This is a genomic window from Halomonas stenophila (assembly GCF_014192275.1).
GTDB classification, from domain to species: domain Bacteria; phylum Pseudomonadota; class Gammaproteobacteria; order Pseudomonadales; family Halomonadaceae; genus Halomonas; species Halomonas stenophila.
Genome location: NZ_JACHXR010000002.1, coordinates 113,209 through 331,582 on the forward strand (window position 1 = coordinate 113,209; position 218,374 = coordinate 331,582).

173 protein-coding genes, 3 tRNA genes and 2 pseudogenes (1 of these 178 cut by a window edge) are annotated in these 218,374 nt (G+C 67.3%); 117 read left to right on the forward strand and 61 right to left on the reverse strand.

Annotated elements, in window-relative coordinates; translation table 11 throughout:
* Together ligA and FHR97_RS04605 are read left to right on the forward strand one after the other, a co-directional pair.
* Nucleotides 1-1,883, forward strand: the 3' portion of a protein-coding gene (gene ligA / locus FHR97_RS04600; RefSeq protein ID WP_183382945.1) for an NAD-dependent DNA ligase LigA. The gene continues 178 nt to the left of window position 1, outside the view; only the last 1,883 of its 2,061 coding nucleotides appear in the window; its start codon lies beyond the left edge, outside the window; the stop codon is at nucleotides 1,881-1,883.
* On the forward strand, nucleotides 1,876-2,145 hold the full coding sequence (locus tag FHR97_RS04605) for a YheU family protein (protein ID WP_183382600.1): 270 nt from the start codon (nucleotides 1,876-1,878) through the stop codon (nucleotides 2,143-2,145). Before ligA ends, FHR97_RS04605 begins: the two co-directional genes overlap by 8 nt.
* 147 nt (nucleotides 2,146-2,292) lie before the next feature.
* Here FHR97_RS04605 and mnmC read toward each other — a convergent pair whose 3' ends face one another.
* On the reverse strand, nucleotides 2,293-4,305 hold the full coding sequence (gene mnmC, locus FHR97_RS04610) for a bifunctional tRNA (5-methylaminomethyl-2-thiouridine)(34)-methyltransferase MnmC2/FAD-dependent 5-carboxymethylaminomethyl-2-thiouridine(34) oxidoreductase MnmC1 (RefSeq protein WP_183382601.1): 2,013 nt from the start codon (nucleotides 4,303-4,305) through the stop codon (nucleotides 2,293-2,295).
* Nucleotides 4,306-4,654: 349 nt separating this feature from the next.
* Nucleotides 4,655-4,954 (reverse strand): YciI family protein, encoded by a 300-nt coding sequence (locus tag FHR97_RS04615; RefSeq protein ID WP_183382602.1) that lies wholly within the window; start codon nucleotides 4,952-4,954, stop codon nucleotides 4,655-4,657.
* A gap of 116 nt (nucleotides 4,955-5,070) precedes the next feature.
* On the opposite strand from FHR97_RS04615, the gene FHR97_RS04620 reads away from it, so the two are divergent.
* The 3 genes from FHR97_RS04620 (at nucleotide 5,071) to FHR97_RS04630 (ending at nucleotide 7,559) form a co-directional block, all read left to right on the forward strand.
* The gene (locus FHR97_RS04620) at nucleotides 5,071-5,979 is read left to right on the forward strand and encodes a PHP domain-containing protein (protein WP_183382603.1); all 909 of its coding nucleotides are present in this window, start codon (nucleotides 5,071-5,073) and stop codon (nucleotides 5,977-5,979) included.
* Nucleotides 5,980-6,023: 44 nt separating this feature from the next.
* Nucleotides 6,024-6,647 carry an L-threonylcarbamoyladenylate synthase gene (locus FHR97_RS04625; RefSeq protein ID WP_183382604.1) on the forward strand — a complete coding sequence of 208 codons (624 nt, stop codon included), beginning with the start codon at nucleotides 6,024-6,026 and terminating at the stop codon, nucleotides 6,645-6,647.
* Between the two features lie 135 nt (nucleotides 6,648-6,782).
* Nucleotides 6,783-7,559, forward strand: a complete 777-nt coding sequence (locus FHR97_RS04630) for a 5'-nucleotidase, lipoprotein e(P4) family (protein WP_183382605.1) — start codon at nucleotides 6,783-6,785, stop codon at nucleotides 7,557-7,559.
* 33 nt (nucleotides 7,560-7,592) lie between these two features.
* On the opposite strand, the gene FHR97_RS04635 is transcribed toward FHR97_RS04630, so the two are convergent.
* The gene (locus tag FHR97_RS04635) at nucleotides 7,593-8,483 is read right to left on the reverse strand and encodes an ion transporter (RefSeq protein WP_183382606.1); all 891 of its coding nucleotides are present in this window, start codon (nucleotides 8,481-8,483) and stop codon (nucleotides 7,593-7,595) included.
* A gap of 17 nt (nucleotides 8,484-8,500) precedes the next feature.
* Nucleotides 8,501-9,370, reverse strand: coding sequence for a CYTH domain-containing protein (locus tag FHR97_RS04640; RefSeq protein ID WP_183382607.1), 870 nt, complete (start codon nucleotides 9,368-9,370; stop codon nucleotides 8,501-8,503).
* Between the two features lie 107 nt (nucleotides 9,371-9,477).
* Between FHR97_RS04640 and FHR97_RS04645 the strand changes: the two genes are divergently transcribed.
* The 6 genes from FHR97_RS04645 to glrR all read left to right on the forward strand — a co-directional run bounded on the left by FHR97_RS04645 (nucleotide 9,478) and on the right by glrR (nucleotide 17,595).
* Nucleotides 9,478-10,158, forward strand: a complete 681-nt coding sequence (locus FHR97_RS04645) for a TIGR00153 family protein (RefSeq protein WP_183382608.1) — start codon at nucleotides 9,478-9,480, stop codon at nucleotides 10,156-10,158.
* Nucleotides 10,159-10,216: 58 nt separating this feature from the next.
* The gene (locus FHR97_RS04650) at nucleotides 10,217-11,482 is read left to right on the forward strand and encodes an inorganic phosphate transporter (protein WP_183382609.1); all 1,266 of its coding nucleotides are present in this window, start codon (nucleotides 10,217-10,219) and stop codon (nucleotides 11,480-11,482) included.
* Between the two features lie 340 nt (nucleotides 11,483-11,822).
* Nucleotides 11,823-13,136, forward strand: a complete 1,314-nt coding sequence (argA, locus tag FHR97_RS04655; RefSeq protein ID WP_183382610.1) for an amino-acid N-acetyltransferase — start codon at nucleotides 11,823-11,825, stop codon at nucleotides 13,134-13,136.
* Nucleotides 13,137-14,150: 1,014 nt separating this feature from the next.
* Nucleotides 14,151-15,635: a HAMP domain-containing sensor histidine kinase gene (locus tag FHR97_RS04660; RefSeq protein ID WP_183382611.1), complete on the forward strand. Its 1,485-nt coding sequence runs from the start codon at nucleotides 14,151-14,153 to the stop codon at nucleotides 15,633-15,635.
* Between the two features lies 1 nt (nucleotide 15,636).
* Complete coding sequence (locus FHR97_RS04665) at nucleotides 15,637-16,185, forward strand: hypothetical protein (RefSeq protein WP_183382612.1); 549 nt, start codon at nucleotides 15,637-15,639, stop codon at nucleotides 16,183-16,185.
* 15 nt (nucleotides 16,186-16,200) lie between these two features.
* Nucleotides 16,201-17,595, forward strand: a complete 1,395-nt coding sequence (gene glrR / locus FHR97_RS04670; RefSeq protein ID WP_183382613.1) for a two-component system response regulator GlrR — start codon at nucleotides 16,201-16,203, stop codon at nucleotides 17,593-17,595.
* Between the two features lie 15 nt (nucleotides 17,596-17,610).
* Here the strand turns inward: glrR and xseA are convergent, their stop codons facing one another.
* From xseA to FHR97_RS04695, 5 genes are all read right to left on the reverse strand, one after another.
* Nucleotides 17,611-18,960, reverse strand: a complete 1,350-nt coding sequence (gene xseA / locus FHR97_RS04675) for an exodeoxyribonuclease VII large subunit (protein WP_183382614.1) — start codon at nucleotides 18,958-18,960, stop codon at nucleotides 17,611-17,613.
* A 34-nt stretch (nucleotides 18,961-18,994) separates the two neighbouring features.
* Nucleotides 18,995-20,101 carry an AbrB family transcriptional regulator gene (locus tag FHR97_RS04680; protein ID WP_183382615.1) on the reverse strand — a complete coding sequence of 369 codons (1,107 nt, stop codon included), beginning with the start codon at nucleotides 20,099-20,101 and terminating at the stop codon, nucleotides 18,995-18,997.
* Between the two features lie 75 nt (nucleotides 20,102-20,176).
* The gene (locus FHR97_RS04685; RefSeq protein ID WP_183382616.1) at nucleotides 20,177-21,694 is read right to left on the reverse strand and encodes a tripartite tricarboxylate transporter permease; all 1,518 of its coding nucleotides are present in this window, start codon (nucleotides 21,692-21,694) and stop codon (nucleotides 20,177-20,179) included.
* Between the two features lie 12 nt (nucleotides 21,695-21,706).
* A complete protein-coding gene (locus FHR97_RS04690) occupies nucleotides 21,707-22,168 on the reverse strand; it encodes a tripartite tricarboxylate transporter TctB family protein (RefSeq protein WP_183382617.1) in 462 nt (153 codons plus the stop codon).
* A complete protein-coding gene (locus tag FHR97_RS04695; RefSeq protein WP_183382618.1) occupies nucleotides 22,165-23,145 on the reverse strand; it encodes a Bug family tripartite tricarboxylate transporter substrate binding protein in 981 nt (326 codons plus the stop codon). Before FHR97_RS04695 ends, FHR97_RS04690 begins: the two co-directional genes overlap by 4 nt.
* A 136-nt stretch (nucleotides 23,146-23,281) precedes the next feature.
* On the opposite strand from FHR97_RS04695, the gene FHR97_RS04700 reads away from it, so the two are divergent.
* The 14 genes and pseudogenes from FHR97_RS04700 to FHR97_RS04760 all read left to right on the forward strand — a co-directional run bounded on the left by FHR97_RS04700 (nucleotide 23,282) and on the right by FHR97_RS04760 (nucleotide 38,132).
* Nucleotides 23,282-23,950 (forward strand): response regulator, encoded by a 669-nt coding sequence (locus FHR97_RS04700; RefSeq protein WP_183382619.1) that lies wholly within the window; start codon nucleotides 23,282-23,284, stop codon nucleotides 23,948-23,950.
* Entirely contained in the window at nucleotides 23,947-25,350 is a 1,404-nt protein-coding gene (locus FHR97_RS04705; RefSeq protein WP_183382620.1) for a sensor histidine kinase N-terminal domain-containing protein, read from the forward strand. Before FHR97_RS04700 ends, FHR97_RS04705 begins: the two co-directional genes overlap by 4 nt.
* Nucleotides 25,347-26,207, forward strand: coding sequence for an ABC transporter substrate-binding protein (locus FHR97_RS04710; protein ID WP_246403778.1), 861 nt, complete (start codon nucleotides 25,347-25,349; stop codon nucleotides 26,205-26,207). The genes FHR97_RS04705 and FHR97_RS04710 overlap by 4 nt, the downstream gene beginning before the upstream one ends.
* A 9-nt stretch (nucleotides 26,208-26,216) precedes the next feature.
* The gene (locus FHR97_RS20270) at nucleotides 26,217-26,414 is read left to right on the forward strand and encodes a hypothetical protein (RefSeq protein ID WP_246403779.1); all 198 of its coding nucleotides are present in this window, start codon (nucleotides 26,217-26,219) and stop codon (nucleotides 26,412-26,414) included.
* Between the two features lie 207 nt (nucleotides 26,415-26,621).
* Complete coding sequence (locus tag FHR97_RS04715; protein WP_183382621.1) at nucleotides 26,622-27,179, forward strand: cytochrome P460 family protein; 558 nt, start codon at nucleotides 26,622-26,624, stop codon at nucleotides 27,177-27,179.
* 34 nt (nucleotides 27,180-27,213) lie between these two features.
* Nucleotides 27,214-27,990 carry an ADP-ribosylglycohydrolase family protein gene (locus tag FHR97_RS04720; protein WP_183382622.1) on the forward strand — a complete coding sequence of 259 codons (777 nt, stop codon included), beginning with the start codon at nucleotides 27,214-27,216 and terminating at the stop codon, nucleotides 27,988-27,990.
* A gap of 185 nt (nucleotides 27,991-28,175) precedes the next feature.
* Entirely contained in the window at nucleotides 28,176-29,645 is a 1,470-nt protein-coding gene (guaB, locus tag FHR97_RS04725) for an IMP dehydrogenase (protein WP_183382623.1), read from the forward strand.
* 95 nt (nucleotides 29,646-29,740) lie between these two features.
* Nucleotides 29,741-31,318: a glutamine-hydrolyzing GMP synthase gene (gene guaA / locus FHR97_RS04730; RefSeq protein WP_183382624.1), complete on the forward strand. Its 1,578-nt coding sequence runs from the start codon at nucleotides 29,741-29,743 to the stop codon at nucleotides 31,316-31,318.
* Between the two features lie 176 nt (nucleotides 31,319-31,494).
* Nucleotides 31,495-32,289 carry a Dam family site-specific DNA-(adenine-N6)-methyltransferase gene (locus FHR97_RS04735; protein WP_183382625.1) on the forward strand — a complete coding sequence of 265 codons (795 nt, stop codon included), beginning with the start codon at nucleotides 31,495-31,497 and terminating at the stop codon, nucleotides 32,287-32,289.
* Between the two features lie 11 nt (nucleotides 32,290-32,300).
* Nucleotides 32,301-32,840 (forward strand): hypothetical protein, encoded by a 540-nt coding sequence (locus FHR97_RS04740; RefSeq protein ID WP_183382626.1) that lies wholly within the window; start codon nucleotides 32,301-32,303, stop codon nucleotides 32,838-32,840.
* Nucleotides 32,827-34,002: a DGQHR domain-containing protein gene (locus FHR97_RS04745; RefSeq protein WP_183382627.1), complete on the forward strand. Its 1,176-nt coding sequence runs from the start codon at nucleotides 32,827-32,829 to the stop codon at nucleotides 34,000-34,002. The genes FHR97_RS04740 and FHR97_RS04745 overlap by 14 nt, the downstream gene beginning before the upstream one ends.
* A gap of 99 nt (nucleotides 34,003-34,101) precedes the next feature.
* Nucleotides 34,102-34,279 (forward strand): annotated as a pseudogene (locus FHR97_RS04750) (GMP synthase (glutamine-hydrolyzing)); the annotation flags it as partial.
* Nucleotides 34,280-34,819: 540 nt separating this feature from the next.
* On the forward strand, nucleotides 34,820-36,823 hold the full coding sequence (locus FHR97_RS04755; protein ID WP_183382628.1) for an ATP-binding protein: 2,004 nt from the start codon (nucleotides 34,820-34,822) through the stop codon (nucleotides 36,821-36,823).
* A gap of 10 nt (nucleotides 36,824-36,833) precedes the next feature.
* Nucleotides 36,834-38,132, forward strand: a complete 1,299-nt coding sequence (locus FHR97_RS04760; RefSeq protein WP_183382629.1) for a hypothetical protein — start codon at nucleotides 36,834-36,836, stop codon at nucleotides 38,130-38,132.
* Nucleotides 38,133-38,220: 88 nt separating this feature from the next.
* On the opposite strand, the gene FHR97_RS04765 is transcribed toward FHR97_RS04760, so the two are convergent.
* Nucleotides 38,221-39,417 (reverse strand): IS4 family transposase, encoded by a 1,197-nt coding sequence (locus tag FHR97_RS04765; protein WP_183382630.1) that lies wholly within the window; start codon nucleotides 39,415-39,417, stop codon nucleotides 38,221-38,223.
* Nucleotides 39,418-39,689: 272 nt separating this feature from the next.
* Between FHR97_RS04765 and FHR97_RS04770 the strand changes: the two genes are divergently transcribed.
* A complete protein-coding gene (locus FHR97_RS04770; RefSeq protein ID WP_183382631.1) occupies nucleotides 39,690-40,520 on the forward strand; it encodes a CheR family methyltransferase in 831 nt (276 codons plus the stop codon).
* Between the two features lie 31 nt (nucleotides 40,521-40,551).
* Here the strand turns inward: FHR97_RS04770 and FHR97_RS04775 are convergent, their stop codons facing one another.
* Nucleotides 40,552-41,454 (reverse strand): LysR family transcriptional regulator, encoded by a 903-nt coding sequence (locus tag FHR97_RS04775; RefSeq protein ID WP_183382632.1) that lies wholly within the window; start codon nucleotides 41,452-41,454, stop codon nucleotides 40,552-40,554.
* A 78-nt stretch (nucleotides 41,455-41,532) separates the two neighbouring features.
* On the opposite strand from FHR97_RS04775, the gene FHR97_RS04780 reads away from it, so the two are divergent.
* On the forward strand, nucleotides 41,533-42,459 hold the full coding sequence (locus FHR97_RS04780; protein WP_183382633.1) for a DMT family transporter: 927 nt from the start codon (nucleotides 41,533-41,535) through the stop codon (nucleotides 42,457-42,459).
* Between the two features lie 203 nt (nucleotides 42,460-42,662).
* Here the strand turns inward: FHR97_RS04780 and FHR97_RS04785 are convergent, their stop codons facing one another.
* Nucleotides 42,663-43,112 carry an SRPBCC family protein gene (locus tag FHR97_RS04785; protein WP_183382634.1) on the reverse strand — a complete coding sequence of 150 codons (450 nt, stop codon included), beginning with the start codon at nucleotides 43,110-43,112 and terminating at the stop codon, nucleotides 42,663-42,665.
* 182 nt (nucleotides 43,113-43,294) lie between these two features.
* On the opposite strand from FHR97_RS04785, the gene FHR97_RS04790 reads away from it, so the two are divergent.
* From FHR97_RS04790 to FHR97_RS04805, 4 genes are all read left to right on the forward strand, one after another.
* The gene (locus FHR97_RS04790; RefSeq protein ID WP_183382635.1) at nucleotides 43,295-44,815 is read left to right on the forward strand and encodes an NAD(P)H-dependent oxidoreductase; all 1,521 of its coding nucleotides are present in this window, start codon (nucleotides 43,295-43,297) and stop codon (nucleotides 44,813-44,815) included.
* A 189-nt stretch (nucleotides 44,816-45,004) separates the two neighbouring features.
* Complete coding sequence (locus tag FHR97_RS04795) at nucleotides 45,005-45,835, forward strand: CheR family methyltransferase (RefSeq protein WP_183382636.1); 831 nt, start codon at nucleotides 45,005-45,007, stop codon at nucleotides 45,833-45,835.
* 256 nt (nucleotides 45,836-46,091) lie between these two features.
* The gene (locus tag FHR97_RS04800) at nucleotides 46,092-47,303 is read left to right on the forward strand and encodes a DNA glycosylase AlkZ-like family protein (RefSeq protein WP_183382637.1); all 1,212 of its coding nucleotides are present in this window, start codon (nucleotides 46,092-46,094) and stop codon (nucleotides 47,301-47,303) included.
* Nucleotides 47,304-47,622: 319 nt separating this feature from the next.
* Nucleotides 47,623-49,359, forward strand: coding sequence for a mechanosensitive ion channel family protein (locus FHR97_RS04805; protein ID WP_183382638.1), 1,737 nt, complete (start codon nucleotides 47,623-47,625; stop codon nucleotides 49,357-49,359).
* A gap of 159 nt (nucleotides 49,360-49,518) precedes the next feature.
* Here FHR97_RS04805 and FHR97_RS04810 read toward each other — a convergent pair whose 3' ends face one another.
* Nucleotides 49,519-50,202 (reverse strand): DsbA family protein, encoded by a 684-nt coding sequence (locus tag FHR97_RS04810; RefSeq protein WP_183382639.1) that lies wholly within the window; start codon nucleotides 50,200-50,202, stop codon nucleotides 49,519-49,521.
* Entirely contained in the window at nucleotides 50,196-51,098 is a 903-nt protein-coding gene (locus FHR97_RS04815; protein ID WP_183382640.1) for an MBL fold metallo-hydrolase, read from the reverse strand. Before FHR97_RS04815 ends, FHR97_RS04810 begins: the two co-directional genes overlap by 7 nt.
* A gap of 118 nt (nucleotides 51,099-51,216) precedes the next feature.
* Between FHR97_RS04815 and FHR97_RS04820 the strand changes: the two genes are divergently transcribed.
* Nucleotides 51,217-52,143 carry a LysR family transcriptional regulator gene (locus FHR97_RS04820; protein WP_183382641.1) on the forward strand — a complete coding sequence of 309 codons (927 nt, stop codon included), beginning with the start codon at nucleotides 51,217-51,219 and terminating at the stop codon, nucleotides 52,141-52,143.
* A 149-nt stretch (nucleotides 52,144-52,292) separates the two neighbouring features.
* Here FHR97_RS04820 and FHR97_RS04825 read toward each other — a convergent pair whose 3' ends face one another.
* The 6 genes from FHR97_RS04825 to FHR97_RS04850 form a co-directional block, all read right to left on the reverse strand.
* Nucleotides 52,293-52,499, reverse strand: a complete 207-nt coding sequence (locus FHR97_RS04825) for a cold-shock protein (RefSeq protein ID WP_183333694.1) — start codon at nucleotides 52,497-52,499, stop codon at nucleotides 52,293-52,295.
* Nucleotides 52,500-52,848: 349 nt separating this feature from the next.
* The gene (sstT, locus tag FHR97_RS04830; RefSeq protein ID WP_183382642.1) at nucleotides 52,849-54,072 is read right to left on the reverse strand and encodes a serine/threonine transporter SstT; all 1,224 of its coding nucleotides are present in this window, start codon (nucleotides 54,070-54,072) and stop codon (nucleotides 52,849-52,851) included.
* 433 nt (nucleotides 54,073-54,505) lie between these two features.
* The gene (locus FHR97_RS04835) at nucleotides 54,506-55,345 is read right to left on the reverse strand and encodes a carbohydrate ABC transporter permease (RefSeq protein WP_183382643.1); all 840 of its coding nucleotides are present in this window, start codon (nucleotides 55,343-55,345) and stop codon (nucleotides 54,506-54,508) included.
* Nucleotides 55,346-55,357: 12 nt separating this feature from the next.
* The gene (locus FHR97_RS04840) at nucleotides 55,358-56,320 is read right to left on the reverse strand and encodes a carbohydrate ABC transporter permease (protein ID WP_183382644.1); all 963 of its coding nucleotides are present in this window, start codon (nucleotides 56,318-56,320) and stop codon (nucleotides 55,358-55,360) included.
* Nucleotides 56,317-57,369: an ABC transporter ATP-binding protein gene (locus FHR97_RS04845; protein ID WP_183382645.1), complete on the reverse strand. Its 1,053-nt coding sequence runs from the start codon at nucleotides 57,367-57,369 to the stop codon at nucleotides 56,317-56,319. Before FHR97_RS04845 ends, FHR97_RS04840 begins: the two co-directional genes overlap by 4 nt.
* 25 nt (nucleotides 57,370-57,394) lie before the next feature.
* Nucleotides 57,395-58,834, reverse strand: a complete 1,440-nt coding sequence (locus tag FHR97_RS04850; RefSeq protein WP_183382646.1) for an ABC transporter substrate-binding protein — start codon at nucleotides 58,832-58,834, stop codon at nucleotides 57,395-57,397.
* Nucleotides 58,835-58,994: 160 nt separating this feature from the next.
* Between FHR97_RS04850 and FHR97_RS04855 the strand changes: the two genes are divergently transcribed.
* The 4 genes from FHR97_RS04855 (at nucleotide 58,995) to FHR97_RS04870 (ending at nucleotide 62,535) form a co-directional block, all read left to right on the forward strand.
* Complete coding sequence (locus FHR97_RS04855) at nucleotides 58,995-59,390, forward strand: VOC family protein (RefSeq protein WP_183382647.1); 396 nt, start codon at nucleotides 58,995-58,997, stop codon at nucleotides 59,388-59,390.
* 183 nt (nucleotides 59,391-59,573) lie between these two features.
* The gene (yghU, locus tag FHR97_RS04860) at nucleotides 59,574-60,443 is read left to right on the forward strand and encodes a glutathione-dependent disulfide-bond oxidoreductase (RefSeq protein WP_183382648.1); all 870 of its coding nucleotides are present in this window, start codon (nucleotides 59,574-59,576) and stop codon (nucleotides 60,441-60,443) included.
* A 68-nt stretch (nucleotides 60,444-60,511) separates the two neighbouring features.
* Nucleotides 60,512-61,795 carry a dicarboxylate/amino acid:cation symporter gene (locus tag FHR97_RS04865; protein WP_183382649.1) on the forward strand — a complete coding sequence of 428 codons (1,284 nt, stop codon included), beginning with the start codon at nucleotides 60,512-60,514 and terminating at the stop codon, nucleotides 61,793-61,795.
* 266 nt (nucleotides 61,796-62,061) lie between these two features.
* Nucleotides 62,062-62,535: a group I truncated hemoglobin gene (locus tag FHR97_RS04870; protein WP_183382650.1), complete on the forward strand. Its 474-nt coding sequence runs from the start codon at nucleotides 62,062-62,064 to the stop codon at nucleotides 62,533-62,535.
* Nucleotides 62,536-62,626: 91 nt separating this feature from the next.
* Here FHR97_RS04870 and FHR97_RS04875 read toward each other — a convergent pair whose 3' ends face one another.
* Nucleotides 62,627-63,700 (reverse strand): class I SAM-dependent methyltransferase, encoded by a 1,074-nt coding sequence (locus FHR97_RS04875; RefSeq protein ID WP_183382651.1) that lies wholly within the window; start codon nucleotides 63,698-63,700, stop codon nucleotides 62,627-62,629.
* A gap of 144 nt (nucleotides 63,701-63,844) precedes the next feature.
* Between FHR97_RS04875 and FHR97_RS04880 the strand changes: the two genes are divergently transcribed.
* From FHR97_RS04880 to FHR97_RS04960, 17 genes are all read left to right on the forward strand, one after another.
* Nucleotides 63,845-64,885, forward strand: coding sequence for a GlxA family transcriptional regulator (locus FHR97_RS04880; RefSeq protein WP_183382652.1), 1,041 nt, complete (start codon nucleotides 63,845-63,847; stop codon nucleotides 64,883-64,885).
* A 919-nt stretch (nucleotides 64,886-65,804) separates the two neighbouring features.
* Entirely contained in the window at nucleotides 65,805-66,215 is a 411-nt protein-coding gene (locus tag FHR97_RS04885; protein ID WP_183382653.1) for a DVU3141 family protein, read from the forward strand.
* Nucleotides 66,215-67,927: a polysaccharide biosynthesis/export family protein gene (locus FHR97_RS04890; RefSeq protein WP_183382654.1), complete on the forward strand. Its 1,713-nt coding sequence runs from the start codon at nucleotides 66,215-66,217 to the stop codon at nucleotides 67,925-67,927. Before FHR97_RS04885 ends, FHR97_RS04890 begins: the two co-directional genes overlap by 1 nt.
* A gap of 69 nt (nucleotides 67,928-67,996) precedes the next feature.
* Nucleotides 67,997-68,806, forward strand: a complete 810-nt coding sequence (locus tag FHR97_RS04895; RefSeq protein WP_183382655.1) for an ABC transporter permease — start codon at nucleotides 67,997-67,999, stop codon at nucleotides 68,804-68,806.
* A 4-nt stretch (nucleotides 68,807-68,810) separates the two neighbouring features.
* Nucleotides 68,811-69,692: an ABC transporter ATP-binding protein gene (locus tag FHR97_RS04900; RefSeq protein WP_183382656.1), complete on the forward strand. Its 882-nt coding sequence runs from the start codon at nucleotides 68,811-68,813 to the stop codon at nucleotides 69,690-69,692.
* 25 nt (nucleotides 69,693-69,717) lie between these two features.
* Nucleotides 69,718-70,797: a KpsE/RkpR family capsule polysaccharide export protein gene (locus tag FHR97_RS04905; RefSeq protein WP_183382657.1), complete on the forward strand. Its 1,080-nt coding sequence runs from the start codon at nucleotides 69,718-69,720 to the stop codon at nucleotides 70,795-70,797.
* Nucleotide 70,798: 1 nt separating this feature from the next.
* Entirely contained in the window at nucleotides 70,799-71,914 is a 1,116-nt protein-coding gene (rfbB, locus tag FHR97_RS04910) for a dTDP-glucose 4,6-dehydratase (RefSeq protein ID WP_183382658.1), read from the forward strand.
* Nucleotides 71,889-72,761, forward strand: a complete 873-nt coding sequence (gene rfbD, locus FHR97_RS04915) for a dTDP-4-dehydrorhamnose reductase (RefSeq protein ID WP_183382659.1) — start codon at nucleotides 71,889-71,891, stop codon at nucleotides 72,759-72,761. Before rfbB ends, rfbD begins: the two co-directional genes overlap by 26 nt.
* A gap of 84 nt (nucleotides 72,762-72,845) precedes the next feature.
* The gene (gene rfbA, locus FHR97_RS04920) at nucleotides 72,846-73,724 is read left to right on the forward strand and encodes a glucose-1-phosphate thymidylyltransferase RfbA (protein WP_183382660.1); all 879 of its coding nucleotides are present in this window, start codon (nucleotides 72,846-72,848) and stop codon (nucleotides 73,722-73,724) included.
* Nucleotides 73,725-73,752: 28 nt separating this feature from the next.
* Complete coding sequence (gene rfbC / locus FHR97_RS04925; protein WP_183382661.1) at nucleotides 73,753-74,310, forward strand: dTDP-4-dehydrorhamnose 3,5-epimerase; 558 nt, start codon at nucleotides 73,753-73,755, stop codon at nucleotides 74,308-74,310.
* 3 nt (nucleotides 74,311-74,313) lie between these two features.
* Nucleotides 74,314-75,384 carry a sugar-transfer associated ATP-grasp domain-containing protein gene (locus tag FHR97_RS04930; RefSeq protein WP_183382662.1) on the forward strand — a complete coding sequence of 357 codons (1,071 nt, stop codon included), beginning with the start codon at nucleotides 74,314-74,316 and terminating at the stop codon, nucleotides 75,382-75,384.
* The gene (locus FHR97_RS04935; protein ID WP_183382663.1) at nucleotides 75,384-76,559 is read left to right on the forward strand and encodes a hypothetical protein; all 1,176 of its coding nucleotides are present in this window, start codon (nucleotides 75,384-75,386) and stop codon (nucleotides 76,557-76,559) included. The genes FHR97_RS04930 and FHR97_RS04935 overlap by 1 nt, the downstream gene beginning before the upstream one ends.
* An 11-nt stretch (nucleotides 76,560-76,570) precedes the next feature.
* Entirely contained in the window at nucleotides 76,571-77,722 is a 1,152-nt protein-coding gene (locus tag FHR97_RS04940) for a sugar-transfer associated ATP-grasp domain-containing protein (protein ID WP_183382664.1), read from the forward strand.
* A gap of 90 nt (nucleotides 77,723-77,812) precedes the next feature.
* Entirely contained in the window at nucleotides 77,813-79,201 is a 1,389-nt protein-coding gene (locus tag FHR97_RS04945; RefSeq protein WP_183382665.1) for a hypothetical protein, read from the forward strand.
* A gap of 51 nt (nucleotides 79,202-79,252) precedes the next feature.
* Complete coding sequence (locus FHR97_RS04950; protein WP_183382666.1) at nucleotides 79,253-81,175, forward strand: acylphosphatase; 1,923 nt, start codon at nucleotides 79,253-79,255, stop codon at nucleotides 81,173-81,175.
* Between the two features lie 13 nt (nucleotides 81,176-81,188).
* Nucleotides 81,189-82,376 (forward strand): hypothetical protein, encoded by a 1,188-nt coding sequence (locus FHR97_RS04955; RefSeq protein ID WP_183382667.1) that lies wholly within the window; start codon nucleotides 81,189-81,191, stop codon nucleotides 82,374-82,376.
* A gap of 1 nt (nucleotide 82,377) precedes the next feature.
* Nucleotides 82,378-86,034, forward strand: a complete 3,657-nt coding sequence (locus tag FHR97_RS04960; protein WP_183382668.1) for a CapA family protein — start codon at nucleotides 82,378-82,380, stop codon at nucleotides 86,032-86,034.
* Nucleotides 86,035-86,076: 42 nt separating this feature from the next.
* Here the strand turns inward: FHR97_RS04960 and FHR97_RS20275 are convergent.
* Nucleotides 86,077-86,215, reverse strand: a pseudogene (locus FHR97_RS20275) (IS30 family transposase); the annotation flags it as partial.
* A gap of 398 nt (nucleotides 86,216-86,613) precedes the next feature.
* Here FHR97_RS20275 and FHR97_RS04965 point away from each other — a divergent pair.
* From FHR97_RS04965 to FHR97_RS05005, 9 genes are all read left to right on the forward strand, one after another.
* Entirely contained in the window at nucleotides 86,614-89,199 is a 2,586-nt protein-coding gene (locus FHR97_RS04965; protein WP_183382669.1) for an acylphosphatase, read from the forward strand.
* A 141-nt stretch (nucleotides 89,200-89,340) separates the two neighbouring features.
* Nucleotides 89,341-90,738, forward strand: coding sequence for an ATP-binding protein (locus FHR97_RS04970; protein ID WP_183382670.1), 1,398 nt, complete (start codon nucleotides 89,341-89,343; stop codon nucleotides 90,736-90,738).
* Between the two features lie 164 nt (nucleotides 90,739-90,902).
* Nucleotides 90,903-91,850 carry an ATP-grasp fold amidoligase family protein gene (locus FHR97_RS04975; RefSeq protein ID WP_183382671.1) on the forward strand — a complete coding sequence of 316 codons (948 nt, stop codon included), beginning with the start codon at nucleotides 90,903-90,905 and terminating at the stop codon, nucleotides 91,848-91,850.
* 23 nt (nucleotides 91,851-91,873) lie between these two features.
* Nucleotides 91,874-92,938 carry an ATP-binding protein gene (locus tag FHR97_RS04980; protein ID WP_183382672.1) on the forward strand — a complete coding sequence of 355 codons (1,065 nt, stop codon included), beginning with the start codon at nucleotides 91,874-91,876 and terminating at the stop codon, nucleotides 92,936-92,938.
* Entirely contained in the window at nucleotides 92,938-94,980 is a 2,043-nt protein-coding gene (locus FHR97_RS04985; protein WP_183382673.1) for a glycosyltransferase family 2 protein, read from the forward strand. Before FHR97_RS04980 ends, FHR97_RS04985 begins: the two co-directional genes overlap by 1 nt.
* Before the next feature lie 43 nt (nucleotides 94,981-95,023).
* Nucleotides 95,024-96,454 (forward strand): glycosyltransferase family 4 protein, encoded by a 1,431-nt coding sequence (locus tag FHR97_RS04990; RefSeq protein WP_183382674.1) that lies wholly within the window; start codon nucleotides 95,024-95,026, stop codon nucleotides 96,452-96,454.
* Nucleotides 96,451-98,691, forward strand: a complete 2,241-nt coding sequence (locus tag FHR97_RS04995) for a glycosyltransferase family 2 protein (protein ID WP_183382675.1) — start codon at nucleotides 96,451-96,453, stop codon at nucleotides 98,689-98,691. The genes FHR97_RS04990 and FHR97_RS04995 overlap by 4 nt, the downstream gene beginning before the upstream one ends.
* The gene (locus FHR97_RS05000; protein ID WP_183382676.1) at nucleotides 98,688-100,889 is read left to right on the forward strand and encodes a glycosyltransferase family 2 protein; all 2,202 of its coding nucleotides are present in this window, start codon (nucleotides 98,688-98,690) and stop codon (nucleotides 100,887-100,889) included. Before FHR97_RS04995 ends, FHR97_RS05000 begins: the two co-directional genes overlap by 4 nt.
* Nucleotides 100,890-100,947: 58 nt before the next feature.
* Entirely contained in the window at nucleotides 100,948-101,985 is a 1,038-nt protein-coding gene (locus FHR97_RS05005; RefSeq protein ID WP_183382677.1) for a glycosyltransferase family protein, read from the forward strand.
* Between the two features lie 196 nt (nucleotides 101,986-102,181).
* On the opposite strand, the gene FHR97_RS05010 is transcribed toward FHR97_RS05005, so the two are convergent.
* The 10 genes from FHR97_RS05010 to FHR97_RS20485 form a co-directional block, all read right to left on the reverse strand.
* On the reverse strand, nucleotides 102,182-103,312 hold the full coding sequence (locus tag FHR97_RS05010; RefSeq protein WP_183382678.1) for a phosphotransferase: 1,131 nt from the start codon (nucleotides 103,310-103,312) through the stop codon (nucleotides 102,182-102,184).
* Between the two features lie 7 nt (nucleotides 103,313-103,319).
* Complete coding sequence (locus tag FHR97_RS05015; RefSeq protein WP_183382679.1) at nucleotides 103,320-103,907, reverse strand: GNAT family N-acetyltransferase; 588 nt, start codon at nucleotides 103,905-103,907, stop codon at nucleotides 103,320-103,322.
* Nucleotides 103,908-104,095: 188 nt separating this feature from the next.
* Nucleotides 104,096-105,487, reverse strand: coding sequence for an autotransporter outer membrane beta-barrel domain-containing protein (locus FHR97_RS05020; RefSeq protein WP_183382680.1), 1,392 nt, complete (start codon nucleotides 105,485-105,487; stop codon nucleotides 104,096-104,098).
* A gap of 128 nt (nucleotides 105,488-105,615) precedes the next feature.
* Nucleotides 105,616-106,977, reverse strand: a complete 1,362-nt coding sequence (locus tag FHR97_RS05025; protein WP_183382681.1) for an aminotransferase class I/II-fold pyridoxal phosphate-dependent enzyme — start codon at nucleotides 106,975-106,977, stop codon at nucleotides 105,616-105,618.
* The gene (locus FHR97_RS05030; protein WP_183382682.1) at nucleotides 106,974-114,434 is read right to left on the reverse strand and encodes a type I polyketide synthase; all 7,461 of its coding nucleotides are present in this window, start codon (nucleotides 114,432-114,434) and stop codon (nucleotides 106,974-106,976) included. Before FHR97_RS05030 ends, FHR97_RS05025 begins: the two co-directional genes overlap by 4 nt.
* Nucleotides 114,431-116,026, reverse strand: a complete 1,596-nt coding sequence (locus FHR97_RS05035) for an LTA synthase family protein (RefSeq protein WP_183382683.1) — start codon at nucleotides 116,024-116,026, stop codon at nucleotides 114,431-114,433. Before FHR97_RS05035 ends, FHR97_RS05030 begins: the two co-directional genes overlap by 4 nt.
* Nucleotides 116,023-116,847 (reverse strand): SDR family NAD(P)-dependent oxidoreductase, encoded by an 825-nt coding sequence (locus FHR97_RS05040; protein WP_183382684.1) that lies wholly within the window; start codon nucleotides 116,845-116,847, stop codon nucleotides 116,023-116,025. Before FHR97_RS05040 ends, FHR97_RS05035 begins: the two co-directional genes overlap by 4 nt.
* Nucleotides 116,844-118,148, reverse strand: coding sequence for a capsule biosynthesis protein (locus tag FHR97_RS05045; protein WP_343065553.1), 1,305 nt, complete (start codon nucleotides 118,146-118,148; stop codon nucleotides 116,844-116,846). The genes FHR97_RS05040 and FHR97_RS05045 overlap by 4 nt, the downstream gene beginning before the upstream one ends.
* 1 nt (nucleotide 118,149) lies before the next feature.
* On the reverse strand, nucleotides 118,150-120,165 hold the full coding sequence (locus FHR97_RS05050; RefSeq protein WP_183382686.1) for a capsular polysaccharide biosynthesis protein: 2,016 nt from the start codon (nucleotides 120,163-120,165) through the stop codon (nucleotides 118,150-118,152).
* Between the two features lie 221 nt (nucleotides 120,166-120,386).
* On the reverse strand, nucleotides 120,387-120,515 hold the full coding sequence (locus FHR97_RS20485) for a hypothetical protein (protein ID WP_281380455.1): 129 nt from the start codon (nucleotides 120,513-120,515) through the stop codon (nucleotides 120,387-120,389).
* Between the two features lie 176 nt (nucleotides 120,516-120,691).
* Here FHR97_RS20485 and FHR97_RS05055 point away from each other — a divergent pair, with 176 nt between their 5' ends.
* From FHR97_RS05055 to FHR97_RS05065, 3 genes are all read left to right on the forward strand, one after another.
* Nucleotides 120,692-121,138 (forward strand): DUF6789 family protein, encoded by a 447-nt coding sequence (locus FHR97_RS05055; RefSeq protein WP_183382687.1) that lies wholly within the window; start codon nucleotides 120,692-120,694, stop codon nucleotides 121,136-121,138.
* An 89-nt stretch (nucleotides 121,139-121,227) separates the two neighbouring features.
* The gene (locus FHR97_RS05060; RefSeq protein ID WP_183382688.1) at nucleotides 121,228-122,592 is read left to right on the forward strand and encodes a glutamate--cysteine ligase; all 1,365 of its coding nucleotides are present in this window, start codon (nucleotides 121,228-121,230) and stop codon (nucleotides 122,590-122,592) included.
* 18 nt (nucleotides 122,593-122,610) lie between these two features.
* Complete coding sequence (locus tag FHR97_RS05065) at nucleotides 122,611-123,624, forward strand: endonuclease/exonuclease/phosphatase family protein (protein ID WP_183382689.1); 1,014 nt, start codon at nucleotides 122,611-122,613, stop codon at nucleotides 123,622-123,624.
* A 53-nt stretch (nucleotides 123,625-123,677) separates the two neighbouring features.
* On the opposite strand, the gene FHR97_RS05070 is transcribed toward FHR97_RS05065, so the two are convergent.
* On the reverse strand, nucleotides 123,678-124,349 hold the full coding sequence (locus FHR97_RS05070) for a DUF6064 family protein (protein ID WP_183382690.1): 672 nt from the start codon (nucleotides 124,347-124,349) through the stop codon (nucleotides 123,678-123,680).
* A 12-nt stretch (nucleotides 124,350-124,361) separates the two neighbouring features.
* On the reverse strand, nucleotides 124,362-125,291 hold the full coding sequence (locus FHR97_RS05075; RefSeq protein WP_183382691.1) for an aldo/keto reductase: 930 nt from the start codon (nucleotides 125,289-125,291) through the stop codon (nucleotides 124,362-124,364).
* 255 nt (nucleotides 125,292-125,546) lie between these two features.
* Between FHR97_RS05075 and ftsH the strand changes: the two genes are divergently transcribed.
* A complete protein-coding gene (gene ftsH, locus FHR97_RS05080; RefSeq protein ID WP_183382692.1) occupies nucleotides 125,547-127,535 on the forward strand; it encodes an ATP-dependent zinc metalloprotease FtsH in 1,989 nt (662 codons plus the stop codon).
* A gap of 44 nt (nucleotides 127,536-127,579) precedes the next feature.
* Here the strand turns inward: ftsH and FHR97_RS05085 are convergent, their stop codons facing one another.
* The 3 genes from FHR97_RS05085 to FHR97_RS05095 form a co-directional block, all read right to left on the reverse strand.
* A complete protein-coding gene (locus tag FHR97_RS05085; protein ID WP_183382693.1) occupies nucleotides 127,580-128,467 on the reverse strand; it encodes a S66 peptidase family protein in 888 nt (295 codons plus the stop codon).
* 117 nt (nucleotides 128,468-128,584) lie between these two features.
* On the reverse strand, nucleotides 128,585-128,848 hold the full coding sequence (locus tag FHR97_RS05090) for a hypothetical protein (protein ID WP_183382694.1): 264 nt from the start codon (nucleotides 128,846-128,848) through the stop codon (nucleotides 128,585-128,587).
* Nucleotides 128,849-128,994: 146 nt separating this feature from the next.
* The gene (locus FHR97_RS05095; RefSeq protein WP_183382695.1) at nucleotides 128,995-129,432 is read right to left on the reverse strand and encodes a hypothetical protein; all 438 of its coding nucleotides are present in this window, start codon (nucleotides 129,430-129,432) and stop codon (nucleotides 128,995-128,997) included.
* Nucleotides 129,433-129,567: 135 nt separating this feature from the next.
* Between FHR97_RS05095 and FHR97_RS05100 the strand changes: the two genes are divergently transcribed.
* Nucleotides 129,568-130,449, forward strand: coding sequence for a PhzF family phenazine biosynthesis protein (locus tag FHR97_RS05100; protein WP_183382696.1), 882 nt, complete (start codon nucleotides 129,568-129,570; stop codon nucleotides 130,447-130,449).
* Between the two features lie 185 nt (nucleotides 130,450-130,634).
* Here the strand turns inward: FHR97_RS05100 and FHR97_RS05105 are convergent, their stop codons facing one another.
* The gene (locus FHR97_RS05105) at nucleotides 130,635-130,946 is read right to left on the reverse strand and encodes a hypothetical protein (protein WP_183382697.1); all 312 of its coding nucleotides are present in this window, start codon (nucleotides 130,944-130,946) and stop codon (nucleotides 130,635-130,637) included.
* 239 nt (nucleotides 130,947-131,185) lie between these two features.
* Between FHR97_RS05105 and FHR97_RS20490 the strand changes: the two genes are divergently transcribed.
* Nucleotides 131,186-132,592: a GGDEF domain-containing protein gene (locus tag FHR97_RS20490; protein ID WP_183382698.1), complete on the forward strand. Its 1,407-nt coding sequence runs from the start codon at nucleotides 131,186-131,188 to the stop codon at nucleotides 132,590-132,592.
* A gap of 65 nt (nucleotides 132,593-132,657) precedes the next feature.
* Here FHR97_RS20490 and FHR97_RS05115 read toward each other — a convergent pair whose 3' ends face one another.
* Nucleotides 132,658-133,527, reverse strand: coding sequence for a LysR family transcriptional regulator ArgP (locus tag FHR97_RS05115; RefSeq protein ID WP_183382699.1), 870 nt, complete (start codon nucleotides 133,525-133,527; stop codon nucleotides 132,658-132,660).
* A gap of 90 nt (nucleotides 133,528-133,617) precedes the next feature.
* On the opposite strand from FHR97_RS05115, the gene FHR97_RS05120 reads away from it, so the two are divergent.
* Entirely contained in the window at nucleotides 133,618-134,235 is a 618-nt protein-coding gene (locus FHR97_RS05120) for a LysE/ArgO family amino acid transporter (protein ID WP_183382700.1), read from the forward strand.
* A 100-nt stretch (nucleotides 134,236-134,335) separates the two neighbouring features.
* Here FHR97_RS05120 and cysK read toward each other — a convergent pair whose 3' ends face one another.
* Entirely contained in the window at nucleotides 134,336-135,820 is a 1,485-nt protein-coding gene (gene cysK / locus FHR97_RS05125; RefSeq protein WP_183382701.1) for a cysteine synthase A, read from the reverse strand.
* 370 nt (nucleotides 135,821-136,190) lie between these two features.
* On the opposite strand from cysK, the gene FHR97_RS05130 reads away from it, so the two are divergent.
* The 6 genes from FHR97_RS05130 (at nucleotide 136,191) to FHR97_RS05155 (ending at nucleotide 144,222) form a co-directional block, all read left to right on the forward strand.
* On the forward strand, nucleotides 136,191-137,336 hold the full coding sequence (locus FHR97_RS05130) for a substrate-binding domain-containing protein (protein ID WP_183382702.1): 1,146 nt from the start codon (nucleotides 136,191-136,193) through the stop codon (nucleotides 137,334-137,336).
* A complete protein-coding gene (locus FHR97_RS05135) occupies nucleotides 137,336-140,380 on the forward strand; it encodes an EAL domain-containing protein (protein WP_183382703.1) in 3,045 nt (1,014 codons plus the stop codon). Before FHR97_RS05130 ends, FHR97_RS05135 begins: the two co-directional genes overlap by 1 nt.
* 114 nt (nucleotides 140,381-140,494) lie before the next feature.
* The gene (gene dbpA, locus FHR97_RS05140) at nucleotides 140,495-141,904 is read left to right on the forward strand and encodes an ATP-dependent RNA helicase DbpA (RefSeq protein ID WP_183382704.1); all 1,410 of its coding nucleotides are present in this window, start codon (nucleotides 140,495-140,497) and stop codon (nucleotides 141,902-141,904) included.
* A 43-nt stretch (nucleotides 141,905-141,947) separates the two neighbouring features.
* Complete coding sequence (locus FHR97_RS05145) at nucleotides 141,948-142,799, forward strand: PA4780 family RIO1-like protein kinase (RefSeq protein ID WP_183382705.1); 852 nt, start codon at nucleotides 141,948-141,950, stop codon at nucleotides 142,797-142,799.
* 118 nt (nucleotides 142,800-142,917) lie between these two features.
* Entirely contained in the window at nucleotides 142,918-143,361 is a 444-nt protein-coding gene (locus FHR97_RS05150; RefSeq protein WP_183382706.1) for a DUF4399 domain-containing protein, read from the forward strand.
* 90 nt (nucleotides 143,362-143,451) lie between these two features.
* The gene (locus FHR97_RS05155; RefSeq protein WP_183382707.1) at nucleotides 143,452-144,222 is read left to right on the forward strand and encodes an META domain-containing protein; all 771 of its coding nucleotides are present in this window, start codon (nucleotides 143,452-143,454) and stop codon (nucleotides 144,220-144,222) included.
* 75 nt (nucleotides 144,223-144,297) lie between these two features.
* On the opposite strand, the gene FHR97_RS05160 is transcribed toward FHR97_RS05155, so the two are convergent.
* Nucleotides 144,298-145,017 carry a YebC/PmpR family DNA-binding transcriptional regulator gene (locus tag FHR97_RS05160; RefSeq protein WP_183382708.1) on the reverse strand — a complete coding sequence of 240 codons (720 nt, stop codon included), beginning with the start codon at nucleotides 145,015-145,017 and terminating at the stop codon, nucleotides 144,298-144,300.
* 134 nt (nucleotides 145,018-145,151) lie between these two features.
* Between FHR97_RS05160 and FHR97_RS05165 the strand changes: the two genes are divergently transcribed.
* The 3 genes from FHR97_RS05165 (at nucleotide 145,152) to FHR97_RS05175 (ending at nucleotide 148,618) form a co-directional block, all read left to right on the forward strand.
* Entirely contained in the window at nucleotides 145,152-146,339 is a 1,188-nt protein-coding gene (locus FHR97_RS05165) for a M24 family metallopeptidase (protein WP_183382709.1), read from the forward strand.
* A 113-nt stretch (nucleotides 146,340-146,452) separates the two neighbouring features.
* A complete protein-coding gene (locus FHR97_RS05170; protein ID WP_183382710.1) occupies nucleotides 146,453-146,674 on the forward strand; it encodes a hypothetical protein in 222 nt (73 codons plus the stop codon).
* Between the two features lie 54 nt (nucleotides 146,675-146,728).
* On the forward strand, nucleotides 146,729-148,618 hold the full coding sequence (locus FHR97_RS05175) for an ABC transporter ATP-binding protein (RefSeq protein WP_183382711.1): 1,890 nt from the start codon (nucleotides 146,729-146,731) through the stop codon (nucleotides 148,616-148,618).
* 42 nt (nucleotides 148,619-148,660) lie between these two features.
* Here FHR97_RS05175 and FHR97_RS20135 read toward each other — a convergent pair whose 3' ends face one another.
* The 3 genes from FHR97_RS20135 to FHR97_RS05190 are packed head-to-tail and all read right to left on the reverse strand — an operon-like array spanning nucleotide 148,661 to nucleotide 150,036.
* The gene (locus FHR97_RS20135; RefSeq protein WP_221187692.1) at nucleotides 148,661-148,972 is read right to left on the reverse strand and encodes a hypothetical protein; all 312 of its coding nucleotides are present in this window, start codon (nucleotides 148,970-148,972) and stop codon (nucleotides 148,661-148,663) included.
* The gene (locus FHR97_RS05185; protein ID WP_183382712.1) at nucleotides 148,962-149,582 is read right to left on the reverse strand and encodes an FMN-binding negative transcriptional regulator; all 621 of its coding nucleotides are present in this window, start codon (nucleotides 149,580-149,582) and stop codon (nucleotides 148,962-148,964) included. The genes FHR97_RS20135 and FHR97_RS05185 overlap by 11 nt, the downstream gene beginning before the upstream one ends.
* A gap of 10 nt (nucleotides 149,583-149,592) precedes the next feature.
* The gene (locus FHR97_RS05190) at nucleotides 149,593-150,036 is read right to left on the reverse strand and encodes a GNAT family N-acetyltransferase (RefSeq protein ID WP_183382713.1); all 444 of its coding nucleotides are present in this window, start codon (nucleotides 150,034-150,036) and stop codon (nucleotides 149,593-149,595) included.
* 88 nt (nucleotides 150,037-150,124) lie between these two features.
* On the opposite strand from FHR97_RS05190, the gene pdxR reads away from it, so the two are divergent.
* Nucleotides 150,125-151,633: a MocR-like pyridoxine biosynthesis transcription factor PdxR gene (gene pdxR / locus FHR97_RS05195; protein WP_183382714.1), complete on the forward strand. Its 1,509-nt coding sequence runs from the start codon at nucleotides 150,125-150,127 to the stop codon at nucleotides 151,631-151,633.
* Nucleotides 151,634-151,657: 24 nt separating this feature from the next.
* On the opposite strand, the gene FHR97_RS05200 is transcribed toward pdxR, so the two are convergent.
* A complete protein-coding gene (locus FHR97_RS05200) occupies nucleotides 151,658-152,407 on the reverse strand; it encodes an NAD(P)H-dependent oxidoreductase (protein ID WP_183382715.1) in 750 nt (249 codons plus the stop codon).
* A gap of 88 nt (nucleotides 152,408-152,495) precedes the next feature.
* Here FHR97_RS05200 and FHR97_RS05205 point away from each other — a divergent pair, with 88 nt between their 5' ends.
* Entirely contained in the window at nucleotides 152,496-153,371 is an 876-nt protein-coding gene (locus tag FHR97_RS05205; RefSeq protein WP_183382716.1) for a LysR family transcriptional regulator, read from the forward strand.
* 79 nt (nucleotides 153,372-153,450) lie between these two features.
* Complete coding sequence (locus FHR97_RS05210; protein WP_183382717.1) at nucleotides 153,451-154,206, forward strand: TIGR01458 family HAD-type hydrolase; 756 nt, start codon at nucleotides 153,451-153,453, stop codon at nucleotides 154,204-154,206.
* A gap of 56 nt (nucleotides 154,207-154,262) precedes the next feature.
* Here FHR97_RS05210 and FHR97_RS05215 read toward each other — a convergent pair whose 3' ends face one another.
* On the reverse strand, nucleotides 154,263-155,543 hold the full coding sequence (locus FHR97_RS05215; RefSeq protein WP_183382718.1) for an MgtC/SapB family protein: 1,281 nt from the start codon (nucleotides 155,541-155,543) through the stop codon (nucleotides 154,263-154,265).
* Nucleotides 155,544-155,804: 261 nt separating this feature from the next.
* Here FHR97_RS05215 and FHR97_RS05220 point away from each other — a divergent pair, with 261 nt between their 5' ends.
* Nucleotides 155,805-156,170: an SPW repeat protein gene (locus tag FHR97_RS05220; RefSeq protein WP_183382719.1), complete on the forward strand. Its 366-nt coding sequence runs from the start codon at nucleotides 155,805-155,807 to the stop codon at nucleotides 156,168-156,170.
* Nucleotides 156,171-156,348: 178 nt separating this feature from the next.
* Here FHR97_RS05220 and FHR97_RS05225 read toward each other — a convergent pair whose 3' ends face one another.
* Nucleotides 156,349-158,283 (reverse strand): aconitate hydratase, encoded by a 1,935-nt coding sequence (locus FHR97_RS05225; RefSeq protein WP_183382720.1) that lies wholly within the window; start codon nucleotides 158,281-158,283, stop codon nucleotides 156,349-156,351.
* Between the two features lie 181 nt (nucleotides 158,284-158,464).
* Between FHR97_RS05225 and FHR97_RS05230 the strand changes: the two genes are divergently transcribed.
* From FHR97_RS05230 to FHR97_RS05250, 5 genes are all read left to right on the forward strand, one after another.
* On the forward strand, nucleotides 158,465-159,253 hold the full coding sequence (locus FHR97_RS05230) for a protein-L-isoaspartate(D-aspartate) O-methyltransferase (RefSeq protein WP_246403783.1): 789 nt from the start codon (nucleotides 158,465-158,467) through the stop codon (nucleotides 159,251-159,253).
* A 6-nt stretch (nucleotides 159,254-159,259) separates the two neighbouring features.
* The gene (locus tag FHR97_RS05235; RefSeq protein WP_183382721.1) at nucleotides 159,260-161,602 is read left to right on the forward strand and encodes a hypothetical protein; all 2,343 of its coding nucleotides are present in this window, start codon (nucleotides 159,260-159,262) and stop codon (nucleotides 161,600-161,602) included.
* 149 nt (nucleotides 161,603-161,751) lie between these two features.
* Nucleotides 161,752-166,098, forward strand: coding sequence for a DEAD/DEAH box helicase (locus FHR97_RS05240; protein WP_183382722.1), 4,347 nt, complete (start codon nucleotides 161,752-161,754; stop codon nucleotides 166,096-166,098).
* A 170-nt stretch (nucleotides 166,099-166,268) separates the two neighbouring features.
* Nucleotides 166,269-168,314 carry an elongation factor G gene (gene fusA / locus FHR97_RS05245; protein WP_183382723.1) on the forward strand — a complete coding sequence of 682 codons (2,046 nt, stop codon included), beginning with the start codon at nucleotides 166,269-166,271 and terminating at the stop codon, nucleotides 168,312-168,314.
* A gap of 94 nt (nucleotides 168,315-168,408) precedes the next feature.
* A complete protein-coding gene (locus FHR97_RS05250) occupies nucleotides 168,409-168,864 on the forward strand; it encodes an aminoacyl-tRNA deacylase (RefSeq protein ID WP_183382724.1) in 456 nt (151 codons plus the stop codon).
* On the opposite strand, the gene FHR97_RS05255 is transcribed toward FHR97_RS05250, so the two are convergent.
* Nucleotides 168,803-169,507 carry a hypothetical protein gene (locus tag FHR97_RS05255; RefSeq protein WP_183382725.1) on the reverse strand — a complete coding sequence of 235 codons (705 nt, stop codon included), beginning with the start codon at nucleotides 169,505-169,507 and terminating at the stop codon, nucleotides 168,803-168,805. The two genes, FHR97_RS05250 and FHR97_RS05255, sit on opposite strands and share 62 nt — an antisense overlap.
* A gap of 102 nt (nucleotides 169,508-169,609) precedes the next feature.
* On the opposite strand from FHR97_RS05255, the gene FHR97_RS05260 reads away from it, so the two are divergent.
* Together FHR97_RS05260 and FHR97_RS05265 are read left to right on the forward strand one after the other, a co-directional pair.
* Nucleotides 169,610-169,903 (forward strand): hypothetical protein, encoded by a 294-nt coding sequence (locus tag FHR97_RS05260; protein WP_484494472.1) that lies wholly within the window; start codon nucleotides 169,610-169,612, stop codon nucleotides 169,901-169,903.
* A gap of 116 nt (nucleotides 169,904-170,019) precedes the next feature.
* Nucleotides 170,020-170,475 carry an aminoacyl-tRNA deacylase gene (locus tag FHR97_RS05265; protein WP_183382727.1) on the forward strand — a complete coding sequence of 152 codons (456 nt, stop codon included), beginning with the start codon at nucleotides 170,020-170,022 and terminating at the stop codon, nucleotides 170,473-170,475.
* A gap of 34 nt (nucleotides 170,476-170,509) precedes the next feature.
* On the opposite strand, the gene betA is transcribed toward FHR97_RS05265, so the two are convergent.
* The gene (gene betA, locus FHR97_RS05270; protein WP_183382728.1) at nucleotides 170,510-172,210 is read right to left on the reverse strand and encodes a choline dehydrogenase; all 1,701 of its coding nucleotides are present in this window, start codon (nucleotides 172,208-172,210) and stop codon (nucleotides 170,510-170,512) included.
* Between the two features lie 28 nt (nucleotides 172,211-172,238).
* Entirely contained in the window at nucleotides 172,239-174,302 is a 2,064-nt protein-coding gene (gene betT, locus FHR97_RS05275; protein WP_183382729.1) for a choline BCCT transporter BetT, read from the reverse strand.
* Nucleotides 174,303-174,817: 515 nt separating this feature from the next.
* Here betT and FHR97_RS05280 point away from each other — a divergent pair.
* Both FHR97_RS05280 and FHR97_RS05285 read left to right on the forward strand, forming a co-directional pair.
* Entirely contained in the window at nucleotides 174,818-175,276 is a 459-nt protein-coding gene (locus tag FHR97_RS05280) for a LexA family protein (RefSeq protein WP_183382730.1), read from the forward strand.
* Nucleotides 175,273-176,547, forward strand: coding sequence for a Y-family DNA polymerase (locus tag FHR97_RS05285; RefSeq protein ID WP_183382731.1), 1,275 nt, complete (start codon nucleotides 175,273-175,275; stop codon nucleotides 176,545-176,547). The genes FHR97_RS05280 and FHR97_RS05285 overlap by 4 nt, the downstream gene beginning before the upstream one ends.
* Before the next feature lie 183 nt (nucleotides 176,548-176,730).
* Here FHR97_RS05285 and FHR97_RS05290 read toward each other — a convergent pair.
* The 3 genes from FHR97_RS05290 to FHR97_RS05300 all read right to left on the reverse strand — a co-directional run bounded on the left by FHR97_RS05290 (nucleotide 176,731) and on the right by FHR97_RS05300 (nucleotide 179,259).
* Nucleotides 176,731-176,806 (reverse strand) — tRNA-Thr (locus tag FHR97_RS05290).
* Between the two features lie 70 nt (nucleotides 176,807-176,876).
* A complete protein-coding gene (locus tag FHR97_RS05295) occupies nucleotides 176,877-178,196 on the reverse strand; it encodes a glycine cleavage T C-terminal barrel domain-containing protein (protein WP_183382732.1) in 1,320 nt (439 codons plus the stop codon).
* A gap of 250 nt (nucleotides 178,197-178,446) precedes the next feature.
* Complete coding sequence (locus tag FHR97_RS05300) at nucleotides 178,447-179,259, reverse strand: acyl-CoA thioesterase (RefSeq protein WP_183382733.1); 813 nt, start codon at nucleotides 179,257-179,259, stop codon at nucleotides 178,447-178,449.
* A 91-nt stretch (nucleotides 179,260-179,350) separates the two neighbouring features.
* On the opposite strand from FHR97_RS05300, the gene tadA reads away from it, so the two are divergent.
* Nucleotides 179,351-179,833, forward strand: a complete 483-nt coding sequence (tadA, locus tag FHR97_RS05305; RefSeq protein WP_183382947.1) for a tRNA adenosine(34) deaminase TadA — start codon at nucleotides 179,351-179,353, stop codon at nucleotides 179,831-179,833.
* 36 nt (nucleotides 179,834-179,869) lie between these two features.
* Here tadA and mltF read toward each other — a convergent pair whose 3' ends face one another.
* Nucleotides 179,870-181,333, reverse strand: coding sequence for a membrane-bound lytic murein transglycosylase MltF (gene mltF, locus FHR97_RS05310; RefSeq protein ID WP_183382734.1), 1,464 nt, complete (start codon nucleotides 181,331-181,333; stop codon nucleotides 179,870-179,872).
* A 157-nt stretch (nucleotides 181,334-181,490) separates the two neighbouring features.
* Between mltF and purL the strand changes: the two genes are divergently transcribed.
* Nucleotides 181,491-185,429, forward strand: coding sequence for a phosphoribosylformylglycinamidine synthase (gene purL / locus FHR97_RS05315; RefSeq protein WP_183382735.1), 3,939 nt, complete (start codon nucleotides 181,491-181,493; stop codon nucleotides 185,427-185,429).
* Between the two features lie 75 nt (nucleotides 185,430-185,504).
* Here purL and FHR97_RS05320 read toward each other — a convergent pair whose 3' ends face one another.
* Nucleotides 185,505-185,717 (reverse strand): hypothetical protein, encoded by a 213-nt coding sequence (locus FHR97_RS05320; protein WP_183382736.1) that lies wholly within the window; start codon nucleotides 185,715-185,717, stop codon nucleotides 185,505-185,507.
* A gap of 312 nt (nucleotides 185,718-186,029) precedes the next feature.
* On the opposite strand from FHR97_RS05320, the gene radD reads away from it, so the two are divergent.
* The 7 genes from radD to nadA all read left to right on the forward strand — a co-directional run bounded on the left by radD (nucleotide 186,030) and on the right by nadA (nucleotide 192,225).
* The gene (radD, locus tag FHR97_RS05325) at nucleotides 186,030-187,823 is read left to right on the forward strand and encodes a DNA repair helicase RadD (protein ID WP_183382737.1); all 1,794 of its coding nucleotides are present in this window, start codon (nucleotides 186,030-186,032) and stop codon (nucleotides 187,821-187,823) included.
* Nucleotides 187,824-187,908: 85 nt separating this feature from the next.
* Nucleotides 187,909-188,877, forward strand: a complete 969-nt coding sequence (locus FHR97_RS05330; protein ID WP_183382738.1) for a segregation/condensation protein A — start codon at nucleotides 187,909-187,911, stop codon at nucleotides 188,875-188,877.
* The gene (gene scpB, locus FHR97_RS05335) at nucleotides 188,874-189,764 is read left to right on the forward strand and encodes an SMC-Scp complex subunit ScpB (protein ID WP_183382739.1); all 891 of its coding nucleotides are present in this window, start codon (nucleotides 188,874-188,876) and stop codon (nucleotides 189,762-189,764) included. The genes FHR97_RS05330 and scpB overlap by 4 nt, the downstream gene beginning before the upstream one ends.
* Nucleotides 189,764-190,615 (forward strand): 23S rRNA pseudouridine(2605) synthase RluB, encoded by an 852-nt coding sequence (gene rluB, locus FHR97_RS05340; RefSeq protein WP_183382740.1) that lies wholly within the window; start codon nucleotides 189,764-189,766, stop codon nucleotides 190,613-190,615. Before scpB ends, rluB begins: the two co-directional genes overlap by 1 nt.
* Nucleotides 190,616-190,711: 96 nt before the next feature.
* Nucleotides 190,712-190,787: transfer RNA gene (locus tag FHR97_RS05345), tRNA-Lys, on the forward strand.
* 41 nt (nucleotides 190,788-190,828) lie between these two features.
* A tRNA-Lys gene (locus tag FHR97_RS05350) sits at nucleotides 190,829-190,904 on the forward strand.
* Nucleotides 190,905-191,196: 292 nt separating this feature from the next.
* Nucleotides 191,197-192,225: a quinolinate synthase NadA gene (nadA, locus tag FHR97_RS05355; protein WP_425486064.1), complete on the forward strand. Its 1,029-nt coding sequence runs from the start codon at nucleotides 191,197-191,199 to the stop codon at nucleotides 192,223-192,225.
* An 83-nt stretch (nucleotides 192,226-192,308) separates the two neighbouring features.
* Here the strand turns inward: nadA and FHR97_RS05360 are convergent, their stop codons facing one another.
* Nucleotides 192,309-193,763, reverse strand: coding sequence for a M48 family metalloprotease (locus FHR97_RS05360; protein ID WP_183382742.1), 1,455 nt, complete (start codon nucleotides 193,761-193,763; stop codon nucleotides 192,309-192,311).
* Nucleotides 193,764-193,913: 150 nt separating this feature from the next.
* Here FHR97_RS05360 and FHR97_RS05365 point away from each other — a divergent pair, with 150 nt between their 5' ends.
* The gene (locus FHR97_RS05365) at nucleotides 193,914-194,162 is read left to right on the forward strand and encodes a sulfurtransferase TusA family protein (protein ID WP_183382743.1); all 249 of its coding nucleotides are present in this window, start codon (nucleotides 193,914-193,916) and stop codon (nucleotides 194,160-194,162) included.
* On the forward strand, nucleotides 194,159-195,262 hold the full coding sequence (locus FHR97_RS05370) for an AI-2E family transporter (RefSeq protein ID WP_183382744.1): 1,104 nt from the start codon (nucleotides 194,159-194,161) through the stop codon (nucleotides 195,260-195,262). The genes FHR97_RS05365 and FHR97_RS05370 overlap by 4 nt, the downstream gene beginning before the upstream one ends.
* Nucleotides 195,263-195,293: 31 nt before the next feature.
* Here the strand turns inward: FHR97_RS05370 and FHR97_RS05375 are convergent, their stop codons facing one another.
* The gene (locus tag FHR97_RS05375; RefSeq protein WP_183382745.1) at nucleotides 195,294-195,770 is read right to left on the reverse strand and encodes a peroxiredoxin; all 477 of its coding nucleotides are present in this window, start codon (nucleotides 195,768-195,770) and stop codon (nucleotides 195,294-195,296) included.
* A 202-nt stretch (nucleotides 195,771-195,972) separates the two neighbouring features.
* On the opposite strand from FHR97_RS05375, the gene dapA reads away from it, so the two are divergent.
* From dapA to purC, 4 genes are read left to right on the forward strand one after another with little or no spacing between them, the layout of a single operon-like run.
* Nucleotides 195,973-196,857: a 4-hydroxy-tetrahydrodipicolinate synthase gene (gene dapA / locus FHR97_RS05380; protein WP_183382746.1), complete on the forward strand. Its 885-nt coding sequence runs from the start codon at nucleotides 195,973-195,975 to the stop codon at nucleotides 196,855-196,857.
* A 46-nt stretch (nucleotides 196,858-196,903) separates the two neighbouring features.
* Nucleotides 196,904-197,866: an outer membrane protein assembly factor BamC gene (locus tag FHR97_RS05385; protein ID WP_246403785.1), complete on the forward strand. Its 963-nt coding sequence runs from the start codon at nucleotides 196,904-196,906 to the stop codon at nucleotides 197,864-197,866.
* Nucleotides 197,866-198,663, forward strand: a complete 798-nt coding sequence (locus tag FHR97_RS05390) for an MBL fold metallo-hydrolase (RefSeq protein WP_183382747.1) — start codon at nucleotides 197,866-197,868, stop codon at nucleotides 198,661-198,663. The genes FHR97_RS05385 and FHR97_RS05390 overlap by 1 nt, the downstream gene beginning before the upstream one ends.
* A 41-nt stretch (nucleotides 198,664-198,704) precedes the next feature.
* Nucleotides 198,705-199,418, forward strand: coding sequence for a phosphoribosylaminoimidazolesuccinocarboxamide synthase (purC, locus tag FHR97_RS05395; RefSeq protein WP_183382748.1), 714 nt, complete (start codon nucleotides 198,705-198,707; stop codon nucleotides 199,416-199,418).
* A 60-nt stretch (nucleotides 199,419-199,478) separates the two neighbouring features.
* Here the strand turns inward: purC and tsaA are convergent, their stop codons facing one another.
* Nucleotides 199,479-200,198: a tRNA (N6-threonylcarbamoyladenosine(37)-N6)-methyltransferase TrmO gene (gene tsaA, locus FHR97_RS05400; protein WP_246403791.1), complete on the reverse strand. Its 720-nt coding sequence runs from the start codon at nucleotides 200,196-200,198 to the stop codon at nucleotides 199,479-199,481.
* Between the two features lie 92 nt (nucleotides 200,199-200,290).
* On the opposite strand from tsaA, the gene FHR97_RS05405 reads away from it, so the two are divergent.
* Nucleotides 200,291-200,839, forward strand: a complete 549-nt coding sequence (locus FHR97_RS05405) for a GNAT family N-acetyltransferase (protein ID WP_183382749.1) — start codon at nucleotides 200,291-200,293, stop codon at nucleotides 200,837-200,839.
* Nucleotides 200,840-200,843: 4 nt separating this feature from the next.
* Here FHR97_RS05405 and nadC read toward each other — a convergent pair whose 3' ends face one another.
* Nucleotides 200,844-201,695 carry a carboxylating nicotinate-nucleotide diphosphorylase gene (gene nadC / locus FHR97_RS05410; protein WP_183382750.1) on the reverse strand — a complete coding sequence of 284 codons (852 nt, stop codon included), beginning with the start codon at nucleotides 201,693-201,695 and terminating at the stop codon, nucleotides 200,844-200,846.
* Nucleotides 201,696-201,772: 77 nt separating this feature from the next.
* On the opposite strand from nadC, the gene ampD reads away from it, so the two are divergent.
* The 6 genes from ampD (at nucleotide 201,773) to FHR97_RS05440 (ending at nucleotide 210,006) form a co-directional block, all read left to right on the forward strand.
* Nucleotides 201,773-202,342 carry a 1,6-anhydro-N-acetylmuramyl-L-alanine amidase AmpD gene (ampD, locus tag FHR97_RS05415; protein ID WP_183382751.1) on the forward strand — a complete coding sequence of 190 codons (570 nt, stop codon included), beginning with the start codon at nucleotides 201,773-201,775 and terminating at the stop codon, nucleotides 202,340-202,342.
* Between the two features lie 338 nt (nucleotides 202,343-202,680).
* Complete coding sequence (gene aceE, locus FHR97_RS05420) at nucleotides 202,681-205,353, forward strand: pyruvate dehydrogenase (acetyl-transferring), homodimeric type (protein ID WP_183382752.1); 2,673 nt, start codon at nucleotides 202,681-202,683, stop codon at nucleotides 205,351-205,353.
* Between the two features lie 71 nt (nucleotides 205,354-205,424).
* On the forward strand, nucleotides 205,425-207,437 hold the full coding sequence (gene aceF / locus FHR97_RS05425) for a pyruvate dehydrogenase complex dihydrolipoyllysine-residue acetyltransferase (RefSeq protein ID WP_183382753.1): 2,013 nt from the start codon (nucleotides 205,425-205,427) through the stop codon (nucleotides 207,435-207,437).
* Nucleotides 207,438-207,681: 244 nt separating this feature from the next.
* On the forward strand, nucleotides 207,682-208,338 hold the full coding sequence (adk, locus tag FHR97_RS05430) for an adenylate kinase (protein WP_183382754.1): 657 nt from the start codon (nucleotides 207,682-207,684) through the stop codon (nucleotides 208,336-208,338).
* 202 nt (nucleotides 208,339-208,540) lie between these two features.
* Nucleotides 208,541-209,245, forward strand: a complete 705-nt coding sequence (gene tsaB, locus FHR97_RS05435) for a tRNA (adenosine(37)-N6)-threonylcarbamoyltransferase complex dimerization subunit type 1 TsaB (protein ID WP_183382755.1) — start codon at nucleotides 208,541-208,543, stop codon at nucleotides 209,243-209,245.
* Nucleotides 209,242-210,006, forward strand: coding sequence for a class I SAM-dependent methyltransferase (locus tag FHR97_RS05440; protein ID WP_183382756.1), 765 nt, complete (start codon nucleotides 209,242-209,244; stop codon nucleotides 210,004-210,006). The genes tsaB and FHR97_RS05440 overlap by 4 nt, the downstream gene beginning before the upstream one ends.
* 7 nt (nucleotides 210,007-210,013) lie before the next feature.
* On the opposite strand, the gene plsB is transcribed toward FHR97_RS05440, so the two are convergent.
* Nucleotides 210,014-212,446 (reverse strand): glycerol-3-phosphate 1-O-acyltransferase PlsB, encoded by a 2,433-nt coding sequence (plsB, locus tag FHR97_RS05445; protein WP_183382757.1) that lies wholly within the window; start codon nucleotides 212,444-212,446, stop codon nucleotides 210,014-210,016.
* A gap of 130 nt (nucleotides 212,447-212,576) precedes the next feature.
* Between plsB and FHR97_RS05450 the strand changes: the two genes are divergently transcribed.
* Complete coding sequence (locus tag FHR97_RS05450; RefSeq protein WP_183382758.1) at nucleotides 212,577-213,698, forward strand: phospholipase D-like domain-containing protein; 1,122 nt, start codon at nucleotides 212,577-212,579, stop codon at nucleotides 213,696-213,698.
* A gap of 118 nt (nucleotides 213,699-213,816) precedes the next feature.
* Here the strand turns inward: FHR97_RS05450 and FHR97_RS05455 are convergent, their stop codons facing one another.
* The gene (locus FHR97_RS05455) at nucleotides 213,817-214,467 is read right to left on the reverse strand and encodes a YecA/YgfB family protein (protein WP_183382759.1); all 651 of its coding nucleotides are present in this window, start codon (nucleotides 214,465-214,467) and stop codon (nucleotides 213,817-213,819) included.
* Between the two features lie 143 nt (nucleotides 214,468-214,610).
* Here FHR97_RS05455 and FHR97_RS05460 point away from each other — a divergent pair, with 143 nt between their 5' ends.
* The 3 genes from FHR97_RS05460 to FHR97_RS05470 all read left to right on the forward strand — a co-directional run bounded on the left by FHR97_RS05460 (nucleotide 214,611) and on the right by FHR97_RS05470 (nucleotide 218,165).
* Nucleotides 214,611-215,171: a SprT family zinc-dependent metalloprotease gene (locus FHR97_RS05460; protein ID WP_183382760.1), complete on the forward strand. Its 561-nt coding sequence runs from the start codon at nucleotides 214,611-214,613 to the stop codon at nucleotides 215,169-215,171.
* Nucleotides 215,172-215,333: 162 nt separating this feature from the next.
* A complete protein-coding gene (gene acs / locus FHR97_RS05465) occupies nucleotides 215,334-217,283 on the forward strand; it encodes an acetate--CoA ligase (protein ID WP_183382761.1) in 1,950 nt (649 codons plus the stop codon).
* 219 nt (nucleotides 217,284-217,502) lie between these two features.
* Nucleotides 217,503-218,165, forward strand: coding sequence for a LuxR C-terminal-related transcriptional regulator (locus tag FHR97_RS05470; RefSeq protein ID WP_126485493.1), 663 nt, complete (start codon nucleotides 217,503-217,505; stop codon nucleotides 218,163-218,165).
* Nucleotides 218,166-218,374 lie beyond the last annotated feature (209 nt).

Sequence of the window (218,374 nt, forward strand, 5' to 3'; positions counted from 1 at the left end):
AATCGCCGACCCAGCGGGTTGGGGCCCCGCCTGCTGGTGGTTTTTCCGAGATTGAGCATGTAGTCCCAATGTTGTCACTAAACAATGCTTTTGACGAAGCAGAGTTGGCAGCTTTTGTGAAACGCATTGGTGAGGGGTTGGAACGTGACGGGGAGACTCTTCCTGTTTGTTGTGAACCTAAGTTTGATGGGCTCGCAGTATCGTTGATTTATGAGCGGGGCATACTTGTCACAGGAGCGACCCGCGGAGACGGCCGCACCGGCGAAGACATCACCTCCAACTTGCGGACCCTGCGGTCGATCCCGCTCAGGCTGCGCGGCAAGGAGTGGCCTGACCTGCTCGAAGTCCGTGGGGAGGTGGTCATGAGCCACGAGGGCTTCGAGGCCCTCAATGCCCGCGCCCGGGAGGAGGGCAACAAGGTCTTCGCCAACCCGCGCAACGCCGCCGCCGGCAGCCTGCGCCAGCTCGATCCGCGCATCACCGCCGACCGACCGCTGGAATTTAGTGCCTATCAGCTAGTTAGTCGAGGGGATGCAAGTCCTGCCAATATCGGTGCGAATACCCATAGCAAGCAGATGGCTCAACTGAGTCAGTGGGGATTTCGCGTCAGTAACGAGCTGCAGGTAGTTAAAGGCACTGAGGAAGTGATCGACTATTGCCGCAGGTTGAACGAGAAGCGTGACGGCTTGGGCTACGACATCGACGGGGCGGTGATCAAGGTCGACGACCTGCGCCTGCAGCGCGAACTCGGTTTCGTGGCCCGGGCGCCGCGCTGGGCCATCGCCTTCAAGTTTCCCGCCCAAGAGCAGACCACGCGGCTCAACGACGTCGAGTTCCAGGTCGGCCGCACCGGGGCCATCACCCCGGTGGCCCGCCTCGAGCCGGTCTCGGTGGCCGGGGTCACCGTGTCCAACGCCACCCTGCACAATGCCGACGAGATCGCCCGCCTCGGGGTGATGATCGGCGACACCGTGGCCATCCGCCGCGCCGGCGATGTCATTCCCCAGGTGGTGCGCGTCCAGGAGGAGGAGCGGCCCGACGACGCCCGGGCGATCGTCTTCCCGGAACGCTGCCCGGTGTGCGACTCCCAGATCGAGCGCCTCGAGGGCGAGGTCGTCGCGCGCTGCTCGGGGGGCCTCTACTGCGCCGCCCAGCGCAAGGAGGCCCTCAAGCACTTCGCCGGCCGGCGGGCGCTGGACATCGATGGCCTGGGCGAGAAGCTGATCGATGCGCTGGTCGAGCGCGACTGGGTGAAGACCCCGGCGGACCTCTTCGGCCTCGAGGCCGAACGCCTCGCCGAGCTCCCCCGCATGGGCCAGAAGTCGTCGCAGAACCTGGTCGTCGCCCTGGACGAGGCCAAGGCGACGACGCTGGCGCGCTTCGTCTTCGCCCTGGGCATCCGCGAGGTGGGCGAGGCCACCGCCGCCAACCTGGCCCGCCACTTCGGCACGCTCGAGGCACTGATGGCGGCCGACCGGGAGGCCCTGGAGGCGGTGGAGGACGTGGGGCCCATCGTCGCCGCCCATGTGCACACCTTCTTCCGCCAGCCCCACAACCGCGAGACGATCCAGGCGCTGCGCGACGCCGGGCTGCACTGGGAAGAGGCCGAGGTGGAGAGCGGGCCGACGCCGCTGGAGGGCCAGACCTGGGTGCTCACCGGCACCATGGAGAGCATGACCCGGGACGAGGGCAAGGCACGCCTCCAGGCGCTGGGCGCCAAGGTCGCCGGCAGCGTCTCGAAGAAGACCGCCTGCCTGGTGGCCGGGGAGGCCGCCGGCAGCAAGCTGACCAGGGCCGAGCAGCTCGGCGTCGAGGTGATCGACGAGGCCACCTTCCTCGAGCGGCTGGCCGACTGGGAAAAGGGAGACCGCGACCATGGGTGATCGCTTCATCGAGGTACCGTATCGCATGCTGCCCGGGGAGACCCTGGACGGCCTGCTCGAGGCCTTCGTCACCCGCCAGGGCTACGACACCACCGATACCGGCGCGGGCATGGCCGGCTGGGTCGCCGAGCTCAAGCGCCAGCTGGAACGCAGCGAGCTGATCATCGCCCATGACCTCGAGACCGAGACCACCGAGGTGATGACCCTGGCCCAGTGGCGGGCCTTCGGCCGCGACCTGGCCGACGACGAAGAGGAAGGCTGAGGGGAATCACGCCCACGGCGCCCCGAGGGGCACCTCGTGGGAGAGGATGATCGTCAGGCGAGCGGCAGCGGCATGATCCTGCCGTGGCCAGCAGGATCCTGCCCCCCGTCGAGCTGACGGGCGGTCTTCGCGGAAGGCCTCGATGCCTCAGCGGCCGCGGATCAGGTCGGCGATCAGCCGACGCCCCGGATGCAGGTGGTCGGCCAGGGGGGCCTCCAGGGGCAGCGGCTCGTCGCAGATCATCGATGCGATCAGCTCGGCGGCCAGCGGCGCGCTGGCCAGGCCCCGGGAGCCGTGGGCGGAGGTGATCCACAGGCCGGGGTGATGGCGGCCGGCGAGCGCCGGCACCCGGGTGGCGTCCTTGGCCAGCACCGCATAGTCCTGGCGCCAGGCCTCGGCATCGGGGACCGGTCCGGCGTAGGGGGTCTTGTCGGGACTGGCGGCCCGTACCGCGGCGCGGCCCGCCAGGCGCTCCGGGGTGAGGGCCACGCCCGCGACTGCCAGGGCGGCCGGATAGCCGGGCAGGGTCCGCGCCAGTTCCTCGAGGTTGGCGGCGTGATCCGTCTCGCGCACCTCGCCGTCGGCCTCGTTGGGCGCGAAGGTCGCGCCGAAGGTCAGCCAGCCGTCGAGCGGCGGGGCGACGTAGCCGCCGGCGCACACCACCCGGCGCGGCGCGGGAGCGCCCTCGGGCAGGGCCAGGCGCGACACCTGGCCGCGCACCGGCTGCAGCGGCAGGGCGCGGGTCTGGGCGAAGCGGTTGGCCAGGGCCGCCGTGGCGATGACCACCTGGTCGACCTCGAGCCCGGCCTCGCCGGTCAGCGACAGCCGCCAGCCGCCGGCGCCGGGGACCAGCGCCTGCACCTCGCTCTGCCGGAACGTCACCCCGGGCGTGGCCGCCAGGCGCCGGCACAGGGCGTCCGGGCGCACCCAGCCGGCCTGGGGGTAGAAGAGGCCAACGCGATCGACCGGCAGCCCGGCCAGCGTGCTGGCCTGCGCCGCCGAGACGCCCTGTACCACGCTGGCCGGCAGGGAATGGTGGTCGAGGAAGCGCGCCTGGCGGCGCACCTCCCGGTCGTCTGGCGCCAGCTGCAGCACGCCGCTGGGCGTGAACAGCGTGCCCCCGGGGTCGAGGGCCGCGAGCCAGCGACGGCTGTGCAGCAGGCCCGCCAGGTAGCAGCGGCTCTGCAGGTTGGTCTCGGCGGCGAGCTTCACGTAGAGCGCGCCCTGGGCGTTGCCGGAGGCCCCGGCGCCGGGGCCCTCGCGGTCGATCAGGGTCACCTCGACCCCGCGGCGGGCCAGGGCCGCCGCCGCCGCGGTGCCGGCGATGCCGGCGCCGATCACCGCGACCCGGCGGGCCGGGCGGGGGGCGGGTGGGGTGTACCAGGGCGTCGCCCGGCGGCGGGTGTCCGCCGGCGGGACGGCGATCTCGCCGGCCAGCATCTCCCGCTTGCGGCCGAAGCCGGGCACCTTGCGCCAGGCGAAGCCGGCGGCCGCGAGGCCGCGCTTGACCACCCCGGCGCAGGTGAAGGTGGCGAAGGTGGCGCCGGGGCGTGAACGCTCGGCCATGGCGGCGAACAGCTCGGGCCGCCACATCTCGGGGTTCCTGGCCGGGGCGAAGCCGTCGAGGAACCAGGCGTCGACCCGGCCGTCGAGCAACCGCAGCCGCTCGACGGTATCGCCCAGGTGCAGGTCGAGGGTGACCCGCTCGTCGAGCCACAGGCGATGCACCCCGGCCACCGGCTCGGGCCACTGGGCGAGCAGCACGCCGGCCCGCTCGGCGAGGTCCGGCCAGGCGGCGAGCGCCCGGGCCAGGTCGTCCCGGGCCAGCGGGTACTTCTCGGTGGACACCAGGTGCAGGCGGGCCCCGGCCGGGGCCCGGGCGTCGAAGCAGGCCCAGGCGCAGAGCATGTTGAGGCCGGTGCCGAAGCCGGTCTCGCCGACCACGAAGGGGCGTGCCTCCCGCCAGTCGGCGAAGCGCTCGGGCAGCCGGTTGGCGGCGAGGAACACATGCTCGGTCTCGGCGCGGCCGTCATGGCGCGAGAAGTAGACATCGTCGAAGGCGATGGAATGCGGCGCCGTCTCGCCGCTGTCGTCCCGGCGCCAGTCGAGGCGGGCAGGCGTCAGGCCGGCGAGCGGCGGCAGGGCATCGGGGGCGGTCACGGCGGGGCTCCGGCGAACGGCGGTTGGTCAATCTTTGATCGATGTCGCCGCGGCGCCATCGCGACAGGGCTGGCGCAAGGCGTCCGCGGCGTTTCAACAGCGTTATCCACAGATGCTGTGGGGAAACCACCGGTGGATAACTCAAGGCAAGGGCACGGTCCGGGCAGCTTCGATTCATGTCACCTAGCCCGAATATTCCACCAAGTTGCTCGAGCCCTCGCTTGCCCCTTGCTTCCACAGGCTTTTCTCCCTCACTCGACCGTACACCCTGGTACGGCGCTTAATCGGGATAAAGCCTGTGAAACCAATTGGCTGCGCGATCATCACGGCACCTGATGCAATATCCGGGCTAGGGCAGGGCCTTCTTGAACGGCTTCACCGTCACCTTGGCGTAGACCCCGGCGATGATGTAGGGGTCGGCGTCGGCCCAGGCCTGGGCGCCGTCCAGGTCCTCGAACTCGGCGATCACCAGGCTGCCGGTGAAGCCGGCCTCGCCCGGGTCCTCGCTGTCCACGGCGGGGTGCGGGCCGGCCAGCACCAGGCGGCCCTCGTCGCGCAACTGCTCGAGGCGGGCCAGGTGATCGGGACGGGCGGCCAGGCGCCGCTCCAGGCTGTTGTTCACATCTTCACTGATGATGGCATAGAGCATCGCAGGATTTCCTAGGCAGAGCGGCTCGCGCCGCGTGGGCGACGGGCTCGCCATTGACCGGGTAGGGTCTCGCGAGCACCATGGTCATCATTCTGACAAAGTCACCTGCCGGCGTCATGCCAATGAATGCACTTCCCGTGCGCTTCGAGGGCGATCCTCTCACCATCGACCTGCACATGCACTCCACCGCCTCGGATGGCGCCCTGACCCCGGACGCCCTGGTGGCGCTGTGCCATGAGCGCGGCCTGAGCCATATGGCCCTCACCGACCACGACACCATGGATGGCGTCGCGGCGGCCCGGGCGGCCGCCGCCGGGGTGGGGCTCTGCGTGCTGCCGGCCACCGAGCTCTCCACCCAGTGGCGCGGCATCAACATCCATGTGGTGGGGCTGCTGCCCGACGGCGCCCGGGGCGACCTGGTGGCCGGCCTCGCCGCCCAGGCCCAGGCCCGGGAGCACCGTTCGCTGAAGATCGCCGAGCGCCTGGAGAAGGTCGGCCTCGACGATGCCCTGGCCCGGGCCCGGGAACAGGCCGGCTCGGAGCGGCCCCTGGGTCGCCCGGATTTCGCCCGGGCCCTGGTGGCGGCGGGTCTGGTCGCCGACATGGGCAGCGCCTTCGCCAAGTATCTGGGCAACGGCAAGGCCGGCGATATCAAGGCCCACTGGCCCTATCTCTCCGAGGCGGTGGCCTGGATCCTCGATGCCGGTGGCGTGGCCGTGCTGGCGCACCCGCTGTGCCACGGCCTGACCCGGCGCAAGCGCGGCCTGCTGCTCGACGACTTCCGCGCCGCCGGCGGCCAGGCCGCCGAGCTGGTCAGCGGCTTCCAGAACCCCGACGTCACCCGCGACCTGGCCCGCCAACTCCAGGAGCGCGAGCTTCTGGCCTCGGTCGGCAGCGACTTCCACTTCCCCGGCGGCCACCTGGCCCCGGGCACCATGAGCCCGGTGCCGCGCACCGCGGTGGCGCCGGTCTGGACCCACCCGCGCCTGGCGGCCTGCCTCGGCCAGCCGGCCCCGGCCGCCTGAGGCCGTGATCGCGTCGAACCCACCTCAATGAACAGGGAACGCCCATGAGCCAGTTCTTCCAGATCCACCCCGACAACCCGCAGAAGCGTCTCATCGACCAGGCGGTGCAGATCATCCGCGACGGCGGGGTGATCGCCTATCCCACCGACTCCGGCTATGCCCTGGGCTGCCACCTGGGAGACAAGAAGGCCGTCGAGCGGATCAAGTGGCTGCGCTCCCTGGACGACAAGCACAACTTCACCCTGGTGTGCTCGGACCTCTCCGAGATCGGCACCTACGCCAAGGTGGACAACGCCGTCTTCCGCCTGCTCAAGGCCCATACCCCCGGGCCCTATACCTTCATCCTCCAGGCCACCAGCGAGGTGCCGCGGCTGCTGCTGCATCCCAAGCGGCGCTCCATCGGCGTGCGGGTGCCGGATCACCATATCACCCGGGCCCTGCTCGACACCCTCGGCGAGCCGCTGATGAGCGTGACCCTGATCCCGGTGGACGAGGCGCTGCCGTTGACCGACGCCGAGGAGATCCGCGAGCGCTTCGGCGCCCACCTGGATCTGGTCATCGACGGCGGCGCCTGCCATCTCGAGGCCACCAGCGTGATCGACTTGCGCGAACTGCCGCCCAGGGTGGTGCGCGAGGGCCGCGGCGACGTGACCCCCTTCCAGGAATGACGGCATGCCCGTGTCGCCTCGCTCGGCCCGGCACCTCGCCGGGGCGCTCCACTGCCGAGGAGGAGTGGTTTGTTTGAACGAGCAATCAAAATAAAATATGCTGAGGCATTCCCTGCCATAACAAGGAGATATCGGATGCAGACTCCTCGCCGCCCCCTGGGGTTGTCCATCGCCGCGCTGGCCGGCCTGGCGAGCCTGCCCCTGTCCGGGAATGCCGTCGCCGACGACAGCATGATCTGCCGCCAGGCCGCCTATGCCATGGGCCTGCGCTACCAGCAGCAGTCCGCCGAGGTCGCCGCGCTGCAGCGTCAGGGCTTCGCCCTGGCCCGCTATCGTCTCGAGGACCGGCTCGCGGCCCACGGCGAGGATGCCGACTTGGCGATCATCACCGACCTCGACGAGACGGTGCTGGACAACAGCGCCCTGCTGGCCCGGGACATGGCCGAGTGCCACGACTACACCACTTGGGATACCTGGAAGCACTGGGAGCGTGAGGGCGAACCGGGCCTGATTCCCGGCGCCAAGGCCTTCCTGGACTTCGCCGACGAGCACGGCGTGGCCATCTACTACGTCTCCGACCGCTATCAGGAGAACGAGGCCGACACCATCGCCACCCTGGAGGCACTGAACCTGCCACAGGTCTCCGAGGACAGCGTCAAGCTGCTGGGCCCGCCCAAGGCGGAACGCCGCGCCACGGTGCTCGAGGACCATACCCTGGTGATGCAGCTCGGCGACTCCCTGCATGACTTCGCCGGCGAGTTCGCCGACGCCGACCTCGCCGGGCAGCACGAGCTCGTCGAGGAGCACGCCGAGCGCTTCGGCCAGGACTGGATCGTCTTCCCCAACGCCGGCTACGGCGACTGGAGCGAGGCCGAGCTGGAAGCCTGGGAGGCGACGCTCGAGGTCGAGTAAGCCGCGCTGACAGATACCGAAGCGCCCCGGGGGCTACTCCCGGGGCGCTTCTTCGTCCTGGGTGCGGGGATCGGGGGTCTCCTCGTCCAGCCAGGTCCCGCAGCGCAGGCAGTAGCGGGCGCGCTTCTCGTGGCGATCGTGGCCGCAGCCGGGACAGGCCTCGTCGGAATAGCGATCGGCGCGGATCGAGCGGATCACCTCGGCGGAGAAGACCCCGGTGGGCACCGCGATGATCGAATAACCGATCAGCATCACCATCACCGAGATGGCCTGGCCCAGCGGCGTCACCGGAGTGATGTCGCCGTAGCCCACCGTGGTCAGGGTGACCACGGCCCAGTAGATGGCGGTGGGGATGCTGGTGAAGCCGGCCTCGGCGGGCTCGATCAGATAGACCAGCGAGGCGAAGATGGTCACCAGCATGAAGACGGTGAACAGGAACAGGAAGATCTGGTGGCCGCTGCGCATCAACGCTCCCAGCAGCAGGCGGCCCTCGCCGACGAACTCCATCAGCCGCAGCACCCGGAAGATGCGCAGGGTGCGCAGCAGGCGCACCACCACCAGCGACTGGGTCCCAGGCAGCACCAGGGCCAGCCAGGTCGGCAGGATGGCGACCAGGTCGATGATGCCGTAGAAGCTCTTGAGGTAATGCCAGGGCCGTTTCAGGCAGTACAGGCGCACCGCCAGCTCGACGGTGAACAGCAGCGTGAAGCCCCACTCCACCCAGTAGAACCAGACCCCATGGGCCTCGCGCAGCGGGGCGATGCTCTCCAGCATCACCACCAGCACGCTCGTCAGGATGATGCCGATCAGCGCGATGTCGAAGCCCTTGGCCAGCGGCGTGTCCGACTCGAAGATGATCTGGAAGACGCGTGTCCGGAGTCCTTCCGCGGCGGGCTTGAGGTCGTGGTGGTTCACGGGCGTCATCCTTGTGGTGACCGGGCTCAGCCGAGCGATACCTCGCCGGGGAGTCGCCGCGCCAGGGCCAGGGCACGCTGGCCGAAGGCCGGAGTCAGCCAGCTCGGCGTCGCCAGGGCCTCGGCGAGGCGGTGGGCGTCGGCGCTCACGGCATCATCGCCCAGCTCGGCCAGGCGTTGGAAGGCCTGCCGGGCCTGGTGACGCCAGGCGTCGTCGCCGGTGTCGGCCAGGGCATCCAGGGCCACCACGGCGCGATGCAGCCAGGCCTCGGGGGGGCCGCCCTCGGGCAGCGTCCAGCGGCCGGCGAGCAGGGCGCCGCCGCGGGCGGCCTTGCTGGTGTCGGAGGGACGCAGCGGCACGTCCTCGGCCAGGCGCGCGGCGAGCTCGAGCACGGTGGCCGCGTCGCCCTCCTTGAGCTCGAGCTCCAGCTCGCGGATCGGCGCCTCGCGCCCGTCGCTGCGGATCTCGCCGATATCCAGCGCCACCTCGATGGTGGCGCTGTCGTCTTCCAGCCACCAGGTCTCGCGCACGAAGTCGGTGGTGAAGCGAGGCGCCAGCTTCCCCAGCACGCCTTCGCCCAGCGCCGTCACGGGGGGCAGGGCGGCGAGACGCGACAGGTCGAGCCCCGGCCCGATCACTTCCCACTCCCACTCGCCGCGGCTCGACAGGCCGCCGCTGCCTTCGCCGCGGGTCTTCAGCGTCTGCAGCAGGCGATCATCGACATGGCGCAGGCGCAGGGCCATGCGGGCGGCCTCGAGGTCGCCCCCGGGGGTATCGAAATAGGTGTTGCCGAGTCGGGTGGTCCGCGGGGCGAGGCCGGCCAGGCAGGGATGGTGTCGCAGGGCCTCGGGGCCGGTGGCGCCCAGGGCCAGCTTGAGTTCGATCTCGTTTGCCATGCACGACCCCTCCTATCATTTTGATTAACAGTCGATGATTTTTTCATGACGGCGCTCGCCCCAGTCACTATACTGGCGCCGCCATTTCCAAGTGCTCAGATGCCCCCATGGTGACATCCAATCCCTTCTCCGCGATGTTCGGCCGCTCGCCATTCCAGCCGCTGCTGGCCCACATCGTCAAGGTCAATGACTGTGCCGAGGCACTGCTGCCGTTCCTCGAGGCCACCCTCGAGGGCGATTGGCAGGGCGCCGGCGAGCACCGCGAGACCATCACCCGTCTCGAACACGAGGCCGACGAACTCAAGACCGAGCTGCGTCTCAACCTCCCCAATACCATGTTCCTGCCGGTCTCGCGCTCCGACCTGCTGGACCTGATCAGCGTCCAGGACAAGATCGCCAACAAGGCCCGCGACATCACCGGCATCATGCTCGGCCGCAAGATGCAGGTGCCCGACGAGCTGGCCCAGCCGATGCGCGACTACCTGCGCACCTCGGTGGCCTGCGTGGCCCAGGCCCGCGAGGCCCTGGAGGAGCTCAAGGACCTGCTCGAATCCGGCTTCGGGCGCAACGTCTCCGACGTGATGCAGAAGATGATCCGCGAGTTGCACACCCTGGAGCACCAGGCCGACGACCAGCAGGTCGCCGTCCGCCGCCAGCTGTTCGAGCTCGAGGACCGTCTGCCGCCGGTGGACGTGATGTTCCTCTACAAGATCATCGACTGGGTCGGTGAACTGTCCGACCGCGCCGAGCGCGTGGGTAGCCGCCTTCAGATCATGACGGCCAACTGATCGGGCCCGGCCCGATCCACATCCGCCACTTCTGACCGCTAGCAAGGGACACCGTCCTATGTCGATCATCGCGCAACACGGCGACCTCTTCATCATCCTCGCCTGTGCCTTCGGCCTCTTCATGGCCTGGGGCGTGGGTGCCAACGACGTGGCCAATGCCATGGGCACCTCGGTGGGGTCCAAGGCCATCACCATCAAGCAGGCGATCCTCATCGCCGTGATCTTCGAGTTCCTCGGCGCCTGGCTGGCCGGCGGCGAGGTCACCAACACCATCCGCAAGGGCATCATCGACCCCGCCCTGCTGCAGGAGGACCCGCAGCTGCTGGTCTACGGCATGCTGGCCTCGCTGCTGGCCGCCGCGACCTGGCTGCTGATCGCCTCGATGCGCGGCTGGCCGGTCTCCACCACCCACTCCATCGTCGGCGCCATCGTCGGCTTCGCCATGGCTGGGCTGGGGCTCGAGGCCATCGGCTGGACCAAGGTCAGCCAGATCGCCGCCAGCTGGGTGGTCTCGCCGCTGATGTCCGGCACCATCGCCTTCATGCTGTTCAAGTCGGTCCAGTACCTGATCTTCGAGAACCGCGATCCCTTCACCGCGGCCAAGCGCTACGTGCCGATGTACGTCTTCCTGGTCGGCTTCATCGTCGCCATGGTCACCCTGACCAAGGGCCTCAAGCACGTCGGCCTGGACCTCGGCTTCGGCGAGAGCCTGATCTATGGCCTGCTGATCGGCCTGGGCGTGATGCTGCTCGGTGGCTTCCTGGAGCGTCGAGTCAGCCGCAACCGTAGCGAGGAGGACAGCTTCGGCTTCGGCGGCGTCGAGCGCGTCTTCGGCGTGCTGATGCTGTTCACCGCCTGCGCCATGGCCTTCGCCCACGGCTCCAACGACGTGGCCAACGCCGTCGGCCCGCTGGCCGCGGTGATCACCGTGGTGCAGAGCGGTGGCCAGGTGGGAGGAGAGGCCCTGGTGCCCTGGTGGGTGCTGGTACTGGGCGGTGGCGGCATCGTCATCGGCCTGGTCACCTACGGTCACAAGGTGATCGCCACCGTGGGCACCGGCATCACCGAGCTGACGCCGAGCCGCGGCTTCGCCGCCACCCTGGCCGCCGCCACCACCGTGGTGCTGGCCTCGGGCACCGGCCTGCCGATTTCCACCACCCACACCCTGGTGGGTGCCGTGCTCGGCGTGGGCCTGGCCCGGGGCATGGCGGCGCTCAACCTGCGCGTGATCGGCACCATCGTGATGTCCTGGCTGATCACCCTGCCGGCCGGCGCCGGCCTGGCGATCATGTTCTTCTTCATGTTGAAGGGGATGTTCGGCTAATTCGCCACGAGGTTCGAGGTTCGAGGTTCGAGGTGTAGGAGCCCAATTCATCGGGTGATTGCTGTCCAGGCAGGTGAAAGCCTGCCTGGACAGGCTGGCACCATCTCCTGTGAACCGAGATACCGGGGGTGTCAACATTGGCTTAGGGCGCACCATCCTGCTTGCCCCTTGCCCCTTGCCCCTTGCCCCTTGCCCCTTGCCCCTTGCCCCTTGCCCCTTGCCCCTTGCCCCTTGCCCCTTGCCCCTTGCCCCTTGCCCCTGACCAGAGGTGCCGCCGTTTTCGTCCGTCTGATATAGTCAATGCTCATCCTCCCCTCTCACCTGCTGCCGGAGCGCGGCCTTGGACACTCGTTTCCCCTTCGTCGACTGGTTCCGCAATTCCTCGCCCTATATCAATGCGCATCGAGGACGAACCTTCGTGATCCTGATCGAGGGCGAGGCCGTGGCGCAGGGCCGCGGCGAGCAGCTGATCCAGGACCTGGCGCTGCTGCACACCCTGGGCGTGCGCCTGGTGGTGGTGCAGGGCATCCGTCCCCAGGTGCACGACGCCCTCGAGGCGGCGGGCATCACCCCGCGGCGCCACCAGGGCCGCTGGGTGGCCGACGAGGCGGTCATGGCCCGGGTCGAGGGGGTGGCCGCCGAGCAGCGGCTGTGGCTCGAGGCCCGGCTGTCGCTCGGGCTGCCCAATACCCCGCTGCACGGGGTCGAGATGACCGTGGTCTCCGGCAACCTGGTGATGGCCAAGCCCCTCGGGGTGCGTGACGGCATCGACTTCGACCGCAGTGGCGAGGTGCGCCGGGTGCGCGACGCGGCGATACGCGGCCTGCTGGGCCAGGGCTCGCTGGTGCTGCTGCCGCCGCTGGGCTTCTCGAGCACCGGTGAGGTCTTCGACCTGGACGCCGCCGACGTGGCGCGACACACGGCCACGGCGCTCGGCGCCGACAAGCTGATCCTGCTGGGGGAGGCCAGCGGCCTGTTCGACGATGCCGGTCAGCTGCAGCGCCAGCTGACGCCGGCCGAGGCCGCTCCGCTGCTGGCCCGGACCGCCCCGGGCGACGAGCTGTCCCGCCACCTCGGCGCCGCCTGCGCCGCGGCCCGCCATGGCGTGGCTCGCACCCACCTGCTTTCCTGGCGGGACCACGATGCCCTGCTCGGCGAGCTCTTCACCCGGGACGGGGTGGGCACCATGATCACCCAGCACCGCTACGAGCAGCTGCGCCCCGCCGAGATCGACGACATCGGCGGCTTGCTGGAACTGCTCGAGCCGCTGGAGCGTCGCGGCATGCTGGTGCCGCGTTCCCGGGAGCGCCTCGAGTACGAGATCGAGGACTATGCGGTCATCGAGCGGGACGGCATGGTCATCGGCTGCGCCGCCCTGCACACCTTCGGCGATGCCCGCATGGGCGAGCTCGCCTGCGTGGCCGTGCATGGCGACTACCGGGGCGGGGCCCGCGGCGACCGGCTGCTCGCCGAGGTGGAGCGTCGTGCTCGCCAGCTCGGGCTGGAGTCGCTGTTCGCCCTCACCACGCATACGGCCCACTGGTTCTTCGAGCATGGCTTCCGCCAGGCCGATATCGCCGACCTGCCGCCGCTGCGCCGGGATACCTATAGCCACGCCCGCCAGTCCAAGGTGCTCGTCAAGGCCCTCGCCTGACCCCCTGTCGCCGCCTGGCGGCACCGCACAAAAGGGTGTCGCCAGGCGGAGACGTTATAATGAATTGTTTTAAAAGGGATTTATCGGCTCACCTGAATCCATGTCGCCAATCGGCGACGAAAAATCCCGTCGATCGGGCGATTCGACCGTGCCGGATCGTCATCTGTCCGGGGGCTGCCAATTTATAAGATCCTATCTCTTTGATTTTGAAGGGGTGGTATGGCTTTTGGCACGCGATTGGCAACAGTCAGGGTGAGCAAGCGGAAACGGTTCAAACGGCTCGAACCGTGTTCCGGTCGCCGGGGGCCGAGATAACACTGCCCTGTGCCTTTTGGCCTCGCGGCGATCAACGTCTGCTCCAGCGATGTGTGACTTTAGGTTGCGATGAGACGGTACCGACGACGTCAAGGAAGTGTACCGATAGGGCAAGGATGCCCCGGCAAGGATGCCTCCCCCTACGGGGGACGAATTGCGCGACATCGCCCGGCCGAGGCCTGGGTGATGACGCCACAGACGAAGCGGGGTGGTCCGCCACCCGCACGAGGATGACTAGCCCCTGGTGGCAAAGGGCGTTCCCGTGGCTTCGCGGGCCTCACGGCCCTGGGAAAGTCGGTCGATGGATGGACCAGGCCGGCGATCGAGCGGCTTTCTCGACCCTTCAGTTCCCTGCGTATTGGGCCGGCTCTGCCGGCCCTTTTTTTTCATCGATGCGCATTGAGCCTTGTCTGAAAAGTCGGCGAGCGATGGCCAGGGCTAGGCCCGTTCCTGACGGGCCAAGGCATTTCCCACATCCGTGTGGGTCACAAGGCAAGAATCGGCGAAAAGGGCGAAAAGACGGAATTTTCGCGGTGTAAATGAGTACTTTGAGCTGATTTTTAACGCCGGATGGGCGAGCGCAGGCAGTTTTCAGACACAGCGAAGGCCTCGACGCATGCAAGGTGGTGGGCCGAACTCTGGTATTCTCGGGCTTGAACGATGGACACTTCCTTCAATCTTCTCGGTAGAACGCTGGCCATGACCACAGCCGTATCCCGTCGTTGGCGCCCGCGCTCGCTGCTGCAGCTGGTGTTGCTCGCCTTCCTCATGGTGATGCTGCCGCTTGCCGTACTGATGCTCCAGGCCGGCCAGGCCCTGTCCGAACTCTCGCGACTGGCCGACCAGAGTGCCCGTCAGGCGGTGGAGGAGACGCGTCGTGCCCGCACCCTCGGGGCCCTGGCCCTGGAACTCGAGCGTAGTGCCCGCCAGTACGCCGTGGTCGAGCAGGAGAGCCTGCTGGATATCTACGACGAGCGGCTGGCGGAGTTTCGCCGCCTGCTCGCCCGGCAGAGCGAGCTGCTGCCCGATGACCCGAACGTGAAGGCGCTCTCCAGCGAGCTGGACAAGCTCGCCGAGTTGCCCGGACTGTCGCTGGAGGAGTTCGAGAGTCGGCTCACCGATTTCCTGTCCTTCGCCGAGCATACCGAGGCCATGCGCCATGCCACCAACCGGCGCATCGACGACCGCCTCGACGTCATCCGTACCCGGGCCGAGGACGTGCAGCGGCGGCTGTGGTGGCAGACCGCCGCGCTGGTCTCGGCCAGTCTGATTCTGATGCTGCTGTTCACCCGGCTGATCATCCGTCCGGTGCACCAGCTCGAGCGGCGCATCCTCGGCATCGGCAGTGGTGGCCAGGAGGCCCGGCGGGCCCCGGTCCAGGGCCCCGCCGAGCTGGTCAGCCTCGACGAGCGGCTCGACTGGCTGTCGTCGCGGCTCGAGGAACTGGAGGAACAGAAGCAGCAGTTCCTGCGTCACATGTCGCATGAACTCAAGACCCCTCTGGCCAGCGTGCGCGAGGGATCGTCGCTGCTCGCCGACGGTGTGGCCGGCGAGCTCTCCGAGCACCAGCGCGAGATCCTCGAACTGATCGATGCCAGCGGCAGCGAACTCCAGCAACTCATCGAGCAATTGCTCGACTACAACCTGCTGCAGCACAGCCGGCTGGAGGCCGAGCGGCTGGACCTCGCCACCGTGGCCAAGGAAGTGCTGGCCAAGCATCGCCTGGCGCTGCAGCAGAAGGAGATGCGCGTGGACTGCTTCGATGGCCCCCTGGCCTGGCGGGCCGATCGGACCGCCACGGCCCGCATTCTCGATAACCTGATCTCCAACGCCATCGCCTACGGCGAGGACGCCGGTCGACTGGAGATCGGCGCCCGGGTGGAGCATGACCGCCTGGTGCTCGAGGTGGCCAACAGCGGTGAGCCGATTCCCGAGGAGGATCGGCCACGGCTGTTCGAGGCCTTCTACCAGGGGCGGATACGGCGCAAGGGCGCCCTGAAGGGCTCCGGCATCGGTCTCTCGGTGGCCGCCGACTGCGCCCGGCTGCAGGATGGCACCCTCGAACTGGTGGATGATCCCCGCCTGGCGGTGTGTTTCCGGCTGACCCTGCCGCGCCGGGCGCCGGCGATCGAGCACGATGTATCGACACCCGCCCTGCAGGGTGTCCAGGAAAGGAACGACTGACATGAACCTACGCCCGCTGATCCTCGGCCTGGCCTCGACCTGGCTGGTGGGCTGCCAGGGGTTCCCGGAGAACCTCCAGGGGCCCCGCGACAACCCCCACCCCCGGGTGCAGCTGAGCCCCGGCACCTGCTTCTCGGAGGTGCCCAGCTTCGCCGACGACGCCTGTCTGCTGCATGACTGGGTGGCCCTGGGCCTGGCCTCCCAGCGCGGCGACCGGGCCTGGCGCGAGGGCATGCTGCTGACCCTCGAGGGAGACGACGCCGAGCAGCGCCTGGGGCGCGCCGTGCTGCTGGCCTGGGGCGACGAGGCCCAGTGGGACGAGGCCTCCGAGCTGCTCAAGGCCGACCTGCATGCGGCGCCGGCCCGGCTGCAGCCGCTGCTGCGCTACTGGCTCAACGAGGTGGAAGGCCGGCGCAGCCTGAGCCACAAGCTGGTCGAGGAGCAGCAAGAGCGGGAGGCCCTGGCGGCGGAGAACGAGGCCCTGACCGAGAAGCTGGATGCCCTCACCGCCATCGAGCGGAACATCAATTCGCGACAGCAGACCGAGTAACTCGGGAGAGACGACATGACCCCAACCGGACGCCCCTACGCCACTGGTGATCAAGGCGCTCACATCCTGCTGGTGGACGACGACCCCAGTCTGCTCAAGCTGCTGGGCATGCGGCTGCAGAGCCGCGGCTTTCGCGTGACCACCGCGGAGAGCGGACGCGAGGCCCTCAAGCGCCTCGAGGCCGCCCGGCCGGACCTGGTGCTTTCCGACATGCGCATGGACGAGATGGACGGCCTGGCGCTGTTCCAGGAGATCCAGCGCCGCTCGCCGGGCCTGCCGGTGATCATCCTCACCGCCCATGGCTCGATCCCCGATGCCGTCAGCGCCACCCGGCAGGGCGTGTTCGGCTTCCTGACCAAGCCGGTCGACCGTGACGAGCTGTTCGCCACCATCGACGAGGCCCTGGCCCAGACCACTACCGCCAACGGCGAGGGCGACGACGCCTGGCGCTCGGCCATCATCACTCGCAGCCCCGAGATGGAACGCATCCTCGAGCAGGCCCGCATGGTGGCGAGCTCGGACGTCAGCGTGCTGGTCACCGGTCCCTCGGGCTCCGGCAAGGAACTGCTGGCCGGCGCCATCCACAAGGCCAGCAGCCGCGCCGACAAGCCCTTCGTCGCCATCAACTGCGGCGCGCTGCCGGAGCAGTTGCTCGAGAGCGAGCTGTTCGGCCATTCCAGGGGGGCCTTCACCGGCGCGGTGAGCGAACACCGGGGGCTCTTCCAGGCCGCCGACGGCGGCACCCTGTTCCTCGACGAGATCGGCGACATGCCGCTGCCGCTGCAGGTCAAGCTGCTGCGGGCCCTGCAGGAGCGCCAGATCCGCCCGCTGGGGTCGACCGCTTCGGTGCCCATCGACGTGCGACTGATCTCGGCCACCCATCGCGACCTGGGCCAGGCCATGCACGACGGCGAGTTCCGCGAGGACCTCTTCTACCGGCTCAACGTGGTCAACCTGAAGCTGCCGCCGCTCAAGGACCGCGCCGAGGACGTGCCGCTGCTGGCCAAGTACCTGGTGGCCCAGGCGGCGGCCCGCCACAAGCCCTTCGTCAAGGGCTTCTCCCGGGAGGCGCTGAACCTGCTGGCGTCGAGCGCCTGGCCGGGCAACGTGCGCCAGCTGGTCAACGTGGTGGAGCAGTGCGTGGCGCTGACCAGCTCGGCGATGATTCCCGAGGCGCTGGTGGCCCAGGCCCTGGTGGCCGAGGAGAACGCCCTGCCGACCTTCAACGATGCCCGGGCCGGCTTCGAGCGCAGCTACCTGGTCAAGGTGCTCAAGATCACCGAGGGCAACGTGACCCAGGCGGCGCGCATCGCCGGGCGCAACCGCACCGACTTCTACAAGCTGCTGGCCCGCCACGAGCTCGAGCCCTCGTCCTTCAAGCCCGGATCGGCCCACAGCGAGGCGTCGTGAGGTGAGCGGGCGCCGTCAGTCGGCGGCGTCCTCCCCGGGCAACACCTTCAGGGCCAGCCGGCCCTCGCCGAGGCGCGCGGCCAGGCGCTCCCCGGGCGCGGTGTCCGCCGCCCGGCGGATCACCCGGCCCGCGTCGTTCTCGAGGATCGCATAGCCCCGGCCGAGCACCGCCAGGGGACTCACCGCCTGCAGCTCCCGGGCCAGGGCATTGAGCCGCTCGCGGTGGCGGGCCAGCTCCCGGGGCATGGCCTGGTGCAGGCGCTGGTGGGCCAGCGCCAGGCGACGTTCGGCCTGGGCCACCAGGGCCGCCGGCGAGCGCAGCGCCAGCCGCTGGCGCAGCTGGCCCTCGCGCTGCCGGGCCGCCTCGAGGCGGGCACGCATGGCCCGCGCCAGCCGCCCCTCCAGCTGCTTCAGCTGGCGTCGCCGATAGCCCAGCACCTCGCCGGGATGGCGCAGCCTGGCCCGCAGGTGGTCCAGGCGCTGGGCCTCGGTATCGAGCCGCGCCCGCTCGGCGCGCGCCAGGCGGGCCTCCAGCACGCGCAGCCGGGCGAGCAGCTCGGCGCGGCCCGGCACCAGCTGCTCCGCCGCAGCCGAGGGCGTGGGGGCCCGCCGGTCGGCGGCGAAGTCCGCCAGGGTGACGTCCACCTCGTGGCCCACCGCCGACATCACCGACAGCCGCGAGTGGAAGATCGCCCGCGCCAGGTGCTCGTCGTTGAAGGCCCAGAGATCCTCCAGGCTGCCGCCGCCCCGGGTGACCAGGATGGCATCCCGGGCGGGATCCAGGGCCGACTGGCGATTGAGCAGCCCCAGGGCGGCGATCATCGCCGGGGCCGCCTCGCGGCCCTGCACCGGCACCGGGATCAGGGTGACCTGCACCAGCGGCCAGCGCGTGGCCAGCACCGCCAGCACGTCGCGGATCGCCGCCCCGGTGGGCGAGGTGAGCACCAGCAGGTGGCGCGGCGGGTAGGGCAGGGGCCGGGCGTTGGCGAACACCCCCTCGGCGTCGAGCTTGGCCTTGAGCCGCTCGAAGGCGGCCAGCAGCTCGCCTTCGCCCACCGCCTGCACCGCCTCGGCGATCAGCTGGTAGTCGCCTCGCGGCTCGAACAGCGAGACCCGCCCGCGTACCCTGACGTGGTCGCCGTCGCGCATCGGCGCGGCGACGAAGCGCGCGCGGTTGCGGAACAGCGCACAGCGCAGCTGGGCCCGCTCGTCCTTGAGGGTGAAGTAGACGTGACCCGACGACGGCCGCGAGACGCCGGACAGCTCGCCCTCCACCCAGACGTCGCCGACGTCCTGCTCCAGGGCCTGGCGGGCGCGGCGGTTGAGCTCGCTGACGGTGAGGGCGGGGCTGTCGTTGGGGGCCATGATGGGGTCATCTCCGGGCGGAACGCCGCCCAGCCTAGCACGGATCCGGCCCGTCGCTCGGCCCCCGGCCCGACCTGGCACCCAGGCGCCGGCAGGCGCCCAGCAGCACCGGCATCAGCAGGATCAGCACCGTGATGCGCAGCAGGTGGTGCGAGGTGACGAAGGCCGGGTCGATGCCCAGCGACAGCGCGACCAGGCTCAGCTCGGGGGCGCCACCGGGCATGTAGGCGAGCAGCGCCGCCGGCAGCGACACCCCCGTCGCGGCGTGGATGCCCCAGGCGGCGAGGATGGCGATCCCGAGCAGGCACACCGCCTGCAGCATGGCCATCACCAGGGTATGGCCGACCTTGGCCAGCGAGGTGCCGGTGAAGCGCACTCCCACCGAGACGCCGATGATCACCTGGGCCAGGGCGATCAGCGTCGGCGGGATGGCGGCATGGGTCAGCCCCGTCAGGTGCAGCGCCGCCGAGACCAGCGCCGGGCCGAACAGCAAGGCGTTGGGCAGGCGCAGCCGGTGCCCCAGCCAGGCGCCCAGCACGCCGGCGCCGGCCAGCCAGGCCGCATCTCCTGGAGCGGGTAGCCATAGCCACTGGGCCAGGTCCATGCCGGTGGGCTGCAGGCTGACATGGCCGACCCACTGCAGCACCGGGGGAATGGCGACCAGCAGCACCAGGATGCGCACCGCATGGGTCATGCCCACCACCCGCAGGTCGGCGCCCGAGTCCAGCGCCATGCCGGTGACCGCCGAGACGCCCCCGGGCACCCCGGCATAGAGGGCGGTATCCAGCGAGTGGCCGGCCACGCGGCGCGAGAACCACACCGAGAAGGCCATCATCAGCGCCGTGGCCAGCAGCATCACGCTCAGGCTGGCGCCCCACAGCGGCAGATCGCCGGACATCTCCGGGGTGAAGGCCGCGCCCAGCATCACCCCGATCACCACCAGCACGCCCTTGCGACCACGCCCCGGCGAGCGCAGCCGGGCGCCGGCGAGGCTCGCCAGGGTGGTGGCGAACATGGCGCCGAGCAGCCAGGGCAGGGGGACGTCGAGCCAGTAGGCGAGGCCGCCGCCGGCCAGCCCCAGGGCGAGCGTCGGCAGGAAACGGCCCAGGGCGGCCAGTCGTGCGGTGAGGGTGTCGTTCACTATCCTGTGGCCTCTGATCGAACGTCCCGGGCCCGTGATGACGGGCCCGGTGTCTGGAAGGGAAGGAGGATGCGCTCAGCCGTCCTCGACGTCCTCCCGGGGTGAGTTGCCGGCCAGCAGCTTCGGCAGCAGCCAGGGCAGCACCAGCAGCGCGGCCGCGGCGAGCCACAGGCCCAGCGAGATACCGGACTGCCAGAGGATACCGACGTCGCCGCCGCTGATCGACAGGGCGCGGCGCAGGTTCTGTTCCATCAGCCCGCCGAGCACGTAGCCGAGGATCACCGGGGCCAGCGAGAAGCCCAGCTTGCGCAGCAGGTAGCCGAACACGCCGATGATCAGCATCAGGAAGATGGCGGTGAGATCCGAGTGCAGCTGATAGACGCCGACGAAGGCCAGGATGGCGATGGCCGGCACCAGCACCCAGCGGGGGATGGTCAGCACCCGGGCGAACACGCCGGCCAGCGGCAGGTTGAGCGCCAGCAGCACGATGTTGCCGATGTACAGCGAGGCGATCAGCCCGCCGGCCACCTCGGGGCGCTCGGTGAACATCATCGGCCCCGGGGTGATGTTGTAGAGCATCAGCGCACCGAGCAGCACGGCGGTGGTGCCGGAGCCGGGGATACCCAGGGTCAGCATGGGCACGAAGGAGCCTGCCGCCGAGGCGTTGTTGGCCGCCTCCGGGGCCGCCAGGCCGCGCATGTCGCCATGGCCGAAGGTGCCGTCCTTGTCGGAGAGGCGCTTCTCGGTGGTGTAGGAGACCGCGCCGGCCACCGAGGCGCCGGTGCCGGGCAGCACGCCGATGATGAAGCCGAGCAGCCCCGAGCGGCCCATCGCCCCCTTGCAGTAGAGCACCTCCTTGAGGCTGACGAAGACCCGGCCCAGCGGCGGCATCTCGGTGTCGACGTCGCGGCGGTGGGCCTGCTCCAGCATCAGCAGGATCTCGCTGATCGCGAACAGGCCGATGATCATCACCACGAAGTCGATGCCGTCGTAGAGCTCGGGCATGCCGAAGGTGAAACGCATCACCCCGGTGCCGCTGTCCACGCCGACGGTAGCGATCAGCACGCCCAGCACCGCGCCGATGGCGGTCTTGACGGGGTCCTTGCCCATCATCACCGACATCGACGCGAAGGCGAACACCATCAGCGCGAAGAACTCGGCGGGGCCGAACATCACCGCCACCTCGGCGAGCAGCGGCGCGAACAGCGTCAGGCCGAGGATGGCGATGGTCGCGCCGACGAAGGAGCTCACCGCCGAGAGGCCCAGCGCCGGGCCGGCCAGGCCCTTCCTGGCCAGCGGGTGGCCGTCGAGGGTGGTCATCACCGCCCCGGCGTCGCCGGGCACGTTGAGCAGGATGCTCGACATGCGCCCGCCGTACTCGGCGCCGGTGTAGATGCCGGCCAGCAGGATCAGCGCCGACTCGGCGGGCAGGCCCAGGGTGTAGGCCAGCGGCATCAGGATGGCGATGCCGTTGATCGGCCCGATGCCCGGCAGCGCCCCGAACAGGGTGCCGAGCAGCGCGCCGAGGAAGGCCAGCCCCAGGTTGAGCGGGCTCAGCGCGACGCCGAAGCCCTCGATCAGGAAATCAAACATGGTGGCGGTCCTCTAGAGGATGGCGGCGAGCCAGGTGCCGGTGGGCAGGCCGATGCCCAGCCCCGCGGTGAACAGGACGTAGCTGCCCACGGCCATCAGCGCCCCGGTGATCAGGGCCTTGCCCCAGGTGGTACCGAACAGCCGGGCCAGGGCCGCCACCACCAGCAGCGAGGTGGGCACGAAGCCCAGGCGGGTGAACAGCAGCGCATAGGCCAGCAGCAGGCCCAGCACCACCAGCAGCCGCAGGGCCTGGGCGCGGTGGGGCCAGTGGCCGTCGGCGCCCGGCTTGAACACCAGCACCAGCGACAGGCCGGCGAGCAGGATCGCGAGACCCAGCGGGAAGGCCTTGGGGCCCACGGGCTCGTAGCTGAAGGGGACGTCGAGGTGGATGGCCTGGACGGCGACGAACGCCGCCAGGCCGATCAGCACGATCCCCAGGAGCCGGTCGGCGACCGGCTTGGCGAGATCGCTCATTTCAGCCCGACCTCCTCGGCCAGGGAGCGGAAGTCGGCGACCTGGGCCTTCACGTAGCTGTCGAAGTCGTCACCGAAGCGCGACATGGCGAACAGGCCGCGGGCCTCGCGCAGCTCGGCGAATTCGGGGTCCTCGGCCAGGGCCTGCATGCGCTCGACCCATTCGGCGTAGGCCGCATCGCTGACCTCCGGGCCCATGTAGTAGCCGCGCCAGATCGGCCACTGGACGTCATAGCCCTGCTCGGCGGCGGTGGGGATCTCGGCGTAGGGCCCGCCCATGCGCTCCTCGGAGAGGGCGGCCAGCACGCGGATCTTGCCGCTCTCCAACTGGGACTTGAGCTCGGAGAGGTCGCCGGTGAAGACCTGGATATGGTCGCCGAGCAGCGCGGCCAGCGCCTCGCCGCCGCCCTCGAAGGCCACGTAGCGCAGCTGGCGCGGGTCGATGTCGCCGGCCTTGGCGGTCAGCGCGGCCTTCATCCAGTCCTGGCTGCCCACCGTGCCGCCGGCACCGAAGGCGATCTCGCCGGGGGCGTCCTGGAGGTCGGCCATCAGCTCGTCGAGGGTCTGCCAGGGGGCGTCGGCGCTGACCACGATGGCGCCGTAGTCGACGCCCAGGGCACCCAGCCAGCGCACCTCGTCGGCGTCGTACTGGCCGAACTTGCCGAGCGCCAGGTTGACCGCCGCGCCGGTGCTGGCGGCGACGATCAGGTTCTCGTCGTCGCTGCGCACGCCGTTGACATGGTTGTAGGCCACGGCGCCGATGCCGCCGGGCATGTAGGTCACCATCATCGGCGCGTCGATGCGCCCGGTTTCCTGCAGGCCGTTGGCCGCCAGGCGGCAGGTCAGGTCGTAGCCGCCGCCGGGCTTGGCGGGGGCGATGCACTCGGTGTCGCCGGCGGCCTGGGCCTGGCCGGTGAACAGGGCGCCGCCGAGCAGGGCGATGCCGGAGGCGTGGCGGATGGCCGTGTTGATCTTCATGACGAACTCCTGTTCTCTTGTTATGCGGGGCGGGCGAGGGTCTCGCCCGCCATCGCGTGATGGCCAGGGCGATGCTAGGGCCGCCACCTGTCATCAACCTGTCACCTTCCCGGTCACCCCCTGAGACATTGGTCGTATGCGCCTGCTGGTCATCGAGGACGATCCGCTGATCGCCCGCTCCCTGGAGCAGGCGCTGTCCCCCCTGGGCAATACCGTCGAGGTGTTCACCACCCATGGCGAGGGCGCGGCCGCGCTGCGCCACGACCGCTTCGACCTGGTGCTGCTCGACCTCGGCCTGCCCGACGGCGACGGCCTCGAGCTGCTGGCCGCGCTGCGCGACCGCGGCGACACCACCCCGGTGCTGATCCTCACCGCCCGGGACGCCGTCGACGACCGGGTCAGCGGCCTCGACCACGGCGCCGACGACTACCTGGCCAAGCCGTTCTCGCTGGCCGAGCTGGAGGCCCGGGTGCGGGCCCTGCTGCGGCGCAGCCAGCAGCGCAGCGACAACCGGCTGCGCTACGGACGCCTGGCCTTCGACCCGGCGACGGGCGCCGCGACCCTGGACGACACCCCCCTGACGCTGCCGCGCCGCGAGCTGCTGCTGCTCGAGGGCCTGCTGCTGCACGCCGGCAGCATCGCCCCGCGGGAGGCCCTCGAGCGGCGGCTGTTCGGCTTCGACGAGGTGGGCTCCAACGCCCTGGAGGTCTATGTCAGCCGGCTGCGCAAGCGGCTCTCCGGGACGGGCCTGCAGATCCGCACCTTCCGCGGGCTGGGCTACCGGCTGGAGGACGACGACGCGTGATCGAGGTGACCGGCTCGCTCAAGCGCCGCCTGGCGGTGTGGCTGCTGGTCACCGTGACCGGCCTGGGCGCGCTGCTGATGGTCGAGGCCTGGATGAGCACCCGCCGCGCCGCCGAGCGGGCCTTCGACAGCCAGCTCGAGGCCGCCGCCCTGACCATCGCCGAGGCCGTGCAGTGGCAGCAGGGCGAGCCGCTGGTGGAGGTGCCGGCGGCGGCCCTGCAGATACTGGCCACCCGGCACCAGGAGCGGGTCTTCTACGCCGTGCTCGACGCCGACGGCGAGGCGGTGTCCACCAACCTGCCCTTCGCCATCGAGCCGGCCTGGCGCGAGCGGGTGGCCAGCGCGCCCATGGCGCTGACCGCCCGGCTCGACGGCGCCGCCTGGCGACTCTACGGCCGCGAATACGACTCGGCGGGCTGGGTCTCCCAGGAGCCGGTGCAGATCTGGGTCGGCCATACCCGGGGCGGGCGAGTGGCGCTGGCCGACGAGCTCTTCGAGCGCACCCTGACCCGCTTCGTGGCCATGGTGCTGCTGGCCGGGGTGCTGATGGCCATGGCCCTGCGCGTGGCTCTGGGGCCCATGCGCCGGCTGCGCCGCCAGCTGCGCCACCGTGACGCCGACGACATGCGCCCCCTCGACGCCCGGGTGCCCGAGGAGATGCGCGAGCTGGCCCAGACCCTCGATCACCTGTTCGCCCGCCAGCGCCAGAGCCGCGAGGCGCTGCTGCGCTTCACCGCCGACGCCAGCCACCAGCTCAAGACGCCGCTGGCCGGGCTGCAGAGCACCAGCGAGCTGGCGCTGCAGAGCGAGGACCCGGCGGACTGGCAGGCGGCGCTGACGGCGGTGCACGAGGGCGCCGGGCGCACCAGCCGCCTGGCCGGCCAGCTGTTGAGCCTCGCCCGCCTGCGCCACCTCGACGAGACTGGCGAGATCGCTCCCCTGGATATCGCCACCGTGCTGCGCGAGACCGTGCTCGACTGGGCCGGGCGCGAGGTGGCCCGCCACCACGACCTGGGCCTCGCCGAGCTGCCTCCCGGTCCCCTGTGGGTGCGCGCCGAGGGCTGGGCGGTGCGCGAGCTGCTCGGCAACCTGATCGACAACGCCCTGCGCTACACGCCGCCGGGCAGCGTGATCACCCTGGGCCTGGCGCCCCACGGCGACGAGGTGGTGCTGTTCGTCGAGGACGACGGCCCGGGCGTGCCCGCCGCGGCCCGCGAGCGGCTGAGGCAGCCCTTCGAGCGGGGCGGGCGCCAGGACACCGACGGCTCCGGGCTGGGGCTGGCGATCGTCGACTCCATCGCCCGGCGGCTCGGCGGGCGGCTGGTGCTGGGCGGGCGCGAGCCTCATGGCCTGGTGGTGACGCTGCACCTGGCGCTGTGCCAGGGGAGGGAGGCGCCATGATCGCCGTCCGTCGCGGCATCGGCCGCCGCCTCGCGGGCTGGCTGGCCCTGGGGCTGGCGCTTGGGATGGCGATGGCCCCGGGCGGCGCGGCCCGCGCCCAGACGACGCCGCTGGTGGTGGAGGCGGCGCTGGACCGCGAGGTGGTGGCGCCGCTGCTGGCCGCCTTCCGCGCGGCCCATCCCGAGATCGAACTGGACTTTCGCGACCGCTCGACCCTGGAGGTCGACGCCCGGGTCGCCGCCGGCGAGCCGGCCCCGGACGTGGTGATCAGCTCGGCGATGCCCTGGCAGATGGCCCGGGTCAACGCGGGCTACGCGCGGCGCCTGGACTCGCCGGCGGCGCGGCGCTGGCCGGCCTGGGCCAAGTGGCGCGACGAGGTGTTCGGCTTCACCTTCGAGCCCATCGTCATGGCCTACCGGCTCGACCTCTCGCGGCACATGGTGCCGCCCCAGACCCACGCCGACCTGCACCGCCTGCTGACCACCGAGCCGGCGCGGCTGGCGGGGCGGGTGACCACCTACTCACCGCTGGAGAGCGGCGTCGGCTACACCCTCTTCCAGCAGGACGCCCGCTACACGCCGCGCTTCTGGGACCTGGTGGCCGGCATGGGCCGGGTCGACGCCCGCCTCGAGGCCAGCACCCGGGCCATGCTCGAGGGCCTCAGCGAGGGCCGCTACTGGCTCGGCTACAACCTGCTGGGCTCCTACGCCATGGTCTGGGCCCAGGATCACCCCGAGGTGATCGTGCAGGTGCCCCAGGACTACTCGCTGGTGATGATGCGCATGGCCTTCATCCACCGCGACGCGCCGCATCCCCAGGCCGCCGAGGCCTTCGTCGACTTCCTGCTCGGCCGCTAGGGCCAGCGGGTGCTGGCCGGCGAGACCCCGCTGTTCAGCGTGCGCCCGGATATCGTCGGGCCCTACACGGCGGCGCGGTTGCGCGACCAGGTGGGCGAGCGGCTCTACCCGATCCCGCTCAACGCCTCGCTGCTGGCCTTCGTCGACCCCCAGCGCCGCGACGCCTTCCTGGCCCGCTGGCGCCGCGAGTTCCGCCGCGACGACTGAGGGCGGCGCGGCCCGCCATGGCTCCCCCTCGCCGCTACGCCTCGCCCGGCGGCGTTCCGATCCCCGTCAATTGAGATTGAAGTCCCGGCAAGGGCGAGGCCGGCCACTGGCCGCTTCCCCTGCTGGTCGGGGTTTGACGGTCGGGAGGCCCTGACCTAAGCCTAGAATTACGGGCCCGGGGCCGGGCCCACCGATCGGAGGGGCACCATGGCACACTCATGGCACATTCGGGTATCGGGCCTGGTGGCGGGCTTCGCGCTGTTGATGGCCGGCAGCGTCACGGCCGGACCGGAGAACGTCGACTTCCCGGCGAACTATGCCGGTACCTATGTGCGTTACACGACGGTGGACAAGCCGGATCGCGACCCGCCCATCATCCGCTTCCTGTATATCAATCCCGACGCCCTGGTGAAGGCACGACCGGGTGAGCCGTTGCCGCACGGCACCGTGGTGGTCATGGAGGATCACGAGGCCGAGCTGACCGAGGACGGTGAGCCGCGCCGCGACGCCGACGGGCGTTTCATCCCCACCCACGAGGTCACCAACGTCTTCGTGCAGGAAAAGCAGCCCGGCTGGGGGGAGGAATACGCCGAGGACAAGCGCAACGGCGAGTGGGAGTACGCCTGGTTCCGACCCGACGGCAGCCGGCGGGACGATCAGAGCATGGACGCGTGCTTCGAGTGCCATCGCCAGGTCGCCGACCAGGACTTCACCTTCACGACCGCGCCGTTCATCACGCGCATCAAGACGGCGACGGAGGATTGACGAAAGGCAAGTCAACAGACCACGGGAGCCCCTCATGCTGGGTGCCATCGCCGGCGACATCATCGGCTCGGTCCATGAAGGCGCCGGCACCAAGACACGCGACTTTCCGCTCTTCGTCGCCGGCAGCACCTTCACCGACGACAGCGTGCTGACCGTGGCGGTGGCGGATGCCCTGCTGCACGGCGGCGATTACGTCGACCTCTTCCACGACTACTTCCACCGCTACCCCGATGCCGGCTTCGGCGGCCACTTTCGCGGCTGGGCCGCGCGCCGCGACCGCGAGCCCTACAATAGCTGGGGCAATGGCTCCGCCATGCGCGTCAGTCCCGTCGGCTTCGCCGCCCGATCGCTCGACGAGGCCCTGGCGGAAGCCCGGCGCAGCGCCGCGGTCACCCACGATCACCCCGAAGGCATCCGCGGTGCCCAGGCGATCGCCGCCGCCATCTACCTGGCGCGTGAGGGGGGCGACAAGGCCGAGATCAAGGCCCGCCTCGAGGCACTGTTCGGCTATCGCCTGGGGAAGTCCCTGGCCGACATTCGCCCAGGCTATCGCTTCGACGTCTCCTGCCAGGGCTCGGTGCCTCCCTCCATCATCGCCTTCCTGGAATCCGAGGATGTGGAATCCGCCATCCGCAACGCCATCTCGCTCGGCGGCGACGCCGACACCATGGTCTGCATGGCGGGCGGCATCGCCGAAGCCTACTACGGGGGGCTGCCCGAGGATCTGAAGGAAGAGACCCTGGCGCGGCTCGACCCCCCGCTGCGCGAGGTGGTCGAGCGCTTCAGGGCGCGCCATGGCGTCTCGGCCTGATCGCGCGCGGTCATCCTGGTGGACACCGATCGGCTGGGCGTTGGCCTGGCAGAGGGTGCCGCGAGTTCCGCCGCAACGACTGAGGGCGGTCAGGCAGCTCCCGGATTGCCCGATCCGGAGGCTGACCGTTATAATGGTTGATTAACTTCACTCCCCTCCCACCAGCGCACTGGGTGTTGCCGATTATGCTACGTATGGCCCAAGAAGCTCTTACGTTCGATGACGTATTACTCGTACCCGGCTACTCCGAGGTCCTGCCCAAGGACGTCAGCCTCCGGACACGCCTGACCCGCGACCTCTACCTCAACATCCCCCTCGTCTCCGCCGCCATGGATACCGTCACCGAGGCCCGCCTGGCCATCGCCATGGCGCAGGAAGGGGGCATCGGCATCATCCACAAGAACATGACCATCGCGCAGCAGGCCGGCGAGGTGCGCAAGGTCAAGAAGCACGAGAGCGTGATCGTCAAGGACCCGGTGACCGTCGGGCCCAAGGCCAAGCTGGCCGACCTGCTGGCGATGGCCAAGGAATACGGCTTCTCGGGCTTCCCGGTGGTGGAAGGGGAGGCCCTGGTGGGCCTGGTGACCGAGCGCGACATGCGCTTCCAGCCGAACCACGGCGACAGCGTGGCCGACATCATGACGTCCCGCGACAAGCTGGTCACCGTGCCGGTGGGCACGCCGCTGGACGTCATCAAGGGCAAGATGCAGGAGCATCGCGTCGAGAAGATGCTGGTGGTGGATGACGAGTTCAAGCTGCGCGGCCTGGTCACCTTCCAGGACATCGAGAAGGCGCGCACCTTCCCCCACGCCGCCAAGGACGCCGACGGCCGCCTGCTGGCCGGCGCCGCCGTGGGCACCGGCCCCGAGACGGCGGACCGCATCGCCGCCCTGGCCGAGGCCGGCGTGGATGCCATCATCGTCGACACCGCCCATGGCCACTCCCGGGGCGTGCTCGAGCGCGTGGCCTGGGTGAAGGAACACTTCCCGCAGATCCAGGTGATCGGCGGCAACATCGCCACCGCGGAAGCCGCCAAGGCCCTGGCCGAGGCCGGCGCCGACGGCGTCAAGGTGGGCATCGGCCCCGGCTCCATCTGCACCACCCGCGTGGTGGCCGGCGTCGGCGTGCCGCAGATCACCGCCGTCTCCAACGTCGCCGAGGCGCTCAAGCCCTATGATGTCCCGCTGATCGCCGACGGCGGCATCCGCTATTCCGGCGACCTGGCCAAGGCCGTGGCGGCCGGCGCCAGCGCGGTGATGGTCGGCGGCCTGCTGGCCGGCACCGAGGAGGCCCCGGGCGAGATCGAGCTCTACCAGGGCCGCACCTACAAGGCCTACCGTGGCATGGGCTCGATGGGCGCCATGGCCCAGAACCAGGGCAGCGCCGACCGCTACTTCCAGGACAAGGACGCTGGCGCCGAGAAGCTGGTGCCGGAAGGCATCGAAGGCCGCGTGCCCTACAAGGGCGTGATGGGCGCCATCGTCCACCAGCTGATGGGCGGCCTGCGCGCCTCCATGGGCTATACCGGCTGCACCGACATCGAGGAGATGCGCACCAGGCCGGAGTTCGTGAAGATCACCGGGGCCGGCTTCAACGAGTCCCACGTTCACGACGTGCAGATCACCAAGGAAGCCCCGAACTACCGCGCGGGTTAACTCAAGCTTGAAGCCGGAAGCTTGAAGCTGGAAGTGGCCGCGCCGCTTCCAGCTTTCGCGTTTTCGGCCCTGTTGCTTCCCAAAGGAAAGGCCAGATGACCGACATTCACGCCCACAAGATCCTGATCCTCGACTTCGGCTCCCAGTACACCCAGCTCATCGCCCGCCGCGTGCGCGAGATCGGCGTCTACTCCGAGATCCGCGCCTTCGACATCACCGAGGAGGAGATCCGCGAGTACCGGCCCAACGGCATCATCCTCGCCGGCGGCCCGGAATCCGTCACCGAACTGGGCTCGCCCCGCGCCCCGCAGTGCGTGTTCGAGCTGGGCCTGCCGGTGTTCGGCATCTGCTACGGCATGCAGACCATGGCCGAGCAGCTCGGCGGCGCCGTGGAGGGCTCCCACAAGCGCGAGTTCGGCTACGCCCAGGTGCGCGTCGACGAGGAGACCGCGCTGTTCAAGGACATCGCCGACCACATCGACCACGAGACCGGCAAGAGCCTGCTCGACGTCTGGATGAGCCACGGCGACAAGGTGGCTCGGGTGCCCGACGCCTTCACCGTGACCGCCTCCACGCCGAGCTGCCCGATCGCCGCCATGGCTTGGGAGGAGAAGCGCTTCTATGGCGTGCAGTTCCACCCCGAGGTGACCCATACCCTCCAGGGCCAGCGCATCCTCGAGCACTTCGTGCTGGATGTCTGCCAGAGCGAGCGCAACTGGACCCCGGCGCAGATCATCGAGGACCAGATCGCCCGCGTCCGCGACCAGGTGGGCGACCGCCACGTGCTGCTCGGCCTCTCCGGCGGCGTGGACTCCTCGGTGGTGGCCGCACTCCTGCACAAGGCCATCGGCGACCAGCTGACCTGCGTGTTCGTCGACAACGGCCTGCTGCGCAAGGCCGAGGGCGACCAGGTGATGGAGACCTTCGCCAAGCACATGGGCGTGCGGGTGATCCGCGTGGATGCCGAGGACCTGTTCCTCGACAAGCTCGAGGGCGAGGCCGACCCCGAGGTCAAGCGCAAGATCATCGGCAACACCTTCATCGACGTGTTCGACAGCGAGGCCGCCAAGATCGAGGGCGTGGACTTCCTCGCCCAGGGCACCATCTACCCGGACGTGATCGAGTCCGCCGCCGCCAAGACCGGCAAGGCGCACGTCATCAAGTCACACCACAACGTGGGTGGGCTGCCCGAGACCATGAAGCTCAAGCTGGTGGAGCCGCTGCGCGAGCTGTTCAAGGACGAGGTGCGCAAGCTCGGCGTCGAGCTCGGCCTGCCCTACGACATGGTCTACCGCCACCCCTTCCCGGGGCCCGGCCTGGGCGTGCGCATCCTCGGCGAGGTGAAGAAGGAATACGCCGACATCCTGCGCGAGGCCGACGCCATCTTCATCGAGGAGCTGCACAACGCCGGCTGGTACCACAAGACCAGCCAGGCCTTCGCCGTCTTCCTGCCGGTGAGGTCGGTGGGCGTGGTCGGCGACGGCCGCCGCTACGAGTGGGTGATCGCCCTGCGCGCCGTGGAGACCATCGACTTCATGACCGCCCGCTGGGCGCACCTGCCCTACGAGCTACTGGAGAAGGTCTCCAACCGCATCATCAACGAGCTCAGCGGCGTCTCCCGCGTGACCTACGACGTGAGCAGCAAGCCGCCGGCGACTATCGAGTGGGAGTGAAATGTTGTAATACTTCAGAATGCAATGCTCACTGGAAAAGTGCCTACCCGCGGGTAGGCCTTTTTTTGCATTTTCTTGTGATGATTCGTTATAGTTTGTGTATGTAATCCCCTGTTTTGCCAAAAAGGCTTAATGGTTTGTGTTAAGAAGGTTTTTGTAATTGAGGTGGAGAAAAGGTGAAGCCATTTATTAAGTGGGCCGGAGGGAAAAGGTGGTTGGTATCCAATCCTTGTTTCTCAGTTCCTGAGTACTCAGGACGGTATATTGAGCCTTTTTTGGGTGGCGGGGCTGTCTACTTTCATCTTAGACCCAGGGGCGCTATTCTATCTGATGTTAATGAAAAATTAATTGAAGTGTATTTGGCGATTCGAGATGACTGGGAGAAAGTTGAAAGTGAGTTGCGTACTATGCAAAAAAGGCACTCAAAGGAATATTATTATAAAGAGAGGTCTAGGAGGCGGCGTGCTTTACACAAAAGGGCCGCGCAGTTTCTTTATTTGAACAGAACTTGTTGGAACGGCCTGTACCGAGAAAATCTAAAGGGAGAATTCAATGTTCCTATCGGTACAAAGAACAAGGTTCTTTTCGAAGATGAAGATTTTTCTGAAATAAGTAATGTGTTGAAAACGGCTGATATTATGGCGTGTGATTTCTCTGAAACCATATCTAAGGCTTGCAAAGGTGATTTGGTTTTTGTTGATCCACCCTATACGACAGCTCACAATGTCAATGGTTTTGTAAAGTACAATCAGAAAATATTTAGCTGGGGTGACCAGTTAAGATTAAAAGCTTCTATTCGCGAAGCTGTAGAAAAAGGTGCCAAGGTGCTTTTGACAAATGCGGACCATAATAGCATTCATGAACTTTACTCTGATATGTCGGGTCATGTTTCAGTGAATAGGCCTTCAGTAATATCAGGAGTAAGTGCGGCTCGCCGAAAAACCACTGAGGCATTATATGTCTTTGAGTGATGGGGGAATAGATGTTTAAAGGGCGATTTATAAGAAAAGTGCAGAATCATCCAGTTTGGGGCTCTGTCGCTGAGGTGTTTTTTGCATTAATTTTTACGTTTGGCCCTATCGCTCTGCTTTCAATCCCTCTAACTGGCGGTGATGGTGATTTAAGCAGCGAGGCAGTAGGAAGTAATTTTTGGACCTTTTGGGCTTCCGGTGAGTTGGCTTTGCCAATTCTTGGACTTTGTGGGGCAGTTGCAGCCTTGTCAGTAACAAACAGTCGTGCTTTAAGTGGTGTTCTGATATTTACCGCTTGGATTCTAGCGCTTGTGCTTGCAAGCGCATGTGGCTACGCACTTTCGAAAAGCCAAGGGTTTACTCAGGATCTTTATCCGCAAGTGATTCGCTTTGGTTTTTTGTCTTACGCGGCGATTTTGATTTTATGGTTTATATTGTCGGTTAAATCAAAAATGGATGGGTCGCGAGGGAATCCGGAAGAAAGAGCGGAGTCTTTGTTGCGGAAAAAGCATGAGATATCAATAGAAGGTGGTCGAAATGAAGGTTCTTAATGTTCTTAAAGTCGATCAGCCTATAGGTGAGTTCTATATAGGTGCAATTGATAGTAGAGATTTGCTTGATATTGCCACAGTAGATATACGTGAGTTCTCTGAGGGGAACCCGGGAGAGATTGATGGTATTCAGCGAGAGCTTTCTCCCAGTAGGCTTAACTTGCTAAAAGAATACGTAAACCTTGATTATGCAACTTTTCCCACCTCTGTTATTCTGGCAATTGATGAGAGGTGCGTAAACGTTGAAAAGATTGATGGATGTCAAGGTCTTTTTACATTAGGAATAAATGGTTATGATGGAGATGATGAAAACCCACCTATCCCTTTAAGTGAAACTGCTTTTGTTATTGACGGACAGCACCGTCTTGCTGGTTTGCTTGCTAGAAATCATGAAAAAGGACCATTTGAAGTTAATGTCTCAATATTTGTAGGGGCTGATATTGCGGATCAAGCTGAAATCTTTTCTCGTGCCAACTTGGCTCAGACAAAAGTCAATAAGTCCTTGATGTATGATTTGCTCGATTACGCGAAAGAGAAAAGCCCATACAAGGTCGCGCACGATATTGTTGTTGCCCTCAATAATGATGCTTTTGAAGAAGGTGGGGATAGGAAAGAAGGGCCATTCTACCATCGGATAAAAAGGTTAGGTAAAAGAACGCCAGGTGTAAGTGGTGAAACCCTTGCTCAAGCTACGGTGGTGAATGGGTTGCTTAGGCACCTCCCAAAAAATCAAGAAAAAGAAAGGAGTAAAAGTATACTTGGTTTTGGTGGTCGTAAAGAGCCAAGAGAAAGTTGGAAAAATAGAATTTTTGTAGATTACTATCGCGATGAAGATTTTGTCTCTATTTTACTGATTGTGTCTAATTATTTTGAGGCTGTTCGTGATAAATGGCCAGGTGCCTGGGATAGTCATGAGCAGGGGATGATTCTTTCTAGAACCACTGGTTATAATGCTTTGATTAGGTTTCTAAGGGACGCTTATTTGTATATTGTCGATGCCCCTAGAGTGGTGAAAAAAAGTGAATTTTCGGAGATTTTTTCTCGCATAGATATACTCGATAGAGACCTGAATAGTGAGAATTATTTGCCGGGTAGTTCAGGGTCAGGCCTTCTTTACAGGCAACTTTTGGAGAAAGGCCTAAAAGGGATTAGTGATAGGTAGATTGAGTTTATGTGAGTTTTTTGGCCATTATTATAATTATTCAGGCTTGGGAGTGTGATGATGGTGGCTAGATTCTCCTCTGTGGAAAGCGATGAGGGATATGTCTACACCTTTCGCGCCGTGGAGACCATCGATCTCATGACAGCCCGTTGGGCTCACCTGCCCTACGAGGCTGCTGGAGAAGGTCTCCCACCGCATCATCAACGAGCTGGAAGGCTTCTCCCACGTGACCTACGACGTCTCCTCCAAGCCGCCGGCGACCGTCGAGTGGGAGTGAGCGAATGAGAAGGGCGACTGAGAGACGCTTATCCCTTTCGTATTATTGCGCTTCATACGAAAGCCTACCTTTACCGGTAGGCTTTTTTTGTTGCAATGCGTTACAAAGTCAGCGAAGGTTATCTATATTTAAAGTGCCGAGGCAACGGCCGGTTGCAACGGCAAGAAGAAACAAGGGGGTAGGGCGGTCTCAGGGAGAGGATGTCATCCCCGGACGGTAGTGTGGTTGGATACGCAATCAACCATGGAAGCTATATACCAATTATGAATGGCTCACAGAAACATTAGCTTTTAATTTCAAAAAGCGACAATTAGAAAAGCATAAGTCAGATTGCGAAAAAAAGCCGACATTATGGAAAATGCGGCATAATTTTTACCAGTATTATGCAGCTGGCACGATGGTTTTTATGCATGCAAAAATGTTCGCGATTTTTATGATAAAGATTCCAAAAAAATGTGCGTAAGTCGAAGTATTAAAATTACCTAAAAGTATAAATACGTAGAAAATTTGAAGACCTAGTAATATTTATGGAGCGCGGGGATGAAAAACTCAGTGAAAGATTTTTTTAGCGACGCCGAACATCAGGATAGCCCTCTTCGGGAAATAACTGATTTTCTCGAAGAGGAATATTGCAACGAACAAGCAGGTAAATATTCCGATATGCGATTCGTCGGTTACGTGCTTGATCTTGGTTTTGATAATGCAACGATTATTACTTCCGACCCGTTCAAGAAAGCTGTGGGTGGCGTGCCTCGCGGTTCATTCCTAATCATGGCGCCTGACTCACTGGAAGGAATGCCACCTCATTTCTCGTTGTTGCGAGTAAACGCTGCCGCCCCAACTCCGTTATCGCGTGATGTGCAACAAACGTACTTCGAGCTGCATAAAAAATCGATGCCGGATCTCGATATATGGACTAAGGGGGAGTTGCAGTGGGGGGCCTTGTCGGCCGATGTACTGGGGATGTTTTTCCCAGATCCGTCGGATGCCGGAAACATAATGTTTTCTGGCGACGTCAATAACATTGTCAGTGCTCATCGGTACAAGGTATATGCACCTACCGAAGCATTGCTAAGAATAATTGTCAATGGAACGGTTCGTCAGGAGAACCAGTTTCCAATAGGGAAGCTTAGACTCACAGAATGCTCATTGCCGTTTGCGAATAGTCATCCAGTTGATACTAATGTTTGCGTATCGACAAATGATTTTCGTGGATTTAGGACAGCCATGTTTGGCAAGACCCGATTGGGTAAGAGTAATGTCGTAAAGATTATCGCGCAGAGTATATTGGAGACGAACGAGGACGACAATAGCGTAGGTCAGCTGATTTTTGACATCAATGGTGAATACGCCAACGATAACCCGCAAGATGGAAACAAGTCTCTGCGTAGCGCTTATCCTAATCGTTGTGAGGTATACGCACTGACCCCGAGGCCGAATACACCGTCGAAGCCATTAAAACTGAACTTTTACGAACAGCCTGATTCGTGTATTTCAATTCTAAAGACACTCCTAGAGCAGGCAAATCAGACGGCCCAGTATGTTCGAAGCTTTTCCAGCGTGCAGCTGCCCAGCATAGGCGATGTCATTGCATTGCCGCCGGGTAGTCAGAGAATACGAGCGGTGCGCAGGATACAGATGTATTGGGCGATTCTGAAGAAAGCTGGGTTCAATGCAGATGAAAAACGCCTTCGGCAACTTGGCCTTACGGGAGGGGGACGAACTTCTCCCTCGCATTTTGATCCCCACTTTAATCAAGGCGTGATTAAGGCTGTATACGGGCAACAAGGCCATCAGCCGCCAAAAACGCTGGATGAACTGAAAACCCATCTTGAGCAGGTTGAGCAGTTCAGGCAACAGAATAAAAATGATCCAGCAATTCAGGGGTTGTTTGAAGCAGACGATGAAGCGCTTCTTGAGTTTTTTGCCCCAACCATTGGTGGCGGTCCGAGAATCCTGCGCCCTTATATGATGTACCACGACCCTCAAGCAGGTCACTTTGTCCAACAGATACTTGGTTATTTGGATGGCGGTAAGACGGTTATTCTTGATCTAGGTAATGCATCTGACGAAATTCGTCAGTATTTCTCGGATCTCTTGTCCCGTGCAATTTTTTCTCATCAAGAGCAGAAGTTTACAGATAACAAACTTGCGGGCCATTTCGTACAACTTTATTTCGAGGAAGCCCATAATCTTTTTCCAAAAGAAGAAAAGGATTTCACTGGCGTATATGCCCGCTTCGCCAAGGAAGGAGCCAAGTTTCACATTGGAATGGTCTATTCCACGCAGTCTCCATCAACGATAAACAAGGAACTACTTGCGCAAACGGAAAATTTCTTTGTCGCGCACATGTCTTCCCAGGGCGAGGCTGAGGCTTTGGCTCGTCTGCAAGTCCAGTTCGATGGACTACAGCGGGATATTTTGAAGACCAGAACGCCCGGATACATGAGGATGTTGACGTTCTCCCATCGCTTCATTATTCCGGTTCAAATTAAAAAGTTCGAGGCAACTGCTGCAGGTCCTGCTTCTGGGGTTGGTCAGTAAGGAGAGTGCTATGCCATATCAAGGAGGAAAGCGACTTTCTGGTGAGCGAGCTAGCAAACTTGGTCACTTGGATGTTGTCAACAGTGACTTGGTTAACGAGCTCATAGCTCAGTTTGAAGATCAAGAGCCCACACAAGTAGAAACACCGGCTAGCTGGGTTGAAATTCCTGATGACGGGATACCGCTTCGCTTGATTTTCGCGGTTGATGGATCAAAGCAGACTATTCGTTCTGACTTGCCTCCATACAAAGAGCTTTCGTTTATAAAGACGGCTCTTCTTAGGCTGGACCAGCATGCCATTGCAAAGCTAGACCCAGTTTCACCACACCCGATGGCGTTGCGAGATATCATGTCAGATTCTGCTATGTATCACGCTACGGTGCTGCCACTTAAAGGGGTAAGTGTTAAGGGGAAAAACAATTACGACGCAGTGCGTGGAATTATCTTTGACTCTATGCGGGATCAGTCGCTAAACGCTGAACCGTATGAAACTTTAAAGTGGCTTGCTTACGAGAAGTGGAGTGGTCAGAAAAAGCCTTCTCCAAGCTTCAGTTGTCCGCATTGCCAAGAGGAGGTCGTAGGGCTTCCCTTCGACCAAGATGAAGGAACGTGTGGGCATTGCGGAGGGCATTTGTACCTTACCGATATGATAGGCTTTCATCTTGAGATGAGTGAAGATGCAGCTCCTGATTCGGTGGCTACTTCCTACATGCTTATTCACGAAACTCTAATGTTGTTCACGGGTATTAGGATATTTTGGGATGTAGGTAAATACAGTGTTCTTCGTAACTCTCTGTTTATCAAAGATGGGCCGTTGTCATTAAATGGTCAGTACTCGAAGTTGACAATCCCGATCAGAAACTTCTTTGAGTTTGCGAAAGCAAGAGATATTTCGGTCCACGTTGTGGGACAAGAAAAGACAGGGGGTTTCGTTGATCACTTAGAATTAATTTCCCGCAACGCACCAAGAAATTCAGTTTTTGCGCCTTCCAATGAGTACATTCGGAAGGAGATCCAGCATCGGCCAGAGCGATCAGAGCCATATGGGTCAAGAACAAACTATGGAAACAAGGTGTTCGTGAAATTCGATGCATACCATCATCTTGTTTTATCTATTCCAACTGGGGGGTATACTGACTCCTATTCACTCGATGTATTTTTTGGGTTAAAGAATATACTGGCATCTTTGCCACCTATTCTAAGTCATCGACATGAATGTGCCTTGGTGCCAGTGGAGCTTGCGAACGGTGTGGCGTCTTTGTCGAGTTATCCTTCTGCAGCCATTTTCAAGGTGTTCGCTGATATATAGTTTTCTCACATAATATATAAAGAAATTAGGTGGTAAGAAATTAATAGAAAATGGGGAAAATCCCTGACGGATCCCCACGAGTTCTGTGCTATTCGTCGCATAATGCCTGCTCCCTGACCTCCTCGCGAAGGATCTCTCGGAGGATTTCCCAGGAGGGCCAGGGCACGGCACCCGGCTGATGACGCCGAAGCCACTCCAGTCCCAACCGCCACACGGAGAGCACGTTCCGGTGCCGGAGACTGTTGCTCTGGTAGCGCCGCTGTTGCCCGTTGGCCTGGACCTGCAGACCGGCCACCATCACGGCTACGTTCGCCAGCATGGCAATCAACAGCAGGATCTCGATGCGCTTGCCCTGCCGAGATTGGTGCATGCCGAAGCCCAGGCCAAGCAAGGGGCTCTTGATGTCACGGAAGCCTTCTTCAATCTGCATGCGCTGCCGGTAGATAGCGACCAGCTTATCCGCCAGCGTGGAGCGCTCCGGCAGGTTGCTGACCAGCACCCAGGGCTCCTTCTGGCGCTGGGCCATCGCCCGACTGGGGCCACCCTGAAAGACCTGGCCTCGCTTATTGCGATGTTTGCGCCCCTTCGGCGGCCGATGATAAAGCACCATGCGGGTGGTCAGCGGGTTGCTCTCAGCGATCTGGACGGAACCCAGCGCGTGCGGTACCGAGCTCGCTTGTTGAAACAAGGCGGTCACTGGCCGCCATGCGTCACCAGGCACCTGGCAGCGAGTGGGGCTGCGAACCCGGCCAACGTAGTACCAACCTCGCGCTTCGACCGCCTTGAACCACGGGTTACGGAAGCCCGCATCGGTGACCAGGATCGGCGTTGCCTTGGCCGGCAGGATCTCGGCCAAGGCCGCGAGCAAGTACGCTTCACAGTGTTGGCAGCCATCCTTGTGGTGGACCTTTTCGAATATCGGCAATGACCGCCCAGCGAACGGCACCGTCGCGCGTAGCAGGAACTGTTGGCCGCGATCATCGATCGGCGACCAGTCCACCAGAATCAGCGGGCGCGTCGTGTGGCCGATCAGCAGGGTGGCCACGAGCCAATAGAACAGCGGCCGCTCCTGGTGGAGGTGAGGGTTGTCCAGCAACCGATCGACCCGTTTGATGGTGTGTTTGGTCGCCACCGGTCCCGGCAAGGCGCGGCCCAGGGCGGTCAGGCCCAGGCGGCGCTCACCCAACAAGGCCCCCACCATGTCGAGTAGTGCCTGCAGGCGTTTGGCATGGATCGAGGGGAGTGATGACGTCAGCAGAGTATGCAAGAATCGAGGGGCCTGCATGGGTCTCCTTCGGCATATTGTGTGTTTGGCGACTTACAACATGCCGGCCCATGCAGGCCTTTTCAATTATATCCTTCTGATTTTGTTGCCCATTTCCTGGGGATCCGTCAGGGACAGACCCTCATTTCTGCCAACCATCGAGTGGGAGTGAGGCTCTTGGCCTGACGGTGGCTGGCCAGGGTTGCGTGAGATCACCACCCATGGCGTACTCTGACCGTTTAGACTCCCCCTGAGGCAGCGGGCGCAAGGTCAAGGCCCGCTGTAGCCTTGGCATGAAGGATCGGGACTGCGTCGACCTGCTCCAGTGGGCCCTGCCGCGCCTCCACAGGCGCTGGCGGGGCTTTCGCAAGGTCCGTCGCCAAGTGTGCCGGAAGGTGCAGCAGCGTATGGACGCGCTTGGCATCGAGGACGTCGGCCAGTATCGACGGTACCTGGAGGCCCAGCCTCAGGAATGGCAGGTGCTCGATGGCTGCCTGCCCATCACCATCTCGCGCTTCTGGCGCGACAGACGGGTCTTCGAACTGCTCGAGTGTCGCTTCCTCCCGGAGCTGGCCCGGCGGGCCCGGGAGGAGGGCGTCGCTGCCCTGACCTTGTGGAGCCTGGGATGCGGCGCCGGGGAGGAGCCCTATACCTTTTCCATCCTCTGGCGTGAGCGCCTCCAGTCGCGCTTCCCCGGGCTCGGCCTGACCATCCTGGCCTCGGATATCGAGGCGCACCAGCTCGCCCGCGCCGAGCAGGCCTGCTACCCGGCCAGCGCCCTCAAGGACCTCCCCGCGCCGCTGAAAGGCGCCGCCTTCGAGCGCCGTGACGCGCACGACTGCCTCAAGCGCGAGTATCGCCGGGCCGTCGAGCTGGAGCGTCGTGACATTCGCGGGGCGTTTCCCGCTCGGCGCTTCCACCTGATTGCCTGCCGCTACCTGGCGTTTACCTACTTCGATCGGGAGCTGCAGCGCGACATCGCCCGTCGTCTCCACCGTGCCCTGCATCCCGGGGGCCTGCTCGTGTTGGGAAACGGGGAGGCGCTGCCGGAGGAGGAGATGGAGGGGTTCGAGCTCGCCGATGAACAGATCCCGGTCTACCGGCGCCGGGAAGGCGAGGATTGACGCCGGCTTCGGCGGCTGGCCGTGTCTTGGTCTACGCGATAGAGCGTAGATCGGGCGTGATCAGAGTGGCGAACGCCTTGGCCGTGTCACTGCCGTCATCGGCCAGATAGATATGGGTCCGGCCCAGCGGCGGCAGGCCCCAATGCTCCGGGACTTCGACGAGATCGCGGTCGGCAAGCGATCCGGGCAGGGCCGCCACTGCGAGGTCCGCGCTCAGGGCCGCGACCTGGCCCATCGAGGTGTCGCTGGAATAGGCAACCCGGTAGGACCGCCCGGCTCCCTCCAGTGCGCGGAGGGCGGCGTCGCGCCAGGCACAGCCCATCTGGGCCACGGCAAGCGGCAGAGGGTCTTGCTCTACGGCACGGCCGCCGTCCCGCATCAACCAGCGGAGTTCTTCGGAAAAGAGATCCCGCGCCGGGATCTGCGGCGTGCTTGCCTCGTTGAACAGGGCGAGATTGGCATCGCCCTCCACGAAGAGACGTTGCACCGTTTCACTGGAGTCGAGCCGGACGTCCACGCGAATCCGCGGATGCGTTTCGGCCAGGCGTCGGAGCAGCCCCGGCACAAGAGAAACACCGAGGTCATGGGGGGCGGCGAGGCGCAAGCTCCCGGACAACGGTGAGCCGTGGAACACCGCCATCGCCTCGTCGCTGATCCCGACGAGACGCCGCGCGAAGCCGAGCAGCACTTCTCCCTGGTCGGTCAGGCGGACGCGGCGCGCATCGCGATGCAGCAGCCGGACGCCGAGCTGCTCTTCCAGCTTGCCGACTTGCAGACTGACCGCCGAGGGCGAGCGGTTCACGCGCGCCGCGGCGCGCCGAAAACTCCCAGTTTCGCAAATCGCAACGAAGGTTCGGGCGGCGTCTAGATTGAGCGTCCGGGTGGCGGGATGCGGATCGCCGCTCGGCCGGTTGGTTGAGATTTCCTGATCCATTGAATGAAAACATATCGTTTTCCTCAACATTGGTCAAAGCCTACGCTCCTACCGGAAACGAAGCCGAGAGGAGTGGCAATGTCACCGTTACCGAAAGAGCGCGTGCTCGGTCTTGTCTGGGCCGCGAGCGCCATCGCCATCTGGTCCGGGTCACTGGTCATGCTGCGGCTCGGCGTGACGACGAGCCTGAATGCCTATGACCTGACCGCGCTTCGCATCGGTGTCGCTGCGTTGGTCCTGGCGCCTGTCATCTGCCGGCGCGGCTTTGCCCTGGACCGGCTGGGCGCAAGGGGGCTCCTGGCCATGGTGGCCGGCTTCGGGGCGCCGTATATCCTGCTCATCTCGCTCGGCCTGGGGACCGCGCCGGCATCGGCAGCCGGCTCCCTCAATCCCGGGGTGATGGCGGTCGTCTCCGTGCTGCTGGGCTGGAGGCTCTTCGGCGACAGGATCGGTCCTGCACGGATCGTCGGGGTCGTGGCGATCCTGGTCGGGGCGTCGTTCTTCGCGGGTCTGCTGGGTGCGCAGACGGCGTCGGTCGGCCATCTGATCCTGATCTTCACTGGAATGATGTGGGCGGGGTACGCGCTGGTCGTCCGCAGGGCCGGCATCCCGGCCCTTCACGCGACCGCCATCGTCGCCGTGGGCTCCGCCATCCTCTACCTGCCGGTCTACGTCGCGGCCCTTCCCACGCAACTGCCCGTCGCCCCGGTTCTCGATATCGTGATGCAGGCGCTATTCCAGGGCGTGCTCGTCAGCGTCGTCGCGGTTTTCGCCTTCAATCGCTCCAGCGAGTTGCTCGGGCCAGTCGTGGGCGCGACTCTCCCGGCCCTGATTCCGCTGGTGACCCTGGGCCTCGGTGTGGTCACCCTGGATGAGGCGGCGGGCGCTCGAGACCTCGCCTCGGCGACGCTGATCGGCGTGGGCGTCGCACTGACCCTCGCGGGTCGCGCCCCCGGCCGTTGGCCCGGGACGGCCCTCTTCAAGAGAGTCTTCCGCGACGCCTGATGCGGAGGCGAGGTGCGCCTCTACGTAGTTGGCTGTGCCCCGGCGTTGCCGGGGCGGGAAGGATTGGTCTGGTCGTGCCTGCGGACTCGGGTCGGTTGCGGGGCGCTCACCACTGCATCTCGCCCGTGTTGACCTTGGCGCCGATCTCCAGCGCGATGCCCAGGCCCGCTTGCGGGTAGGCATCCTGCACTGCTAACTCGCCTTCATCGCCGCGTCTTGGCCGGCACGTCGTCGGTGGGGGCGGCGAGCTCTGCCTCCATCCGGTCGATGATGTCGCGGCTCAGCCGTTGCAGCAGAGGCCCGGCGGCCTGGCGCACCGTCTTCTCGGCCAGACGGTTGGCCAGGTGGTACTCCAGCCAGAGATGAATGCGGGTGCCGTTGGCGGTGGGCATCAGCCGATATTCGCCGCGATTGGGCACGCCACCCACCGAGCGCCAGGCGAAGCGCTCGGGTGGCTCGAACGCGGTGATCGCGATGTCGAACGTCAGCCGCAGGCCGGCGACGCGCACTCGCCAGCGGTAGCGACCGTCGCTGAGGCATTCTATGGTGTCTATGACCTCGCTGTAGTCGGCAAACCTTTCGACCTGGCTCACCAGGGCGAACACCGCGTCACGGTGGGCCGCAATCTCGGCCTCGTGTTCGATAACAGGCATTGGGGCGCCTCGCTTTCGCCGCCCCCTTCGACGACAGGATTCGGGATGCATTTCACCTGGGGGGACACTTCATGCACTGACCGCAGGCCGGGCGATGCCGCCGTGGTGCGGCCTCACTTGACCCTAGCATGTCCTCTTGCCGTCCGGCAGGGGAGGGCCGGCGGGGGCGGGGGGCGCGCCCCGTGAAGGTGTTGGTGATCCTCGGCCACCCCCGTGCCGACAGCCTGTGCGGCGCCCTGGCGGACGCCTTCGCCGAGGGGGCCCGAGCGGCCGGTGTGCAGCTGTGCCGACTCGACCTCGCGAGCCTCGACTTCGACCTGCACGTACACCTGCCCTCGCCCAACGACCAGCCGCTCGAGGCGGACCTGTGCCGGGCGCGGGAACTGATCCTGTGGGCGGATCACCTGGTGTTCGTCTATCCCACCTGGTGGGGCACGATGCCCGCGCTGCTCAAGGGGTTCCTCGATCGTCTCCTGGCGCCGGGCTTCGCGTTCCGTACCTGCGAGGGCGGCATCGGTTACCAAGGGCTGCTGGGTGGTCGCTCGGCCCAGATCATCACCACCATGGACACCCCGCCGCTGATCCATCGGCTGCTCTACCGCCAGCCGGGTCGCCACGCCATGGCGCGGGCGACCCTGGGCTTCTGCGGCATTCGTCCGGTGCGTGCCCTGGCGTTCGGTTCGGTCAGGTCGGCCGATGCCCCCCGCCGCCGGGCCTGGCTGGCACGCGCCTACCGCCAGGGGCGGCAGCTGGCGCGCGGCCGGGTCACCCCCGCGGAGCGACTCACGGACAAGGCCGGGGCCTGGCTGCGTGCGCTGCGCCTGCAGTTTTATCCCATGACCTGGGTGGCTTATGCGGTCGGGGCGCTCGCTGCCGCGGCGGATGGTCGCGTGTTTGGCAATCCGGCGTTCTGGATCGGTTATCTCGGCCTGTTCCTGCTGGAAGTGGCCACGGTGCTGGTCAACGAGGTGGTCGACCTGGGCAGCGACCGCCGCAACCGTTTCTTCAGTACCTTCACCGGCGGTTCGCGGGTGCTGGTGGAGGGCCGGCTCGGTCGGCGCGAGGTCGAGGCGGGGATCGTCCTGGTTCTGCTGGGCTTCTGCGCCACCACGGTGTGGCTGCTGGGTGTGGTGCCTGCGGCGTTGCCGGCGTTGGCCGTGCTGGGGGCGCTGGCGGTCCTCGCCCTCGGCTACACTGCCCCGCCCCTGATGTTCAGCTATCGCGGCCTGGGAGAAATCGATGTTGCCCTCACCCACAGCATCGGGGTGATGCTCTGCGGTTTCGTGTTCCTCGGCGGCAGCTGGCGTGACCCCTTGCCCTGGTTACTGAGCCTGCCACTGCTGCTGGCGATCCTGCCGTCCATCACGCTGTCGGGCATTCCCGACCGCGAGGCCGATGCTGCCGTGGGCAAGCGCACCCTGGCGGTGCGCCTGGGCCCGCGGGGGGCGCTTGGGGTGGCGCTGCTCTGCACGCTGTTGTCCGCCGCCACCGCGGTGGCCTGGGGACTCGCGGGGCTGGGGGCGGGGGCCTTCGCCGGCATCGGCTGGGTGGTCGTGCCCCATGCGGCGTGGCTGGCGTGGCGGTTGATCTGCCGACTGCGTGCGGAACGCTCGCCTGCACGCATCGATGGCCTGATGGCGGTGTCACTCGGCTATGTGCTGTGGTTCGGGCTCTGGCCGCTCTTCCGCCTGGCCGGCGCTTAGCGCCGTGGCCACAGGCGAAGGGAAATGGAGGGACAGACTCATTTCTGCCAACCATCGAGTGTGAGTGAGGCCGTTGGCTTGCTGGTGGCTGGCCAGGGTTGCGTGAGGTCACCACCCATGGCGTACTCTGACCGTACAGATTCCCCCTGAGGCAGCGGGCGCAAGGTCAAGGCCCGCTGTAGCCTTGGCATGAAGGACCGGGACTGCGTCGACCTGCTCCAGTGGGCCCTGCCGCGCCTCCACAGGCGCTGGCGAGGCTTTCGCAAGGTCCGGCGCCAGGTATGTCGGAAGGTGCAGCGGCGCATGGACGCGCTCGGTATCGAGGACGTCGGCCAGTATCGACGGTACCTGGAGGCCCTGCCTCAGGAGTGGCAGGTGCTCGATGGCTGCCTGCCCATCACCATCTCGCGCTTCTGGCGCGACAGACGGTTCTTCGAACTGCTCGAGTGTCGCTTCCTCCCGGAGCTGGCCCGGCGGGCCCGGGAGGAGGGCGTCGCTGCCCTGACGGTGTGGAGCCTGGGATGCGGCGCCGGGGAGGAGCCCTATACCTTTTCCATCCTCTGGCGCGAGCGCCTCCAGCCGCGCTGCCCCGGGCTCGGCCTGACGATCCTGGCCTCGGATGTGGAGGCGCACCAGCTCGCCCGCGCCGAGCTGGCCTGCTACCCGGCCAGCGCCCTCAAGGACCTGCCCCGGCCGCTGAAAGGCGCCGCCTTCGAGCACCGTGACGCGCACGACTGCCTCAAGCGCGAATACCGCCGGTCCGTCGAGCTGGAGCGTCGTGACATTCGCGGGGAGTTCCCCGCTCGGCGCTTCCACCTGATTGCCTGCCGCTACCTGGCGTTTACCTACTTCGACCGGGAGCTGCAGTGCGATATCGCTCGTCGTCTCCACCGTACCCTGCATCCAGGGGGCCTACTCGTGTTGGGAAACGGGGAGGCGCTGCCGGAGGAGGTGATGGAGGGGTTCGAGCTCGCCGATGAACAGATCTCGGTCTATCGGCGCCGGGAAGGCGAGGATTGACGCCGGCTTCGGCGGCTGGCCGTGTCTTGGTCTCCGCGATAGAGCGTAGATCGGGCGTGATCAGAGTGGCGAATGCCTTGGCCGTGTCACTGCCGTCATCGGCCAGATAGATATGGGTCCGGCCCAGGAGAAATGAGTGACAGACCCTCATTCCTCCTCGTGTCGCTGGTTGCCGGCCCGGTCGGATGTGCGTGGGGCTCGAGCGCAACAGAACGGTTCACCTAAGATGGGGTAGGCCTCGAGACAAGGATCGCCGATGACCGCCCAACAACGCTTCACTCTGACGCGCGCCGATGCCCGCCGGCTGCTGGTGCGCTATCACTTCCGGCCGGCGTCGCTGGCGAGCGCCATCCACCGCCTGGGCACCATCCAGTTCGATCCCCTGGCGCCGGTCGGTACCAACCCGGACCTGGTGCTGCAGGCCCGGGTACCCGGCTACCGGCGGGGTGACTGGCTGCATGCGGCCTATGGTCAGCGACTGCTGGTCGATGGCTGGGACAAGCAGGCCAGCCTGATTCAGCCCGAGGAGTGGTGGGCCCAGGCGCCGTTCCATCGCTGGTTCGAACGGCGCTGGCGGCAGCATGGCGTGGACGTCGAGTCCCCGGAGGCCCTCGCCTTGGTCGATCAGGTCGAACGCCATGGCGCCGCCACCAGCCTCGAGCTCGGCGACCAGCGGGCGGACCCCGCCTTGCGCGGCAGCTGGTACGGACCCAAGCGCTCGCGCCATCTGCTCAAGGCGCTATGGGACGCCGGACGCCTGATGACGCACCATCGCGTGGGCGGTCGTCATGCCTACGACCTGCCCGAGCGCGTGCTGCCCAGAGGGGCGAGCGAGACGGACGCCGCGGACGACGAGGCCCTGCAACGGCTGGTGGTTCGGCGCGTGCAGGCCGCCGGCCTGCTGCGCCCCTCCGCCGATGGCGCCGTCTGGTCGCTGCCTTGCCCGCGTGCGGAGCGGGATCGCATCGCCGCACGAGCCATCGCCAGGGGAGAGTTGATCGAACTCGACGTGGAAGGCATGACCTACTGGACGACGCCCGAGGCCCTCTCGGTACTGGAGGAGGGGCTCGACGCGCCCGACGACGGGCAACGGGGAATGCGCTTTCTCGCCCCGCTGGATCCGCTGATGTGGGACCGCGGCGGTGTCGCCCGGCTCTTCGCCTTCGATTACGTCTGGGAGGTCTACAAGCCCCAGGCCCAGCGTCGCTGGGGGTACTATGTGTTGCCGGTGCTGTGGGGCGAGCGTTTCGTTGCTCGTTTCGACGCCAAGTGCCAGCAGGGCACCGTGACCCTCCTCGCCTGGCACTGGGAGCCCGACATCCATCCGGCCAGGCTTCCCGAGGGCCTGCCCGAGGCCCTTCAGCAGACCGCCCGTGAGTTTCTTGCCTACCTCGGGGCTACCCGTCTCGTCCTGCCCAGGGGCCTCGGCCACGAGGCCCGACGTGCCTGGCAGCGGGCGGTCAAATGACTCTCTCTTGAGCTCGATAACGCCTCCGCGACGCGGCGATGGTGCGGTGGTGGGTGTCGGCCCAGGTCACCAGGGCTTGCATCGGTTCGAGGAAGGAGTGGCCGAGTTCGGTGAAGTCGTACTCGCGATGTGAGACGTCATCGACCGCTTCAGCGTGGAGACCAGGCGCCTCACCGGACTGGACGAAGCGGTAGCCGGTAAGCTGTACTTCGACCTGCCCCTGATCCGGGTAGCCTGGTACCTGGCGTTGATTTGCCAGGTCTGAACGGCGCTGTCAGAAGGAATCGACAGCGGCTTTGCATCGATAGGAACGAGGTATATGAAAGCAAACGGCTCGTGGCTGCTACCGCTGACGTTGGCGGTGGCGTTGCTCTTTTCCGGCCTGTGCATGGCGCAAGCGCAGGAGGAAGAGAGCGAGGAGAGTGAGCAGTGGTTTTCGGTCGATGCTCTCAATGCTGGGCTGGGCGAGGTGCCCGGGGACGTCAAGCGACTGACGCCGCGCGAGTCGATCCGTAGCTTTCAGGCGCTTGCCGAGGAGCAGAACTTCACTGCCGCCGCTCACGTACTCAACCTTGCCGAGCTGGACGAGGAGGAGCGGCAGCGGCAGGGGCCTGAGTTGGCCAGGCAACTGGCCGAGGTGCTGCGGCGTGGCGAGTGGCTCAACGTTTCCAATCTTTCCGGGCGCCAGGATGCCGCCATCGAGGACCCGTCGGGGCAGCATCCCTTGACCGGCAAGCCGCGCCGGGACATCGAGCTGGCGTCGCTCACGCTCGATGGCGAAGCCTACGACATTCGCCTGGGCCGTTATCGGGTGGACGAGGAGGAGCCGGTCTGGCTGGTTACCCCGGACAGCGTGGCGACCATCCCCACACTCTACGAGGCTTACGGACCCTCGCTACTGGAGGAGTACATCCCGGATCGCTTCAAAACCTCGCTAGGTTGGCTCGAGGTCTGGGAGTGGATCGCCATTCCGCTGTTCCTGCTGACCATCGGCCTGGTGGGGTGGGGCGTCCACGGTCTGGTTGGGCTGCTGGCGCGCTGGTTCCCTTCCGGCTGGCCGAGCATCTTCGCCGGCAGGATCGGGATCCCCATGGCACTGCTGGTCATGGCGTTCACGGCCCAGGTTCTGCTCGACTATGTGGTCTCCTTTACCGCCGTGGCGACCACCTTCATCCGCGTCCTGTTGATGCTTCTGATTGCCTGGGGGGTGGGCACGATTGCGCTGCGCCTGGTCGATACCATCCTGCTCAAGGTGACGCGGCGCATCGTGGGGGAGATCGACGACACCAAGCCCAAGGACGAGCGCAAGCTGCTCACCACGCTCTACGCGCTGCGCCGGATCATCATCCTGATCGTGGTGACGGCGGTTTCCGTCTATGTGCTGAGCCAGATCCAGCTGTTCGAGACGCTGGGGTTGTCCCTGCTGGCGTCAGCCAGCGTGCTGGCGGTGCTGGTGGGTATCGCGGGTCAGGCGGTGCTGGGGAATATCCTCTCTTCCTTCCAGCTGTCGCTGGCGAAGCCCATACGTATCGGCGACCTGGTGATGTTCGAGGGGCAGTGGTGCTATGTGGAAGGCATCTTCTACACCTTCATCCGGTTGAGGAGCTGGGACGAGCGGCGCCTGATCGTGCCGGTGATGTACTTCGTCTCCCATCCCTTCGAGAATCTCTCCGTCAAGAGCGCCAAGATGTACCGGACGCTGGAATTGACCGTCCATCTCAGTGCCGACACCCAGGTCATCAGGGAGAAATTCCTGGAGTATGCCGAGGAGGAGGACAACGTCGTCGAGCATCACAAGCTGGCGTGCTACGTGACGGGGCAGACCGAGAGGGCGCAGACCATCTCCTGTTACCTCATGGCTTCCGATCCCTTCGCCGGCTGGATAGCGGAGATGAACATCCGCGAGAAGCTGATAGCCTTCATTCGCGATAACCATCCCGAGTGGTGGCCGCGAGAGGTGGTGGTGCTCAGCCAGCACGACATCGCCAAGGGCGACAAGCCACGCGTGCGTCCGCCATCTGAGGGCGAGAGTCGCGGAGAAAGGGCTTCCGAGTGAGGCCGGGGTCGCCCATTGGTTAGCCGGAACTTCACATGTCCCTCGATGAGCTCGAGGGGATCGCCCAGCCGTGCTATCTCGGTCGCGCTCTCCGGGCTCCACCCCTCGGGGCGGGCCTGGGCGGTGTTCTGGCTCAAGCGGCTCCACGCGGAGTTGGAATCATGAGTCGCTGCGTGATACTTCTGCGAGACGGCTCAACCAGGCCGACGGCTGGCCGAGATACCCCATGATGTCCATGACCTCGTAGCGGCCTTCGCGTTCGAGTACCAGTGTCGGAAACCCCGCCCCATCCACGCGGGCCAGCCGTTCCCGGCTGGCGCGGATATGCGCCCTGGTCGGCTCGCCCTGCTGTGTGGCGTAGGCCGCGTCGAAGGCGAATCCGTCTAGCCCGATATCCAACGCCAAGGCGTGTAGCACCGTTGGGTCGGAGATGCGCCGCCCTTCGACGTAGTGGGCCGTCTGCATGCGTGCCAGCAGATCCAGCCCGCGACCGGCACACTCATCGGCCGCCAGTATGGCGATGATCGGTGGTTCGGAATCGAACACCGCGCTTTGGTCGCAGAGCAGACCGTCGCGATAGGCTTCTCCAAACGGTTGGCCGCTGAGCCGTGCGATCCGCCGGTCGTGCTGTTCCACCATCTGGCGCAACTGCGGCGTCACGGGACGACGGTTGGGGCCGGCCATCATGCCGCCGGCGTGTAGCTGTATCGGCAGCAATTCATGCGCCGCCTGGATCAGCGGTGCGACGGCGTAGCACCAACCGCACAGCGGATCGAGAATGTAGTGCAGGGTTACCGCCCCGGAGCTACCGGGGCGGGAAGGGGGGGTGTGGTCATTCACCATTGCATCTCGCCCGTGTTGACCTTGGCGCCGATCTCCAGCGCGATGCCGAGGCCCGCCTGCGGGTAGGCGTCCTGCATCGCCTCGATCAGCGCCGCGCTGTCATCGGCCTTGGCCAGTTCCGTCTCGAAACGCTGCAGATACTCCTGGGTATAGGCCAACTGCGAAGCGTCCTGCGGCAGGTCAGGCAAGGAATGGCCCGGTACCACGGTGGTCGGATTCAGTGCGGCGATGTCGTCCAGTTTCTCCACCCAGGCCGCGCGCTCTGCCGCCGTCTGGGCATCGGCGGTCCAGGCATGCAGTCCGGCGTATACGTTCACGCCGCCGGCTACTGCCCCGATGGACGGGATCCACACATAGCTCCGGTGCGGCAGGCTGTCGTCCAGGCCGCGGATTTCCAGGGTCTGGCCTTCCAGCGGGATGGTTGTGCCGGACAGCACCTCGGGCAGTGGCACCTGCTGCGGGGCATTGGCGCCCAGCCGCGGGCCCCAGATTTCCAGCTTGGTCGGCAGCGTGGCCTCGATCTTCTCCACCGTCGGCTCGGTGGCTACCACCTCCGCGTCGGGGAAAAGCTGCTTGAGGACGTCGATACCGAAGTAGAAGTCGGGGTCGGCCTGGCTGATGTAGATCGTTTTCAGCTCTTTACCGCTATCCAGCACCATGGCCGCGATGCGCAGTGCGTCGGCGCGAGTAAAGCCGGTATCCAGCAGCACGGCGTCGCTCTCGCCGGACACCAGCACGGCATTGACGTGAAAGCTGCCGGCATCGGCGTTGTAGACCTGGAGCGTCAGTGGTGCCGCTACGTTCGCTTCGGTCTGCGTGTCGGCGTTGGCGGATGCAAGGCCCAGCGTCGCAGTGGCGAGGGCGAACCAGCGGACTGGGGAGAGGAGTTGTTTCATCGCGCTTATCCTGGGGAGGTGAGTCAACAGGTGGGTGGTTGTGCACAGGATATTGGTTCGCAGTGGTTGGATATACGCTATTCTGATCGATAGTTTGTCAACCAGATCGAGCGAATAGATGGACCGTTTTACCGCCATGCAGGTGTTCGTCGCGGTGACCGAGCGCGGCAGCGTGACCGCGGCCGCCGATGCCTTGGACATGTCGCGGGCGATGGCCAGCCGCTATCTGGAAAGCCTGGAGCGCTGGCTGGGCGCGCGGCTGCTGCACCGCACGACGCGCCGCATCGCGCTGACCGACGCCGGTCACGAGGCACTGTCGCGCTGCCGCCAGATGCTGGATCTGGCGGATGAGGTACAGACTGCCGCCGGTGTGCGCAGTGTCGAGCCCCGCGGCCGGCTGCGTATCGCCACCAGCCAGTCGTTCGCTCAGGCCTGGCTTGCCGAGGCGGTGGCGGAATTCCTCGCCGGTCATCCACAGGCGCAGGTCGAGCTGCTGGTGCTGGAGCGGGCCGTCAACCTGGTGGAGGAGCGGGTGGACCTGGCGGTGCGCATCACCAATCAGCTCGATGAGTCGCTGGTGGCACGACGGCTCTGTTCTTGTCGCTCGGTACTGTGTGCGTCGCCCGGCTATGTGGAGCGGAACGGCGTGCCGCAAACGCCCGAGGAGCTGGCCGGGCACACCTGCGTGACACACGCTTATGTGAGCCGCAGCGAGATCCGCCTTTATCGGGAGGGCCGCAGCGTGACCGCGCCGGTGAGAGGGAGACTATCCAGCAACGAGACGGGCGTCGTGCGCGTGGCGGCGCTGGCCGGCGCGGGGGTTGCGATGCTGCCGACCTATTTCGTTGCCGATGACTTACGCCAAGGCCGGCTGGTGCCCGTGGTGCCGACTTGGGAGCCGGAGCCGCTGGCTATTCACGCGGTGTATCTATCGCGCCGCTACCAGCCGCTGCTGCTGCGGGCGATGATCGACTTCCTGGTTGAACGGCTCGGCGGCGATGTCGCGCCTTGGGATTGCGATATCGACACCGATGGGGCCACTTGATGACGTGGATGTCGGGGACGGACCCCGATTCCCGTGATGGCCGCTTGTCGGGCACCAGAAGGTCGAGCGAGCATACAACGAATCAGGGCCCGCTAAGCGGGCCCTGATCATCGAACCGGTGAGGTTCGAGAGCGTTCGTGATCCTGAGATCAGGCGATCGCTTTGATGTTCGAAGCCTGGAGGCCTTTCTTGCCCTGAGTCACGTCGAAAGAGACGCTTTGACCTTCCTGCAGGGACTTGAAGCCTTCAGCCTGAATTTCGGAGAAATGTGCGAACACGTCATCACTGCCATCGGCAGGAGAAATGAAGCCGAAACCCTTGGAATCGTTGAACCACTTGACGGTACCAGTCGTCATGAATAACCCTCTCGCGCTTAGCGCCTTGCAAAGTTCCTGGCGTCACCCAGATGAGTAGCGGGTAAAACAAGAAATACAATTACAGGCGATCGAAAGGATTCGAATGCTGCTGAAACCATGCTGCTTGCCAACCAACTGGCACCACGGTGTCACGCCCGGCCGCGTGGGTCAAAGATATTCGTGATATTTATTTCTCGACCCCTCTTGGCCTGGCCCCTGACCGGCATGCTTCCACGGCTAAGCCCACGCTACGCGAGGCCATCACGATGTCGGGCACCCTCCAGGGGACAGGCATGATATGAGGGACAGACACCGGATTTCGGGGACGGACCCCGATTCCCGGCGCCTATCAGGCCTGGTGATCCTCCTCGCCGCGGCAGGCGACCGCGGTGAAGAGCACGTCGGTGGAGGAGTTCAGCGCCGTTTCGGTGGAGTCCTGCACCACGCTGATCACGAAGCCGATCGCCACCACTTGCATGGCCACGTCGGTGGAGATACCGAACAGGCTGGCGGCCATGGGGATCAGCAGCAACGAGCCGCCGGCCACGCCGGAGACACCGCAGGCGGCCAGCGCGGAGACGATGCACAGCAGCAGGGCGGTGGGGAAATCCACGGCAATGCCCAGGGTATGAGTGGCGGCCAGGGTGATCACGGTGATGGTGATGGCCGCGCCGCACATGTTGACGGTAGCGCCCAGCGGGATCGAGATGGCGTAGGTGTCCGGGTCGAGCTTGAGCCGCTTGCACAGCTCCAGGTTGACGGGGATGTTGGCCGCCGAGCTGCGCGTGAAGAAGGCGGTGATGGCACTGCCGCGCAGGCAGGTGAACACCAGGGGATAGGGGTTACGGCGGGTCTTCCAGTAGACGATGAGCGGGTTGGTGACCAGCGCCACGAACAGCATGCAGCCGACGATCACCGCCAGCAGGTGGCCGTAGTCGAGCAGGGCGCCCATGCCGGCTTCCGCCAGGGTGCTGGCCACCAGACCGAAGATGCCCAGCGGGGCGAAGCGGATCACCACCCGGACGATGTTGGACATTGCGTCGGAGAGGTCGGCGAGCAGGGTGCGGGTACCCTCGCCGGCCTGGCGCAGCATCAGGCCGAGCCCGATGGCCCAGGCCAGGATGGCGATGAAATTGGCCTCCATCAGCGCGGTGACCGGGTTGCTGATGGCGTTCAGCAGCAGGTCCCGCAGGATCTCCAGGATGCCCCCCGGCGGGTTGCCGCCGACCTCGGGCATATCGAGTGCCAGGGTAGTAGGAAAGACGAAGCTCGCCGCCACGGCCACCAGGGCCGCGACCAGGGTGCCGATCACATAAAGGATCAGCACCCCGCGAATATGGGTGGGCTGGCCCTGGCGATGGGCGGCGATGGCCGCGGCCACCAGAACGAACACCAGGAGAGGGGCGACCGCCTTCAGGGCGGAGACGAACAGCTGCCCCAGCAGCGAGACCGACTGGGCGGCTTCGGGCGAGAGGGTGACGAGCAGGATGCCGCCGAGGATGCCGATGGCGATCTGGGGGATCAGCCCCAATCGCAGCAGCGGGCGGACGAGGGTGTGCACGGTGGTGATCATGAAGGGTATCTCGAGCGGAAATTGACGTGGCAGACGCCACCCTGCCGGGGACATGGCCGATGCGCCGCTGGCGCGGGTAGCACCCTGACGGAGCGGCCATGCTGCCCGGGCGGATGGCCCAGGGCAGGGAGCGCCTGCATGGCAGGCGCGATTCTATCAACCGTGGAGATAAAGTTGATAAAAAATACCTGCTGCTAGACTAAAGGCGGATGAAAGGGCTATATAAAAAGACTTCAGTAGAAATATTGGCTGGTCAAAGAGCGGGGCGAGACAGGGGTATGAGGGACAGACACGGATTTCCCGCTGGGCCTTCGCCGTGGCCAACCTGCTCAATACCTGCCTGGCCGAGGAGCTGCTGTTCCGCGGCATGCTGCAGCGCGCCCTGACGGTGCGTCGGGGTGCCGTCATGGGCCTGGCGGTGGCCGGCGGGCCGTCACTCCCCGCCGGCGCCGGCGCTCTGGAAGCCGCGCACCAGGTAGTCGAACAGCAGGCCGTAGGCGATGCCGAGCGGGATCGCCACCACCGTGGTGGCGGCCATCAGCGACGGCCAGAAGTAGACGTCGCCGCGGATCAGCTCGGTGGGCACCCCGGCGCTGATGTTGCGCGCCGCCGATTCGCTGACGAAGGTCACCGCGTAGATGTAGTTGGACAGCGAGAGCGAGAAGGCGAACACGATGCAGGCGCCGATGCCGGGCAGGGCCTGGGGCAGCACCACCTTCCAGAACGCCTGGAGGCGGGTGCAGCCATCCAGCAGCGCGGCCTCGTCCAGTTGCGGCGGCACCGAGCGGAAGAACCCCAGCAACAGCCAGGTGCAGAAGGGGATGGTGATGGTCGGCAGCACCAGCACCAGCGACCAGATGGTGTTGGCCAGCCCCAGCGCCACCACGATGCGGAACAGCGGGATGAACAGCAGGGTGGGGGGGATCAGGTAGACCAGGAAGATCGCCATGCCGGAGCGCTCGCCCCAGTGGCCGGTCAGTCGCGCCAGGGCGTAGGCCGCCGGCACGGCCAGCGCCACGGTGATGGCCACCACCAGCAGCCCGATGATCAGGGAGTTCATGGCGAAGGTGGGGAAGGCGGTGTCGGTGAACAGGTAGATCAGGTGGTCCAGGGTCGGCGAGGTCTCGTAGAGGAAGGGATTGGAGCCGAAGCGATAGAGCTCGCTCTCGCGCTTGAAGATGGTGATCACCGCATAGAGCACCGGCAGGGTGGTGAAGAGCACCAGCAGCACGATGGCGGCGTAGAAGAGGGGCTTGCGGGCGGCGGTTCGCATGATGGCGCCCTCCTAGTCCTTGCCGGCGCGGTAGGCGAAGCGCAGCGCCACGATCGCTGCCGCCAGCAGCACCGGGAACAGGAACAGCGCGATGGCCGCGCCCTGGCCCAGGTCGCCGCTGTTGATGCCCTTGAGATAGGCCCAGAGCGGCAGGATCTGGGTGCTGTGGCCGGGGCCGCCGCGGGTCAGCAGGGCGATGGTCGACATCTCGCCGATCACCAGCAGGGCGGTGAACAGGATCGCCACGGTCAGCACCGGGGCCAGCGCCGGGATGATGATGCGGAACAGGATGCGGAAGAAGCCGGCGCCGTCGAGCTGCGCCTGCTCGAGGCGCTCGCGGGGGATCGACAGGCGCCCGGCCAGCACGATGATGGTCGCCAGCGGCAGCGTCCGCCACACGTCGACCAGCACGATCGAGGCGATCGCCAGGCCCTCCCGGCCCAGGTAGAAGAGGTTCCAGGAGGGGCCGAAGGTACCGCCCGGGCCCAGCAGGCCGATCTGCACCAGCACCCAGTCGATGGGGCTGTACTGGGAGTCGAGCACCCACAGCCAGGTGATCGCCGACAGCGACACCGGCATCGCCCAGGGGATCATGAACAGCACCTGCACCAGCCGCTTGCCGCGGAAGTCGCGGGCCAGCAGCTCGACGGCGGTGGTCGCCAGCACCAGCAGGATCAGCACCGTGAGGGTGGTGATCAGCAGGCTGTTGCGCAGCGCCAGGCGAAAGCCCGACTGGTCGAGCACGGCGAGGAAGTTGTCCAGGCCGACGAAGGTGTCGATCTGCGGTTTGCCGACCGTGGCATCGCTCACGCTCAGGGCGATGGCGATGAAGAAGGGCACGGCCACGAAGGCCACCACATAGAGCACCGCCGGCGCGAGCAGCAGCGCGCCCAGCACCCGGGGTCGCTCGAGGGCCAGCGCCAGGCGGGCCAGGGCGCCATCGGGCCGCTCGGAATCCTCGCGCCCGGTGGTCATGCCACTGCCACCTTGGCCTGCGAGAGTCGCTGGCCCGTCTCGGGGTCGAAGACGCAGGCATCGCGGCGGGTCACCACGAAGTGATGCGTCTCGCCGGTGGCCAGCGTCGGCATGGCGGCCTGGCGCAGGCGGCCGATGACCCGCGGTGGGCGCCGCTGCTCGGTCACCCCGCGGCGCACCACACCGTAGATCAGCCATTCCGCCCCCAGGAACTCCAGGTGCTCGACCTCGATGTCGAGCGCCAGGGCGATCTCGTCGTTCGGCGCCTCGGCGGCGAGGTGGAAGTGCTCCGGGCGCACGCCGATGATGCGCCCGTCGAGGGGCAGCAGGTTCATCGGCGGGTCGCCGATGAAGCCGGCGACGAAGGTGTCGGCGGGGTCGTAGTAGAGCTGCTGGGGGGTGCCGATCTGGTGGACGGTGCCCTTCTCCATGACCATGATGCGATCGGCCAGCCCCAGGGCTTCGGTCTGGTCGTGGGTCACGTAGAGGGTGGTGATGCCGGTGCGATCGTGGAGCTCGCGCAGCTCGCCGCGGGCCTGGCTGCGGATCTGCGCGTCCAGCGAGCTCAGCGGCTCGTCGAACAGGAAGAGGTCGGGGGTGCGCACCATGGCCCGCGCCAGCGCCACGCGCTGGCTCTGGCCGCCCGACAGCCGGGTGGGGCGGCGGTCGAGCAGGTCGGTGATCTCGAGGATGCCGGCCACCCAGTCCAGTTGGCGGCGCTGCTCGTCCGGCGGCATCTTGCGCGCGCGCAGCGGGAAGAGGATGTTGTCGCGCACCGTCATGTTGGGGTAGAGCGCGTAGTTCTGGAACACCATGGCGATGTTGCGGCTGCGCGGCGGGACGCCGACGATGGAGCGCCCGTCGATGAACAGCTCGCCGGCGCTGGGCTCCTCGAGGCCGGCGACCATGCGCATCAGGGTTGTCTTGCCCGAGCCGGAGGGGCCGAGCACGGCGAGCAACTCGCCGTCGCGGGTCTCCATGTCGACCCCGTCCACGGCGATGATGCGGCCGTAGTGCTTCTTGAGTGCCCGCGTGGTCAGAATCGCCATAAGGGTTCCAGGCCGGCCGCGGTCGTCAGTCGCTGCCGCTACCGATCATCCCGCGTTCCCGCCACTTGGCGAAGATCTCCTCGATCTCGGCGTTGGTGTCGGCGATCGCCTGTTCCGGCGTCTTCTCGCCGCGGGCGACGTCGGCCATCATGCTGGAGAGCAGGTGGGACTCGTACACTTCGCTGATCGCCGGGTTGGCATAGCCGGGATAGCCGAGCCAGGCCGTCCACTCCTCCGCGGTCCTGAGCAGGCCCAGCTTGTCCGGCGGCTCGGCGCCCCAGGGGTCGTCGCTCAGCCAGCCGTCCTCGGCGAACAGCTGCTCGCTGCGCGACGGGAAGGCCGGGAAGTTGTAGAACTTCGCGTAGTAGGAGGCGCTGGCGTAGTTGTTCTCCAGGTCGAGCATGAACTTCTTGGCCGCGGCCAGCTCGTCGGGGTCCGTGACGTAGTCGGGGATCACGTCGATGAACCACACGTGGGAGGGCATCTTCACCTCGCCGCCGGGCCCCTTGAGCCCGGGGCGGAAGCCGGTGTCCGCGGCGATCTCCGGGGCCGACTCCTGGGCACTGCGATAGAAGGAGATGGAGTTCTGGATATAGGAGGCGCGGCCGCCGATGAAGGTCTGGTTGTTGGAGGCCGCGTTCCAGGAAAAGACCTCCGGTGTCATGGCGCTGTCGAACAGCTCCTTCTGGAAGCGCACCGCCTCGAGCACCTCGGGCGAGTCGAAGGTCACGTTGCCGTCCTCGTCCTGGATCGAGCCGCCGTGGGACCAGATCAGCGCGCGGGCATAGAACTCGGAATCGATCTCCGGCGACATGCCCAGCGCCACTGGGAGGCCGGTGTCCTCGAAGATCTTCGCGCCGCCCTCGAGCAGGTCCTGGTAGGTCTCGGGCCCCTCGGGGAAGCCGGCGTCGGCCCACAGCGAACGGCGATAGTCGCCGGGGTCCGGCACCCAGCCGTGGCAGAAACCGTACCAGGTGTCGGTAGCGGGCAGGTAGCTGGAGCGCTCGCAGGTGCCGCTGCGCTCGCCGAAAGCCGCCGCCGCGGCCTGGTTGACGTCCGCCAGCGACTGCAGGCCGTCGATGAAGGCGGTGGGGGGGGCCACCATCTCGAACACCGTGGCGCCCTCCTCGGCGGCGATGGAGGCCGACAGGGTCGAGGTCAGGTCGGCGATGTTGATCATGTTCACCGTGACCTCGACGTTGTGCGCCTCACCCCATTGCTGCGCATACTCCCGGAACCACTCGTCGTAGCGCGGCACGAAGTGGCTCCACTGGGTGAGGCTGATGGCGGTGCCGTCGGGGAACTGCTCGGGGAAGGTCATGTCACCATAGCTGGTGCGGAATTCGGGAGCGGCCGGCTCGTCCTGCGCCAGGGCGGCAGGAGCCAGGGCAAGGAGCATCGCGCTCAGGATGATACCGGTTCCCTGCAGGGCGACGAGACGGTCGCGTATGCTGTAGTGCAACATACTGATACCTCTCGATTGTTTGTCATGGGTTCCAGTCTAGGTGGTGGCGGGAGGCTGTCAAAACGCCGCGCGGCCGAGCCTCCCTCGCCGGGTGCCGTGCCAGGGGTCGCCGTCGGGGTGGTGCCGGGTCATCCATCGGTGAAGAAACGAGGTCTGCGCCATGAAGATGCTGATCAATATCGACGTGCCCGAGCTGGCACCGGCCATCGCGTTCTACTGCGCTGCCTTTGGGCTGGAACTCGATCGCCTGCTCGATGATGACGTGGCCGAGCTCACGGGTGGCGAATCGACGATCTACCTGCTCGAGAACGCCAGTGGCTCGAGGGGCGTGAAGGAGCCCGCGAAGTATCGGGACTATTCGCGGCACTGGACGCCCGTGCATCTCGACATCGTGGTCGAGGATATCGAGCAGGCCGCCGCGCGTGTGCTCAATTGTGGCGCCGTTCAGGAAAGCGACTGCATCGAGTGGCGAGGCTCGAAATGCATCACGTTCTCCGATCCCTTCGGCCATGGGTTCTGTCTTATCGAGTTCATCGGAGACGGCTACAGCTCCTAGCCGCAGCGCCAAGGAGTGGTGCCTTGCCGGCGGACGGTTGGATGCCAGGCCCCCGCCTGGGCCACCATGGCGCGGGCTCGAAGAGGAAACCAAGACAGGCGATCGCCTGTCATAGCTTGATAGCAGGCTAACGTGTCCCCACATAGTAGTGTGAGCCAAGCCATTCGCCATCGAGGAGGCCTCATGAGCCAAGGCAACGACTACACCCCGCCGAGGGTCTGGACCTGGGAGAAGCCCAGCGGCGGCACCTTCTCCAGCATCAACCGCCCCGTCGCCGGGCCCACCCACGAGCAGGAGCTGCCGGTCGGCAAGCATCCCTTCCAGCTCTACTCCCTGGCCACCCCCAACGGCGTGAAGGCCACGGTGATGTTCGAGGAGCTGCTGGAGCTGGGCTACCAGGACGCCGAGTACGATGCCTGGCTGATCCGCATCGGCGAGGGCGACCAGTTCGGCAGCGGCTTCGTCGCGATCAACCCCAACTCCAAGATCCCGGCGCTGGTCGACCACGGCCCGGCCGAGCCCATCCGGGTGTTCGAATCCGGCTCGATCCTGCTCTACCTGGCCGAGCGCTTCGAGGAGTTCCTGCCGGGCAGCCTGGCCGGGCGCACCGAGACGCTGAACTGGCTGTTTTGGCAGATGGGCAGCGCGCCCTTCCTGGGCGGCGGCTTCGGCCACTTCTACGCCTACGCGCCGGAGAAGCTGGAGTACCCGATCGACCGCTACGCCATGGAGACCAAGCGCCAGCTCGACGTGCTCGACCGCCGCCTGGCCGAGACGCGTTATCTCGCCGGCGACGGCTACACCATCGCCGATATCGCCAACTGGCCCTGGTACGGCCAGCTGGTGCTGGGCCGGCTCTACGACGCCGCCGAGTTCCTGCAGGTGCAGGAGTACCGGCACGTGCTGCGCTGGGCGAAAGAGATCGACGCCCGTCCGGCGGTGCAGCGCGGGCGCATGGTCAACCGCACCTTCGGCGACCCGGCCATGCAGCTCCACGAGCGCCACGACGCCAGCGACTTCACCCACAGGACCCAGGACGTGCTGACGTCCTGAGCGCGGCGATGGGCGCGATCCACGCCGTGGCCCCGGGGCCGCGGCGTTCGTATTTATAGGAGGACGACATGCCAGCGTTGCTGATGACCCTGTGGCACGGCTATCGCGATGCCTCGCTGATCCTGCGGGTGAGCCTCGCCCTGGTGCTGGGCGTGGCGGTCGGCCTGCTCGGCGGGCCGAGCGTCGCCGAGTGGCTGGCCCCGCTGGGCGAGCTGCTGATGCGGCTCTTGAAGTTCATCATCCTGCCCATCGTGCTGTTCACCCTGATGTCGGGGCTCAACCAGGGCACCACCGGCCGCCTGGGGCGGATCGGCCGCAAGGTGTTCCTCTACTACCTGGCCACCTCGGCGCTGGCGATCGCCGTCGGCCTCGCGGTGGCGACCCTGCTGTCGCCGGGGGAGGGCATGTCACTGGAGGACGCCGCCTCGGTATCGGTGCCCGAGAACCCCGGCATCCTCTCGGTGCTGCTCGGCATCGTGCCGACCAACATCGTCGGCGCCTTCGCCGACCAGGACCTGCTCGGCATCATCTTCACCGCCCTGGTGTTCGGCCTGGCCGTGGCGCGGCTGCGCCGGTCCGACACCCAGGCCGCGCTGGGCGAGCGCCTCTATGGGCTGATCGAGGCGCTCAACGCCATGACCCTCAAGGTGATGGGCGGCATCCTGCACTACGTGCCGGTCGGGGTCTTCGCCATCGTCGCCGGCACCGTGGCCGAGCAGGGGGTGGCGACCCTGCTGTCGCTCGGCGACATGGTTCTCGTGCTGTACGTGGCGCTGGGCGTGCAGCTGCTGGTCTACCTCGGCTTGTTGCGGGGCTTCGGCGTGCCGCTGGTGAGCTTCTTCCGCGAGGCGCGCACGCCCATGGCCACCGCCTTCGCCACCCAGAGCAGCTCCGGCACCCTGCCGCTGACCCTGGACGCCGCGCGCCGCCTGGGCCTGTCTCGCGGCCTCTACGGCTTCAGCCTGCCGCTGGGCGCGACGCTGAACATGGACGGGGCGGCGATCCGCATCGCCATCTCGGCGGTGTTCGCCGCCAACGTGGTGGGCGCACCGCTGGACTGGACGAGCATGCTGCAGATCGTCGCGGTGGGCACGCTGATCTCGGTGGGCACCGCCGGGGTACCCGGCGCCGGCATCGTGATGATCGCCACGGTGTTCGCCCAGGTGGGCCTGCCCATCGAGGCCGTGGCGCTGCTCACCGCCATCGACGCCCTGGTCGGCATGGGCTGCACGGCGCTCAACGTCACCGGCGACCTGGTCGGCAGCGCGCTGATCGGCCGCAGCGAGGGCGAGCGCATCGCCACGCCGGAGCCCGTGAGCAGCGACGCCGCCCCGTGCCCCGAGGGCCCCTGAATCGGGTGCAGCCCGATCACGCCTGACCCCGAGAGCCCCGCCCCCCGGCGGGGCTCTCGCGTTGCGCACTCGTTCGGTGCCGGCTTAACTGCAGGGAAGGGTAGCCGGGACGCCACCCGAGGCCATACGGCGCCGCGTCGGGGATGCGGCTTTCACGGCGCCGAGGTCGCCAGCGGTGAAGGCGGCAGCTGCCGTCGCGTGGCGCTTTGACAGGATCAACGAGCGTCCCTCTCCGCCTGGCCCTCGGCCGGCAAGAGGGGGAGATCATGATCAAGCGCAGCGGGAATCTCGGGGCCGGGCTGGCCATCGTCCTGATGATGGCGGCCGGCCTGGCCCAGGCCCAGGAGGACGCCGAGGCATCGCTCTACGATCGCTTGGGGGGCCTGCCCCCCATCTCGGTAGTGGTCAGCGACTTCATCGACGTCCTGGTGGTGGATGACGTGCTCAACGCGAACCCGGCGATCGACGAGACCCGGCAGCGCGTACCGGCGCCCTACCTGAAGTATCGGGTGACCTCGCTGGTCTGCCAGGCTGCCGGTGGGCCCTGCGAGTATCAGGGCCGCTCGATGCAGGCGTCGCATGCCCATCTCAACATCACCGAGGCCGAGTGGGCGCAGATGGTGTCCCTGCTCGAGGGTGTCCTCGACGAGCATGGCGTGCCCGACCGCGAGACCGAGGAATTGCTCGCCATCGTCGGCTCGACCAAGGAAGACATCGTGACCGTCTGGGACGAGAGCTGAGCGACGCGGGTGACGCAGGCGCCAGCATCGGGAGCGGCGCTGGCCGCGTCGCTCCCGACGCCCCTGGTGCGGGCGGCGACCCCGGGCCCCTTCACCCGACGAGGCGCGCTTCGAGAATCAGGTTGAAGGGCGTCTCGGCGACGCGCCGGAAGTGGCTGAAACCTGCCTGGCGGAACACCTCGGCGAGGCGTTCCTCGCCGGCCTGGGCGCCGAGCACCAGCGTGCCGCCCTCCGAGATCGCATGCGCGCAACAGATGGTGGTGGACGCCGCATAGTACATCCGGGCGATCGGCGAGAGGTTGTGCTCGACCCGGTCCTGAGCGAACGGCTCGACCAGCATCACCGTGCCACCGGGCGCCAGCACCCGGGCGGCGTAGCGGGCCGCCGCGACCGGGTCGCCCATGTCGTGCAGGCAGTCGAAGAAGCAGATCAGGCCGTATTGCCGGTCGGGGTAGTCCGTCGCCCGGGCCAGCTCGAAACTCACCCTCTCGCTGACGCCAGCCGCATCGGCATTGCACCGTGCCTCGTCGATCGAGGCCGCGTGCCCATCGAGGCCATGGAAGCGCGAGCGCGGGAAGGCCTTTGCCATCAGCACGGTCGAGTGGCCGTGGCCGCAGCCCACGTCGGCGACCTCGATGCCGGCCTCCAGCTTGTCGACCACACCCTCGAGCGCGGGCAGCCACTCGGGCACCAGGCTGGCGCGATAGCCGTTGCGGTATAACGCCGCCACGCCGCACTGCAGACGCCCGTCGTGCTCGCCCCAGGCCACGCCCTGGCCGGTGCGAAACGCCTCGAGGGTGCGCGCCTCATCGAACCACATCGAGGCCGGCACCTGCCAGGCGTGGGGGATGAACAGCGGGCTGTCCTCGTCGGCCAGCACCAGCGCCTGCTCAGGAGACAGTTCGTAGGTGTCGCTGACGGCGTGATAGCCCACATAACCGCCGGCGGCCTGGGCGTTCAGCCACTCGCGGACATAGCGCTCGGCACAGCCGGTGCGGGTGGCGAGTTCCGCGGCACCGAGCGGGCCGGCGCCCGCCATGGCCTTGTACAGGCCGAGCTTGCTGCCGAGGCTGACCATCACGCCGCCGTAGGCGGCGGACAGGTCATCGACGGCGCGGGTGACAAAGGCTTCCAGTTTCGTCTGGTCGATCACGGGGGCGTTCATGAGGTGGCTCCTGGCTTGACGGGTCGGGGGTGTCAACTGCCTCTCCATCATCGTCGCGCCACCCGACCGGCAGAAGAGCGGGAATCGCCGCAATCGGTCCGTTCGTGCCACACTGAAAGCCCCGCCACGAGAAGCCCATGCGCCATGAGCGGACACTCCCCGTCAGTCGGTGCGAGCCCACGGCACGTCAGCCTGGTGGCGTTGCCCGACGCCGCGGTTTCCACGCTGGCCGGTATCTTCGACGTGATGAACAGCATAGCGCTCATGGGCATGACGCCCCATGATGCCCCGGCACCGTTCCTCATCGAGATCGTCGGCGAGGCCGTGGGGCCGCTGGAACTGGCGAGCGGCATCCCGATCACCGTGCAGCGAGCGGTCGACACCATCGAGACCAGCGACATCGTGATCGTCCCCGCGGTGCTGCTGCCCTCGCCGGGCTGGGGGCCGGGCCGCTATCCCGGCCTGGTCGATTGGCTGCGTCGCATGCACGAGCGCGGCGCCGTGCTCTGTTCGGCCTGCTCGGGGGTCTTCCTGCTCGCCGAGACCGGGTTGTTCGATGGCCAGGATGCCACGGTGCATTTCGGCTACGCGGCGGCGTTCGCGGCCACCTATCCGGCCGTGCCGATCCATCCGGAGCGCGTGCTGGTGATCGGCGGGCGGCGCGAGGAACTGGTGAGCTCGGGGGCCTCGATGAGCTGGCACGACCTGGTGCTCTATCTCATCGCGCGCTACGCCGGGGCGATCACGGCCCAGGAGGTCGCGCGGATGTTCGCGCTGCAGTGGCATCAGGACGGCCTCACGCCCTATCTCGTGTTCGAGGGCCGGACGGATCATGGCGACGCCGAGATCCTGGGGGCACAGCGGTGGCTGGGCGAGCACTTCGCGCTCGCCCACCCGGTGGAGGAGATGATCAGGCGCTCGGCGCTCGCCGAGCGCTCCTTCAAGCGGCGCTTCGCGGGGGCCACCGGCCTCACGCCGATCGCCTACGTCCTGCGCCTGCGCATCGAGGACGCCAAGCGCCGGCTCGAGCGCTCCGACGCCTCGGTCGACGAGATCAGCTGGCGGGTCGGCTACGAGGATGCGGCCTTCTTCCGGCGCCTGTTCAAGCGCACCACCGGCCTCACCCCGAGCGCCTATCGCCGGCGCTTCCGCCTCCCGGACTTCGCGCGGCCGCGTCGGCCCTGATGCCGCCACGCCTCCTTCCCCCAGGGGCAGGCCGATGCGCCGGGCCCAGGCCGCGGTTTCGTGGCGCCTTCGGCGCTACTCGGACACCGGCTCGAGGTGCATCATCCCGGAGCGCTGGCATGCCGGGGCTGACCCCGTGCTTCGGGGCATCGCCCTGATCGTGATGGGGGCATGAGGTCTGCCGGACATCGGGCAATCCGTAGCAGTTCACCAAAGCTGGGATATGCCTCGGGACAAGGATTGCCGATGACCGCCCAGCAACGCTTTACCCTGACGCTCGCCGCCTGCTGGTGCGCTATCACTTCCGGCCGGCGCCGCTGGCGACCGTCATCCGTCGCCTGGGGACCATTCAGTTCGATCCCCTGGCGCCGGTCGGTATCAACCATCGCTGCGTGCCGTCCGCCACGCCAGGTTCGTGGCCACGTTTGTCATTTCCATGATCCTGAGCCTGCCGCCTGTCCATGTAGAGGCCTTGTCCAGGCACCGCTCAGGGAGACGCCGTCCACCCAACGACGAAGGACCGATTTATTGTGTATGTATTAGCAGACTTTCATGTTGGCAATTGGCGACATCTTGGCTTAGGAGACGGGCGTGTTTGCTCCAATGTATGTCTTGGCAGTCAGAGGTGTTTGCAAGTGACGACTGATCAACTTAGGAATCAGTGCATCCGTTACCGTTGGGCTGGAGATGGGTATTTCTCCTACGTAGGATTAGCCCGGATCAGCGGGCAGCCTTCAGTGTTGGCCCGGACGTCAGGATGACATCCATGTGGTCAGGGCAAGGGAATGCGCCCGTTACAATCCTTGGGCGGTAGCGTGTCTGAAAGCCTTAGCCCTCGCCTACCATAGTTACTATTCGAATTCCCGACACCTGAATATCGAGACCATTCCAGGTGTCATCATTGACATAGAGACTCACCATGCCAACGATTGCCCATCTTCTGCTCTCCCGGCCGGCCCGGTGCGGCCTGGCAGTCATGGGATGCTCTCTACTGCTGAGTGGCTGTGCCGCCTTGGGCGGATTCCCCGGCTCGAAGCCGGGCGGCGTCGTCGATGGTGGCCAGGGGCAAACCCTGGATGAGAACCTCAGTGGCTTCCTCGCCCAGGCGCCTGTCGGTGCCGTGATCACGCTGGCCGAGAGTCCTTGGGGTCGTGACGTCGAGGTCATGGCGGACGAGCCCTATCACGCCGCCAGCGGTCGTGAGTGCCGCAAGCTGCAGGTCATCTCGGCGAGTGACGCTACCCGTCGAGTGGTGGCCTGCGAAACCGAAGAAGGCTGGGAATCCCAACGCCTGGTTACCGACATGCTGAGTGCAGGGAGTACTCGCTGATGCTCCAAGTGAAACGCTGTTTGCCCCTGCTCATCGGTCTGCTCTGTGCGTTGCTGGGATCCTTGGCCCAAGCCCAGACGGTTAACCCGTCCAGCGGCATCCTGCCGGAGCAGCAGCAGAAGCGGGACTCCTCCGCGTCCGAGGAGGTGGATGACACGCCGCGTGTCGACTGGCGCAGTGGCACCGTGGGTCCCGTCCCTCAGGACCGCCTCGACGAGGCCGCCGATCGACTCCCTCCCTTCGGGGCCAACCTTTTCGAGGGGGGCTTTCGCGGCACCATGGCCGACGGACTGACGCCCGGCTATCGCGTCAAGCCCGGGGATCAGGTCACTCTGCGTGCCTGGGGAGCCGTCGAGATCGATCGCGTACTGACCGTCGATGCCCAGGGCAATATCTTCATCCCCAGCAGCGGCCCGCTGGCCGTGCAGGGACAGAACAGTCAGGAGCTCGACAGCGCCGTACGCCAGGCGATTCACGACGTCTATCCGGACAACGTGGAGGTCTACACCAACCTGCAGGGTGTCCAGCCGGTGGGGGTGTTCGTGACCGGTTACGTGGACAACCCCGGCCGCTATGCCGGTACCCCGAACGACTCGCTGCTGTACTTCCTCGACCAGGCCGGTGGCATCGACAACGAGTTGGGCAGCTACCGCAAGATTCGTGTGGTGCGCGACAACCAGACCGTTGCCCGGGTCGACCTCTATGATTTCCTGATCGATGGTGCGATTCCCCGCCCGCAGTTCCGTGATGGTGACACCATCATCGTGGAAGAGCGCGGCCCCTCCCTGGCCGTCGTCGGCGACGTGCAGCGCGAGTATCGCTACGAACTCATCGGCGATCGCCTGACCGGCGCCGAAGTGACCAACCTGGCGCGGCTCAAGGCCGGGGTGTCCCATGTGCTGGTGCGTGGTTCCCGCGCTGACGGTCCCTTCGCCCGCTATTTCCCGCTCGACGACTTCAACGGCCAGACGGTGCGCAGCGGTGACGAGGTGACGTTCAGCGCCGACCAGCGTGACGAGAGCATCGTCGTCCAGGTGGAGGGCAGCTACTATGGACCCTCCCGCTATGCCCTGCCGCGTAACGCTCGCCTGAGCGAACTGCTCGACGCCATCTCCGTGCCGGAAGACATGACGGCCGTGCACAGCGTCTCCCTGCGTCGCGAAAGCATCGCCGAGCAGCAGCGACAGTCTCTCGAAGACAGCTTGCGACGCCTGGAGACCACCTACCTGGGGGCGCCGACCCGTACCGACGAAGAAGCCCGCACCCGCGTCAAGGAAGCCGAGCTGATCGAGCGCTTCGTCGAACGTGCCGGTGAGGTCGAGCCGTCTGGCCGCCTGGTCGTCGCCCGGGGTGATCGCATCAGCGACATCCGACTGCAGGACGGGGACGTGATCACCATTCCCGAGAGCAGCGACTCCGTCCTGGTCAGCGGCGAAATCGTGGTGCCCCAGGCGGCGGTCTACGACCCTGGCTCGAGCGTGCGTGATTACATCGAAGCGGCCGGCGGCTTCACCCAGCGCGCCGACGATGACCATATCCTGGTGGCGCGCCAGAACGGCGCCGTGGTCAATGCCGACGACGTTACCCTGCGACCCGGCGACGAGATCCTGGTGATGCCCAGGGTGCCGAGCAATAATCTGCAGCTCGCCTCCACCATCACCCAGATCCTCTACCAGATCGCCGTGGCCGCCAAGGTCGCTCTCGATATCTAACGTATCGGGCCGATACCGCCCGAGGCGGCGGTTCGCCCGGTGGGGCCGAGCTCCTCAAGGTAGTGCCACATGCCCGAATCCAACTCATCGACCGACGGTGTCCGTACGCCTTGGCAGGTCGCGCGCAGCGTCTGGTTCGCGATGTTCATGCGCGAAACCATCTCGCGCACCATGGCGGACCGCTTCGCCTGGTTCTGGATGATCTTCGAGCCGGTCGCCTTCGTCGGTATCTTCATCGCGATACGCAGCATGATCCGCGGTGACCGCTTCGTCATCGGCGCCGATTTCATTCCCTGGCTGATCGTCGGGTTGATGGGGTTCTTCCTGTTTCGGGAGGGGATGAACCGTCCGGTGGGGGCGATCGAAGCCAATCAGGGCCTGTTCGCCTATCGTCAGGTCCTGCCGATCGACCCGGTGCTGATCAGGGTCGTCCTCGAGGGACTACTGCGTACCTTCATCTTCCTGATCTTCATCGTGGGTGGGGTCATGCTGGGCCTCGACCTCTATGCCGACCTGCCCATGTTCGCGATGTGGGCCTGGCTCTCGCTATGGGCCCTGGGAGCCGGGGCGGGGCTCACCCTATCGGCGGCCGCCGCCCTGGTGCCCGAGATAGGGCGCATCGTGAAGATGATCTCGCTGCCCTTGATGCTGATCTCCGGCGTGATCATCCCGATGAGCCTGAAGCCCTATCACATCCAGCAACTGATGCTCTACAACCCGATCGCCCATGCCATCGAGTTCCTGCGGCTCGGCTTCTTCGAGAGTTACAAGACCGTGCCGGGCATCAGCATGCTGTACGTCTGGTTGTTCGCACTGGCGCTGATCGCTCTGGGGATGATCCTTCATCTGCGCTTCGCGGAGGAGTTGAAGGCCAAGTGATCTCATGATCGAACTCAACAGGCTCTATAAGCGTTACCACAACCACCGCTACAACGACTGGGTGCTCAAGGACGTCAACCTGACGATCCCCAGAGGGGTGAGCGTCGGACTGGTGGGCCCCAATGGTGCGGGAAAATCGACGCTGCTGCGATTGATCGGCGGCATGGATACGCCCGAGCGGGGAGAGGTGAAGCGCCGCTGCCGCGTCTCCTGGCCCATCGGCCTGACCGGAGGGTTCAAGGGCTCCATGACCGGGCGCCAGAACGTGCAGTTCGTGGCACGCGTGCATGGCGGCGGTGGGCAGGGCGTCAAGCGAATCATCGAGTTCGTCGAGGAGTTCGCCGAGATCGGCGGTGCCTTCGACCGCCCGGTGCAGACCTACTCCTCGGGGATGCGTTCGCGTCTGGCCTTCGGGCTTTCGCTGGCGTTCGACTTCGATGTCTACCTCTCGGACGAGGCCACGTCGGTGGGGGATCGGGCCTTCAAGGCCAAGGCCAAGCAGGCCTTCCGGGATCGAGTCGGCAAGGCGAGCTTGATCATGGTCTCACACGGTGAGTCCATCCTTCGGGAGATGTGCCAGGCTGGCATTTTCCTCCATCAGGGGCGGGCCCAGTGGTTCGACGAGATCGACGACGCGATAGCCGCCTATCACGACACCTCCGGCATGCCAGATCCGGCGCCGTTACGGGAGGCCAGGAAGGCGACCTGGAAGGCGCGCAAGGAGTTGCGGGCCGCCAAGGCGGACCATGCCCAGGCACGAGCCGAGGGTGCCAGCCAGGCCCATCTCGATACCCTGACGGCATCGATCAAGCGCAAGCGCGAAGAGCTCCGGCAACACAAGGCGACGCTCGCCGCCTTCAAGGAGCCGACCGATGACGATGATTGACGTTTCTTTTCGATAAGGTCCCTGGATGAAAGCAATCTTTAGGCGTAACTCCTACTGGGGGTTATGTATTGTCGCGATCGTGCTGGTGAGCGCCTACTGGGTGTTCTGGGCGACGGATCGCTACGTGTCCCGCACGGTGGTCGTGCTGGAGAGCCCGCAGATCGCCTCTCCGGAGGTGTCGTTTGCATCGATCCTCGGCGGCGGCGGCTCGAGCGATCTGCTGCTGTTGCGCGAGCACCTGCTGTCGGTCGACATGTTGCGTCGGGCACAGGAGCAGCTGGATCTTCGCGAGCACTACTCCAGCCATGGCGATTTCTTCTCGCGGCTACGTGATCCCGATGCCCCCATCGAGGACCTGCACCGCTACTACCAGCGCCGGGTGAAGATCGACATGGACGAATATGCCAAGGTGCTGAAGATCGAGGTGCAGGCCAATACCCCCCAATTCGCCCACGACCTCGCTGCTCTGCTGCTCGAGGCCGGCGAGCAGCATATGAATGAGATGGGGCAGCACCTCGCCGAGGAGCAGGTCCGCTTCCTCGAGCAACAGTTGGGGCGACTGGAGGGGCGGCTGGATAAGGCCCGCGCCGATCTCCTCGACTATCAGAACGAACACGGCCTGATCTCGCCGATCAAGACCGTGGAGAACCTCAACCAGGTCGTTGCCACCCTGGAGGGGGAGCTGGCCCGCTTGGAGGCACGCCGCAGTGCCCTGGCCTCTTTCCACAGTGCCCAGTCGGCCGAGATGGTGCGCATCGAGAGTGAGGTAGAGGCCTTGCGCGAGCAGATCGGCAAGGAGCGGGGCCGCCTTGCCCAGGTGGCGGGTGATTCACTGAACCGGGTCTCCTCGGAATACCAGACCCTGGAGCAGCGAGCCAAGTTTGCCCAGGAAACCTATTCGAGTGCCATGGCCGCCCTGGAAAATACGCGCATCGAAGCGGCCCGCACACTCAAGCAGGTCTCCGTGCTGCAGAGCCCGGTGCTCCCCGAATACGCCACCGAGCCGCGTCGGTTGTATAACGCGACGGTGTTCGGCATCGTCGCCCTGTTCGTGACCTTCATCCTCAATATGCTGATCCTGATCGTGCGCGATCATCGCGACTGATATGGCCAAGACCTTCTTGATCACTGGCGGGGCGGGCTTCATCGGTTCCGCGGTGGTGCGTGAACTCATCGGCAACACCGACCATCGCGTGGTCAGCGTCGACAAGCTGACTTATGCCGGCAACCTGGCGTCGCTGGAGCCCATCGCCGACAGCCCGCGGCATGTCTTCGTCCGGGCCGATATCGGCGATGTCCCTGCCATGCAGCAGGTCTTCGAGCAGCATCGGCCCGACGTGGTCATGCACCTGGCGGCCGAGAGCCACGTCGACCGTTCCATCGAGGGGCCGGCCGATTTCATCCACACCAACCTGGTGGGCACGTCGGTGCTGTTGGAAGTCTCGCGCGGCTACTGGACGGCGCTGAAGGGCTCCGTCCCGGAGAAGGCCGCCGACTTTCGCTTCCATCATGTGTCCACCGACGAAGTGTATGGCGACCTGGATGGCGCGGAGGGGCTGTTCGCCGAAACCACCCCCTATGCACCGAGCTCACCCTATGCGGCCAGCAAGGCCGGCGCCGACCACCTGGTGCGCGCCTGGCACCGCACCTTCGGCCTCCCCACGCTGGTCACCCATTGCTCCAACAATTACGGGCCCTACCACTTTCCGGAGAAACTGATTCCGCTGATGATCCTCAACGCCCTGGCCGGCAAGCCGCTGCCGATCTATGGCGATGGCCAGCAGATTCGCGACTGGCTCCACGTGGAGGATCACGCCCGTGCACTGATCAAGGTGGCGATGCAGGGGCGGGCAGGGGAGACCTACAACATCGGCGGCCTCAACGAGAAGAGCAATCTCGAGGTCGTCGAGACGATCTGTGACCTGTTGCAGGAACGGGTGCCGCAGGATACCCGTTACCGTGACCTCATCACCTTCGTCGCCGATCGCCCTGGCCACGACAGACGCTACGCCATCGATGCCGGCAAGATCGCGCGCGAGCTGGACTGGGTACCACAGGAGACCTTCGAGAGCGGGCTATGCAGGACCGTCGAGTGGTACCTGAGCAACGAGGACTGGTGGCGGTGTATCCAGGATGGCAGCTATCTGGGACAGCGCCTCGGCCTGACCGACGCCTTTGATGACAGGGATGACCGCCATGAACATTCTGGTTACCGGGGGTAGCGGCCAGGTCGGCTTCGAACTGCAACGTCGGCTCAGCCCGCTCGGCAGGGTGCTGGCACCGAGCCGCGCCGAGCTGGACCTGACCGACTCCAGGGCCGTCAACGCCTGGCTCGAGACAACCCGTCCCGAACTGATCGTCAATGCCGCCGCCTATACGGCGGTCGACAGAGCCGAACGCGAACCGGACCTGGCACGGCGCCTGAATGCCGAGCTACCCGCCCAGCTGGCCGACTACGCCGAGGCGCACGACCTGCGGCTGGTCCACTTCTCCAGCGATTACGTCTATTCCGGCCACGGCGATACGCCCTGGCGAGAAGACGATGTCCCCCAACCGCTCAACGTCTATGGCCGGACCAAACTGGAAGGCGACCGGGCCATTCAGCTGAGCGGCTGCCAACACCTGATCTTCCGAACCAGCTGGGTCTACAGTGCTCATGGCAGCAACTTCATGCAGACCATGCTGCGGTTGGGGCAGGAGCGTCACCGGCTCGAGGTGGTGGCGGATCAGATCGGCGCGCCGACGCCGGCATGTCTGCTGGCGAAGGTCACTGCCCAGGCCCTCCAGCGGCGGCTGGAGAGTGGCCTCTATCACCTGGCCCCGAGGGGAGCGACGGGTTGGCATGGCTTCGCCCGGGCGATCTTCCGGCACGCCATCGCCCAGGGGCTGCCCCTGGCCATCTCTCCCGACGGGGTGATTGCTATCCCCACGGCCGACTACCCCACCCCCGCCACTCGCCCGCTCAACTCGCGCCTGTGCCTCGACAAGCTCGAGGAGGCGCTGGATGTGGCGCTGCCGCATTGGGAAGACCCGCTCGTCTCGACGCTGGCCGAGTCGCTGAAGCGCTAGCGGCTGGCCAGTTCGAGTGATGCGGTATCGCGGCGACAACCACTCGCAGGTGCCCGATGGATCGGGCAAATGAGGTTTGACAGCATGCAACGCAAAGGCATCGTACTGGCGGGCGGCACCGGCAGTCGGCTCTATCCCATTACCCATGGGGTGTCCAAGCAACTGCTGCCCATCTACGACAAGCCGATGATCTACTACCCGCTATCGGTCCTGATGCTGGCGGGGATACGTGACATTCTGATCATCTCGACCCCCGACGACTTGCCTGCCTTTCAGCGCCTGCTGGGCGATGGCGAGCAGTTGGGGGTATCCCTCGAATACGCCGAGCAGCGCTCGCCCAATGGCCTGGCGCAGGCGTTCCTCATCGGCGAACGTTTCATCGCCAATGACCCCGTGAGTCTCGTGCTGGGTGACAATATCTTCCATGGCCAACACTTCACTGGACAGCTCCAGCAGGCGAGCCGGCAGCAGCGGGGCGCTACCGTATTTGGCTACTACGTCAAGGACCCCAAGCGCTTCGGTGTGGTGGAGTTCGATGGCGAGGGTCGCGCGATCAGCATCGAGGAAAAGCCCGCCCGCCCCCGATCCCAGCATGCCGTTACCGGGCTCTACTTCTACGACAACGACGTCATCGAGATCGCCAAGGGGGTGAAGCCCAGCGCCCGTGGCGAACTGGAGATCACCTGCGTCAACAACGCCTACCTGGCGCGTGGCGACCTGCATGTGGCAAGCCTGGGCCGTGGCTTCGCCTGGCTGGATACCGGTACCCACGACAGCCTGCTGGAAGCGGCTCAGTACGTGCAGACCATCGAGCACCGCCAGGGACTCAAGATCGCCTGCCTGGAAGAGATCGCCTGGCGCAACGGCTGGATCGACGATGAGGCCCTGGTCCGACGCGGCCAGGCACTGGCCAAGACCGGCTACGGTGACTACCTCCTGACCCTTGTGAACCCGACTCCGTAGGCGCCCGATTCCTCGGGCGAAGACCGCTATGCATGCCCAACCCCTCTCCATTCGCGATGTCATCCTGCTCACCCCCGAGGTCCATGGCGATGAGCGTGGCTTCTTCATGGAAAGTTTCAACCAGCGCGATTTCGAAGCCCTCACCGGTGTGAGCACCACCTTCGTGCAGGATAACCATTCCCGCTCCCGTCAGGGGGTACTGCGCGGCTTGCACTATCAGGTACAGCGGCCCCAGGGCAAGCTGGTGCGAGTGCTGGCCGGCGAGATCCTCGATGTCGCCGTGGACATCCGTCGCGACTCCGCCACCTTCGGCCAGTGGGTAAGCGCGCGCCTATCCGCCATCACGCACCAACAGCTCTGGGTGCCGGAAGGCTTCGCCCATGGCTTTCTCGTACTCAGCGAGCAGGCCGAGGTGCTCTACAAGACCACCGACTATTACGCCCCTCGGGGTGAGCGCGCCATTCGCTGGGACGACCCCGCGCTGGCTATCGATTGGCAGCGTGCCGACTGGAGCTGGGGTGGCGAACCAACCCTCTCCACCAAGGATCGTCTTGCCGCCGATTTTCACACCAGCGAGATCAATTGAGCCATGTTCAGCGGATACCACCAGTCCATCCATAACGCGCGGGATGGTGAGGCCTTGCAGGCCTGGAAGTCCTTCTCGCTCGCCTACTGGGAAGAGCCGGGTTTCGGGCTGTCCGAGGACCTCCAGCAACGGCTCTTCCATGCCGGCTTCCTGCGCAGCCGCTGGGCGCTGTACGACATGGCGGAACATGGCGCCGACGGCTACCTCAGTGACTTCCAGGCCATGCGCCTGCAGGCGGCCAATGCCAAGTATCAGACGGTCATGGCCGACCGGGTGCTGTGCTCACACGTGGTGAGCAACTATTGCCCGGCCCCCGAGATCTACTGCGTGGTCACTGCGGAAGAGGTGCAGTGGGTCGCGGCCCCCTGGTGGCACCAGGACGACCATGCCCCGGGAGAATTGATCGTCCACCCCATGCAGAGCGGCGCTGCCATGCCCTATCAGCGGGTGGCATTGCGCGAAGGGCGCTTCCATTCGGCCCTGGGGGAAGGCGGAAGCGACGAGTTGGTGAGCAACCTGCAGCAGCAGGCACGGCAGCATGGGAGTGCCTATGTGGTGAGCGAACACGTCTCCCAGGGGGCGTTCGCCGAAACCCTGGCGCCCGGGCACCTGAACCTGCTGAATGTCCTCCTGGTGCGTGAGCAGCACGAATGGCGGCCGCAACTCGCCTCCGCGACCCTGCTGATCGGTCGGCAGGGCAAGGATGGCGAGGCCGCCTTGCGCGTCGAGGAGGGTGCCCTCAGTGCCGCTATCGACCACCAAACGGGCCTGATCACTGCCTGCAAGGGGTTGGATGAGGGCCGTCGGGCCTTGACGGACTATGCCGTTCATCCTCAGTCGGGTAGCCGCATCGTGGGACAGTCGCTGCCCGGTTGGCAAGAGATACGCAGGATGCTGATGGCCTTCTTCGACGAAGCCTCCTATCTGCGAACGTGCAACCTCTCCTTCGTGCTTACCGACGATGGGCCTTGCTTCTTCGCCGCCTGCGAGGGGCAACTCGCCACGCACCAGATCCACCGCCCCTTGCTCGATGACCCTTTCATCTCCAGCCATGTCAATCGCTTGGAGTCCTGATGCCGACGCCTGTGACCGACAAGACCAAAAAGACGTTGCTAGAGCTCCTGAAGCATCCGCAAGCCAAGCAGCGCGCCGAAGTCCTGCGAAGTGGCTATTTCAACACCGAGTGGTATCTCGCCAATCACCCGGAGCTTCAGCAAGACCCCAAGGCACTCCGCGACCCGCTCAAGCACTTCATGGTCCAGGGAGCCAGGCAAGGCCTGAGCCCGGGGCCAGGCTTTCATACGGCTTGGTATCTCGACGAGTACGAGGATGTCAGAGACTCGGGTATCAACCCCCTGCTGCACTACCTTCGCCATGGGCGGCATGAAGAGCGGCGCCCCACGCCTCATCTGGCCGGTATCCGCGAGCGCTTGCCCTACTTGAGCGGGGGACGCCATTCACGCGTCATCTACAACACCAAGCGCAGCGCCGATCTCAGCCACGAGGGGCGCGTCAAGCGGCTGGACATGGCGGAGGGCGTCGAAGCCTGGCGGACTTTCAGCCAGGAGTTTCGCCGAGCGGCGCCCAGGCTGTCCCACGACGATGCCGAGTACCTGCACAACCGCGGGTTCTTGCCGGACAAGAAGTCGTTGTATGGCTTGCCGAATTCCCAGGCCGATGCCTACATCAGTGACTTGCAGGCCCAACTGTTGCCACTGGCCAATGGTCATGCCCGCAAGATGCTCGAATCACCCGCCCTGCAATTTCAGCTGTTCAATCGACGCGTCCCCATGCGCCCCCCTGGGGAAGGCGACGACTCGGCCCCACGCCTCAAGGTGCTGGTGATGCTGGACCCGGCGCGTGCGGGATTGATTCCCCTGGCGGCCGTGGTGGCTCGGGCCGAGAGCCAGCATCGCCCCGCCATGAGCCTGAGGCTCTCGCTGAACAGCGGTCGGGTCAAGAGCGTGGTGCGTTACCGGGCAGGCGGCGTGATCTCCGGCCCCGGACGCCCGAAGCCATGGGAGCGGCGGCGTTACCTCGAGCTCTGGCAGCGCAGCCGAGAGGAGATCCTGGCCGTTATCGCCCACAAGCCCATCTTCACTTTCGCCCAGCTGGAAATCGATATCTGCGGTACGGCTCCCCGCCTGATCGAGCTACGCAGCCGACCTTGCGGCGCGGCTTTTCAAGTACATGGTCCCCTGATGCATTCCGAGGCGGCCATCGAATTCATCCGTGAGTTTGGTATCTAGGCTGACGAAGCATGAATGAGTTTGCCATCACTGCGTGCGATCCCGGTGGGTCGGCTCCCTTGCCTGACCTGCCCGAGGACCACCATCGCCACTTCATGGCCAATCTGAGTGGGGTCGAGCGCCTATCGTTGCTCAAACGTTTCACCCTGGATTTCCATGCCGACCCCGACCTGGGGAAGATCAGTGAAGAGCAGGCCGAGCTTCTCTATGAGCGGGGCTTTCTCCCGGAAAAGATACGCCTCTATGGCCTGAACCGTGACAATATCGACCTCTATCTTAGCGACGTGCAACGTTGGTTGACGCGGCTGGTCAACGGGCCCTATAGCATCGTCTTCAACAATAAAGTGCTCTTCACACAGGTCTTCGGGCGCTACTGTCGGGTGCCCGGTATCATCGCCATCTTTCGTAATGGCCGAGCGATCCCCTACGGCGAGTTGTGGGATCGGATTATCAGTGGCCAGGACTCAGGCCGTATGATGGTTGCCAAGCCACTGGGCGGAGGCGGTGGTGGGAGCGTCTATTTCATCCGTACTGACCGGCATCATGCGGTAATAGAGACCAACGATGAGGAGGGGGCCCGTGTCGTCGTGAAGGTCAGCGAGCTCGCCGAAGTGCTCGCGGCTCAAGAGGTCCCCTTCATTCTCAATGATTACATACAGCAAGGTGATTTTACCCAGGCGTTGTTTCCTCTCACTGTCAATACGCTCAGGGTGCTGGTCATCCGTCATCCCGTGACGCGCCAAGGACAGGTGATACGTGCCGTACAACGTATCGGGACTAGCGAGTCCTATCCGATCGACAACTTTTCGTTGGGCGGGCTCAGTGCCGAGATCAATCTTGCCAATGGCGAACTGAGTCATGCCGTCGCTGCTGAAGGCAAGCATGCCGGGAAGCGCTGGGAAAGCCACCCCGACACCGGCGAGAAAATCTCTGAGAAGAGAGTGCCACACTGGGAGGATATAAAGGCGGATATATGTCGACTCTTCGAAAATCTCCCGTATATAAAATATTGCGGATTCGATCTCATTATTGATGATGATGGCTTCATCGTCTTGGAAGGCAATAGTTATAGCCAGGTTCGATTATTCCAGATGAGTAGCCCCTTGCTGGATAACCAGGTGCTGGTGGATTTCTACAAGAGTGAGGGGTTGCTAGTTACATGATTGATGAGTGAGAAAAAACAAATAAAGTTATTGGCAGGAATGGGGGAGTTCTAGAAAGGCAAATGATGGAACGACACGGAGTCTCCAGCAATGATTACTCAAGTTGATATTTTTACATTGAAGAACAAGCCCGTCAGTCGGGCCGACAGGGAGCAGGGTGAGCAGCTCAACGGGAGAGAGTCCGAGGAGTATTCCATCTTCTTCAAGGTCGTGGCCGAGGTGGAAGGGAAGGAGTATATCGGACTGGGTGAGGCAAGGCCCTCCAGCATCAGCTCGGAGACCCTGTCTCGCGCGACTCGCTATGGGAAGAAGCTAGCCCGGGGATTGGCTGGAAAGTCGCTACCCATCCTGGCGGGGGAGCAGGGCTACGCCCACCAGGTGCATGGAGTGGTACAGCAAGTCGTCAGTGAAATCTTCGGTTACACCGAAGAGGGCAATACCCAGCAGCGTCCCAGCCCCTCGGTCTGCTTTGCCGCCGAATGTGCCCTGCTGGATATCATCGCCAAGCATCATGGCGTATCGGTTGCGCAGCTGGTATCCGGCAACAGTGAGCGGGCCGTTGTCCGCAATGTGTTCAACGACCGGCTCAAGAATACCGAAAAGTTACTCGCCGACATTGCGGATGGCAAGGCCGTGGAAGGCTGGCTGCGGCGTGGGCGCCGCATCGGAGCCGACAAGGCCAGCGCTCTGGTGAACTCGCTGTTGTTTGCCTTGAAGGACAAGCAGCACTCACTGGAGGGTATCATCCTCAATGCCGGCCAGCGTTGGCAATTGGAGGAGTGGAAGCGCTTCTGTGACGAGATCTCGCTGAGCGGACTGACCGAGAAGATGGGCGTCGAAGTCGTGGTGGAAGATCCCTTCGCCGAGATTTCCGATGCCTTCTATCGCGAGGCTTTCGCCTATGCCAAGGGCAAGCGGATTCGCATCATGCTGGCCAAGCCGGTGTGGGGTGTCGCGTCCGTGCGTACCCTGGCCCCCTATATGGCCAATGTCGATCTCAAGATAACGCCCCAGAAGGCCGGCGGTTTCCACGAAGTGCTGGAAACCGAGCGCGTGGCCAAGGAACTGGGATTCGACGGTGGGGTGTTCCTCGGGAACCTGCAGAATACCTCCAACTTCACCACCTTGACCATTCTGGCGCTTGCCAAGAGCCTGAGTAACTGTCGCTACTTCCCGGCCACCTTCAAGAGGGAAAAAAAGGTGCGCCTGGTCCACCCGCGGGCCGAAAGGAATGGCACTCAACTGGTGGCGCCGGAAGGAAGCGGTTGGGCAACCAATGTATGCCGCTCCGCCCTCAAGCGGCGCCTGATGTTCCACCGGGCCTATGGGGTAGAGGGGCGCCGGCCTGAGCGCGAGGCGCGCAAGTCACTGCTCAGGAGCGTGTTCGATGATCGCTTCCTCAGCCGTGAATCCGTGGAGAGTCAGCGCTTCAAGTACAGTGACGAAACGTTGGCCAAGGCGCTGCAAGGCGCCAACTGACCGATCGCGCCGGGCGGAATCATCCGTCCGGCTTTTTGACGATGGTGCGACATGCCGCAAGAGAATTGTAAAGTCAAGCGAATTGAATTGGTCGCTTACTCCAGACCTCATGCTGAAAGGCTCACCGCAGCGGTCGATAAAAAGGCGGCCAAGGAAGAGGTGAATTACTATCTGAAGGTGACGGTCAGTGCTCTAGATCGGGAGTTTGTCAGTGCCATAGAGGGAGCGATGGGTCTTCGCCCCGACAAGCCGATGGTCGGTCGCTACTGGGATTATCTCGAGACCGTCGTCTCCAGGCTGATGGGCAGTCAACTCGATGCCGAGGCCTTGGCCAAGGGGCAACTGGCCAGACACCTTAAAGCCTGGGTTGAGCCCACACTGGAGCTGATCGACAACGCCAAGGCGCTTGAGTTGCGCCAGTGGGTCAAGGTCCAGCGTGCGGTTAACAGCATTCACATGGCGCTCAAGCAACTGTTTGCCGATCTCGCTCGACAGATTCAGCGGGAAGGTAATGGCGAACAGCCGGCGGAGGAGGTGACTTCAGCAAGCGAGGCGTTGTTCTTCCGCGCCGAGAGGGTGCTCTATCTTCCAGAGGCGGAAGCGCCGACCTATACCTACCAGCCGCGATTGAAGGATGTTCCACAGGAGCCCTCTCCACCGCTTCACCCCAATGCCTTCGATGATACGCCACTGATGCTGCCGCTTGGCACCATGGACGCCAAGAGCCACCTGATGGAGCGCGAGTGCCTGCGCCAAGGCTTCAATGTGCTGCGGACCGGCAAGGGAGTCTTCACCGCCGACAAGGGAGACCAGCGCTTCTACTTCAAGCTCAGCCGTTCGCCGCTGGTCTCGGTGGATGCCATCGCCTTGTGCACACACAAGGAAGCGACACGGGAGTTTCTGGCGCCTCTTGGGTTCCCGGTTCCTCGCGGCAGGATGTTTCCTTCCGGCGATCATGATAACGCCATGCGCTATGCCAACCTGATCGGCTATCCGGTCGTGGTGAAACCGGCTACCGGTGTTCGCGGCATCGGGGTGGTACCGAATATTCGCAGCGATGAGGAGCTGCAGAGCGCCTTCCATGTGCTGGAGTCCAGCAAGCTGGGACACGATGACTTCATCGTCGAGAAGCATATCTTCGGCGAGGATTATCGAATCATGGTGATCGGGGGCAAGGTGCGTGCCGCTACATTGCGGGCTCCTGCCTCGGTGACCGGCGACGGCAAACATACTATCGCCGAGCTGATCCTGATCAAGAACCGCTACCGGCAGAATATCCCTCATCTCAAGTCCCGGCCCATCGTCTACACGGAATCGACCCAGTATCAACTCGACAAGCTGGGGTATACGCTGCATTCCGTTCCCCCCTTGGGCAAGCGGATCAACCTTTCCGGTTCCTGCAACCTCTCTCAAGGCGGCGACAGCGTCAACGTTCACCACGAGATGCACCCGAGTATCATCAAGGTGGCGGAGGATGCGGTAAAGGCCGTTCCCGGCCTGGATTACTGCGGCATCGACTTTCTGATCGAAGATCACCGCAAGCCGGTGGGAGAGACCGACATCGGCATCTGCGAGCTCAATGCACATGCCGCCATCGGGACCGCTTGCTACCCGATGTTCGGTGAGCCCGTGAACGTTCCGCGCCAGGCCATCGAGGCGATCCTGCACAACCAGGGCATGCCATTGACGCCGCTGGACGACAGTCAGGTCTCGGTGAAGATGAGGGTGCGCGGGAGGGTCACGGGAGTGGGCTTTCGCAAGTGGGTGAGCCGCCATGCGCAGAAGGGGGGCCTGACGGGCTATGTGAAGAATCGTGACAAGCGCACGGTAGAGGCCGTCTTGCAGGGCTCACTGGTCGCCATTGCCTCACTCGCCACCGCCTGCATTCGCGGCCCTTCCGAGGCCTTGCCGACCTCGGTCAGGGTCATGCATGTCAAGGAGCCTCTGCACGATGGCTTCACCCTCATACGATAAAGGCGAGAGACCCATGGATGTCAGAATCGATAGCTTCCGGGCACTGCTGGATAGCCTGCCCAGCATCGCCAAGGAAGGGCTGCTGATTCATGCCCAACGCTTGCCGGCCAGCGCTCGCACTATGCTGCTGCCTCGTCAGCTCGCTTACTACTATGATCGTCACGCCGATGGGGAGTCCGTTGGTAAACCGGCAGGCTTCGTCTGTGGCGTCAGCGGCCGCAACCTGCTGCCGGCCGTGAACTTCTGCCAGGACATTCGTGCCTGGCGTGCCCGCCTGGAGCGCCACGGCATCAAGGTCGTCAAGGCGGCTTCCTTTTCTGGGCGCTCGCAGCGCGACCACCTGCGCTATGCCAAGAAGATCGGCTATCCGGTGGTCTTGAAGCCGGTGATTCGCAATACCCTGTACGAAGAGTTCATCACGGACATCTCCAACGAAAACGAACTGGAGTTCCTCTTTCGCAAGTCGCGTGAGCTCAAGAAGAACAAGGCCAGTGATCTCACGGCTTCCCCCTACGCCATGACGCGTCTCTCGGAAGACCACGTGGACGAACATGGTCGTCGCTTCCTGCCCCTCAGTGTGCGCTACCTGCTGGAGAAGCAGTTGGCGGGTCGACACCTGCGCCTGATCATGGCCGAAGGCCAGCTGGCGGCGGCCTTCCACAAGCCGCTACAGGACAAGGCCTGGCAACCGGCCGATAACCTGCATGAGAGCTACCGAGCCCTGGGAGAGAAGGTCGCCAAGGTCATGCAGGGCATGGCCTTCTTGCGCATCGACCTGGTCGTGGAGGATCCGGCCAGCGAAGCCAAGGAGGGTAACCACGCGGTCATTTCCCTATCAGAGCACCTCAAGTGCTACAAGCTCTATGACGAGCATCCGGCGGTGACGCAACGGCTGCTGGAGCTGGTGGCAGGTTGCTCGCCGGATATCTCCCTGGAAACCCCCTTGCAAATCGAGGCGGTGCTGGCCGGTATCAGCCGTGGCGAGCGTCTCGAAAGGGAACTGCGGCGCACCGCTCAGGCACTGGGGATGGAGCTGGCAATCGAGGAGCTGGATCAGGTGACGGGACGGGTGCGCTTCCATGCCTCGGGGCCGGCCTGGGCGGGTTCCGCCTTGACATGGGCTTATGCCAACGGCCTGGGGATCGAAGAGATCCCGACCAGCGTAGATGTCAAGGTGATACGTTCGGGCCGGGGGGGGTAAGATGGCAGTACTCAACGAGCATTTCGATTATGAAGACATCAGGGAATACCTGGATGGTCAGCTGAATAAGTTCAGTAGCCCGGTGCACTTGAGAATACAAAGTGAAAAATTAAGGAATCTCAATGCCTTCATGATCGCGGCGGAGTTTCAGCGACGAGGGCATTTCGTTGTATGGGAGAAGAAGTCAAGATTCGAGGTGATTGACCTGGAGCCTAGGCTCTCGTTTTCCTTTTCTCACCTGAGGGGCTATTCTCGTGGAGCGATAAGTCTATTACGAGACAAGGCTGTCTTCAAGAGAGCACTATCAGAAAGTGGAATCAGCGTCGCGACGGGTGTCGCAGTGCCCACGCATGACAAGGAAGGGGGCAGGCAATTCGTTGCCAAGAGTCAGACCGCCTGTGTCATCAAGCCAGCATGTGGGCATAAGGGTAAAGGGGTCACTGTTGGTGTCAAAAGTGACGACCAGTTCGATTATGCCTGGGACCTGGCGGTCAAGGAAAATCGAGACGAGAGCGATATTCTCATAGAAGATCAGTTCTCGGGAGGAGTTGAAGCTCGCTTCCTCGTGGTTGGTGGAAAATGCGTCAGTGTCTGTAGGCGGATTCCGCCAATCGTCGTTGGTGATGGCGTAAAGACCGTCGACGAACTGATCGAAGAAAAGAATGCGGAGAAGCGGAAAAGTCCGGGCCAGGTCATACGTCAGATCAAGCTCGACGAGCATCGGGTCGGGCTGATCAAGGCACAGGGCTTCTCCTTGGATGACGTGCCCGAGCGAGGGACCTATGTGCTCATCGACCACAAGGCAGGCGCCAGTACTGGTGCCGATACCCTGGAAATCAGCGATCTCGTTCATCCCGACTATCTCAGGATTGCCGAGCATGTCTCTCGGGTAGCAAAGAATATCCCTGTTCTTGGTGTGGATATTATATCAAAGAGCTTTTCAGGGGTGCCGACAAGAGAAAGCTATATCGTCCTGGAAGGCAATATAGCACCAGGATTGAGTGGCCATTGTTACCCTAGCTACGGTAATCCAAAAAACATAGTTTCACCGATTGTTGATCATGCCCTCTCTCTCTCCAGGTCGAAGAGTTTAAGAAGCCTTCCTGCTTGTAACTTGGTCGAGAGGCCTCTGAGCCAGGGGGCGTTCACCAGCTTTTCTGAAGCCTGTGAGGAATGGTTGGACGGCAGTGTGGATATGACAGATAAGTCAATGTCCTTCAAACTTGGCCATGATGTGAGGTGCAGTGAATTGGCAAAACGAGTCTATGAGCATAACCGGTCAGGTGAGTCGCTGGTATTCTTTGAAAAGCCTCCAGTGACGACCAAGGCGCTCACCGTCACCTTTTGTGGCGATACGAGTCTGGGGTATTACTATCTCGAGAAGTCAAAGAGAAAATATGCCGAGGCTTATGAGCGCTTACAGGACAACCCCATCTCATTCTTTGATGGGGTCAGGCCTCTTATCGACGGAAGCGATGAAGTCATCGTGAACCTCGAAACGGTGCTTAGTCATGCACCCGGCGCACCTATAGAAGGTAAGGAATATCCCGGCTGTGATGATCCAGATGTGACCATTGAGGTTCTCAAGGAGCTAGGGGTAACGGCCGTCACCTTGGCCAACAATCATACAATGGATTACGGGCCAGACAAGATGTTGGCCATGATCGAGAAGCTGAAAAGTCATGGCATTGCCGTTATTGGCGCCGGCAGGAATCTCGAGGAAGCACGTAAGCCCTATCATATACAGATGAATGCAGAAGACGGGGTGAAGAACCTCTACATATTCAATGGTATGCGCTCGACAAGGCGCTACATGGGATACGGTTTCTTTGCCAAGAAAGATAAGCCGGGCATTGCCAGCACGAGCTTCAAGGCAATGTCACGCGAAATCCAGAAAGTCAAGTCTGCAGACCCTGACGGTATCATTATCGTCTGTCCTCACTGGCAGGGCATCGATTACCAGGATACGAGCGAGAAGCATCGAGAGTGGTCCCGGGCCATCATCGATGCGGGTGCGGATCATGTGGTAGCGCATGGATCGCATAAAGCTGACGCTGTAGAGACGTATAGAGGCGGCAAGATTTTTCATTCAATCGGGAATTTTGTCTTCAATTCTCCCGGAAGATATAAGGCTAAGCAGGCGGAACCATATAGCTTTGTCGTGAGTCTTACTGTCGATGAGATGTTGCGGTCAAGCATTCGCTCAGAGAAGATATGTACAGACAATAAAAGAACGGGCTTCAAGACATACGTGGTCGACGAAGTTGATAGAAGCAACGAGGCGCCAGAAAAAGAAAAGTCATTCAGCGGGATGGACTATTGCCTGCAAAAAATGCGTAATGGCAATGCTCTTGTGGTCGTCGACGACAACTGGAGTAAAGGGAGGAGGGTTCATTCTGGTCAACACGGAAAGGATGATCATGAAATCATCGAGAAGGCAAAAAGAAGCAATGTCAGGGAGATTATTGCCAGTCGTGAGTTTGATGGGGAAGGAATACCAGTCAAGTATGTCGAAAACACATTGCAATATTTTCTAGACGCAGGAAAGTCGGCGAGAAGGAAGTTTAAAGGTAAGGTCCTGGCGGTTACCGGATCTGCTGGAAAAAGCAGTACGGTATTGATGCTGTCACATGTGCTGAGGTCTATGGGGTTTTCGGTGCTTAGCACCGATAGTAATCATAATACGATTTATGGCATTTCGGCGCTCTTGTCCAACCTTAATGATGATTATGATTTTTGTGTTGTTGAAGCAGCCTTGAGTGGGTTCTATAGGTATGAGAACCATGTTGGGAAACTCATCTCCCCGGATGTTTCTATCATCACATCCATCGACGTGAGTCAGCCTGAGCTCATAGAGTCTTCGGAGAAAACGGCATATTATAAGTCGAAGATATATGAGGGTTTAGGCAAGGAAGGCGGGGCGGTATATTGCAACAATACAAAACATTCCCAGCATTTGGCCTTCATGGCAAATGCCTTCAGCAATAACCCAGTGTCTTATGGTGATGATGACTCGACTGTTTCGCTAAAGCATTTTGATGTGAATGCCGGTGGCAGCGGGAAAGTTCTCTGCTCCATTGACGACGAGATCATCGAGTATACAATACCTACGCCAAGCCGAGCAATGGCCTATAATTCATTGGCTGTGTTGTCGGCATGCAAGGCTCTTGGCTTGAACTTGGCTGAAGCCGCGACAAGTCTCGCCTCATCACCAAAAGAGAAAAGGGTTCTTGATTTCTACTCCGGTGCGTTATTTGGCAAGAATATAGAGTTCGTTGATGACACCAAAAACGCAACGATCAATTCAGTCAAGGAAGTCCTGAAAGTTCTCTCAGCCAAGAAGGTGACCGGTAAAAAAATCTTTGTTCTTGGAAGACTTGTTCACTTGGGTGAGCATGAGAGAAATATTTATTCTGAGATCGCTGCACTGCTTGATGAATTTACACCCGACCTGGTAATAGGGCTTGGTGATGAAGTCAAACCAGCAATGGCGGGGCTGGACGGTTTGGTGTTTCATGGAATCCTTCAGGATACCGATGAGTTAATGGGTGAGCTTTCGACACTGGTGGAAGATGGGGATCTGGTTGCCATAAAGGGTTCCTCTCGTGGTACTGGAATTCGCAAGACTGCGGATAGAGTCATATCCGAGATAAGGTAGCTGACTTGAAGGGATCATGGGGGGCGGTCTCGGTGAGTCGACGATCTCGTCGAGTTCTTCCTGGCCGTAGCGACAGGTCTGTGCCCTTCGGCAGGTAGTGCCGCAAGAGACCATCGGCGTTCTCCTTGCCACCTCGTTGCCATGAGCCATGCGGGGCTGCGAAAGAGATCGCCTTGCCGGTTGCAGACATCATATTCCTTCCCATGAACCCGCTTGCCTCGGTGCTCTGCGCTTATCGGATATCGTGTACCTGAATCCCGAGCGAGCATCAGTGCCCCGGAGGCAGTAGGACTTTAGAGAACGAACCTGATTCGGGCGTCATCGATGTCGTCAGTCACTGTATTCTTGAAGAATAAGATGAGATCGATCTGAAGCAAGAGCAGACAGAGGTCTTCCGCCAGTTGTTCATGAGCGCCTTGAGCTATTGCATACGGATCCCGCAAGGGGTTCGAGCTTAGGATGCTTGATTCCTGGCAATCATTGCTCTGAGTAGCACATGATTCTTGATAGTGGAGCGTCAGGCCTCGCTGATGCTCGTGAAGGTTTTCTTCTCTCAACCCTATATAAAGGAACGTATTGGTGATTCATTCTAGCCGCTTGAAGAAATCAGAGTACTACGATTACAAGAGATTGGGAAAAATCATTTCTCAGGATCCTGTGCATGCCACGTTTTCCAACGTTGCCGCATCATTGGGAGTGTCATGCCTAAAGCTGTCTAAATCAGTTTCCATCCTTTCTCAGGACGATGAGTTCGTTATTTACCGGCTCAATGAGCCAGGAATCAATTCGATCGTTTCAGCCAAGTTGTGTCGCGACAAGAAGATCGCAAGCGATATTGTCAGAGATGCCGGCATCAATGCGCCTGAGTCGTATTCATTTCGCGGTAATAGGAAAGAGCGGGCCTGCAAGATTACCTCGGATTTTTTTCCATGTGTCGTGAAGCCTCACTCTAGCTACGGTGGGAAAGGAATCTCACTTGATATCGATGACTACGAAAAGCTGTCAGTTGCCTTTGACAGGGCGGCGCTGGAATCAGAAACGGTTATTATTGAAAGGCAGATAACTGGCGACGATTATAGGTTGTATGTCGTTGATGGCAGCGTTGTTGCGGTGAGTCAAAGGTTTGAGGCTCACGTTGTTGGTGATGGGAAGCACTCGGTGCGTGAGTTGGTAAATAAGAAGAATAAAGAAAGGAGAAAGAATCCCAGGCTGAGAAAGCTGCTTATAAAGATCGATGATAGAGCCGTCGATATCTTGAAGGCCCAAGGAGAAACTCTTGGCAATATTCCTGAGAAGGGGAAGGTTGTAAAGTTAAGAGATGTGAGGAATGTGAGTTCTGGAGGCGAAAATCTTGATGTCACGGATTTTGTTCATCCTGCCTTTTGTGATATTGCGGCGAAGATAAACTCTCTCTTTCCCGGGATCTATTCAAGCGGCATTGATCTGATTGCCGAAGATATAAGGAAGTCCCCCGAAGGCCAAGACTGGGGCTTCATTGAAATCAATATCAACGGTTCCATTGTTCATCACAATCTCGGAAACTTCGACTCCTCCAGGAATGTTGCCAAGTCAGCGATATCCGGGCTTTTCTATCCGTCTTATATAAACGATAAAAAAAGCATCACCTTGAGTCTTGAGTATAGCAAGAGTGATAAGGGCAAGATAGAGGAGTTGCTGGTAAGGGAAACTGCACTACGCGAAGTGGCGGGGGAGGTAGATTTTGGTGAGGAAAAGATCAAGGTAAGCCTTTCTGGAAGAAAGCAAGCAGTTGACGATATAGTAACGACATTGCAGTGGTTGTTGAAGAAAGAAGTTGATTTGCCGTTTTTAAACAATGGCACCAAGTCGTTACATGGGTCAAAGGGGTTTTATTCATACAGCGGCGCATGCGTTGCCCAGCCGATCTCCTATGGAGAGAGACGCTCTCTATTTAGTCGATCTTCTGCTTTGCACCAGCAGTTGATAGTGGACGCTGCCTTGGCGAGAGGGCTTGGTGTCTATCGCGATAATTCAAGATTCATTAGAGTCGAGGGCGGGGAGGAGACGGTCTGGTTCTATAATTCAATGCCAGAGATGACAACATACGGCGATCGTTACATCTCCAACAGCAAACATCTTACAAAGCTTTTCCTGTCGTCACTGGGCGTTAGTGTCCCGCAGGGAAAGGCATTCGGAAAGGAAAACATAGAAGACGCCTGGAGCTTTGCCAAGTCGATTGGGCTTCCTGTTGTCGTCAAGCACTCTGGAGGGAAGGGGGTAACAGCCAGCATCAAGGACGAGGATAGTTTCAGGTCTGCTTGGCATCATGATGTCAGCAATATAGTCGAGCGTCATGTTGAGGGTGAAAACTTTGGGCTGTTTGTTGTCAACGGCAGAATAATCTGTGCGGCTAGGCGAGCTCCTGCCTATGTTGTTGGTGATGGTGCCAGCTCGATAAGGGAGTTGGTGAGACAAAAGGATAGAAAGCGCAGAAGTAATCCTTATCTAGGGGCCAAGTCGTTTGTGGTCACCGATGAGATGGAAGTGTATCTCAAGTCGCATGGGTTGACTCCTGATACAGTAGTGGATGAGGGAAGGAAAGTCCGGGTCACCAGTGTCGCGAGCATCGGCAATGGTGGAGAGAGCCATGACGTGACAGATCGAGTCCACCCTTCGTGGAGTGATATCGTCAAGAAAGTGCATGGGGCGTTTGCCAGTTGCATTCACTTCGGGGTGAATTTGTTGGCTAAAGATATATCTTTGCCGCCCGAGGATCAGGAGTGGGCCATTTGTGGCGTCAACACTAATCCGGAAATTGCGATGCATCACTTCCCTGCCTCGGGTGAGCCAAGGGATGCTGCAGGGGTGCTTATTGATCATATTATGCAGCGATGCCTGATGCCCACGACGAAGCGGAAGAAAGAGGCTGTTTTTGTCAAGGTCTCCGGCGATGTTCAAGGGGTTGGATATCGGAAATACCTGGCCAGGGCTGCCTCGAGGTATGATGTGGAAGGTGGTATTGTAAACTTGGAAGATGGCTCTGTTTACTTTGAGTGCAGAGGCTATAGAAATGCCATTGACTATCTCTTGAGCTGTGCACGGATAGGGACACGAAAAGCCAGTGTGGACAAGGTTGAGGTATTAGAGAAGAGTCAAGAGACTCAAGGATTCGACATGAGTTTCTAATAATATCCACGGCAACGAAAGGAATGCCATTCTATAGAAGCATCGGTGCTCTATTTTTTGGCATCTAATATGGATAAGTCTGATATATCAAACGTGCATGTTTGCTTGATGCTTTAACTTGTAAATTTTCAGGAGAGACTTATGGATGATTTTGTTAGCTGGCCGCAACCCTTTTCAGCAACTGCCGTGAAAGATGCTTATGGTAAACCCTTGTGTGGTTACTGTATATCTCTGGAGGCCTGGAGAAGAGGGTTGGCTGTTAAGGTGAAGCATGCCGACTATAATAAATATACCATATCCAGCAAAGATAAGACGCTGACGTTTAACAAGTCTCTCCTGGTAAAGGATAGAAATCGCATACGAAAGTTGTCCAAGGATAAGCATAGGGTCAAGGAGCTTTTATCCCAATACGGGGTCAATGTGCCCCGGGGGGAGGTGTTTGGTCCTGATGCCATCCTGGATGATGCACTTTCGTATGCGAAGAGCATTGGATACCCTGTTGTGGTAAAGCCCTTGGTAGGTAGCCTGGGAGATGGGGTTTTTACGAACATTGCAACGGATGAAGAGCTTGTAACTTATTATAAATACCTGAAGGAAGAGGCGAACGAATCTTCTGTAATCGTCGAAAAACATTTTTCCGGCAATGACTACAGGGCGTTTGTCATTGGTGACGAGGCCGTCGCTATCGTTAAAAGGATTCCTGCTAATGTCAAGGGGGATGGGAAGAGCACGATAGATCAACTCATCAGCAAGAAGAACGCCTTCAAGAAACTCAACCCCTTCCTGTCGAAAGGCCTCATCAAGAAAGATAGAGAAGTGCATGATTACATAAACAAGTCTGGCTACAGTCTTGACAGTGTTCTTCCAGAGGGCGAGGTGCTATTTCTCAGGGGGAAGGCAAATGCATCGGCAGGTGGGGATACCGTTGATTTTACCGATCGTATTCCTCAGAGAGTGAAAGATGCGGCGGTCCTGGCCGTGAAAGCCATAGACGGACTTGAACACTGTGGCGTCGATGTTTTATTTGATGAGGAGAGTGAGGAGTACTGCATTCTCGAGCTGAATACAAGAGCTCAGATCGGTGTTAATATGTATCCCGTGGAAGGGGAGGGCAGGAATGTTCCAGCACTTCTTGTGGATCACTATTTCCCCGAGTCGAAAGGAAAGAGCGCGAAATTCTCCACTCGCATAGCTTTCAATAATCAGAAGGTGAGGAATGCCTTGAGAGGAAGCGTCATCGACGAGGTGTCTATCAGCCCGTTCCCCAGGCTCAGCAGCATTCTCCGGAGACGATTTGTCTTTTCATGTTCCAGGGTTTCCCCTGCTACGGCATCCGACAGGGTCGCTCGACTGGCTAAACGCTATGGTATTTTAGGATTTGTAAGGTCGCCTTCCGAAGGAAAGATTGAAGTGGTAGCGGTTGGGGCAAGACAGAAGGTGATCGACTTTAAAAACAAGGCCGTGTCTCGGATGGCGCTCTCCATTGAAGAAGAAGCGAAGTGGCGTCGTACAGTAAAAAATTGCTTCGAGCGTCTCTGACAACATCAAGGGCGGGTAAATGTCACTCGGTCGCCTGTTGAGGATACTTCTTCGTCAGTTAATAAGGCCGATCATCCGGAAACTCCCCATACCTGTCGTGATTGCCTTGGCGGCGATGGTGTTGTTGCTTATGTTTGTCATCCGTTATTTACGATGAGTCTGATGTGAAACAGCTGCTATCCTTTGCTGCGACTGGTACGGCTGCCGGTCGTGTCGTCCCCGCGCCGTTGGTGGCGTTTCCGAGCTTCACCCGTGTCCTGGCGGAACCGGATTGTCTCTCCTGGATACGTGCCGCGCATCCTGCCCGCAAGGGCACGGCACCTCAGCCGCCATCGTTTCGCGCCGGCATGGATGCCTTGATGCGTCGCTATCAGCGTGAGGCGAAAATGCCGGGTATCCAGCCATTCAATCGGCTCGCCAATGATCGACGGTGGCTCGGGCAGCGCATGGATGAACTGGGCGTCGCCACTGCCCGTATCCTGCGTGACGACTTCCCCCTGCAGAACCTGCGAGAGGCACTGGAGGGCATCGATGAGTGTGTTATCAAGCCCAGGCAGGCGCATAGTTCGCGAGGCGTGATGTCGTTGCGCCGGGTGGGGGAAGTGACCTTTACCTGTCTACAGCAGCGTCGCGAGCTGCGCCTGGTCGAGATTCTCGACTATTTGTATCGGGACATGCGTGAGCACCAGTTCCCTAATCACTGGCAGCTCGAGGAGCTGCTGCTTCCGCCTTCCGGGCTATTGCGTCCGGTGGATGATTTCAAGTTCTATGCCTTCCGGGGGCGTGTCGGCCTGATCCTGCAGGTGGCCCGGGCGCCGGAAGGGCAACGCTATCGCTGGTACGATCGCGACTGGCAGCCGGTGCATACCGGCAAGTATGAAGAGGCCCTCGATCCTACCCTGTTGCCGCCGCGTGAACCGGGCGCCATGCTCGCCTTGGCGGAAAGGGTATCGGCCGTCTTGCCGACCCCCTTCTGTCGCATCGATCTCTACGAAGCGCGCCAGGGTGTCGTGCTGGGGGAACTGACCCCAGAGCCGGGAACCTACCATGCCTTCGGAGAAAGCGCCGATCTGTATATGGGCGCCATGTTCGAGGTGGCGCAACATCTCTAAGCCTTGCCGCAGGTAAGTGGTCAATGAATTTATGGATGAATGCTCGAGGCACCCTGATGAACAGGGTGCCTGAGTCGCATGACGAGATTTTCAAGTTGATGAAGACCCAGGCCCTGGGACCGCTGCTGATCGCCAGGGAGGCCGAGGGTGACGGTGCCGAGGTGAAGTGGCTATCACGCTATATGTTCGTGGCCCGGGTGGATGAGGTCGATATCCTGTTTCACGACAGCCGTTCGTTGGATACCACGGTGGCCGCCACCTTTGCGGGCCGTAAGGATCTGACGCGTTTGCTGCTCCAGCAGGCCGGTGTGCCCGTCGCACCGGGGGGAGTGGCCAAGAGTCTGAGCAAGGTCGAGGCCATGCAGAAGGCGATGGGCTCGCCACTGGTCATCAAGCCGAAGACCGGCACCAAGGGGTATGGTATCTCGGTGGGGGTTCAGGAACCCGGAGAGCTCAGGCGGGCATTTCGCCGCGCCAACAAGTCGGATAACGGGGTGTTGGTCGAACGTCAGATGCCCGGCATCGAGTACCGCGTGCTGGTGGTCGGAGGCGCCGTGGTGGGTGCGTTGGGCAAGGAGGCGGCCCACGTGGTGGGCGATGGCCGCTCCAGCATCGCCGAACTGATCGACGCCAAGAACATCGAGCGGGCCAAGAACCCTCACCTCTCCACTCGCTTGATCAAGGTGCGTAAGCACATTCGCACCAACCTCGAACGACAGCAGCTCAACGTCGAGAGTGTGCTAGCGGAGGGAAGGAAGGTGTACCTCCGTCATGAGGCCAACTTCTCCGCTGGGGGCGAGACCCTGGACGTGACCGACGATCTGCCCGAGTCCATCAAGGCGATCACCGTGGCGGCGGTGGCGGCGATTCCTGGCCTGGAGCTGGCTGGGGTGGATATCATGCTTGACCCCGACGCAGACGACGCGGCGAAGGCGGCCTGCGTTCTCGAGATCAACACCAATCCCGGCATCGGCGGCCATCATTTTCCTGCCGTCGGGCAGCCGCGTAATGTGGCCCGTGCCATCTGGCGGCACACCCGGGCGATGATGACGGCGCGCCTGGCTTGGCGGGAAGGACTCATGAATTGATGAAGATCATCCCGGGCGGCATGCTGAAGCGTTGGGTCGGGCATGTCCGCCGTTTCTTGCCGCTCTGGCCCAGTCACGGCGAGCGTGGGCAACTGAGGCTGATACGTCAGCATGGCATGTTCCAGCCGCATTTCTACCTGGCACAGCTCCCTGCCTGGCGCCGCCTGCTGGCCTGGCGTCCGGCACTGCATTTCCTGCGCAGTGGCTGGCGCCTCGGGTATGCACCGGATCCGCGGTTCGCGACCGAGTGGTATCTGGACCGCTATGACGATGTGCGCCAGACCAGGAGCAATCCCCTGGTACATTTCCTGCGCCACGGCGTGCATGAGGGGCGCCGGCCCTCCCCCGAAGGGGTGCTCAGCGATTTGCCCTTCCTGCGGGGAACCGCGCTCTGGTACCACCGTCAGTTATGGCAGGGACATGCCCATGCCGCCTTGCCGCGGTTACGGGCCCTGGCAGAGGCCGGCGATGGCAAGGCGTACTGGTACCTGGCTGGCTGGGCGTACGGTCATGGCCGCTATCGGCAGGCACTGGGCCTCCTTGGGCATGGCCGTGCCTTGGCCGCAAGCCCCTTCGCACCCTATGTGGCTCAGGCTAGGGTCAAGTGTCTGTCGCGGCTGGGAGATGAGGAGGGCGTGCTGGCCGAGATGACGGCCGGCCATCTGGGAGACGATCCACTGACCGAGGCGCTGGTGGAGGCGAGCCTGGTGTCTCGGCCGGCGGTGCGGCGCCTGGAGGCGTTGAATCGGCTGTATCAACGTCACAAGCTGGCAAGGCTGCGGATACGTCGGGGAGCGGCCTTCGAGTTGGCGAGTCTGGAGACGCGGCGGGTCGCCGCCAAGCCGCGTCGTGAAATGCCCTTGGTATCGGTGGTGGTGCCTGCCTTCAATGCCGAGGCCACCTTGAACATGGCGCTGGACAGCCTGCTGGCCCAGAGCTGGCCACACCTCGAGATCATTGTCGTCGATGATGCCAGTGGCGATGGCACGGCCGAACTGGTGGCGCAGCGGGCTCGCTATGAGCCGCGGCTGAGCCTGCTGCGGCACGAGCGCAACTGCGGTGCCTACGCGGCACGCAACACCGGCATGCGCGCCGCCCGTGGGCCCTATGTCACGGTGCATGACAGCGACGACTGGTCCCATCCGCAGAAGATCGAGCGGCAGGTCACCGAGTTGATGAATAGCCGTGAGGCCAAGGGGGCGGTGTCGTTCTGGGTGCGAGCCGATTCGCAGCTGCGCATCGTCGGCCCCTGGCACCTGTGTGGCGATTGGCTGGAGATCAATCCCTCGTCACTGATGGTATCGCGTGAGGTGCTGGACGAGTTGGGGCTGTGGGATCCGGTTCGCGTGGCCGCCGACAACGAGTTCGTCGACCGCCTGATGTGCCGTTACGGCAAGCAGGCGCTGCTGCGGGTATGTCCGCAGCTGCCCTTGGCGTTCTCCCTGGTGCAGCCCGATTCCTTGACACAGCACTCGGCCACGCACGTGCGTACGGTGCAGCATGGCGTGCGTCAGCTCTACCATCAGGCGGCTCGCTGGTGGCATGGACGCCAGGTGGTGCCGACGCTGGATGTAGAGCATCGTCGCCGGGCCTTTCCTGCGCCTCTGGGAAACCTGCCCCAGGCATCCAGTGCCTTCGATGTCGCCGTGCTGGCCGACCTCTCGCCACGTAACCCCGCATTGTTCCCTCTGCTGGAGCGGGTGCTCAGGCTCCGTCAGGCCGGGCAGACGGTGGTGCTCTGCCCTTGGACGAGGCCCGATGACTTCGCCACGCGACAGGTGGCCGGCGAGGTCTGGGAACTCTGCCATGAGGAAGACCTGGCGATCGCCCATGCCGACGTCGCCCTCACTTCCCGGCGACTGCTGGTGCAGTCGCTCGGTGAGCCGGAGAGCTGGCCGGACCGCGTGCCACAATTGCGGGTCGAGGGTCAGATGAGCCGGCTGGACGAGCAGGCGCTGCCGAAAGGGCTGGCCGATGTCTTGCGCCACTATCTGACTCAGGGAGGGCGAGAGGTAGAGGCATCCCATGATGACGAGGCTTGAGCGGTGGCGGAAAGGGTGGCGTCGGCATGGCTGGCGCCACCCTTTGTTGTTTTGGGCGGCGCGTCATCTACTGGATCCGGCGTGGTATCTGGCGCGCTATCCGGACGTCGCCGAGGCGGGCCTGAATCCGCTGCACCACTTCCTCGCCTTCGGGCTGGGGGAGGGGCGTGAGCCCTCGCCCCGACTCAGCTTGAGTGGCTATGCCTGGCGTTACGGGCGCGGTCGGTGGGCGCCCGAGCAGGCCTTGCTGCATTACTGGGCCTGGGGGCGTTGGCGCGGGGCCGAGCCGTTGCCCCTGGCCCACGGGAGCCATGCCCGCAGCCAAGGGCGTCCGCGTCTGGTGGTGTGCGCGCATAGCCTGGGGCCACGCCTGTTCGGCGCCGAGCGCAGCCTGCTGGATGTGGTGCGTGGCCTGGAGGCGTTGGGGTGCGAGGTGGTGGTCAGCGTGCCCAATGCCAGCCATCCGGCCTACCTGGCCACGCTGCTGGCGCACTGCCACGCCGTCAAGGTGCTGCCTTATACCTGGTGGCAGGCCCAGCGGCCGGCGTGTGAGGCCAGCGTCGAGGCCTTCGTCCAGCTGCTGCGCGAGTGTCGCGCCGATGGGGTCTATCTCAATACCCTGACCCTGGACGCGCCGGCGCTGGCAGCCCGGACCCTGGGGCTGAAGGTCATCACCCATGTGCGCGAACTGCCGGATCACGATCCGGCGTTGTGCCAGGCACTTGGCGCCGACCCCGTGGCGGTAGTGGCGCGTGTCGTGGCGGACAGCGACCTGATCGTCGCCAACTCCTGTCATACCGCCCAGGCCTTCGCGAGGCATGCGAGCCAGGTGCGGGTGGTCCCCAACACCCTGGAGATGAGCGATTGGCTGGCGCTGCCGCCTCCCGCCGTGCCCGGCGATCGGCCCCTGCGGGTCGGCATGCTCGGCAGCCTGGTGGCCAAGAAGGGGGTGGCAGATTTCGCGGCCATGGCCGACGCTCTGGCGACCCGTGGCGTGCCGGCGGAGTGCGTGCTGTTCGGCGAGGCCACCTCGGAACTGGAGGCGCTGCTGGCGCGACGGGCCCCAGGCGAGGGGCCGGGCAATCTGGTCCATCGGGGCTACGTGGATGACCCTCGCGAGGCCTTGGCCGAGCTGGATGTGGTGGTGAGCCTGTCACACTTCCAGGAGTCCTTCGGGCGTACCGTGCTGGAAGCCATGGCCGCGGCGCGTCCGGTGGTGGCCTATGCCTGGGGCGCCCTGCCGGAACTGGTGGAAGAGGGACGCACGGGGTTTCTGGTACCCTTCGGCGACCCGACGACGGTCGCGAGCCGAATTGCCGCGTTGGCTGCCCGGCCCGAGCGCCTGGTCGCCATGGGCGCCGCCGGGCGCGAGCGTGCCCTGGCACATTTCGATCGGCCGGCGTTTGCCGGGGCGCTCGGCGAGGCCATCGAGACGGTGTTTCCAGTCATGACAACGAAGCGATCAACGCAGTGAGCAATGATTTACCCAAGCTGGGCGTGGCGGCTATCGTCAAGAACGAACTGGCCGATCTCCGGGAGTGGCTCGCCTTCCACCTGGCGGTGGGGGTGTCGCACTTCCTGATCGCCGACAACGAGAGCAGCGACGGGACTCGCGAGTACTTGCAACTGCTCGAGTCCCTGGGGTTGGTGACCCTGGTCGAGGTGCCGACGGTGGGCGAGGAGAAGCCCCAACTGCCGGCCTACCGGGAGCTGTTGGCACGCTGCCCCGCCGATCTGGAACTGCTGGCCTTCATCGATGCCGACGAATACCTGCTGCCACTGGCCAGCAAGGAGGCGGCGCCTTCCCTGCTGCCGTGGCTGGCGGGGGTCTTTGCCGATGAGGCCGTCGGCGCGCTGGCGCTCAACTGGGCCTGCTTCGGCTCCTCGGGAGCGCGCTTTCGCGAGGAGGGGCTGGTCATCGAACGCTTTCGGCAGCGCGCGCCGCGTACCTTCCGTACCAATCGCCACTACAAGAGCATCGTCCGGCCCGACTGCGTCGGGAAGTTCCTCAACCCCCACCATGTCGAACTGAGCCGCGGCCACTATGTGAATGGCCAGGGAGATCCCCTCGAGCCACTGGAGGAGCGGCCGGGCCTCAGCCGTCAGGTGGTGTGGGCCGGTGCCAGGGTCAATCACTACATCATCAAGTCGGTGGAGGAGTTCCTGCTGGGCAAGTCGGCGCGCGGCAGCGCGGCGACGCCGGGGTATCACAAGGGACCTGAGTACTTCCAGCGTTTCGACCGCAACGACAAGACCTGTCGTCTGGCCGAGCGCCTGGCGCCCGAGGTGCACCGCCAGTTGCTGGCATTACCGGTCGTGCAGTCCGTGGCGGAGCGCTCGAGGCGTCGTCCCGGGATGTGGCGTTCGCTGAGACGACTGCTGCCGGGGGAAGGGACGGCGCCGGCCACTTCGCCGCCGGCACCGGTGTCCGAGTGGTCACTGCAGACGCCGACGGCGGAGTGGGTCGTTCGCAGCCAGCGGGGGCTGCTCTTCCAGGGGCGAGTGGTGCTGGCTACGGGGCATGGCGCGGAGGAAGTGGCGCTGCGGGTCGCCTGGGAGGAGGAGAGCGACCTGGTCCATTCCCTGGCGCTCGAGCGCCGGCCGGATGGGCGAGAGGGCGCCGTCTTCCGCCTGGAGGTACCGCGCGCGGCGGGCACCTTCGCCCTGCGGTTGTCGCTGGATGAGCGGCTCATCGAGCTCGGGCGGTTGAGCGTTGCGGCGGCCGAGTCCCCGAGTCCGGAGCGAGGCGCCGTGCTGGTCGGCAGGCAGGGATGGCTGTTCCTGGATCAGGATACCAACGCCAGCGTGCACCAGCACTGCGGCCAGCTGCAGCTGAATGCCACGGGCCTCCGGCGTTGGTCGGTCTTCGCGGAGGCGTTCAAGCGCCTCGCCGCGACCCATGGCGCCGACTGTGCCCTGCTGGTGGCGCCCAGCAAGGAGCGCGTGATGCAGCAGTATCATCCGCTGCCGGCCGCCGAGGCGATCCCGGTGGATCAGGTGGCGGCGGCGTTGCCGACGTCCCTGCTGGTCTATCCGCTGGAAGCGCTGCGTGCCCTCGGTGATGCGGCCTACTACGTGACGGATACCCATTGGACGCACCGGGGCGCCCTGGCGGCCACCCTGGCGACGCTACGCGCGCTGGGGCGGGAGTGCGAGGCGGTCGACGCCTTGTTCGCCGCCGACGAATATGCGCCTGTCCAGATCAAGGGCGACCTGGGCGGCAAGCTGTCGCCGGCGAGAACGGCGACGGCCCAGCGCCAGACCTCCTTCCATCATGAGACCTGCAAGCGTTATGACAATGGACTGCCCAACATGGGCCGGATGATCGTATGGGAGAACCCCGACGCGCTGTATGGGCGGCAGCACTGCCTGCTGTTCGGCGCATCGTCGAGCCTCTCGATGTTCCAGTTCCTGGTGCGGCTATTCGGGCGCCTGACGTTCGTCCATTCGGCCGGCAGCGTGGATCTGGCGCTGGTCGAGGCGCTGGCGCCCGATGTGCTGCTGGCACAGACCAATGCGCGATTCATGGCCCGCGCCCCGACCCTGACGTTCTCCCTGGCCGATGTCATCGCCCACAAGGCGGAGGAGTCGCGGCAGCGTGAGGCGCCGATGGCGGCGGATCGGCGGACCACGGTGGTGTCGCCGGAGCTGGCGCGCCTGGGGCTGGTGACCTGGGACCGTGCCTTGCCGGCCGGGTGGTTCGCGTCATGACACAGCATCCGCATATCAGGGTTGCGTTGGGACTCGACGCCAGGCTGCGGCTCGAGCCCTGCCATCGGCTGCGCTGGCAGGCCGCGGAAGGCGAGTGGCAGGTCCTGTCGGAAGACGCCGAGTTCCACACCCGGCGGGGCTTGCGGTTGCCCGGCTGGTACATGATCGAGCTGACCGCCGAGCGCTCCATCACCACGGTGGCGTCGGGGCTGTGCTTCGAGGCCGGCCAGCGGAGCTTCTGCATCGATATGCCGCTGCGGGTGGGGAAGGTCACCAAGCGGCTGGTGTATGTGCCGCCGGGGGTCAGCCGGATCCGTTTCCGGCCGATGAACGCCGAAGGGCGCTTTCGGCTACGGCACTTCCGGATGGTATGGGTGACACCAGCGTTCGCACGCGACAGGTTGATCCGCCGGCTGATCAACACGCACGCCGCCTATCGGGATCTGACGACTCGCGAGGTCGATCAGCGGTTGCGGCTCGCGGCTCGCCGGCAAGGCGAACGCTGGCGTCGGGTGGCGCTGCGCGAATATGAAACCACCTTCGTCAGTCTCTGTTCGCGGCGCAACTATGGCCGCTGGGTTTCGCAACGGGAGCCACGACTCGACCCAGGGGAGATGCAGCGCGTCCTGGCGACGCTCCCACCCACCGCGACGCGGGTGCTGCTACCGGTGTCGACGGCGACCCCGCCGGCGGCGCTCCGGGCGACGCTGGCGAGCCTGCGTGAGCAGGCCGTCACGACATGGCGAGCGGTGGCCGTGGCATCGGACCCGGCGGGCCTGGGCGAGCGCCTGGCCGAACTGACGGCATGGGAGCCGCGGCTGAGCGTGGCATCGGCGGTCCAGCCGACGCCGGACGAGTGGGTGATCTGCATGGCGCCGGGCGATCGCCTGGCCGAGGGGGCGCTCTATCACCTGGTCACGGCGGTGCAGGCAAGCCCCGGGGTGGCGCTGGTCTACGGTGACGAGGATCGGCTGAATGACCGGGACGAGCGCTACGCCCCTTCCTTCAAGCCAGCCTGGAACCCCGACCTGCTGCTCTCCCAGCCCTACCTGGGACGGGCGGTCTTCCTCCGCGGGGACGTCTGGCGGGAAGGCGTGTCGGGGCTCGACCTCCCGGTCGACCGGGCGCCGGATGCCTGGAACCATGCGCTGGCCCTGCGCTTCATGGCGCAGCAGGGCGCGCGAGCGGCCGAGCGAAGTGTGCACATCGGGCGCATTCTCTATCACGCCGCGGGCACGCTTCCCGGTGTGCCGCGCGAGCATTGGGTGCCGGCGGTGGAGCACCACCTTCGGGGGGTGGGAGAGAGCGCCGAAGTGAGCCCGGGGCAGGTGCCGGGGAGCGTGCGCGTGCGTTGGCCGCTGCCCGAGCCTGGCCCCCTGGTCAGCCTGCTGGTACCGACCCGCGACGGGGTGGAGATCCTCCGGCCCTGTGTCGATGCGATCCTCGAGCGCACGGCGTATCGGCACTTCGAGTTGCTGATCCTGGACAACCAGAGTCGCTGTCCGGACACCCTGGCCTACATGGACGAGGTGGCGCGTCGCGATGCCAGGGTCCGGGTGCTGCGTTGGGATCACCCCTTCAATTATTCGGCCATCAACAACTTCGGTGCCGCCCAGGCCAAGGGCAGTGTCATCGGCCTGATCAACAACGATGTGGAGCCGATCGATGGGGAATGGCTGAGCGAGATGGTCCGCCAGGCGTGCCGGCCGGAGATCGGCTGCGTGGGCGCCAAGCTCTACTACCCCAATGGCACCATCCAGCATGCCGGGGTGATCCTCGGCCTGGGGGGCGTGGCCGGGCATGCGCACCGATTCTTCCAGCGCGATGAGCAAGGCTATGGCGGTCGGCTCAAGGTGGTGCAGAACCTGTCGGCCGTGACGGCGGCATGCCTGCTGTTGCGCAAGGAGACCTTCGAGGCGGTGGGCGGGCTCAACGAGGCCGACCTGGCCGTGGCCTACAACGATGTGGACCTCTGTCTGAAGGCCCGTGCCGCCGGCTACCGCAACCTCTGGACGCCGTATGCCGAGCTCTATCACCACGAGTCGATCTCCCGGGGCGCCGACGATACCCCGAAGAAGCGTGCCAGGGCACTGCGCGAGGCCGATTACATGCGCCGCACCTGGGGGAAGGCGTTGGACAACGACCCGGCCTACAACCCCAACCTGACCCTGGTGCATGAGGATTTCTCGTTGCGGTGAGCAGCCTTATCGGCGTTCACTTCGGCGAGCCAAGGAGGGGATGTAGGTGTTGAGTGCCATGACGAATCGCTGGGTCGTCCTGAGCGACGGGGCGCGACCGACCGAGGACATCTATTTTCTCGAATCGGCCGCCCCGTCGTTGCGTTCATCGGGGGGCGTGGTCTCGCGACTGGCAACGCGGCGCTGGCGAGTGCCCCTGGCGCTCAGTGCCGCGCTGGCCCTGCGCCGGCTGGCCGGTGCCAACCTGATCATCTGCCGGGCGCTGGCGCCTGCCTGGCTGCGACTGCTGGAGCGTCACCGCGAGGTCGTGGGGCGCATCTGCTACCTGGTGGATGACGACATCCCGGCGGCGATGGACGAGGCCACCCTGCCCGCGAGCTACCGGGCCAGGATGGCCCGGGTCGCGCGCCTGCAGCCGCGCCTGCTGGCACTCGCCGATGAGGTGGTGGTCTCGAGCGAGGCCTTGGCGGCTCGCTTCGCCGGGCGCCATCCCCGGGTGTCGGTGCTCACGCCGCCGCTGCTGGCGCCCTTGCCGGCACTCACCCACTTCGACCACCGCCCCGACGCCGCCGCCCCCTGGTGGGTGGGCTACCACGGCACCCGCGCTCACCTGCCCGACCTGTCACGGGTGGCGCCGGCGCTGGTGGACCTGCATGACGCCACCGACTCGGTGGGCTTCGAGGTCATGCTGGGGCAGCACACCCCCGCGGAACTCGGCGCCCTGGCCCGCTGCACCGCCCCTTCCCCTCTCCCCTGGTCGCGTTTCCGCGAGTATCAGCGACAGCGCCGGATCCATATCGGCCTGGCGCCGCTGCTGGATACGCCCTTCAACCGCGGCAAGTCGTTCATCAAGTTCCTGGATATTGCCGCCATGGGGGGCGTGGGCATCTACTCGCGCCGGCTTCCCTACACCGAGATCGTCGAGGACGGCGTCAATGGCCTGCTGGCCGATGATTCGCCGGAGGACTGGTATCGCTGCCTGACCCGGCTGCTCGACCACCCACAAGAGGCCGGCCGCATGGCCCAGGCGGCGGCCGACACCGCCCGACGGGTCGGGGAGGCAGGCGGCGCCGTGGAATTCTGGCGGGCACGTTGAGCCGACACTGGAGACGCTTCGGGCACCCGCAGAGGGCCCGAAGCGTGCGTTCGGCACCGGTACGGCACGGAGCAGGGACCGTGAGGGGCCCAGCCGTTGCCCGGCGTCCTTCACGGGCGACGCAAGGCGCCGGGTCACGCCATTCAAGGCCGCATGCGACTGGCCGCGGTCGGCATCGCGAGATGAGGGGGCTCGATCAGCCCCCCATGAGCTCCCGACAGCGCCGGCGCAACGCCCGGCCCTCCTCGGAGTCCGCCAGGCCCGGTCGATCGAGACGCTGGAAGAGGTAGGTAAAGCCCACCACGCCGAAGCGCTGGGCCTGGCTGCCACCGGCAAGGCGTTCGGCGGTATCGCCCGGCAGGCCGCGCATCAGCAGGGCGAGATCGCCGCCGATGGGCAGGTAGCCCCAGCGGTCCCAGTCGATCAGCGCGATCTCGCCTCGCTCGGCATCCACCAGCACGTTCTCGCGATGCAGATCACCGTGTGACAGCACCCTCGGCAGGCGTCTCAGCCGGGCCAGCAGCCAGAGCAGGAAGCGCCGCTCGCCCCGGGCGCGATCCCAGCGCAGGGCATCGCCCAAGGCCCGACGAAGCAGCCGATTGAGCAGGGAGCGTCGGCGGCCGGCACGGCTCGGCAGGCTCGCGCGATACTGCGCTCCGAATCGCTGCAGGCGCTCCAGCTCGCCCATCACGGCCGGCAACCAGGCCTCCCAGCCCGGGCCGTGCCAATCCAGCGGTCGCCCCGGGAAGCAGTCGAAGATCAGCGCCTGTCGCCTGCCAAGCCTCAAGCTCTGGTGCAGGGCCGGGCAGGCAACCCCGGCGGGGGCCAGCACTCGCTCATGGAAGCGCTGCAGGTGAGCGGCATCGCGAGGCGCGACGCCGAAACGCGCCACCCTCGAGCCTTCACCGGCCTCCAGCTTCACCGCCGCCACCTGGCCGGGCTGGCCGAACAGCGGCCGGAAGCGCTTCAGGGACAGCTGTCCGGCGAGCGCCGCGATCTCGGCATACTCTGGGTGGCGGGCAGCCAGCGACACCGGCAGCCAGCCCCCGCTCTCCCGAGGCAGGTAAAGCCAGGGGCTATGGCGCAGCGGCCTGCCCTGCGGCGTGGTCACCCGGACGATATCCCCACTCTCGAGAGACAGCGAGGCGCGAAAACCGACGCGGCCATCGGCCGACAGCCCCGCCGCCTGCACATCGGGCCGCCTGTTCGCACAGGGGACGCTGCCAATCGAGGCGCCGTTGATCGATACCAGCACCCAGGGGGCGAGGCTCCAGCCGGCGACTCCCCCGGCCCACACGCGATCGACATAGCCGTTCACTGATGACATGGCCGCGCTACCACCGCTTGACCATGTGCGTCAGCTCGCGATCGCGCAGCCAACTCGCTCGCAGCGGCCATCGGCGCCGTCGGTACGCCTCGTAGCCCAGCGACGCATAGAAGGCCTCGGCCCGCGGGTTATTGCCCCACACCTCCAGGTCCGCCTGCCGCACCTCATGCTGAGCCAGCAGCTCCAGCCAGCGCTCCAGCAGCCGCCTGCCGAGGCCCCGAGAGCGGAACCGCTCATCGATGATGATGCGGTAGAGATAGGCTTCGAAGCGTCGGAAACGCCACTGTACCAGCTGGTACAGCGCCCAGCGCCAGGCCGCGTTGCTCGCCCCGAACTCGGCGCGCAGCTCGGCAAGCGACAGACGGTGCGGCCCCTCGCCGCGCAGATAGAACTGCAGGTAGCCGGCCACCTCGCCGTCCACTGCGACAAACAGGATCCGCTGCCAGTTCACCCCACCGGCCAGCAACCGCCGCCGCTGATAGGCCCTGCCCAGCAGCGGCCGCAAGAACGACGGCGAGCTCGCTGCCAAGCGACGCTCCTCGGGGCTTGCCGCCTCATCTCCCGCCACCTGATAGGTCACCACTCCCTGGCTCATCCCTCACACCTTAGCCTGAGGCGTCATCTCCCGGGTGATATCACCGCTGGGACATTACCTGCCCCCGGCCTTGCGGCCCATTTCATTCGATCCGAGTCGTGACACAGCGCGCGATTCGCCTCATCGGATCGATCGACGTGTCTCGACCGTCGCCATTCCCGTGACGATCGGCCAGGTCCCACCGGCTGCTAGAACCGGTAGGACAGACTGGCCTGAACAGCGGAGAACTCCGTATCACTGCTGCCGATGACGGTCCTGCCATCGAGGCTGACGTCCAGGTTGTCGGCCAGTTCGTGGGCGGCACCGATCTTCAGCTCGGTGCGCTTGTCGTCATCGTCCAGCACTTCGGCGCTATCGTCGAAGTTGGCGGTGACATCGTGATGATGGATCAGGCTGCCGTAGAGTCGACCCGTGGCGAAGTCGGTACTCAGCGTGGCGCCGGCGAAGACCTCGCCGAGTTCGATGCCATAGTCGCTGGTGGAGCCCAGGTAGGCACCCTCGATGTCATCCTTCATGTAGGCGCCCCCGGCGGTGATACCGAACAGGAGGTTGTTGACCTCGGGCAGGAAGTAGGTGCCCGCTGCCCGCCCACCCCAACGGTGGCCATCGAGCGCCACGGGGTCCGGCTGATAGCTGGCACGGCTGCTGCCGTCGAGGTCCTGGTACATCAGGATACCGTCGAGTACCAGGTCGCCATCGGCCAGGGACACGGCACCGTAGGGGGCGATGAGGTTACCACCCAGGTCGGTATTCAGGCGTCCGCGCTTGCTGTCGATCTCGACCTCGCCATGACCCAGGGCGACACCGGCGAGCAGCTTGTCCCCTTTCCAGTCCACGCCCACCATGGAGACGGAGCCTTCACCGTCATAGTCGGTGTTGCCCGCCTGACCCTGCATGTCGCTGTATTCGTGAGAGACCCAGGCGTTGCGGCCGTTCACGCGGTCGACGCGGCCGTCCTGATGCGGATGCATGGAGGCGTCGATCTGGTTGGCGATGATGCCGAAATTCTTCGCCACGGCCTGCTTCTGGGCGCTGCGCAGGGCCATGTCGACGTCGAGCAGCCCCAGGCCGGCGGCGATGTCGTTGGCCTCGCTGGTGGTGAGGCTATTGAGGGCGCGATCGTCGAGCAGGACATTGCCATCGGCGTCTCGTATCGTGATCGGCGTGCTGGCCGAGAAGTCGCTGACGGTAGTCCCTTCGGGCAATTCGATCGTGAACGGCTCGCCATTGAGCACGACATCGAAGCTATCGAAGGGGGGGGCTGCATCCGGCGAGGCCCCCCGGCTCAGGGTCAGCGGACGCGAGGCGACGGTGGTGGAGACGGCGAAAGGGGCGGGATCACCGGACGCCTGATTGAGGCTTGCCAGGCTCGGGGCACTGGTGCTGAGGGTGGCCGGAGCGTCGTCGATCAACAGCGTCGCGCTGCTGTCGTCGAGCAGCTGTGACAGGGGCGTGGTGCCATCGGGTGAGCTGATCGCCAGGGTGGAGCCATCTGTCAACATGATGGTGCCGCTGGTCGCGTCCTGGGCCGATTCGCCGTCATCGGGGTCGACGCCGATTCCCGCGATGCCCTGATTCATTCGAATGAGCGATGGCAGACTGAAATCCTGTGCCGAGGCGAGGCCATGGAACAGGGCGCCTGCAAGCCCAATGACGGTGACAAGCTGTTGCTTTTTCATGTCAATTCCCTTTGCTCATGGGACAGTGTTCAAGTGGTGTCAAGCGGGGTCGATGCGTCTTTCAGCATTTTCGTGAGGGTGTGAAGCGTGGTGTCGATCTGCCGTCGCGTGTGGTCGCAGCAGAGGAAGAAGCGGAGTCGCGCGCTCTTCTCGGGCACGGCCGGATGCAGGATCGGCTGCACGTTGATGCCCTGCTCGAACAGGCCATGGGAGAGTCGGGCGGCGAGCGGTGAGTTGCCGACGATGACGGGCACCACGGCCGCACCGATGCTGTGTCCGGTGTCGAGGCCCAGGTCTCGGGCCTGCTCGAGGAAGTAGCGCGAGATCTCGTGCAGCCGAGCCACCCGCTCGGGTTCCTGCTGCATCAGCGTGAGGGCCTCGAGGGCGGGAGCTGCCACCTGGGCGGGCAGGCCGACACTGTAGAGGAAGCCGGGGGCCAGGTAGCGCAGGGTCTCCACCAGTGCTCGGCAGCCTGCGATGTAGCCGCCGCAGCCGGCCAGGCTCTTGCTCAGGGTGCCCATCCAGATGTCCACCGCGGTGCTATCCAACTGGAAATGCTCACGCAGCCCCAGTCCATGCTCGCCCAGCACGCCGAAGGAGTGTGCCTCGTCGACCATCAGCCACGCCTGGTGGCGTTGCTTGAGCTCGATGAAGCGCGGCAGGTCGGGCACGTCGCCGTCCATGCTGTAGAGGCCTTCGATGACGATCAGCACGCGTTCGAACTGGTGGCGGTGCCGGGTCAGCAGGGCATCCAGGGCGTCGGTGTCGTCGTGCGGGAAGGCAATCCGCCTGGCGCCGGCGAGCTGGGCTCCCATCAGGGTACTGTTGTGGATGTACTCGTCGTGGAGGACGAGATCCTTGGGCCCCAGCAGGTAGCCGAGGGTGGAGACATTGGTGGCATGACCGCTGACGAAGGCCACGGCGTCCTCGGCCCGGTAGGCGCTGGCCAGCGCCTGCTCCAGCTGGCGGTGGACGGGACGTTCGCCCGAGACGACGCGGCTGGCGGAGACCGAGGTGCCGTAGCGGGCCACGGCGTCGCAGGCGGCTCGATTGACCCGCGCGTCGCCTGAGAAGCCCAGGTAGTTGTAGCTGGAAAAGTTGAGGCACTCGCGCCCGCCGATCACTGAGCTGGCGCCGGCGTTGCCGTCATGCACCTTGAAGAAGGGGTCCGTCAGGCCGAGCCTGCGGGCCCCTTCGCGCATCATGGCGATCTGCTGGTAGCCGGGGTGGGCGTCAAAGCGAATCAGGTGTTCGGACACGTCGGTGGGCGGGGCGGCATTCTGCTCGCCCTCCGTTGGCCGGGCGACGGGCGGCGCGGGCCGCCGACGCTTGCGGGCCTGGGACAGCAACTGTTGCCTGAGGTCGGCACGGGGGTCGTGGGGAGCACTCATTCAAGGGTCTCCTTGGCAATGTCGGGCGTTGCCATGATCTCGTCCGCGTCGTGACGGGCGGCCAGAGAGGCCAGTTCGTCATCCCCGTCGGGCTCGCTACCCTGCTGCAGCTTCTGTATCAGCACGCCGGCCAGCTTGTCGAGGGTCGAGGCCTCGCTGAGCACCATCACCGGCACCTGGATGTCCAGTCGCGATTCGATGGCGGTCATCAGCTCCACGCCCATCAGGGAATCGAAGCCCATCTCGTAGACCGAGCGGTGCACGTCGATCTTGTCCTCCTCGATCAGCAAGATACCGGCGAGCTCGGCGCGCAGCAGGTGGGTCACGGCGCCATGCAACTCCTCGGGCGGCAGCTCGGCGAACAGGGCGGCGACGCTGTCGCTGCCGTCGTCGGCCTGGCCGTCGTCATCGGCTTGGCGGGCGATCTCCTGGAAGCGCGGTGCCGCGGCGGTGGGCAGGAAGCGGGACAGCGCCCCCCAATCGAGCTCGAGCACGCCGAGGCTCGGGCCGCCCAGGTGATCGTCGTGGTGCACCAGCAACTGCTCGAGCACGCGCAGGGCGTCCTCGGAGCGCAGTGCCGATCCGCCCAGACGCTCCTGCAGGGCGTCGCGGGTGCGGGTATTGCGGGCCAGGAAGCCGGCGTCCTCGATGGCGCCCCAGCGCAGGCAGGTGGCCGGCAGTCCCCGGGCGCGGCGACTGGCCACCAGGGCCTCGAGCCAGTGGTTGGCGGCCACGTAGTTGGCCTGGCCGGGGTTGCCGAACAGGGTGGTGGCCGAGGAGTAGAGCACGAAGAAATCCAGCGGCGCGTCGCGGGTCAGGGCATCCAGATGGCGGGCGCCGTCGATCTTCGGGGAGAGTACGCGGCGGATGCGTTCGCCGTCCAGGTTGCGAATCAGACCGTCGTCGATGACGGTGGCGGCGTGCACCACACCGCGCAGCGGAGGCATCCGTTCGCGGCACTCGGCCAACAGCCTGGCCAGGGCCTCGCGGTCGGTGATATCGCAGGCGGCGGCCTCGACCCGAACGCCTTCCTTGCGCAGCGCGGCCACGCCGGCCTTGGCCTCCTCCGAGGCCGCGCCGCTGCGGCCGACGAGGATCAGGTGGCGGGCACCGCGGCTGGCCAGCCACCGAGCGGTCTTCAGGCCGAAGCCGCCGAGGCCGCCGGTGATCAGGTAGCTGGCCGCGGCGGGCAGGGCCAGGGTGTCGTTGGGCAGGGGGGCGGCATGACGGGCCGGCGCGAGCGCCTGCTCGTGGGTCACCACCACCTTGCCGATCTGGCGGGCCTGCTGCATGTAGCGGAAGGCCGCCACCACCTGCTGGGTGCCGAAGGCGGTGTAGGGTAGCGGGCTCAGGGTGCCGTCGTGGAACAGCCCCATCATTTCGCTGAACAGCTGGCGGGTCAGCTCAGGCTGCGCCTTCATCAGTTGATCGGAGTCGATGCCGAAATAGCTGAGGTTGTTGCGAAACGGCCGCAGGCCGATGTGGGTGTTCTCGTAGAAGTCGCGCTTGCCGAGCTCGAGGAAGCGGCCAAAGGGGCGCAGCGCCCTGAGGTTCTGATTGATCGCCTCGCCGGCCAGCGAGTTGAGCACCACGTCGACCCCCTGGCCCCCGGTCTCCTCGAGGATCTCCTCGGCGAAGGTCAGCGAGCGCGAGTCGTAGAGCCGCTCGATGCCCATCAGACGCAGGAAGTCGCGCTTCTCGTCGGAGCCCACGGTGGCGTGGATCTCGGCGCCCAGCCACTGGGCGATCTGGATGGCGGCGATGCCAACCCCGCCGGCGGCGCCGTGGATCAGCACCTTCTCGCCGGGGGCGAGTCGTGCCAGGTGCTTCAGCGCGTAGAAGACGGTGAAGAAGGTGGTGGGAATGGTGGCGGCGGCGGCGAAGCTCACCCCCTGGGGGATCGGGGCGATGGAGTCCCGGCTGGCGATCAGCCGGTCGCTGAAACTGGCAGGACCGAAGCCCACCACGGCGTCACCCACGGCGATGCCCTCGACACCGGGGCCAATGGCCCCGACGATGCCGGAGAACTCCAGCCCCAGGGTGGGACCGGCGAAGCCGTTCTCGATCGCCTCGTCGGAGAGCAGGCCGAGGGTGTACATGACGTCGCGGAAATTGAGGCCGGTGGCCTGGACGTCGATCTCCACCTCGCCGGTGCCCGGCGGGGACAGCGGGGTGGGGGTCCAGGTCAGGTTGCGCAATTGGCCGGGCAGCGGAAAGCCGAGCGTCAAGGTGCTGCGCCGGTCGTCGCTGTCGCTCGCGGTGCCGGGAGCCGGCAGGGTGCGCAGCCGAGGGGCAAGGCGGTGTCCCGCGGCGTCGATGACGATTTCCGTCTCGGCGTCCGGAGCGGTGAGCTCGATGAGCAGGGCGTCGAGCACGGCGTCGGTGAGGGCGTCACCGGCCGGCAGGTCGAGCAGGCGTACCGTATAGCCGCCGGCCTCGTTGGCCAGCGAGCGGCCGAAGCCCCAGAGGGCGGCGTCGGCGGTGACATGCTCGGTATCGGCTCTGGCCGCGTCCTGCCACATGGCCGCGACGCCTTGGGTGACCAGCCATAGGTCAGCCTGGTCGCCGAGCGGCTCCAGGTCCGCTGGCCAGCGGGCAGCCTGTTCGCAACGCGCGCCCAGGCGGCGCAGGTCGACGATCGTGGTGGGGACGAGGCCGGTTGCGTCGAAGGTGGTGACCACCCTGGCGCTATGGCCGCGGTCCTCGAGCCCGGCGGTGAGCCGCTCGGCCAGGGGGCGGCTGGCGTCGTCGGTGACCAGCTGGAAGATCCAGCCCGGGGGAGGCGGCGCGGCGGCCGGTGTCGTGGCAGCAGGCATCCGGGCATGCAGCAGGTAGGCGCCGCGTGCGTCCTCCTCCAGCGGGATCGGCTGGAGGTCGGTGGCCCCCAGGGCCTCGAGCTGGGCCATGACGTCGGCCAGCTCGGTGGCGTACAGGGGGGTGCCGTTGTCCTCCAGACCAGGGGTCGCCAGCAGGGTGTCGAGCCAGGTGCTGGGGTGCAGGCCCAGCAGCAGGAGCTGTGCGCCGGGTGCCAGACGCTGGGGCAGGACGTCGAGCAGGCGCCGGGCGCGCACGCGGTGGCCGATCTCGAGGCTGACCAGGGCGAGCTGGGCCGGCATGGCATGCTCGTCCAGGGCGTCGAGGCGCTCGATATCGATCAGCGGATGGCGTTCCCGGAGCTGCTCGGCCTGGTGCCAGGAGGCGTCGTCCACTGCCAGGAGGCGGTAGTCGCAGCGGTCGGGATCGAGCAGGTCGCAGAGCCGCTCGCCGAGTGTCGGGGCGCTGGGTCCGGCCTCCAGCAGCCGCAGGCGCTGTCCGTTGGGCAGGCCGGCGAGAATCCCGGGCAGGACGTCGTGCAGTACGCCGGCCAGGGCCTGCCAGCCGGCGTTGCCCACCAGTTGATGGTTGAGCCGGGCAAGGGAACCGGCGGCGAGGCCAAGGGTGGCGGCGGTCTCGCGGCCGTCGAGCAGCGCCGGCAGGTGCAGCCCGAAGCGGCCGAGGCGCTGGATCGGGGCGAAGTAATCGGGGTAGTCGCGGACCAGCAGCTGCCAGATGGTGGCGGCGTCCACGCTCGCCTGGTCGTCGCCGAGCGCCCATCCCGAGTCGGTTTCCACCAGCCGGTCGGCGTTGCCGAGCAGGCGCAACAGCTGGTCGAGCAGCCGCTGGGTGCCGAGACGGGCGCGGCACAGCTCGCGATAGCGGGCGTGGCTGAGTCGCTCGCCGCCGGCCAGCTCGCGCAGGGCCTGGGCGGCGAAGGCCTCCATCAGGCTATCGAGCAGCGGATCGACCTCGCCGGCGAGCCGCCGTCCGGTGCGGGCGGCGAAGTCGTCGATCAGACGCGGCACGGCGGCGTGCAAGGGGGCCAGGTCAAAGGCGTCGGCGGCGGTCTCGCGCGGGGCCGGGGTGAGCTGCACGTCCAGGTAGCTGAAGCGCTGGTGATGCTGGCGCTTGAGGCGCACCGCCTTGAAGCGGGTCTCGCTGAGCACCGCCACGGCACGTCCCAGGGCGTCGTAGAGCTCGAAATCGGCGGTGAAGGAGTGCGGCGCGCGCTTGTACAGGCGAGCGTGGGCGAGGGCGGGCACGCCGCCTCCGGGCAGGACCTGCAGGCGGCCGACGCGCACCGGCACGAAGGCCATGCCCGTGTCGTGCAGCCCCTCGCGGGCCAATAGCGGAATGAACAGCTGGAAGGCGCTGTCGAGGATGCCGGGGTGCAGGTGCAGGGCATCGAGTCCCGTGGCGATCGCCTCGGGTAGCGCGATCTCGCCGATCACGCTGTCGCCCTCGATCCAGCTGCGGGCGATGGCCTGGAAGGCAGGGCCGTAGTGGAGCCCGATCCGCTCGGCCATGGCCAGGTGATCTTCCAGCGTGACGTCGGGGTCGCGCGCGGGACGCGCCGGGGCCTGGCGGCGCAGCAGGAAGCCGCGGCTCTGCTCCATGACTCGCGCCACGGCGTTGAGTTGCCAGTCGCTGCCGGTGACCGGCTCGCGAGAGTGGATCGTCAGGCGGCCGTCCTCCGGCTGGACCTGGAGGCGCATGCGGCGGCCGTTGGCGGTGTCGAGCAGCAGCGGGGCGCGGATCTCGAGGTCCTCGATGTCGACCAGCGGCTGCTCCTTGCCGTGACGGGCGGCGGCCAGCGCCAGTTCCACGAAGCCGGCACCGGGGAAGATGGCACCTTCGCCGACCACATGGTCGGCCAGCCAGGGTAGACGGCCGGTGTCGAGCTGGCTCTCCCAGGCGTGGCTCTGTTGGGCGAGGCGGTAGCCGAGCAGTGGGTGCTCGTAATAGCGGTTGAGCAGGCCCTGGCCGTCGGCAGTGCCCTGGACCCAGTAGCGCTCGCGCTGCCAGGGGTAGCGCGGCAGGTCGACGAGGCGGCCTTCCACCGGGAGCCAGCGGCGGGTGTCCACGGCGATGCCGGAGAGCAGTGCCTGGCCGATTGACTGGGTCATGCAGTGTTCGGCGGGTCTGTCGCGCTCCAGGGTCGCGATCACTCGCCCGTCGCGTTCGCGGTCGCGCAGGGCGTCGCTGAGGTAGCGGCGCAGGATCGGGTGCGAGCCGATCTCGAGGAAGGTGTTGATGCCCTCGTCGATCATCGCTTCGATGGCAGATGCGAAACGCACCGGTTGACGGATGTTGTGCCACCAGTAGTCGGCGCCCAGTTCGCCGCCGTCGAGCGCGGCGCCGGTGACGGTGGAGAGGAAGGGCAGCCTGGTGGCGCGCGGGCGGATGCCGGCCAGGGCGTCGATCACGCCGGCCTCGATGGGATCCATGGCCGGGCTGTGGAAGGCGTAATCCAGCGGCAGCCGCGTGGCGAAGATGCCCCGCTCGCTCAGTGTCGCCTCGAGGCGGCCGAGGCCCTCGGGATCGCCGGCCAGGGTGACGCCGCGGGCGCTGTTGATGCCGGCCAGGTGGACGCCCTGGTAGTCGGGACGTGCCAGCCACTCGGCGATCTCGGTGGCACCCAGCGCCACGGCGCTCATCTCGCCTTGGCCGCGGGTCTGGCCCTGGTAGTAGCTGCGGTAGTAAATGACCTTGACGGCGTCGGCCAGGTCGAGCGCCCCACAGGCCCAGGCTGCGGCCACTTCGCCGACGCTGTGGCCGGCCACGGCGCGGGGCTCGATGCCGTGGTCGCGGAGCACGGCGGTGAGCCCCACCTGGACGGCGAACAGCGCCGGCTGGGCGATCTCGGTGCGTGCGAAGCGGGCCTCTCCCCCCCTTGCCAGGTCGTTGGCACCCTCGAGTTCGGCGCGCAGCGAGAAGTCGCTGTACCCCTGGAACAGGGCATCCACCTCGTCCACTGCGGCGGCGAAGGTCGCGGAGCTGGCCAGCAGGTCGCGTCCCATGGTCCCCCACTGGCAGCCGTTGCCGGTGTAGACGAAGGCCGGCCCCTGCGCGTTGTCGAGGCGTTGGCCCAGGGCCAGCCCGCCGGGCACCTCGTCGGCCTCGGGGTCGGCGTAGGCGGCGAGGAGCCGGGCCGCCTCCTGCTTGCTTTCGGCGAACAGCAGGGCGCCGTCGCGATGGTGCTCGCGGCGGTGGTGGAGGGTATGGGCGATGTCGTAGAGGTCGTCGTCGCTCTCGGTCAGCCACTCGGCGAGCTGGCCCGCCATGGTCTTGAGGGCCGGCTCGCCGCGGGCCGACAGGCGCAGCGGCAGCGCCCTGCCGGGTGTCACGGGGGCACGGGCCGGCGCCTCGGGAGGGCTCTCCAGGATGACGTGGGCGTTGGCGCCGCCGAAGCCGAAGGAGTTGACGCCGATCACCAGGCGGCCCTCGGGCTTGAGTGACTGGGCCCGGGTGACCACGCGCAGGTTCCAGTCGTCGAGCCTGATGCGCGGGTTGAGCTTGCGGATGCCGATGGTGGCCGGCACCTCGCGGTGCCGGAGGCTGTAGAGTGCCTTGGCCAGGCCGGCCACCCCGGAGGCGGTCTCCAGGTGACCGAGGTTGCTCTTCACCGAGCCGATGGGCAGCGGCTCACGACGCCGCTTGGCGAGGGCCTCGCCGATGGCGCGGGTCTCGATGGGGTCGCCGACCGGGGTGCCGGTGCCGTGGGCCTCCAGGTAGTCGATCTCGTCGGGGGAGATGCCGGCCTGCTGATAGACCTGACGCATCAGGGCGATCTGGGCGCTGGGATTGGGTACGGTCAGGCCCGACTTGTGGCCGTCGGTGTTGACCGCGGAACCGGCCACCACGGCGAGAATGCGGTCGCCGTCGGCCACCGCCTTGTCGTATTCCTTGAGCAGGAAGAGGCCGGCGCCTTCGGAGCGCACGTAGCCGTCGCCGGCTTCGTCGAAGACCTGGCAGCGCCCGCTGGGCGAGAGCATGCTCGACTTGGTGAAGATGATGAAGCCGTAGGGGTGCAGGTGCAGGCTGACACCGCCGGCCAGGGCCATGTCGGTCTCGCCGCTGCGGATCGCCTGGCAGGCTTGGTGGAAGGCGACCAGCGAGGAGGAGCAAGCGGTGTCCAGCGACATGCTGGGGCCGTGCAGGTCGAACAGGTAGGAGAGCCGGTTGGAGGCGATGCTCGAGGTGTTGCCGGTGGCCGAGGAGGCGTCGATGGCGCCCAGGTCGTCGGCGAATCGGTAGGAGTAGTCGAGGCTGGCGAGGCCGACGAAGACGCCACACTGGCTGCCGCGCAGTTGCGAGGGTGCCACGCCGGCGCTCTCCATGGCTTCCCAGGCCAGCTCCAGCAGCAGGCGCTGCTGGGGGTCCATGTGGGCAGCCTCGCGGGGCGAAATGCCGAAGAAGGCGGCGTCGAAGCCGCTGATGTCACCCAGGCTGCCGGCGGCGAAGGTGACGCTGGTGCCGGGGTGGCGCTTGTCGGGGTGCTGGTGGGCCGCCTGGCTCCAGCGATCCTCGGCAACCCGGGTCACCAAGTCTTTTTCGGCCTGAAGATCCTGCCAGAACGTCTCGGGCGTGGTGCCGGGGAAACGGTGGGCGGCACCAATGATGGCTACGCGTTTAGTCATTCTTGCTCCTGATGGTGCTGGATCTTCCCTGCAGTCGTGCTGTTCGGTTGTCTTATCGGGTGTCGTGCGGCAGCCACCGCGAGGAGTGTCTCCTGCAGCAGTGGCCCCAGGTCGGCAATATGCCGCTCCTGTGGAGGCGTCCGGGTGTTGGCCTGGGGCGACCAGATCGCATAGTGCGTGTGGCCGTCCGGTATTCCGAAGCAACGGTAGGCCGGAGGAATGATGGGCACATGGTCGCCATACCAGGCCAGCAGGCTGGGGCGCGAGTACGCGCTCATGGCGCGGTGCAACCTGGCGATCATGCGGTCGGCGTTCACCAGATGGCGCAGGTAGATCGCCAGGTCGTCGGTCGCTTCCGGGCGTGCCTCGGGGGCCGCCAGCAGCGCGTAGGCGTCGTCGGGAACCGGGCGCTCGAGGTGCAGGGGGCCGTGATTCTCCATGGTGATCACGAAGATGAACAATGGTCTGTCGTCCGCGCCTGCCAGCAGCGCTTCCACCTTCTCGGCCACGGCCAGGTCACCGATATACTGGCCATCGCGGTCGCTGGGCTCGAAGTCCGCGATGTCGAGGAAGCGTTCGAACCCGAGCCGTGGCATGACGCGGTCGCGAAAGTAGAAACTGGCGGGGTAGGGGTGCACGCAGACGGTGTGGTAGCCGAGATGTCGGAGGTTGGCCACCAGGTTAGGCAGGTCTCGACGGGCCAGCTGGCGATAGGGGTTGAAGCGATGGATGCCGAGCCGTGACTCGTCGAGGCCGGTGAGAAAGGCGCACTCGGTACGTACGGTGTTGGCACCCCAGGCGGGCACCCGCAGACGACCGTGATGCAGGGCCGCGGCACACAGGGCATCGAAATGAGGAAGGAGGTCACGGCGTACGCGAGGGCACCAGTCGCGGGGATCGAAGAAGGACTCGCTCTGTACCACCACCAGGTCAGGCAGCCGTCCCTCGGCAGGCCTGTCGGGAAACGTGGCGAAAGGCGAGTCCAGGTGGTCGGTGTCCAGCGGCACCAGCGCTTGTCGGCCGTAGGCCCAGAGGGCGCCGAACAGGCCGAGGCGGGAGAGGTCCCGCTGCGGCTCCAGCGTTGCCGGGGGCAGGTGGCGCAGGCCCACCCAGAGCAGGAGCAGGGCGACCGACAGCAGGGTGGCGACGGCCCGCAGCAGGGGGCCGCTACCCTGGCGGGTTACCAGCGAGGGTTCCAGCCACAGGAAGGCGGCGATGGCCAGGGCACCAGCGGCGCCGGCGGCGAGGGCCAGGCCGATACCGAAGAAGGGCACGTAGAGCCGGGGATGACGCAGGGCGTCGAGAAAGTATTCGAAGTCCTGGCAGATGAAGGGCTCGTTCAGGGTCTGTGACTTGGTGTTGCTGGACTGCACCACCACCAGCTGCAGTGCGGCGACGAAGCCGGCGGCGAACCAGGGACGCTGCAGCATCAGCAGGAAGAGGGCGAACAGCAGCGTCCAGCTGCCCAGGTGCACGACCGGCGATGCCCAGGGGCGCCGCCAGAACGCGGGCACGGCGGGACGCAGCAGGGCCTCGATGGCGATGGTGAGCCCGAGCCCGGCCAGGAAGGGCAGCCAGAGGGTGGCGATCATGGGCAATGACTCCCGTAGCCCATCAGGCGAAGCAGGCGCTGAGAGACGGTGGCCGGCAATACGGCCAGCCACCAGCAGCCGATATTCAGCAAGAGGGGGAAACCAATGCGCGCCCGGTTGCCTGCCACACCGGTCCGGATGCGTCGAGCGGCCCGCTCGGGGGGCCAGAGCCAGGGCTTGGGGCCTGGCATGGCGTGGCACATGGCGGAGCGGACATAGCCCGGCATGACCACGCTGACGCCGACCCCAAAGGGGGCCAGGTGGCCTCGCAACCCCTCGCCATAGGCCTTGATACCGGCCTTGCTGGCGCTGTAGCCGGGGGTGACGGGGAGACCGTGCCAGGCGGCCAGCGAGCTGATGAGCACGAGCTGGCCACTGCCGCGTCTGGCCATGCGGGGGGCCAGGACGCTGGCCATGGCCATGGGAGTGCGCAGGTTGATGGCCAGCAGGTCGCTGACCTCCTGCCAGGGTTCGAGGTCGCCATGGGAGCCCACCTGGGTATTCTTGCCGGCGTTGGCGATGACGATGTCGGGCAGATACCGAGTGGCCAGGGCCTCCAGCCAGGGGTGCAGCTGCTCGTCGTCGGTGAGGTCGATGCGGGAGAGCTCGACCTCGGCGCCCCGCTCGCGGCATTCGGCAGCGAGGGTATCGAGCACCTCTCGGCGGCGACCGTGCAGTATCAGGCGCGTGCCGGGGGAGGAGTAGTCCCGCGCCAAGGCACCACCGATGGCACCGGTGGCGCCGGTGATCAGGACAGTGCGTGATATCGCCACGAAGTCCTCTCTGGGCGCTTCCAGGGGCTGCGGTTCGACGGTGTTCATGACAGGGCTCGCCCGACTTCTGCTGGCTTTCGCTTTACTGCTGGCTCGCGCGCGCTGTCTTGCGACAGCAGACGTTCCAGAGGCGAGCGCTCGGCCTCGAGCGCTTGCACGGCATTCGCCACGGCCAGGTCGATGCCGGGTCGGCAGTAGAAACCGCCATTGAGTTGAACGGTGTGCATGACCGTATCTCGGAAGCAGCGAAAGAGTTCGGCACTCGGTGGGGGGGGACGTTGCCAGAATTCGTCCAGACTGCCCTGGAAGGTCAGGCCGGCCATGTTGTAGATGGGGTCGCTCAGGGCCAGGGTTGGCAGGGTGTGCTCCAGGGAGACGATGCCGACGGTGCTGTTGACGGTGATGGTCCCCGCTGCGCGCTTGAGCAGCTTGTTCAGGTCGCCCGACTCCAGGTAGACGGTGCGCCCCTCCAGACCGTAGACGCGTTCGAGCCGGGCGATGATGCGGGCATAGTCGACCAGGCCCATGTCCAGCGGATGGTTCTTGATGCACAGCAGGGCGTCGCCGGGGGCCTGCTCGGCGAAGGAGCCCATGACGTAGTCCAGCACCTCCTGCATGTCGGCGAACGGCGAGTGGTCGCGGATCTGGGCATCGCTGTTGAGCTGCAGCGGCAAGACGAAGTAGGGGTGCTTGCCTTCGGCCAGGGCTCGGATGCGTTGGGCGTCCCGTGGCTTCCAGAAGCGCAGCTGGGTGAAGCGCTTGAGGTAACCGGCATACTCCACCGGTGCGATGACAGGTGCGTGATTGCGATAATGGGGATAAAGCAGGGGGTTGCCCAGCCCGGCCAGGTGGTAGAGCACGTCATGGATGGCGCGCTCGCGAAAGGGAGTGCGGAAGCGTACCGGCTTGGGCAGCGGCGGGATCCGCTGGGCGGCGGCCTGGAACCACGCGGGGTCGCGGGGCAGCAGCGAGTGGCCGTTGACGCCTTCCCGCTCGAGGGTGATCCAGAAGGGACGGAAATAGCCTTCTTCGAAGACATGGGTACGGATGCCCATGGTCGGTGCGTCTTCGATGGCGGCTCGGTGCACGGGTCGGCGATCGCCGAAGACGATCTGGTCGGTGATGGCATGACGCTGCCAGAGGTCGGCGAGGAAGGCCGGTAGGGCCTCCAGGCGCTGGCGGAAGTGGTAGGTGTGGCCGATACCGCGTCGCCAGTAGGCCAGATCCCCGGCATTGACGTGTACCTTGACGACACGGTGGCCGTCGGCGGCTAGCTGGCCGGCGAGCCGCTGGTGGAACGGGGAACAGGCACCCTGCAGGAAGAGAAACGAGCGTCGTGGCAACTTCACGTCAATGTCTCCCCATGAACGCATTGCGGTACCAGCGGTAGAGGCGTGTCCGCCAGCCCAACTTCTGGCCTTCGGTCCGACGTTGCTCCAGCAAGGCAACGGTCGTCTCGACATTGCAGAACTGCCTTGTGCGAGGGTCCACGTAGATGGGGTAGAGGATCAGGGCCGCGGCGACCAGCGCATCCAGGGTGAGGCGCCGCCGGCGCCGTGGAGAGTGGCGATGGTCGCGGGTGAGGCCCCAGCCGGCATAGAAGGGCAGGCCGTAGGTGGTGACCTCACGCCCCCTGAGCAGGGCCTCGAAGCCGCTCAGCGAGCTGATGGTGTGGACCTCGTCGACCTGCTCCAGCAATTGGCTGATGTCGACCTCACCCACGTCGAGGTCATAGAGCGCCCGGTCGGCGGGGGCGAGATCGCCCAGGCGCGCCCCGGTGAGCACATCGGGATGTGGCTTGTAGAGGATGCAGGCTTCGGGGTTGGCCTGGCGCACGGCGGCCAGCAGGGCGGCGTTGGTGCGAATCTCGCCGGCGCCACGGGCGATGGAGGCGTCGGTTTCCACCTGGCCGGGCACCAGCAGACGCCGCCGGCCGTCGGCAGGCGGCAGAGCCTGGGCGCCGGCGACGTTGTACTTGGAGAGCCGCAGCCGTACCAGGCGCTCCCGTAAGGCGGCAGCACGAGTGAGCAACTCGGCATCGAACTCGCCATGCTCGAGCAGGTGTTCCAGGTCGCTGGGACGAGCGGGGTCGTAGTAGATGCCCCGCTGGTCGAGCACCAGCGAGAGAGGCCGGGCCAGGTCGACGCCCAGGCCCACCGAGCGGATGAAGCCGTCCTCCATGCGCCACAGCGGCACGCTGGCCCGTGCGCAGGCATCGTGCAGGCGGTCATCGACCCCGGTGGACCAGGACAGCAGGCGTTCACCGGGGCGCGCGTGCTCGAGGGCGGCGGGACCGCGGCGATGACGGCAGCGGGCTTCGTCGCCGAGGAAGTCGCCCACGAAGCCGCGCTTCCAGCCGGAGAACCCACAGGCGACCCAGTCCCCGGCCAGGCGCTCGCGCTGGCGACGCTGGTCGGTGATCAGCGCAATGGTGGCCTCCAGAGTGCTGGGCTGGCCGGTGTAGGGATTGGCGTAGCGGCAGTAGCCCAGGTAGGCGGCGGCGAACAGCTGCGCCAGGGAGCGCGTCAGACCACGCCGGGGACAGCTCTGACGGTCGTCGGTGAGTCCCCAACCGGCGAAGAAGGGGAGCCCGTGGCAGACCACGCGCTTGCCCGCCAGCAGGGCCTCGAAGCCGAGCTGGCTGGTGACCACGTGAACCGTCTCGACGGCATCGAACAGGGCCCAGGGATTGAGGTCTTCGGCGATCAGCCGGCAGCGGGGATGGTCGGCATGCGCCAGCAGGTGCCCGGTCTTCTTGCCGGCGATGACGTCGGGATGCACCTTGACCAGGATTTCGGCCTCGGGGTGCTCGCGCAAGGCACGCTCGAGCATCGCCGTGAAGGTCTCGGTCCCGGCGCCGCCATGGAGGATGGAGGCGTCGCCACGGGTCTGATCGACCACCAGCACTCGCGGATGTTCGCTGTCGGGCAGGGCGAGGTCCGGCGCGTGGTTGTATTTCGACAGCCGATGGTGGGCGATCAGCGCCATGCATCGGCGCGAGCGAGCGAGCTCTTCCGTGCTGAAATCGGCCGTCCGAATCAGTTCCTCCAGGTCGGAGGGACGAGACGCGTCGTAATAGATGCCTTGGGTGTCCACCACCAGGCTATGCGGCTGGAAGCCCGCGACGCCCAGTCCCAGCGAGCGCAGGAATCCGTCTTCCAGGGCGATGTAGGGTAGCCCGCGGTGCTCGGCGAGCTGGCGAGCGCGCTGAGCGGTGGACTTGAGGCCCCAGCCGATGATGGCATCGATGGCGGATCGAGGCAGAGTATCCAGCGAAGCAATACGCGCGAATTCCGGCAGGAAGGCCGGAAGCGTCGTCAGGCGGCCGATGCCGCGTGATATGTAGCCTGCGATGTGCCCTGCCATCGGCGTTCCCTGAGTGAAGACTCTCTGCCGTGTCTTGTGACGGCCATCGTACGAAAAAGGATTGCAAACTACGTGAAGTATTCGTTGTCTTCAATCCGCATTTGCCTGAGCTTATATTGCGCTTGTGGCCGATCGGCGACAGGGGAAAAGCGCCGCTCGGGGGACGCGGGGTGGGGGGGATTCGTGCAGGAAGGAGCGCAACGAAACGTTTCTTCGTCACGTCATGTGGAGTTGGCCCGATCCACAAGGTGGCTTACCGGGCTGCAAATCAGGTAGATCATGGTCATGAAGTTGGCCTCGTTACGATAGGCGCGTGCGCATGTCATGGCCGCCCGGAACTGCTCGTTCATGCCCTTCCAGACGCGCGTTGATCAGGCCGAAGAGCCAGCGCCTCAAGACATGCTCGGCGTGCCGGTGCGCCGTCTCTCCGGAAGCAGGGGGCAGCCGCCGCCTGATGAAGCCTCCCGGCCCTGTCTGCGGCTGACCTCCTACACTGAAAGGCACAGCGGCCATCGGGAGTTACGCCATGGGCAATCGCCTGGTAAGAGGGATGATGGCCGGGTTCGTGGCCACGCTGGTCATCTCGATGATCCTGATCCTGCGCCTGGCGGCGGGGATCATCCCCTGGTACGACCCGATCGAGGTCATGAACCTGGCCGCCCAGGACCTGCTCGGCACGCCGGACAGCCGGATGCTGGCCTGGGGCATCCATTTCGCGGTGGGCACCCTGATCTGGGGCGTGCTGTTCGCCTTGCTGGTGCCCTACCTGCCGGGGCGCACGCCCACGCGGCGGGGCCTGGAGTTCGGCGTGGCCAGCTGGCTGGTGGTGATGGTCACGGTCTTTCCCCTGGCGGGGTCCGGCCTGTTCGGCCTGGGCCTCGGGCTGGTGGCGCCGCTTTCCATGCTGCTCGCCCATGTGGTGTTCGGCGCGGTGATCGGCGCCGTCTACGGCTGGGCGAAAGGCGTGCTCTAGGTATGCCCCCAGGCGCCTGTCGGACGTGACGCGGCGCGGGCATTCGGTTCATCGCGTTTCTGCGTGTCGCCCCGCGAGGAGGTCACAGCATGGCGGAGATCACCGAGGCTCGTCAGCTCTGCGACGACCTGGCCGCGCACTGCAAGGCCGTCGACCGGTGCCTGATCGGCATCGAGCACGAGGTCTTCCTGTTCACCCGGGCGGACCACCGGCCCCTGCGCTATGCGGGGCGGGATGGCATCCGGGCCGTGCTCGAGGCCTTCCAGCGCTTCGGCTGGCGGCCTAGCCGGGAGGGGGAGCGGCTCGTCGGCCTGACCCGCGGCGCGGCTGCCATCACCCTGGAACCGGCCGGACAGCTGGAGCTGTCCGGGGCGCCCTGGGCGGACCTGCACGGCGTGCAGGCGGAAATGCTGGGCTTCCGTCGCGAACTGGCGGAGATCGCCGAGGCGATGGGGCTGGGGGTCATGGCCCTGGGCTTCGCGCCGGAGTGGACTCGTCGGGAAATGGACTGGGTGCCCAAGAGCCGCTACCGGATCATGCGCGCCTACATGCCCAGGGTGGGGGTGCACGGCAAGGACATGATGACCCGCAGCTGCGCCTTCCAACTGAACGTCGACTTCTGCAGCGAGGAGGACATGCGCGCCAAGTTCCGGGTGGCCATGGCGCTGCAGCCGCTGGTCATGGTGGCCCTGGCCAATTCGCCCTTCGCCGATGGCCGCGACAGCTCCCTGACCTCCTACCGCCATTACGTCTGGCTGCATACCGACTCGGCGCGCTGCGGCATCCTTCCGCTGGCGTTGTCGCCGACGCTGTCCTTCGCCGAGTTCGTGGACCGGGCACTGGCGGTGCCGATGTACTCGGTGGCGCGCCACGGCGAGCACCTCGACCTCGCCGGCCGCCGCTTCCCCGACATGATGCGCGGGGCCCTGGTGGAGCTGCCCGGCGAGCGGCCGACGCTGCAGGACTGGAAGGCGCACCTCAACACCCTGATGCACGACGTGCGCCTGAAGGATCACCTCGAGTTGCGCGGCAACGACTCTTTGAGCCTGGAGTACAGCCTGGCGCTGGCGGCCTTCTGGACCGGCATCCTCTACGACCGCCAGGCCCTGGCAGGCGCCCTGGCCCTGGTGGCGGACTGCGACGTCGCCCGCCTCAATCAGCTGCGCCACGAACTGCCGCGCTACGGCCTGGCGGAGAGCGAGCGGATCCCGGTCGCGGGCATCTATGCAGCCGACTCCTTCCCCCAGGCCCTGGAGCGCGCCCTGGCCCTGGCCGAGGCCGGCCTCCAGCGACGTCACCGCCTGGACGCCCAGGGGCAGGACGAGCGGCGTTACCTGCGTCCGCTCCAGGCGGTCGTCGCGCTGGGGCGGAGCCCCGCCGAGCACTGGCGGTCGCGCTACCATGGCCGGTGGCGGGGCGATCTCGGCCCCCTTTACGAACGCGCCAGCCTATGAACCGTCGCGAGGTCTGCGATGATCTATCCGCAATACCCGGCCTTCGTGGTCGAGGACATCGTGCGCCTTCGCCGGCGGCTGGCGCGCGCGGGGATTCCGCCGCGGTGCACCGACGACAACTTCATCGTCGGCACCTGGAACATCCGGGATTTCGGCGACCTGTTCGATGACTGGACCGAGAACCCGGACTCGCCCAAGCGAAACCTGCGGGGACTGGCCATCATCGCCGAGATCGTCCGCCATTTCGACGTGGTGGCCCTGCAGGAGGTCAAGCGGCAGACGACGGCGCTGCGAGTGCTCCAGGAGCGTTTCCTGGGACCGCACTGGAACCTGATGCTCACCGACGTCACCGCGGGGGACAAGGGTCGCCAGGAGCGCCAGGCCTACCTGTTCGACAGCCGGCGGATCTCGCCGTCGGGGCTGGCCGGCGAGATCGTGCTGCCGCCCACCGCCGACGGCGATCCCCAGGAACAGTTCGACCGCACGCCCTATCTGGTGGGCTTCCAGGCGGGCGGGGAGCACTTCGCGCTGCTCAGCGCGCATATCCGCTATGGCGAGGAGCCGGCCGAGCGACTTCCCGAGCTGCGCCGGCTGGCTCACTTCGTGGCCCGGGAGATCCGCGACCGCGCGCGGGAGGACGGCGCCGAGGAGGCGAACCTGATCGTGCTCGGCGACTTCAACATCGACCGGCGCCAGGGGAATCCCCTGTTCGATGCCTTCGTGGCGACCGGGTTGTGGGTGCCAGAGGCCCTGCGCACCCTGACCTCCACCTACGGCACCGAGCCCAAGCACTACGACCAGATCGCCTGGTTCCGTGACGACATGGCCCTGCGGCCCACCGGGCGGGCCGGCAAGGTGGATTTCGCCGGCGCCGTCTTCCAGGAGCTCAGCCTCTTCCAGATGACCTATCGGGTCAGCGACCACTTTCCCCTGTGGGTCGAGTTCGCCATGGACCGCAGCGACGAGACGCTGGCCAGGACCCTGGGCGTGGATGCCAACGGGCCGGATCCCTTCGGCCATATTGCCGACTGAGCCACCGCTGGGGCGACGCCGCGCCATCGGCGGGGCGCCAGGCCGCCCCCTTCCTATCCTCGGCCCGGCGGCAGCCACCGGGCCGCCACGGCGATCACCACCGCGGCGAGCGGCAGCCAGGCGCCCGGGGCCCCCAGCAGCTGCAGGGTGGCGGCACTGGTCAGGCACCACAGGGCGGGAATCGCCAGCAGTGCCCAGCCGCGTCGCGCCGGCTGCAGCAGCACCGCCACGCCGAGGGTGGCGATGGCCAGCGGGTCGGGGGCGAGGCCGATCACCTCGGCGCCGGCCAGGCCGCGGCCGTGGAGCAGGGCGGTGAGCGGATGCACGAAGACGGCGTAGGCGACCAGCCCCAGGCCCGGCCACCGCGATGGCTCCCGGCGTGAGGTCGACACGCGCGCGCCTCGCCCCAGACCCAGGACGAGCAGCAGCAGCGCCTGGAGAGCGAACAGCGGCACCAGGTAGCGGATGCCCCAGTTGACGGGGGCATACTGCTGCCACAGGAAGGCCCAGCCGACGAAGCCCCAGGCCGCCGCCAGCACGGCCATGGCCAGGCGCAGCCGTCCGGCAGCGGGGCGCCACAGCGCCAGCAACAGGCCCGCGCCGAGGGCCAGGGCGAGCCATTGGGCCGGCCACAGCGCCTGGTTGTGCAACACGAACAGCCGCTCGTAGACCCGCAGCGAGACCATCAAGAAGTCCCCGGGCCGGTAGGTCCACCATTCGCTCATGGCGTCATCCCGTCATAGGGCCCGCACATGCTCGGCCATGCGCCGGCGTAGCGCGGCGTCGGGCAGCGGCTCGCGGGCCGCGGCCAGGTTCTCGCGCACGTGGTCGACCCGGGTGGTCGCGGGAATCGCGCAGCTCACCGCGGGGTGGGAGACGATGAACTTGAGGATCACCTGCGCCCAGCTCTCGGCGCCGATCTCGGCCGCCCAGCCGGGCAGCGGCTCGCCCGCCAGGCGGCGGATCAGGCGCTTCTGCTGGAAGGGGCGGTTGGCGATCACCCCCAGGCCGCGCTCGCGGGCCAGTGGCAGCAGGCGCGCCTCGGCCTCGCGGTCGACGATGTTGTAGGTGAGCTGCACGAAGTCGAGGTCGGCCTCGCGCATGATGCGCTCGAGGGTCCCGTGGCGGCGGCCGTGGGAGGTGGTGATGCCGATATGGCGCACCTCGCCGGCGGCCTTCATGGCCCGCAGGGTGTCCAGGTTGGCCTCCCAGGCCAGCAGGTTGTGCACCTGCAGCAGGTCGAAGCGCGGCAGGCCCCAGTCGCGCCGCGAGGCCGCCACCTGTTCGGGCCCCTCGGCGGGGTTCGAGGTCCAGACCTTGTCGGCGGCGTAGACCCGGTCGGCGGCGTCGAGGGTGGCCAGTCCGTGGCCGATGGTCGCCTGGGAGGAGCCGTACATCGGCGAGGAGTCGATCATCCGCCCGCCGCCGGCGAAGAAGGCGGCCATCACCGCCGTGCATTCCTCGAGCAGCAGCGGGTCGTCGCCGACGTTGAAGGTGATCCAGCTGCCGAGCCCCACCCGCGGCAGGGCCTCGCCGGTGGCGGGCACCTCGCGGGTCAGGATCTCGCTCGCGCGGGCGGGGAAGGGGGGCAGCGCCGCGCCGGCGGCGAGGGCCAGCAGGCCGCCGAGCAGCCGGCGACGCGACAGGCGGTGGAATTCCGGAGACATGGGCCCTCCCGGGTGGCTTGCTGTGGGCAGTGTAGACGCCCGGCGCGTTTCCTCGGTTCCCACCGGGTCAGACGATGCGCGGGTGTCGCGCGCGGTGCTGGCAAGGGGGCAAGCAGGGAGGGCTCCCGGTGGCCGATGCGCCGGCGAGACGGTGGAGGCGGGCATCAGGGGCTATGTTGTGGGATATCACCGCCGGGGTGGGGATCACCGCCGTGACCCCCGCCTGCGGCGCCATCCTCCTGTGGCGAGATCAGCATGGCGAGACCGGATCGCACCCCCGATGCCCCGCAAGACCGTCCACCCAAGGGGGGCGGGCAGGGCCCGCCCGGCCCACCGCCGCTGCGTCCCCAGCGGCAGCAATGGCTGATGTTCCTGTGGCTGGCGATCGCCATCCTGGTGGTCGCGAACTTCATGGAGGCGACGCAACGGCCGGACCGGGTCGAGTTCACCTACTCCGAGTTCCTCGAGGCGGTCGAACAGGGAGAGGTCGAGGAGGTCATCCTGCGCGGGCAGTCCGTGGAGGGCACCTTCACCGAGCAGGCTCGCACGCGGCGCGATCTCGATGCGGGGGAGGGGTTCAGCACCACCCGGCCGACGGTGGAGGGGCGCCAGCTGCTGGATCACCTGCAGGCCCACGGCGTCAGGATCATCGCCCGACCGGAGGACCCGCCCTGGTGGCAGAGCATGCTGATGCTGGCCGTGCCCTGGATCCTGCTGCTCGCCTTCCTGTTCTGGTTCTGGAACCGCATGCAGCAGCGCATGATGTCGGGGGGCGGCCCCTTCGGCGTTGGCCAGTCCAGGGCGCGCCAGATCAAGGCCGAGGACAGCGACGTGCACATGGAGGACGTGGCGGGCTCGGAGAACGCCAAGCGCGACATCTTCGAGGTGGTCGACTTCCTCAAGCAGCCCGAGCGCTACCGCGCCCTGGGCGCCAGGGTGCCCCACGGGATCCTGATGATGGGCCCGCCGGGGACCGGCAAGACCCTGATGGCCAAGGCCGTGGCCGGTGAGGCCGGGGTGCCCTTCTTCAGCATCAGCGGCTCGGAATTCATCGAGATGTTCGTCGGCGTGGGGGCCGCCCGGGTGCGCGACCTGTTCAAGAAGGCCAAGGAGCAGGCGCCCTCGGTGATCTTCATCGACGAGCTGGACTCGATCGGCCGGGCCCGGGGCACGGGCATGGGCGGCGGCCACGACGAGCGCGAGCAGACCCTGAACCAGATCCTCTCCGAGATGGACGGCTTCGAGTCGCACCATGCGGTGGTGGTGCTCTCCGCCACCAACCGCCCCGACGTGCTCGACTCGGCGCTGCTGCGCCCGGGGCGCTTCGATCGCAAGATCGTCCTGGAGATGCCCCACCGCCAGGCCCGGGAGGCGATCCTCAGGGTCCATACCCGCGACATGCCGCTGGCCGACGACATCGACCTGGCGCGGCTGGCCGCCATCACCACCGGCTTCTCCGGGGCGGATCTGGCCAACCTGGCCAACGAGGCGGCGCTGCTGGCCGGGCGCCGGGAGCGGGAGATCATCGACTGGGCCTGCTTCTCGAATGCCCGCGACCGCGTGCTGCTGGGCGAGGCCAAGGATGTCGCCCTGTCCGAGGCCGAGCGCCACCGAGTGGCCTATCACGAGTCCGGGCATGCCCTGCTGGCCTACCTGCTGCCTCAGGCCGACCCCCTCGAGAAGGTGACCGTGCTGCCCCGGGGGCAGGCCCTCGGGGTCACCGCCCAGGTGCCGGACGAGGAGCGCTTCACCTATGGGGAGGCCTATCTGCGCGATCGCCTGACCGTGATGTACGGCGGCCGGCTGGCCGAGGCCATCGTCTTCGGTGAGGTCAGCAGCGGCGCCCAGGACGACCTCGACCAGGCCACCAAGCTGGCCCGGCGCATGGTGGCTCGCTGGGGGATGAGCGAGCGGGTCGGCCCGGTGGTCTTCACCCAGAGCCATGAGCATGTCTTCCTCGGCAAGGAGTTCTCGCAGCCCCGGGAGCACAGCGAGGAGACCGCCAGCCTGGTGGACGCGGAAATCCGCCGGCTGCTGACCGACGTCGAGTCGCGTGGCCGGGAACTGCTCGAGCATCACCGCGAGGCCCTGGATGCCTTGGCCGAGGCGCTGGAGCGTCGCGAGACCCTCGAGTTCGATGAGATCCATGAGCTGCTCGAGGCGCATCTTCCCGGCGCTGCCGGCGAGGCGCCAGGGCACCGCGCCCACCGGGATGCGCCCGCGCCCAAGGGGCGCGACGCCTGAGGCGGCGCGAGGGGGAGCCTTCCCGGCGCCCCGGCAGGCGGGCGTCATGTCGCGATGCGCAGGCAACCGTTCTCGATGCGCCCGGCGGCTCCATAGCGCCAGGGGCGGTTGTGCAGGCCGTGGCCGATGGGCAGGCCGGTGAACAGCGGCAGCGCGAGGGGGGCGAGGGTCTTGGCGACGATGGCCTCCAGGGTCGTCTCGCCGTGGGGCGTGCAGCCCTCGAAGGTGCCCAGGCACACCGCCGCGGCCTCGTCCAGGGCACCGGCATGCACCAGTTGCCACAGGGTGCGCTCCAGGCGGTAGTAGGGCTCGCCCACGTCCTCGAGGATCACCAGCGCGCCGGGCGGTGCCCGGAAGGCGGCCGGGGTGCCGACGAGGCTCGCCAGGGTGGCCAGGTTGCCGCCCACCACCGGCCCCTGCAGGGTCGGTGGCGCCGGCCGGTGGGCGGTCAGCGGGTAGTCGAGGGGCGCCGGTCCGCGGAGCAGTGCCAGGGTCTCCTCGAACTGGCGGCGGATCACCTCGCGGGACGCCTCGTCGGCGTCGAACAGGCCCCCTGCGGCCTTGGCCACCGGCCCGTGGATGGCCGGTAGCCCGTGGCGACGGCACTGGTCGAGCAGCACGGTCACGTCCGAATAGCCGATCAGCGGCTTGGGGTGGCGCGCCAGGCGGTCCCAGTCGATGCCTGCCACCAGCTGGGCGGCGCCGTAGCCGCCACGCACCGCCCACACGGCCTGGGTGCCGGGGTCGGCGTAGGCGGCATGCAGCTGGGCGAGGCGCCGCTCGCGGCTGGCCGCCAGGTAGCGCTCGGGCGCCTGCAGCGGCTCCTCGACGCGCACCTCGACGCCCAGGGACTCCAGGCCGCGGATGCCGGCGGCCACGGCCGCCGGGGCGGTATGGGACGAGGGCGCGATCAGGCTGACGGCGAGCGACATGGCAAGGGGATCCTGTGGCGAGCGGAGGGACAGGAGGGCATTGTCGGCAGGATGGCGCCGGCTGTCACGCCCGCGCGAGTCGCCCTGGCGGCGAGCCGGCGGCAGGGAGGGGCGCGCTCAGTCGGCGTCCCGGTGGGTGTGGACCCCTCGGGCGATCAGGGCATCGGCCAGCGCCCGGGCGGCCAGGGCGAACTCCACCCGTGCCGTCGCCAGGGCGCTATGGTCCCGGGACCGGTGGTCATGCTCCAGACGGTCGAGGCGGGCCTTGGCCTGGGCCAGGCGGCAGGACAGGGAGGTGTCGAAGCCGATGCAGGCAGGGGGGAGGTCGGGGGACGTGAGCCGCTGGTCCACCAGCGGTTCCGGCAGGTCGTGGCTGCTCATCGAGACATCCATTTCGCACTCTCTGTGTGGCCCTCATGATCTGTGAATAGTGCGGTTTCGCAGGTGCGTCAATCGGAATCGTGGGCCCTTCCCGACGCTCGCCCCCTCCGGCCCGGCCGGAGGGGGCGAGGACGTGCCGGGGCGCCCTAGAGGGTCTTGGCCGGGCTCGCCGGGAAGGGGCGCAGATCGAGCAGTTCGACCCGGTACTCGTCGGTGGCGGGCGTGTAGGCCACGCGATAGCGGCCGGGATAGTCGCCGGGGATGCTGTAGGCGGCCGGTGTCTTCACCGGCAGGGTGGCATCCGGCCGTGACCGAAGGTAGTCCAGGGCGATCATCGGTTCGAGGAAGATCAGCCTGCCGGCATCGTAGCCGTACACGAAGGTGCGGGTGAACGGCTGGCCATGGAACTCCTCGCCGTCGGTGTCGATGCCGTGGACGCCCATGCGCTCGACGGCCGAGCCGGGCGGGATCACGTAGCCCGCCGACACCAGCGTGCTCTCCGGCGGGACGAGTCGCGCCTCGCGGTCGGGGCCCTGGAAGGTGATGGCCTGCCGCTCGGCCTCGTCGATGAGATAGAAGTACACATCGACGTGGGGGACCGAGCAGATGCCCTCGGGGATGTGGCCGATGGGGTTCCAGTTCAGCCCGATATGGCAATTGTTGTTGTTACCCCCGCCAAGTCCAGAATGCGAGGTATCCCCCTCGTTCAGGAGTCCCCCATGACCGGCACCCTCTACCGTCTCTCCGCCTTCACCCGCGACCCGAAGGGCGGCAATCCGGCCGGCGTCTGGCTGGGCGAGACCCTGCCCGATCCCGGCACCATGCGGCGCATCGCCGCCGAGGTGGGCTATTCCGAGACCGCCTTCCTCGCCCCACGCCATGGCGAGACCCGCCAGGTGCGCTACTACAGCCCCGAGGCCGAGGTCAGCTTCTGCGGCCATGCCACCGTGGCCGCCGGCGTGCTGCTGGGGCGCCTCGAGGGCGCGGGGACCTATCGGCTGGCCACGTCGGTCGGTGAGGTGCCGGTCACGGTGGAACAGGACGGCGACGGCTGGCGGGCCTCGCTGGTCTCGGTGGCGCCGGCGGTCCGGGCCGCCGCGTCCGAACTGGTCGAGGCGGCCCTGGCAAGCCTCGGCTGGCAGGCCCACGAGCTGGACCCGGCCCTGCCGCCGGCACTGGCCTATGCCGGGGCCTGGCACCTGGTGCTGGCCGTGGCCACCAGGGAACGGCTCGATGCGCTCAACTACGATTTCGCGGCGCTCAAGGCGCTGATGCAACGCGAGCGGCTCACCACCCTGCAGCTGGTCTGGCGCGAGTCGGCGATGCGCTTCCACGCCCGGGATCCCTTCCCGGTGGGCGGGGTGGTGGAGGACCCGGCGACCGGCGCCGCGGCGGCGGCGCTGGGCGGCTACCTGCGTGCGGCGGGATTGATCGACACGCCCACCCGGCTGACGATCCTGCAGGGCGAGGCCATGGGGCGGCCGAGCCGGCTCGAGGTGGCGGTGCCGTCCAGCGGCGGGATCGTGGTGACCGGCACGGCGGTGGACCTCGAGCCGACGTCTCGGCGACCCCGGCGTCAGCCGCGCCACGGCGGGCCGTGATCCGAGGATGGCGAAGTCCCGGACTCCCGGCGCCTGCCGCCGGGACCGCAGTGGGGCAGCGGGGGCGTGGTCAGTCGAGGTAGGCCGCGGTGGCCTCCCGGGCAGCGGCCTGCAGACGCAAGACACCCCACTGGCCAGGGGCGCAGTGGGGTGTGGTGAGGGCGAATGCCAGGGCATCGCGACCCTCAATGCTGCGGGTCTTCCTCGAACAGTTCGGCCTTGGCGTCGCGCATGACGTCCTCGCAGGCGGCCTGGTGGGCGAGCTGGGTGAGCAGGCTCTGGGTCACGGCGAAGCCCTTGCCCAGGCAGGTATCCACCTCTTCGCGGCTGACTTCCGGTGTGACGTTGCAGTCGATCCTGAGCGTTCTTCCGCTCCCTTCCAGCCGGTCGGCGAACGCCCGCAGCTGCCAGGCGAGCCGTTGCTTCCAGTTGGCCGATTCTTCCGCACCTTCGTTCACGCTAAACGTGCACTGCCACTCGGGTTTGTAGACTCTCATACGAACCTCCGGCGCTGGCTTGGAATGAATGCTCGATCGTCGTTGCTGCTCCGTAATCTGAAGATGTTGCCCGATCATGCTACCCGATTTCGCGCGGGCGTGCCGTATTGCAGCGTTGCGTGGGTCAAGGGATTTCGCTTAACTGATTCCACACCGGAGGCGTAGCCGGCCCGGGCGCTGGCCGGAGACGCTCCACCCCCGGCGCGAGTCGTCCGGGGCTCCCGGAAGCGAAACGACACATGAGGGCGATCGAGGTGCGCGAAGACGACACGATTGGTGTGACGGACGCCGCCTGGATCGGCCGGCTGTCGGGACTCCAGGCGGTCCTCTCGGTGATGGTGGCGATCCTGGCGGGCACGGTGCTGCTCGGCTGGGGGCTCGCGCCGTTCGGTCGCTGGCTGCCATCGGGCTGGGCGCTGATGCCGGCCAGCACCGCGGCGGCCTGCCTGCTGCTGGCGCTCGGCCAGCTGGGGCTCGCCCGGCGGATCGTCGCGTACCGCTCGGCCCGCTACCTGGGAGGCGGCATCGCCCTGGGCCTCGCGGGCCTGGCGCTGGTCGGCCACCTGGGGCCCCGCTGGGGCGAGGGCCTGCTGGCCACGGATGCCGTGCGCATGGCGTGGCCGGTCGCCGTTTACCTGCTGCTGGCGAGCCTGACCCTGCTGCTGGCCCGGCCGCGCGGCCGGGCCGTGGTGGGGCTGCGGGACGCCCTGCTGGTGGCACAGCTGGCACTGGTGCTGACCCTCGTCGGCGCCCGGCTGTTCACGGCCCCGGGGATCGTCGCCCCCGACGCCGGCCCGCTCCTGGCCCTGCACACCCTGGCCGGCCTGGCGATGCTCACCCTGGCCCAACTGGCTTACCAGGCCCGGGCGGGGCTCTTCTCGCTGCTGGCGATGCCGGGCCGCGCCGGTCGTCTGCTGCGCCGCGGCTGGCCGTTGGTGGTGCTGTTGCCCTTCCTCGTCGTGGTCCTGGCGAGCCGGTTGGCGCCGGCGTCGCTCAGCCCCCTGGCGGCGGCGCTCATGGTGGCCTCGCTGGCGACCCTGCTGCTGGTGACGGTGCTGCTGATGGGGGGCTGGAACGGCCGCCTGGAGGCGCGCCTGCGCGAGCTCTCGCTGAGCGACCCGCTGACCGGTGTCTACAACCGGCATGCCTTCGCGGTGCTGGGCGAACAGCTGCGCCGCCTGGCCCGGCGAGAGTGCGAGCCCCTGTCGCTGCTCTACTTCGATCTCGACGGCGTCAAGCGGGTCAACGACGAGTTGGGCTACGAGGCCGGCACGCGGCTGATCGCCGACTTCGCCGGGCTGCTGGCCTCCCACACCCGCGAGAGCGACGTCGTGGCCCGCCTCGGCGGCGACGAGTTCGTCGTGCTGATGCGCATGCATCCGAAACACCTGACGGGCCTGCTGACCCGCCTCGAGGGGGAGCGCCAGGCCCTCAATGCCCGGCCAGGGCAGTCCTTCGTCATCGACTACAGCCAGGGCGAGGCGGTCATCGCCCCGGACGACACCGCCGCGCTGTCGGCGCTGTTGGCGCAGGCCGAGTCGCGCATGCTCGCCCGCAAGGCCCGCAAACGCGCCTGGGCCACGGCCGCCGAGGCCGCCGTGACGCCGGCGTCGGGGCACACCCCGCCCCGGCCGGCCCCCGACTGACCCGCCGGCCCCGCGCCGCATCCCGTCAGCGACGATTCGGCGTCCCCGCCGGGCTCGACAGGCTGCTAGCGCAGCTCGATATCGGCCAGGACCCGGGTCAGCCGCTCCAGCAGCTCACCGCTGTGGCGCCAGAAGTGCCAGTACAGCGGCACCGCCAGGGAGCGCTCCGGGACGATGCTCGCCAGCCGGCCTTCGGCCACCAGCGAGGCCACCTGCAGGCGCGGCATCATGCCGTAGCCGATGCCGCCGGCGGCGAGCCGCACGAAGCCCTCCGAGGACGGGCAGAGGTGGTGGGGGAAGGCGCCGTGATAGCCGCATTGGGCGAGGAAGCGGTGCTGGAGCTGGTCGTGGGGGCCGTAGACGATCGCCGGGGCCTGGCGGAAGGCCGCCTCCGTGGGCCCCTCGGGGAAGTACCGGGCGATATAGGCCGGGGTGGCGTAGGGATGGTAGACCATGGTGCCCAGCGGCACGCAGCGGGCACCGGCGATCGGCTGATCGCTGGCGCACAGGCAGGCGGCAACGTCGCCGTCGCGCAGGCGCTTGAGCCCCACGTCCTGGTCCTCGATCACCAGGTCGAGCAGCAGCCCCTCGTCTCGGCAGAACGCACTCACGGCCTCGGCCCACCAGGTCGCCAGGCTGTCGGCGTTGAGGGCGATGCGCAGCCGCGGCGAGGCGGCCTCGAGGGTCGGCAATGCCGAGCGCAGGTCGCGTTCCAGCAGCCGGACCTGCTGGTGATGGTTGAGCAGCCGCCGTCCCGCCGGGGTGGGCTCGAGGTGGGGATGACGGATCAGCACCGGCTGGCCGAGGCGAATCTCCAGGGCCTTGATGCGCTGGGAGACCGCCGACTGCGAGAGGCCGAGCGCCTCCCCGGCGCGCTCGAAGCCGCCGCACTCGATCACCGTGGCCAGCGCCTCGAGCAGCTTGTAGTCAAGCATAAGCAAAACTGATGCAACATTAGGAGGATGATTTTTCAGTATAACGACTCGCCGCTAGGCTGGCCTCCTCACCTTCAAGGAGGACGATCGATGCTGGAGAGTTACCTGACCGGGCTGGTGGTGTGCGGGGGCATCATCGTCGCCATCGGCGCCCAGAACGCCTACGTGTTGGGGCTCGCCGTGCGGCGCGAGCACCACTGGTGGTCCGCCGGACTGTGCATGGGCAGCGACCTGCTGCTGGTCGCCGCCGGCATGTTCGGCATGAGTGCCTTGCTGCTGACGATGCCCGGTGCCCTGGAGGCGCTGCGCTGGCTGGGCGTGGCGTTTCTCGGCTGGCTGGCCCTCCAGGCGCTGCATCGCGCCACCGCCGGGCGCCGGGGGCTGGCCGTCGCCGAGGCCCGGGGCCGCAGCGTCGGTCGGGTGGTGCTGGCCACCCTCGCCGTCACCGTGCTCAATCCCCAGGTGTACCTGGATACCCTGCTGCTGATCCCCTCGGTGGGCGCCCAGCAGGACAGCGCGGGGGCCTTCGTGGCCGGCGCCGGCAGCGCCTCCATCCTGTGGTTCAGCCTGCTCGCCTGGGGCGGGGCGCTGCTCTCGCCCTGGCTGTCGCGGCCGCGGGCCTGGCGGGTGATCGACGGCGGCATCGGGGTGATGATGGCGATCATCGCCGTGCAGCTGGCCGGCGGCGAGTTCGGCGGGCTGGCCTGACCCGGCCACGTGCCGGGTCCCTCCATGCTCGAGCAGGCGCACCAGGGGCGCTATCGGGCGTTGCTGCGGGCCCGCCCCGGGCGGGGACGGATTCCGGCGCTCAGCGCGGGTGCAGCCAGCTCGGCAACAGGCCGTAGGGATCGATCGGCTGGCTGGTGTCGTGGGGGACCCACAGCGCCGTCAGGCGCGCGAAGAGGCGCTCGTCCCGGCACTCGTCGAACAGCTCGGTGCAGCCCCCCACGAATTCGCCGCCGATGAAGATCTGCGGCAGCGTCAGCACGCCGGTACGGGCCCGCAGCACCGCCCGGATCCGGCCCCCCAGGTTGTCCTGCTGGTACTCCACGGCATCCAGGTCGACGCTCTCGTAGGGGATGGCGTAGTGGCGCAGCAGCTTGCGGACCGACCAGCAGAACTCGCACCACTCCAGGGCGAACATCACCACCGGCTGGTGGGGATCGCCGATCAGCCGGTCGACCTCGGCCTCCGCCTCGCCGTCGGTGGCCGGCGTTGGTGCCGCCGCGGCGGGCGCCGGCGGGGCGGTGTCGAAGCGATAGCCGGGGGTCGAGCAGGACAGCAGGGTCTCCTCCTCGGTCATCTCGACGGGCACGTCCTCGAACAGCGGCGTGGACAGGTAGCGCTCGCCGGTGTCGGGCAGCATGCACAGCAGGGTGGTGCCCGCCGGGGAGCGCTCGGCCACCTGCAGCGCCCCGGCGAAGGTGGCCCCGGCGGAGATCCCGACGAAGATGCCTTCCCGGCTGGCCAGGTCCCGGGCGCAGCGCAGGGCGTCCTTGCCGTTGATGGCCAGGTACTCGTCGATGCGATGCTCCGCGAGCACCGGCTCCACCAGTTGCGGGATGAAGTCCGGCGTCCAGCCCTGCATCAGGTGGGGCCGGAACTGCGAGTGGCTCTGGGCGTGGCCGCCGTCGGGGAGGCGTGCCTGGGGGATGCCGCTGGCCAGGATGGCGGCGTTGTCGGGCTCGCAGACCACGATGCGGGTGCGGGGGCTCTCGCGCTTGAGGACCCGGGAGACGCCGCTCAGGGTGCCGCCGGTACCGAAGCCGGTCACCCAGTGGTCCAGGGGCAGGTCGGCGAAGTCGCGAAGGATCTCGATGGCGGTGGTCCGCTCGTGGATCGCCGCGTTGGCCGGGTTCTCGAACTGGCGGGACTGCCACCAGCCATGCTGCTCGGCGAGCTCGCGGGCCTTGGCGACCATGCCCGAGCCCTTCTCCGAGGCCGGGGTCAGCACCACCCGGGCGCCGAGGAAGCGCATCAGCTTGCGCCGCTCGACGCTGAAGTTCTCCGCCATGGTCACCACCAGCGGATAGCCCTTCTGGGCGCAGACCATGGCCAGGCCGATGCCGGTGTTGCCGCTGGTGGCCTCGACCACCGTCTGCCCCGGCGACAGGTCGCCGCGGCGCTCGGCGTCCTCGATGACGCCGAGCGCCAGGCGGTCCTTGACCGACCCCATGGGGTTGAAGGCCTCGATCTTGACGAACAGCGACACCCCCGGCGGGGCGAGGTTGTTGATGCGCACCACCGGGGTATTGCCGATCGTCTCGAGGATGTTCTGGTAGCGAAGGCTCATGGCGAGGGGCTCCCCGGACGTCCACGCTCACTGTAGGAAGGCCGGCTGGGCCTCGCCATAGTCTGTTCGGCTGAATCGAGGCGGAGGCGAACCAGCCGTGCGGGCCGCCCCGGGGCGGCCGTCGGACGGGCAAAGGAATGACAATGGCTGGACACCTCGTACGAGATCGCTTGATTCGCCGTAAGTCGACTGTCTCAGGGACACCCCTTTTTTGCGTTTTCCAACAGCACTAACTTAACTGGAAGGACTGAGAACGATGGCTCGCCCAGATGGGGGGTCAGCCTGGTTGCGTACGGGGAGGGCCGTCAGGGACGCGGGGTTCGGGCACCCATCCCCGGCGGCGCTTCTGGCGCATGAGGAGACCGATGCGATGCAGGGTAGCCCGCCGAGACTCACCGGCCCGTTCGCCTGGTTCCTGATCCTGGCCCTGGTCGCCGGGCTCGGCGCGGGAGTGCCGGCCAGGGCGGAAAACGAGTACATCCGGGTCGCGGACCATGTCGCCCGACACCCCGAGCAGCGGGCCCTGATGGCGCAGTTTGCCGAACGGGTGCACGCGCCGGCCGTGCCGCTGGCGACCCCGCCCGAGGCGCCCGTGCGTATCGCCGTCGTCTATCCGGGCCTGCAGACCTCGGACTACTGGCGGCGCAGCCTGGACGCCTTCGCGGCACGGTTGCGCCGACTCGAGGTGCCTCACGAGCTGAAGGCCTTCTTCTCCCGTCCCTCGGTGGACGTCGAACTGCAGGCGAGGCAACTGGCCGAGGCCCTGGCCTGGGAGCCGGACTACCTGGTCTTCACCCTGAATGCCCTGCCGCACAAGCGCATCATCGAGCGCTTGCTGGCCCGAGGGGAGCCCCGCCTGATCCTGCAGAACATCACCACCCCCCTGGCCGAGTGGCAGGGCCACCTGCCGTTCCTGCACGTCGGCTTCGACCATGTCCAGGGCACCCGGCTGATCGCCGACTGGATGCTCGAGCGTGCCGACCATCGCGGCGAGTACCTGATGCTCTACTTCATCCCGGGCTACGTGAGCCGCATGCGCGGCGGCACCTTCGCCGCCCTGGCCGCTCAATACCCCGCCGTCGAGCAGGTGGCGGCCTACTACACCGACGGCGACAGCGAACGGGCCTACCGCGCCACCCGGCAGACCCTCGAGGCCCATCCCGACCTGACGATGATCTTCGCCTGTGCCACGGATGTGGCCCTGGGGGCCCTGCGCGCGCTGCGCGAGACCGGGCGGGAAGGCGAGGTGCTGCTCAACGGCTGGGGCGGCGGGACGGCCGAGCTGGAGGCCCTCGCGGCCGGTGGCCTGGATGTCACCGCCCTGCGCCTCAACGATGACAACGGCATCGCCATGGCCGAGGCGATCAAGCTGGACCTGTCGGGTCAGGCCCGGCGGGTGCCCGATATCTTCGCCGGGGACATCGCCCTGATCACCCGGGATACGTCGCCCGGGGAGATCGCGCGGCTCGAGCGACGCGCCTTCCGGCTCAGCGAGCCGTCGCCGGAGGCGCCCTGATGCGGGCCTGGCGCTTCTCGCGGGTGGTGCTGGGGCTGCAGCTGGCCCTGTTGACGGCGGTCGCCGTCATCCTGCTGACCACCGCCTACGTGGGAGCCCAGCAGGCCCTGCAGCAGGGCGCCCGCCAGGCCCATGCCCGGGACCAGCGGGTGCTGGAGAGCCTGATCGAGTCCGAGCTGCGCAACATCCGGCGCTACAGCCTGGGCATCGTCGAGCTGGGCAGCCTGAGCCGGGCCCTGAGCGAGGGCGATGCCTCGGCGGTGTCCGCGATCCTCGACGGTCTGCAGGGCGACTACGAAGCCCAGCACATCGACGCACTGGTGGTCGAGACCGACGACGCGACCTTCGTCTCGACCAGTGTCAGCCTGCTGGACACACCCTTGCCGCTGGCGGCACTGAGTCGGCGGGCGGCCCCGCTGTCGACCTGGACCACGGTGAATGCCCGGCTGGAGGGCCGGCACTACAGCCTGCTGCGCCTGACCCGGCCGATCCTCGAGCCGGCGCTGGGCCGGGTGGTCGGCCGGCTGCACGTCTTCGTGCAGCTCAACGACAACTTCTGGATCACCAATGCCCTGCAGACGCTGTTCGGGGCGCGGGCCACCGTGCTCAGCCACGACGGCGCGGTGCTGGACGCTTTGGCCCAGACCCCGGGGCAACTCGATGCCCTCGAGGCCCTGGATGGTGTCGGCGGGGCGATCGTGACGACCCCTCAGGGGGTGATGCGGGAGCATGTGCTGCAGGTCGGCAGCAGTGATCGCTATCGGGTGCGCTCGCTGTTGCCCGACGACAGCTTCGCGGCGCTGCAGGATACCTACCTGTCCAGCATCTTGTCTGCCACCCTGGTGGTGCTGGGCTTCGGCATCGTGCTGATGCTGGTGCTGCGCCAGCTGACCACCCGGGCGCTGGGCAACCTCGTGAGCTATGCCGAGCAGGTGCCGCAGAGCGGGGTACCGATGCCGTTCCAGGGCGGCCGTTTCCTGGAGTTCAATCGGGTCGGCAAGGCCTTCGAGGCCATGCTCAAGCGCATCCGCGAACGCGACAAGTACCTGTCCGGGATCCTCGAGCACTCCCCCGACCTGGTCTTCGTCAAGGACCTGGAGAATCGCTATCGGCTGGTCAACGAGCGCTATGCCTGGGCGCTCCACTCGACGCCGGACGCGATGCGCGAGACCCGGGCGGAAGACGCCCTGGACGAGGAGGTAGTGGTCCTGGCCACGCAGTCCGACCGGCAGCTGCTGCGCGACCTGGCGCCGGTCAAGTACAAGGCGGACCTGCATACCCCGGACGGGGTCCATCGCTACCTGGTCACCAAGTTCCCCATCTACGACGACCGGGGGCGACCCTATCTGGTCGGCGGGATCGCCACCGACATCACCGGCATCACCCAGGTCAGGGAGCAGTTGCAGCTGGTGCACCAGGTCTTCGCCGAGACCAGCGAGGCGATCGTCGTGCTCGACGACGACCAGCGCACCCGGCTCTCCAACCGCGCCTTCGGGGAGATGAGCGGCCACGACGAGTCCCGGGCCACCGCCGTGATCCGCGATTTCCTGAGGGGCCATCCCGAGGTCGCCCATCACCTGGGGCGTGGCCACCGCTGGCAGGGCCAGTGCTACCTGCAGCAGAGGAACGGCGGTAGCCTGCCGGTGCTGGTCTCGGTCACCAGCCTGCCGCCCACCGACGGCGAGCGGCGCCATGTGCTGCTGTTCAGTGACATCACCTCGCTGAAGGTCGCCGAGCAGCGCCTGGAGCGGCTCGCCTGGTACGATCCCCTGACCGGCCTGGCCAATCGCAGCCTCTTCACCCTCAAGCTGAGCGAGGCGCTGCAGGGCGAGGACGCGAGAAGGACGGCGGTGATCTTCATCGACCTCGACCATTTCAAGGACATCAACGACACCCATGGTCACTCCCTGGGCGACGAACTGCTCTGCCAGGTGGCGGATCGCCTGCGCAGCTGTGTCCAGTCCCGTGACACCGTGGCCCGCTTCGGGGGTGACGAGTTCACCATCCTGCTGCGCGGGATCGCCCAGGAGGGGCAGACCATGGCCATCGCCCGGCGTATCCTGAGCGCCCTGAGCGAGCCCTATGACCTGGGCATGGTCTCCTGCTATAGCACCGCGAGCCTCGGGCTCACCCTGGCATCCCGGCATGGCGGCTCCGCCGAGGCGCTGCTCCGCAATGCCGACCAGGCCATGTACGAGGCCAAGTCGCTGGGACGGCAGAAGGTGGTACTCTTCGACCCGTCCATCGACGAGCGTCACCAGCAGCGCCTGCGCTACGAGGCGGGCCTTCGCCAGGCCATCGACAACGGCGAACTCTACGCGCTCTTCCAGCCCCGCTTCGACATCACCGGCCGGCGCGTGGTCGGTGCCGAGGCACTGGTGCGCTGGCAGAGCGAGGAACATGGCCCGGTGCCGCCGAGCACCTTCATCCCCATCGCCGAGAACTCCCGGCTGATCGTCGACATCGGCCGCCTGGTGCTCGGGGAGGCCTGTCACCAGGCCGCTCGGTGGGCCGAGGCGGGATACCCGGTGCCGGTCTCGGTCAACCTCTCGCCGCGTCAGCTTCACGAGGGCGAGCTGATTCGCGATATCCAGGACGCGATCCACCAGGCCGGCCTGCCGCCCCGGCTGCTGGAGCTCGAGATCACCGAGACCCACCTGATGGACAACGTCGATCAGGTGCTGCCGGTACTGCACCAGATTCGCGCCATGGGGATGGGGCTGGCGATCGACGACTTCGGCACCGGCTATTCGTCGCTGACCTACCTCAAGCGGCTGCCGATCGAGATCCTCAAGATCGATCGCAGCTTCATCATGGATGTGCCCGGCGATGTCGATGACGAGGTCCTGCTCGGCGCCATCATCAGCATGGCGCACAGCCTGAACTTCCGGGTCGTCGCCGAGGGCGTGGAGACCGAGGCGCAACGTGACTTCCTCGAGAACCTCGGCTGCGACGAGATGCAGGGCTTCCTGCTCGGCCGACCCCAGAGCGCCGGCAAGCTGCTCGGCACGCTGCGCCGCTGCGGTGAGACCGCCAGTCCGTGAAGCGGCCTCCGACACCGAAGAGGGGGCCTGCGCCGTTTTTCGCTTGCCCTGGCGCCGGCAACTGCGTAGCGTCGCCCCTCCCGCTTCCATGCCCGCTCAAGACAGGTCCGCCCCGTGACTGATGCCCCCTCCCAGGACGCCGCCGCCGGCGCCTTCTCCCGCCTGCCGCTGGCCGCCGAGCTGCTGGCCACCCTGGAGTCGCTGGAGTACCGGCGCATGACGCCGATCCAGGCCGAGAGCCTGCCGGCGATGCTCGCCGGACGCGACGTGATCGCCCAGGCCAGGACCGGCTCGGGCAAGACCGCGGCCTTCGGGCTGGGATTGCTGGCGCGGCTCGCCCCGGCGAGTTTCCGGGTGCAGGGGCTGGTGCTGTGCCCGACCCGGGAACTCGCCGACCAGGTCGCCGAGGAGCTGCGCCGCCTGGCCCGCGGCCTGCCCAACATCAAGGTGCTGACGCTGTGCGGCGGCGCCCCCCTGGGGCCGCAGCTCGCCTCGCTGGCCCACGGCGCCCACCTCGTCGTCGGCACCCCGGGGCGAGTGGAGGAACACCTGCGCAAGGGTAGCCTGGCGCTGGGGGACCTCGACACCCTGGTGCTGGACGAGGCCGACCGCATGCTCGACATGGGCTTCCAGGCGACCCTGGAGGCGATCATCGCCGCGACCCCCGAGGATCGCCGGACCTGGCTGTTCAGCGCCACCTACGGCGAGGGCGTTCGTCCGCTGGCCGAGGGCCGGACCCGCGACCCGGTCTCGATCTCGATCGCCGAGACCCACGACCACGCCACCATCCGCGAGCACTTCTACCGGGTGGCGGACGACGCGGCGCGTTTCGAGGCCCTGCGCCGGCTGCTGTTGCACCGGCGCCCGACCTCCAGCCTGGTGTTCTGCAACACCCGGCAGGAGACCCGCGAACTCGCCGAGGCACTGGACGAGGCGGGCATCAGTGCCCTGGCGCTGCATGGCGACCTGGAGCAGCAGGACCGCGACCGGCTGCTGGTGCTGTTCGCCAACCGCAGCGCCTCGGTGCTGGTGGCCACCGATGTGGCGGCCCGGGGGCTGGATATCGCCGATCTCGATGCGGTGTTCAACTACCGGATCGCCCGGGAGCTCGAGGTCCATGTGCACCGTGTCGGGCGTACCGGCCGGGCCGGCGGCCAGGGCATGGCCTGCACCCTGGTCGGCGAGGACGAGGGGCATCGGCTGGCGCGCCTCGAGGCCTTCCTCGGCCAGGCCCTCGAGACCGAGGCGTTGCCCAGCCTGCGGGGCACGCCGGCGCCCCTGCGGGCGCCCATGGCGACCCTGCAGCTCGGCGCCGGCAAGCAGCAGAAGATCCGCCCAGGGGACATCCTCGGGGCCCTCACCGGCGAGGGCGGCCTCGACGGGGCGCGGATCGGCAAGATCAAGGTGCTCGCACGCAGCACCTATGTGGCCGTCGAGCGCGAGTTCGCCGAGCCCGCCCTGGCGCAGCTGAACGGTGGCCGCCTCAAGGGACGCACCTTCCGCGCCCGTCGTGTCCGCCGTTGATGCCTGACGCCGCTTACCCCACTCGCGCCTCTGGAGTGATGCAATGAAGATTCCCAGGCGATTGCAGCCGCTGGTCGATGACGGCCTGATCGACGCGGTCCTCGGCCAGCTGATGAGCGGCAAGGAGGCCCAGGTCTACGTGGTGCGCCGTGGCGAGGAGCATTGCTGCGCCAAGGTCTTCAAGGAGGCCAGGCAGCGCAGCTTCAAGCAGGCGGTGCAGTACCAGGAGGGCCGCCGGGGGCGCAACAGCCGCCGTGAACGGGCCATGGCCAAGAAGACCCGCTATGGCCAGCGGGAACAGGAGCAGGCCTGGTTGAATGCCGAGGTGGAGGCGCTCCAGCGGCTGGCGGCGGCGGGGGTCCGGGTGCCGGCGCCGCTGGGCTTCGTCGACGGCGTGCTGCTGATGGAGATGATCACCGGCGCCGACGGCCTGGCGGCGCCGCGCCTCGATGACGTCACCCTGGGCGCCGAGCAGGCGGTGGCGCATCACCATGCCGTGATCCGTGAGGTCGTGCGCATGCTGTGTGCCGGCCTGGTGCATGGCGACCTCTCCGAGTTCAACGTACTGCTCGATGCCGCGGGGCCGGTGATCATCGACCTGCCCCAGGCGGTGGATGCCGCGGGCAACAATAGCGCCGCCATGCTGCTCCGGCGCGACGTCGACAACATGCGGGCCCATTTCGGGCGGTTCGCCCCGGCCTTGCACGACACCGACTATGGCAGGGAGATCTGGGCGCTCTACGAGGCCGGTGAGCTGCATCCGGACAGCACCCTGACCGGGCGCTTCGCGGGGGATACCACGGCCGTGGATGTGGACGAGCTGGTCACCCTCATCGAGGATGCCCGGGAACAGGAGGCCTGGCGCCTGGCGCGGGAAGCGCAGGACGAGGAGTAGCCCGGCAGGCGGGGCGAGCCTTGCTACACTGGGGCCTGTCGTGCCCGCCGCCCGGGCACGTTCGCGATGGGCCAAGGGGCCCGTCATGGAGCTCAAGAAAGATACAGGAGGTATCGTCATGCGCCGTTCCATTCCCGGAATCGCCGCCGTGCTGCTCGGCGGCACCCTGCTGGCCTCGCCGGCCCTGGCCGAGGAGATGCCGCGCCAGGCGCCGCCGGAGGGAGCCGAGGTCGACATCATCGCGCCACAGGACGACGCCAGCGTCTCGGGACCGTTGACCGTCCGCATGGGGCTCGAGGGCATGGGGGTGGCCCCGGCCGGCATGGAGGCCCCGAACACCGGCCACCATCACCTGCTGATCGACACGCCGCTGGCGGAGGTCGATCTCTCGGCCCCGCTGCCTTCCTCCGACCAGACCCGTCACTTCGGCGGCGGCCAGACCCAGACTACCCTGGAGCTGCCCGCTGGCGAGCACACCCTGCAGCTGCTGTTCATGGACCATCGCCACCTGAGCTTCGATCCGCCGGTGGTCTCCGATCCGATCACCATCACCGTGGAGTGATGTCCCGGCGCGGCCGTCGGCCGCGCCGAACCTTTTCGCGTCCTGTGGTCAAAGCGCGTACTCGACCGCCGTGCGACAGGATGTTCCCCGATGAAAAGGATGTTTCTCTTTGCCTATTTCCTGCTGACCGCCGTCTTCCTGGTGGGCTGTGCGGCGCTCGAGCGCGCCGGCAAGCACGAGCCGGCGCTGGGCGAGCTGCCGGCAAGCTTCCGCGGTGAACTGCCCTGTGCCGACTGCGAGGGCATCCGCTATCACCTCTCGCTGTTCCCCGATGGGGTCTATACCCTGACCACGGCCTACCTGGGAGCCGATGACCGCCGCCGCTTCCACGAGCGCGGCGAGTGGTCGCTGGATGGCAGCCGCCAGACCCTCACCCTGGTGGGCGGCGACCAGGGACCGCGGCTGTGGCGCCTGCGCGATGCCGACACCCTCGAACTGCTCGACCTGGAGGGGCGCGAGATCGACTCCGAGCTGGACTATCGGCTGCGGCGCACCGAGGCCTTCGTGACCGAGACCCTGGAGGACACCTACTGGAAGCTGGTCCGCCTCGGCGATACCCCGGTGACGGTGCCGGCCGAGGGGCGCGAGCCGCACCTGGTCCTGCATGGCGAGGACAATCGGGTGGCCGGCGCCACCGGCTGCAACCGCCTGGCGGGTGCCTACCTGCTGAGGGGCGAGGCGCTGCGCTTCGGCACGCTGGCCGGTACCCGCATGGCCTGCGGGACTTCGGCCCCCCTCGAGGCGCGCTTCCTGGCCGCCCTGGAGGCCACGGCCGGCTACCGCGTACTGGCCGACCATCTCGAGCTCTACGATGCGCGGGGCCGGCTGCTGGCCCGCTTCGTGGTGCGCCACCTGACCTGAGCCGTGCCTCGCCACGCCAGCGGCCGCCCCGAAGGGCGGCCGCTGGCGTCATGGGCGTGGTCGGCGAGGCGGACGTCAGTCCAGCTCGGCGCTGTGGTAGACGTTCTGGACGTCGTCCAGCTCGTTGAGGCTGTCGAGCAGCTTGTCGAACATCGCCACGTCGTCGCCCTCCACCGGGGTGGTGGTCTGGGGCACGAACTGGATCTCGTCGACCTCGAAGTCGAGCTCGCCGAAGGCATCGATCAGCGCCAGCTTGGCCTTGGCGTAGTCGGTATGCGGCGCGAAGACGGTGATCCGGCCATCCTCGTTCTCGATGTCGGTGACGTCGACGTCGGCCTCCATCAGCGCCTCCAGGGTGGCCTCCTCATCCTCGCCGGCAAAGGCCAGGATGGCGCAGTGGTCGAACATGTGGCTGACGCTGCCGGGGGTGCCGAGCTTGCTCTTGGCCTTGTTGAAGCAGGCGCGTACGTCGCCGAAGGTGCGGTTGGGGTTGTCGGTCAGGCACTCGACGATGACCATGCAGTTGCCCGGGCCGAAGCCTTCGTAGCGGGCCGGGGAGTAGTCCTCGCCGCCCACGCCGCTGGCCTTGTCCAGCGCCTTGTCGATCACGTGGGACGGCACCTGGTCCTTCTTGGCGCGATCGATCAGCCCGCGCAGGGCCAGGTTGCCATTGGGGTCGACGCCGCCCTGCTTGGCGCAGACGTAGATCTCGCGGCCGTACTTGCTGTAGACCTTGGTCTTGGCGGCGGCCGTCTTGGCCATGGATTCCTTGCGGTTCTGGAAGGCCCTGCCCATTGCATTTGTCCTGTTGCGTCTGGTCTCGTGCCAGGATTCTACGAAACCGGGCGGTGCGGTAACAGCCTTATTTGCCCGGTCGCCCGGCCCGTCCCGGCTACACTGGCGGGAGGTCCCCTGCGCCTGGAGCCCCCATGGATCACCCCCGCTATCGCCACGTTCTCGCCGAGGCCCTCGGCGGCAGCGAGCTGCCCTTTCCCGAGGCCGAGCTCGAGGCCCGCTGCACGCGGCTGCGTGCCGCCATGCGTGAGGCCGGCCTCGAGGCCCTGCTGCTCACCGACCCGGCCGATATCCACTACCTCACCGGCTACCACACCTTCGAGGTCTCGGTGCATGCCTGCCTGGTGGTCTCGGTGGAGCGGCTGGTGCTGCAGGTCGCCTCCATCGAGACCGGGCCGGCGGTGGTCACCGCCCGGGTCGACGAGATCCTCGGCTACCGCTGGGAGGGGGTCGAGGAGGTCGTCGAGCCACTGGCCGAGGTGCTGTCGCCGTTCCACACCATCGGCATCGACGCCATGGGCGCCGGGCTGCGCCTCGGGGTGATCCAGCCCCTCCAGGCGCGGCTGGGCGCCGAGCGCTTCCGCCACGAGGGGGGCGAGCTGCTCGACCGGTTGCGTATCGTCAAGAGCGCGCTCGAGCTCGAGTGCCTGCGCGAGAGCGCGCGCATCACCTCGGCGGGGCTGCGCGCGGCCATGGCGACCATCGCCCCCGGGGTGACCGACAACGAGGTGGCCGCGGAGGGCGCCCGGGCGATGCTGGCGGCGGGTAGCGAGTTCATGAGCCTGCAGCCCATCGTCACCAGCGGGGCGCGCAGCGGCACCATCCACGTCAACCACAAGCGGCGGGTGATCGCCCGGGACGAGCCGGTGTTCCTGGAGTTCGGCGCGGCCTTCCAGCGCTACACGGCGCCGATGATGCGCACCGCCGTGGCCGGCCGGGCCGGCCCCGGGATGCACGAGCTCCGCGATGTCGGCCGGGGGATGTACGAGGCGCTGATCGCGGCGATGCGCCCGGGCCGGAGCTTCGACGATGCGGCGCGGGCCGCCGAGGCGGTGCTGGCGCCCCACGCCGACCGGGTGTTCTTCTCGGGCGTGTTCGGCTATGCGGTGGGCGGCCAGTTCCCGCCCAGCTGGGTCGAGGGCAGCGGCTACATCGCCCGCGGCCAGGCCCGCGAGTTCGAGGCCGACATGGTCTTCCACCTGCCGCTCTGCCTGCGCCTGCCGGGGCAGTGGGGCATCGGCCTGAGCGACACCGTGCGGGTCACGCCCGCGGGGGGCGAGCCGCTCACCGACAACGACTGGCGGCTGCACGAGGTTCCCTGACCCGGCGCGTCGCCGATCCGGGTGGTTGGCGGCGCGCCGGGTCAGGGGCCATGCTGATAGGGCCCCGCCGCCACCGGTCGGGGCGCCATCCAGCCGAGCAGGAGGAGGATGTCATGACGCAGACCGTCACGGCGGCCTACGACAGCGAACTCAAGGCCCGGAACGCCTTCGACGAACTGGTCTCCGACGGGTTCCCCCGCGAGTCGCTGTTCCTCGACGAGCAGGCCCGGGAGCTCAAGGTGATCATCGGCGACTCGGCGCAGCGGGAGGTCGAGGAGGTCCTCAACCGCCACGAGCCGGCCAAGCTCTGGAGCCGTCCCTACCCGAACGAGTGAGCTGCCGGAATCGCATTGCTGGGGCGCAGGCCCCGCCCCAACGCCGAGGCGCGCATGTTCCGCTTCTTCGAGACCCTCGTGAATCCCTACCCGGCGGGAGAGCCGCAGGTCCCGCCTCGCGGCCTGCTGCCGTTCATCCTGCACTTCTCCCGCCCGGTGCTGCCGCTGCTGGTCGCCATGTCGCTGGTCACCGCCCTGGTGTCGGCCGCCGAGGTGCTGTTCTTCAGCTACATGGGCGAGCTGGTCGACTGGCTGGCCGATGCCGAGCGCGAGGGCTTCTTCGCCGCGTACGGCTGGCGCCTGGCGGGCATGGCAGCACTGGTGGTGATCGGCCTGCCGTTGCTGACCCTGCTCCAGTCGTTGCTGACCCACCAGAGCATCTTCGGCAACTACCCGATGCTCGGCCGCTGGCTGGCGCATCGACACATGCTGCGCCAGAGCCTGGCCTTCTACCAGGACGAGTTCGCCGGGCGGGTCTCCCAGAAGGTCATGCAGACGGCCCTGGCGATCCGCGAGACGGTGATGAAGCTGATGGACCTGATGGTCTACGTGCTGGTCTACTTCGCCGGCGCCATGTTGCTGATGGGCCAGGCCGAGCCCTGGCTGATGGCGCCGCTCGGCGCCTGGCTCGCCGGCTATGTGACGATCATGTGGGCGTTCGTGCCGCGGCTGCGGCGGGTCTCCATGGACCAGGCCGATGCCCGGGCGCGCATGACCGGGCGGATCGTCGACAGCTACAGCAACATCCAGACCATCAAGCTGTTCGCCGATACCCGGCGGGAGCAGGACTACGCCCGCGACGCCATGGAGCGTTTCATGGCCACGGTGCACCGCCAGATGCGCCTCGCCACCCAGCTGACGCTCTCCCTGACGCTGCTCAATTCGCTGCTGCTGGCCGCTGTCGCCGCCACGGCCATCGGGGCCTGGTACCTGGAGGCGGTGTCCCTGGGCGCGATCGCGGTGGCCATCGCGCTGGTGATGCGTATTCGCTTCATGTCCAACTGGATTCTCTGGGAGGTGGCCGGGCTGTTCGAGAACATCGGCACCGTGCAGGACGGCATCAACACCATCGCCCGCCCCCCGGCGGTGCTGGATGCCCCGGATGCCGGGACGCTCTCGGTATCGCGGGGCGAGATCCGCTTCGAGGGGCTGCGCTTCGGCTATGGGCAGGCGGTGGGGGAGGCCCGCCCGGTCTTCGACGGGCTCGACCTGACCATCGCCCCGGGCGAGAGGGTCGGCCTGATCGGTCGCTCGGGGGCCGGCAAGTCGACCCTGGCCAACCTGCTGCTGCGCTTCTACGACCTCCAGGGCGGACGCATCCTGATCGACGGCCAAGACATCGCCGGGGTGACCCAAGAGTCGCTGCGGCGGCATATCGGCATGGTCACCCAGGACACCTCGCTGCTGCATCGCTCGGTGCGCGACAACCTCCGCTACGGCAGCCCCGCGGCCAGCGAGGCGGATATCCGCCGGGCGGTGCGCCAGGCCCATGCCGATGCCTTCATCGAGGAGCTGGTCGACTCCCAGGGGCGACGTGGCCTGGACGCCCATGTCGGCGAACGGGGGGTGAAGCTCTCGGGCGGCCAGCGCCAGCGCATCGCCATCGCCCGGGTGCTGCTCAAGAACGCGCCGATCCTGGTGCTCGACGAGGCCACCTCGGCGCTGGACTCCGAGGTGGAGGCGGCCATCCAGGAGCAGCTCTACGCCCTGATGGCGGGCAAGACGGTGATCGCCATCGCCCATCGGTTGTCGACCATCGCCATGCTCGACCGGCTGGTGGTGATCGACGCGGGACGCATCGTCGAGACCGGCAGCCATCAGGAGCTGCTCGCCCGGGACGGCCTCTATGCGGCGCTGTGGCGGCGCCAGTCCGGCGGCTTCCTGGGGCTCGAGTGCGACGGCGAGGCCGAGACGGCGTTGTCGGCACCGGTGTCCGGGGCCTGAGCCCACACCTCAGACGAGGCGCCTGCGGAATCGCTGGCGAGCTCAGCCGGAGGCGGACGATCCCGCCGTCAGGGCCGACAGCGAGAGGCGCTGCCGCCCCTGGGCATCGAAGTTGTCCGGTGACAGCCAGCGCCGGAGGATCGCCTCCAGAGCCGGCCATTCGCCGTCGAGGATCGAGAACCAGGCGGTGTCGCGATTGCGCCCGGCATCGAGTGGCTCGACGCGGACCCGGCGCCCGGTCAGGGGGGCGTCCGGGAGCGGCGTCGCTCCCTGCCAGTCGGGCATCGCCTCGCCGATGGGCTGGCCATGGGGGCCGAGTGCGCTCGGCGCGGCGTTCCTCGCATTAGCCGTCATGCGCGTCGCCCTCCCTGCCATAGGCCGCGGTATAGGCCCCCAGTTGCCGGGCCAGCGGATCGGCGCTGTCGCCCAGCCCGGCCAGGACGCCGGCCTGGTCGACCCGCGAGCGGTTCAATCCCAGCTTGGCCTTGCCCTGCAGATCGTCCAGGCGGATCCGGAAGCCGACGACCCCCGCGAGCAGTCGTCGGCGATAGGCGTTACTCAGGATCTCCGCGTCGTCGAGCAGGTCGGGCTCGTACTTGGCCACCAGGGTGTCGAAGGCCGCCTGAGTGGCATCGTCGTCGAGCCGCTCGAAGACGCCGCCGGCATGCACGGCCACATAGTTCCAGGTCGGCACCGCCGGCCTGGCGGCGTACCAGCGGGGGGAGACATAGGCATGCGGGCCCGGGAAGGCGGCCAGCACTCGCTGGCCCCCCAGCTCGCGCCAATGGGGGTTGGCGCGGGCGAAATGGCCGTAGAGGGTGCCCAGTTCGCCTTCGCCGCGCTCCAGCACCAGGGGCAGGTGGCTGGCCCGCAGGCTGCCGTCCACGAGCATCGCGAAGCCATGGGCATCGATCAGCGCCTGGGCCTGCGTCAGGGACATGCGGGTATCAGGGGGTCGGTACATGGGGGCTCCGTCAGTCGAGGCTCAGGGCGTAGTGATGGAACGCTCGATCGCGCTGCCAGCCCTGCGATGCGTAGAGGGATTGGGCGGTCCGGTTGTCGATGCCGGTGGACAGCTTCAGGTGCCGGACGCCTTCGGCCAGGGCCAGGTCGCGGGCGGCCTGCAACAGGGCGCGGCCGATGCCCCGGCGACGGGCATGGGGCGCCACGAAGAGGTCGTTGAGTTGCCATAGCGGCGCCAGGCGCACGGTGCTGAACAGCGGGTAGAGCTGGACGAAGCCCTGCAGGACCCCCTCGTCGTCGTGCACCAGCAGGTGGGCGTCGCCCAGCCCCAGGCGCCTGGCAATGAAGCGGCGGGCGGCGACGGGATCGGAAGCCTGGCCGTAGAAGACCCGATAGGCGTCGAGCAGCTCGCCGAGGGCCTCGACATCGGCGAGCCGGGCATGGCGGATGGGCATGGTGATCTCCTCCCTGTGGGCAGCGGTGACACCATCGGAGTCTGTGGGCATAGTGGTTCCCTGGTAAGGACCAGTTATGGGGAAAATCATGGAACCGGTTGTCGCCGTTCATGCCGACTGGGTCGGCGAGGCCCTGGGTATCGAACTGACGCGAACTTCTTCGCTGCCGCTGGCCCGCCGCCTGTATCGGGCGCTGCGGGCCTGGGTGCAGTCGGGACGCCTGGCCAGCGGCTGCCGGTTGCCGTCGTCTCGGCGCCTGGCCCGGGATCTGGGGGTGGGGCGCAATACGGTGCTGGAGGCCATCGATCAGCTGGTCGCCGAGGGGTTCCTGGAGACCCGCCCCGGCGCCGGCACCTTCGTCGCCGACCTGCCGTTCGGCGGTGTCGAGGCGGTATCGGGGGAAGTGCCGGGGGAGGTACCGGAGGCGTCGCTGTCGTCGCGCGGCGAGCGGCTGCTGAGGTTCTGTGCCCCGCCGGGCGGCCATCACGGCGCCTTCCCGCCGGGGGTACCGGCCCTCGACCGCTTTCCCCGCGAGCTCTGGCAGCGGCTGCTCAAGCGTCACCAGCATGACGCCCCCGAGGCGTGGCTGGACTATCGCACCCAGGGCGGGGTGACGGCGCTGCGCGAGGTGCTTTGTGACTACCTGCGGCTGTCGCGCTCGGTGCGCTGTCGCCCGGAGCAGGTGCTCGTGGTGCAGGGGGCCCAGCAGGGCTTCGAGCTGATCGCGCGGATGCTGGGCGACCCGGGCGACGTGGTGTGGATGGAGGAGCCCGGCTACGGCGGCGCCCAGGCCTGCTTCGATGCCGCCGGCCTCGAGCTGGTGCCGGTCCCGGTGGATGACGAGGGCCTGGATCCCGGACGCGTTCCCCCCGGCCATGCCGGCCCGCGCCTGATCTACGTGACGCCCTCCCATCAGTATCCCTGCGGCGTGACCATGAGCCTCTCGCGGCGGCTGGCGTTGCTCGAGGCGGCCGAGACGCACGGCGCCTGGATCGTGGAGGACGACTACGACAGCGAGTTTCGCTATGGCCAGCGCCCCATCGCCGCCCTCCAGGGACTCACCGAGTCGGCTCGGGTGATCTATGTCGGTACCCTCAGCAAGGTGCTCTATCCGGGGCTGCGGCTCGGCTACCTGGTATTGCCCGAGGCCCTGGTGGCGCCCTTCCAGCGTGCCAATGCCCGCCTGCACCGCGAGGGGCAGTACACGGTGCAGGCGGCGCTGGGGGAATTCATCGCCGCTGGCCACTTCTCGCGGCATGTGCGCCGCATGCGCGACTGCTACCGGGGGCGCCAGGCGCTGCTGCGTCGGGCGCTGGCGCCGGCCGTGGCGCGGGGGCTCGTGCTGTCGGAGGGCCAGGCCGGCATGCACCTGGTGGCCTGGCTCGACGACCTCGCCCTCGAGGCGACCCTGGTCGCCCGCGGGGCGGCCAACGGCGTCACCCTGTCGCCGCTGTCGGGCTACTACCTGGCGGCGCCGGGGCGTCCGGGGCTGGTGCTGGGCTATGCCGGCACCCGCGACGACGAGATCCTGCGGGCCGGGCGCTGGCTGGCGGAGGCATGGCTGTCGCTGGTCGAGGAACGAGCGGTGTCCTCTTGATGCCGCAGTCTTCCGCCGTCGGGCTCAGGGGCGCCAGGCGAGGGGATGGTTGGGGCGCAGTACGCCGTCCTCGTCCCAGTCGTTCCAGCCGCTGAAGGGAATCGGCGATTCCGTATCGAGCCGCGTCAGCCGTTCGGCCCAGGCGGTCTTTTCGTCCTCGAGCCGGGCGCGGAAGCCGGCCTCGTCCTGGTAGCGCAGCCCGCCGCCCTGGACGCCATAGACCACCTGGGGCGGCAGCACCGTCATGCCCAGATAGGCGAGCGAGCAGTGCATTGGCCACAGCAGGGTGGCCATGTCGCCGCCGCGGCCCCGCGGCGAGAAGGCCGCGGCCGGCGAGCCGGTGGTCACCGCGCATAGCGCCCGCACCCCGGCCAGGCGCCCGCGGTCGTAGCGCATGCTGCCGGAATAGAGGCCGCCGTAGACGCAGACACGGTCGAACCAGCCCTTGAGCATCGCCGGTGGGCCGTGCCACCACAGCGGGAACTGGAAAATCACCAACTCGGCCCGCAGCAAGCGCGATAGCTCGCGCTGCACCGGGTCGGGGAGGGTGCCGGCCTCGAAATGGTGGCGCTGCTCGGTCAGTGCCGAGAAGCATTCGGGCTCGGCCCGCGGGGCGAAGTTTGTCGCGCGCTCGACCGGGTCGAAGCCCTCGGCGTAGAGGTCGGCGACCTCTACCTCATGACCCTGGTGGCGCAGGGTGTCGGCGGCGGTATCGGTCATGGCGCCGTTGAAGGAGTGGGGCTCGGGGTGGCTGTGGACGATCAGGACTCGCATGGCGGTCTCCGGGTCGCAGGGGATGTCTCGGCAGGCTAGCCTGTGCGTTGATGTACGAATATTCCCCATTTCTTCAAATGGAGTTTGCATGGATGAACAATCGCTCGGCTGGGATGACCTGCGGGTGACCCTGGCGGTGGCCGAGACGGGGTCGCTGTCCGGGGCTGCGCGCCGGCTGGGCGTGAGCCATGCCACGGTGTTCCGGCGGCTGGGCGCCATCGAGCGGCGGCTGGGTGTGCGGCTGTTCGAGCGCGGACGAGCCGGCTATGCGCCCACGCCGGCCGGCGAGGAACTGGCCGGCACGGCGTCACGGGTCGCCGCTGAGGTGGCGGCGGCCGAGCGTCGGCTGGCGGGGCGCGACCTGCGGCTGGCCGGCACCCTGCGGCTGACCACCACCGATACCCTGCTGATGGGCCTGGTGTCGCCGATCCTGGCCGATTTTCGTCGGCGACATCCGGCGATTGATCTGGAGGTCGCCGTCTCCAACCAGCTGTTCAATCTCTCGCGGCGCGATGCCGACCTGGCGTTGCGGCCGACCCGCTCGCCACCGGAGCACCTGGTCGGCCGGCGGCTGGGCGACATCGCCCAGGCGGTCTATGTGCGCCGCGGTGCGGCGGCGACCGAGAGCGCCTGGGTGGGGCCCGATCGTCACCTGGGCGACGCCGCCCTGGAGGCTTGGATGGGCGCCCGGACGTCGGGCGCGGCCTACCGGGTCGATACCCTGCTCGGCATGTTCGCGGCGGTGCGCGAGGGGCTGGGCCAGGCGGTGCTGCCCTGTTACCTCGCCGATGCCGAGCCGGCCCTCGAGCGACTCGGCGCGCCGATCCCCGAGCTCGTTACCGGCCTGTGGCTGCTGACTCATCCCGATCTGCGTCGGGTGGCGCGGGTCCGAGCATTCATGGAGCACCTCGCCGGGGCGCTCGAGACCCGTGCCGCCCGATTGGCCGGCACGGGCGTCGACTGAGCCGGCCGGGCGAGGATTCACTATCCTGCTGACGAAAGCATGGCCGAGTCGCCATGCGAGCGTCACGGAGGAGGAACCCATGCTCAAGGCGGTATTGCTCGATATCAGCGGTGTGCTCCATGAGGACGGCGTTGCGTTGCCCGGTGCCGTGGCGGCGGTGGCCCGCCTGCAGGCGGCGGGGCTGGTGCTGCGTTTCGTCACCAACACCTCGCGCAAGACCGGGGACACGGTGCATGCCGACCTTCGCGGGATGGGCTTCGACGTGGAGCGCGAGCAGGTCTTCACCGCCCCGGCCGCGGTTCGCCACTACCTGGTACGGCATGGACTGCGCCCCTACCTGCTCATTCACGAGGGACTCGAGCCGGAGTTCGCGGACCTCGCCGGCGATGACCCGGATGCGGTGGTGCTCGGCGACGCCGAGTCACGCCTGGACTATCGGCACCTGGACGCGGCCTTCCAGTGCCTGCAGCGCGGGGCGCCGCTGCTCACCGTGGGCACCAATCGCTACTTCCACCAGCAGGGCAGCCTGCACCTGGACGTGGGCCCCTTCGTGCGTGCCCTGGAGTATGCGGCCGACACCCGGGCCACGGTGCTCGGCAAGCCCGCCGCGGGCTTCTTCCGTGCCGTGCTGGACGACGCCGGGGTCGCGCCGGAGGAGGCGTTGATGGTCGGCGACGACGTCGACTGCGACGTGGCGGCGGCGCGGGAGCTGGGGATCGAGGCCTGCCTGGTGCGCTCCGGCAAGTACCGGCCCGGCGACGAGGCGCGAGTCCCGGGGGCGGCCTGCGAGGACGGCCTGGCGGCGCTGGTGGCAGGGCGTTTCCCCGAGGCCTGAGGCCTCGCGATGGCCCGCCACGAGACGCTGGCCTGGCTGCTGCCTGCTTGCCTGGATTATAGCCCCCAGGCCAGGCCCAGGCCGGCGAGCAGCGACACCGCCATGGGCACGGCAACCCGTCGCCCGAGTCCCGGGTTGCCGACGGTCGCGGCCATGCCGGCCTTGATGACGTTGTTGACCGCCGCGGCGATGACGATGCCGAGGACGACCGTGTCCGGGGCGATGGTGCCGTGGGACAGTCGGGCCAGCGACAGGGTGACGGCACCGACATCGGCCATGCCGGAGGTGGCGGCCAGGAGGTAGACCCCGGCATCGCCCAGCCAGTCCTGGAGCCAATGGCCGAGCAGCATGATCACCGCCAGCAGCACACCGAACAGCAGTGCCATGCGCAGTTCCAGGGGGTTCTGGTTCAGTTCCGGCCGGTCGACCTTGGCCGCCCGGCGGTGCGAGCGCCAGATGAGCAGCGCGGCCACATAGAGCAGCATGGCCATCGCCGTCACCGGCAGCGCCAGCGGCGCGAGCAGGGCCGGGTTGATCACCAGGCAGTAGAGCAGGATGCGCGGGAACATGGTGCCGCAGGCGATCAGGATGCCGGCCGCCAGCAGTGGCGAGAATTCCTGGTGTTGCCGCGACAGCCGGGCGAAGTGCAGGGTCAGGGCGGTGGAGGAGCTCAGCCCGGCGAACAGGCTGGTGAAGAGGATGCCCCTCTCCGGCCCTCCGACACGGATGGCGAAGTAGCCGACGAAGGAGATGGCCGCGACCAACACGACCATCCACCAGATCTCGTACGGGTTGAGGGCCGCTCCGGGCCCCATGGCGCGGTCGGGCAGCAGCGGCAACATCACCACCGAGATCAGCAGCAGCTTGAGGCCGGCGTCCATCTCGTGGGCCTGTAGCTGGTTCAGCAGGCCGTGGATCTCGCGCTTGTTGTCGAGGATGACCGCGGTGATCACGGCGCAGGTGGTGGCCAGGGCCAGGTCCACGGCCACCGCGATGGCGCCGAAACAGAAGGTCAGCAGCAACCCCACCAGGCCGGTGATGCTGTAGTCCTGGCTCAGGGGCATGCGGGCCCGGTAGGCCGCCAGGGCGGAGCCGGCCACGGCGAGAAACAGTAGCGGGAAGGCCCATTCGGTCACGGCGTCGGCGAGCAAGGCGGCGATGCCACCGAGCAGCCCCACCAGGGCATGGGTTCGCACCCCGGCGATGCGTTCGCCGGCCTCCCGCCTCCGGGCGACCCAGCCTCGCTCGATGCCGATCAGGGCCCCCAGCAACAGGGCCACGGCCAGCCGGATGGCCATCTCGTTGCCGACGATGAACTGCTGGGTGACCTCGTCCATGCCTGGGCGGCTCCTCTTTCGGCCATCCGTGATCGTTGAAGAAACACTTGCTCATATTCTGGGCGTTCGTCGCCGGATGGGGAAGTCGAGGTGCCTCGGCAAGGTTCCCTTTCCGCGCTCGACATCGGACGTCGCGCGCCTGGGTCGGTTATCCACAGCCTGTGGAAAAGCCTCGGAAATCGTCTATAAACTTATAGATGAGGCAGCCATACGCTTGCCAGAACGACCCAGACGACCGGAACCCCGGTAGGGAGGTGAGTCATGAATACGCTGGAACTGAAGTCCCGCTGGCGTGAATGGCTGATGCTGCTGTTCGGCGCCTGGTTGGTCGTGTCGCCTTTCGTGCTCGGCTTCACCGCGGTCGCCGAGGGAATGGCCATGTGGAGCGCGGTCATCCTGGGCCTGATCGTGGCCGGGTTCGCCGTCGCCGAGATCATGAAGCCCCGGGAGTGGGAAGAATGGGTCAGCGTGGTGCTCGGGGCGGCCCTGATCGTCGCGCCCTTCGCGCTGGGTTTCGCCGCTGCCCCGCTGGCGCTGTGGAACAGCCTGATCATGGGCGTGCTGGTGGGGGGCGATGCCATCTGGAGCCTCGTCGACATGAAGCACCACGGCGGTCACGCCGCCTGACGCCCGAACGCCATGGGCGAAGCGAGAGGGGAGGCCACGGCCTCCCCTCCGTCTTGTCTCAGGGGGCGGGCCACGGCCTGGAACTCGAAAGACTGGCATTCGCTTCATGTCGCAAGGCGTCGTCGGCCTTGGCGGGCGATGCTACCGGCAGCCTCGGTGGTAAGCAGGTCGAACGTCGTCACTCCCGGCGTATCAGGTTGATCAGGCTGCCGTGGCGTATCATCTCGATCTGGCGCGGCGACAGGCCGTGGTGCATGCGGTAGCGCCGGTCGCGGGTGCGGTTGTGCAGGCTGAGTTCCTCGCCCGCCGCCAGCGCCTCGACCGCGTCGTCCAGGGCCAGCTCGTCGTCCTGGGCGATGGTCGCGTAGTCGTCGGGATCGACGAAGGTCAGCGGCACGATGCCGAAGTTGGCCAGGTTCTGCCAGTGGATGCGGGCGAAGGAGAGGGCACAGACCACCCGTAGCCCCAGGTAGCGCGGGGCGATGGCGGCATGCTCGCGGCTCGAGCCCTGACCGTAGTTGCGACCGGCGACGATGACGAAACCGTCGCCGTCGAGGGCCTGGGCGCGTCGGCAGAACTCGGGGTCGACGGCCTTGAAGACATGCTCGGCGATGGCCGGGATGTTGCTGCGCAGCGGCAGCACCTCGGCGCCGGCGGGCATGATCTCGTCGGTGGAGACGTCGTCGCCCACCCGGAGCAGCACCGGGCCGCGGAACGCGGCGGGGATCGGCGCGAAGTCCGGCAGGCTCTTGACGTTGGGGCCCTTGACCAGCGCCACGCCGGCGCCGTCTGCGGCAGGGGGCACCAGCATCTCGCGGTTGATCACCAGGTCCTCGGGCTCGGTGAAGCGCGGATAGTCCATGTCCAGCTCGCGGGGGTCGGTGATCCGACCCGTCAGGGCGGCGGCGGTGGCGGTCTCGGGGCTGCACAGGAACACCCGGTCCTCGGGGGTGCCGGAACGCCCGGGGAAGTTGCGTGGCACGGTGCGTAAGCTGTTGCGGCCGCTGGCCGGCGCCTGGCCCATGCCGATGCAGCCGTTGCAGCCGGCCTGGTGCAGGCGGGCGCCGGCACGGATCAGCCGTGCCAGGTAGCTGTGCAGCGTCAGGTTCTCGAGGATCTGGCGCGAGGTCGGGTTGATGTCGAAGGAAACGCCCGGTGGCACCCGGCGGCCCTCGACCATCATCGCCGGCACCGCGAAGTCGCGCAGTCCCGGGTTGGCCGAGGAGCCCACATAGGCCTGGTAGATGGCCTCGCCGGCCACCTCGCGCACCGGCCGCACCTTGCCGGGGCTGCTGGGCAGGGCGATCAGTGGCTCGAGGCGCGACAGGTCCAGCGTCACCCGCTCGTCGTAGTCGGCGCCATCGTCGGCCTCGAGCGCCCGCCAGGCGTCGCCGCGCTGCTGTCGGGCGAGGAAGCGCCTGACCTCGGCGTCGGCGGGGAATACCGAGGTGGTGGCGCCCATCTCGGTGCCCATGTTGGCGATCACGTGGCGGTCCATGGCGCTCAGGGCGTCGAGCCCGGGACCGTAGTATTCGAAGATACGCCCCGCCCCGCCCTTGACGTCGTAGCGGCGCAGCATCTCCAGCACCACGTCCTTGGCGCTGACCCAGTCGGGCAGCGTGCCGGTCAGTTCCACCCCCACCACCCGGGGCATGGCCAGATACAGCGGCTCGCCGGCCATGGCCAGGGCCACCTCCAGGCCGCCGGCGCCGATGGCCAGCATACCCAGGGCGCCGGCGGCGGGGGTATGGCTGTCCGAGCCGACCAGGGTCTTGCCCGGGACCCCGAAGCGTTCCTGGTGCACCGGGTGGCTGACGCCGTTGCCCGCCGGGCTGAACCAGACGCCGAACTTGCGGCAGGCGCTCTGCAGGAAGAGGTGATCGTCGGGATTCTTGAAGTCCTCCTGGAAGAGGTTGTGGTCGACGTACTGGGCCGACAGCTCGGTGCGCACGCGGTCGCGCCCCATGGCCTCGAACTCCAGCATCACCAGGGTCCCGGTGGCGTCCTGCGTCAGGGTCTGGTCGATCGTCAGCGCGATCTCCTCGCCCGGGATCAGGCGGCCCGACACCAGGTGGGACTCGATCAGTTTCTGGGTCACGTTGCGCCGACTCATGCCTGCCTCCCGCGTCGCTGTCGCTATAGACGTCAGTCTAGCAGCCGGTCCGTGGCGGCCAGCGGGGGCGAGCGGCACCGGCCTCGGGGCGGTCCCCGCCACGTCTGGACTATGCTGGGGACACGATTCCTTATCCCGCCACCCCGAGGCGTGATGCCCCGAGATGGCAAGGGGAACGGCGATGATGCCCAGATTCCTCGGCGGCACCGTGCGACTCGCGGCGCTGTCCATATGTCTGGCAACCCCGCCGGTCGTCGCCCAGGAGACCGAGACCGAGGTCCTGCTCCAGGCCACGCCGGCGGAGGTATCCGTGCGGCGGCCGGCCTTCGCCCCCGATCCCTTCGGCGAGCCGCGTGAGGCCATGGTGCAGGACCATATCGTCGCCCGGGGCGTGGAGGACGAGGCGGTGCTCGCCGCCATGCGTCGGGTGCCGCGACACCGCTTCGCGCCGGAGGTGCCGCCGCGGCGGGCCTATCGCGACGAGCCTCAGCCCATCGGCCACGGCCAGACCATCTCCCAGCCGTACATCGTGGCCCTGATGACCGAACGGTTGGGGCTGGAGCCCGACGATCGCGTCCTGGAGGTGGGCACCGGCTCCGGTTACCAGGCGGCCATCCTCGCCGAGATCGTCCGCGAGGTCGTGACCCTCGAGATCATCCCGGCGCTGGCGACGCAGGCCGCCGAGCGGTTGGACGACCTGGGCTACACCAACATCACCGTGCTCCAGGGCGATGGCTACTATGGCCATCCGTCCCGGGCCCCCTTCGACGCCATCATCGTCACCGCCGCCGCGCGGCATGTGCCGCCACCGCTGGTGGCCCAGCTGCGCTCCGGCGGGCACATGGTGATCCCGGTGGGCCAGATGCTCTGGGTCCAGAACCTGCTGTTGCTGGAGAAGGACGCCGCCGGCGAGATCAGTACCCGCAACCTGGCCTCGGTGCGGTTCGTGCCGCTCACCGGCGGTCATTGAGTGGCGATGACGGGGGCGCCGACACGACTCGACCTGGCGGCCCTGTCGGGGGTGTCGGCCGCCCTGCTGGCGCTGGAGGTGCTGCTGCTGCGGCTCTTCGCCTTCAGCCATTGGCACCACTTCGCCGGCCTGGCGGTCTCCCTGGCCCTGCTGGGCCTGGGAGCGGCCGGCACCACCCTGGCGCTGGCCGGGCGCCACCGCGCCAGCCGCGGGGACGGCTGGTTCCTCGTCGGCCTGCTGGTCACCGGCTTCGGCTACCTGTTGCTGCTCGGCCTGCAGTCCCGGATCGCCCTGCGTCCCCTGGTGGCCGGCTGGCACCCCGCCGAGCTGGCCCGGCTGCTGCTGGTCGACTTCGTCGCCTTCCTGCCCTTCTTCGGGGCCGGCCTGGCCATCGGCCAGGTCTTCCTGCGCTGGCCCCGGCACACCCGGCGCCTCTACGCGGCCGACCTGCTCGGCGGCGGCCTGGGCAGCCTGGGGGCCGCGGGCCTGCTGGCGGTGGCGCCGGTGGAGGTGGGCCTGGCGGTGGTCGCCGCCCTGTTGTTCGCCCTGACCGGCCTCTGGGCCGTCCGGCGTCGCCTACGGGCCGGGGCGCTGGCCGGCCTGCTGGGGCTGGGGATATCGTTGGCCGCCGTGCTCCAGCCGCCGGCGCCGGCGATGTCCGACTTCAAGGCCCTGTCGCGGCTGCGCGAGCTGCCCGGCGTCGAGACCCTGGCGGTCGAGCCCGGGCTGGCCGGCCGGCTGACGGTGCTGCGGGCCGAGAGCCTGCGCTTCGCCCCGGGACTCAGCCTTCGCTGGCCGCGGGGCGTGCCGGCCCAGGACGTCGCGGTGATCGGCAGCGACCGGGTGGTGCCGCTGCCACGCGCCTGGCCGGCGCCCGCCGAGCACCTGGCGGCCTCCCTGGCGGGCCTGCCGCTGCGCCTGCGTCCCGAGGGCCCGGTGCTGGTGCTGGGCAGCAGCGCCTGGCAGACCCCGCTGGCCGCCCAGGGCCGGCCGGTGAGCTGGGGGGAGCCGGACGGCCGGCTGCTCGACATCGCCCGGGCTCGAGGCGCCCCCGAGGCCGGCATGACGCTGGTGGAGGAGGGCGCCTGGCGCTTTCTCGCCACCGCCGAACCGGGCGCCTTCGCCGTGATCGCCCTAGACCGCGCCTGGGCGGGCGGCGACGCCGCCAGCGAGGACTATGCGCTGACGGTCGAGGGGCTGTCACTGGCGCTGGCGGCCCTGTCGGACGACGGCCTGCTGGCCATCCCGCTGCCCCTGGATTACCCGCCGCGCCACTATCCGCGCCTGATGGCCAGCCTGACGGAGGCCCTGGCCCGGCAGGACGGGCCGGCCCCGGGCGAGCGGGTCGCCGTGCTGCGCGGCCTGCAGGCGCTGCTGGTGCTGGCCTCGCCGCAAGCGCTGAGCGAGGCGGACCGGGGCACGCTGAGCGCCTTCGCCGAGCGCTGGCGCTTCGACACGGCCTGGCGACCGGGCCTGGACCGGGAGGCGACCAACCGCTTCCACCGCCTGGACACGCCGCTCTTCCATGACATCGCCCGGGCCGTCTTCGCCGGTCGCCCGCTGCCGGCCGAGGCCCGGCGCTTCCACACCGCCCCGGCGGAACTCGACCGGCCCTATCCGTGGCGCTCGCTGGCCTGGTCCCAGGCACCGGGCCTGGTGCAGGAGCTGGGCGGCCGGGGCTGGAGCTACCTCGACTGGACGCTGATCCTGTCGCTGGTCGCCACCCTGGTGGCGAGCCTGCTGGCCTTCCTGCTGATCCTGGTGCCGCTGGGACGGCTGCCGCCGATCCGCCCGCCCTTCCGCCGGCTCTCGGTGGCCGGCTACTTCGCCGCGCTGGGCTTCGGCTACATCCTGGTGGAGCTGGTGATCTTCCAGCGCCTGATCCTCTACCTGGGCGAGCCGGTGCTCGCCGCCGCCCTGGTTTTCGCCACCTTCCTGGTCGGCTCGGGGCTGGGCAGCGCCATGGCCCCCGAAAGCGCGACCCGGGCCAGCCGGCGGACGGTCTATCTCGCCGTGGCCGGCGGTCTCGCCCTGGCCCTGGTGCCCTTCGCCGCCGTTCGGCTGTTGAGCGAGCCGGTACTGCCGCTGCGGCTGCTGGTCCTGGTCGCACTGCTGTTGCCGCTGGCCTGGGCCATGGGGCGTCCCTTCCCCTGGGCACTGCGCCAGCTCGCCGACCAGCGCCGCTGGATCCCCTGGGCCTGGGGCATCAACGGCTTCGCCTCGGTACTGGGAGCCTCGCTGGCCTCGCTGGTCTCGGTGCAGTTCGGCCAGTCCACCACCCTGGCCGCCGGCATCCTCTGCTACGTGGCGGCCTTCGCCATCGCCGGGCGCTGGTTGACGCCGCGCTGAGGGGAGCCGCCTCGCCGCGCCATGGTGAGAATGCCGTGCGCGACCTATGCTGGCGGGAGACGTCCGCCGGTGGTCTGCGTGACCGGCATGGCGAAGGGCATCGCCAGCGATCCGCCGGTCGCTCACCGATATCCGGGGAGTTCGAGGACATGCCGCTCGATGCCTTTCACCCCGCCGTGACGGCCTGGTTCCGGAGCGAGCTCGGCGACCCCACCGAGGTCCAGGCGCGTGCCTGGCCGGCGATCGGCGCCGGCGAGCACGTGCTGATCGCCGCGCCCACCGGCTCGGGCAAGACCCTGGCGGCCTTCCTGGCGGCCATCGATGCCCTGGTGCGCCGGGGGCTGGCGGAGGGCCTCGCCGACGAGCCGGCGGTGCTCTATGTCTCGCCGCTGCGCGCGCTGTCCAACGATATCCAGCGCAACCTGCAGCGGCCGCTGGCCGGCATCACCGAGCGGCTCGAGGCCGCCGGCCTGCCCGCCCCGGCGATCCGCGCCTGGGTGCGCACCGGCGACACCCCGCCCGGCGAACGCGAGCGGATGCGCCGACGCCCGCCGCATATCGTGGTCACCACCCCCGAATCGCTGTATCTGCTGCTCACCTCGGACTCGGGCCGGCGCATGTTGGCTAGCGTCGGCACGGTGATCGTCGACGAGATCCATGCCGTGGCCGCCGGCAAGCGGGGTTCGCACCTGACGCTGTCGCTGGAACGCCTGGCCGGCCTGACGCCGCGACCGCCGCAGCGCATCGGCCTCTCGGCGACACAGCGACCGGTGGCGGCCGTCGCCGACTTCCTCACCGGCGGCGAGGCCTGTCGCATCGTCGACACCGGCCACGCCCGCGAGCGCGACCTGGGTCTCGAGGTGCCCGGCGCGCCGCTCGCCGCGGTGATGGCGAACGAGGCCTGGGAGGAGGTCTACGACCGCCTGGCGGCGCTGGCCGAGGCACAGCGCACCACCCTGGTGTTCGCCAACACCCGGCGGGTCTGCGAGCGCGTGGCCCGCCACCTGGCGGAGCGGCTGGGCGCGGCGGCGGTGACCTCCCACCACGGCAGCCTGGCCCGCGAGCACCGCCTGGAGGCCGAGCAGCGCCTCAAGCGCGGCGAACTGCGGGTGCTGGTGGCCACCGCCTCCCTGGAGCTGGGCATCGACATCGGCGAGGTGGACCTGGTCTGCCAGCTTGGCTCGCCGCGCTCCATCGCCGCCCTGCTGCAGCGGGTGGGCCGCTCCGGTCATGGCGTCGGTCGCCTGCCCCGGGGACGGCTGTTTCCGCTGACCCGCGACGATCTGCTGGAGTGCACGGCGCTGCTCGACGCCGTGGCCCGGGGTGAGCTGGACCGGCTGCGGATCCCCGACGGGCCGCTGGACGTGCTGGCCCAGCAACTGGTGGCGGAGGTCGCCGCGGCCGGCGAGTGCGAGGAGGCGGCGCTGTACGCCCGGGTGCGCCGGGCCTGGCCGTATCGCGCCCTGTCCCGGGGGGCCTTCGACGCCGTGCTACAGATGCTCGCCGACGGCTACACCACTCGCCGCGGGCGGCGCGGCGCCTACCTGCACCGCGACCGCGTCAACGCCCGGCTGCGCCCGCGGCGTGGTGCGCGGCTGGTCGCGCTGACCAACGGCGGCGCCATCCCCGACCAGTTCGACTACGACGTGGTGCTGCAGCCCGAGGGGCTCAGGGTCGGCACGGTCAACGAGGACTTCGCCTTCGAGAGCATGCCCGGCGACGTCTTCCAGCTCGGCAACCAGGGCTATCGCATCCTCAAGGTGGCGACTGGCCGGGTGTTCGTCGAGGACGCCAGGGGGACGCCGCCCAGCCTCCCGTTCTGGCTCGGCGAGGCGCCGGGGCGCAGCGACGAGCTCTCGGCGGCGGTCTCGCGGCTGCGCGGCGAGGTCGACGCACGCCTGGCCGAGGGCGGCGAGGCCGCGGCCCGGGCCTGGCTGGCCGAGGCCCAGGGGCTGCCGGTCGGTGCCGCCGAGCAGCTCGCCGGCTATCTCGCCACCGCCCGGGCGGCGCTGGGCGCGTTGCCCACCCAGGCGCGGCTGGTGCTCGAGCGCTTCTTCGACGAGGCCGGCGACATGCACCTGGTGCTGCATTCTCCCTACGGCTCGCGGCTCAATCGCGCCTGGGGGCTGGCGCTGCGCAAGCGTTTCTGCCGCAAGTTCAACTTCGAGCTTCAGGCGGCGGCCCTGGAGGACAGCATCGTGCTGTCGCTGGGCCCCGCCCACAGCTTCCCGCTGGACGAGGTCTGGCACTACCTGAGCCGCGCGCGGGTGCGCGAGGTGCTGATCCAGGCGCTGCTCGACGCGCCGATGTTCGCCCTGCGCTGGCGCTGGAACGCCTCCGTCGCCCTGGCCGTGCCGCGCACCCGCAACGGCCGGCGGCGCCCGCCCCAGCTGCAGCGCCAGGACGCCGAGGACCTGCTCTCGGTGGTGTTCCCCGATCAACTGGCCTGCGCCGAGAACCTCGCGGGTGCCCGCGAGATCCCCGATCATCCCCTGGTCACCCAGACCCTCGCCGACTGCCTGGAGGAGGCCATGGACCTGGCCGGACTCGAGCGCCTGCTGGCACGCCTGGAAGGCGGCGAGATCGCCGTCGACGCCCGTGACCTGGCGCGACCCTCGCCGCTGGCCGAGGAGGTGGTCAACGCCCGGCCCTATGCCTTCCTCGACGACGGCGCCCAGGAGGAGCGACGCACCCTCAGCGTGCGCAGCGGCGGCGCGCTGGATCCGGCGGAGGCCGCGGCCACGGCCCGCTATGCGCCGGCGATCGTGCAGCGGGTCCGCGAGGAGACCTGGCCGGCGCCGCGCGATGCCGACGAGCTCCACGACGCCCTGGTGCTGTGCGGCTTCCTCACCGCCGCCGAGGGCGAGGCGTGGTGGCCCTGGTTCCGGGCCCTGGCCGAGGCGCGGCGCGCCACCGCGGTCGATGTGGCCGACGGCGAGACGCTGTGGGTGGCCGCCGAGCGGCTGGCCGAGCTGCTGCGGCTTCGGCCATCGGCCTCCCCCGAGCCGCCCATCGCGGCGCTGGGCCCGGTCCCCGAGGACGACGACGCGGCCCTGGTCGAGCTGCTGCGCTCGCGGCTGGAGGCACTGGGGCCGGTCACCGCGGCGGCACTGGCCGCCCCGCTGGGCGTCCCGCCGGCGCGGGCGGCGACGGCGCTGGCGCGCCTGGAAGGCGAGGGCTTCGTGCTGCGGGGCGCCTTCACCGACGCCGCGGACGCGCCCCAGTGGTGCGAGCGGCGCCTGCTGGCGCGGATGCACCGCTACGCCCTGGAGCGCCGGCGCGCCGAGATCGAGCCGGTCAGCGTGCGCGACTACCTGCGCTTCCTGCTCGACTGGCATGGCCTGGGCGAGCGGCCGGAGGGACCGGAGGCCCTGGCCGCGGCGGTGGCCGGGCTGGAGGGCTTCGCGGTGGCGGCGGGGGCTTGGGAACAGGAGGTGCTGCCGGCCCGGGTGGCGGGCTATGCACCGCACCTGCTCGACCAGCTGCTGGCCAGCGGACGCTTCGTGTGGCTGCGCCTGGCGGCGCCGCGACCGGCGGGCGCCGGCGGTCGGCGTCGCACCGGGCCGCTGCGCAACACCCCCATCGCCCTGGTGGAGCGCGGGGCCCTGGCCCCCTGGCGCCGCACCGCCACGGCGGCGGACGCTGAGGCCCCGGCGCCGTCCGCTGGGGCGCAGCGGGTGCTCGATGCCCTGCGCGCCGGCGGGGCGATGTTCTTCGCCGACCTGGTGGACGCCACCGGCATGCTGCGCACCCAGGTGGAGGCGGCGCTGGGCGAACTGGTGGCCGACGGGCTGGCGACCTCGGATACCTTCAACGGCCTGCGCGCGCTGATCGCCCCCGCCCACCAGCGTCCGTCGTTCGGCGCCGCGACCGGCCGGCGCCGCCGTCGCCAGGCCCCGGGGGTGGACGCGGCGGGCCGCTGGTCCGCCCTGCCGCCGGTGGCGCACGAGGCCCCGGCCCCGGGGCGGCGCTTCACCACCGACCCGGCGCATCTCGAGCGCGTCGCCTGGGTGCTGCTGCGCCGCTACGGCGTGGTCTTCCATCGCGTGCTCGAGCGCGAGGCGGCGCTGCCGCCCTGGCGCGAGTTGCTTTACGTCTATCGGCGCCTCGAGGCGCGCGGCGAGATCCGTGGCGGGCGCTTCGTGGCGCAGTTCGCCGGCGAGCAGTTCGCGCTCCCCGAGGCGGTGGGGGCGCTGAAGGCCATGCGCCGGCGGGCGCCGGACGACACCCGTATCGCCGTCTCGGCCGCCGACCCGCTCAACCTGATCGGCATCCTCACGCCTGGAGGCCGCCTGCCGGCGGTGCCGGGCAACCGCCTGCTGTATCGCGACGGCGCGCCCGAGGCGGTGCTGAAGCACGGCGAGGTCGAGACGCTGGCACCGCTGGACGAGGCCGAGCGGTGGCGGGTCGTGCAGTGGCTGCGCCGCGACGCCGGCCATCGGCCATTGCCTGCCGATACGCGGTTCACTGGTGCGTCGCCCGACGCCGGGCCTTGATGCCCGGGTGGCGCGTCGGCCGCCTGCGGTGTCGGAGGGGCGCGTCGTTCGTGGCTGGGACTTCCCGTCGAAGACCAGTGGTGCGTCACGTCACACGACGTGCACCGGACGGCAGACTGCTAACTTGGAGAGGTAACGGTGAGCGATGGGGTCATAGAGGGGGCGGGATCATGAGCGAGCATTCTCCCGAGGGGATTCGCAACATCGCCCTGACCGGCCCGGCGGGTGGGGGCAAGACGACCCTCGCCGAGGCCCTGCTGGCGGCGGCCGGGGCCATCGGTGCCGCCGGCAGCGTGGACAAGGGGTCGACGGTCAGCGACGCCGGCCCCCAGGAGAAGGCGCTGCAGCATTCCATCGCCGCCTCGGTGATGGGGCTCGAGTGGAGGGAGGCCTGGATCAACCTCATCGATACCCCCGGCTACGTGGACTTCCAGGGCGCCACCCTGTCCATCCTGCCCGCCGTGGAAACGGTGGCGGTGGTGATCGACGCCGAGAGCGGGGTCGATGCCACGGCGCGGCGGATGATGCAGTGGGCCGGAGAGCGCGGCCTGTGTCGGCTGATCATCATCAACCGCATCGATGTCGCCGCGGCCCGGCTCGAGGCGCTTCTCGACGACCTCCGCGACACCTTCGGCAGCGAGTGCCTGCCCCTCGACCTGCCGGCGGATGGGGCCCGGCAGGTCGTGGACTGCTTCTTTGCGCCCCAGGGGACGGCGGACTTCTCGTCGGTCGAGGCCGCTCACGAGCAGCTGGTCGACCAGGTGGTGGAGGTGGACGAGGCGCTGATGGCGCTCTACCTGGAGCAGGGCGAGGCACTCAGCCCCGAGCAGCTCCATGCCCCCTTCGAGGCGGCACTGCGCGACGCTCACCTGGTGCCGGTGTGCTTCACCTCGGCGGCCACCGGGGCCGGGATCCCCGAGCTGCTGGAGATCTTCGCCCGACTGATGCCCAATCCTCTGGAGAGCAATCCGCCGCCCTTCCTGCGCCAGGACGACACGGGCACCCACGAGTACCGGGCTCGCCCGGACCCCGAGGCCCACGTGCTGGCCCACGTGGTCAAGGTCGAGCACGATCCCTTCCTCGGCAAGCTGGCGGTGTTCCGCATGCACCAGGGCAGCGTTTCCCGGGATACCCGGCTGCTGGCCGGGGAGGCCCGCAAGCCCTTCCGGGTCGGTCCGCTGTTTCGCCTCCAGGGCCGGGAGCATCTCGAGGTGGAGCGCCTCGGGCCCGGCGAGATCGGTGCCCTGGCCAAGGTCGAGGAGGCGAGTCTCGACACCGTGCTGCACGACTCCCACGACGAGGACCACATCCACCTGCGTCCGGTGGCCGTGCCGGCCCCGGTGTTCGGCCTGGCGATCCGCGCGCGGCGCCACGGCGACGAGCAGAAACTCACCGAGGCCCTGAGCCGCCTGGTCGAGGAGGATCCCGGCCTGCGAGTGGAGCAGGACGCCGCCACCCGGGAGACCGTGCTGCGCGGCCAGGGTGAGCTGCACCTGCGCATGGCCCTGGAACGCCTGGGCGAGCGCTACCGGGTCGAGGTGGACACCCGCCCGCCCTCCATCGCCTACCGCGAGACCATCCGTGCCCCGGCCGAGGGGCATTGCCGGCACAAGAAGCAGAGCGGCGGTGCCGGCCAGTTCGGCGAGGTGTTCCTGAGCGTCGAGCCGCTGCCCCGCGGGGCCGGGTTCGAGTTCGCGGACAGCATCCGTGGCGGGGCCATCCCGTCGTCGCTGCTGCCGGCAGTGGAGAAGGGCGTGCGCCAGGCCATGGAGGAGGGGGCCGTCGCCGGCTATCCGCTCCAGGACCTCCGGGTGGTGGTGCAGGATGGCAAGACGCATCCCGTGGACTCCAAGGAGATCGCCTTCGTCATCGCCGGCCGCAAGGCCTTCCTGGATGCGGTGCACAAGGCCGGCCTGCAGGTGCTGGAGCCCCTGGTCGAGCTGGAGGTCGAGGGCCCGGGGACGGCGATGGGCGATCTGACCGCGGATCTCGCCGCCAGCCGTGGCCGGATCCAGGACACCCGGACCCTGGGCGACCAGGTCAGCATCCAGGCGCTGGTCCCCCTGGCGGAAGTCGCCGACTATCCCATGCGTCTCAACGCCCTGACCGGCGGCAGTGGCCGCTACACGCTGCGCTTCAGCCACTACGAGCCGGCCCCGGAGGCGGTACAGCAGGCCCTGGTCCAGGCCCATCGAGCGAAACGGGCGGAGGCGTGAACGAGTTCCGGGGGCGCGATGGCCTCCCCATCGGGCGCGAGGCTGACTAGGCTTGTCTAAAGGCCCTTGAACGACACGCGGGAGGGTGATCCCCATGTCCATGGAACGCGTCACACGCTTTCTCGACGAGAACGGCGTGAAATATGTCATTCAGCAGCATTCCCCGGCCTATACCGCCCAGGAGGTCGCCGAGGCGGCTCATGTGCCCGGCCGTCATTTCGCCAAGAGCGTCATGATCACCGTCGACGGCCGCCTCGCACTGGCGGTGCTGCCGGCCACCGATCGGGTCGACCTGCGTCGGTTGGCCCAGTCGCTCGGCGTCCAGGCCGTCGAGTTGGCCGAAGAGGGCGAGTTCAGCGGTCGCTTCCCCGACTGCGAGCCCGGCGCCATGCCGCCGTTCGGTAACCTCTTCGACCTGGAGGTCTTCGTCTCGCCGCACCTGGCCGAGGCCGACATCATCGCCTTCAATGCCGGCAACCACCGCGAGGTCATGCAGCTCGCCTACAGCGTCTTCGATCGGCTCGTGAAACCCTCGGAAGTGGCGATGTAAGGATCGGGCCCGTCCGAGCGGGCCCGAAGTTCAGGTAGCCGCGCTCATCGGAGAAGGGGGCGAAGCGCTCGCAGGCCTCCCGAGTCCAGGCAATGTTGGTCGCCGAATCGCCTGGCTCGTCCCAGTTGGATTCCACGCCCAGGAGGAAGGGCGCGTCGCGGGTCTCGAAGGCGGTGGGGCCACCATCCTGCCGCGCCATGGCGCCGCCCAGGTGCCAGACATCCACGGTGGACAGCGCCGAAGGGCGCTCCGCGGCCAGCTCGAGCAGGCGCTCGATGGCCGCGTCGTCGAAACGTCGCAGGTAGCGGGACTTCCAATAGTAGTGCCGGCCCTGGGGGTAGTCGCCGTCGAGCAACTGCTGGACCTCGACGAAGGGCATCACGCCGCTGAAGTCGGTCAGCGGCTCGCCCAGGCCGCGTAGCGGGGCCGTGACCCGCTCGCCCTCGGCCGGGTCGCCGGCGTAGCAGGCCGCCAGCAGCACGTAGGGCTTGCCATGGGCCGCTTGCGGATAGTCCGGCTCCTCGGGGATGGTGCCGCAGATGGCGAAGGAACTGACGGATTCGGGGGCCTGCTCGGTGAAGTCCCGGTAGCCGCCCAGCACCTCTCGGCCGATCTCGGCGGGATAGAAGGTCGCGCTGAACACCGGGCCCGCCAGCTCAGCCGGGATCCCCTGCAGCTACTGCTGATCTTCGTCGGCCTGTTCGAGGAGGCCGCGGCGACGCTCACCGAACCCTATCCGGGATGCCTGTTCGCCTCCTACTGCTATGAGGCGGAGCAGTTCGACCGGGGCATCCACGGCATCATCACCGCCACCATGGGGACCTGGCGCAGCCGGCTCGGCGAGCAGCTGCGCCGGGTGGCCGAACGCTATCCGCCGCGCCTCGAGGTGGACCTGGAGAGTCTGGCCGATGCCATCACGGTGGTCTTCGAGGGAGCCTTCATCGTCTCCAGGACCTACCGGGAGCCGGCGGTGGTGGCCCAGCAGCTGCGCCATTACCGCAACTACCTGGACCTGCTGTTCAGTCCCGACCTGGCCTGAGGATCGAGTGGACCATGCCGACGGAGTCGTGACGACACCTTCGCCATCGGCAACCGGCGACTATCCTTGGGGAAGCGGCATCCCCCTTCCACAACACACTTCAGAGGGTGGTCCCCATGTCCATGGAGCGAGTGACGCGCTTTCTCGACGAGAACGGCGTCAAGTATGTGATCCTGCAGCATTCCCCCGCCTATACCGCCCAGGAGATCGCCGAGGCGGTCCACGTGCCCGGCCGGCACTTCGCCAAGAGCGTGCTGGTCACCATCGATGGCCGCTTCGCCCTGGCGGTCCTGCCGGCCACCGACCGGGTCGACCTGCGACGGCTGGCCCAGTCCGTCGGCGCCCAGGCCGTCGAGCTGGCGGAGGAGGCCGACTTCCGGCGCTGCTTCCCCGACGGTGAGCCCGGCGCCATGCCGCCGTTCGGCAACCTCTTCGACCTGGAGGTGTTCGTCTCGCCACACCTGGCCGAGGCCGACATGATCGCCTTCAATGCCGGCAGCCACCGGGAGGTCATGCAGCTGTCCTACAGTGCCTTCGACCGCCTGGTGAAACCGGCGGAAGTGGCGATGTAGTAGCCGCCCGTTCGCGGGTCGAGGGAGAGACGCCTCATTCTTCCGCCGAGCGCTGGGGCGTGGCCTCGCGCTGCTTGACCTGCCAGGCCTCCAGTGAGAAGGCCGGCGCCGTGGACGGCGGCAGCGGGTCACGGCCGAGAACGTGATCGGCGCCCTTCTCGCCGATCATGATGGTCGGCGCGTTGATGTTGCCGTTGGTGACGCTGGGCATGATCGAGGAGTCGATCACCCTCAGCCCCTCGATGCCGTGGACCCGGCACTGCGGATCGACCACCGCCAGAGCGTCGGTGCCCATGCGGCAGGAGCCGCAGGGGTGATAGGCGGTCTCGGCGGTCTCGGCGACCCAGGCGTCGATCTCGTCGTCACTCTGCACGCCGGGGCCGGGGGAGAGCTCCTCGCCGCGGTAGGGATCGAAGGCAGGCTGGGCGAAGATCTCCCGGGTCAGGCGCAGGGCACGGCGATAGTCGTCCTTGTCTTCCTCGTCCTGCAGGTAGTTGAAGATCATCGACGGCGGGGCCTCGGGGTCGGCGGAGGTCAGGCGCACGTGCCCGCGGCTCCTGGGCTTGTTGGCGCCCAGGTGGACCTGGAAGCCATGGCCCTCGGCGGCGCTGGAGCCGTCGTAGGCGATGGCGCCGGCCAGGAAGTGGTATTGCAGGTCGGGGTAGCGCAGCCCCGCGCGACTGCGGATGTAGCCGTTGGACTCGAACTGGTTGCTGGCGCCCAGCCCCTGCTTGAAGAAGAACCAGCGCGCGCCGATCCACAGCCGCGCCAGGGGGTTGAGCCAGCCGTTGAGGGTGATCTTCTGGGTACAGCTCTGCTGCACCCATACCTCCAGGTGATCGTGGAGGTTCTCGCCCACGCCGGGCAGGTCGTGGATCACCTCGATGCCGTGCTCGCGGAGGTGCTCGGCCGGTCCGATGCCGGACAGCATCAGCAGCTTGGGCGAGTTGAAGGCACTGGCCGAGAGGATCACCTCGCGGCGGGCCTGCACCCGCACGGTCTTGCCCCGTTGGCGGTATTCGACGCCCACGGCGCGCTTGCCGTCCATCAGCACCCGGGTGGTCAGGGCGTGCATCTCGAGCGTCAGGTTGTCGCGCGCCAGCGCCGGCTTGAGGTAGGCGTTGGCGGTGGAACAGCGCACCCCGTCGCGCACCGTCATGTCCATGCGGCAGAAGCCTTCCTGGCGATAGCCGTTGTAGTCCGCCGTTTCGCCGTAGCCCGCCTGGCGACCGGCCTCGATGAAGGCGCGGTAGAGGGGGTTCGCCATGTTGTTGCCGTTGCATACCCCCAGCGGGCCGCCGCTGGCCCGATAGTCGTCGGCGCCGTAGAGGCAGTCCTCGGCGCGCTTGAAGTAGGGCAGCACCTCGGCATAGCCCCAGCCCTCGGCGCCGCGTTCGACCCACTCGTCGAAATCGCCGGCGCAGCCGCGCACGTAGGCCATGCCGTTGATCGAGGAGGAGCCGCCGATCACCTTGCCGCGGGCCTGGTGGATACGCCGCCCGCCGAGGCCGGGTTCCGGCTCGGTGTAGAGCTCCCAGTCGAAGCGCGGCTTGTTGAGGGGGATCGAGAAGGCGATGGGCATCTGGATGTAGATCGAATCGTCCTTGCCGCCGAATTCCAGCACCAGCACCTGATGCTGGACGTCGGCGCTGAGTCGGTCGGCGAGCACCGAGCCGGCCGAGCCCGAGCCGACGATCACGTAGTCGACGACCCGGTCGAAGGTGGCATCGTTCATCGTAGCGTCCCTCCTCGCCTGGTCGGGGTCATGTCGAGCGGCCGGTCGCGGAGGGCGTGTCCGGCATGATCGTTTCGCCCCCGGGCAGCTCCCGCTGGGTGTGCAGGAAGAACAGGTGGCGTTCGTACTGGTCGAGGATATCGGCGATCACCTGCTCCTTGGTGTAGCCGTAGATGTCGTAGCCCTGGCCGCCCTCGCCGATATGCACCTGCAGCCGGTAGTAGTGGGTGCCGGCACGGGTGGCGCGGATCGAGAAGGCGGGCATGGCACTGCGGTGCGGCCACACCTGGTAGGTGAAGTTCGGCTCGTCGCCGAGGTCGACGTTGAGCTCGAGGTGCTCGGCCTCGACGAGTTCGGCGGTGATGCCCTGTTCGCCGAGCACCTCGCGGATCTCCTCCATGGCCGGCCGGACCGCCTCGCCGAGGCAGCGCTGCACCTGTTCGTGGTTGGGGAAGTGCATGGTCCGGGACAGCCGCTGGCGCCAGTGATGGCTCACGCCCTCGCCGGGCAGGCGCCCCGAGAGGTGGCCGGCCATGCTGCCGCGCAGGCTGTCTTCCTTGAGCCCTTCCACCTTCAGTGCCTTGAACAGCCCGAGCATCATCAGGAAGAGCACGAAGGCGAAGGGCAGCCCCATGACCACCACCGTGCTCTGCAGGGCGCCGAGCCCGCCGGCCATCAGCAAGGCCAGGGTCAGCACGCCGATGATCGCCGCCCACAGGATGCGCATCCAGGAGGGGGCGTCATGGTTGGGGTCGGTGAGCACCGAGGTGAGATTGGAGAGCACCAGCGAGCCGGAATCCCCGGAGGTGACGAAGAACACGATGGCCAGGATGGTGGCCACCACCGTGGTCAGCCCCACCCAGGGGAAGCTCTGCAGGAAGAGGTAGATGGACGAGCCGGGATTGTTGATGGCCTGCTCGCCGAAGTCGGCGACGCTGGCGGTACCGGTCATCACCAGGTCGATGGCGCTGTTCCCCATGATCGACATCCAGGCCATCATGAAGGTCAGCGGCAGGATCAGGGTGCCGGCGACGAACTGGCGGATGGTGCGGCCCCGAGAGATGCGCGCCAGGAAGAGCCCGACGAAGGGCCCCCAGGCGATCCACCAGGCCCAGAAGAACACCGTCCAGGCATTGAGCCAGTCCGATGGCGGATCGAAGGCGTAGGTGTCGAACGACAGGCGGGCGAAGTGGGCCAGGTAGTCGCCGACGTTCATCACCAGGGCGTTGAGCAGGAACAGCGTCTTGCCGGTGAACAGCACGAACAGCATCAGCAGCACGGCCAGCAGCATGTTGAACTCGGACAGCCGGCGGATGCCCTTGTCGACCCCGGTCACCGCCGAGATCGCCGAGAAGACCACGATCAGCACCGCCAGCGCCGCCTGGGTGGCAGTATTCTCCGGTATATCGAACATGTAGTGCAGGCCGAAGTTGAGTTGGATGATGCCGATCCCCAGGCTGGTGGCGATGCCGAACACCGTGCCCAGCACGGCGGCGATATCCACGGTGTGGCCGATGGGCCCGTGGATGCGCCGCCCGAACAAGGGGTAGAGGGCGGATCGGATGGTCAGCGGCAGGCCGTGACGATAGCTGAAGAAGGCCAGCGACATGCCCACCAGGGTGTAGATCCCCCAGCCGGACAGCCCCCAGTGCAGGAAGGTCAGCTCCATGGCGTGGCGGGCCGCCTCGGGGGTGCCGCCCTCGCCGACCGGCGGGGCCAGGAACTGGGTGACCGGCTCGGCGATGCAGAAGAACAGCAGGTCGATGCCGATGCCGGCGGAGAACAGCATGGCGGCCCAGGTGATGACGTTGAAGTCCGGGGTCGAGTGCGCCGGTCCCAGGCGCAGCTTGCCGTGGCGAGACAGGCCGATGCAGACGACGAACACCAGGTAGGCCACCACGGCGAGGAAGTAGAACCAGCCGAAGCTGTCGGAAATCCAGGCCAGCACGGTGTTGATGACGTTGCCGGCCGCCTGGGTGAAGAACATGGTCCACAGCGCGAAGGCGACGATGCCGATGGCCGACCCGTAGAACACCACGGGGTTGATGCGGTCACGGCGCGGCTCGGTGGAGGGAACTTGGGTATTGGCCATGCCTTGCTCCTTGAAGGCCTCATCCGCGGTCCGGTGAGGCGTCGTCCATGGCCGGCTCGAGGCCGGGGGTGGTGCCGCAGGCTGCGCGAAGCCTGTACGGCGGCGCTGCGCGGGCGTGCGACGCGGGAGGCGAGCAGACTTTCTGGGTATAGGAAGCTCGCGGCGCAGGCGTCAAGTGATGCCCCGTGGTGCACAGGGCAATTGCAGTTAGCTGTGGCGCTCGGAGTTGCTCCGTCGACAGGTCTGCGAGGGGGCGCTGTGAACCCCTCCCTGGGCGCTACCGACGCCCTGCGGCGCTCTCGCGTCCCGCTTCGCTTGCAGGACCGGTGCTGGCCATCCATGGCCAGCCCGTTCGGAGCAGTGCTCCTCACCCATGGCGTAGGACCCCCTCTACGACCTGTCCCCGTCGCCCCTCGCCACCCAACTGCGATAGCCCTCCCGTGGTGCAGCCTGTGACTTGCCTCTCCGGTGAGGCTGCTGGATACTGTTTATACATACAGCTATCAGGAGGCGCCATGTCATCGCCGAGGCCGTCTCTCGCTCGCGTGCCGGCCGCTGCCGAGCCGCGGCCCGCCGGGTCGAGCCAGCCGCTGCTGGGCTGCCGGGTGCGGGCCGGCTTTCCCAGTCCCGCGGACGATCACCTGGACGTGGAGATCGACCTGCATGCCCATGTGGTGCGCCGCCCGGCGGCCACCTACTTCGTGCGCGCCGAGGGCGACTCGATGCTCGGCGACGGCATCCACGACGGCGACCTGCTGGTGGTGGACCGCAGCCTGGAGCCCCTGCCGGGGCGGGTGGTGATCATCGCCGTGGATGGCGAGCCCACCGTCAAGCGACTGACTCGGCGTGCCGGGCGGACCTTCCTGGAGGCCAGCAACCCGTGCTTCGCGCCGATGCCGCTGGAGGGGCGCGAGTGCCAGGTGTGGGGGGTGGTGACCCATGTGCTGCATGCCCTGCCCGGGGCGGCGCCATGATCGCCCTGGTCGACAGCAACGACTTCTACGTCAGCTGCGAGCGGGTCTTCGACCCACGCCTGGAGGGGCGGCCGGTGGGCGTGCTCTCCAACAACGACGGCTGCGTGGTGGCCCGCTCGGCGGAGCTCAAGGCGCTGGGCGTGGCCATGGGCGCGCCGATGCACCTGCTGTCGCCGGCAATCCGCCGCCAGGCGACGCTGCTCTCCAGCAACTATGCCCTCTACGGTGACATGAGCCGGCGGGTCAACCTGGTGCTCGGCGAGTTCTCCCCGGACGTGGAGGTGTACTCCATCGACGAGAGTTTCGTCGGCTTCGCGGGTCACGCGCCTTCGCGACTCGAGGCCCTGGGGCGTCGGCTGCGCGAGACCGTGGGACGGGACACGGGGATCCCGGTCTGCGTGGGCCTGGCGCCGACCCGGGTGCTGGCCAAGGCGGCCAACCGCGTCGCCAAGACGTCGCCCGCGCTGGGTGGGGTCTGCCGCCTCGATGCCGAGTCCGCGGCGACCCGCCGGGTGCTGGAGGGGCTGCCGGTGCATGCGCTGTGGGGCGTGGCCCGGCGCAGCGCCGAGCGCCTGGCGCTGATGGACATTCATACCGCCTGGCAGCTCCGCGAGGCCGATCCCAAGCGCATCCGTCGCGCCTTCTCGGTGGTGCTCGAACGCATCGTCTGGGAGCTGCGCGGCCGGCCGGCCATCCTGCTGGACGATCTGGCCGCGCCACGCCAGCGGATCATGGTCTCGCGCTCCTTCGGCCGTCTGACCGGCGACTGGCGGGACCTCCAGGAGGCGGTGCGCCAGCACGGCGCCCGAGTCGCCGAGAAGCTGCGCCGCCAGGGCAGCCTGGCCCGGGCCGTGCTGGTGTTCCTGCGCAGCGATCCGCACCGGCTCGGTGAGCGCCAGTACCACAACAGCGTGGTGGTGCCGCTGGCCGGGCCCAGTGACGACAGCCGCGCGCTGCTCGAGGCCGCCGGCCGGGGACTGGCGGCGATCTTCCTCGAGGGCGTGCGTTACCAGAAGTGCGGCGTGATGCTGATGGACCTGGTGGATGTCGAGTGCCACCAGCTCTCCCTGCTGGCGTCCCGGGACGAGACCGCCCGGGGGCGCGATCGGCGCCTGATGACGGCGGTGGACCGACTCAACCGCGAGATGGGCCGCGATACCGTGCGCTTCGGGCTGCCGCGCCAGGACACCGCCTGGGCGCTGCGCTGCGAGCGGCGCACTCCGCGCTACACCACCCGCTGGAACGAGCTGATGCGGGTCAAGGTGCGCTGAGCCGTGCCGGTGAGCGGCCGCCGTGGCGGGGCGAGTTTCGAGGGGAGGCGTGTGCCGCACCGGTCGATCGCGACAGGCGCGGGTCGACAACGGGGGATGGGCGGTATCATGCCGCGAACGCCAGGGGGCGCATGGAAAAACCGCCATCCGGAGCGCACCGGATGGCGGTTTTTTGCGGTGCTCTGGTGCCGGTGAGAGGAATCGAACCCCCGACCTACGCATTACGAGTGCGTTGCTCTACCGACTGAGCTACACCGGCGTGCCGTGCATCATACGATCACCACGCCGGCCTGCCAAGCGCGCCCGGGGCCAGGCCCCGGGCGCGGCGCTCAGAAGGCGTGGTCGCGTCCCGCGGCCTTGGCGCGCTCCCGGGAGCTGGGGTTCACCGAGGCGCGGAAGGGCATCTCGCAGACCACGGCATCGACCGGTTGCCCGGGGATGTCGAGGAACTCGTCGGGCAGCCAGGCCACCAGGACGGTGCCGAGCGCCGCCGACGCCACCGGCACATAGGCCATGGCGATGTTGGTGCCGAGTTCCGGCGAGTACCAGGGCGAGGTGATCCAGCCGCAGGGCTCGCCCTCGGCGTCGTGGCCGACCAGCCAGAAGTCCGGGGCATAGTCCTCGATGGGCCGGCCGCCCAGCTTGAGCCCCACCAGCTGGTGGGTGAACGGCGGCTGGCCCTGGTTGACCAGCTCGCGGGTCCGCTCCAGGGCGTCGCGGCCGATGTAGTCGGCCTCCTTGGCCTTGGGCACCATGTGGCCGAGGTTGCACTGGAAGGGGTTGGTCTCGTGGTCCAGGTCCTGGCCATAGGAGAGGATGCCGGCGGCGATGCGGCGGTGGTGGGCCGGGGCGATCACCTTGAGGCCGTACTTCTCCCCCTTGTCGAGGATGGCGTTCCAGATGGTCTCGGCGTGCAGCGTGGAGTCGTAGGCGTAGACCTCGTAGCCCTTCTCGCCGGAGAAGCCGGTCTGGGAGATGAGCACCTCGGCGCCCTCGATGCTACCTGCCATCAGCCCGTAGTAGGGCACCTCGCGCACGCCTTCTCCGACCAGGTCGGCGATCAGGTCCTCGGACTTCGGGCCCTGGACCTGCAGCGGCGAGACATCGATCTCGTCGATGGTGACGTCGTAGCGCAGGCCATGGTTGATGCCCTTGAACCAGTAGGCCAGGTCCGAGTCGCTGATGGTGAACCAGAACTCGTCATCCGCGACGCGCAGCATCACCGGGTCGTTGAGCACATGGCCCTGCTCGTCGCAGAGCACCACATAGCGGCCCATCATCGTCGGCACCCGGGTCACGTCGCGGGTGCAGACATGGTTGCAGAAGGCCTCGGCGTCGGGGCCCTTGACGCGGATCGGCCGTTCGACGGCGACGTTCCACAGGGTCACGTCGTTGACCAGCGCCCGGTATTCCTCCATGGCACCGCCGTCCTCGGGGCGCACGTAGGCGCGCGGATGATACATGCGGTTGTAGACGGTGGCCTTCCAGCAACCGGCCTCGACCGAGAGGTGCCAGTAGGGGGACTTGCGCACGCGGTTGGAGATCAGCATCTGGATGCCGGGGTCGCCGCTCTGGCGGAGGTTGACCGGTACCAGGCGGTCGCCCTGATCGATGGACCGCTGGAAGTTGACGTTGGGTTGCTTGGACATGGCTCGGCACTCCTCGCCCGTTCATATGCCTGAGGGCGGAGTCGTGGGCGGCGAGAGGGCGGTCATGCCGAGACCGTCGCCGAGTCACCCACGACTCTGACCCGCGCGGGCGGACGCCCGGAGGCGCCCGCGAGGCGACGGCCGCGCCCTGGAGGCCGTCGCTACTCTCAAGGTAGGTAGGCCCTTGGGGGGCAACATTCCCCCGGCGACGCCGGGATTCCCCGGGACGACACACGGGCGGCGCCGGGCCTCAGCCGCGCAGCCGGGTCAGGCCCTCCTGGGCGCTGGAGGCGACGAGCCGGCCGTGCCGGTCGTAGATGCTGCCCCGGCTGAGGGCTCGGGCGCCGCCGGCCCAGGGGCTGTCCATGTCGTAGAGCAGCCAGTCGTTGACCTTGACGTCGTGATGGAACCACAGGGCGTGATCGAGGCTGGCGATCTGCAGCGAGGGGTCGCCGAAATGGATGCCGTGGGGCACCAGGGCGGTGGTCAGCAGGTTGAAGTCGGAGCTGTAGGCGAGCAGGTAGCGGTGCAGCGCGGGATCGTCGGGTAGCTCGCCGGCCAGCCGGAACCACAGCCGCTTGCGCGCCGGCTGGCCGGCCTCGGCCGTGTCGTCCAGGGGCAGGAACTCGATGGGGTGGCCCGGGAAGCGGGTCACCCGGCCGGCCCCCGGGGCCACTCGCTCGGGGGGAGTCACCTCGGGCATCCGCGGCTGATGGGCGAGGCTCGTCTCCTCGCCGTGGAAGGAGGCGCTGCAGAAGAAGATCGGCCGGCCCTTCTGGATGGCGGTGACCCGGCGGGTGGTGAAGCTGGCGCCGTCGCGCACGGCATCGACCTGGTAGACCACCGGGCGGCTGGCGTCACCGGGGCGCAGGAAGTAGCCGTGCAGGGAGTGCACCCGCCGCGAGGCGTCCACGGTGTGGGTCGCGGCGGAGAGGGCCTGGCCCAGCACCTGGCCGCCGAACAGCTGGGGCAGGCCGAGGTCCTGGCTGCGACCGCGGAACAGGTTCTCTTCCAGGGGTTCGAGACCGAGCAGGTCCACCAGGGCGTTCAGGGCGTCGGGCATTCCGGGTATCCTCCAGGGACCATGACGCCCGGGCGAGGCCGCGGCGTCATACGAACGTTTCATGCCCGTCAGTCTACTGGAGTCCAAGGCGATGCGCAGCGACGAGTTCTACATGCACCGGGCCCTGGAGCAGGCGCGCCTGGCCGAGGAGGCCGGGGAGGTGCCGGTGGGGGCGGTGGTGGTGGACGCCGACGGGGCCATCGTGGGCGCGGGGTACAACGCCCCGGTGTCCGGCCATGATCCCAGCGCCCATGCCGAGGTCCGCGCGCTGCGCGATGCCGGGGCCCGTCTCGGCAACTACCGCCTCGACGGCTGCACGCTCTTCGTGACCCTGGAGCCCTGCCTGATGTGCACCGGGGCGATCATCCACGCCCGCCTGGCTCGGGTCGTCTACGGTGCCGCCGAACCCCGCAGCGGCATGGTCGAGTCGAAGGCCAACCTCTTCGCCCAGCCCTGGTACAACCATCGGGTCGAGGTGGTCGGCGGGGTGCTGGCCGGCCGGGTGGCCCGCCAGCTCAAGGGCTTCTTCGCCGCGCGGCGTGACGGCCGGGCCGCCGGCGCGGAGGATGACTGACGGCGGCGGGTCATGCGGGAGGCGAGCCCCGCCGGCTCAACTGCTCGGGGGGACCAGGTCGAAGAGGCCGCTCTCGGCCTCTCCGGGGAGCCGGGCGTTGAGCTGGTGGAACTGCTGCTGGCTGCGGTCCACGTAGGCGAGGATCTCGTAATAGCGGCGGATATTGCGGACATAGATGACCGGTTCGCCGCCCCGTGCATAGCCGTGCCGCGTCTGGCTGAACCATTCGCGCTCCTGGAGCAGCGGCAGGGCGTCGCGCACGTCCGCCCAGGCGTCGGGGTCGCCGCCTCGGCTCTCTACGAGGCGGCGGGCATCGTAGAGGTGGCCGAGGCCGACGTTGTAGGCGGCCAGCGCCATGAACAAGCGGTCTTCCCCGGTGATCGACTCGGGCAGGCGGTCCTTCAACCCGCGAAGGTAGCGCGCCCCGCCGCCGATGCTCTGGGCCGGGTCGAGCCGGTTGTCGACGTCCATCTCCGCGGCGGTGGCGTTGGTCAGCATCATCAGGCCGCGCACGCCGGTCGGTGAGGTGGCGCGGGGGCGCCAGTGGGATTCCTGGTAGCCCACTGCGGCGAGCAGTTTCCAGTCGAAGCCCGAGCCCCGTGCCGCCTCGCGGAACAGCGCGGTGTAGTCCGGCAGGCGGGCGTGGACATGGCCGATGAAGGTGCGGGCGCCGACGTACTCCAGGTAGTTGTCGCGGCCGAAGTAGCGGGTCTCGAGGCGCTCGAGCAGGCCGCTGCCCTGGAGCTGGTCGAGGAAGCGATTGGCCTCGCGGACCAGGCCGAGCCCCTGGCCGGCGGGGAAGGCCCAGGCCAGGGAGAGCGGCTTGCCGAGGCGGAAGCCGTCCTCCACCTCGGGAAAGAACAGGCGGTTGAGGCGAAACTGGTGCTCGAAGACCACGGCGGCATCCAGGCGACCGTCGGCCACCTGGCCCAGCAATGCCGCCACTTCCATGTCGTCGGACTCCTTCCAGCCGAGATGGGGGTGCTCGGCCTGCAGCTCGCGCATCACCCGGTCGGTCCCGGTGTCGCTGAGGGTGCCGATCTCCAGTCCCGCCAGGTCGTCGATGCCCTGCGGTGGCGGCAGCCCGCGGCGATAGACCAGCAGCGGCTGCAGCGGCATGATCGGCCGGCTGAACAGCAGGCCCGGCTGGGTCGGGTCCAGGGGCAGGGCGGCGGCACCCAGGTCCCCCTCCTCGCGGACCGCCTCCAGGACGCCGGCGATATTGTGGTCGGCGTCGAGGGTCAGGCTGACGCCCAGGTGGTCGGCGAAGCGGCGCATCAGCTCGTACTCGAAGCCGGTGGGGCCCTCGCGCCCCTCGTAATAGGTGGTGGGGGTGTTGCGGGTCTGGATGCTGAGGAAGTCCCGCTCGCGCACGGCCTCCAGGTGCGGCCCCGGCGAGCGGTCCGGCGGGTCGGGGACCAGGCCGAGCAGCAGGAGGGCGCACAGGGTCAGGTAGCCTCGCCGGTGGCGGCGGAGGTGGGCGAACAGGGATGCAGGCATGGGCGCGGTGGGCAGCGACGGGAGGCTCCACCTTACCCAGCCGCCGGTCGGCTGTCATCCATGCCGATTTCTCGCGACCGGTGCTTTCCAGTATCATGTGCGCTCGTTGCCGCCGGCCGCGGCCCCGTCATTCCGCTTGTTTCAGAGGCCCCAGGATATGCTCGAACTGCGTGGTGCGCCCGCCTTATCCGCTTTCCGTCATGCCAAGCTGCTGGCCGCCCTGCGTGCCGCCGTTCCCGAGGTCGAGGCACTCACCGCCGACTATCTGCACTTCGTCGATCACGAGGGCGACCTGGCCGGCGAGGACCGGCGCCTGCTCGAGCGGTTGCTGGACTATGGCCCGAGCCGGGACGAGGACGCCGCCGCCGGCGAGGGCCGGCTGTTCCTGGTGATACCCCGCATCGGCACCCAGTCGCCCTGGTCCTCCAAGGCCACCGATATCGCGCACAACTGCGGCCTGACCCGGATCCGGCGCCTGGAGCGGGGCATCGCCTACCGGGTGAGCTTCGCCGGCACCCTCTCCGAGGCGGCCTTCGAGACCGTCACCGCGCTGCTCCACGACCGCATGACCGAGGCGGTGCTGTTCGACGCCTCGGATGCCGCGCGGCTGTTCGCCCATCACGAGCCGGCGCCGCTCGGCCAGGTGGATATCCTCGCCGGCGGTCGCGCCGCCCTGGAGGCCGCCAACGTCGAGCTGGGCCTGGCGCTCGCCGAGGACGAGATCGACTACCTGTACGAGGCCTTCCAGGGGCTCGAGCGCAATCCCTCGGATGTCGAGCTGATGATGTTCGCCCAGGCCAACTCCGAGCACTGCCGCCACAAGATCTTCAACGCCGACTGGGTAGTGGACGGCGAGGCCCAGCCGCGCTCGCTGTTCAAGATGATCAAGAACACCTACGAGGCCTCGCCGGACGACATCCTCTCCGCCTACAGCGACAACGCCGCGGTGATTCGTGGCAGCCAGGCGGGCCGCTTCTTCGCCGCACCGCTGACCGGCGGCGCCGCCGAGCGCGCCGTCTACGGCACCCATCGGGAGCCGGTGAACATCCTGATGAAGGTGGAGACCCACAACCACCCCACGGCCATCGCCCCGCACCCGGGGGCGGCCACCGGGGCCGGCGGCGAGATCCGCGACGAGGGCGCCACCGGCATCGGCGGCAAGCCCAAGGCGGGCCTGACCGGCTTCACCGTCTCCAACCTGCGCATCCCCGAATTCGTCCAGCCCTGGGAGGCCTTCGACTACGGCAAGCCCGAGCGCATCGTCAGCGCCCTGGACATCATGCTGGAGGGGCCCATCGGCGGCGCCGCCTTCAACAACGAGTTCGGCCGGCCCAACCTGGCCGGCTACTTCCGCAGCTACGAGCAGGAGGCCCTGGGCGGTGAGGGCATCGAGCGCCGCGGCTACCACAAGCCGATCATGCTGGCCGGCGGCTACGGCAACATCCGCGAGGAGCACGTCGAGAAGGGCGAGATTCCCGTCGGCGGCAAGCTGATCGTGATGGGCGGTCCGGCGATGCTGATCGGCCTGGGCGGCGGGGCGGCCTCCTCGATGGCCTCCGGCGCGTCCAGCGCCGACCTCGACTTCGCCTCGGTGCAGCGCGACAACCCCGAGATCGAGCGCCGCGTCCAGGAGGTCATCGACCGCTGCTGGGCGCTGGGCGGCGACAACCCGATCCGCTTCATCCACGACGTGGGCGCCGGCGGCCTCTCCAACGCCCTGCCGGAGCTGGTCAAGGACGGCGAGCGGGGCGGGCGCTTCGAGCTGCGCGAGGTGCCCAACGCCGAGCCGGGCATGAGCCCGCTGGAGATCTGGTGCAACGAGGCCCAGGAGCGCTACGTGCTGGCCGTGGCCCCGGAGGACCTGGCGACCTTCGACGCCCTGTGTCGGCGCGAGCGCTGCCCCTACGCGGTGGTCGGCGAGGCCATCGAGGTTCACCACCTGGAGGTCCGTGACGGCCACTTCTCGACCCAGCCGGTGGACCTGCCGATGAGCGTGCTGTTCGGCAAGCCGCCGAAGATGCAGCGCGAGTTCACCCGCGAGCGCCGCGAGATGCCCGGCGTGATGCTCGACAACCTGGACCTGCGCGAGGCCATGGACCGGGTGCTGCGCCTGCCCACCGTGGCCGCCAAGAACTTCCTGATCACCATCGGCGACCGCTCCATCACCGGCCAGGTGGCCCGCGACCAGATGGTCGGCCCCTGGCAGGTGCCGGTGGCCGACGTGGCCGTGACCACGGCGACCTTCGATACTCATGCCGGAGAGGCCATGGCCATGGGCGAGCGCCCGCCGGTGGCGCTGATCGACCCCGCGGCCAGCGCCCGCCTGGCGGTGGCCGAGACCATCACCAACCTGGCCGCCGCGCCGATCGCCAAGCTCGGCGACATCAAGCTCTCCGCCAACTGGATGAGCGCGGCCAGCCATCCCGGCGAGAACCAGGCGCTGTATGACGCCGTGCATGCCGTGGGCATGGAGCTGTGTCCGGCACTGGGCATCGCGGTGCCGGTGGGCAAGGACTCCATGTCCATGCGTACCGCCTGGGAGGAAGAGAACGGCAAGGGCGAGCGCGAGGAGAAGAGCGTCACCGCGCCGCTGTCGCTGGTGACCACCGGCTTCGCCCCGGTCACCGATGCCATGCGCACCCTGACCCCGCAGATCAACCTGGAGCAGGACGAGTCCGACCTGATCCTGGTCGACCTGGGCGGTGGCCGCAATCGCCTCGGCGGCTCGGCGCTGGCCCAGGTGTATGGCCAGGTGGGCGACGCCTGCCCGGACCTGGACGACCCGGAGGACCTCAAGGCCTTCTTCTCGGTGATTCAGGGCCTCAACGCCGACGGCAAGCTGCTGGCCTATCACGACCGCAGCGACGGCGGCCTGCTGGTCACCCTGCTGGAGATGGCCTTCGCCGCCCATGCCGGCCTCGAGATCAAGCTCGACTGGCTGATCGACGAGCCCACCGAGGCCTTCAATGCGCTGTTCGCCGAGGAGTTGGGGGCGGTCATCCAGGTCTCGCGGCAGTACACCGAGGCGGTGCTGGCGCAGTTCGCCGCGGCGGGCCTCGAGACCTGCGGCGTGATCGCCCGGCCGCGCTACGACGACCAGGTGCGGGTGACCCTGTTCGAGGAGCCGCTGCTCGAGACCACCCGCCTGCTGGCCCAGCGCACCTGGACGGAGACCAGCTATCGCATGCAGGCGCTGCGCGACAACGCCGACTGCGCCAAGAGCGAGTTCGACGGCCTGCTCGATGGTCGCGACCCCGGCCTCTCGGCGGTGCCGACCTTCGACGTCGACGAGGACATCGCCGCCCCCTTCGTCAACACCGCCAAGCCGGCGGTGGCGGTGCTGCGCGAGCAGGGCGTCAACGGCCACCTGGAGATGGCCTGGGCCTTCGACCAGGCCGGCTTCGAGGCGGTGGACGTGCACATGAGCGACATCCTCGAGGGGCGGGTGTCTCTGGAGGACGTCAAGGGCCTGGTGGCCTGTGGCGGCTTCTCCTACGGCGACGTGCTGGGCGCCGGCGGCGGCTGGGCCAAGTCGGTGCTGTTCAATGCGCGTGCCCGGGAGCAGTTCGCCGGCTTCTTCGCCCGCGACGACAGCTTCTCCCTGGGGGTCTGCAACGGCTGCCAGATGCTCGCCCAGCTCAAGGAGCTGATCCCCGGCGCCGAGGACTGGCCGCGCTTCGTGCGCAACGAGTCGGAGCAGTTCGAGGCCCGGGTGGCCATGGTGCGGGTGGAGGAGAGCCCGTCGATCCTGCTCGCCGGCATGGAGGGCTCGCGGTTGCCGATCGCCGTGGCCCACGGGGAGGGGCGCGCCGAATTCCGCGACAGCGCCCACCTGCGCGGCATGCAGGGCAGCGCCCAGGTGGCGCTGCGCTATGTGGACAACTATGGCCAGGTCACCACCCGCTATCCGGCCAATCCCAACGGCTCGCCGTCGGGGATCACCGGCCTGACCACCCCGGACGGCCGGGTGACCATCATGATGCCGCACCCGGAGCGTGTGGTGCGGGCGGTGACCAACTCCTGGCGGCCGGCCGAGTGGACCCGCGACGGGGCCTGGATGCGCCTGTTCCGCAACGCCCGGCGCTGGCTGGGCTGATCTCCCGCGCCAGCCGACACGCCGACGCCCGGACCATGGTCCGGGCGTCGGCGTTTTCGACAGGGGAAAACGGGGTCAGGAGGCGCCGTCACCGCTGGGCGATTCCCGCTTCAGTTGCGCCTCCAGGTCATCGAGGAGGTGGCGGAACTGGGCCTGGAAGTAGTCGTGGCGGCCGAAGTCGTGACCGCAGCCATCGCAATAGACGTGATACTGATCATGGCGCCCCGGCGGGAACCGCTTCACTCGGCTGCCGCACTTGGGGCATTCGGGGCGGGTCTTCGCTTTCATATGCGCCTCTCCTGTCTCGACGATGGGCGATCCAATCGCCCGGGGCTTACCCCTAGGTATCATGGCTGGTCGCGTTTTGGTCAAGTGACGACCGTTGAATGCCGACTTATGGAGGATCCTTCCATCAAGGCTTGCGCTACCCCGCTGGCGGTCTGCAAGAGCGCCGCGGGGCGCCGGCATGGGGACCGGGAGCCCGTGACGGAGTGTGAGGCGGATGCATGAAAGACTGAGCCTGCGCTGCTAAGCGGCAGCGCCCCTGACGCGGCCGCCCGCGGCCGGTAAGATGGCGCTCCCATGCCTCGAGGTGCCGCCATGACCGAAGCCGCCACCCCCACCCTGCGTCCCTATCAGCGCCAGGCAGTCGCCCGGGTGGTGGAGCACTTCCGCGTCACCGACGACCCCGCGGTGGTGGTGCTGCCCACCGGCAGCGGCAAGTCGCTGGTGATCGCCGAGCTGGCGCGCCTGGCCCGCGGCCGGGTGCTGGTGCTGGCCCATGTGCGCGAGCTGGTCGAGCAGAACCACGCCAAGTACCTGGCCTACGGGCTCGAGGCCGACATCTTCAGCGCCGGCCTGGGCCGCAAGGAGGCAGCCCGTCAGGTGGTGTTCGGCTCGGTGCAGTCGGTGGTGAGAAACCTCGAGCGCTTCGACGACGATGCCTTCACCCTGCTGGTGATCGACGAGTGCCATCGGGTCTCGCTGGAGGAGGACTCCAGCTATCGTCGGGTCATCGCTCACCTGCGCGAGCGCAACCCGCGACTCAAGGTGCTGGGCCTGACCGCCACGCCTTATCGGCTGGGGCAGGGCTTCCTCTATCACCGCCACTACCACGGCATGGTGCGTGGCGCCGAGGACTGCTTCTTCCGCGACTGCGTCTTCGAGCAGCCGCTGCGGCTGATGGTCAAGCAGGGCTATCTCGCCGCCCCCCGCCTGGTCGACGCCGCCGTGGAGCGTTACGACTTCTCTGTGTTGGCGCCGGGCAGCGGCGACCTGTTCCAGGAGGCGGAGCTGAACCGGGTGGTGGCCGGCCATCGCGCGACCCCGTCGATCATCGAGGAAGTGGTCGCGCGCGGCGCCGAGCGAGCCGGGGTGATGCTCTTCGCCGCCAGCGTGGCCCACGCCGAGGAGATCCTCGGCTACCTGCCGGCCGGCGAGGCGGCGCTGATCACCGGGGCCACCCCTGCCGCCGAGCGCGAGGCGGTCATCGCCGCCTTCAAGGGCCGGGAGCTCAAGTACCTGGTCAACGTGGCGGTGCTGACCACCGGCTTCGATGCGCCCCACGTGGACCTGATCGCCATCCTGCGTCCCACCGAATCGGTGGGCCTCTACCAGCAGATCGTCGGCCGCGGCCTGCGCCTCGCCCCCGGCAAGGCCGATTGCCTGATCCTCGACTATGCCGGCAATCCCTGGGACCTCTATGCCCCCGAGGTGGGCAGCCCCAGGCCCGCGGCGGACACCGAGCCGGTGCAGGTCGAGTGCCCCCAGTGCGGCCACGCCAACCTGTTCTGGGGGCGGCGCGACGGCGAGCTGGTCATCGAGCACTTCGGGCGGCGCTGCCAGGGGCTGGTGGAAGATGACGAGGGTCGGCAGGGCGCGGCCTCGGGCGCCCCTCTCAGGCAGTGCGACTTCCGCTTTCGCTTCAAGGTCTGCGATCAGTGCGGCGCCGAGAACGATACCGCCGCGCGGCGCTGCCACGGCTGCGAGGCGCTGCTGGTGGATGCCGACGACAAGCTGCGCGAGGCGCTCAAGCTGCGCGACGCCCGGGTGCTGCGCGTCTCCGGCATGGAACTTCAGGCCACCGTCAACGGCCGCGGCCTGCCGCGGCTCAAGGTCGTCTACCATGACGAGGACGGCGCCACCCTCAGCGAGTGGTTCGCCCTGGAGACCCCGGCCCAGCGCGGCGCCTTCGCCGCGGTCTTCCTGCGCGAGCACCTGCGGGCGCCGGGCAGTCGCTGGTCGCCGACCACGCCGGAGGAGGTGGTCCGCGAGCAGCGCCGGCTGCGGGCGCCGGACTTCGTCATCGGCCGCCAGGTCGGTCGGCACTGGCAGGTGCGACGCAAGCTCTTCGACTACACCGGGCGCCATCGCCTCGCCGCCGAGGCCGAGTGAGCCGCGGCTTACCCTGGGCGGCGGCCCTTGGTAGACTGTGCGGTCGATCATTCGCCGACCCACCAGCCCGGAGGCCAGGCCCCGCGTGAGCGAGACGCCATCGTCCATCGAAGCGCCCGATGCCCCGCCGGGGGCCGGCGGCGCCGCGGCCGAGCCCGGTGCGGCGGAGCAGAGCGCGGCGGTGCTCGGCCGGCTGTTCGACGAGCCGATCACCCAGCTGCCCGAGGATCTCTACATCCCGCCGGAGGCGCTGCGGGTCTTCCTCGAGGCCTTCGAGGGGCCGCTGGACCTGCTGCTCTACCTGATTCGGCGGCAGAACCTGGATATCCTGGCCATCGACGTGGCCGCCATCACCCGCCAGTACATCGAGTACGTGGAGCTGATGAAGGCCATGGAGATCGAGCTGGCCGGCGAGTACCTGCTGATGGCGGCGATGCTCGCCGAGATCAAGTCGCGGACCCTGCTGCCCAAGCCGCCCAGGGAGGGCGGCGACGACGAGGAGGAAGACCCGCGGGCCGAGCTGATCCGCCGCCTGCAGGAGTACGAGCGGCTCAAGAACGCCGCCGAGGCGCTGGCCGAGCTGCCGCGGCTGGGTCGCGACTGGTTCCCGGCCCGGGCGGCCCTGCCGCCCCTGGAGTCGCGGGTGGTGCACCCGGACGTGGAACTCGACGAGTTGCTGGGCGCGCTGGCCGGCATCCTGCGCCGCGCCGAGCTCAATCAGGCCCACCAGGTCAGCCGCGAGGTGCTGTCGACCCGGGAGCGCATGCTGGCGATCATGGAGCGCCTGCATCATGAGCACTACACCCCCTTCGAGGCGCTGTTCCGCCTCGAGGAAGGCCGCTCCGGGGTGGTCGTCACCTTCATGGCGATCCTCGAGCTGGCCAAGGAGGCGATGATCGAGATCGTGCAGAACGCGCCACTCTCGCCGATCCATGTGCGGGCCCGGGTGGCCGCGGAGGAGGAGGGCGACGAGGCGGCGGCGTTCGACGACACCGGCGAGGAGGGCGAGAGCGCCTTCGTGCCGCAGGACGACGATGGGAGCGAGCCGGCATGACCGCCATGGAATTCCCCGATGCCCTGGACGAGATCCTCGAGGCCGCCCTGCTGGCGGCGGGCGAGCCGCTCTCGCTGGAGCGCCTCGATGCGCTCTTCGACGACCACGAGCGCCCGCCGAGGCGAGCGCTGCGGGAGGCCCTGGGGCGGGTCGAGTTGCGTCACGAGCGCGGCGCCATGGAGCTGCTCGAGACCGCCTCGGGCTACCAGCTGCGCATCCGGCCGCGACTCTCGCCCTGGGTGTCGCGGCTGTGGGACGAGCGCCCGCAGCGCTACTCCCGGGCGTTGCTCGAGACCCTGGCACTGATCGCCTATCGCCAGCCGGTGACCCGCGGCGACATCGAGGAGGTGCGCGGCGTCACGGTGAGCGGGTCGATCATGCGCACCCTGGTCGATCGCGGCTGGGTGCGGGTGGTGGGGCACCGGGACGTGCCGGGCCGTCCGGCGGTCTATGCCACCACCCGGGCCTTCCTCGACGACTTCGGCCTCAAGACCCTCGACGAGCTGCCGCCGATGCACGAGCTCAAGGGCTTCGATGCCCCCGAGGAGAGCCTCGAGGACGAGCCGCCGCCGCCCCAGCACGAGCTGCTGGCCCAGGCGGATGCCCCGCCGGAGGAATCGGGCGAGACGCCGGCGGCGGACGCTACACCAGACGACGCGACGTCGCCCGAGAGCGGCGACGCCGCCGCCGCGGAGGCCAGGGAGGCCGCCGCGGCCAGCGAGACGACGGCCGGGACGGCCGACGATTCCCACGCCGGGACGGCGTCAGCACGGACGGGCCTGAGCTTCGCCGACCTCGAGGCTCGCCTGTCCGAACGTGCCCGGGGCCGCGTCGACGATGACGCTGCCGCGGGGGCGGAATCCACTACCAGCGAGACAGACGACTGATGAGCACCACCACCGAGAAACTGCAGAAGGTCCTGGCCCGGGCGGGCCTGGGGTCGCGCCGCGAGATGGAAGCCGCCATCGCCGACGGCCGGGTCAAGGTCAATGGCCAGGTGGCCACGTTGGGCGACCGCATCGAGAGCCGCGATCGGGTGGCCCTCGATGACCGGCCGGTGACCCTGCGGGCCGCCGACGAGGTGCCGCGCCGGGTGATCATGTACAACAAGCCCGAGGGCGAGCTGTGCACCCGCAAGGACCCCGAGGGGCGTCGCACCGTCTTCGACCGGTTGCCACGCCTCAAGGGCGAGCGCTGGATCGCCATCGGCCGGCTGGACATCAACACCAGCGGGCTGTTGCTGTTCACCACCGACGGGGAGCTGGCCAATCGCCTGATGCATCCCTCCACCCAGATCGAGCGCGAGTACGCCGTGCGGGTCATGGGCGAGGTCAAGCCGGAGCAGCTCAAGGCCATGGTCGAGGGGGTGATGCTCGACGACGGCCCGGCTCGCTTCACCGATGTCCAGGAGTTCGGCGGCGAGGGCATCAACACCTGGTTCCACGTGGTGATCATGGAAGGCCGCAATCGCGAGGTGCGTCGGCTCTGGGAATCCCAGGGCCTGACGGTCAGCCGCCTCAAGCGGGTGCGCTACGGCAACATCTTCCTCGACAAGCGCGCCAAGGCCAGCGAGTGGGTGGAGCTCAGCCAGGACGAGATCGACGACCTGGCCGAGATGGCCGGGCTGTCGCCCCGCAAGGTGCCGGAGCTGACGCCCGACGAGAAGAACCGCTGGAGCCGCGACAAGCACAAGCGCCGGCCGGTGCAGGCGATGCGCAAGCCCAAGGCACGTCGTTAGCGGGCGCCTGCCCCCGGCCGGGGAGGCGGGCGCCGGAAGGCAAAAAAGTCCTTGCCAGGCCGGGGGCATATCCGTATTATCTGCACCCGTTCGGACGGGTCGTTAGCTCAGTTGGTAGAGCAGTTGGCTTTTAACCAATTGGTCGTAGGTTCGAATCCTACACGACCCACCATCCGAACCTGAGACCATGGCGACTGAGCCGCCATGCGTTGCGGGTCGTTAGCTCAGTTGGTAGAGCAGTTGGCTTTTAACCAATTGGTCGTAGGTTCGAATCCTACACGACCCACCAGACATAGCGCCCCTGCCTCCCATGAGGCAGGGGCGTTCTGCGTTCCGGGGGCAGGCGGCGCCGGCGCCGTTGTGCTTGCAACCCGGCCGAGACGGCGTCATCATCGGCGGGCGTCATGTTTCTCGCCCGGAGTGAATGAATCACGCGTTATCCGGTCTAGAATGGACGCGGGTCGGCCACGGCGGAAGACGCGACGGTTGACCCTCTGGCGTGTCGCGGCGTGCGGAGTGCACGCGTGTCGGCACCTGGTGCAATGCAGGGGGAGCCCCTGCCGGTCACAGTGGTAGACACGATGACGATCATGACTTCCCATGCCGAGCTGCGCGATCAGCTGGCACGTACCTATTGCCCCACGCGTATTCCCGCCGAGGACGAGGCCCGTATCGAGGAGATCAAGCGTCTGCTCGAGGCCCACAATGCCGTGTTGGTGGCCCACTACTACACCGACGACGCCATCCAGCAGCTGGCCGAGGAGACCGGCGGCTGCGTGGCCGACTCCCTGGAGATGGCCCGCTTCGGCGCCCGCCACGAGGCCGATACCCTGGTGGTGGCCGGCGTGCGCTTCATGGGCGAGACGGCCAAGATCCTCTCCCCGGAGAAGCGCGTGCTGATGCCGACCCTGGAGGCGACCTGCTCGCTGGACGTGGGCTGCCCGGCCGAGGAGTTCAGCGCCTTCTGCGACGCCCATCCCGACCGCACCGTGGTGGTCTACGCCAATACCTCGGCGGCGGTGAAGGCCCGGGCCGACTGGGTGGTGACCTCGTCGATCGCGGTGGACGTGATCGAGCACCTCAAGGCCCGTGGCGAGAAGATCCTGTGGGCCCCGGACAAGCACCTGGGGGGCTATATCCAGAAGCAGACCGGCGCCGACATGCTGCTCTGGGACGGCGCCTGCATCGTCCACGAGGAGTTCAAGGCCAAGGGGGTCGAGGACCTCAAGGGCCTGTACCCCGAGGCCGCGGTGCTGGTGCACCCCGAGTCCCCGGCCTCGGTGGTCGAGTTGGCCGATGTGGCGGGCTCCACCTCCCAGCTGATCAAGGCGGCCAAGGAGCTGCCCCAGGACAAGCTGATCGTCGCCACCGATCGCGGCATCTTCTTCAAGATGCAGCAGGCGGTGCCCGAGAAGACCCTCTTCGAGGCGCCCACCGCCGGCAACGGCGCGACCTGCAAGAGTTGCGCCCACTGCCCTTGGATGGCCATGAACGCCCTGGACAACATGGCCGCCGCCCTGCGCGAGGGCAGCGGCGAGATCTTCGTCGATGATGCCCTGCGTCTTGCCGCCTTGAAGCCCCTGGAGCGGATGCTCAACTTCAATCGCTAGGCTTCGCCTAGAGCTTGAAGCTGGAAGACAGCCCTTGGATGCGGGCTTTGGAAGGCGACATGCTGCCTTCCAGCTTCCAACTGTTACTGAAACTCCTCCATGGCCTCCCGGTACTCGATGAAGGCCTCGCGCCGCTGGGCGATACGCCCGGCGGCGTTGTCGTCGTGTTCCGCTTCCGCCACGTCCTTGGCCACCTCGAGCTGGCGGATGGCGCGATCGATATGGCCGGTGAGCTGCAGGTGCTCGGCCCGGGCCAGGTGCCCCCAGGCCGGGCGACCGCTGCGACCGGCGGCCTCGGCGAGCAGGTCGAAGACCCGGGGATCCTCGGGGCGTCGGGTGGCCAGCTCGCTGAGCTGCCGGTAGGTCGCGTCGGGATCGCGCTGCAGCAGGGCCTCGCCGAGCAGCAGGCTGGCCGGCACGTAGTCGGGCATCAGGCGCAGCTGATGGCGGCTGCGGGCGATGGCGTCGTCGACGCGGCCGGCGTCGAGGGCCACCTTGGCGGCCGAGGCGGGGAGCATCGCCAGGTCCGGCAGGCGCCGGGCCAGGGCATCCAGGGCCTGCAGCGCGGCCTCGCTGCGTCCGGCCTCGGCATCCGCCAGCGCGGCCAGATAGCGACGGGCCATCTCCGGGGCCTGGCCGCGGGCCAGGCGGGTGGCGGCCTGGCGCGGGTCCTGGTCGTGGATCGCCAGCAGGGCGCGGGCACGGATCAGGTGGTATTCGATAGACTCGTCCCGGGGCGCGCTTGCGCCGAGCTGGTCGGCCCTGGCCTGGGCATCGCTGATGCGTGATTCCGTGACCGGGTGAGTGAGCAGGAATTCCGGCGGGTTGCCGCCCTGCAGGGAGATCTTGCGCTGCATGGTGCGGAACATCTCGACCATTGCCTGGGGGTCGTAGCCGGCATCGGCCATGGCCTGCAGGCCGACCCGGTCGGCCTCCCGCTCGAAGCGCCGCGAGTAGGCCAGCTGATCCTGGAATAGCGCGGCCTGGGAGCCCATGGCGGCGGCGATGCCGGCATCGCCGCCGCCACCGGCGGCGATCAGCATCCCGGCGAGCATGGCGGCCATGGCCGGGATCTGGGTCTGCTCGGCGCGGGCCTGGCCCCGGGCATAGTGGCGTAGGGAGAGGTGGCCGAATTCATGGGCGAGCACCGAGGCCAGGGGCGCCTCGCGCTCGGCGAAGGCGAACAGCCCGGCGTTGATGCCGATCACGCCGCCGGGCACGGCGAAGGCGTTGAGTCGCTCGCTGGCGACCAGGGTGATCACCGGGTCGATGCCGCCGACGTGGCTGTAGGGCAGCAGGCCGTCCACCAGGGATTCCACGTAGTGCTGGGCGATGGGGTCCTGCCACTGCGGGGCCTTGGCGCGAAACTGACGTAGCCAGGCGCGGCCCAGGCGTACCTCCTTGCCGCTGACGGCCTGGGTGTCGCCGCTGATCAGGCTGGGCAGGCCGGCATCGTCGCCAGACTGGCCGAGGGCCGGCACGGCGACGGCGAGGCTGAGGGCGAGGGCGGTGAGACAGGACAGGGGGCGACGCAGCATGGCCTTCCTCGTCAGAGAGCGGAACGGAGCGAGACGGCTCCCTTCCGACATTGATTCGTCCGGAAAAGTGCCTTTAAATCCCAAGAGTTCATGTCGGCAACCTGCCCCGCTCGGGCCCGGCATGCCTCTGGCATTCTCCCGGGAGACAATATGGCTGTGCAACCTGATGACGTGCTCGACGCACGGGGTCTTCCCTGTCCGCTGCCCCTGCTCAAGGCCAAGCAGGCCCTGTCCCGGTTGGCGCCGGGGCAGTTGCTGGAAGTGATGGCCACCGACGCCGGGTCCTGGCGGGACTTCGAGACCTTCATCGCCCAGAGCGATCACGAGATGCCGGCCCGTGAGGAGCGCGGCGAGGTCTACCATTACTGGATTCGCAAGGGTGGGGAGCAGGCTCCATGACCCTGAGGTCGGTGTTCCGTGGCTGGGTCGACCATTACCTCTCCGACGAGGAGGCGGTCATCCTGCTGATCATGCTGGTGCTCGGCTTCGCCGTGGTGATCTGGCTGGGCAAGATGCTGGCGCCCTTCCTCACCGCCCTGGTGATCGCCTTCCTGCTGCAGGGCGCGGTGAACGCACTGACCCGGCGACGCGTGCCGCATTTCCTGGCGGTGATGCTGGTCTACCTGGCCTTCATCGGCGTGCTGCTGGCGATGGCGCTGATCCTCATGCCGCTGATCTGGAACCAGCTGGTCAACCTGGTCCAGGAGACGCCGCGCATGTTCGCCAGTGGCCAAGAGCTGCTCGACGACCTCCAGACGCGCTATCCCCAGCTGGTGACCCCGGACCAGATCCAGGCCTGGATCGGCATGGCCGGCCGCGAGGTCACCCAGCTCGGCCAGCGCGCCCTGACCCTGTCGCTGGCCTCGCTGGGCAACGTGGTGGCGTTGATCGTCTACCTGGTGCTGGTGCCGATCCTGGTGTTCTTCATGCTCAAGGACCGCGACCGGCTGGTGGGCTTCACCGTCTCGCTGCTGCCCAAGAATCGCGGCCTGATGACGCGGGTGTGGCAGGAGATGGACGATCAGATCGCCAACTACGTGCGCGGCAAGTTCACCGAGATCATCATCGTCGGTGGCGTGGCCTTCTTCACCTTCATGTTCTTCGGCCTGCCCTATTCGGCCCTGCTGGCGGTGCTGGTGGGCCTGTCGGTGCTGGTGCCCTACATCGGCGCCGCCGTGGCGACCCTGCCGGTGGCGGCGGTGGCGGGTTTCCACTTCGGTCTCGGTGACCAGTTCCTCTACGTGATCATCGCCTATGGGGTCATCCAGGCCCTGGACGGCAACGTCCTGGTCCCGGTGCTGTTCTCCGAGGCGGTCAATCTGCACCCGGTATCGATCATCCTGGCGGTGCTGTTCTTCGGCGGCGTCTGGGGCTTCTGGGGCATCTTCTTCGCCATCCCCCTGGCGACCCTGCTCAAGGCCCTGGTCTATGCCTGGCCGCGGGGCATCCAGCAGCGCCGCCAGGAGGTCTCCAAGGAGGAGGAGACCGTCGAGACCTGAGCGCGTCCGCCGTGAGTCGGACACGCGGCCCTCACTGCCCGGCGTGCAGCGCCCGGGCGGCCTCCAGCACCTCGTCGGCGTGCCCCTTCACCTTGACGCCCCGCCATTCCCGGGCGAGCGTGCCGTCGGCATCGATCAGGAAGGTGCTGCGCTCGATCCCCAGGTGCTCCTTGCCGTAGAGCTTCTTGAGCTTGATGACGTCGAACAGCCGGCACAGCGTCTCGTCCTTGTCGGAGAGCAGCGGGAAGGTGAACCCCTGCTTGGCCTTGAAGTTCTCCTGGGCGCGGATGCCGTCCCGGGAGACGCCGACGATCACGGTGTTGGCGGCCTCGAAGGCCTCCTTGCGGTCGCGGAAGTCGCCGCCCTCGGTGGTGCATCCCGGCGTGCTGGCCTTGGGATAGAAGTACACCACCACCTGCCGGCCGCGCAGCGCCGAGAGGCTCAGGGGGGTGTCGCCGGTGGCGGTGGCGGTGAAGTCGGGCACGGGCTGGCCGATGCTGACGGTCATGGAGGACTCCTCGGGTCGCGGTGGGCAAAGGCCCCGATTACACGCAACCCGGGGCGAACTGTAAAGTCGCCGCTGTACAGGCTCTCGAGCCCTGAGTACCATTTGACCCCTGATATCGAGACCCCGGGCGGGGCGGGATCCTTGAACGGTGACCCTGGCCGCAGCGGTCACCCCGGCAGGCAGTTGAGAGGACAAGCAGAGCATGATCACGGGCAGCATCGTCGCACTGGCGACACCGATGAAGGTCAACGGCGATATCGACTGGGAGGCCCTGCGGGCCCTGGTCAACTTCCATCTCGACCACGGCACCGATGCGATCGTCGCGGCGGGGACCACCGGCGAGCCGACCACCATGTCATTCGCCGAGCACTTCGACGTGATTCGCACCGTGGTGGAGGAAGTCGGCGGGCGCATCCCGGTGATCGCCGGCACCGGCGCCAATGCCACTTCCGAGGCGGTCGAGCTGGCCCGCTACGCCAGCGAGGTGGGGGCCGACTACTGCCTGTCGGTGTGCCCCTACTACAACAAGCCGACCCAGGAAGGCCTCTACCAGCACTTCAAGGCCGTGGCCGAGGGCAGCAACCTGCCGGTGATCCTCTACAACGTGCCCGGCCGCACCTGCTCGGACCTCTACAACGAGACCGTGCTGCGCCTGGCCGAGGTGGACAATATCGTCGGCCTCAAGGATGCCACCGGCAACCTGGAGCGCGCCGAGGACCTCATCGCCCGCCTCAAGGGCAGCGACTTCATGCTCTATTCCGGCGACGACGGCACGGCCTGCGACTTCATGCTGATGGGCGGCCATGGCGACATCTCGGTGACCGCCAACGTCGCGCCGCGGGCCATGCACGAGCTGTGCGTCGCTGCCGTGGCCGGCGAGGTCGACAAGGCCCACCAGATCAACACCCGGCTGATGCCGTTGCACACCAACCTGGGCATCGAGGCCAACCCGATCCCCGTGAAGTGGGCCCTGCACCGCATGGGGCTGATCGAGCCGGGTATCCGTCTGCCGCTGACCTGGCTCTCCGAGAAATACCACTCCACCGTCAGCGAGGCCCTGCAGCTGGCCGGTGTGATCGACGACTGAGCGGCGCCCGAGCCGCAACCTGGACAACCCGATGCAAGGTGGATGCATGAGCGCTGCGCTGAAATGGATGCCCCTGGTGGCCGCCCTGGCCCTGGCCGGCTGTGCCCGCGACGGCTATTTCGACGACCGTCGCGTCGACTATGCCGAGGCCGAGGCGAGTGCGCCCCTGGTGCTGCCCGACAGCCGGGACACCCGCCGCTACCGGGATGCCATGCCGGTGCCAGAGGCCGCCGGCAGCTTCGCTTCCCAGGGCGACGACTTCGAGGCCCCGCCGCCCCGCGCGCTGGGCGCCGGCAGTGGCGTCGAGGCCGGTGACGTGGCTCGCCGCGAGGCGACCGGGCAACGCTGGCTGGTGGTCGGTGCCGAGCCCAGTGCGGTGTGGTCCGAGCTGGAGCGCTTCGCCGACGAGCGCGGCCTGCAAGTGGTGAGTCGCGATTCGAGCCGGGGCGTGCTGGAGACGGACGCGGGACGCCTCAGCGTGCGCCCGGGCCTGCAGCCCGGGGCCAGCGAGGTCCGCTGCGAGCAGGCCGGCACGCCGCTCGAGGGCTGCCTGCGGGCCCTGGAGCGGCGCTTCGAGGCGCGCGGTGCCACCGCCAGCGCCTCGTCGCTGGCGGTGCAACGTGCCCCCGAGGAGCGCATGCGTCCGCTGCTCGAGCAGCGCGCCGGCGAGTGGCGCCTGGTGATCCCCTTCGACCTGGAGCGGACCTGGGCCGAGCTCAGCTACCAGCTCGAGGCCGACTTCTCGGTGGCCGAGCGCCGCGAGCTGCTGGAGCAGGACGCCGACGGTCACCGCTTCCTGGTGGACTACCTGACCCTCAGCGAGCGCAGTGAGGGGCTGCTCGGCACCCTGACCAGCCTGGGCCAGGCATCGCCCCAGCGCATTCGCCTGGTGCTGGAGGCCAGCGGGCCCGAGCGCACCGTGCTGCGCGCCGAGCCCGCCGACGAGCGCGAGCTCTCCGCGGAGGATCGCCGTGAACTCCTCGAGCGGGTGGCGGGCCTGCTGGGCTGATGAGGGAGTCGCCGAGCCTGGAGGGGGCCGGACGCCTGCATTTCGCCTCGCTGGGCAGCGGCAGCAAGGGCAATGCGACCCTGGTCAGCGACGGCGAAACGCACCTACTGGTCGACTGCGGTTTCGGCCTCAGGGAGACCGAGCGTCGCCTGGCCCGCTTCGGCCTGCACCCCCGCCAGCTCGATGCCGTGCTGGTGACCCACGAGCACGGTGATCACGTGCGCGGTGTCGGTCCCCTGGCCCGGCGCCACCGGGTCCCGGTCTACCTGACGCCGGGCACCTGGCTGTCGGGCAAGCTCGGCGAGGTGCCGCACCGCCACTGGATCACCCCCCAGTCGCCCTTCCGGGTGAAGGGCTTCGAGATCGACCCGATCACCGTGCCCCATGATGCCCGGGAGCCGGTGCAGTTCCGCCTCGCCGCCGCCGACCGACGCCTCGGCCTGCTCACCGACCTGGGCCATCCCAGCGAGCACGTCGTCGAGGCCTTCCGTGGCTGCGATGCGCTGGTGCTGGAGTGCAACCACGATGTCCACCTGCTCGAGACTGGCCCCTACCCGCCGAGCCTCAAGCGTCGGGTCGGCGGCCAGTGGGGCCACCTGGCCAACGCCCAGGCCGCCTGGCTGCTCCGGCGGCTGGGGCTGGAGCGGTTGCAGCGCATCGTCTGCTCGCACCTGTCCGAACACAACAACCGCCCCGAGCTGGCCCTGGAGGCCCTGGTGCCGCTGCTCGACGGCGACGATTCGCGCCTGACGGTGGCCGCCCAGGATCAGGGGCTGGACTGGCAGGCGATCACCTGATCCCCGTATCCTCTTATACCTACCGCCTGTGGAGGCTTCCCATGGAAAAGCGCCAAGAACTCTATGCCGGCAAGGCCAAGTCGGTCTTCGCCACCGATGACCCGGATCGCCTGATCCTGCACTTCCGTGACGATACCAGCGCCTTCGACGGTCGGCGCATGGAGTCGCTGGAGCGCAAGGGCAAGGTCAACAACCGCTTCAACGCCTTCATCATGGGCAAGCTGCAGGAGGCCGGCATCCCCACCCACTTCGAGGGCCTTCGCTCCGACACCGAGTGCGTGGTCAAGAACCTCGACATGCTGCCGGTGGAGTGCGTGGTGCGCAACATCGCCGCGGGCAGCCTGGTCAAGACCCTCGGTGTGGAGGAGGGCAGCGAGCTCAACCCGCCGACCTTCCAGCTGTTCCTCAAGAACGACGAGCTCCATGACCCGATGATCAACGAGTCCCTGGCCGAGACCTTCGGCTGGGCGACCCCCGAGCAGCTAGCCGAGATGAAGGCCCTGACCTTCCGCGTCAACGAGGTGCTCAAGCAGCTGTTCGCCGATGGCGGCCTGCTGCTGGTGGACTACAAGCTCGAGTTCGGGCTCTTCCAGGGCCGGATCGTGCTGGGTGACGAGTTCTCCCCGGACGGCTGTCGCCTGTGGGACGCCGAGACCCGCGAGAAGCTCGACAAGGATCGCTTCCGTCAGGGCCTGGGCGGGGTGATCGAGGCCTACGAGGAGGTGGGTCGCCGCATCGGCGTCGATTTCGACTGAGCCAGCCGCCGAGGCATACCGAACGAAGGGCCCTGCGGGGCCCTTCGTCGTGTCGGGCTCCTACACCGCCACGATCTCGACGACCTCCAGCAGCGTATTGCCTTCTGCATCGGCCTGGGCGCGGAAACGCACGTCCAGGTCGCGCAGGCGCACCCCGTAGACCCGCTCCTCGGCACCGCGGCGGTAGGCCGGGCGCGGGTCCTGGGCCAGCACCTGGGCGATCAGCGCGCGCAGCGAGTCGCCGTCGGTCCGGGCGGTGAGGGCGGCCTCGGCGTCGCGGGTGAAGCGCACGGGCAGCGCCGCCGGCGCCTCGGGGGCGAAGCCGGCCCGGGCCTCGGGGCGGGCCTCGGCCCAGGGCAGGTAGGGCTTGATGTCGAGCACCGGGGTGCCGTCCACCAGGTCGGCCCCGCGCAGCGTCAGGCTCACCCCGGCGCGCGTGTCGATGGCGACGAGTTCCACCAGCGACAGGCCCAGACGATTGGGGCGATGGGTGCTGCGGCTGGCGAAGACCCCCACCCGGGCATTGCCCCCCAGGCGCGGCGGGCGTACCAGGGGCGTCCAGCGCTCGGGGCTCAGGTGGAAGACGAAGGTCAGCCACAGGTGGCTGAAGGCCTCCAGGCCGCGCACCGCCAGCGGGTCGTCGAAGGGGGGCGCCAGTACCAGGCGGGCGCGGGCGGCCTCGGCCAGGCCGGGCTGGCGGGGGATGCCGAACTTGTCGGGAAAGTCGCTGGCGATATGCCCGATGGGCGTCATGGGCAAGGCGGCAGAGGGGGCGTGCATGGCGGGTCCTGATGGCGGTCGCCGTCGGGCATTGGCCCGGGCGCCTGGCTTCGGTAATCTCTGGGCGTCTCCATTCTCGCAGGAAGTCCCTTATGCGTCATGCCGACCCCGTTTCCCCGGCGCCCCCGGACGGTCCGGCCACCCCCCGGCCGCCGCGTATCCTCTATCGCCAGGCGCGGGTCCAGGACGGCATCGACCAGGCCGAGGTCTTTCGCCACGCGGTCATGCAGGGTGCCATGGCGCACTACGCACTGGCGGCGCGGGAGGCCTGGGCCGCGGTGCTGCCCCGCGAGGGCTGTGCCTGGGCGGCGCGCCAGGCACTCTATACCACCCTGGTGGCGACCTGTGACGGCCGCTGCGTGGGCTTCATCGAGATCGACCCGCGCCGCCACTACGTGGAGTCCCTCTATGTCTGGCCCTCCCTGGCCCGCCGCGGCATCGGCTCGACCCTGCTGGCGCATGCCGAGCGACTGTTGCGGGAGCAGGGGGCGACGCGCCTGGGCATCGACGCCAGCCTGGTGATGGCCGACGCGCTGGAGCGGCGCGGCTGGCGGCGGGTGCGCGAGGAGTGGGTCGAGCGGGGTGGCCAGCGGCTGTGCCGCCGGCATCTGGTGAAGTCGCTGGAAGCGTCGGATGGCTGAGCGCTCAGGCGTCCTGCTCGACGATCCGCATCGACAGGTCGATGGCCTTGACGTCCTTGGTCAGGGCGCCGCTGGAGAGGCAGTCCACCCCGGTCTCGGCGATGGCCCTGAGGGTGGTCTCGTCGACATTGCCCGAGGCCTCCAGGGTGGCCCGGCCGCCGGTGCGTTGCACCGCCTCGCGCATGTCCTCCAGCGAGAAGTTGTCGAGCATGATCACGTCGGCACCGGCGGCCAGCGCCTGGTCCAGCTCCTCGAAGGTCTCCACTTCCACCTCCACCGGCAGGTCCCGGGCGATGCGCCGGGCCTCGTCCACGGCGGCCCCGATCCCCCCGCAGGCGGCGATGTGGTTCTCCTTGATCAGGAAGGCATCGAAGAGCCCGATGCGATGGTTGTGCCCGCCGCCGCAGGTCACCGCATACTTCTGGGCCAGGCGCATGCCGGGCAGCGTCTTGCGGGTGTCCAGCACCCGGACCCCGGTGCCCGCGAGCAGGTCCACGTAGTGGCGGGTGCGGGTGGCGGTGGCCGAGAGGGTCTGCAGCAGGTTGAGGGCCGCCCGCTCACCGGTCAGCAGGGCGCGGGCCGGTCCCTCGAGCTCGAGGAAGGCGTCACCGGCGGCCACCCGGTCGCCGTCGGCGGCCTGCCAGCGCAGCGCGACCCGGGCGTCGAGTCGCCGGAACAACTCGTCGACCCAGGCCACCCCGCACAGCACGGTGTCCTCCCGGGTGATCACCCGGGCCCGGGCCCACTGTTTATCGGGAATCAACTCGGCGGTGATGTCGCCGGGGCCGACGTCCTCGGCCAGCAGCCGGGCGGCGCTGTCACGGATCTCTTCGGCAAGGGCATCCTGGTAGTGCATGGCGGGCCTGTCTCTGTGCTGTGAAGCTGGAAACGTCCATTATAGGGGAAACGCAAGGACAGACGTCAGGGGGAAAGATGCCGATTCACGATGGCTGGCTCGAGGGGGCCCGCCGGGTGCCGTCACCCCATCAGGATGTGCGCCCGGACGGCGAGGTCTCGTTGCTGGTGCTGCACTCGATCAGCCTGCCGCCGGGGCGGTTCGGTGGCGATGCGATCGAGCGGCTGTTCACCAATCGCCTCGATCCGGCCGGGCATCCCTTCTTCGCCGCGATCGCCGGCCTCGAGGTCTCGGCGCACCTGCTGATCCGCCGCGACGGCGAGTGCGTGCAATTCGTGCCCTTCCAGGCGCGAGCCTGGCACGCCGGTCGCTCGTGCTGGCGGGATGGCGGGATCGAGCGCCAGGCGCTGAACGATTTCGCGGTGGGTATCGAGTTGGAAGGGGACGAGGTGTCCCCCTACACTCAGGCCCAGTACCGAGCCCTGGCGGCGGCCACCCGGGCCTTGCAGGCGAGCTATCCGGCGCTCACGCCCGAGCGCATCACCAGCCATGCCCATGTCGCGCCATTACGCAAGAGCGACCCCGGGCCGGCCTTCGACTGGGCCTACTTTCGTCAGCAGTTGGTGGCGGCCGACATTTATGCGTAATAAAACATGCATAATATCGTGCGCTCCTCGCCGGTTGCCACGGGTGGTGCGGCCTGGCCGGGGCCTTTCTCGAGCGTCTACGTTCGGCGGGAGGCCCCGGCTGGCCAGTGACTGGGCGGTCTGCTGGTTTTTTGAAAATATTTTTCAATCCTGCTCTAATTGGCAGCCGCGAGCGTTTACGGTATCTTCGGCGCACCCACCGACATGGGTCGCGTTGACTTGTAAAACGACTACAACCTAGGACAACGGCTTGGAGGTGATCCCTTCATGACCGTCATTAAAACGCTACACCCCCTTGTTGCGGGGCTGTTGCCCCCACGTCATTCGGAGAGACGTCTATGAGTCTTGAGACACGAGAAGATCTCGATCCGGTCGAAACCACGGAATGGCTGGATTCCCTGGAATCGGTACTGGATCGCGAGGGCGAGGACCGCGCCCGGTACCTGATGACCCGCCTGGCCGACCGCGTGCGCCGCGACGGCATGCAGGTACCTTTCTCGGTGACGACGCCGCATCGCAACACCATCCCGGTGCACCGCGAGGCGCCGATGCCGGGCGATCTCTTCATGGAGCGTCGCATCCGTTCGGTGATCCGCTACAACGCCATCGCCCAGGTGATCCGCAACAACCGCGCGAACCCGGGCCTCGGCGGCCACATCGCCAGTTTCATGTCGGCGGCGACCCTCTACGACGTGGGCTTCAACCACTTCTTCCGGGCTCCCAACGGCGACTTCGAGGGTGACCTCGTGTACATCCAGGGCCACGTGGCGCCGGGGATCTATGCCCGTGCCTACCTGGAAGGGCGCCTGACCGAAGAGCAGATGGACAAGTACCGCCAGGAGGTGGATGGCGACGGCCTGTCCTCCTACCCGCACCCCTGGCTGATGCCGGATTTCTGGCAGTTCCCCACCGTGTCCATGGGGCTGGGGCCGATCCAGGCGATCTACCAGGCTCACGTGATGAAGTACCTGCACTCGCGTGAACTCAAGGACATGCACGATCGCAAGATCTGGTGCTTCATGGGCGACGGCGAGTGCGACGAGCCGGAGTCCCTGGGGGCCATCCACCTGGCGAGCCGCGAGAAGCTCGACAACCTGATCTTCGTCATCAACTGCAACCTGCAGCGCCTCGACGGCCCGGTGCGCGGCAACTCGCGCATCATGGACGAGCTCGAGGGCGTGTTCCGCGGCGCCGGCTGGAACGTCCAGAAGGTGGTCTGGGGCCGCCTGTGGGACCCGCTGTTCGAGAAGGACAAGAAGGGCGTCCTGCAGAAGCGCATGGACGAGGCGGTCGACGGCGAGTACCAGAACTACAAGGCCCTCGGCGGCGCCTACACCCGGGAGCACTTCTTCGGCAAGTACCCGGAAACCGCCGAGATGGTCAAGGACATGTCCGACGAGGACATCTGGAAGCTCAACCGCGGTGGCCACGACCCGTTCAAGGTCTACGCGGCCTACCACGAGGCGACCCAGAACGCCAACGGCCGGCCCACCGTGATCCTGGCGCACACCGTCAAGGGCTACGGCATGGGCGGCGGCGAGGGTGAGGCCGCCATGGAGGCCCACCAGGTCAAGACCATGGAATACGAGGCGCTCAGGACGTTCCGCGACCGCTTCGGCATTCCGCTGTCCGACGAGCAGCTCAAGGAGGTCCCGTACTACAAGCCCGAGGATGATTCCCCGGAGATGAAGTACATGCATCTCCAGCGCGAGCGCCTGGGCGGCTACCTGCCGAGCCGCCGCAGCGACTTCGAGTCGCTGCCGATCCCGTCCCTGGAGGACAAGACCTTCGCCTCCCAGACCGGCGGGTCCAAGGGCCGCGAGATTTCCACCACCATGGCCTTCGTGCGCATCCTGAACGGCCTGGTCAAGGACAAGAAGATCGGCGATCGGGTGGTGCCGATCATCCCCGACGAGGCGCGTACCTTCGGCATGGAGGGCATGTTCCGCCAGCTCGGCATCTACACCTCCGAGGGCCAGAAGTACGAGCCGGTCGACAAGGGCCAGATCATGTTCTACCGCGAGGATCAGAAGGGCCAGATCCTCGAGGAGGGCATCAGCGAGGCCGGGGCCATGTCGGCCTGGATCGCCGCGGCGACCTCCTACGCGAACAACGCCACCACCCTGCTGCCGTTCTACGTCTACTACTCGATGTTCGGCTTCCAGCGCATCGGTGACCTGGCCTGGGCCGCCGGCGACATGCAGGCGCGGGGCTTCCTGGTCGGCGGCACCGCCGGTCGCACCACCTTGAACGGCGAGGGGCTGCAGCACCAGGACGGTCACAGCCTCCTCCAGGCGTCGATGATCCCCAACTGCCGCAGCTACGACCCGACCTATGCCCACGAGGTGGCGGTCATCGTCCAGGACGGCCTGAAGCGCATGTTCGCCGACAAGCAGAACTGCTTCTACTACCTGACGGTGATGAACGAGAACTACGAGCAGCCGGCCCTGGAGGAGGTGCCCGCCGAGGACATCATCAAGGGCATGTACCTGCTGCGCGAGACTCAGGGCGACAAGGGACGCGTCCAGCTGCTGGGCTCCGGCACCATCCTGCGCGAGGTCGAGGCCGCCGCCGAGCTGCTCGCCGAGGACTGGGGCGTGGGTGCCGACATCTGGAGCGTGACCAGCTTCAACGAGCTGCGTCGCGAGGCCCTCGAGATCGACCGTCAGGCCTTCCTCAAGCCGGCCGACGAGCCCGGCAAGCCACATGTCACGACGTGCCTGGAGGGGCGTCAGGGCCCGGCCATCGCCTCCACCGACTACATGAAGCTGTACGCCGATCAGGTCCGCGCCTGGGTGCCGACCGACTATCATGTGCTCGGCACCGATGGCTATGGCCGCTCCGATACCCGCGAGAAGCTGCGTCACTTCTTCGAGGTCAACCGCTACTTCGTCACCGTGGCCGCGCTCAAGGCGCTGGCCGGGCGCGGCGAGATCGATCGCAAGGTCGTCGGCGAGGCCATCGAGAAGTATGGCATCGACCCCAACAAGCCCAACCCGCTTGAGGTGTGAGGCGTCGACCGACCGGTGGCATGGCGGGTCCGTCGGGCCCGCCCCCGTCAAGAGTTTGAAGGAGCGCGACCTTGAGTAGCGAAATCATCAAAGTGCCCGACATCGGTGGCGATACCGATGTGGAAATCATCGAGATCGCGGTGTCGGAAGGCGACGTCATCGAGCCCGAGGACACCCTGATCACCCTGGAATCCGACAAGGCCTCCATGGACGTGCCCGCCCCCAAGGGCGGCAAGGTGCTGAAGGTGCTGGTCACGGAGGGCGACACCGTCTCCGAGGGGGACGATATCGTCGAGATCGAGGCCGAGGGTGGCGGTGATGCCGGTGGCGAGGCCGGTGAGACCGCCGAGGCCCCGGCCGCCGCGCGCGAGCCGGCTCCCGAGCCCGAGGCGCCGGCGGCCAGGAGCGCCGGCGGCGGCAGCCGCACCGTCGATATCACCGTCCCCGACCTGGGGGGCTCCAGCGATGTGGAGATCATCGAGGTGGCGGTGGCCGAAGGCGACGAGGTCGCCGAGGAAGACACCCTGATCACCCTGGAGTCCGACAAGGCCTCCATGGACGTGCCGAGTCCCCATGCCGGCAAGATCGTCAGCCTGACGGTCAAGGAGGGCGACACCGTCTCCGAGGGCGATGTCATCGGTACCATGCAGGTCGAAGGTGCCGGCGGCGAGGCCGAGGCACCTGCCGAGACCCCCGCGGCCGAGACCCCGGCTTCCGAGCCCCAGGCGGAAGCGGCGTCCGAGCCTGCGGCGAGTGGCGAGCCCGAGCGGCGCGAGGTCCGCGTGCCCGACCTGTCCGGCTCCAGCGACGTGCCGGTGATCGAGATCGCCGCCAGCGTCGGCGACCCGGTCGACGAGGAAGACCCGCTGATCACCCTGGAGTCCGACAAGGCCTCCATGGACGTGCCGAGCCCCTTCAAGGGCACGCTGGTCGAACTCACCGTCAAGGAGGGCGACACCGTCTCCGAGGGCGACCTGATCGGCTATATCGAGACCGTGGGCGCCAAGCCCGCGCCCAAGGCCGCTCCGCAGAAGAGCGCGGCGAAGGCCGAGGCGACGGCCGAGACGTCCACGGCCGTCGCCGAGAAGCAGGCGGCCGCCCCGGCGGGTCGGCCCAGCCCCGAGGCCCAGATGGCCGCCCACAAGCCCCGCGACGGCAAGCTGGTGCATGCCGGTCCGGCGGTGCGCATGCTGGCCCGCGAACTCGGCGTCGACCTCGGCCTTGTCAAGCCCAGCGGTCCCAAGGAGCGCGTGCTCAAGGAGGACGTGCACGCCTACGTCAAGCAGGTCATGGCAGGCAAGGCCCAGGCACCGGCCGCCGCTCCTGCGGCCGCCGCCGCGGGTGGCGCGGGGATCCCGCCGATCCCCGACCAGGACTTCAGCCAGTTCGGCGAGGTCGAGGAGAAGGCCATGGGGCGCCTGATGAAGATGGGCGCCACCAACCTGCATCGCAGCTGGGTCAACCTGCCCCATGTGACCCAGTTCGACGAGGCCGACATCACCGAACTGGAAGCCTTCCGCAAGTCGATGAAGGCCGAGGCCGAAGCCCAGGGCGCCAAGCTCACGCCGCTGCCCTTCCTGATCAAGGCCTGTGCCTTCGCGCTGCGTAAGTACCCGCAGTTCAACGTCAGCCTGAAGAGCGACGGCGAGACCGTGGTGCACAAGAAGTACGTGCATATCGGCGTCGCCGTGGACACCCCGGATGGCCTGATGGTCCCGGTGATCCGCGACGCCGACAGGAAATCGCTGATCGAGCTGGCCAAGGAGTCCGTGGAACTGGCCGGCAAGGCGCAGTCGAAGAAGCTCAAGCGCGAGGAGATGACCGGTGGCTGCTTCACCATCTCCAGCCTGGGCTCCATCGGCGGCACCGCCTTCACGCCCATCGTCAACGCCCCGGAAGTCGCCATCCTCGGCGTTTCCAAGGCGTCCATGAAGCCGGTGTGGGACGGCGCGGCCTTCCAGCCGCGACTGATGATGCCGCTGTCGCTCTCCTATGACCACCGGGCGGTCAACGGCGCCGATGCGGCCCGGTTCACCGCCTTCCTCGGCCAGGTGCTGACGGACATCCGTCGCCTGCTGCTCTGATCGGGAACGGGGGAGCCACGACCGACGGCGCCACGAGGCGCCGTCGGCGTTTCTGCCGACCGCCCGTCCCGACGAGGATACCAAAGTTCTATTTGCCCCTTAATGCCTTGAGGCAGAGGGGCTTTTTGTCTTCCTGGCGGCCGCTGCGGCAGTCCGTCGCTTGTCTGGCGAAGATGGCCCGGGTATCGTTCGCTTCATCCTATTCTTCGTCTATGCGATTTCATCACCTCAAGGAGCAATTTCCATGCGTTTGATCCTCTTGGGCGCCCCGGGTGCCGGCAAGGGCACCCAGGCCCAGTTCATCTGCGAGCGCTTCGGCATCCCGCAGATCTCCACCGGCGACATGCTGCGGGCGGCGGTCAAGGAAGGTAGCGAGCTGGGTCTCAAGGTCCAGGAGATCATGACCACCGGTGGCCTGGTCTCCGACGACCTGATCATCTCCCTGGTCAAGGAGCGCATCGCCCAGCCGGACTGCGCCAACGGCTTCCTGTTCGACGGCTTCCCGCGGACCATCCCCCAGGCGGATGCCATGAAGGATGCCGGCGTGAAGATCGACCATGTCCTGGAGATCGCCGTGCCCGACGAGGAGATCGTCAATCGCCTGGCGGGTCGCCGCGTCCATCCGGCCTCGGGCCGGGTCTATCACGTCGACCACAATCCGCCCAAGGAAGAGGGCAAGGACGACGTCACCGGCGAGGCGCTGATCCAGCGCGACGACGACAGCGAGGCCACCGTGCGCAACCGCCTGGCGGTCTACCACGACCAGACCGCGCCGCTGGTCGAGTACTACCAGGAGTGGGCCCGGCAGGACCCGGACGCCGCGCCGGCCTATCATCGGGTCGAGGGCGTCGGCAGCGTCGATGACATCACCAGGCAGGTAATCGACGCCCTGGAGGGCTGAGTCGCTCTCAACCGACCCAGGGCTTATCGCCTTTAGCGTGGTCGCTCGGGGCTGATCCGTCGACAGGCCCCCCTCTATGACCTGTCCCCGGCGCCCCTCGTTAACCCAACGGCGATGGCTCTACTCGACGATCACCACGGCCCGCATCCGCGGGCCGTTGTCGTATAATGCCCCGACACTTTTCGCCACTGCGTGACTTCCCATGCCGATCCTGCTGGCCCTGGATGCCTCCTCGAGCGCCTGTTCCGCCGCCCTGCTGCGGCGTCGCGAGGGTGTCGACGATGAGTTGATCTCCCGCTTCGAATTCACCCCTCGTGCCCACACCCGTCGGTTGCTGCCGATGGTCGACGAGGTCCTCGGCGAGGCCGGCGTGGCGCCCGCCGACCTGGATGCGGTGGCCTATGGCCGGGGGCCGGGCTCCTTCACCGGACTGCGCATCGCCGCCGGCACCGCCCAGGGCCTGGCGTTTGGCCTGGACCGCCCCCTGCTGGGTGTCTCGACCCTGGCGGCGCTGGCCCTGGGCGCCCACCGTCGCCACCATTACCGCTACCTGTTCACCGCCCTGGATGCCCGCATGGGCGAGGTCTATGCCGCGGCCTGGCGCTGCCGGGAGGGCCGGGTCGAGGCCCTGTTGGCGGAGGCGGTGCTGCCACCTTCACGGCTGTGCCTGCCCCCCGACCATGCCGACCATGACTGGGTGGGCGTCGGCTCCGGCTGGGCCCTGTGGGAGCAGATGCCGGCCCAGGTCCAGGCCGGCCTGAGCCAGTGCCTGCCCGAGATGGAGCCCGCCGCCGAGGACATGGTGCTGCTGGCCGTCGAGGCCTTCGCCGCGGGCGAGGGACGACCCGCCCATGAGGTACAGCCGGTCTACCTGCGCGACCGGGTCGCCTGGCGGAAGAGCCGATGAGCGGCGTGGCGGTCGAGGGCGATGTCGCCCTGGCCGACCGCTGGGGGTTGCCCGGCCGCGAGAGCCCGGACGGGGCCGAGGCATCGCTGGTGCTGCGCCGCGAGGATGGCCGGCTGGTGCTGGCCGGCGACCCCCGCGCCTACGGCAAGCCCCTGGCGGTGGACTTCGTCGCCGGTCGCGCGGCCCATCGCCGCCGTTTCGGGGGCGGCCGGGGCCAGCTCATCGCTCGGGCCTGCGGGCTTGCCCGGGGCGTGACGCCCTCGGTGGTGGATGCCACGGCGGGGCTCGGCCGCGATGCCTTCGTGCTGGCCGCGCTGGGCGCCGAGGTGCTGATGATCGAGCGGGTCGCGGCCATCGCCGCCCTGCTCGAGGACGGCCTGGCCCGCGCCCGGGCGGATGCGGATACCGCCGAGATCGCCGCGCGGATGCGCCTCGCCCATGGCGACGCCGGAAGGGATCTCGCGTCCCTGGTGGCGAATGGCGGCGTCGCGCCCCAGGTCGTCCACCTGGACCCGATGTTTCCCCACCGCGAGAAGTCGGCGCTGGTCAAGAAGGAGATGCGCCTGTTCCGGGAGCTTGCCGGGGACGATGCCGATGCGCCCCGGCTGCTCGAGGCGGCGCTGGACGTGGCCACCCACCGCGTGGTGGTCAAGCGACCGCGCAAGGCCCCGCCCATCTCCGGCCCCGCCCCGCGGCATGTGCTGGAGGGCAAGACCAGTCGCTACGACCTCTATGTCCATCGTGCCCTGACCCCACCCTGAGCGCGTCTCAGGCCTCACTCTGGCGGGCGACCCGTTGCAGACGATGGCGCAGCGCCGGGGCGAACAGCGCCCGGCTGCGGCTGGCGGTCTCGCGCAGCGCCCGCGTGTAGTGCAGCCGTCCCTCGTCGATCCACAGCCAGCCCTCGGCCTCCAGGCTCGCCACCAGTCCGGCGAACAGCCGGGCATCGAAGAACTCCGGTGCCGCCCGCCCGGTGAGCTGGGCCAGGCGCTCGGCCAGCTGGCGGGCATGGTCGCCCAGGGTCCTGGCGGTGAAGTGGCCGGGGGGCTCGCCGAGCAGCGCCGAGAGCAGCAGGTAGCCCCGCTCCAGGGAGGGCTGCATCAGCCGGCCCAGCATCCGCAGCTGCTCGTCGCCGGTCAGCGAGGCCGGCCGGCGCCAGCCGTCGCCGTCGCGCTCGAGCAGTCCCGCCGCGCCGAGCTGGGCCAGGACCTCGTCCAGGGCGGTGCGCAGCGAGGGCGGCGACTCGAGGGAAAGCTCCCTGGCCAGCACCGGCCAGATCGGCGCGAGCAGGGCCTCGAGGTCGTCGGGGCCATGGTAGGCATGGTGGCGGAAGGCGAAGGCCGTGATCCCGGGCAGGGCGAAGAGGTGCAGCACGTTGTTGCGGTACCAGCCCAGCAGGCCGGCCTGGCGCTCGTCCGCGGTGACGATGTCGCCCAGCGGATGGGGACGGTAGGCGATCAGCCCCAGGGCACGGGCCTCGTCGAGCCAGTCCCGGGGGCTGCCCGCCGGCAGGCCCCGCTGGGGGCCGCCGGGGCGCGGGCGACGCAGGTCGACGAGCAGCGCCAGCTGGCGCTCCAGGAGATCGGCCTCGATGGCATGGTGGGGTGTCGCCAGCAGGCCCAGCGCCACCAGGTTGACCGGGTTGAGCGCCGCCGCGGCATTGACGCGCCGGGTCAGGGCCTCGCCGAGTCGCAGGACCACCTCGTCGCGCCAGGGGCGCCCCTCGCCGACGGCGTCCCGCCAGTCCGGACGCTGGCGGTCGAGGAAGGCCGCCAACTCCAGCGGTTCGCCGATGTTCACGGCGACGCGTCCATGGGGCTGGCGCAGCCGCCCCAGGACTCGCAGCAGGCCCAGCGGGGTCTCCTTGCGCTTGCGACTGCCGGCGAGCTCACGCTGGTAGGTGACGTCTTCCAGGACCCGCTCGTAGCCGATATAGACCGGCACGAAGGCCAGCGGCTGGGCGCCGTGGCGGCGGCTGCGCAGGAAGGAATCGAGGGTCATGGCCAGCATGCCCGGCCGCGCCGGCAGCATCCGGCCACTGCGCGAGCGGCCTCCCTCGATGAAGTACTCCAGGGGATGGCCCGCGGCCAGCAGGCGATGCAGGTACCCGTTGAACACCTCGGCATAGAGCGGCTGGCCGCGAAAGCTGCGGCGCATGAAGAAGGCCCCGCCGCGTCGCAGCAGGGGGCCGACCAGCGGCATGTCCAGGTTGCGGCCCGCGGCGATGTGCGGCGGCATCAGGCCATGGTCATAGAGCACGTAGGACAGCAGCAGGTAGTCGATATGGCTGCGGTGGCAGGGTACATAGACCAGGGTGTGGTTGCCGGCCAGGGCCTTGATCGCCTCCAGCCCCTGGACATCGACGCCGTCGTAGAGACGGTTCCACAGCCGGCGCAGCACGCCGTGCAGGAAGCGCATCACCGGGTAACTCATGTTCGAGGCGATCTCGCGGCCGTAGCGACGGGCGCGCCGCCGCAGCCGGGCTCGGGCCCGCGGGTCGTCGCCGGCGAGCTCCTCGATGACTCGGCGGACCTCGGGGCTTCCCACCACGCCCTCGACCAGGGTGCGGTGGTGGGAGAGGTCCGGGCCCAGCACCTGGGTGCGGACGCGGCGGAAGTGGGTCCGTAGCAGGCGGGCCGCCTTGCGGTTGGTGAGCGCCGGTTCGCGGCCATCATCGAGTTCGGAGAGCCGCAGCGGGGCGCCGAAGTGAACCTCCACGTCGCGACCGTTGACCGCCACCGAGAGCAGGCGGCGCAAGCGGCCGGTGAGCCGCCAGCTGTCGGCGGCCAGCAGGTGCCAGAGGCCGAAGCGCTTGCCCGGGGCGCGCCCCCAGAAGATGCTCACCGGCACCAGCTGGATGTCCCGGGGCAGGGCGTGGCTGGCGGCGATCAGCGCCTCGAAGGGTGCCCCGCTATAGGGGCGGCGCCAGAGGCGCCGCCGCAGGGACGGCAGGGCCAGCCGCGCCCGCACCTCGTGCCCGCCCAGGCGCAGCGGGGCGTCCGCCGGCGGCAGGCCATGGCGGTGGGCCAGGGATTCCAGCAGCAGGGCATCCGAGAGGGACGTCCGGGGCAGCACGTAGACGGTGGGCAGTGCGGGGTCGAGGCCCAGCGCCTCCGGGGCCGGCTCGATCCGGCGCACCTGGACCCAGGCCGTGAGCAGTCGCCGTAGGGGGGCGTGCAGTGCGCTGATCGGTGAGGCCATCCGGATGCCCCTGCGAGGAAATGAGCGGCCAGTATAGCGGGGCGGGTCGGGCGGGTCAGGCGTCCCGGCTTTTCCCGCCGCCGCAAACGTGCGTCAATACCGGCAGTCACGACGGACAGGGATGCGGGCCATGCACGGCATGTGGCGAGACGGCAATCACTTCCAGCTGCTGCCGGAGGCGGCACGCTTCCTGCCGGCCATGTTCGAGGCGGTGGACGGCGCCCGCCACTCGATCCTCATCGAGCTCTACCTGATGGAATCCGGGCGGCTGGCCACGGCCCTGATCGAGGTCCTGCAACGGGCCGTGGAGCGGGGCGTGACCGTGCTGCTGCTGCTCGACGGCTATGGCGCCATGGGGCTCGAGGCGGCGGATCGCCGCCGCCTGGAGGCGGGCGGCGTGGCGCTGCGCTGGTTCAATCCCCTGGGCTTGCATTCCCTGGCGCGCAACCTGACCCGCGACCATCGCAAGCTGGTGGTGGTGGACGGTAAGGTGGCCTTCACCGGCGGTTTCGGCGTGGTCGACGAGTTCCTCGATGCCTGGTACGAGGTGGCGATGCGCATCGAGGGGCCGGTGGTGTCCGACTGGACACGCCTGTTCTGCGCGCTCTGGGACTCGCCGATGACCCGGGGCGCCGGTGCCCCCGAACTGGTGCGCGGCCTGGACGTGTCCACCGCCAGCGACGACGGTTATGGCGGCATGCGCGGGCGAGTGGTCTGGGGCCAGGGCTATCGCTACCAGGCCATCCGCCATTCGCTGCAGCGCCAGGTGAGTGGGGCGAGGCGGCGCATCTGGATCTGCACCCCCTACTTCGTGCCGACCCTGAGCCTGCGCCTGCGCCTGGCGCGGGCCGCCCGCCGCGGCGTCGAGGTCTGCCTGCTGCTGCCCGGCGAGAGCCATGACCATCCGGGAGTGCGCTATGCCGGTCAGCGCTTCTACGGGCGCCTGCTGCGGGCGGGGGTGCGCATCTTCGAGTTTCAGCCGTCGTTCATCCACGCCAAGTTCACCCTCGCCGACGACTGGGTCAGCCTGGGCTCCTGCAACTTCGATCACTGGAGCCTGCAGTGGAACCTGGAGGCCAACCAGGAGGTGGAGGATGCCCGCTTCGCCGAGGAGGTGGCCGCGCTGTTCCGGCGCAACTTCGCTGCCAGCCACGAGATCCACCACGCGATGTGGCTGCGCCGTCCCCGCTGGCAGCGCCTCAAGGAGTGGCTGTTCGGCACCCTGGACGGGCTGCTGACCCGGCTGAGATGACGGGAGAACGCGGCTGCGCCGCTGTAAGAAGGAAGAGCGGCGCTTCGCGCCTGGCAGAGGGAAAAAAAGAATAGAATTTGCTCTTCCCTCTTCCCTCTTCCCTCTTCCCTCTTCCCCCTTACTTCTTGCGCTTGCCTCGCCCGGCCGGCGCCTTGCGCCGGGGCTTGGGCTTGGGGGTCTCGGGCGGCACCCGGTAGTGCAGGTAGAGGTCGAGCACCAGCTCCGGTAGCTGGGCCACCAGGGCCTCCAGCCGCTCGCCGTCGTTGGCCAGCTCGGCCATGTCCGGCTCCTCGGCGAACAGCCCCGAGAGCAGCATGAAGGGCAGCAGCAGGGTGGCGGCGGCCTCCTCGTCCTCGGCGAACCAGGCCGTCTCGTCGAGGAAGACCCCTTCCATGAAGCCGGCACACCAGTCGCCGATGGGTGTCTCCTCCGGGGGCAGGCCGCCCAGCGCCAGGTCGAAGGGAAGCTCGGGCAGGCCGCCGCCCTCCAGCACCGCGATGGCGTTGCGGCGCAGTGTCTCGAGCCGCCCGAGCATGGCCTCGCGCTCCGCCTCGTCGGCGAAGCTCGGCTCGCCGTGGAACAGCTCCGCCACCCAGGTGGCGGCAGGCACGTCGCGGGGCGCCACCGCCAGGGCGACCAGGAAGCCGTGGGCCCCGATCAGGTCCAGGGCATCGGCATCGACCCGGTCGGACTCGAGGAAGTCGTCGAGCCGGTCCAGGGCCTCGTCATCGAGCAGGGGCTGGGGCTGGGGCTTGTCGGTGTCGGACATGGGGTCTCTCGTCGGCTGTCTCGGGCGTCGGGCATGGGGGATCGGAGCGTTCGGCGTGCCGGTGGCGCCCGGTGCGGTGCTGGCTCACTCGTCGCGCCGGGCTCCCTTTACGCCACGGGCGCGAAACGCCATTCTAGCATCCCATGACCACGCCCGCCCTGCCGACCCCCGACCCCCAATGGCTGGCCACCCTCGACCGGGCGGCCAGCCAGCACGCCCTGCATGAGCGGGTCGAGGCCGCCTGGCGGCTGTGCCGCGAGGTACATCCCGGGCTGCCGCGCCCCCGGGTGTGGCTCGACCTGCGCGGCAAGGGTGCCGGCCAGGCGCATTTCGGACGGGGCGGCCTGCGCTTCAACCCGATGCTCTTCGACGAGAATCGCCAGGCCTTCCTGGTCGAGGTGGTACCTCACGAGATGGCTCACTGGCTGGTCCATCACCTGGACGACGGCCACCTCGCACGCCCCCATGGCCATGAGTGGCAGGCGGTGATGCGCCGGCTGTTCGGCCTGGCGCCACGGGTCACCCACCGCTTCGATACCGGCCGCGCCAGTCCCGCGCCCCATCGCTACCGCTGTGGCTGCCGGGAGCATGCCTTCACCACGCGGCGTCATGCACTGGTCCGCTCGGGACGTGCCTATCGCTGCCGGCGGTGTGCCGAGACCTTGGTCTATGTTGGTCGGGCGGCCTTTGAAAAACAGTCTTAATCTATTGTTATAAAAAAGGAAATTGTTCATACCAATGTCTAGGGGGAAGTAGGGGCGCGGGCGGTTTATGCTGGAACTACCCTAATGGCGTCGGCGGCACCAACCACAATGCCGCCGGCTTCATCAACCTGAAGGGGCCACCCCGAGGACAGAGGCATTTCCATGAGTGATCAGCAGCACGTCTACCCGGTACGTGAGGACTTCGCCGCCAAGGCATGGGTCGACAAGGCGACCTATCAGGCCATGTACCAGCGCTCCCTGGATGATCCGGAAGGCTTCTGGGCCGAGCAGGCGAAGCGCCTCGACTGGTTCAAGGCGCCCACCAGGATCAAGCACACCGTCTTCGATACCCACGACGTCGACATCCGCTGGTTCGAGGACGGCACCCTCAACGCCAGCGTCAACTGCCTGGACCGTCACCTCGAGACCCGCGGAGACCAGACCGCCATCATCTGGGAAGGCGACGATCCCAAGGACTCCAGGACCCTGACCTATCGCCAGCTCTTTGATCGGACCTGCCAGCTGGCCAATGCCCTGAAGTCGCTGGGCGTCGCCAAGGGCGACACCGTGACCCTCTACATGCCGATGATCCCCGAGGCCGCCATGGCCATGCTGGCCTGTGCCCGGATCGGCGCCATCCACTCGGTGGTGTTCGGCGGCTTCTCCCCGGACGCCCTGGCCCAGCGGGTCAAGGACGCCGGCTCCAAGGTGGTGATCACCGCCGACGAGTCCGTGCGCGGCGGCAAGCAGGTGCCCCTCAAGGACAACGTCGATGCGGCCCTGACCCGCGAGGGCACCGATGTCGCCGAGAAGGTGCTGGTGGTCCAGCGTACCGGCGGCGAGATCGAGTGGAAGGACGGCCGCGACGTCTGGTACCACGACCTCGTCGACCCGCAGTCCACCGACTGCCCGGCCGAGCCGATGGGCGCCGAGGATCCGCTGTTCATCCTCTACACCTCCGGTTCCACCGGCGCGCCCAAGGGCCTCAAGCACACCACCGGCGGCTACCTGCTGCACGCCGCCATGACCCACCAGTACGTCTTCGACTACCAGGACGGCGAGATCTACTGGTGCACCGCCGACGTCGGCTGGGTCACGGGCCACAGCTACATCGTCTATGGACCGCTGGCCAACGGCGCCATCTCGCTGATGTTCGAAGGCGTGCCCAGCTACCCGACCAACGGCCGCATGGGCGAGGTGGTCGACAAGCACAGGGTCAACATCCTCTACACCGCGCCCACCGCGGTCCGTGCCCTGATGGCCCACGGCGACCACGTCATGGATTCCAGCAAGCGCGACAGCCTGCGCCTGCTGGGCTCGGTGGGCGAGCCGATCAACCCCGAGGCCTGGGAATGGTTCTACCGGGTGATCGGCAACAAGCAGTGCCCCATCGTCGACACCTGGTGGCAGACCGAGACCGGCGGCATCATGATCGCCCCGCTGCCGGGCGCCATGGACCTCAAGCCGGGCTCCGCGACCCTGCCGTTCTTCGGCGTGCAGCCGGCGCTGGTCGACAACGAGGGCAACCTGCTCGAGGGGGCCGCCGAGGGCAACCTGGTGATCCTCGACTCCTGGCCGGGCCAGGCGCGTTCCATCTGGAAGAACCACGAGCGCTTCCTGCAGACCTATTTCTCCGCCTACAAGGGGATGTACTTCACCGGCGACGGTTGCCGTCGCGACGAGGACGGCTACTACTGGATCACCGGCCGGGTCGACGACGTGCTCAACGTCTCCGGCCACCGCATGGGCACCGCCGAGATCGAGTCCTCCCTGGTGGCCCACGAGGCCGTGGCCGAGGCCGCCGTGGTCGGTTTCCCCCACGACATCAAGGGCCAGGGCATCTACATCTACGTCACCCTGGACGATGAACACGAGCCCAGCGACGAGCTCAAGAAGGAGCTGACCCAGTGGGTGCGCAAGGACATCGGGCCGATCGCCTCGCCGGACGTCATCCAGTGGGCACCGGCGTTGCCCAAGACCCGCTCGGGCAAGATCATGCGCCGCATCCTGCGCAAGATCGCCGCCAACGAGTGCGATGGCCTGGGGGATACCAGCACCCTGGCGGACCCGTCGGTGGTCGAGGAGCTGATCGCGCATCGCGTCATCAAGTAACCGCGAGCGGCTGCCGCGCCTGGCCGGGGCAGCCCATCGGTGGGTCATCCGAGCCGGCCAGTGTGGCCGGCTTCTTCATGGCGCATCGAAAAATGTCGACAATGCCTGCCAAGCGCTTGGGCATCACCTTGACCATGGGGTAACATGCCGTGAAAGACGAAAGCGTCCCGCAGGCGGCGGCCGGCCCGTCCCGCTGCTCCCGGAACCGGAGGAGAATCCATGGCCTTTGCCCAGAAATTCATCGTTGCCGATGACCATCCGCTGTTCCGCGCAGCCTTGACCCAGGCGCTGCGCCAGCTGGCACCCCAGGCCGAGATCGTCGAGTCCGACACCATGGAGGCCACCACCGAGGTGGTCACTCGCCACCCGGATGCCGACCTGATCCTGCTGGACCTGCACATGCCGGGCGCCCATGGCTTCTCCGGGCTGATCCAGCTGCGTGGCCAGACCCCCGACATCCCGGTGGCGGTGGTCTCCGGCAGCGACGAGCTGCATGTGGTGCGCCGGGCCATCGACTACGGGGCCTCCGGGTTCATCCCCAAGTCGTCCTCGCTGGCGCTGATCGCCGAGGCGGTGGGCGAGATCCTCGACGGCGAGGTGTGGTTGCCGGCGGAGATGGCCGACGCCCTGGGCGAGGGCGACGAAGAGGAGACCCGCTTCGCCGAGGCCATCGCCTCGCTGACCCCCCAGCAGTTCCGGGTGCTCAACATGCTCACCGAGGGGCTGCTCAACAAGCAGATCGCCTACGAGCTCAATGTCTCCGAGGCCACCATCAAGGCCCACGTCACCGCCATCCTGCGCAAGCTCGGCGTGCACTCCCGCACCCAGGCGGTGATCGCCGCCCAGAAGCTCGAGGTGGAGCCGCCGAAGGTCGAGTCCTGACCTCCGGTCAGTAGCTTGAAGAGCGGCGCTGCGCGCCTGGAAGCCTGAAGCTGGAAGAAAAAACGCCTCCGTGGTCTTGCCCCGGAGGCGGTTTCATTTACGCTGCTTTCCAGCTTTCCAGCTTTCCAGCTTTCCAGCTTTCCAGCTTTCCAGCTTTCCAGCTTTCCAGCTTTCCAGCTTTCCAGCTTTCCAGCTTTCCAGCTTTCCAG

Bases quoted from the DNA above. Each gene is read 5' to 3' on its own strand.
- FHR97_RS04720 (WP_183382622.1), top strand. From the start codon at position 27,214: ATGCTGGGTGCCATCGCCGGCGACATCATCGGCTCGGTCCATGAAGGC.
- FHR97_RS04905 (WP_183382657.1), top strand. From the start codon at position 69,718: ATGAAAGCAATCTTTAGGCGTAACTCCTACTGGGGGTTATGTATTGTC.
- ftsH (WP_183382692.1), top strand. From the start codon at position 125,547: ATGGCGAGACCGGATCGCACCCCCGATGCCCCGCAAGACCGTCCACCC.
- FHR97_RS05105 (WP_183382697.1), bottom strand. From the start codon at position 130,946: ATGAGAGTCTACAAACCCGAGTGGCAGTGCACGTTTAGCGTGAACGAA.
- FHR97_RS05280 (WP_183382730.1), top strand. From the start codon at position 174,818: ATGTCATCGCCGAGGCCGTCTCTCGCTCGCGTGCCGGCCGCTGCCGAG.
- FHR97_RS05375 (WP_183382745.1), bottom strand. From the start codon at position 195,770: ATGACCGTCAGCATCGGCCAGCCCGTGCCCGACTTCACCGCCACCGCC.
- FHR97_RS04825 (WP_183333694.1), bottom strand. From the start codon at position 52,499: ATGACGACTGGTACCGTCAAGTGGTTCAACGATTCCAAGGGTTTCGGC.
- FHR97_RS05235 (WP_183382721.1), top strand. From the start codon at position 159,260: ATGACGGGGGCGCCGACACGACTCGACCTGGCGGCCCTGTCGGGGGTG.
- FHR97_RS04700 (WP_183382619.1), top strand. From the start codon at position 23,282: ATGCGCCTGCTGGTCATCGAGGACGATCCGCTGATCGCCCGCTCCCTG.
- rfbB (WP_183382658.1), top strand. From the start codon at position 70,799: ATGGCCAAGACCTTCTTGATCACTGGCGGGGCGGGCTTCATCGGTTCC.
- FHR97_RS05250 (WP_183382724.1), top strand. From the start codon at position 168,409: ATGTCCATGGAACGCGTCACACGCTTTCTCGACGAGAACGGCGTGAAA.
- tadA (WP_183382947.1), top strand. From the start codon at position 179,351: ATGCGCAGCGACGAGTTCTACATGCACCGGGCCCTGGAGCAGGCGCGC.
- nadA (WP_425486064.1), top strand. From the start codon at position 191,197: ATGACGATCATGACTTCCCATGCCGAGCTGCGCGATCAGCTGGCACGT.
- FHR97_RS05210 (WP_183382717.1), top strand. From the start codon at position 153,451: ATGCTCAAGGCGGTATTGCTCGATATCAGCGGTGTGCTCCATGAGGAC.
- FHR97_RS05385 (WP_246403785.1), top strand. From the start codon at position 196,904: ATGAGCGCTGCGCTGAAATGGATGCCCCTGGTGGCCGCCCTGGCCCTG.
- FHR97_RS04885 (WP_183382653.1), top strand. From the start codon at position 65,805: ATGCCAACGATTGCCCATCTTCTGCTCTCCCGGCCGGCCCGGTGCGGC.
- FHR97_RS04685 (WP_183382616.1), bottom strand. From the start codon at position 21,694: ATGTTTGATTTCCTGATCGAGGGCTTCGGCGTCGCGCTGAGCCCGCTC.
- FHR97_RS05185 (WP_183382712.1), bottom strand. From the start codon at position 149,582: ATGTACCGACCCCCTGATACCCGCATGTCCCTGACGCAGGCCCAGGCG.
- FHR97_RS05000 (WP_183382676.1), top strand. From the start codon at position 98,688: ATGACACAGCATCCGCATATCAGGGTTGCGTTGGGACTCGACGCCAGG.
- FHR97_RS04900 (WP_183382656.1), top strand. From the start codon at position 68,811: ATGATCGAACTCAACAGGCTCTATAAGCGTTACCACAACCACCGCTAC.
- FHR97_RS04840 (WP_183382644.1), bottom strand. From the start codon at position 56,320: ATGACCACCGGGCGCGAGGATTCCGAGCGGCCCGATGGCGCCCTGGCC.
- FHR97_RS05240 (WP_183382722.1), top strand. From the start codon at position 161,752: ATGCCGCTCGATGCCTTTCACCCCGCCGTGACGGCCTGGTTCCGGAGC.
- FHR97_RS05070 (WP_183382690.1), bottom strand. From the start codon at position 124,349: ATGAGCGAATGGTGGACCTACCGGCCCGGGGACTTCTTGATGGTCTCG.
- guaB (WP_183382623.1), top strand. From the start codon at position 28,176: ATGCTACGTATGGCCCAAGAAGCTCTTACGTTCGATGACGTATTACTC.
- cysK (WP_183382701.1), bottom strand. From the start codon at position 135,820: ATGAGCCTTCGCTACCAGAACATCCTCGAGACGATCGGCAATACCCCG.
- fusA (WP_183382723.1), top strand. From the start codon at position 166,269: ATGAGCGAGCATTCTCCCGAGGGGATTCGCAACATCGCCCTGACCGGC.
- FHR97_RS05065 (WP_183382689.1), top strand. From the start codon at position 122,611: ATGATCTATCCGCAATACCCGGCCTTCGTGGTCGAGGACATCGTGCGC.
- FHR97_RS04690 (WP_183382617.1), bottom strand. From the start codon at position 22,168: ATGAGCGATCTCGCCAAGCCGGTCGCCGACCGGCTCCTGGGGATCGTG.
- FHR97_RS04935 (WP_183382663.1), top strand. From the start codon at position 75,384: ATGCCGACGCCTGTGACCGACAAGACCAAAAAGACGTTGCTAGAGCTC.
- FHR97_RS04930 (WP_183382662.1), top strand. From the start codon at position 74,314: ATGTTCAGCGGATACCACCAGTCCATCCATAACGCGCGGGATGGTGAG.
- FHR97_RS04615 (WP_183382602.1), bottom strand. From the start codon at position 4,954: ATGCTCTATGCCATCATCAGTGAAGATGTGAACAACAGCCTGGAGCGG.
- FHR97_RS04780 (WP_183382633.1), top strand. From the start codon at position 41,533: ATGTCACCGTTACCGAAAGAGCGCGTGCTCGGTCTTGTCTGGGCCGCG.
- radD (WP_183382737.1), top strand. From the start codon at position 186,030: ATGACCGAAGCCGCCACCCCCACCCTGCGTCCCTATCAGCGCCAGGCA.
- FHR97_RS04810 (WP_183382639.1), bottom strand. From the start codon at position 50,202: ATGGTGAATGACCACACCCCCCCTTCCCGCCCCGGTAGCTCCGGGGCG.
- FHR97_RS05075 (WP_183382691.1), bottom strand. From the start codon at position 125,291: ATGTCTCCGGAATTCCACCGCCTGTCGCGTCGCCGGCTGCTCGGCGGC.
- betT (WP_183382729.1), bottom strand. From the start codon at position 174,302: ATGGCCAATACCCAAGTTCCCTCCACCGAGCCGCGCCGTGACCGCATC.
- FHR97_RS04865 (WP_183382649.1), top strand. From the start codon at position 60,512: ATGCCAGCGTTGCTGATGACCCTGTGGCACGGCTATCGCGATGCCTCG.
- FHR97_RS05025 (WP_183382681.1), bottom strand. From the start codon at position 106,977: ATGAGTGCTCCCCACGACCCCCGTGCCGACCTCAGGCAACAGTTGCTG.
- rluB (WP_183382740.1), top strand. From the start codon at position 189,764: ATGAGCACCACCACCGAGAAACTGCAGAAGGTCCTGGCCCGGGCGGGC.
- FHR97_RS04970 (WP_183382670.1), top strand. From the start codon at position 89,341: ATGGATGATTTTGTTAGCTGGCCGCAACCCTTTTCAGCAACTGCCGTG.
- FHR97_RS04870 (WP_183382650.1), top strand. From the start codon at position 62,062: ATGATCAAGCGCAGCGGGAATCTCGGGGCCGGGCTGGCCATCGTCCTG.
- FHR97_RS04940 (WP_183382664.1), top strand. From the start codon at position 76,571: ATGAATGAGTTTGCCATCACTGCGTGCGATCCCGGTGGGTCGGCTCCC.
- FHR97_RS04605 (WP_183382600.1), top strand. From the start codon at position 1,876: ATGGGTGATCGCTTCATCGAGGTACCGTATCGCATGCTGCCCGGGGAG.
- FHR97_RS05020 (WP_183382680.1), bottom strand. From the start codon at position 105,487: ATGAATCAGGGCATCGCGGGAATCGGCGTCGACCCCGATGACGGCGAA.
- mltF (WP_183382734.1), bottom strand. From the start codon at position 181,333: ATGCCTGCATCCCTGTTCGCCCACCTCCGCCGCCACCGGCGAGGCTAC.
- FHR97_RS05295 (WP_183382732.1), bottom strand. From the start codon at position 178,196: ATGTCCAAGCAACCCAACGTCAACTTCCAGCGGTCCATCGATCAGGGC.
- FHR97_RS04665 (WP_183382612.1), top strand. From the start codon at position 15,637: ATGAACCTACGCCCGCTGATCCTCGGCCTGGCCTCGACCTGGCTGGTG.
- FHR97_RS04770 (WP_183382631.1), top strand. From the start codon at position 39,690: ATGAAGGATCGGGACTGCGTCGACCTGCTCCAGTGGGCCCTGCCGCGC.
- FHR97_RS05300 (WP_183382733.1), bottom strand. From the start codon at position 179,259: ATGCCCGACGCCCTGAACGCCCTGGTGGACCTGCTCGGTCTCGAACCC.
- FHR97_RS05150 (WP_183382706.1), top strand. From the start codon at position 142,918: ATGCGCCGTTCCATTCCCGGAATCGCCGCCGTGCTGCTCGGCGGCACC.
- FHR97_RS04765 (WP_183382630.1), bottom strand. From the start codon at position 39,417: ATGCAGGCCCCTCGATTCTTGCATACTCTGCTGACGTCATCACTCCCC.
- FHR97_RS04845 (WP_183382645.1), bottom strand. From the start codon at position 57,369: ATGGCGATTCTGACCACGCGGGCACTCAAGAAGCACTACGGCCGCATC.
- FHR97_RS05010 (WP_183382678.1), bottom strand. From the start codon at position 103,312: ATGTCATCAGTGAACGGCTATGTCGATCGCGTGTGGGCCGGGGGAGTC.
- FHR97_RS04955 (WP_183382667.1), top strand. From the start codon at position 81,189: ATGGATGTCAGAATCGATAGCTTCCGGGCACTGCTGGATAGCCTGCCC.
- FHR97_RS04980 (WP_183382672.1), top strand. From the start codon at position 91,874: ATGAATTTATGGATGAATGCTCGAGGCACCCTGATGAACAGGGTGCCT.
- FHR97_RS04775 (WP_183382632.1), bottom strand. From the start codon at position 41,454: ATGGATCAGGAAATCTCAACCAACCGGCCGAGCGGCGATCCGCATCCC.
- FHR97_RS04945 (WP_183382665.1), top strand. From the start codon at position 77,813: ATGATTACTCAAGTTGATATTTTTACATTGAAGAACAAGCCCGTCAGT.
- FHR97_RS05035 (WP_183382683.1), bottom strand. From the start codon at position 116,026: ATGATCGCCACCCTCTGGCTGCCCTTCCTGGCCGGGCTCGGGCTCACC.
- plsB (WP_183382757.1), bottom strand. From the start codon at position 212,446: ATGGCCTCACCGATCAGCGCACTGCACGCCCCCCTACGGCGACTGCTC.
- FHR97_RS04895 (WP_183382655.1), top strand. From the start codon at position 67,997: ATGCCCGAATCCAACTCATCGACCGACGGTGTCCGTACGCCTTGGCAG.
- purC (WP_183382748.1), top strand. From the start codon at position 198,705: ATGGAAAAGCGCCAAGAACTCTATGCCGGCAAGGCCAAGTCGGTCTTC.
- FHR97_RS20485 (WP_281380455.1), bottom strand. From the start codon at position 120,515: ATGAACGAGCAGTTCCGGGCGGCCATGACATGCGCACGCGCCTATCGT.
- FHR97_RS05365 (WP_183382743.1), top strand. From the start codon at position 193,914: ATGGCTGTGCAACCTGATGACGTGCTCGACGCACGGGGTCTTCCCTGT.
- dapA (WP_183382746.1), top strand. From the start codon at position 195,973: ATGATCACGGGCAGCATCGTCGCACTGGCGACACCGATGAAGGTCAAC.
- FHR97_RS04820 (WP_183382641.1), top strand. From the start codon at position 51,217: ATGGACCGTTTTACCGCCATGCAGGTGTTCGTCGCGGTGACCGAGCGC.
- adk (WP_183382754.1), top strand. From the start codon at position 207,682: ATGCGTTTGATCCTCTTGGGCGCCCCGGGTGCCGGCAAGGGCACCCAG.
- rfbA (WP_183382660.1), top strand. From the start codon at position 72,846: ATGCAACGCAAAGGCATCGTACTGGCGGGCGGCACCGGCAGTCGGCTC.
- FHR97_RS05175 (WP_183382711.1), top strand. From the start codon at position 146,729: ATGTTCCGCTTCTTCGAGACCCTCGTGAATCCCTACCCGGCGGGAGAG.
- FHR97_RS05050 (WP_183382686.1), bottom strand. From the start codon at position 120,165: ATGGCAGGGCACATCGCAGGCTACATATCACGCGGCATCGGCCGCCTG.
- FHR97_RS04800 (WP_183382637.1), top strand. From the start codon at position 46,092: ATGACCGCCCAACAACGCTTCACTCTGACGCGCGCCGATGCCCGCCGG.
- FHR97_RS04745 (WP_183382627.1), top strand. From the start codon at position 32,827: ATGAAGGTTCTTAATGTTCTTAAAGTCGATCAGCCTATAGGTGAGTTC.
- FHR97_RS05470 (WP_126485493.1), top strand. From the start codon at position 217,503: ATGGCCTTTGCCCAGAAATTCATCGTTGCCGATGACCATCCGCTGTTC.
- FHR97_RS05030 (WP_183382682.1), bottom strand. From the start codon at position 114,434: ATGACTAAACGCGTAGCCATCATTGGTGCCGCCCACCGTTTCCCCGGC.
- FHR97_RS05120 (WP_183382700.1), top strand. From the start codon at position 133,618: ATGCTGGAGAGTTACCTGACCGGGCTGGTGGTGTGCGGGGGCATCATC.
- FHR97_RS05205 (WP_183382716.1), top strand. From the start codon at position 152,496: ATGGATGAACAATCGCTCGGCTGGGATGACCTGCGGGTGACCCTGGCG.
- FHR97_RS04650 (WP_183382609.1), top strand. From the start codon at position 10,217: ATGTCGATCATCGCGCAACACGGCGACCTCTTCATCATCCTCGCCTGT.
- FHR97_RS05390 (WP_183382747.1), top strand. From the start codon at position 197,866: ATGAGGGAGTCGCCGAGCCTGGAGGGGGCCGGACGCCTGCATTTCGCC.
- FHR97_RS04715 (WP_183382621.1), top strand. From the start codon at position 26,622: ATGGCACACTCATGGCACATTCGGGTATCGGGCCTGGTGGCGGGCTTC.
- FHR97_RS04835 (WP_183382643.1), bottom strand. From the start codon at position 55,345: ATGCGAACCGCCGCCCGCAAGCCCCTCTTCTACGCCGCCATCGTGCTG.
- FHR97_RS05370 (WP_183382744.1), top strand. From the start codon at position 194,159: ATGACCCTGAGGTCGGTGTTCCGTGGCTGGGTCGACCATTACCTCTCC.
- xseA (WP_183382614.1), bottom strand. From the start codon at position 18,960: ATGGCCCCCAACGACAGCCCCGCCCTCACCGTCAGCGAGCTCAACCGC.
- scpB (WP_183382739.1), top strand. From the start codon at position 188,874: ATGACCGCCATGGAATTCCCCGATGCCCTGGACGAGATCCTCGAGGCC.
- FHR97_RS05220 (WP_183382719.1), top strand. From the start codon at position 155,805: ATGAATACGCTGGAACTGAAGTCCCGCTGGCGTGAATGGCTGATGCTG.
- FHR97_RS04635 (WP_183382606.1), bottom strand. From the start codon at position 8,483: ATGACGCCCGTGAACCACCACGACCTCAAGCCCGCCGCGGAAGGACTC.
- FHR97_RS05265 (WP_183382727.1), top strand. From the start codon at position 170,020: ATGTCCATGGAGCGAGTGACGCGCTTTCTCGACGAGAACGGCGTCAAG.
- FHR97_RS04795 (WP_183382636.1), top strand. From the start codon at position 45,005: ATGAAGGACCGGGACTGCGTCGACCTGCTCCAGTGGGCCCTGCCGCGC.
- purL (WP_183382735.1), top strand. From the start codon at position 181,491: ATGCTCGAACTGCGTGGTGCGCCCGCCTTATCCGCTTTCCGTCATGCC.
- FHR97_RS04710 (WP_246403778.1), top strand. From the start codon at position 25,347: ATGATCGCCGTCCGTCGCGGCATCGGCCGCCGCCTCGCGGGCTGGCTG.
- FHR97_RS05460 (WP_183382760.1), top strand. From the start codon at position 214,611: ATGACCACGCCCGCCCTGCCGACCCCCGACCCCCAATGGCTGGCCACC.
- FHR97_RS05165 (WP_183382709.1), top strand. From the start codon at position 145,152: ATGGATCACCCCCGCTATCGCCACGTTCTCGCCGAGGCCCTCGGCGGC.
- FHR97_RS05440 (WP_183382756.1), top strand. From the start codon at position 209,242: ATGAGCGGCGTGGCGGTCGAGGGCGATGTCGCCCTGGCCGACCGCTGG.
- FHR97_RS05115 (WP_183382699.1), bottom strand. From the start codon at position 133,527: ATGCTTGACTACAAGCTGCTCGAGGCGCTGGCCACGGTGATCGAGTGC.
- FHR97_RS05450 (WP_183382758.1), top strand. From the start codon at position 212,577: ATGCACGGCATGTGGCGAGACGGCAATCACTTCCAGCTGCTGCCGGAG.
- FHR97_RS04660 (WP_183382611.1), top strand. From the start codon at position 14,151: ATGACCACAGCCGTATCCCGTCGTTGGCGCCCGCGCTCGCTGCTGCAG.
- FHR97_RS05100 (WP_183382696.1), top strand. From the start codon at position 129,568: ATGACCGGCACCCTCTACCGTCTCTCCGCCTTCACCCGCGACCCGAAG.
- FHR97_RS05060 (WP_183382688.1), top strand. From the start codon at position 121,228: ATGGCGGAGATCACCGAGGCTCGTCAGCTCTGCGACGACCTGGCCGCG.
- FHR97_RS05225 (WP_183382720.1), bottom strand. From the start codon at position 158,283: ATGAGTCGGCGCAACGTGACCCAGAAACTGATCGAGTCCCACCTGGTG.
- FHR97_RS05455 (WP_183382759.1), bottom strand. From the start codon at position 214,467: ATGTCCGACACCGACAAGCCCCAGCCCCAGCCCCTGCTCGATGACGAG.
- FHR97_RS04755 (WP_183382628.1), top strand. From the start codon at position 34,820: ATGAAAAACTCAGTGAAAGATTTTTTTAGCGACGCCGAACATCAGGAT.
- FHR97_RS05200 (WP_183382715.1), bottom strand. From the start codon at position 152,407: ATGCGAGTCCTGATCGTCCACAGCCACCCCGAGCCCCACTCCTTCAAC.
- FHR97_RS04695 (WP_183382618.1), bottom strand. From the start codon at position 23,145: ATGAAGATCAACACGGCCATCCGCCACGCCTCCGGCATCGCCCTGCTC.
- FHR97_RS04890 (WP_183382654.1), top strand. From the start codon at position 66,215: ATGCTCCAAGTGAAACGCTGTTTGCCCCTGCTCATCGGTCTGCTCTGT.
- FHR97_RS04645 (WP_183382608.1), top strand. From the start codon at position 9,478: ATGGTGACATCCAATCCCTTCTCCGCGATGTTCGGCCGCTCGCCATTC.
- FHR97_RS05285 (WP_183382731.1), top strand. From the start codon at position 175,273: ATGATCGCCCTGGTCGACAGCAACGACTTCTACGTCAGCTGCGAGCGG.
- FHR97_RS04815 (WP_183382640.1), bottom strand. From the start codon at position 51,098: ATGAAACAACTCCTCTCCCCAGTCCGCTGGTTCGCCCTCGCCACTGCG.
- FHR97_RS05005 (WP_183382677.1), top strand. From the start codon at position 100,948: ATGACGAATCGCTGGGTCGTCCTGAGCGACGGGGCGCGACCGACCGAG.
- FHR97_RS05170 (WP_183382710.1), top strand. From the start codon at position 146,453: ATGACGCAGACCGTCACGGCGGCCTACGACAGCGAACTCAAGGCCCGG.
- FHR97_RS04805 (WP_183382638.1), top strand. From the start codon at position 47,623: ATGAAAGCAAACGGCTCGTGGCTGCTACCGCTGACGTTGGCGGTGGCG.
- FHR97_RS05160 (WP_183382708.1), bottom strand. From the start codon at position 145,017: ATGGGCAGGGCCTTCCAGAACCGCAAGGAATCCATGGCCAAGACGGCC.
- pdxR (WP_183382714.1), top strand. From the start codon at position 150,125: ATGGAACCGGTTGTCGCCGTTCATGCCGACTGGGTCGGCGAGGCCCTG.
- FHR97_RS04760 (WP_183382629.1), top strand. From the start codon at position 36,834: ATGCCATATCAAGGAGGAAAGCGACTTTCTGGTGAGCGAGCTAGCAAA.
- FHR97_RS05040 (WP_183382684.1), bottom strand. From the start codon at position 116,847: ATGAACACCGTCGAACCGCAGCCCCTGGAAGCGCCCAGAGAGGACTTC.
- FHR97_RS05360 (WP_183382742.1), bottom strand. From the start codon at position 193,763: ATGCTGCGTCGCCCCCTGTCCTGTCTCACCGCCCTCGCCCTCAGCCTC.
- ampD (WP_183382751.1), top strand. From the start codon at position 201,773: ATGCCGATTCACGATGGCTGGCTCGAGGGGGCCCGCCGGGTGCCGTCA.
- FHR97_RS20135 (WP_221187692.1), bottom strand. From the start codon at position 148,972: ATGACGGCTAATGCGAGGAACGCCGCGCCGAGCGCACTCGGCCCCCAT.
- sstT (WP_183382642.1), bottom strand. From the start codon at position 54,072: ATGATCACCACCGTGCACACCCTCGTCCGCCCGCTGCTGCGATTGGGG.
- FHR97_RS05215 (WP_183382718.1), bottom strand. From the start codon at position 155,543: ATGGACGAGGTCACCCAGCAGTTCATCGTCGGCAACGAGATGGCCATC.
- rfbC (WP_183382661.1), top strand. From the start codon at position 73,753: ATGCATGCCCAACCCCTCTCCATTCGCGATGTCATCCTGCTCACCCCC.
- FHR97_RS04625 (WP_183382604.1), top strand. From the start codon at position 6,024: ATGAGCCAGTTCTTCCAGATCCACCCCGACAACCCGCAGAAGCGTCTC.
- FHR97_RS04640 (WP_183382607.1), bottom strand. From the start codon at position 9,370: ATGGCAAACGAGATCGAACTCAAGCTGGCCCTGGGCGCCACCGGCCCC.
- FHR97_RS04620 (WP_183382603.1), top strand. From the start codon at position 5,071: ATGCCAATGAATGCACTTCCCGTGCGCTTCGAGGGCGATCCTCTCACC.
- guaA (WP_183382624.1), top strand. From the start codon at position 29,741: ATGACCGACATTCACGCCCACAAGATCCTGATCCTCGACTTCGGCTCC.
- FHR97_RS04785 (WP_183382634.1), bottom strand. From the start codon at position 43,112: ATGCCTGTTATCGAACACGAGGCCGAGATTGCGGCCCACCGTGACGCG.
- rfbD (WP_183382659.1), top strand. From the start codon at position 71,889: ATGAACATTCTGGTTACCGGGGGTAGCGGCCAGGTCGGCTTCGAACTG.
- FHR97_RS05145 (WP_183382705.1), top strand. From the start codon at position 141,948: ATGAAGATTCCCAGGCGATTGCAGCCGCTGGTCGATGACGGCCTGATC.
- FHR97_RS05135 (WP_183382703.1), top strand. From the start codon at position 137,336: ATGCGGGCCTGGCGCTTCTCGCGGGTGGTGCTGGGGCTGCAGCTGGCC.
- tsaB (WP_183382755.1), top strand. From the start codon at position 208,541: ATGCCGATCCTGCTGGCCCTGGATGCCTCCTCGAGCGCCTGTTCCGCC.
- FHR97_RS05085 (WP_183382693.1), bottom strand. From the start codon at position 128,467: ATGTCGCTCGCCGTCAGCCTGATCGCGCCCTCGTCCCATACCGCCCCG.
- FHR97_RS05015 (WP_183382679.1), bottom strand. From the start codon at position 103,907: ATGAGCCAGGGAGTGGTGACCTATCAGGTGGCGGGAGATGAGGCGGCA.
- FHR97_RS04630 (WP_183382605.1), top strand. From the start codon at position 6,783: ATGCAGACTCCTCGCCGCCCCCTGGGGTTGTCCATCGCCGCGCTGGCC.
- FHR97_RS05055 (WP_183382687.1), top strand. From the start codon at position 120,692: ATGGGCAATCGCCTGGTAAGAGGGATGATGGCCGGGTTCGTGGCCACG.
- FHR97_RS04740 (WP_183382626.1), top strand. From the start codon at position 32,301: ATGTTTAAAGGGCGATTTATAAGAAAAGTGCAGAATCATCCAGTTTGG.
- FHR97_RS05230 (WP_246403783.1), top strand. From the start codon at position 158,465: ATGATGCCCAGATTCCTCGGCGGCACCGTGCGACTCGCGGCGCTGTCC.
- FHR97_RS04960 (WP_183382668.1), top strand. From the start codon at position 82,378: ATGGCAGTACTCAACGAGCATTTCGATTATGAAGACATCAGGGAATAC.
- betA (WP_183382728.1), bottom strand. From the start codon at position 172,210: ATGAACGATGCCACCTTCGACCGGGTCGTCGACTACGTGATCGTCGGC.
- nadC (WP_183382750.1), bottom strand. From the start codon at position 201,695: ATGCACTACCAGGATGCCCTTGCCGAAGAGATCCGTGACAGCGCCGCC.
- FHR97_RS20490 (WP_183382698.1), top strand. From the start codon at position 131,186: ATGAGGGCGATCGAGGTGCGCGAAGACGACACGATTGGTGTGACGGAC.
- FHR97_RS05190 (WP_183382713.1), bottom strand. From the start codon at position 150,036: ATGCCCATCCGCCATGCCCGGCTCGCCGATGTCGAGGCCCTCGGCGAG.
- FHR97_RS05155 (WP_183382707.1), top strand. From the start codon at position 143,452: ATGAAAAGGATGTTTCTCTTTGCCTATTTCCTGCTGACCGCCGTCTTC.
- glrR (WP_183382613.1), top strand. From the start codon at position 16,201: ATGACCCCAACCGGACGCCCCTACGCCACTGGTGATCAAGGCGCTCAC.
- acs (WP_183382761.1), top strand. From the start codon at position 215,334: ATGAGTGATCAGCAGCACGTCTACCCGGTACGTGAGGACTTCGCCGCC.
- aceE (WP_183382752.1), top strand. From the start codon at position 202,681: ATGAGTCTTGAGACACGAGAAGATCTCGATCCGGTCGAAACCACGGAA.
- tsaA (WP_246403791.1), bottom strand. From the start codon at position 200,198: ATGCACGCCCCCTCTGCCGCCTTGCCCATGACGCCCATCGGGCATATC.
- FHR97_RS05130 (WP_183382702.1), top strand. From the start codon at position 136,191: ATGCAGGGTAGCCCGCCGAGACTCACCGGCCCGTTCGCCTGGTTCCTG.
- FHR97_RS04875 (WP_183382651.1), bottom strand. From the start codon at position 63,700: ATGAACGCCCCCGTGATCGACCAGACGAAACTGGAAGCCTTTGTCACC.
- FHR97_RS04985 (WP_183382673.1), top strand. From the start codon at position 92,938: ATGAAGATCATCCCGGGCGGCATGCTGAAGCGTTGGGTCGGGCATGTC.
- FHR97_RS05090 (WP_183382694.1), bottom strand. From the start codon at position 128,848: ATGAGCAGCCACGACCTGCCGGAACCGCTGGTGGACCAGCGGCTCACG.
- yghU (WP_183382648.1), top strand. From the start codon at position 59,574: ATGAGCCAAGGCAACGACTACACCCCGCCGAGGGTCTGGACCTGGGAG.
- FHR97_RS05405 (WP_183382749.1), top strand. From the start codon at position 200,291: ATGCGTCATGCCGACCCCGTTTCCCCGGCGCCCCCGGACGGTCCGGCC.
- FHR97_RS04950 (WP_183382666.1), top strand. From the start codon at position 79,253: ATGCCGCAAGAGAATTGTAAAGTCAAGCGAATTGAATTGGTCGCTTAC.
- FHR97_RS04850 (WP_183382646.1), bottom strand. From the start codon at position 58,834: ATGTTGCACTACAGCATACGCGACCGTCTCGTCGCCCTGCAGGGAACC.
- FHR97_RS04880 (WP_183382652.1), top strand. From the start codon at position 63,845: ATGAGCGGACACTCCCCGTCAGTCGGTGCGAGCCCACGGCACGTCAGC.
- FHR97_RS04855 (WP_183382647.1), top strand. From the start codon at position 58,995: ATGAAGATGCTGATCAATATCGACGTGCCCGAGCTGGCACCGGCCATC.
- FHR97_RS05320 (WP_183382736.1), bottom strand. From the start codon at position 185,717: ATGAAAGCGAAGACCCGCCCCGAATGCCCCAAGTGCGGCAGCCGAGTG.